We start from the raw sequence: 230686 nt of genomic DNA, 5'->3' as shown, positions 1-230686 counted from the left end.
GGGTGCACGGCCTGGACGCCGGTCCCTTCGTACAACTCGGGCGTCAGCGTGAGCAGGAAGCGGCCGACAGGGAAGTCGGCCGAGGGGCGGGCGGCGTGGATGGCGTGGACGGCAGCCCAGGAGTGCCCGGCGTGCAGCAGCTCGCTGGCGACGAGCGCGGCCTCCGTGTCGAAGGGCTCGATCGTGATGAACCGCAGCCCGTTGATGTAGGAGAGGAGGCCGCGCCGCTCGGTGTCACCGGTGGTGAGGGAGAGCACCGGGGCGTAGAGGGTGCCCAGGCCGCCGGAGGCTTGGACGTAGAACGCGGCGACGGCCTCGTTGTGCGGATTTTTGGGGTCGTGGAGTGCGGTGGCGGTGGTGTGGTCCAGGACGACGGCGATCGGCCCCACTATGCGGCCGCCGGGTCCTGGCCGGCGCCGAGGCGCTCCAGCAGGCTGCGGGCCTTCGCCTCGGCCTGCTCGCTGGGCGCCGTACCCAGCACGGAGGCGAGCTCGGCGCGGGCCTGCTCGGCGCGCTCCGCGTACTCGGCCCTGGTCGGCCGGCCTTCGGCGAGCTCTTCGACGAGCTGCCGGATCGTGGTGTTGTGCTCGGCCGCCAGCGCGGCCAGCCGGTCACGCGTAGCCGCGCTGACCTTGATGCTCGTTTCGTCCGCCATACCTCGACTCTACTGCGAGTAGAGGGCCCGTGTGCGGGTTCTGGCGCAAGCCCTCAAGGCCCATGCACGCCCCGATCGCCGCCGCCCGGAGTTGTCATGAGGCACCACGGTAGACGGGTCCGGTGCGTACCGGCGGAGGTTCGGTCCTACTGGCCGGACGCTCCCATCTGGTGGGCAGCCCAGCGCTGACGGGAAAGGCAGCGGCCCGACGTTCAAGTGCCTCCTGCGCCGCCAGCCTGCCGGATCTGTGTCGGCCGCCGGTGCACGTCGCTCGCGTCAGACGGGCAGCGGGCTACTTCCTACACCTGATCACTCCGCTGTCCCGGGTGCGGCGGTAACGGGGGAGCGCGTACGCACGACCGTGTCGTGGGTGTGGTCCGATGGGTAGGAGAGCCGGATGACCTTGGACTTCGCGCGGTACGAGGCGCTGGTGATGGATTGGGACGGGACCATGGTCGATTTCCCTGTCAAGTCAATCTGTTCAGCTCTGGAGTGGCCGCCTGGGACCGTTGAGGCTCGAAGAATCACACTGGGCTGGGTGGGCGCCGCCACCATCGAGGCTTGATCACAGCTCGCAGCTTCCTGGCGTCTGCGTAGCAACGCCTTTCCTTCAAGCCAGCGATCACCTCCAGTAGCCAGCCCTCGTCGTGAGAAAGACTGATGAAGTAGAGCAATACGTGGGCGTCGTCCCGCAGCCCTGCCGCTCTGAGACGGCTGAGGAACTCCGATACTCTCGGCGCCGAGCGTGCTCGAAGGACGGCGGAGAGAATTTCCCCAATGAACGGCGATCCCCCGTCGGAGTGAAGTGTCTCGATCAGGCTCACAACGTCTGGGACGGGGCGATGCTGGACGCCGAGGTGGATCAATCCCACCGCCTCGTCGGGATGGTGGTGCTCGGCTTCCTTCACCAGAGCCGCCATGCGCGCGACCGAGGTGTCCTTCAGGACGAGACGGAGGAGGCGCCTGCTGATGTCGGGTTCTGCGCGCTCGCTCAGCGTGACGATGTCCTGTGCGGAGCGCGATGAAGCCGCTGTAAGCAGTTGATCTAGTTCCACTGTCTGGCCAGCAGTTCGAAGCATCCTGGCCACGGTTGCTGCTTTCCTCGGCGGCAGCTCTCTGCCGAGGGCTTCAGGTCCAACCGTCCGCAGCAGGTCCTCGAGTCGGGTCGTCTCCGAGGGCTCCGCAGGCGTGGCGGCCGAAGCGGCAGCGCCTTCCGCAGGGCCTTGGCGGGCCGCCAGGATCTCTTGGGCCACTGTGCCGCGGTAGTCGTGACTTTGCGGATCGGCGAGGGCTTGCTTCATCGCGAGCCATTCGCTGCGCCATCTGTCCTCCTCGCAGAACTCGCTCGGCAGCGGGTTCCCTGCAGCGGCTGCGTAGTCACGGAATGCCCTGACTAGTGCCAGGACCTGCTCGGCCTTTGGCGCGGTCGTTCCCTTCAGCTTGTCGTTGATGGTGGACCTGGGCATCGCCCAGCGTTGCCCTTGCTGTCTGGTCAGACGCACCAGCTGATCGAGCGATGGCTCGCCGGCAAGTGCTCTCAGCTCGCTGAGTGCCGATGCCACGATCTGGATCGGACCCTTCGGGTGGTCTGCCGTTCGCATGCGGTGCCCCTTGCGTCGGCCGCAGCCTCTGATGGATCAAGCCTAGGAGCGGCGACGTCCGGGTTCATCCGGAATGCTGGCCGAACGGCCGTTCGGACTGGTGGTCTGAAAGAGACCACCCGCTGTTGGGGTGACTGACCCTGAGGGGACCAGCCGTGATCCGCACCTTCCTCCCGTTCGCTGCCACCGCTGGGCTCACCACTAGCGCGGTGGTGTCTCACAACGCCCTTGCCGTGACGCTGGCCGTTGGTCTGCTCGGCGGCGGCGTCGTGCTCGGCGTCGTCGTCTTGCTGCTCCTGACAGTGGCCTCCGTCTGGTCCAGCCAGCCGGAGCGTCGCAAGAACGCGTTCAAGGTTCTCGACTGTTTCCTCTCGTTCGCCCGCGAGGTCATCCGTCCCCAGCCGCCCCGGGCTGCTGGGCAAACCAGACGGGGCCGGAGGGTCACTCCCGACGATCAACAACGCGGCGGATGAGCATCAACGGGCCCGGGCCCCAGTGATCGCCGGGGCCCGGGCATGCGTTAGGGCGTGGACGGCCGAGGACGTGGTGATTCCAGCCGACGGCCTGCGGACCCGCGAGATCGAGGATGCTGTCCCTAGGCCAGCAGGACCCGTCTGGCCATGTCGACCTCAGCTGATGGTAGGCGGGCGGAACGCGATGACGTTGTCGTGGATCGGGACGGGTTCTGGGGACACGCTCCTTCCCTGGGTGAGAACAGCGCTGGCGAGGGTCAGGTGGGTCACCAGCTGGCGGAGCTCTTCGATCTCGGTCTTTTGGTTCGAGATGGTCTTCTTGAGCTTGGCAACGGTCGCCCGGAGCTGCTTCTCAGACTCCGGGACCTGCTGGGTTTCGTTGCGGACCCGCTCGTAAAACTCGTTCTTCAGGTCTGCGTGCCGCTTCATGAGGGCCATGCGGTGGACGCCGGCCTCGGCGGCGAGGGCAACGACGGTGAGACTGCCGTTCGAGGCGGTGGCCTGTCCAGCCAGAAGCCGGTCCATGGCCTCGCGGATGCTTGTGCGCTCGTCGTGGTGCTGTTCGGTCATGTGAGGGCCTCGGCGGGTTGGGCGGTGGCATCGTGGTTGTCGGCGATGGCGCGGAGCTTGTCAGCGTTGACTCGCAGGCGTCTGGCGAGTCTTTCGGGGGTGTGGGCGGCCTTGCGGCTGATGCTGTCGGCCCGCTCGCGGAGAAGGCGGGCGTGGGTGTCGGTGCGGACGGCGTTGCCGCAGCCGGCCTTGCAGGCGTACTGGTTGGGGGCTGTCGCGTCCGGCGCCGGGTCGCAAAGCGCGTTGTCGCGCTTGAACGCGCAGATCAGGAGGGCGTCGGGGTTGTCGAAGAGGACGGTGCCGTCGCGGGTGAGGTAGGCGGCGGCCTTCTTCGCGAAGGTCTTGGGGACGATGCGGCCCTTGAACCGCGGGGCCTGGGCGGCGGCGGTGACGGCCCGGCAGGCGGCCGGGCCGGAGATCTTTTCTCCGAAGCGGCCATGCGGTCGCGCAGGTTGGCCGCGGTGTCGGCGGCGGCGAGGGCGGTTTCGACATCGAGGACACTGTGGATGCCGCCGCGGCTGCGGGTGCCATAGCCGCTGGAGGTGCGGGCGTCCAGGACGGTGCGCATGTGCCCGTACTGAATGGCGAGCGCGACCAGCCCGCCGGGACGGCGCGCGATGTGCCAGGCCAATGTCCTTCTGAACCGGCCCATCCCGATCCCGCCGTGCGGGTCCTTGGGGATGACCTGCTCGAGGAGCTCGTGGGCCCGGGCCTCGCCGTTGGCCCAGGCGACGAAGTCCTCGATCCGCAGAAGCAGGGCGTGCTTCTTCAGCGTGCCGTAGTGGCCGCGCTGGAAGGTGAAGTCGTGGTGGGCGGAACTCAGGAGGAGCTCGCCATCGGGGACGATGCGTTCCAGGACGCGGATGGCGCGGACGACGGGCGTGATGGCGACCCAGGGAACCTCCCGCTCCTCGCCTGCGGAGACGTGGTTGCCGTCGTCGTCGGTAACGTCTTTGAAGTGGCGGCTGCGGATCAGGTGCCGCCCGGGAGTGCCGTCAGCGGCGGGCTCTGGATCGGGACAGCAACCGGACCGCAGTCCCCGGACCTCCTGCGGACGCATGCCCGTCAAGTAGAGACAGATGATCATGGCGGCCGTTCCCAGGTGCCGCATCAGCTCGGCGGCCTCGTTGAAGTCCACGTACTCGCGCCAGGGCCTCCCGTGGACCTGCCCGGTGACCGGCACGGTCATCGGACACGGGCCCGGCCGCTGTGAGGCCAGTGCCGTGAGTCCGTGCTGGTAGTTGAGCCGGTCGACCTGACCGAGGCTGGCGCCGGTGACGGCGGCAAGGAACGTGCGGGCCAGCAGGTGCGTGCCCTTGTGCTCGGCGGCCGGCAACGGCGCCCCACTGCGAACGAGCGGCAGCAGTCGGCAGCAGCCCTCACCTGATGGCCGACGACCAACTGCGCGACTGGCTGCGCAGCGACGGAGGCAGCCCACCGCAGCTCCTCGACAACGACGACGTCTGGCACACGTTCGCCCCGGTATTCCGCAGCGACTTCAAACTCGTAGACACCTGGGCCCCTCCCCGCAGGCCCGAGCCGCTGCCCGTTCCGCTGTCGGTATTCGCGGGCCGCCACGACAAGCTGATCGGCGAGGACCAGCTCCTTGCCTGGCGAGCGCTCACGACGAGTTTCCGCGGACTCGAGGGGTACGACGGCGACCACTTCTACCTGATGGATCACCAGCAGCCGCTCGTCGCCGCCATCACGGCCGCGATGCGCTCCGCAGCTTCTTGAGCCCGCTGGCACCGCCACGGCACCTGCCAGACGATCAACGCCAACGGGGTGCCGGCGGGGGTGCGGGGCGAGCCCTCAGGTCAAGCGTCGGGGTCGACTTCGGGGTGGGTGAACCGCACTGGCCTGCCCAGCGACCGGGCGTAGGCGATCTCGGACCGGGTGCTGTATCCGATGTAGTCACCGACCACGAGCACCTCATCAGCGAGCAGGATCTTCGACCGGTGCAGCTCGTCGAGTCGAATCTTCAGCGCCTCGGCCTCGACAGGATCGGACCAGAGCTCGTGCGGAGATTTCAGGTCGCAGCCCGGCTTGACGACGATCCTCCCGGCCTTGGTCTCCCGCAGATCGGCCTCGGCCATCTCGGCCATGAAGCGAGTGGAGCCGCAGATGGCGACGATACGCGGGAAGTTCAGCTGCCGCTTCGCCTCGGCGAGCTTCTCCTCGGGGGTGATCACTTGCGGGGACGACACTGGTTCCTCCTGGTGGTGCGGCCCGAGGGGTGCATGCGGAGACGAGAACGAAGCCATCCAAGATCACCTTTTGGTGAACGACGTGGGCGACCGCGCGCCCGCACTCTATGCGACGAGCACCCCTACCAGGTGCCGCGCCGCCCGCCGGCCAGCCCTACGCCCCGCCTATGCGATGCCGAACCGGTCACCCTCGCCACGAGAAGCTGGTGTCGGTTACCGCGCTCAACGCCTCGATCAGCCGATTCACGCGGCAGGCCGCCGCGGTGTCGGCTCGGTCGGCCGGTCCCCCACCGGCAGCTGGTGGTGGTGCCGGGTCAGGCTCGGGCACTGCCACAACCCGGACGAGGGTGGGGCAATCAGATGACCGCGTTGACAGAGCGGTGTCCGCCGACGACTTTGCGGCCCCGCTGCACCTGGCGCGGCCCGCCTCAGCTGGCGGCCGCGGTTCATGTCCGCGTCCTGATCGAGCCGACCACCTACCGCCCGCTCGGCACCTGAGCACTTCGCTGCGCTTCGACGAGGAGACCATGTCCACCGCATCTCACCAGCCCGCCACCGAGCCTGTCGCCGCGCCTTCCACACCCGGCCGCACCGCGGAGGGGGAGCAGATCAAGGCGATCGTCAACACGCTGGTGCTCGCGTACGGACTGCACCCGACAGACATCACGCGCATCCCGGAGGGCACCGCGACGGACAACTACGCCGTCGTGGACCAGGAGGGCCGTCGGCACTTCGCCAAGGTCTACCGCACTCGCGATCGCCTGGATCTGGAGTTGGCGTCGGTCGAGCTGTCCGAGTACGCCGCCGACGGGGGCGTCGCCACCGCGCGGGCGACCCGCACGCGCGAGCACGAACTCATCGCGACCCACGGCCGCCTGCCGATGTCCTTATGGTCGTACGTGCCGCACACCGAGACTGCCGAGGGCACCCTGACCGGTGCACGATGGGCAGCGGTCGGCGCAGCGATGGGCCGTCTCCACAGTCGACTCGCCACTCACCCCGCCGCCGCACCCACCCTAGAATCTGGTGCCGCGGCGTGCGACGTGGCCGCCGCGCGGGACCGCTTCGAGCGCCTGATTCAGGTGTACCAGTGCAGTCCCAGGCTGGGGGAATTCGAGACGTGGGCGCTGCAGGCAGCACGTGAGCGACAAGCCACCTTGGGAGACGTCGAGCGCACCCTCGCTTCGCTTCCACATCTGACCGTCCAGGTCATGCACGGCGACATGGCCGGCCCCAACGTTCTGCTCCAGAACAACGAGGTAGCCGCGATCGTGGACTTCCGACCGCCCACACCCGGGTACCTCGCCTGGGAGATCGCACGTCTTGGCTGCGACCCCAAGAGCGTGCTGGACAACAGTGCGGAGAGCTGGCTCACCGGATACACCGATCTCACCCTGGCCTACCGAGACGCCAACCCGAAGGCGTCCGCGGACGACCTCGTGTCCTCGCTTCGTGTCGGCTGTGCAGCCATGCTCTGCTCGGCCTTTCCGCTGTCGGTACCAGTGGAACGACCGCACATCGTCGACGCCGCACTGGAGGCCTACGGGCGGGCGCGGCACGAGGCAGCTCTGATGCTGCTGGACCGGCTACCTGTCTTGGAGGAGGCCCTGCATGACGCTCTTCGCTGAGTTCATGACCCTCATGGCTGGCGTAACTCATGCAAACCGCAGGTCCGGACAGCAAACTCGCTTGCTGTAGCAGCAGGGCACTCAGGGCTGGCCTCGGCGTGATGAGCCCGCATGCCACGGCAGCCGCGCTCGCCCCCAGGGGCGTGCAGCCGCTGGGCCTCGCGCCCGTCGCACGGCTCCGCCTTCTACCAGGGCGCGGAGGCTTGGTCGAGGGTGAGGGTCGGCTCGCCCCGAGCCAGCCAGCACCCCTCGTAGTGCAGGGTGCGCCGCTTGGGCTGGTCGGCGGGGGTGCGCACGCGCTACAGGAACCACTTGCCGGTCAGCTCGGCGGCGAGCCGGTCGCGCACCGGCGGCCCGGCCCGGCGCGTCGGCACCGCCGAGTAGTCCGTCCCCTCGATCGGGGTGACCCGCGCGGCGGGGGCCCGGAAGGCCACCGAAGAAGGGGCGGCCGCGATCGTCTGGTCGGGCAGCTGGGCCTGCGCCCACAGGGTCAGGCGCAGCTCGCACCACCAGTCTCCCGATGGCTGCCGGATGCGGCCGAGGAACTCGGCCCGCACCTGCTGCCCGTCCACCAGCTCCACGATGACCAGCGGCCCCGGCTCCGCCCGCTCACCATCGCCGTGCACGACTACGCCGCCCCAGCGCCCACGGCCGGCTTCTTGTGTGCGCGCTTGAGCGCCATCCGCGCCGCCACCCGCTGCTCGGCGGCCGGGGGCTGCTCCACCACGGGTGCGTGCCCACCACGACCGGCAACTCACGCAGCCGCTGCAGCAGCTCCTCGCGGCGCTGCGCCTGCTCGGCGGCCGGGGACTGCTCCCCTAGGACTTCACCATGAACAACAACTTCCCCGACAACCTCCGGCTGGGCCTCGGCTGGACCGACATCGACCACCGGGCCTGCCTCACCATCCACGACTGACGGTGAGCGACGCGAGCGAGAGCGCCCGAAACGGACGCTCTCGCTCCCCTACGCGCCCCGGGTCGCCTTCACGCTGGTTATCTAGATACGGGGAGGTCACCGTGTGGCGGGCGCTCTAGTCGCTGTGTGAGCTGGGCACGCTGAAGCAGGCCGAGCCTCGCGAGGGCGACGAAGCTGCCCGGGACGAGCCCCCCCCCGGTCCAGCCCGACGTCGACGGGTGGCTCGCACGTGCCCTGGCCACTACGCTGACCCGACCGCCTGCCAAGCCTCCTGCCGCAAAAAAAAAACGTCCTGCCCGCGCCGCAGTGCTCTCCGCGTTCGCCCGCCTTGTCTCGGGCACCGGCGTCGACGAGCTGGCGTTTGCGGCCCGGCTCGCCATGCGGCGCAACACTTGTAGCAGGTTGAGTCGCTTCGGTCGCTTGAGTAGCTGCCGGAGGCAGCATCATCAGCGACTGAGAATCCAGAGTCTGACGCGGCTCAGTCGCTCCGGGAAACTGCAGGTCAGAGCCCTGATGAAGACGCAGCAGCGACTGAAGCGACCGAGAGTTCTGTATATGAAGACATTTCCGTGCGCGCGTGTGCGTCATATATGGGGACCTTGGGTCGCTTCAGTCGCTACGCGGATGTGGGTATGCCTATGACCTGCACGTTCTTGGCCGGCATTGGGTAGCGACTGAGCGGTGCCGAGTCGCTCGGGGTGTACTTCAGTCGCTGAGGAGGGGCCTTTGCGCCGGTCTCATCATCGACACGGACACCGCTTCTGCCACCCAGGTCCGCCCCGCCTCAGGACTACTTCGCTAATCTGTGTCCGTCATTGAGTCGCTTCAGTCGCTGGTTAGGGAGCGTGGACATCACCGTGGCACCGCCGGCCAGGGCCAGCGAGCACTCGCCCGAGCGCAGCGCCTGGACGGCGAGGTGCAGGGCGACGAGCGAGGACGAGCAGGCGGTGTCGACCGTGACCGCGGGCCCCTCGAACCCGAAGGTGTAGGAGACCCGGCCGGAGACGACGCTGCCGCCGCTGGTGCCGGAGGGCGAGACGTTCAGGGCGTAGTCGTGGTACATGACGCCGGAGAAGACGCCGGTGTCGCTGCCCTTGAGCGAGGAGGGGTCGATGCCGGCCCGCTCGATCGCCTCCCAGGACGTCTCCAGCAGCAGGCGCTGCTGCGGGTCCATGTAGGTGGCCTCGCGCGGCGAGATGCCGAAGAAGCCGGGGTCGAAGTCGGCGGCGTCGTGCAGGAAGCTGCCGTGGCGGGTGTAGCTCCTGCCGTCCTTGCCGGGCTCGGGGTCGTAGAGGTCGGCGAGGTTCCAGCCGCGGTCGGCGGGCAGGTCGGAGAGGGTGTCGATGCCGTCGGCGACGAGCTTCCACAGCTCCTCGGGGCTGGTGACGCCGCCCGGGTAGCGGCAGGCCATGCCGATGATCGCGACCGGCTCGTCGTCCGCCGGGGCCGCGGGGGTACGCGCGGGGGCAGCGGCGTCGGCGGCCCCGGCGGCGTCCGTGCCGGCGAGGAGGCTGTCGATGTGCTCGGCGACGGCCCGGGAGTTGGGGTGGTCGAAGACGAGGGTGGCGGGCAGGCGCAGGCCGGTGGCGCGGTTGAGCTGGTTGCGCAGCTCGGTGGCGGCCAGGGAGTCGAAACCGAGCTCCTGGAAGGCCCTGTCGGGCCCGATGGCCTCCGCCGACTCGTGCCCGAGGACGGCCGCGACCTGCGTGCGGACGATCTGCAGGATCGTCCGGCGCCGCTCGCCGTCGGTGAGCCCCGCGAGCTGCCGGTTCAGGCCGGCCGCCGGCGCGGGGGCCGCGGCGGCCGCGGCCCTGCGGGCGCGCGGCGCCAGGCCGCGCAGGAGGGCGGGGATCTCGTCGGTGCGGGTGCGCAGGGCCGCCGTGTCCACCTGGATGGGTACGACGGTGGCGCGCTCCGACCGCAGGCCCGCCGCGAACAGCGCCAGCCCGGCGTCGTGCGTGAGCACCGGGACGCCTTGCGTCGCCATGCGCTTGCGGTCGATGTCGCCGAGGTACTGGCCGAGACCGGCGCCCACGTCCCACAGGCCGAAGGCCATGGACGTGGCCGGCAGCCCGTGGGCGTGACGGTGCTGGGCGAGGGCGTCGAGGAAGACGTTGGCAGCGGCGTAGTTGCCCTGACCGGCCGTCAGCACCAGGCCACCGGCGGACGAGAACAGTACGAACGCCGCCAGGTCCATGTCCTTGGTCAGCTCGTGCAGCCACCAGGCCGCATCCGCCTTCGGAGCCAGAACGGCGTCCATGCGCTCGGGGGTCAGGGCCTGCACCAGACCGTTGTCACCGATACCGGCGGCGTGGACGACGCCGGTCAGGGGGCGTTCGGCGGTGATGCCGTCGACCAGAGCAGTCAGCGCGGCACGGTCGGAGACGTCACACGCCTCGACCCGCACACTCCGCGCACCCAGCCCCGACAGCTCCTCACGCAACTCCACCGCACCCGGCGCCTCCAGGCCACGCCGGCCCGCCAGCACCAGATGCCGGACACCACGCTCGGCCACCAGGTAGCGAGCGACGACGGCACCCAGACCACCCGTACCACCGGTGATCAGCACCGCCCCATCGGCATCGAATGACACCCCCTCACCGGACTCCGGAGCCAGCCGCACCAACCGCGGCACCCGCACCTCACCCGCACGCAGCGCCAGCTCGCTCTCACCCGACACCAGCGCCGCGTTCACGGCATCGTCCAGCTCCGCGGAGTCGTCGACGTCGATGTCGATGTCCACGTCGACCAGCACGAACCGTCCGGGGTTCTCCGCCTGGGCAGCCCGCACCAGACCCCACACCGGAGCCTGAACCACGTCGACAACCTCGTCATCCGTCGTCGCGACCGCACCACGTGTCACCACGACCAAGCGCTCACCCTCACCACGCTCCACCGCCAGCCACTCCCGCACGGTGTCCAGGACCCGGTGCGTGAGGGTGCGTACGGCCTCCGGTACGTCACCGGGCGGCGTCGTACCGCAGTCGAGGACCGCCGTTTCGCCGGCAACGGGCTCGGGCGCGCCGGTGGCCGGGGAGTGCCATGCGATGCCGTACAGCGTCTCCGCCGTTCGCGCGGCGGCCGCGCCCAGCTGGTCGTCGGAGACCGGGCGGCCCGCCACCGAGCCCACCGACAGCACCGGCGCGCCGGCCGGGTCGGTGATCTGCAGGGCCAGGGCGCCGTCCGTCAGACGGGACAGGCGTACGCGGACCGCCGCGGCGCCCTCGGCGTGCAGGGACACCTGGCTCCAGGCGAAGGGGATCATCGTGCCGTCGGCGTCGCCGGCGAGGATGGCGGCGTGCATCGCGGCGTCGAGCAGGGCCGGGTGCAGACCGAAGCGACCGGCCTCCTCCGCCGCGCCTTCCGGCAGGGCGACCTCGGCGAAGAGCTCGTCGCCGCGTTGCCAGGCGGCGCGCAGGCCGCGGAAGAGCGGTCCGTAGCCGTAGCCGTGCTCGGCAAAGGTGTCGTACGCGCCCTCGACGGTGAGTTCCGTGGCGTCCGCGGGCGGCCAGACGGTGGTGTCGGGCTGCGGGGCGGGGACGGCGGCGGGGGCGAGGACGCCCTCGGCGTGCTGGGTCCAGGGGGCGTCGGCGGGGTCCTCGGGGCGGGAGTGGATGCCGAGCGTCCGTCGTCCGGTGGCGTCGGGGGCGCCGACGCGTACCTGGAGGAGGACGCCGCCGCCCGTCGCGGGCAGCAGGAGCGGGGCGGTGAGGGTCAGTTCCTCGACGAGGCCGCAACCGACCTCGTCACCGGCTCGCACGGCCAGCTCCAGCAGTCCCGTGCCGGGCACCAGCACGGACCCGCGGACGACGTGGTCGGCGAGCCAGGGGTGGGACGTGACGGACAGCCGGCCCGTGAGCAGGTGGCCTTCGCCGTCGGCGAGTTCGACGGCCGCGCCGAGCATGGGGTGCCGGGCGGCGCCCAGGCCGGCGTGGCGCACCTCGCCGGCGCGGGTGGTCTGCGAGGGCGCGGGCCAGTAGCGGCGCCGCTGGAAGGCGTACGTCGGCAGGTCGACCTGCCGGGCGCCGGTACCGGCGAACACGGCGTTCCAGTCCGGTTCGGCGCCGTGGGCGTACAGCCAGGCGAGGGCGCCGAGGAGCGTCGTCTCCTCGTCCCGGCCCTTGCGCAGGACGGGGACGAGGGCGGCGGGCTCGCCGTCGAAGGATTCGGCGGCGAGGGCGGACAGGGCGCCGTCGGGGCCGAGTTCGAGGCAGGTGGTGACGCCGGCGGCCCGCAGGGTCCGTACCCCGTCGGCGAAGCGCACGGCTTCGCGGACGTGGGTGACCCAGTACTCGGGGGAGCACAGCTGCGCCTCGGTGGCGATCGCACCGGTGACGTCGGAGACGACCGGGACGGTGGGCGCGGCGTAGGCCAGGCCCTCGGCGACCGCGCGGAAGTCGGCGAGCATCGGCTCCATCAGCGGCGAGTGGAAGGCGTGAGAGACCCGCAGGCGGGTGGCCCGGCGGCCGTCGGCCTCCAGGCGGGCGCAGACGGCCTCGACGGCCTGCTCGGTGCCCGAGACGACGACGGCGGAGGGGCCGTTGACGGCGGCGATCGCCACGTCGCCGGTCAGCAGGGGCCGTACCTCGTCCTCGGTGGCGCGCACGGCCGCCATGGCCCCGCCGGCCGGGAGGGCCTGCATCAGGCGGGCCCGGGCGGCGACCAGGCGGCAGGCGTCGGACAGGGACAGCACGCCGGCGACGTGGGCCGCCGCGATCTCGCCGACCGAGTGGCCGAGCAGCAGGTCGGGGCGCACGCCCAGGGACTCCACCAGCCGGTAGAGCGCCACTTCGAGGGCGAACAGCGCGGTCTGCGCGTAGGCCGTGCGGTCGAGGAGATCGGCGTCGTCACCCCACAGGACGTCGCGGACGGGCCGCTCCAGGTGCCCGGCCAAGTGGGTGTCGAGCCCGTCGAGGACGGCGTCCAGGGCCGCGGCGAAGACGGGGTGGCGGGCGTACAGCTCCCGGCCCGCGCCCAGGCGCTGCGAGCCCTGGCCGGAGAAGAGGAAGGCGCGCTTTCCGGGGAGCACCGTGCCCTCCGCGGCGACGGCCTCGTCGGCGGCGCCCTCGGCGAGGGCGGTCAGCGCGCGCAGGGCGGTGTCCCGGTCGGCGGCCAGGACGACGGCCCGGTGCGGGAAGCCGGTACGGCCGGTGGCCAGGGAGTACGCGACGTCCGCGAGCCGCAGGCCGGGGTGCTCCTGTAGGTGCGCGAGCAGGCGTGCGGCCTGCGCGGGCAGGGCGGCCTCGTTCCTGGCCGAGAGGACCAGGGGCAGGGGGCCGGCCGCGGGGGTCTCCTGCTGGGGCTCCGGCTGCGTCTCCGGCTGCGTCTCGGGCTGTTCGAGGATGACGTGGGCGTTGGTGCCCGAGATGCCGAACGAGGACACGCCCGCCCGGCGCGGCCGCGCCGCGTCCGGCCAGGGTGCGGGCTGCCGCAGCAGTTCTACGGCACCGGCCGTCCAGTCGACGTGGGCGGAGGGGGCGTCGACGTGCAGGGTGTGCGGAAGCACGCCGTGCTGCATCGCCATGACCATCTTGATGACGCCCGCGACACCGGCGGCGGCCTGGGTGTGGCCGATGTTGGACTTCACGGAGCCCAGCAGCAGGGGCCGGTCGGCTGGCCGGTCCTGGCCGTAGGTGGCGAGCAGGGCCTGGGCCTCGATCGGGTCGCCCAGCGTCGTGCCCGTGCCGTGGCCCTCGACGGCGTCGACATCGGCCGTGGACAGACCACCGCTGGCCAGGGCCTGGCGGATCACCCGCTGCTGGGACGGGCCGTTGGGGGCGGTGAGCCCGTTGGAGGCGCCGTCCTGGTTGACGGCCGAGCCGCGGACCACGGCCAGTACGCGGTGACCGTTGCGGCGCGCGTCGGAGAGCCGTTCGAGGACGAGCATGCCCACGCCCTCGCCCCAGCCCACGCCGTCGGCGGAGTCGGAGAACGCCTTGCACCGGCCGTCGGCGGACAGACCGCCCTGGCGGGAGAACTCGACGAACGTCATGGGGGTGGCCATCACGGTCACACCACCGGCCACCGCCAGCGAGCACTCCCCCGACCGCAGCGCCTGCGCGGCGAGGTGCAGCGCCACCAGCGACGACGAGCACGCCGTGTCGACCGTGACCGCAGGACCCTCGAAACCGAAGGTGTACGAGACACGGCCCGAGGCGACGCTGCCCGCGCTGCCGCTGCCCTGGTAGCCCTCGAACTCGCGGCCGGAGAGGAGGGAGGCGTAGTCGTGGTACATCACACCGGCGAACACGCCGGTGCGGCTGCCCTTGAGGGAGGCCGGGGCGATGCCGGCGCGTTCGATCGCCTCCCACGTCGTCTCCAGCAGCAGGCGCTGCTGGGCGTCGGTGGTGAGCGCCTCGCGGGGGCTCATGCCGAAGAAGTCGGGGTCGAAGTCGGCGGCGTCGTGCAGGAAGCCGCCGGAGCGGGTGGCGATGTCGGCCTCGTCGAGGTCCGCGGCGTCCCAGCCGCGGTCGGCGGGGAAGCCGGAGACGGCGTCCACGCCGTCGGACACCAGCCGCCACAGGTCCTCGGGCGAGGCGACCCCGCCGGGGTAGCGGCAGCTCATGCCCACGATGACGACGGGGTCGTCGGCCGCGGCGGCCGCGACGGGGAGCCACTGCGGACTCTGCGCGGCACCGGCATCGGCCGTGCCGAACAGCTCGTCGTGGAGGTGGCCGACCAGGGCGTCGGCGGTCGGGTGGTCGAAGACGGCGGTCGCCGGCAGTCGCAGGCCCGTGGCCTTGCCGAGGCGGTTGCGCAGTTCGATGGCGGTGAGGGAGTCGAAGCCCAGGTCCTGGAAGGCACGGGCCGGGTCGACGGTCGCGCCGTCCGCATGCCCGAGGACGAGGGCGATGTGGGCCCGCACGATGTCGAGCAGCGCCTCGCGCCGCTCCGCCTCCGGCTTCCCGGCCAGGCGCGCGACGAGACCGGAGGCGGCGGCGCCGGCCGGCGCCGCGGCGGACGCGCGCCGGGTGCGCGAGCGGACCAGGCCGCGCAGCAGCGGGGGCACGTCCCCGTACGCCCGCAGGGCGGCCAGGTCCAGGCGGACGGGTACGGCGAGGGGCTCGCCGGCGCCGAGCGCCGCGTCGAACAGGGCGAGCCCCTGCTCGGTGGTGAGCGCCGGCATGCCGGAGCGGGCGATGCGCTCGATCCCGGCCTCGGACAGCGTGCCGGTCATGCCGCTGTTCGCCTGTGCCCAGGGGCCCCAGGCGAGGGAGACGGCGGGCAGACCGGCGGTACGGCGGTGGACGGCGAGGGCGTCGAGGAAGGCGTTGCCCGCCGCGTAGTTGGCCTGGCCCGCGCTGCCGAAGACGCCGGCGACGGAGGAGAAGACGACGAAGGCGTCGAGGTCGAGACCCTCGGTGGCCCGGTGGAGGTGCCAGGCGGCGTCGGCCTTGGGGCGCAGGACGCCGGAGAGCCGCTCGGGCGTGAGGGAGCCGATCACGCCGTCGTCGAGGACGCCGGCGGTGTGGACGACGGCGGTGATGCGGTGCCGGGCGAACAGGTCCGCCACGGCGGCCGCGTCGGTGACGTCGGCGGCCTCGGCGGTGGCCGTCACGCCGTGGTCGGCCTCCAGCTCGGCGAGCAGTTCCGCGACGCCCGCCGCGGCGGGGCCGCTCCGGCTGACCAGCAGCAGGTTGCGCACGTCGGCGCGGGCGGCCAGGTGCCGGGCGACGATCCGGCCGAGACCGCCGGTACCGCCGGTGATCAGGACGGTGCCCTCCGGGTCCCAGGCGCCGGTGGCCGGGGCCTGGGCCGCCGCGCGGCTCAGGCGCGCGGCCAGGACGTCGCCGTCACCGCGGAGGAGCAGCTGCGGCTCGTCGAGGGCCAGGGCCTGCGGCAGGACGGACTCGTCGGCCCCCGGCTCGACGTCCACCAGGAGGAACCGGCCCGGGTGTTCCAGCTGCGCCGAGCGGACCAGGCCCCGGACGGCAGCGCCCGCCGGATCGGCGCCGCCGGTCGCGCCCCGGGTAAGAAAGGCCAGGCGCGAGGCGGCGAACCGGTCGTCCGTCACCCATGCCTGGACGAGCCCGAGCACACGGGCCGTCAGCTCGTGCACGGACGCGAGGACATCCGCGGAAGCGGAACCGGCGACCTCGACGAGGACGACGTCCGGGACGCTGTCCGCAGCCAGGGCCCCCAGGTCGAGGTCGACGGCGGCCGGGGTGACGGTGGGTACGACAACCTCGGCCGGGACCTGGACCGGCGTCCACTCGACGGTGAACAGCGCGTCCCGGTCGACGGCCGTGCGCAGCTGGTCCGAGGAAATGGGCCGGACTGCCAGCGCTTCCACGGACGCCACGGGCGCGCCGGTGGTGTCGGCGATCGCGACCTCGACACCGTTCGCGGCGGGCCGGATGCGGACGCGTACGGCAGCGGCACCGGTGGCGTGGAGAGCAACGCCGGCCCAGGAGAACGGCACTCCGCCGTTCCCGCCACTGACTGCGGCGGCGTGGAGGGCGGCGTCGAAGAGGGCGGGGTGCAGGCCGTAGGCGCCCGCTTCGATACCTTCCGGCAGTGTCACGTCGGCGTAGACGTCCTCGCCCAGGCGCCAGGCGGCCTGCAGGCCCTGGAACGCCGGGCCGTAGGCGAATCCGGCGTCGGCGAACTGCTCGTAGCAGTCGGCGACATCGACCGGCTCGGCACCCTGCGGGGGCCACACCGACGCGTCGAACGAAGAAGTGGAGGTCTCGTCGGCCAGAGTGCCGCTGGCGTGCAGCGTCCAGGGCTCCTCGCCGGTACGGGAGTGAACGGTCACCGACCGGCGGCCGGTCTCGTCCGCCTCACCGACCCACACCTGCACCTGCACCTGCACGCCCGCACCCTGCTCGGGCAGAACCAGCGGGGCGGCGAGCGTGAGTTCCTCCACCACGCTGCAACCGGCCTCGTCACCGGCACGCAGGGCGAGCTCCACCAGCGCCGTGCCGGGCACCAGCACCGAACCCATGACGACGTGATCCGCCAGCCATGGGTGCGACTGCACCGACAGACGGCCCGTGAACAGGAAGCCTTCGGTGTTCACCAGCTCCACCGCCGCACCCAGCAACGGATGCTCGGCCGACGCCAGACCCGCGAACCGCACATCACCCGCACGCGCCACCACACCAGCCGGCCAGAACCGCCGGTGCTGGAAGGCGTACGTCGGCAGGTCGACCCGCCGGCTCGCCGCGCCGCCGATCACTGCCGTCCAGTCGACCCGACCGCCGTCGACGTGCAGCGCGGCAAGCGCGGCCAGGGCGGTGGGCTCCTCGGGGTGGCCCTTGCGCAGAACCGGCACGGCGACCATGTCGTCCGCGAGGGTTTCGCGGGTCATGGCGGAGAGGACTCCGTCGGGACCGAGTTCCAGGAAGCGCGTCGCGCCCTCGGCGCGCAGGGCGGCGATCCCGTCCGAGAAGCGGACCGCCTCGCGGACGTGGGTGACCCAGTAGCCGGCCGACCCCAGCTCCTCGGCGGAGGCGAGGCTGCCCGTCACGTTCGACACCACGGGCAGCTGCGGAGTACCGAAGGCGAGGCGCTCCACCACCTGGCGGAAGTCCTCCAGCATCGGTTCCATCAGCGGCGAGTGGAAGGCGTGCGAGACGCGCAGCCGGCTCGTCTTCCGCCCCTCGGCCTCGAAGCGGGCGGCAAGCTCCAGGACGGTGTTCTCGTTGCCGGAGATCACCACAGCGGAAGGGCCGTTGATGGCGGCGATCGACACCTCGTCGGTCAGATGCGGCAGGACCTCCGCCTCCGTCGCCTGCACCGCCACCATCGCACCACCGGCAGGCAGCGCCTGCATCAGGCGGCCCCGCGCAGCAACCAACGCACACGCATCCGCCAGCGAGAAGACCCCGGCCACGTGCGCCGCCGCCACCTCACCGATCGAATGCCCGGCAACATAATCGGCGCGGGTGCCCCACGACTCGGCCAACCGGAACAGGGCGACCTCGACCGCAAAAAGCGCAGCCTGGGCATGAACCGTACGGTTCAGCAGCTCCTCGTCCTCGCCCCACACCACCTCGCGCACCGGCAGCTCAAGGTGCTCGTCCAGCCCCGCACACACCGCATCGAACGCCTCGGCAAACACGGGGAAGCGCGCGTACAACTCACGCCCCATCCCCAACCGCTGCGCACCCTGACCCGTGAACAGGAACGCCGTCTTCCCGGCGTTCCCCGCCACTCCTTCGACGACGGCGGCGTGGGTTTCCCCCGTCACGAGCGCCGACAGGGCCTGTACGGCGGCGTCCCGGTCGCGGGGGGCCAGGACCACCGCGCGGTGGTCGAAGAGGGAGCGGCTCGTCACGAGTGCGGTGGCGAGGTCCGCTGCCGGGAGGTCCGGCTGATCCGCGATGCGGGCCAGCAGGCGGGCCGCCTGCCCGCGCAGGGCCGCCGGGCTCTTGGCCGAGAGCACCCACGGAACCACGTCCGCCGGGCTGTCGGCACCGGCTTCCGGCGCGGCCTCGGCGGGCTCCGGCTCTTCGAGGATGACGTGGGCGTTCGTACCGCTCACGCCGAACGAGGAGACGCCTGCCCGGCGCCGGCGGTCGGGCGCCGTCCACTCGACGGGTTCCGTGAGCAGTTCCACGGCACCGGCTGCCCAGTCCACGTGGGTGGACGGGGCGTCGACGTGGAGGGTGCGCGGCAGCACGCCCTCCTGCATCGCCATCACCATCTTGATGACGCCCGCGACACCCGCCGCGGCCTGCGTGTGGCCGAGGTTCGACTTCACCGAGCCCAGCCACAGCGGTCGATCGGCCTCGCGCTCCTGGCCGTACGTGGCGATCAGGGCCTGCGCCTCGATCGGGTCGCCCAGCGTCGTGCCCGTACCGTGCGCCTCCACGGCGTCGACATCCGCCGTCGTCAGACCCGCGGCCGACAGTGCCTGCCGGATGACGCGCTGCTGGGACGGGCCGTTGGGCGCCGTCAGACCGTTCGATGCACCGTCCTGATTGATCGCGCTTCCCCGCACGACCGCCAGCACGCGGTGGCCGTTGCGCCGGGCGTCCGACAGGCGCTCCAGCACCAGCATGCCCACGCCCTCGGACCAGCCGACACCATCGGCGGCGTCCGCGAAGGCCTTGGAACGCCCGTCCGGCGCAAGCCCACGCTGACGCGAGAACTCCACGAACGTCGTCGGCGTCGACATCACCGTCACACCACCGGCCACCGCCAGCGAGCACTCCCCCGTGCGCAGCGCCTGCGCCGCCCAGTGCAGGGCCACCAGCGACGACGAACACGCCGTGTCCACCGTCACCGCAGGGCCCTCGAAGCCGAAGGTGTAGGAGATGCGGCCGGAGGCGATGCTGGCCGCGCTGCCGTTGCCGCGGAAACCCTCGAACTGGTCGCCGACCAGGGTGTTCCCGTAGTCGGTGTACATCACGCCGGCGAAGACGCCGGTGCGGCTGCCCTTGAGCGAGGCCGGGTCGATGCCCGAGCGCTCGAGCGCCTCCCAGGTGGTCTCCAGCAGCAGGCGCTGCTGGGCGTCGGTGGCCAGCGCCTCGCGCGGGCTCATGCCGAAGAACTCGTGGTCGAAGTCGCCCGCGGTGTGCAGGAAGCCGCCGGAGCAGGTGTACGAGGTGCCGAGGGCGTCGGGGTCGGGGTTGTAGAGGGCCTCCAGGTCCCAGCCGCGGTCGGTCGGGAAGCCCGACACCGCGTCGACGCCCTCCGACACCACTCGCCACAGGTCCTCGGGCGAGGCCACCCCGCCCGGGTACCGGCAGGCCATGCCGACGATCACGATCGGGTCGTCGGCCACTGCCGGCAGCACCGCCGCCGGCGTCACCACCCCCGCCGCCGTCTCCGAGCCGAAGAGTTCGTCCAGCAGGAAGGAGACCAGCGCGTCCGCCGTCGGATAGTCGAAGACCAGCGTGGCGGGCAGCCGCAGGCCGGTCACCGACCCCAGACGATTGCGCAGTTCCACAGCCGTCAACGAGTCGAAGCCGAGGTCCTGGAAGGCACGGCTCGGGTCGACGGTCTCGGCTCCGGCGCGTCCCAGGACCACGGCGATCTGGCCGCGGACGAGGTCCAGCAGCGCCTCGCGCCGTTCGGGTCCGGCCAGCGCGGCGAGCCGGCCGGCGAGGCCGGTTGCCGTCGGGGAGGTGGTGGCGGCGGTGCGCCGGCGGGCGCGGATCAGGCCGCGCAGCAGCGGGGGTACGTCGCCGTGCTGCCGCAGTGCCGCCAGGTCGAAGCGGACGGGCAGGACGAGCGGTTCGCCGAGGGCGAGGGCGCCGTCGAAGAGGGCGACGCCTTCGGCGGGGGTGAGTTCGGGCATGCCGGAGCGGGCGATGCGGTGGATGTCGACGTCCGACAGGGTGCCGGTCATGCCGCCGTCCTGGGTCCAGGGGCCCCAGGCGAGGGAGACGGCGGGCAGCCCGGCGGCGCGCCGGTGGGCGGCGAGGGCGTCGAGGAAGGCGTTGCCCGCCGCGTAGTTGCCCTGGCCGGGGCCGCCGAAGACGCCGGAGACGGAGGAGAAGAGGACGAAGGCGTCGAGGTCGAGGTTCTTCGTCGCCTCGTGGAGGTGCCAGGCGGCGTCCACCTTGGCCCGCAGCACGGAGGCGACCCGCTCGGGGGTCAGGGCTTCGATGGTGCCGTCGTCGAGGACGCCGGCCGAGTGCACGACGGCCGTGACGGTGTGCCGTGCCAGCAGTTCGGTCACTGCGGTGCGGTCGGCGACGTCGCAGGCCTCGATCACCACGTGGGCGCCGGCGTCGCGCAGTTCGGCGGTCAGCTCCGCAGCGCCCTCGGCCGCCGGGCCGCGGCGGCCGGCGAGGACGAGGCTGCGGACGCCGTGCTCGCGCACCAGGTGGCGGGCCACGGCGCGGCCGATGCCGCCCGTGCCGCCGGTGATCAGGACGGTGCCGTCGGGGCGCCAGCCGAGGTGCCGGGCACCGTCCGGGCCGGCAGGGGTGCGGGCGGGGGCGAGCCGGGCGGCGAGCACCTTGCCGTCGCGGATCGCCAGCTGCGGCTCGTCGGCGAGGGCGAGGGCCGCACGCAGGACGGTGGCGTCCGCAGTGGGCTCCGCGGTGCCGTCGAGGTCCAGGAGGCCGAAGCGGCCGGGGTGTTCGGAGGAGGCGGAGCGCACCAGGCCGGAGACCGCGGCGGCGGCCGGGTCCGTGCCGGTGGTGGCGCCGTGGGTGAGGAAGACCAGGCGGGCGTGGGCGAACCGCTCCTCGCCCAGCCAGGCCTGGGCGGTCTCCAGGGCCCGGGTGGTCGCCGTGTGGGCCGCGGCGACGGTGTCGCCGGTGGTGCGCGCCGGCACCGGGACCAGCACCACGTCCGGTATCCCGGGGGCCGCGGCCAGGGCGGCGAGGTCGTCGTAGGGCTCGGTCGCCAGGCCGGCGGGCAGTCCGGCGCGCGTGCCGAGGACCGCGACGGGCTCCTGCCGCGGTGCGGCGGGCGGGCGTTGTTCGGTCCACTGGACGCCGTAGAGCGCGTCACCGCGGGTGGCGGGTGTGCCGGTCTCGCCGCCGGTGAGGCGGCGCAGGACGAGCGTGGCGACGGTGGCGACCGGGTGGCCCGCGGGGTCGGCGACGGTGACGGAGACGGTGTCCTCGCCGGTGCGGGTGACGCGGACGCGGACGGCGGGGGCGCCGGAGGCGTGCAGGGAGACGCCTTCGAAGGAGAAGGGCAGGACGCCGTGTTCGATGCCGTTGAAGGCGGTGACGTGCAGGGCGGCGTCGAGGAGGGCGGGGTGCAGGCCGTAGGCGGCGGCCTCGGCGCGGGCGTCCTCCGGCAGGGCGACCTCGGCGTACACGTCGTCGCCGTCCCGCCAGGCGGCGCGCAGGCCCTGGAAGAGGGGGCCGTAGGCGAAGCCTCCGTCGGCCATGCGTGCGTACAGGCCGGTGAGGTCGACCGGCCGGGCGCCGGCGGGGGGCCAGGCGGAGCCGGGGGCGGTGAGGTCTCCGGGTTCCTGTTCGGCCAGGGCCAGGACGCCGGTGGCGTGCCGGGTCCAGGGGCGTTCGCCCTCGCCCTCGGGGCGGGAGCGGGCGGTGAGGGTGCGCCGGCCGCTGTCGTCGGCCGGGCCGACGTGCAGTTGGAGCTGGGTGCCGGTGTGTTCGGGCAGGACGAGGGGGGCGGCGAGGGTGAGTTCCTCGATGCGGCCGCAGCCGGCCTCGTCGGCGGCGCGGACGGCGAGTTCGACGAAGGCGGTGCCGGGCAGCAGGATGCGGTCGCCGACCTTGTGGTCCGCGAGCCAGGGGTGGGTCTGCGGGGAGAGCCGGGCGGTCAGCAGCAGGCCGTCGCCGTCGGTCTGTTCGACGGAGGTGACGGCGCCGAGGAGGGGGTGGCCGGTGGCCTCCAGGCCGGCGGTGCCGATGTCGGCGATCAGGGTGCGACCGGGGCTGGGCCAGAAGCGTTGGTGGCCGAAGGCGTACGTGGGCAGGTCGACGGTGCGGGCCCCGGTGCCGGCGAGGTGGGCGGCCCAGTCGGGTTCGGTGCCGCGTACGGTCAGTTCGGCGAGGGCGGTGGTGAGGGCCGCTTCCTCGGGCCGGTCCTTGCGCAGGGTGGGCAGGACGGTCAGGTGACCGGCGTCCTCGGGCAGGCAGGGGCGGGCCAGGGCGGTGAGGGTGGCGTCGGGGCCGATTTCGAGGAAGCGGGTGACGCCGTCGGCAAGAAGGGAGGCGATGCCGTCGGCGAAGCGAACGGCATCGCGGACGTGGCGGGCCCAGTACCGGGGCGAGGTGAGCTGGTCGTCGGTGGCGGTGGTGCCGGTGACGTCGGAGACGACGGTGAGGGCCGGAGGGTGGTAGGTCAGGCCTTCGGCGACGGCGCGGAAGTCGTCGAGGACGGGGGCCATCAAGGGTGAGTGGAAGGCGTGCGAGACGCGCAGCCGGCTCGTCCTGCGGCCCTCGGCCTCGAAGCGGGCGGCCACGTCCAGCACCGCCACTTCCGCACCCGAGACGACCACGGACGACGGGCCGTTGATCGCCGCGATCGACACCTCGTCGGTCAGGTGCGGCAGCACCTCGGCCTCGGTGGCCTCGACGGCCACCATCGCGCCGCCCGCCGGCAGCGCCTGCATCAGGCGGCCGCGGGCGGCGACCAGGGCGCAGGCGTCGGTCAGGGACAGCACGCCGGCGACGTGGGCGGCGGTCAGTTCGCCGAGGGAGTGGCCGGCCACGTGGGTGGGGCGGATGCCGAGCGACTCCAGCAGGCGGAAGAGGGCCGTCTCGAACGCGAAGAGGGCCGGCTGGGCGTAGCCGGTGGAGTCGAGGAGGGCCGGGTCGTCGCCCCACATCACCTCGCGCAGGGGGCGGTCGAGGTGGGCGTCCAGGCCGGCGCACACGGCGTCGAACGCCTCGGCGAAGGCGGGGAAGCGGGCGTGCAGTTCGCGGCCCATGCCCAGGCGCTGGGCGCCCTGGCCGGAGAAGAGGAACGCGGTGCCGCCCCGGCCGGCGGCCGCCGTGCCCCGGACGGTGGCGGGGTCGGTGCCGGGGTCGCCGGTGGCGAGGGCGGTCAGGGAGCGGACGAGGGCGTCCTGGTCGGTGCCCAGCAGGACGGCGCGGTGCGGCAGGCGGGTGCGGCTGGTGGCGAGCGACAGGGCGATGTCGGCCGGGCTCGGGGCGGGGTCGGCCGCGGTGAGGTGGGCGAGGAGGCGGGCGGCCTGGTCGCGCAGGGCCTGTTCGGTCTTGCCGGTCAGCAGCCATGGGACGACGCCGGGGGTGGTGCGGGCGGCCTCGGGTGCGTCGGCGGGCTCGGGTTCGTCGGCCTGTTCCAGGACCACGTGGGCGTTGGTGCCGCTGATGCCGAAGGCCGAGACGGCCGCCCGGCGGGGGTGGTCGGTGGCGGGCCAGGGGGTGTCCTCGGTGAGGAGGCGTACGCCGCCGGTGCTCCAGTCGACGTGCGAGGTGGGGGTGTCGACGTGCAGGGTGCGCGGGAGGCGGCCGTGGCGCAGGGCCATGACGGTCTTGATGACGCCGGCGACGCCGGCGGCGGCCTGGGCGTGGCCGATGTTGGACTTGATGCCGCCGAGCCACAGGGGTGTTTCGGCGGGGCGGTCCTGGCCGTAGGTGGCGAGCAGGGCCTGGGCCTCGATGGGGTCGCCGAGGGTGGTGCCGGTGCCGTGCGCCTCGACGGCGTCGACCTGGTCGGGGGTCAGGCGGGCATCGGCGAGGGCGGCGCGGATGACGCGCTGCTGGGCGGGCCCGTTGGGGGCGGTGAGCCGGCTGCTGGCGCCGTCCTGGTTGACGGCGGTGCCGCGGACGACGGCGAGGACGCGGTGGCCGTTGCGGCGGGCATCGGAGAGGCGTTCGACGAGGAGGACGCCGACGCCCTCGGCCCAGCCGGTGCCGTCGGCGGCCTCGGCGAAGGGCTTGCAGCGGCCGTCGGGGGCCAGGCCGCGCTGCCGGGAGAACTCGGTGAAGAGGCTGGGGGTGGGCATGACGGCGACGCCGCCGGCCAGGGCGAGGGAGCACTCGCCGGAGCGCAGGGCGCGCACCGCCAGGTGGAGGGCGACCAGGGAGGAGGAGCAGGCGGTGTCGACGGTGACGGCGGGGCCTTCGAGGCCGAGGGTGTAGGCGATGCGGCCGGACAGGACGCTGGTGGCGCCGCCGGTGAGCAGGTGGCCCTCGGTCTCGTCGGTCTGCCGGGCGAGGGTGCCGTAGTGGGTGTCGGCGCCGCCGACGAAGACGCCGGTGTCGGTGCCGCGCAGGGTGGCGACGTCGAGGCGGGCGCGTTCGACGGCCTCCCAGGCGGATTCCAGCAGCAGGCGCTGCTGGGGGTCCATGGCGAGGGCCTCGCGGGGGGCGATGCCGAAGAGCTCGGGGTCGAAGTCGGCGGCGCCGGTGAGGAATCCGCCGTGGCGGACGTAGCTCTTGCCGGGCGTGCCGGGCTCGGGGTCGTAGAGGTCGTCGAGGTCCCAGCCGCGGTCGGCGGGCAGGTCGCCGACGGCATCGGTGCCACCTGCGACCAGGCGCCACAGGTCCTCGGGGGAGGTGACGCCGCCGGGGAAGCGGCAGGCCATGCCGATGACGGCGACGGGTTCGCCGGCGCGGGCCTCGACGGACTCCAGCCGTTGCTTCGTCCGCCGCAGGTCGGCGGTGACCCGCTTGAGGTATTCGCGGAGCTTGTCTTCGGTGTGGGCCATGGGTGGTGTGCTTTCTCCCAGTCGCGGAAAAGGTGTGTTTTCGACTGACTGGGTCGTCAGGCGAGGCCGAGTTCTTTGTCGATGAGGTCGAACATCTCGTCGTCGGTCGCCGCGGCGTCGAGATCGGCGTCGAGGTCGGCGTCGTCCTCGCCGTCCTGTGCGGGGGCGCCGTCGCCGGGGGCGTCGAGCTTCCACTGCAGGGCCTTCAGGCGCTGGACGAGGCGGGCGCGGGCGTCGTCGTCGAGTTCGGCGGCGGCCAGGGCGGCCTCGAAGGTGTCGAGCCCGGTGAACAGGGGGGTGCCGGTCTCGGGCGCGTCCTCGCCGGTGGCGGGGGCGAGCAGGTCGCGTATGTGGCGGACGAGCCCGAGGGGGGTGGGGTGGTCGAAGACGGCCGTGGTGGGCAGGCGCAGGCCGGTCGCGGCGTTGAGCCGGTTGCGCAGTTCCACGGCGGTCAGGGAGGTCATGCCGAGGTCGAGGAAGCCGCGTTCGGCCTCGACGGCGTCGGCCGCCGCGTGGCCGAGGACGGTGGCCACGTGCCCGCCGACCAGTTGCAGCAGCAGGGCCTCCTGCCGGGCCGTGGAGAGGCCGGTGAGCTGCTGGGCGAGGGAGTGCTCGGCGGCTTCGGTGCGCGCGGCGGTGCGGCGCCGGGGGGTGCGGACCAGGGCGCGCAGCAGGGGCGGTACGTCGCCGGTGGCGGCCAGGGCGCGGGGGTCGAGCCGTACGGGCACGAGGAGGGGGCTGCCGGCGGCCGCGGCGGCGTCGAGGAGGTCGAGGCCGTGGGCGGTCGGGATCGGCAGCATGCCGGAGCGGGCGAAGCGGTCGAGGTCCACGTCGTCCAGCGTGGCCGTCAATTCACTGGAATCCTCCCAGTATCCCCAGGCGAGGGAGACGGCCGGCAGGCCGGTGGCGCGGCGGTGGGCGGCCAGGGCGTCCAGGGCGGCGTTGGCGGCGGCGTAGTTGGCCTGGCCCATGCCGCCGGCGACGCCGGCGAAGGAGGAGAAGAGCACGAAGGCGGACAGGTCGGTGCCGCGGGTGAGGTCGTGGAGGTTCCAGGCGGCATCGGTCTTGGGCCGCAGCACCCGGTCGAGGGACTGCGGGGTGAGGTTCTCCAGCAGGCCGTCGTCGAGGACGCCGGCGGCGTGGACGACGGCGGTCAGCGGGTGGCCGGCGGGGACGTCGGCGAGCAGGCGGGCGAGGGCGGCCCGGTCGGCGGTGTCGCAGGCGGCGACGGTGACGTGGGCGCCGAGGGCGGTCAGTTCCTCGTGCAGCTGTGCGGCGCCGGGGGCGTCGGGGCCGCGCCGGCCGGTGAGCAGCAGGTGGCGCACGCCGTGCCGGGTGACGAGGTGCCGGGCGACGTGGCTGCCGAGGGTGCCGGTGCCGCCGGTGATCAGGACGGTGCCCTCTCCCCCGGTCGGGTCCCACTGCGGCGCGGCGGCACTCGTGCTCGGTGCGCGGCGCAGGCGCGGGACGGTGAGCGTGCCGCGGCGCAGCGCCAGTTGGGGTTCGCCGGCCTCCTCGGCGGCGGCCAGGGCGGTGGCGAGGGCGGCCGCGGAGCGGGGGTCGTCGTCGAGGTCGGCGAGCAGGAAGCGGCCGGGGTGTTCGGACTGCGCCGAGCGCAGCAGGCCCCAGGCGGCGGCCGCGGCCGGGTCGGGGACGGTGGCATCGCCGCCGGCGGCGACGGCGCCGCGGGTGAGGAGGACCAGGCGGCCGGCGCCGGTGGCATCGGCGGTGAGCCAGGTGCGGGCGAGCGTCAGGGCTTCCTGGGCGGCCCGGCGGGTGCCGGCGGCGGTGGCCTCGGTGGGTGTCAGGGTGGTGAGGACGGTCGTGGCGGCGCCGGCGGCCGCGGCGAGGTCGTCGTGGTGGTGCACGACGGCTCCGGCCCGGGCGAGGGCCTCGGCGAGCGGGGCGGTGGCGGTGCCGGCCGTGGCGTACGTGCCGGCCGTCCGCGGCTCCTGCGGCGTCCAGGGGGTCCACTGCACGAGGTGCAGTGCGTCGTGGTGGCCGCCGCCGGCGGCGGTGGCGGCGAGCTGGGCGGCGGTGGGCTCGCGGAAGGTGATCGCGTCGACGGCGAGGACGGGCGTGCCGGTGGTGTCGGTGGCGGTCAGGGCGAGTTCGCCGGCGGTGCCGGTGGGGGTGATGCGCACGCGCAGCCGGTCGGCGCCGGTGGCCGGCAGCGTCGCGCCGCGCCAGGTGTGCGGCGGGGCGGGGGCGGTCTGCGGCTGTTGCCCGGCGGCGAGGGTGAGGAGTTGCTGCAGCAGGGCGGGGTGAAGGTGGAATCCGGTGGCGTCGCCCTCGGGCAGGGCGACGTCGGCGAGGAGCGTGTCGTCGTGCCGCCACAGGCCGTGGACGGTGGCGAACGCCTCGGTGTGCTCGTATCCGTGGGCGGCCAGGGCGTCCAGGAGTGCTGCCGTGTCCTCTTCGGTGGCGCCGGCCGGGGGCCAGGTGCCGGAGGGGGCGTGAAGCGGGGTACGGGCGCCGGGGGCGAGGGTGCCGGTGGCGTTGCGGGTCCAGGGCGCGTCCTCGGCGGCGCCCTGCGGCCGGGAGTGGACGGTGAGGGTGCGGCTGCCCGAGGCGTCGGCCGCTGCGGCGGTGACCTGGAGGTCCACGCCGCCCTGCGCGGGCAGGGCCAGCGGCCGGTCCTCGGTGAGCTCCTCGACGGTTCCGCAGCCGGCTTCGTCGCCGGCGCGGACGGCCCATTCGAGCAGCAGGGTGCCGGGGACGAGGACGGTGTCGTGCAGGCGGTGCCCGGCGAGCCAGGGGTGGCTGTCCAGGCCGATGCGGCCGGTGAGGACGACGCTGTCGTCGGCGAGGCGCACGGTGCGCTCGATTCCTGCCGGGCCGGTGGCGGCGGTGGCCTCCAGCCAGTAGCGCTCGCGCTGGAAGGCGTAGGTGGGCAGGTCGGTGGGGCGGCCGCCGGCGACGGCGGGCAGCCAGTCGACGTCGACGCCGTGGACGTGGGCCTCGGCCAGTGAGGTCAGCAGGCGCTGCGCCGCGCCGTCGTCGCGGCGCAGGGAGCCCAGGACGACCGCGGTGGTCTCGGCGGAGGCGGCGGTGTCCTCGATACCCATGGTCAGGACGGGGTGGGGGCTGGCCTCGACGAAGACGTTGTGGCCCTGGGCGAGCAGGCTGCGCAGCGCGTCCTCCAGGCGGACGGTGCGGCGCAGGTTCTCGTACCAGTACGCGGCGTCGAGGGCGCTGCCGTCGGTCCATTCGCCGGTGACGGTGGACAGGAACGGCACGTCCGCCGTACGGGGAGCGAGGCCGGCGAGGTCCGTGAGCAGGGTGGTGCGGATGCGTTCGACCTGGGCGGAGTGGGAGGCGTAGTCGACGGGGATGCGCTTGGCGCGCACCCCGTCCTCCTCGCAGGCGGCGAGGAGTTCGTCGAGGGCGGTGTTCTCGCCGGAGACGACGACGGTGGCCGGTCCGTTGACGGCGGCGACGGAGAGCTTGTCGCCCCAGGCGGCGAGGCGTTCGCGCACGGCGTCGGCGGGTGCGGCGACGGACATCATGCCACCGTGGCCGGACAGGTCGCGGGCGATGGCCCGGCTGCGCAGGGCGACGACCTTGGCGGCGTCGTCGAGGGAGAGGGCGCCGGCGACGGCTGCGGCGGCGATCTCGCCCTGGGAGTGGCCGAGCACGGCCGCCGGGCGTACGCCGTGGGCGCGCCAGACTTCGGCGAGGGAGACCATCACGGCCCACAGGGCGGGCTGGGCGACGTCGACGCGGTCCAGGCCGGGGGCCCCGTCCTCGCCGCGCAGGACGGCGGTCAGGGACCAGTCGGTGTACGGGGCGAGGGCCTTCTCGCAGGCGGCGATGCGGTCGGCGAAGACCGGGGAGTCGTCGAGGAGTCGGCTGCCCATGCCGGCCCACTGGGAGCCCTGGCCGGGGAAGACGAGGACGACCTTGCGCTCGCGGGAGCCGGCGTATCCGCCGCGGACGACGCCGGGTGCGGGCTGCCCTTCGGCGAGGGCGCGCAGGCGCTCGGTCAGCTCGGTGCGGCCGATGCCCACGACGACGGCGCGGTGTTCGAGGGCGGCGCGCCGGGTGACGAGGGAGAAGGCGGTGTCCAGGGGGCGGGCGGCCGGTGCGCCGGAGAGGTGGTCGAGCAGGGCGCGGGCCTGTCCGCGCAGTCCGGCCTCGCTGCGGGCCGACAGTGCCCAGGGCAGGGTGCGTCCGGGCTCCTCGGCCGGCTGCTCGACGGACTCCTGCTCGTCGGCGGGGGCCTGTTCGAGGATGACGTGGACGTTGGTGCCGCTGATGCCGAAGGAGGAGACACCGGCGCGGCGGGGCCGCCCGGCGTCCGGCCATGCGGCCTCCTCGGCCAGCAGCTCGACGGCGCCGGCACTCCAGTCGACGTGCGGGGTCGGCTCGTCAAGATGCAGGGTCCTGGGCAGCAGCCCGTGCCGCATCGCCAGGACCATCTTCATCACGCCGGCAACACCGGCGGCGGCCTGCGTGTGACCGATGTTCGACTTGATCGAGCCCAGTCGCAGGGGCCGGTCGGCGGGCCGGTCCTGGCCGTAGGTGGCCAGCAGCGCCTGCGCCTCGATCGGGTCGCCGAGCTTCGTACCGGTGCCGTGCGCCTCGACGGCGTCGACATCGGCCGTGCTGAGGCCCGCGCCCGCCAGCGCCTGGCGGATGACGCGCTGCTGGGCGGGGCCGTTGGGGGCGCTCAGCCCGTTGGACGCGCCGTCCTGGTTGACGGCGGAGCCGCGCACCACGGCCAGGACGGGGTGTCCGTTGCGGCGCGCGTCGGACAGGCGCTCGACGAGCAGCAGGCCGACGCCCTCGGCGAACCCGGTGCCGTCGGCGCCGGCGGCGAATGCCTTGCAGCGGCCGTCGCCGGCCAGGCCGCGCTGCCGGGAGAAGTCGGTGAACAGCCGCGGGGAGGACATGACGGTCACGCCGCCGGCGAGGGCGAGCGTGCACTCGCCCGAGCGCAGTGACTGGACGGCCATGTGCAGGGCGACCAGCGAGGAGGAACAGGCGGTGTCGACGGTGACGGCCGGGCCCTCCAGGCCGAGGGTGTAGGCGACGCGGCCGGAGACCACGCTCATGGCGTTGCCGTTGCCGACGTGCCCGGCGAGTTCCTCGGGCACCTCGGGGACGCGGCTGAGGTAGTCGCTGGAGGCCAGGCCGGCGAAGACGCCGGTGCGCGAGCCGCGCACCGCTCGCGGGTCGATGCCGGCGGCCTCGAACGCCTCCCAGGCGGTCTCCAGCAGCAGCCGCTGCTGGGGGTCCATGGCCAGGGCCTCGCGCGGGGAGATGCCGAAGAAGCCGGCGTCGAAGTCGGCGGCGTCGTGGAGGAAGCCGCCCTCGCGGGTGCGGGAGGTGCCGGGCCCGTCCGGTACGGAGGCGTAGACGCGCTCCGCGTCCCAGCCGCGGTCGGTGGGGAAGGGGCCGATGGCGTCGGTGCCGGAGGCGAGCAGCTGCCACAGGTCGCCGGGCGAGCGGACGCCGCCGGGGAGCCGGCAGGCCATGCCGACGATGGCCACCGGTTCGTCCTCGCCCAAGGAGGTCGCGGTGGGCGCCGCGGGGCTCTCCTCCTCGGTGGCGTCGGTCAGTTCGGCGTACAGGTGGTCGGCGAGGGCGGCCGGGGAGGGGTGGTCGAAGGCCAGGGTGGCGGGCAGCCGCAGGCCGGTGGCGGTGGACAGGCGGTTGCGCAGCTCGACGGAGGACAGGGAGGTGAAGCCCAGGTCGCGGAAGGCCCGGTCGGTGGGCACCGTGTCGGTGCCGGTGTGGCCGAGGACGGCGGCGACGCAGGTGGCGACCAGGTCGAGGAGGGTGCCGCGGCGGTCGGCGGCGGGCAGGGCCGCGAGCCGGTCGCGCAGCCCGTCGCCGCTCTCCGCCCCGGCACCGGCGGTGCGCCGGGTGGTGACGGGCCGGTAGAGGGTGCGCAGCAGGGCGGGGAGTTGCTCGGGGGTGCGGGTGCGCAGGACGGTGCCGTCCAGGCGGACGGGCACGAGCAGGGGCCGGTGGGCGGCCAGGGCCGCGTCGAAGAGGGCGAGGCCGTCGGCGGTGGACAGCGTCAGGGCGCCGGACTGCCGCGAGCGGGCGCGGTCGCTCTCGTCGAGGTGTGCGGTCATCCCGCTGGCCTGCTCCCACAGGCCCCAGGCGAGGGAGGTGGCGGGCAGGCCGTGGGCGCGGCGGTGCTGGGCGAGGCCGTCGAGCCCGGCGTTGGCGGCCGCGTAGTTGCCCTGGCCGGGCGAGCCGAAGACGCCGGCGGCCGAGGAGAACAGGACGAAGCCGGCCAGGTCGTGGTCCGCGGTGAGCTCGTGCAGGTGGGCGGCCGCTTCGGTCTTGGGGCGGGCGACGGTGCGCAGCCGCTCGGGCGTCAGGGCGGTGACGACGCCGTCGTCGAGGAGGCCGGCGGCGTGCACGACGGCCGTCAGCGGGTGCGCGGCCGGCACGGAGGCGAGGACGGCGGCGAGGGCGTCGCGGTCGGCGGCGTCGCAGGCGGCGACGGTGACGGTGGCGCCCAGGTCCTCGAGTTCGGCGCGCAGGCGCCGGGCCGCGGGGGCGTCGGGGCCGCGGCGGCCGGTGAGGAGCAGGTGCCGCATGCCGTGGTCGGTGACGAGGTGGCGGGCGAGCAGGCCGCCGAGTTCGCCGGTGCCGCCGGTGATCAGGACGGTGCCGTCGCGGTCCCAGGGGCGGGGCACGGTCAGGGCGACCTTGCCGACGTGGCGGGCCTCGGAGACGTACCGGAAGGCCTCGCGGGCGTGGTGGACGTCCCAGGCGGTGACCGGCAGCGGCTGCAGGGTGCCGTCCTCGAAGAGGGCGACGAGTTCGGCGAGCATCTGCCGGATGCGCTCGGGCCCGGCCTCGATGAGGTCGAAGGCGCGGTAGCGGGCGCCGTCGTGGGCGGCGGCCACCTCGTCCGCGTCGCGGATGTCGGTCTTGCCCATCTCGATCAGGCGGCCGCCGGGGGCGAGGAGCCGCAGGGAGGCGTCGACGAAGTCGCCGGCCAGGGAGTTGAGGACGACGTCGACGCCGCGGCCCGCGGTGGCCTCGCGGAAGGCGTCCTCGAAGTCCAGGGTGCGGGAGGAGGCGAGGTGCTCGGCGGGCCAGCCGCCGGCGCGCAGGCCGTCCTGCTTGCGGGTGGAGGCGGTGCCGTAGACCTCGGCGCCCCAGTGCCGGGCGAGCTGGGTGGCGGCCATGCCGACGCCGCCGGCGGCGGCGTGGATCAGCACCGACTCCCCGGCGCGCAGGCCGGCGAGGTCGCGCAGCGCGTAGTACGCGGTGAGGAAGACGACGGGGACGGCGGCGGCCTGGGCGAAGGTCATGCCGCGCGGGATGCGGGCCAGGACGCGGTGGTCGGCGACGGCGAACGGGCCGAAGCCGCCGGGGACCATGCCCATCACCCGGTCGCCGGCGGCGATCCCGCTCACCCCGGGCCCGGTCTCGACGACGACGCCGGCGGCCTCGGAGCCCAGGTACTGGGCGCCGCCGGGGTACATGCCGAGGCTGTTGAGGACGTCGCGGAAGTTCAGGCCGGCGGCGCGGACGGCGATGCGGACCTCGCCCTCGCCGAGCGGCCGTTCGGCCACCTCGGGGCAGGGCACCAGGGCGAGGTTGTCGAGGGTGCCCTTCTCGGTGATGTCCAGCCGCCAGGGCCCGGCCTCCGGGGCCGGCAGGGGCGCGGCGGTGTGGGTGCGGACCAGGCGCGGTACGAGGACGGTGCCCTGGCGCACGGCCAGCTGGGGTTCGCCGGTGGCGGCCAGGTGCGGCAGCAGGGCGCGGGAGTCGGCCTGGTCGTCGAGGTCGGCGAGCACGATGCGGCCGGGGTTCTCGGACTGGGCGGAGCGCAGCAGGCCCCACACCGCCGCGCCGGGCAGGTCGGTGACGTCCTCGCCGGCGTGGGTGGCGACGGCGCCGTGGGTGAGGACGAGCAGGCGGGAGTCCGCCCACCGCTCGTCGCCCAGCCATTGCTGCACCAGGTCCAGGGCGTCCTCGGGGGTGCGTGCGCCGGTGGCCACCACCACGCCGGGGGTGCCGTCCAGGGAGGCGAGGTCGGGTGCGGTGGCCTCGGCGGGGTACGGGCCCGGGTCGCCGACCAGGGCCCGGGTGGCGGGCGCCGTGTCGGCGGGGGCGGCGGGCAGGGGGCTCCAGTCGAGGTGGAAGAGGGCCTCGCGGGCGGCGTGGGCCGCGGGGTCGAGCAGGGCGGCGGGCACGGGCCGTACGGTCAGCCGGTCGATGCTCGCCACCGGGCGGCCGGTGCCGTCGGCGAGGACGACGGTGACGGCGTCCGGCCCGGCGGGGGTCAGGCGGGCGCGCAGCCGGGTCGCACCGGCGGCGTGCAGGGAGACGCCGCTGAAGGAGAACGGCATGCCGGGCCGGTCGCCGGCGGGCAGCACGCCGAGGCCGGCGGCGTGCAGGGCGGCGTCCAGCAGGGCCGGGTGCAGCCCGAAGCGGGCGGCGTCGGCCAGGGCGGGCCCGGGCAGGGCGACGTCGGCGAAGACGTCGGCGCCGCGCCGCCAGGCGGCCCGTACGCCCTGGAAGGCGGGCCCGTAGCCGTAGCCGCGTTCGGCGAGGTCGGCGTACAGGCCGTCGACCGGCAGGGCGTCGGCGCCCTTGGGGGGCCAGGTGAGCAGGTCGTCGGCGGGGGCGGCGGCCGGGGGTGCGAGGGTGCCGGTGGCGTGCTCGGTCCAGGGGCCGTCGGCGGCGCCGGTGGCGGGGTCGAGGGTGCGGGCGTGGACGGTCAGCGGCCGGTGGCCGGTGGCGTCCGCGGCACCGACGGCGATCTGGACGCGGGCCTCGGCGCGCTCGGGGAGCACCAGCGGGGCGTGCAGGGTCAGCTCGGCCAGGCGGCCGCAGCCGAGCTCGTCGCCGGCCCGGATCGCCGCCTCGACGAGCGCGGTGCCGGGGACGACGACGGCGCCGGAGACGGCGTGGTCGGCGAGCCAGGGCTGGGTGCGCACCGACCACACGGCGGTGGCCATGAGCCCGTCGCCGCCGGCGAGTTCGACGGTGGCGCCCAGCAGCGGGTGGCCGGGCGCGCCCAGGCCGGCGGCGGTGACGTCGCCGCTGCCGCCGCCCGGGCGCGGCCAGAACCGCTGCCGCTGGAAGGCGTACGTCGGCAGCGGCACCGGGCGGGCGGGGGTGCCGGCGAGGAAGGCGTCCCAGGCGACGGCGGCACCGTGCGCCCAGGCGTCGGCCAGGGAGGTGCGGAAGCGGGCGAGCCCGCCCTCGTCGCGGCGCAGCGTGCCGACGGCCGCCGCGGCGGCGCCGGCGTCCTGTGCGGTCTCCTGCACCCCGGCGATCACCACCGGGTGCGGGCTGACCTCGGCGAAGACGCGGTGGCCGGCGCGCAGCAGGGTGCGGGTGGCCTGCTCGAACTCCACGGTGCGGCGCAGGTTGCGGTACCAGTAGGCGGCGTCGAGCGCGGTGGTGTCGAGCAGGTCGCCGGTGACGGTGGAGCAGAAGGGGATGTCGGCGGGGCGGGGGGTGATGCCGTCGAGGAGGGTGAGCAGTTCGTCCTCGATCCGCTCGACCTGGGCGGAGTGGGAGGCGTAGTCGACGGGGATCCGCTTGGCGCGCACGCCGTCCTGCTCGCAGGCGGCGATCAGTTCGCCGAGGGCTTCGGGGGTGCCGGAGACGACGGCGGAGCCGGGGCCGTTGACGGCGGCGACGGAGATGTCCTCGCCCCAGGCGGCGATGCGTGCGCGGACGGCGTCGGCGGGCTCGGCGACGGACACCATGCCACCCCGGGCGGACAGTTCGCGGGCGATGGCCTGGCTGCGCAGCGCGACGACCTTGGCGGCGTCCTGCAGGGAGAGGGCGCCGGCGACGGCCGCGGCGGCGATCTCGCCCTGCGAGTGGCCGAGCACCGCGGCGGGGCGCACCCCGTGGGCGCGCCAGACCTCGGCGAGGGAGACCATCACGGCCCACAGGGCGGGCTGGACGACGTCGACGCGGTCCAGGCCGGGGGCCCCGTCCTCGCCGCGCAGAACGGCGGTCAGGGACCAGTCGGTGTACGGGGCGAGGGCGGCGGCGCACTCGGCGAGGCGTGCGGCGAAGACCGGGGAGTCGTCGAGGAGTTGGAGGGCCATGCCGGCCCACTGCGAACCCTGGCCGGGGAAGACGAACACCACTCCCCCGTCGCCGTCGGCGGTGCCCTGCAGCACGTGCGGCGAGGGTGCGCCGGTGGCGAGGGCGTCGAGGCCGGCGAGGAGGCCGGCGCGGTCGCCCGCGGTGACGGCGGCGCGGTGGTCCATGGCGGTGCGGCCGGTCGCCAGGGCGTGGGCGACGTCGTCGGGGGCGAGGCCGGGGTGGGCGCGCAGGTGTGCGGCGAGCAGCCGGGCCTGGTCGGCGAGGGCGGCCCCGGTGCGGGCCGACAGCGTCCAGGGCAGAGTGGGCTCGGGCTTCCCGGCCGGCTGCTGCTCGTCGGCGGCGTCGGTGGGGGCTTGTTCGAGGATGATGTGGGCGTTGGTGCCGCTGATGCCGAAGGAGGAGACACCGGCGCGGCGGGGCCGCCCGGCGTCGGGCCATGCGGCCTCCTCGGCGAGCAGGGCGACGGCGCCGGCGCTCCAGTCGACGTGCGGGGTCGGCTCGTCCAGGTGCAGCGTCCTGGGCAGCACGCCGTGCTGCATCGCCAGGACCATCTTCATCACGCCAGCGACGCCGGCGGCGGCCTGGGTGTGACCGATGTTGGACTTCACCGATCCCAGCAGCAGGGGCCGTTCGGCGGGCCGATCCTGGCCGTAGGTGGCCAGCAGGGCCTGCGCCTCGATCGGGTCGCCGAGGGTGGTGCCCGTACCGTGCGCCTCGACGGCGTCCACGTCCGCCGGCTGCAGGCCCGCGCTGGCGAGGGCCTGGCGGATGACGCGCTGCTGCGAGGGCCCGTTGGGGGCGCTCAGCCCGTTGGACGCGCCGTCCTGGTTGACGGCGGAGCCGCGCACCACGGCCAGGACGGGGTGTCCGTTGCGGCGCGCGTCGGAGAGGCGCTCGACGAGCAGCAGGCCGACGCCCTCGCTCCAGCCGGTGCCGTCGGCCGCCGCGGAGAACGGCTTGCACCGCCCGTCCGCGGCCAGGCCGCGCTGGCGGGAGAACTCCACGAAGGAGTACGGGGTGGCCATCACCGTCACGCCACCGGCGAGGGCGAGCGTGCACTCGCCCGAGCGCAGCGACTGGACGGCCATGTGCAGGGCGACCAGCGAGGAGGAGCAGGCGGTGTCGACCGTGACGGCCGGGCCCTCGAAGCCGAAGGTGTAGGACAGGCGGCCGGAGACCACGCTGGCGGCGTTGCCGGTCAGCAGGTGGCCGGCGACCTCGTCGCGCGCGGCGTCGAGGATGCTCTGGTAGTCCTGCGCGTTGGTGCCGGCGAACACACCGGTGCGCGAGCCGCGCAGCGACTCGGGGTCGATGCCGGCGCGCTCCATCGCCTCCCAGGCGGTCTCCAGCAGCAGCCGCTGCTGGGGGTCCATGGCCAGGGCCTCGCGCGGGGAGATGCCGAAGAAGCCGGCGTCGAAGGCGGCGACGTCGGGCAGGAAGCCGCCCTCGCGGGCGTAGCTGGTGCCCTGGTGGTCGGGGTCGGGGTGGTAGAGGCGGTCGAGGTCCCAGCCGCGGTCGGTGGGGAAGGCGGTGATGCCGTCGGCGCCGTCGGACAGCAGCCGCCAGAAGTCCTCGGGGGTCGCGGCGCCGCCGGGGAAGCGGCAGGCCATGGCGACGATGGCGACCGGCTCGTCGGTGCCGGCGGCCGCGGCGGCGGGAGCGGCGGGCGCGTCCGGTCCGGTGGTGCCCAGGAGTTCCGCGCGCAGGTGGCGGCCGACGGCGGCGGGCGTGGGGTGGTCGAAGAGCAGGGAGGCGGGCAGACGCAGGCCGGTGGCGGCGGCCAGGCGGTTGCGCAGTTCGACGGCGGTCAGGGAGTCGAAGCCGAGGTCGCGGAAGGCGCGCCGGGTGCCGACGGCGTCGGTGGAGGCGTGCCCGAGGACGGCGGCGACCTCGGTGCGGACCACGTCGACCAGGACGCGTTCCTGCTCTGCGGCGGGAATTGCGGCCAGGCGTTCGCGCAGCGGCGACTGCGCCGCCGCGCCGGGCGCCGTTGGGCCGGTGGGGGCGAGGGCGCGGGCGGCCTCGGGCAGGTCGCCGATCAGGGCGCTGGGGCGGGCGGCGGTCAGGGCGGGGGCGTAGGCGGCCCAGTCGATGTCGGCGACGGTCAGCTGTGCGGTGCCGCCGGTCACGGCGTGCCCGAGTGCGGCGAGCGCGGTGCCGGGCGCCAGGGGGCGCAGGCCGTCGCGGCTCATGCGCCCGGCGAGGTTCTCGCCGGTGGCGGCCATGCCGGCCCCGGCCCACGGCCCCCAGGCCAGGGAGGTCGCCGGCAGGCCGTGCTGCCGGCGCTGTTCGGCGAGGGCGTCGAGGTAGGCGTTGGCGGCGGCGTAGTTGGCCTGACCGGGGTTGCCGACGACGCCGGTGATGGAGGAGAACAGCACGAAGAACGACAGGTCGTGATCGCGGGTCAGCTCGTGCAGGTGCCGGGCGGCGACGGCCTTGGGGGCCAGGACGGCCGCGAGCCGCTCGGGAGTGAGGGTCTGCAGGATCCCGTCGTCGAGGACGCCGGCGGCGTGGACGACGCCGGTGAGGTCGTCGATGCCGGCCAGCAGGGCGGCCAGCGCCTCGCGGTCGGCGGCGTCGCAGGCGGCGAGGGTCACGCGAGCGCCGAGGGCCTCGAGTTCGGTGACGAGGTCGGCGGCGCCGGGGGCGTCGGGGCCGCGCCGGCCGGTGAGGACGAGGTGGGTGGCACCGGCCTCGGCCAGGCGGCGCGCCACGTGGGCGCCGAGGGCGCCGGTGCCGCCGGTGACCAGGACGGTGCCGTGCGCCTGCCAGTCGGTGTCGGTCGTGGCGGTGGTCCGGGTCAGGCGGCGGGCGAGGACGCCGGCGGGCCGGACGGCGACCTGGTCCTCGCGGCCGTCGGCGAGGACGTGCAGGAGCGCGGTGGCGGTGCGGGCGTCGGCCGTGGCGGGCAGGTCGGCCAGGCCGCCCCAGACGCCGGGGTGTTCGAGCGCGGCGACCCTGCCCAGGCCCCAGACCTGGGCCTGGACGGGGCTGGTGAGCGGGGAGCGCTCGCCGGCCGCGACGGCGCCGCGGGTCGCGCACCACAGGGGTGCGCCGGCGTCGGCGGTCTCCAGGGCGCGTACGAGGGTGACGGTGGCGGCGAGGCCGAGGGGCACCGAGGGGTGGGCGGGGTGCGGGCGTTCGTCGAGGGCGAGGAGGGACAGGACGCCGGCGAACGGCGCGTCCTGGGCGAGGGCGGCGGTCAGCCGGCCGGTCAGGTCCGCTGCGTCCGCGGCGCAGTCCAGGGTGAGGCGCTCGGCGCGCAGGCCGCCGTCGCGGGTGAGGGCGTCGGCGAGGCCGGCGGCCCAGGCGTCGTCGTCGGTGCCCTCGGGCAGCAGGAGCAGCCAGCGGCCGTCCGGGATGCGGGCGGTGCCGCCGGTGACGGGGGTCCAGGTGGTGCGGTAGCTCCAGGCGTCGGCGGCGGCGCGGGTGGTGCGCCGGCGCCGCCAGGCCGACAGGGTGGGCAGGATGCCGCCGAGGGTGGCCTCGGCGTCCGCGCCGTCGAGGGCCAGGACGGCCGACAGGGCCCGGGTGTCCTGGCGTTCGACGGCCTCCCAGAAGTCGGCGTCGACGGCGTGGGTCTCGGCCGGGGAGGGCTCCGTGTCCGCGGCGTCGCCCGGGGTGAGCCAGTAGTGCTCGCGCTGGAAGGCGTAGGTGGGCAGGTCGACGCGGCGGGCGCCGGTGCCGTCGAAGAAGGCGGCCCAGTCGGTGCGCACTCCGCGGGCGGCCAGGGCGGCGACGGCCTCGGCGAGGGCGCGCGGCTCGGGGCGGTCGGCGCGCAGCAGCGGTACGAGCGCGGGCGCGGCTTCGGCGGGGGTGTCCGGGGCGTCCGGGGTGAGGCAGTCCTGGACCATCGGGGTCAGCACGGCGCCGGGCCCGAGTTCGGCGTACGCGGTGACGCCCGCGGCCTCGAGGGTGCGCACGGCGTCGTGGAAGCGGACGGGTTCGCGCACCTGACGGACCCAGTACGCGGCGGAGCACAGCTCGTCCGCGTCGGCGAGGGCACCGGTGAGGGTGGAGACCAGGGGGATGCGCGGGGCGTGGAAGGTGATGCTCTCGGCGACGCGCCGGAAGGCGTCGAGCATGCCGTCCATGTGCGGGGAGTGGAAGGCGTGGCTGACGCGCAGCCGCTTGGTGCGGCGGCCGCGCGCCTCCCACTGGGCGGCGACGGCGGTGACGGCGTCCTCGTCGCCGGAGACGACGACGGAGGCGGGGCCGTTGACGGCGGCGAGGGCGCAGCGGTCGCCCAGGCCGGCGAGGGAGGAGGTGATCTCCTCCTCGGTGGCCTCGACGGCGACCATGGCGCCGCCTTCGGGCAGCGCCTGCATGAGGCTGCCGCGGGCGGCGACCAGGCGGGCGGCGTCGGACAGGTCGAACACGCCGGCCACATGGGCGGCGGCCACCTCGCCGATGGAGTGGCCGGCCAGGAACCGGGGGGTGACGCCCCAGGAGGCGAGCAGCCGGTGGAGGGCGACCTCGACGGCGAACAGGGCCGCCTGGGTGTACACGGTGCGGTCCAGCAGCGCGGCCTCGGGGGTGCCGGGCTCGGCGAGGGCGACGTCGGCGAGCGGGTGCTCGACGTGCGGGGCGAGGTGGCGGTCGAGCTCCGTGCACACCTCGTCGAAGGCCGCGGCGAAGACCGGGTGCGTACGGTGCAGGGCGCGCCCGGCGCCGGCGCGCTGGGCGCCCTGGCCGGCGAGGAGGAAGGCGGTGGTGGCCTGGGCGGCGACGCCGGTGGCCAGGCCGGCGGCGGCGCGGCCGGCGGCGAGCGCCTCCAGGGCGGCGAGGTGCTCCTCGCGGCTGCCGGCCACGACGAAGGCCCGGTGTTCGAGCAGCGGGCGGGTCAGGGCGAGGGAGCAGGCGATGTCGGCGGTGTCCTGCTCGGGGCGGGCGCGCAGGTGGGCGGCGAGGCGTGCGGCCTGGGCGCGCAGGGCGTCGGCGGAGGCGGCCGACAGGGCCCAGGGCAGGACGCGGCCGGCGGGGGCGGCGGGCCGCTCCTCGTGCCGTTCCTCCTGGACGGGGGCCTGTTCGAGGACGACGTGGGCGTTGGTGCCGCTGACGCCGAAGGAGGAGACGGCGGCGCGGCGCGGGCGGTCGCCGGCCGGCCAGGGCTCGGCCTCGGTCAGCAGGCGGGCGTGGCCGGCGCTCCAGTCGACGTGCGGGGTGGGCTCGTCGAGGTGGAGGGTCCGGGGCAGCACGCCGTGGTGCATGGCCAGGACCATTTTGATGACGCCGGCGACACCGGCCGCGGCCTGGGTGTGGCCGATGTTCGACTTCAGGGAGCCGAGCAGGACGGGGCGGTCGGCGGGGCGCTGCTGTCCGTAGGTCGCCAGCAGGGCGGTGGCCTCGATGGGGTCGCCGAGGGTGGTGCCGGTGCCGTGCGCCTCGACGGCGTCCACGTCCGCGAGCTGCAGGCCGGCGTTGGCGAGGGCGGCGCGGATGACGCGTTGCTGGGAGGGCCCGTTGGGGGCGGTCAGGCCGTTGGAGGCGCCGTCCTGGTTGACGGCGGAGCCGCGGACGACGGCGAGCACGGGGTGTCCGTTGCGGCGCGCGTCGGAGAGCCGCTCGACGAGCAGCAGGCCGACGCCCTCGCTCCAGCCGGTGCCGTCGGCCGCCGCGGAGAACGGCTTGCACCGCCCGTCCGCGGCCAGGCCGCGCTGGCGGGAGAACTCGACGAACATCTGCGGCGTGGACATCACGGTGGCCCCGCCCACCAGGGCGAGGGTGCACTCGCCCTGGCGCAGCGAGTGGACGGCCAGATGGAGGGCGACCAGCGAGGAGGAGCAGGCGGTGTCGACGGTGACGGCGGGGCCTTCGAGGCCGAGGGTGTAGGAGATGCGGCCGGAGGAGACGCTGATGGCGTTGCCGGTCAGCAGGTGCCCGCCGGCCTCGCCGGCCTGCCGCGCGGCGGCGCGGGAGCCGGCCGAGCGCGGGGTGGCGGCCGTGCCCAGCGAGGCGGCGTCGTAGCCGCCGTAGCCGGTGCCGACGAAGACGCCGGTGCGGGAGCCGGCGAGGGTGGCCGGGTCGATGCCGGCCCGCTCGACGGTCTCCCACGCGGTCTCCAGCAGCAGCCGCTGCTGGGGGTCCATGGCGAGCGCCTCGCGCGGCGATATGCCGAAGAAGCCGGCGTCGAACTCCCCGGCGTCGTGCAGGAACCCGCCCTCGCGGGCGTAGGTGGTGCCCGGGTGGGCGGGGTCGGGGTCGTAGAGCGCGTCGAGGTCCCAGCCGCGGTCGGCGGGGAAGCCCGAGACGGCGTCCACGCCGCCGCCGACCAGCTCCCACAGCTCCTCCGGCGAGCGCACCCCGCCGGGGTAGCGGCAGCCCATGGCCACGATGGCGATGGGCTCGCGCCGGCGCTGCTCGCTCTCGCCCAACTGCTGGCGGGTGTCGTGGAGGTCAGCGATGGCGCGCTTGAGGTACTCGCGGAGCTTCTCCTCGTTCGACATCAGGACGTCAACCCCTCGGTGATATGCCGGAGCCGGACCGGGGCACAGACCTGCCGGCTGCCGACACTCACGTCTGACCCTTCTTCCGGGCCCATCCTCGTCAAGGTCGACTGCGGGTTTCCCTAGAGTGAGGGCGGCACCTCCTCCGGTGGGCCGGTCAGGAGGCGGACGGCCTGGCGGACGAGGTGGCGATCCAGGGCCGCCGAGCGGGTGCCGGTCAGGGGCAGGACGGTGCGGCGGCGGCCGCCCTCGGTGACCTCGTAGTCCAGGCCGAGGCGGTCCATGAACTCCACCGAGTCGGCGCCCGCGCGGTCGTGCAGGTCGTAGCGGACGGCGATCCCGACGGTGGCGCCGGGGCCGGGGGCCAGGGCCGCGGCGGTCAGGGCGCTCACTCCGCCCATCCAGCCGGAGGACAGCAGCACCGGGGAGGCGGCGGGTGCGACGGCGGCGAGGGCGGCCGCGCGCTGCAGCCGGGACGTCCAGCGGGTGATGTTCACGTACGGGACGCCGCCGCGCAGGGCGGCGCGCAGGACGCGGTCGTCGGGGTCGTTGACCGTGCCGACGACGACGCGGACGGGTGCGGAGAAGGGCCGGGGGTCGGCGAGGTGCCACTGGCGGACGGTCGCGCCGGTCTCGTCGGCGAGGGCCCGCCCGCGGGCGGGGGTGCGGCCGGTGAGGTCATGCGACCTAGGGCACTCAATGGGATTCTGACACGGCACCAGGAGGTCTTGCGGCTGCGGATATCCTGATTTTCCTGGGCACGCAGGACGAACAGTGACAGGGAGACACGTGGTGACGTGGCGTCGGAAGCGGTCGGCCGGGATGGTGGCGGCGATATGCGCGGTGGGCATCGCGCTGACAGGGTGCGGGAAGTCCGACAGCAAACAGCAGGACAAGCCGAACGGGAGCGCCTCCCCCGGCTCTGCGGCGTCGTCGTCGGCGCCCGCGTCACCGGGGGGCGGCGGCAAGAACGGCGCCAAGGAGGTCCTGCCGCAACTGCCGTCGGCCGCGCAGGCCCGTACGGAGCTGGGGAAGCTGACCGTGGCCGCCCAGCGGTCGATGTCCGGATACAGCCGGGCCGCGTTCCCGCACTGGGCCCAGCAGGGCGACAAGTGCGACACCCGGGAGACGGTGCTGGCGCGTGACGGCCAGGACGTGAAGAAGGACGACCAGTGCCGGGCGGTCTCCGGCACCTGGTACAGCCTGTACGACGGCAAGACGTTCACCAAGGCCTCGCAGGTCGACATCGACCACATCGTGCCCCTGGCCAACGCCTGGCGTTCGGGTGCCGACCAGTGGACCACGGAGAAGCGCAAGCAGTTCGCCAACGACCTGACGCACCCGCAACTGCTGACGGTCTCGGCCGCGACCAACCGCTCGAAGGGCGATCAGGGCCCTGACCAGTGGCAGCCGCCGGCCAAGGACGCCTGGTGCGTCTACGGCCGTGCCTGGACGTCGGTGAAGTCGACCTACGGGCTGACCGTCACCGACGGGGAGAAGAAGATGCTCGACACGATGCTGGGTACCTGCCGCTCATGACACGACAGCACGAGCAGTACGTGGACGAGGTGCTCGCCGGCCCCGGCGGGGCGATGACCGACGAGGTCGGCGTCATCACCGGCGACCTCACGGTCGTCACCGCCGGTCGCGCGGACGGGCGGGCCGACGTCCACGTGCAGTACACCGGCGCCGAGGAGTGGTACGTCCTGACCGGCAGTCCCGCCTCCGTGCCCGCCGCCGGCCTGCACGCCCTGCACCGGGCCGTGCTGGAGGCCGTGCGGGCCGGCGGCGGTGCCGAGGTGCCGAAGGAGTGAGGGGACGAGCGGGCCGGTCGGCCCGCTCGTCCCCGCGCCATCGGCGGCCGGTCAGCGACCGGTGGTCAGCGACGCCAGCCACTCCTGCATGATGCGCGCGGTCTGCTCGGAGTCCTCGCGGACCATCGACAGGTGGTCCGCGTCGACCCTGCGCACGTGGGCCGAGGGGATCAGCGGCTTGTCGTCGCCGTCGGCGGCCGCGGAACCGCCGGCCAGCAGGTCGCGCGCGCAGTTCACCATCAGCACGGGGGCGCTGGTGTGGTGCACCTCCAGCTGGTTGAGCAGCACCATCCAGCGGCCCATGGCCGACAGCCGGGAGTTGGTCATCCGCACCGGGGAGCTCTCCTCGCCGGTGAAGTTCAGCCGCATCATGCCCGCGTAGTCGATGCCCTCGTCGCTGTTGTGCTGGATGCTGAGGGTGTCGAGGAGGATCACCGCCTCGGGGCGGATGCCCCACGTGCTCTCCAGCAGGCCCGCCGCCGCGTAGGCGAAGGAGCCGCCGGAGGAGTGGCCGACCAGGACGAAGGGCTCCCCGTCGCTGGCCCGCAGGGCGCTCTCGGCGATGACCCGGGTGGCGCTCTCGGGCGTGGCGGGCAGCCGCTCGCCGGTCGCGAAGCCGATCAGCGGCAGGGCCTGGACGTCGCGCTGCCCACGGAAGTGGGCGGCGAGCCGGGCGTACTGGTGCACGCCGCCGTTGGCGGTGGGGGCGCTGACACAGATCAGGCGCGGCCTGCCCGGCCCCTCGGCCAGGGCCGCCGCCAGCGGCAGGTCCTCCAGTTCGGCCGTGGCCTCGAACGTCGGTCGCAGGGCGGCCACGGTCGCCAGCATGCGCTGGGCCTCGGGCAGCTTGCCGCCCGTCATCGCGTCGAGGAAGAGCCGCTCCAGCGAGTCGATCTCCACCTCGCCGGACGGCACCCGCAGCCCCTCGGCAGCGCCCTCCGGGCCCGGCTGCGCGGCCAGTTCGCTGCGCAGCCAGGCGGCCAGGTCGGCGGGCGTCCGGCTGTCGAAGACCAGCGTGGCCGGCAGCCGCAGGCCGGTGACGGCGGCGAGGCGGTTGCGCAGCTCCACCGAGGTGAGCGAGTCGAAGCCCAGCTCGTAGAAGTCGCGCTTGGCCTCGATCTCCTTCGGCGAGGCGTAGCCGAGCACGGCCGCGGCCTCGGTGCGCACGAGGTCGACGACGTGGCGTACCCGCTCGGCCTCGCCCATCTCCAGCAGCTGCCGGGTGAAGGACACGGGCGTGCCGGCCGCGCCGGAGGCGGTGGCGGCGGCGCGCCGGCCGCCCTTGACCAGGCCGCGGAAGAGCGGCGGCACGTCGCCGACCGGGCGCATCGTGCCGGCGGCCAGGCCCAGCGGGACGATCAGCGGCTCGTCCTCGGACAGGGCGGCGGTGAACAGGCGCAGTCCGTGCTCGACCGACAGCGGCGGCATGCCGCCGGACTGCATGCGCTGGACGTCGGCCTCGCTCAGCGAGCTGGTCATGCCCGCGTCCTGCGCCCAGGGGCCCCAGGCCAGTGACGTGCCGGGCAGGCCGAGGGCGCGGCGGTGCTGGGCGAGGGCGTCGAGGAAGGCGTTGGCGGCGGCGTAGTTGCCCTGGCCGGGGCTGCCCATGACGCCCGCGACGGAGGAGAAGGCGACGAAGGCGGCCAGGTCGGGCGCGTGGTCGCGGGTGAGTTCGTGCAGGTGCCAGGCGGCGTCCGCCTTCGGCCGCAGCACGCCCGACAGGCGGCCTGCGTCCAGGGAGGTGATCACACCGTCGTCCAGGACACCAGCCGTGTGGATCACGGCGGTCAGCGGGTGCCGGGCGGGGATCGCGGCCAGGGTCGCGGCGAGCGCGTCCCGGTCGGCGGCGTCGCAGGCCACGACGGTGGGCCGGGCGCCCAGCTCCTCGAGTTCGGCGACGAGTTCGGCCGCGCCGGGTGCGGCGGGGCCGCGGCGGCTGGTCAGCAGCAGGTGCCGCACCCCGGCGCGGGCCAGGTGCCGTGCCAGGTGCCCGCCGAGGGCGCCGGTGCCACCGGTGATCAGTACGGTGCCGTCGGGGCGCCAGGGCACCTCGCCGGCGGGTGCACTGGGCAGGGCGGCGAGCCGGCCCACGCGCAAGGACCCGTCCCGGACGACGAACTGGGCGTCGCCGCCGGACAGCGGCCCGGACAGCCGGGACAGCGCGGCGGCCGCGTCGGCGTCCTCGTCCAGGTCCAGCAGGACGAACCGGTCCGGGTGTTCGGCGTGGGCCGAGCGCACCAGACCCCACACCGCGCCGGCGGCGAGGTCCGTGACCGTGTCCTTGGCGTCGGCGCGGACGGCGCCCCGGGTGAGGAGGACCAGGCGGGCGGCGGCGAAGCGGTCCTCGGCGAGCCAGGCCTGCACGAGGTCCAGGGCGTGGGCGGTCACCTCGTGGACCGCTGCCGGCACGTCGCCGCCGGTCGGCCCGGCGACGGGGACGACGACGAGCTCCTCGCCGCCGGAGAGGGCGGCCAGCTCCGCCGCCGAACCGGCGCCCAGCGCGCCGAGCGTGGCGGTACGCGGCGCGGGAGCGGTGCTCGCCTCGGGGGCGGGCACCCAGGCGACGTGGAACAGCGGCTCGCGCGCCCGGGCGGCAAAGACCTCCTCGGACGGGGCCCGCAGGACGAGGGTTTCCGCCGACAGGACGGGCGCGCCGTCGGCGTCGACCGCGGTCAGGGAGACGCTGTCGTCGCCGGTACGCGTCAGGCGCGCCCGCAGCGCCGAGGCGCCCGCGGCGTGCAGGGAGACGCCGTGGAAGGAGACGGGCTGGGCGATGACGTCCTCGTCGCCGGCGCCGGCGAAGCCGGCGGCGTGCGTGAGGGCGTCCAGCAGCGCCGGGTGGATGCCGAAGTACTGGGCGTCGCCTGCGGCCTCGCCCGTCAGTTCGGCCTCGGCGAACGCCTCGTCGCCGCGCACCCACACCGCGCGCAGGCCCTGGAAGACCGGGCCGTAGGGGGTGCCGTCGTAGAAGCCGTCGAGGTCGACGGCGCTCGCGCCGGCGGGCGGCCACGAGGCGGCGTCCAGTCCGGTGATCCTGGCGCCGGGGGTGAGCACGCCGGTGGCGTGTTCGGTCCACGGCTCCTCGGTGGCGCCCTCCGGACGGGAGTGGAAGCGCACCTCGCGCGCTCCCGCCTCGTCGGGTGCGCCGATCCACACCTGCAGCGTCAGGGCCGTGCCGGAGCCGGCCAGGGCCAGCGGGGTGGTGACGGTGAGCTCCTCGATGCGGTCGCAGCCGACCTGGTCGCCGGCGCGGACGGCCAGTTCGACGAAGCCGGCGGCCGGCAGGACGACCGCGTCGCCCACCGTGTGGTCGGTGAGCCAGCCGTGCACCTGCAGCGACAGGCGGCTGGTGAAGAGCACTCCCCCGGACCCGGCCAGCTGCACGGCGGCACCCAGCAGCGGGTGGTCCGTGGAGACCATGCCGGCGGAGGTCACGTCGCCGGTGAGGGCGACGGGCCGCGGCCAGTAGCGCTCGCGCTCGAAGGGGTACGTCGGCAGGTCGGTGCGCCGCGCGCCGGAACCGGCGTACCAGGCGGTCCAGTCGACGCCGACGCCGGCGACGTGCAGGTGGGCCAGGGCGGTCAGCAGGGCGGTGTTCTCCGGCCGGTCCTTGCGCTGGGCGGGGACGGCCACCGGCTGCTGCTCGGGGTCCAGGATGCGCTGCGCGAGCGCGGTCAGGACGCCGTCGGGGCCCAGTTCGAGGAAGGCGGTGGCGCCTTCGGCGGCGAGCGTACGGACGCCGTCGGCGAAGCGGACGGTCTCGCGCACGTGCCGCACCCAGTAGTCGGCGGAGCCGAGCTCCTCGGGCCCGGCGAGGGCGCCGGTGACGTGGGAGACGACGGGGACGGCCGGCGGGTGGTAGGTCAGGCCCTCGGCAACGGCGCGGAAGTCCTCCAGCATCGGCTCCATCAGGGGCGAGTGGAAGGCGTGGCTGACGGTCAGCCGCTGGGTCTTGCGGCCCTCGGCGGCCAGTTCGCCGGCGATGCGCAGCACCGTGGCCTCCTCGCCGGCGATCACGACGGCGTCGGGGCCGTTGACGGCGGCGACGGCGACGCCGGCGACGAGGCGGGCGGTCACCTCCTCCTCGGTCGCCTGGACGGCGACCATGGCACCGCCGGCGGGCAGCGCGTCCATCAACCGCGCGCGGGCGGCGACCAGGGTGCAGGCGTCGTCGAGAGACAGCACACCGGCGACGTGGGCCGCGGCGATCTCACCGATCGAGTGGCCCGCGACGTAGTCGGGCGTGACGCCCCAGGACTCCACCAGCCGGAACAGGGCCACTTCGAAGGCGAACAGGGCGGGCTGGGTGAAGCCCGTCTCGTTCAGCAGCCGGCCGTCGTCGTCGAACATCACCTCGCGCAGCGGCCGTTCCAGCTCGGTGTCGAGGTGGGCGGCGACGGCGTCCAGGGCCTCGGCGAACACCGGGAAGCGCCCGTACAGCTCCCGGCCCATGCCCGGGCGCTGCGCGCCCTGGCCGGAGAAGAGCACGGCGAGCGGACCGGCCGCCGCACCGGCGTGCCCGCGGGCGGCCTCGACGGTCTCCACCCTCCCGTCCTCGTCCGCCGCGGAGGCCAGCAGCACGGCCCGGTGCTCGAACACCGAGCGCCCGGCCGCGAGCGAGTAGCCCACGTCGGCGGGCCTGCGGCCCGGTTCGCCGGCCAGTGCGGCGAGCTGGTCGAGCTGCTGGGCCAGGGCGTCCTCGGTGCGGCCGGAGACCACCCACGGGACGGGACCGGTAACGGTTGCGCCGGCGGAGGGAAGCGCCCGGGTCCCGGGCTGTTCGAGGATGACGTGGGCGTTGGTGCCGGAGATGCCGAACGAGGACACGCCCGCGCGCCGCGGCCGGTCGCAGTCGGGCCACGGCCGGGCCTCCCGCAGCAGTTCGACGGCCCCCGCCGTCCAGTCGACGTGCGAGGAGGGCTCGTCGAGGTGGAGCGACGCGGGCAGGACGCCGTGCCGCAGGGCCATGACGGTCTTGATCACGCCGGCGACGCCGGCGGCCGCCTGGGCGTGGCCGATGTTCGACTTCAGCGAGCCCAGCAGCAGCGGCCGGTCCGCGTCGCGGTCCTGCCCGTACGTGGCCATCAGGGCCTGCGCCTCGATGGGGTCGCCGAGCGGCGTGCCGGTGCCGTGGCCCTCGACCGCGTCGACGTCGCGCGCCGTGAGACCGGCGGAGGCCAGGGCCTGGCGGATGACGCGCTGCTGGGACGGGCCGTTGGGCGCGGTCAGGCCGTTGGAGGCGCCGTCCTGGTTGACCGCCGAGCCGCGCACGACGGCCAGGACGGGGTGCCCGTTGCGGCGGGCGTCGGAGAGGCGCTCCAGGACGAGCATGCCCACGCCCTCCGACCAGGCGGTGCCGTCGGCCGCGTCGGAGTACGCCTTGCAGCGGCCGTCGGGGGCGAGGCCGCCCTGGACGGTGAAGCCCGCGAAGCCCGCCGGTGTGGTCATGACGGTCACGCCGCCGGCCAGCGCCAGGTCGCACTCGCCGTCGCGCAGGGACTGCGCGGCCCAGTGCAGGGCGACCAGCGACGACGAGCAGGCCGTGTCGAGCGTGGCGGCCGGGCCCTCCAGGCCGAGGGTGTAGGAGATGCGGCCGGACATGACGCTGCTGGCCAGGCCGGTGCCGGTGTGGCCGGCGACGTCGTCGCGCGAGGTGGTCATCAGCTGGGCGTAGTCCAGCCCGTTGGTGCCGACGAAGACGCCCGTGGGGCTGCCCTGCAGGCGCTGCGGGTCGATGCCGGCCCGCTCGACGGCCTCCCAGGAGGTCTCCAGCAGCAGGCGCTGCTGCGGGTCCATCGCCAGGGCCTCGCGCGGCGAGATGCCGAAGAAGCCGGCGTCGAAGTCGGCGACGCCCTGCAGGAAGCCGCCCTCCAGCGTCGCGCTGCGGCCCCGGCCGCCGGGGCCTCCGGTGCGCAGGGTCTCCAGGTCCCAGCCGCGGTCGGTGGGGAACGGGGAGATGCCGTCGCGGCCCTCGGCGACCAGGCGCCACAGGTCCTCGGGCGAGCTCACCCCGCCGGGCAGCCGGCAGGCCATGCCGACGATGACGACCGGGTCGTCGGAGCGCGGCCCGGCGGCCGTGCCGCCCGCCTGCGCGTGGGCCGCGGCGTGCTCGCCGAGCAGTTCGGTGAGCAGGTGGCCGGCGAGCACCCGTGCGGTGGGGTGGTCGAAGACGGCGGTGGCGGGCAGGGCCACGCCGGTGGCCAGGCTCAGCCGGTTGGGCAGTTCGATGGCCGTCAGCGAGTCGAAGCCGAGGTCGCGGAACTTCTTGTCCGCCTCCACGGCCGCGGCGTCGGCGTACCCGAGCACCGCCGCGACGTGCGTGCGCACCAGCCCGACGACGGCCGGGGCGCGCTCGCCCGCCGGCAGCGCCAGCAGCCGTTCCCGCAGCGCGGAGCCGGCCGTCCGGGCGGACTCGCCGGGGACCTGCGCCGGCTGCTCGGCGGCCTGCCCGGTGCCGGTCAGCTCCCGCAGCAGCGGCCCGGCGCGCAGGGCGGCGAGGGCGTCGAGGGCGTGCTGCCGGCGCGTGTCGAGCAGGACGAGTACGGCCTCCGGGCGCGCGGCGGCCCGGCGTACGGCGGCCAGGGCGAGCTCCTGGTCCAGGGCCGGGTGGGCCGCGTGGCGCTGCGGTGCGGTGCCGGTGGCCGGCTCGCCGCCGGTCCAGGCGCCCCAGGCGAGGGCCGTCGCGGGAAGACCGGCGGCCCGGCGCCGGGTGGCCAGAGCCTCCAGCACGGCGCCCGCGGCGGCGAGGGCCGCCCGGCCGGGGGTGCCGAGCGGGGCCGCCACGGACGTGCACAGGACGAAGGCGTCGAGGCCGTGGTCGCGGGTCAGCTCGTCGAGGTTGCGGGCGGCCTGCGCCGTGGCGGACAGGAGCGCGGTGAGGCGCTCGGGGGTCAGCTCGTCCAGCACGCCGTCGTCGGCGGATGCGGCGGCGTGGATGACGGCCGTGAGCGGGGTGTCCTCGGGGATGCCGGCCAGGACGGCCGCCAGTGCCTCGCGGTCGGCCGCGTCGCAGGCGACGACGTCGGCGTGCGCGCCGAGGTCGCGCAGGTCGGCGGCCAGTGCGCCGGCGCCCGGCGCGTCGGGGCCGCGCCGGCTCACCAGCACCAGCCGCTCGGCCCCGGCCTCGGCGAGGGTGCGGGCGATGCGGCTGCCCCGGCCGCCGGTGCCGCCCGTGATCAGGACGGTGCCGCGCGGCGTCCACGCGGCGTCGTCCGCGGCGGGCGCGGCCGGCACGAGCCGGCGTCCGTAGGCGGCGGAGGAGCGGATGGCGACCTGGTCCTCCCCGTCGCTGCCGGCCAGGACGGCGGCGAACCGCCGGGCCGCCCGGGCGTCCAGCTGCTCGGGCAGGTCCACCAGCCCGCCCCAGCGCGCCGGGTGTTCGAGCGCGGCCACGCGGCCGAGGCCCCACACCCCGGCCTGGGCGGCGCAGGCGGGGCGGTCGGAGCGGCCGACGGCCACGGCACCACGGGTGACGCACCACAGCGGTGCGGTGATGCCGGCGTCCCCGAGCGACTGCAGCAGCACGGCCGTGGCCACGGTCGCGACGGCGGGCGCCGCCTCGGTGCCGTCGGCGAGGGCGAGGAGCGAGACGACGCCGGTGAAGGCGTCCTCCTCCGCCGCGAGTTCGCGCAGCCGCTCGGCGAGTGCCGGGCGGTCCGTGGCCTCGCCGGCGCGCACGTCGACGGTCAGCAGCACGGTGTCGGTACCGACGGCCCGTACGACGTCCTGCATCCACGCGTCGTCGGGCGCGCAGTGCGCCGGGACGACGACCAGCCGGCGCCCGGCGGGGGGCGCCGTGCGCGGACCACCGGCCAGCGGCTTCCACGCCTCGCGGTGGCACAGCGCATCCAGCGCGGACCGGTCGCGCCGGTGCCGGCGCCAGGAGGTCAGGGCGGGCAGCACGGCGCCCAGGGCCTCGGCGCTGACGTCGAGGTCGGCGGCGAGGGCGGCGACGTCCAGGTCCTCGTCCTCGACGACGGACCAGAACGCGTCGTCGGCATCGGCCGGGGCCGGCGCGGCGGCGGCGCGCGTCCGCGGCCAGAACCGCTGTCCCTGGAAGGGGTACGTGGGCAGCTCGACGTGCCGGGCGCCCGCGCCCGTACCGGCGTACCAGGCGGGCCAGTCGACGCCGACGCCGGCGACGTGGAGGCGGGCGAGGGCGGTCAGCAGTGCCGTTTCCTCGGGGCGGTCCTTGCGCAGGGCGGAGACGGCCACCGGCTGCTGCTCGGGATCCAGGGTGTGCCGGGCGAGCGCGGTGAGCGTGGCGTCGGGACCCAGTTCGAGGAAGACGGAGGCGCCCCGGGCGGCGAGGTGGCGGATGCCGTCGGCGAAGCGGACGGTCTCGCGCACGTGGCGCACCCAGTAGTCGGCGGACCGCAGCAGGCCCGGTTCGGCCAGGGTGCCGGTGAGGTTGGAGACGACGGGAATGGCGGGAGCGGCGTAGGCGATGGCCTCGGCCACCCGCCGGAACTCCTCCAGCATCGGCTCCATGAGTGCCGAGTGGAACGCGTGACTCACGGGAAGGCGCTGCGCCTTCAGGCCCTCGGCGACGCGCAGAACCGCTGCCTCGTCACCGGAGACGACGACCGACCGCGGACCGTTGACAGCAGCAACGGACACACCGTCGATCAGACGGGAGCGGACCTCTTCCTCGGAGGCCTGCACGGCCACCATCGCGCCACCGGACGGCAACGCACTCATCAACCGCGCCCGCGCCGCCACCAGACGACACGCATCCTCAAGAGACAGCACCCCGGCAATGTGCGCGGCCGTGATCTCGCCGACGGAATGACCCGCAACGAAGTCGGGCTTGACACCCCAGGACTCCACGAGTCGGAAGAGCGCCACTTCGAAGGCGAAGAGGGCCGGCTGGGTGTAACCCGTCTCGTCCAGGCCCTCCGCCTCACCGGACATCACCGCACGCAACGGCCGCTCCAGCTCGGCATCGAGCAGCGCCGTCACCGCCTCCAACGCCTCCGCGAACACCGGGAAACGCTCGCACAGTTCGCTTCCCATACCGGCACGCTGAGCACCCTGGCCCGAGAACAGCACCGCAAGACCACCGGCCACATCACCGGCCACCCCACGCGCCACCTCGACCGCCTCACCGGCCCCCGACGCCAGCAGCACAGCCCGGTGGTCGAACACCGACCGTCCTGCCGCCAGGGAGAAGCCCACGTCGGCGGGTGAGAGCCCGGGGTGTTCGGCGACCCACTGCCGCAGCTGGGCGAGCTGGTCCGCCAGGGCCGCCTCGGACTTGGCCGAGACCGGCCAGGGAAGCGTCGCCGGGGCGGTGCCGGTGGCGTCCGCGCTGTCGCGCTCGTCGTTCTCCGGCGGTGCCTGCTCCAGGATGGTGTGCGCGTTCGTGCCGCTGATGCCGAAGGCCGAGACGGCCGCGCGGCGGGGCCTGCCGGTGTCGGGCCAGTCGGCCGGCTCCGTCAGCAGTTCGACGTCCCCGGCCGTCCAGTCGACGTGCGAGCTGGGGGTGTCGACGTGCAGGGTGCGCGGCAGCACGCCGTGGCGCATGGCCATGACCATCTTGATGATGCCGGCGACGCCCGCCGCCGACTGGGTGTGCCCGATGTTGGACTTGACCGAGCCCAGCAGCAGCGGCCGGTCGTCGGGGCGCCCCTGGCCGTACGTGGCGAGGACGGCCTGGGCCTCGATGGGGTCGCCCAGGGTGGTGCCCGTGCCGTGCGCCTCGACGGCGTCGACATCGGCAGTGGACAGGCCGGCGGCGGCCAGGGCCTGCCGGATCACCCGCTGCTGGGACGGGCCGTTGGGCGCCGTCAGACCGTTGGACGCACCGTCCTGGTTGACCGCACTCCCCCGCACGACTGCCAGCACCCGGTGACCGTTGCGACGCGCGTCCGACAACCGCTCCACCACCAGGACGCCCACGCCCTCGGACCAGCCGGTGCCGTCGGCCGCGTCCGCGAACGCCTTGCACCGGCCGTCCGTCGCCAGGCCGCCCTGCCGGGTGAAGCCGGGGAAACCGACGGAGGTGGACATGATGGTCACACCGCCGGCCAGGGCCAGGGTGCACTCGCCGGAGCGCAGGGCCTGGGCGGCCCAGTGCAGCGCGACCAGCGACGACGAGCAGGCCGTGTCGACGGTGACCGCCGGGCCCTCCAGCCCGAAGGTGTACGAGACGCGGCCGGAGACGACGCTGGCGGCGAGACCGGTGCTGGTGTGGCCCTCGATGTCCTCGTCGGAGTTCATCACCAGCATCGTGTAGTCCTGGCCGCCGGTGCCGACGAAGACGCCGGTGCGGCTGCCGCGCAGCGACGCGGGGTCGATGCCGGCCCGCTCGATGGCCTCCCACGAGGTCTCCAGCAGCAGGCGCTGCTGCGGGTCCATGGCCAGGGCCTCGCGCGGGGCGATGCCGAAGAAGCCGGCGTCGAACTCGGCGATGCCGTCGAGGAAGCCGCCCTTGGCGGTGGCGCTGCGGCCGCGGCCGTCGGGTCCGCCGGACAGCAGGGTCTCCAGGTCCCAGCCGCGGTCGGTCGGGAAGTCGGCGATGCCCTCGCGCCCGTCGAGCACCAGCTGCCACAGGTCCTCGGGGGACCGTACGCCGCCGGGGAGCCGGCAGGCCATGCCGACGATGACCACGGGGTCGTCGGCCGCTGCGGTGGCGACCGGGACGCCCCCGCGGACCTGCGCCTCGTCGTCGTGCTGGTCGAGCAGGAGGGTGAGGAGGTGTTCGCCGAGCGCGACGGGGGTGGGGTAGTCGAAGACGAGGGTGGCGGACAGCCGCAGGCCGGTGGCGTTGGTCAGGCGGTTGCGCAGTTCGACGGCGGTCAGCGAGTCGAAGCCCAGGTCCTGGAAGCCGCGCTTGGCGTCGACGGCCTTGGCGGAGGCGTGGCCGAGCACGGCCGCGGCCTCGGTCCGCACGAGGTCGGTGACGAACTTCGGGCGCTCCTCGTCCTGCAGGTCCCACAGGCGCCGGGTGAGCATGCCGGCGATGCCGGCGCCCTCGGCGGTGGTGGCGGCGGTGCGCCGGCCGGGCTTGACGAGGTCGCGCAGGACGGGCGGCACGGGGCCGGGTACGCGGACGGGCCCGGAGACGGTGCCGATGGCGACGAGGTGGCCGGCGTCGCAGGTGCCGGCGGCGTCGAAGAGGGCCAGGCCCTGCTCGACGGACAGCGGGGGCACCCCGGAGGAGGCGATGCGCTGCATGTCCGTCTCGGACAGCGAGCCGGTCATGCCGGCGGTCGCCGCCCACGCGCCCCACGACAGGGACTGGGCCGGCAGGCCGAGGGCGGTGCGGTGGCGGGCGAGGGCGTCGAGGAAGACGTTGCCGGCGGCGTAGTTGGCCTGGCCGCCGGCGCCGGTGACGCCGGAGATCGAGGAGAACAGCACGAACGCCGCGAGGTCGTGGTCCTTGGTGAGCTCGTGCAGGTGCCAGGCGGCGTCCGCCTTGGGGCGCAGGACGCGGGCGAGGCGCTCGGGGGTCAGCCAGGCGAGGACGCCGTCGTCGAGGATGCCGGCGGTGTGGACGACCGCGGTGAGCGGGTGGGCGGCGGGGATGCCGGCCAGGACGGCCGCGAGCGCGGCGCGGTCGGCGACGTCGCAGGCGGCGACGGTGACCTCGGCGCCCAGAGCGGTCAGTTCGGTGTGCAGGGCGGCGGCGCCGGGCGCGTCCGCGCCCCGGCGGCTCGCGAGGAGCAGGTGCTTGACGCCGCGTTCGGTGACGAGGTGGCGGGCGAGGCGGGCGCCCAGGCCGCCGGTGCCGCCGGTGATCAGTACGGTTCCTTCGGGGTCCCACGCGCGCGGCATGGTCAGCACGATCTTGCCGGTGTGCCGGGCCTGGCTCATGTGGCGGAACGCCTCGCGGGCCCGGCGGACGTCCCAGGTGGTCACCGGCAGCGGGTGCAGCGCGCCGTCGGCGAACAGGCCGAGGAGTTCGGCGAGGAGTCCGGCGATGCGGTCCGGGCCGGCCTCGGCGAGGTCGAAGGCGCGGTAGTGCACGCCGGTGAGGTCGTGCGGGTCGCGGACGTCGGTCTTGCCCATCTCCAGGAAGCGGCCGCCGGGGGCGGTCAGCCGCAGCGAGGCGTCGACGAACTCGCCGGCCAGCGCGTTGAGGACGACGTCCACGCCACGGCCGCCGGTGACCTCCCGGAAGCGCTCCTCGAAGTCGGTGGTGCGGGAGGAGGCGATGTGGTCGTCGGCGACGCCCAGGGCGCGCAGGGTGTCCCACTTGCCCTCACTGGCGGTGGCGAAGACCTCGGCGCCCAGGTGGCGGGCGAGCTGGATCGCGGCCATGCCGACGCCGCCGGCGCCGGCGTGGACGAGGATGCGCTGCCCGGCCCGCAGACCCGCCAGGTCCTTCAGGGCGTACAGGGCGGTGAGGAAGACCAGCGGCACGGAGGCCGCCTGCTGCATGCTCCAGCCGTCAGGCACCTTGGCCAGGACCCGGTGGTCGGCGACGGCCAGCGGGCCGAAGCCGCCGGCCACCATGCCCATGACGCGGTCGCCGGGGCGCAGGCCGGTCACGCCGGGCCCGGTCTCGACGACGGTGCCGGCGGCCTCGCCGCCCAGCAGCCCGGCCTCACCGGGGTACATGCCCAGGGCGTTGAGGACGTCGCGGAAGTTGACGCCGGCGGCCTGCACCCGGATCCGTACCTGGCCGTCGGTCAGGGGTGCGGCGGCGTCGGGGCAGGGGACGAGGGCCAGGCCGTCGAGGCTGCCCTTGGCCGGGCTGTCCAGGCGCCAGGGGCCGCCGTCCGGGGGCGGCAGCAGGCCGGCGGCCGGGCCGAGGTGGGCCAGGCGGCCCACGCGGACGACGCCGTCGCGCACGACGAACTGGGCGTCCCCGGTGGCCGAGAGGGCGGGCAGCAGGGGCAGGAGGTGGGTCAGGTCGCCGGTGTCGTCGAGGTCGGCGATCAGCAGCCGGCCGGGGTTCTCGGACTGCGCCGAGCGCACCAGGCCCCAGGCGGCGGCCGCGGCCAGGTCCCGTACGCCCTCGCCCTCGTCGGCGGAGACGGCGCCGCGGGTGACGAGGACGAGCCGCGCGTCGCCGGTCCGCTGGGGTGCGAACCACTCGTGCAGCAGCTCCAGGACGCGGGCGGTGAGCGCGTGCGCGGCGGCCGGTACGTCGTCCCCGGGGCCGGCCGTGCCGGACAGCGGCACCAGCACCAGGTCCTCGTCGCCGCGCAGGTCGGCGAGGGAGGCCACGACGGGGGCGGACACACCGGCGGGTGCCTCGGTGCCCAGGACCGCGCACCGCAGGCCGGCGGTGGGTTCGGCGTCGGGCGCGGGCACCCAGTCCAGCGAGAGCAGCGCGTCGTGCTCGGGGCTGCGGCGCGGGGTGCCCTGCACGGTGGCGGCCGAGCGGGCCCGCAGCGTCAGCTTGCGGGCGGAGAGCACCGGCGCGCCCTCGACGTCGGCCACGGCGAGGGAGACGGAGTCCTCGCCGGTCCTCGCGACGCGGGCTCGCACGACGCGGGCGCCGGCGGCGTGCAGGGAGACGCCCTGCCAGCCGAAGGGCATCAGCAGGGTGTTCTCGTCGCCGACGCCCGCGAAGCCGTGCGCGTGCAGGACGGCGTCGAGCAGGGCGGGGTGCAGCAGGAACGCGGCGGCGTCCTCGGCCGTGCCGTTCGGCAGGGCCGCCTCGACGAACGCCTCGCCCTCGCGCACCCACAGCGAGCGCAGCCCCTGGAAGGCGGGGCCGTACTCGGTGCGCTCGTAGAAGCCCTCCAGGTCCATGACGACGGCGTTGGCCGGGGGCCAGGCGGAGGCGTCGAACTCCGCCACGTGCTCGCCGGTGGCCAGCAGGCCGCTGGCGTGCTCGGTCCACGGCCGGTCGGCGGCGGCGTCCTCGGGACGCGAGTGGACGGTGACGGTACGGGCCCCCGACTCGTCGGGGGCGCCGGCCAGGACCTGCACCTGGACGGCGCCGTCCACGGGCAGGACGAGCGGGGCCAACAGCGTGAACTCCTCCACCCGGTCGCAGCCGACCTGGTCGCCGGTGCGCAGCGCCAGCTCCAGGAAGCCGGTGGCGGGGAAGAGCACCCGGCCGCCGATGGCGTGGTCGGCCAGCCAGGGGTGGGACTGCAGGGACAGCCGGCCGGTGAAGAGCACCTCGTCGGAGTCCGCGAGCGCCAGCGTCGCCCCGAGGAGCGGGTGCCCGGCGGGCAGCAGGCCGGCACCGGTCACGTCACCGGTGGCCGCGGCGGGGCGGGGCCAGTGGCGCTCGTGCTGGAAGGGGTAGGTGGGCAGGTCGACGTGCCGGGCGCCCGTACCGGCGTACCAGGAGGTCCAGTCGATGCCGACGCCGGCGACGTGGAGGCGGGCGAGGGCGGTGAGCAGTGCCGTTTCCTCGGGGCGGTCCTTGCGCAGGGCGGAGACGGTGACCGGCTGCTGCTCGGGGTCCAGGGTGTGCTGGGCGAGCGCGGTGAGGGTGGCGTCGGGGCCGAGTTCGAGGAAGACGGCGGCGCCTTCGGCGGCGAGCGTGCGGACGCCGTCGGCGAAGCGTACGGTCTCGCGCACGTGCCGCACCCAGTAGTCGGCGGAGCAGAGGTGCTCGGGGTCCGCGAGGTCACCGGTGAGGTTGGAGACGACGGGAATGGCGGGAGCGGCGTAGGCGATGGCCTCGGCAACGCGCCGGAACTCCTCCAGCATCGGCTCCATGAGCGCCGAGTGGAACGCGTGACTGACGGACAAACGCTGGGATTTCAGGCCCTCGGCGACGCGCAGAACCGCTGCCTCGTCACCCGAGACGACGACCGACTGCGGACCATTGACGGCAGCAATGGACACACCGTCGATCAGACGGGAGCGGACCTCCTCCTCCGACGCCTGGACAGCCACCATCGCACCACCGGAGGGCAGCGCACTCATCAACCGCGCCCGCGCCGCCACCAGACGACACGCGTCCTCAAGAGACAGCACGCCGGCGACATGGGCTGCGGCGATCTCGCCGATGGAATGACCCGCCACGAAGTCGGGCTTGATACCCCAGGACTCCACGAGCCGGAAGAGCGCCACTTCGAAGGCGAAGAGGGCCGGCTGGGTGTAACCCGTCTCGTCCAGGCCCTCCGCCTCACCGGACATCACCGCACGCAACGGCCGCTCCAGCTCGGCGTCGAGCAGAGCCGTCACCGCCTCCAACGCCTCCGCGAACGCCGGGAAACGCTCGTACAGTTCGCTTCCCATGCCGGCACGCTGAGCGCCCTGGCCCGAGAACAGCACCGCAAGACCACCGGCCACATCACCGGCCACCCCACGCGCCACCTCGATCGCCTCACCGGCGCCCGACGCCAGCATCACAGCCCGGTGTTCCAGGTGCGAGCGCTCGGTCGCCAGCGAGAATCCCACGTCGAGCGGGGAGGACAGCGCGGTCAGCGGCGACACCTGCTGCCACTGGGCGTCGAGCGCTGCCTCGGTCTTTCCGGACAGCAGCAGGGGCACCACGTCCGCTGCCACCGCCGGCTCCTCGGTCGGCGTCTCGACCGGTTCGGGCTGTTCCAGGATGACGTGGGCGTTCGTCCCGCTGATGCCGAACGAGGACACGCCCGCCCGCCAGGGCCGGTCCACCTCGGGCCACGGGCGCTCGTCCGTCAGCAGTTCCACCGCTCCGGCCGTCCAGTCCACGTGGGTGGACGGGGCGTCGACGTGCAGGGTGCGCGGCAGGACGCCCTCCTGCATCGCCATCACCATCTTGATGACGCCTGCGACACCCGCCGCGGCCTGCGTGTGGCCGATGTTGGACTTCACCGAGCCGAGCAGCAGCGGCCGGTCCGCCTCGCGGTCCTGGCCGTAGGTCGACAGCAGGGCTTGTGCCTCGATGGGGTCGCCCAGCGTGGTGCCCGTGCCGTGCGCCTCGACGGCGTCGACATCGGCAGTGGACAGACCGGCTGCGGCCAGGGCCTGGCGGATCACCCGCTGCTGCGACGGACCGTTCGGCGCCGTCAGACCGTTGGACGCACCGTCCTGGTTGACCGCCGAGCCACGCACGACCGCCAGCACCCGGTGACCGTTGCGGCGCGCGTCCGACAGCCGCTCCACCACCAGAATGCCCACGCCCTCGGACCAGCCGGTGCCGTCGGCCGCGTCCGCGAACGCCTTGCACCGGCCGTCGGCCGCCAGGCCGCCCTGACGGCTGAAGCCCGAGAAGCCCATGGGGGTCGACAGCACCGTCACGCCGCCCACCAGCGCCAGCGAGCACTCCCCGTTGCGCAGGGCGTGGGCGGCCAGGTGCAGCGCGACCAGGGAGGAGGAACAGGCCGTGTCGACGGTGACCGCCGGGCCCTCCAGCCCGAAGGTGTACGAGATGCGGCCGGACAGGACGCTGCCGGCCAGGCTGGTGCCGCCGTGGCCCTCGATGTCCTCCCGGGAGTTCATGACGACGCCGGCGTAGTCGACGCCGTTCGTTCCGACGAAGACGCCGGTCTTCGTGCCCTGCAGCGCGGCGGGGTCGATGCCCGCCCGCTCGAACGCCTCCCACGACGTCTCCAGCAGCAGCCGCTGCTGCGGGTCCATGGTGACGGCCTCGCGGGGCGAGATGCCGAAGAAGTCGGCGTCGAAGGCGGCGGCGTCGACGAAACCGCCCTGGGCGGTCGCGCTGCGGCCGCCGCCGTCGCCGGTGAGGGCGGCGAGGTCCCAGCCGCGGTCGGTCGGGAAGTCCGTGATGCCGTCGCGTCCTTCGTGCAGCAGCGCCCACAGCTCCTCGGGCGAGCGCACGCCGCCGGGCAGCCTGCAGGACATGCCGACGATGGCGATCGGCTCCTGCTTGCCCGACTCGGCCTCCAGCAGTCGTTGGCGGGTCTGGTGCAGATCGGCCGTGACCCACTTGAGGTAGTCAACGAGCTTGCTGTCGTTGGACATGTGACGTGGAACCTTCCCTGTGAATAGTGAGGCCGGGTCAGCGGTCGTTCAGACGGCCGAGCTCGTTGTCGATGAAGGCGAAGATCTCGTCCTCGCTGGCGGCCCCGATGCGCTCGGCGACCTCGGCGGTGCCGGCGGCCTGCGTCTCGCCGGCGCCGCGCCACTTCTCCAGCATGGTCAGCAGCCGGTTGGCGACGGCGGACCGGGTGAGGTCGTCGGGCGCGCCGGCGGCCAGGGCGGAGTCGAGGCGGTCGAGTTCGGCGAGCAGTGCGGTGGTGGCGTCGCCGCCTTCCGCCGGTCCGCCGTCCACGAGCTGGGAGACGAGGTGGTCGGCGAGGGCGGGGAGCGTGGGGTAGTCGAAGACGAGGGTGGCGGGCAGGCGCAGGCCGGTGACGGCGGTCAGGCGGTTGCGCAGTTCGACGGCGGTCAGCGAGTCGAAGCCCAGGTCCTGGAAGCCGCGCTTGGTGTCGACGGCCTTGGGCGAGGCGTGCCCCAGCACGCCGGCGACCTCGGTCCGTACGAGGTCGAGGGCGAAGCGGGGACGTTCGGCTGCGCGCAGGTCGCGCAGGCGCCGGGCGAGGCCGGCCGCCGCGGCCGCGCCGCCCGCAGTCCGGGCGGCCGTGCGCCGGCCGCCCTTGACCAGGCCGCGCAGCAGAGGCGGTACGTCGCCGGCGCTGCGCCGCGCCCCGCCGGCGGGGCCGATGGGGACGAGGTACGGTTCGCCGGAACCCGTGGCCGCGTCGAACAGGGCCAGGCCCTGGGCGGCGGAGAGCGGAGGCACGCCGGAGGCGGCGATGCGCTGCATGTCGGTCGCGGACAGTGTGCCGGTCATGCCGTCGGCCTGCGCCCATGCACCCCACGCCAACGACTGGCCCGGCAGGTCCAGGCGGCGACGGTGCTGAGCGAGAGCGTCGAGGAAGACGTTACCGGCCGCGTAATTCGCCTGTCCGGCACTGCCCATGACACCGGAAATCGACGAATAGACGACGAAGGCCGCCAGGTCCAGGTCGCGGGTCGCCTCGTGCAGGTGCCAGGCCGCATCGACCTTCGGCCGCAGCACCGCCGCAAGCCGCTGGGGTGTCAGCGACGTGATGACACCGTCATCCAACACACCCGCCGTATGGATGACAGCCGTCAGCGGATGCCGCTGCGGAATCGTCGCCAGCAGCTTCTCGACCGCGCGGCGGTCGGCCGTGTCACAAGCCACGACCGCAACCTCGGCACCCAGGGCGACCAGTTCGTCCTGCAGTGCCGCCGCACCCGGCGCCGCCGGGCCGCGCCGGCTGACCAGCAGCAGGTGCCGTACACCCCGCTCGGCCACCACATGGCGTGCCAGCAGACCGCCCAGGCCACCCGTACCGCCGGTGATCAGCACCGTGCCGTCCGGGTCCCATGCGGGTGCGGCCGGAGTCCGGGGCGTGCAGCGGGCCAGGCGCGGGAGGTGCAGGGTGCCATTGCGTACGGCGAACTGCGTCTCGCCGGTGGCCAGCAGGGCCGGGAGGTGCGGGAGCACGGCCTCGGGCCGGCCGCTGTCGTCGAGGTCGAGCAGGACGAACCGGTCCGGGTGCTCCGACTGCGCCGAGCGCACCAGGCCCCACACCGCGGTACCGGCCAGTCCCTCGCCGCCGCCGGAGACGGCGTTGCGGGTGACGAAGACCAGGCGCGAGGCGGCGAAGCGGTTGTCGGCGAGCCATTCTTGGACGAGGCCGAGGGCCCGGGCGGCAAGGTCGTGCACGGCGGACGGCACGGAGTCGCCGTCGGTGGGCGCGGTGGGCACCGGCACGACGACCAGGTCCGGGCCGGCGGGGACGTCCGCGAGCGTCGGCGCCTCGTCCGTGCCGAGCGTGACCCAGCGCAGGTTCTCGGCGGCGGCCGTGGTGTCGGAGGCCGGGACCCAGTCCAGGCGCAGCAACGACCCGTCCTCGGTGCCCTCTTCCTGCGCGGAGGACTGCGGGCGCAGGCGGAGCGACTCCGCCGAGAGCACGGGGGCTCCGGCGGCATCCACCGCTATGAGCGAGAATGCGTCGCCGGGCTGCCGGGTGAGGCGTGCTCGTACGGTGGCGGCGCCCGCGGCGTGCAGGCGCACGCCGGTCCAGGACCACGGTTCGCTTGCCGTGGTGCCGTCGGCGAGTTCGGCGGAGCGGGCCAGGGTCTCCAGCAGGTCGGGGTGGATGCCGAAGTACGCGGCGTCGGCGGCCGCCTCGTCGGTGAGGGCGGCTTCGACGAAGATCTCGTCGTCGCGGGTCCAGGCCGAGCGCAGGGCGTCGAGTCCGGGCAGGAGGTCGCCGGGGTCGGCGGCGGTGGCGTCGCAGGGCGGCCACTCGGTCGGGCCCGGGTCGGCGGGTTCCGTGGCCTGCGGCATCAGGACTGCGGTGGCGTGCTCGGTCCAGGGCAGGTCGGTGGGTGCGTCCTCCGGGCGGGAGAAGAAGCGTACGGTCCGCGTGCCGTCCTCGTCCGGGGCGTCGAGGCGCACCTGCAGGACGCGGGCGGTGTCCCCGGCGAGGACGAGGGGGGTGGTGACGGTGAGCTCGTCGATGCCCTCGCACCCGGCCTCGTCCCCGGCACGTACGGCCAGTTCGACGAAGGCGGAGGCCGGGAAGGCGCCGGTCCGCTCCGACAGCCGGCTGGTGAACACCACGCCTTGGGAGTCCGCGAGGCCCATGGCCGCGCCGAGCAGCGGGTGGCGTGCGGGGACCAGCCCCAGCGAGGCGGCGTCCGTGGCGCGGTGGGCGGGGCGGGGCCAGTACCGCTCGTGCTGGAAGGGGTACGTGGGCAGGTCGACGTGCCGCGCGCCCGTACCCGCGTACCAGGCGGCCCAGTCGACGCCGGCGCCGGCGACGTGGAGGCGGGCGAGGGCGGTCAGCAGGGCGGCGTCCTCCGGCTGGTCCTTGCGCAGGGCGGGGACGACGACCGGGTTCTGCTCGGGGTCCAGGGTGAGCTGGGCGAGCGCGGTGAGGGTGGCGTCGGGGCCGAGTTCGAGAAAGACGGTGGCGCCTTCGGCGGCGAGGGTACGGACGCCGTCGGCGAAGCGGACGGTCTCGCGCACGTGCCGCACCCAGTAGTCGGCGGAGCAGAGGTGCTCCGCCGCAGCCACCTCACCCGTCACATTCGACACCACGGGAATCCGCGGCACCGCGTACGCCAGCCCCTCGGCCACCCGCCGGAACTCCTCCAGCATCGGCTCCATCAACGCCGAGTGGAAGGCGTGACTGACGGACAGCCGCTGCGACTTCAGCCCCTCCGCGGCGCGCAGTACTGCTGCCTCGTCACCGGAGAGCACCACCGACCGCGGCCCGTTGATCGCCGCGATGGACACGCCCTCGATCAGCCGCGCCCGGGCCTCCTCCTCGGAGGCCTGCACGGCCACCATCGCACCACCGGCCGGCAGCGCATCCATCAACCGCGCCCGCGCCGCGACGAGAGCACACGCGTCCTCCAGCGACAACACCCCCGCCACATGGGCGGCAGCAATCTCGCCCACCGAATGACCGGCCACGAAATCCGGCGTCACGCCCCACGACTCCACCAGTCGGAACAACGCCACCTCGAAGGCGAACAACGCGGGTTGGGTGAAGCGGGTCTCGTGGATTCCCTCCGCCTCGCCGGACATCACCTCGCGCAGCGACTGCCCGAGTTCGGCGTCGAGCAGGCCGGTGACCTCGTCCAGAGCCCGGGCGAACGCGGGGAAGCGGGCGTACAGCTCCCGGCCCATGCCCGCGCGCTGCGCGCCCTGGCCGGAGAAGAGGACGGCCAGGGCGCCGGGGGCGTCCGCGGCGACGCCGCGCGCGACCTCCCGTGCTTCCTGCTCGTCCACGAGCAGCACGGCCCGGTGGTCGAGGACCGATCGCCCGGCCGCCAGTGAGAAGCCGGCGTCCTGCCGTGCGAAGCGCCCGGAGCCGGCCCATTCCTTGGCGCGGTCGATCTGTTCGGCCAGCGCCGCCTCGGACCTGGCCGACACGGCCCACGGCACGGGACCGCTCACAACCGCCGCCCCGCCCGCCGCCTCGGCCGGCGTCTCGACCGGCTCGGGCTGCTCCAGGATGACGTGGGCGTTGGTGCCGCTGATGCCGAAGGACGAGACGCCCGCCCGCCAGGGGCGGTCCACCGCGGGCCACGGGCGCGCCTCGGTCAGCAGCTCCACGGCTCCGGCGGACCAGTCGACATGGGACGACGGGGAATCGACGTGCAGGGTGCGCGGCAGGACGCCCTCCTGCATCGCCAGCACCATCTTGATGACGCCGGCGACGCCTGCCGCGGCCTGCGTGTGGCCGATGTTGGACTTCACCGAGCCCAGCAGCAGCGGGCGGTCGGCCGGCCGGTCCCGGCCGTACGTCGCCAGCAGCGCCTGCGCCTCGATGGGGTCGCCCAGCTTCGTGCCCGTACCGTGCGCCTCGACGGCGTCGACGTCCGCGGCGGTCAGGCCGGCGGAGGTCAGGGCCTGGCGGATGACGCGCTGCTGGGAGGGGCCGTTGGGGGCGGTCAGGCCGTTGGAGGCGCCGTCCTGGTTGACGGCCGAGCCGCGGACGACCGCCAGTACGCGGTGGCCGTTGCGGCGGGCGTCGGAGAGGCGCTCGAGCACCAGGATGCCGGCGCCCTCGGACCAGCCGGTGCCGTCGGCCGCGTCCGCGAATGCCTTGCAGTGGCCGTCGGGCGCCAGCCCGCCCTGCCGGCTGAAGCCGGCGAAGGTCATCGGCGTGCTGAGCACGGTGACGCCGCCGGCCAGGGCCAGCGTGCTCTCGCCGCTGCGCAGGGACTGGGCGGCCAGGTGCAGGGCCACCAGGGAGGACGAGCAGGCCGTGTCGACCGTCACCGCCGGGCCCTCCAGCCCGAAGGTGTACGAGATGCGGCCGGAGAGGACGGAGGTGGCCAGGCCCGTGCTGGCGTGGCCCTCGACGTCCTCGCGGGAGTTCATCACCAGCGACGCGTAGTCCTGGCCGGTCGTGCCGACGAAGACGCCGGTCCGCGTGCCCCGCAGCGCGGTTGCGTCGATGCCCGCCCGCTCGAACGCCTCCCACGACGTCTCCAGCAGCAGCCGCTGCTGCGGGTCCATGGCGAGGGCCTCGCGGGGCGAGATGCCGAAGAAGCCGGCGTCGAAGTCGCCGACGCCGTCGAGGAATCCGCCCCGGCGGGTGGCGCTCACGCCGCGGTTGTCGGGGCCGGCGTCGAAGAGGGCCTTCAGGTCCCAGCCGCGGTCCCTGGGGAAGCCGGTGATGCCGTCGCGGCCGGCGGTGAGCATCTCCCACAGGTCGTCGGGGGTGCGGACGCCGCCGGGCATGCGGCACGCCATGCCGACGACGGCGACCGGGTCGTCGTCGGCCGCGACGGCCGTGGCGCCCGCGCGCCGGTCGTCGCGCTCCTCGTCCTGTTCGTCGAGAAGCAGCTCCACCAGGTGCGCGGCGAGGGCGGCGGGGGTGGGGTAGTCGTAGACGAGGGTGGCGGTCAGCCGCAGGCCGGTGGCGCTCGTGAGGCGGTTGCGCAGCTCGACGGCGGTCAGCGAGTCGACGCCGAGCTCGCGGAATTCGCGGTCGGTGCCGATGCCCCGTGCCGAGGCGTGGCCGAGCACCGCCGCGGCCTCGGTGCGGACGAGGTCGGTGGTGTGCCGCAGGGCGTCGTCGGGGCCGAGTTCCAGCAGGCGCCGGCTGAGGGCCACGGCGGTGGCCCGGCCGCCGACGGCGGTCGCGGCCGTACGACGGCCGCCGCGCAGGAGGCCGCGCAGCAGCGGCGGGACGATGCCGGGTGCACGGCCGCCGCGGGGCGCCGGGCCGATGGGGACGAGGTACGGCTCACCGGAACCCGTGGCCGCGTCGAACAGGGCCAGGCCCTGGGCGGCGGAGAGCGGAGGGACGCCGGAAGCGGCGATGCGCTGCATGTCGGCCGCGGACAGGGTGCCCGTCATGCCGTCCGCCTGAGCCCACGCACCCCACGCCAACGACTGGCCCGCCAGCCCCAGACCGCGACGGTGCTGAGCAAGAGCATCGAGGAAGACATTGCCTGCCGCGTAATTCGCCTGGCCGGCGCTGCCCATGACACCGGAAATCGACGAGTAGACGACGAACGCCGCCAGGTCCAGGTCGCGGGTCGCCTCGTGCAGATGCCAAGCCGCATCGACCTTCGGCCGCAGCACCGCCGCCAGCCGCTGGGCTGTCAGCGACGTGATGACACCGTCATCCAACACACCCGCCGTATGGATGACAGCCGTCAGCGGATGCTGTGCGGGAACGGTGTCCAGGGCGCGTTCGAGCTGTGCGCGGTCGGCGATGTCGCAGGCCACGACGGAGACGCGGGCGCCGAGTTCTTCGAGCGCGGTCCGCAGCTGCGCCGCGCCCGGCGCCTCAAGGCCGCGCCGGCTGACCAGCAGCAGGTGCCGTACACCCCGCTCGGCGACCAGGTGCCGCGCCAGCAGCCCGCCCAGTCCGCCCGTGCCACCGGTGATCAGCACCGTGCCGTACGGGTCCCATTCGGGTGCGGTCGGGCTGTCGGCGGCCGGGATGCGCTGGAGGCGGGCGACGTGCACGCTGCCCTCGCGGACGGCGAACTGCGCGTCGCCGGCGGCCAGCAGCCCCGGCAGCTGCGGCAGGACGTCCCCGGGCCGGCCGCTGTCGTCCAGGTCGAGCAGGACGAAGCGGTCCGGGTGCTCCGACTGCGCCGAGCGCACCAGACCCCACACCGCCGCGGCCGCCAGCCCCCCGCCGGCGCCGGAGACGGCGTTGCGGGTGACGAACACCAGCCGGGCTGTGGCGAACCGCTCCTCGGCCAGCCAACGCTGCACCAGGTGCAGGGCGCGGGCCGTCAGTTCGTGCACGGTCGCGGGGATCGCGTCCGGCGCGGCGTCCGGGACGGGGACCACGACCGTGTCCGCGTCGGCGACCGCGCCGAGGTCCCAGTCGTCGGCCGGGAGCGTCACGTACCGGGCGTCGTGCTGCACGGAGGACGCCTCGGGTGCCGGCACCCACGCGAGTGCGAGCAGCGACCCCGCGGCATCCGACTGCCGCACGGCGGTGTCCAGGTCGGCGCGGTCGCGCAGGGCGAGGGCGTCGGCGGACAGGACGGGGGCGCCCTCGGCGTCGGCCACGGCGACGGAGACGGTGGCCTCGCCGGTGCGGGTGGCGCTGATGCGGATCACGGAGGCGCCGGTGGCGTGCAGGGACACCCCGTTCCACCGGTCGATCGCGGGGGCGTCGGTGTCCTGGTGGGCGAGGGCGGCGGTGTGCGCCACGGCTTCGAGCAGGGCCGGGTGCAGTCCGTACGCGGTGGCGTCGTCGGTGCCCGCCGGGAGGACGGCCTCGGCGAAGACCGTCTCGCCGCGCGTCCAGGCCGCCTGCAGGGTGCCGGACGGCGGAGTCGTGACGGCGGTGGCGTCCTGCGGCGGCCAGGTGGTGGCGCCGAAGTCGGTGACGCGCTCGCCCGTGGCGAGGACGCCGGTGGCGTGCTGCGTCCAGTTCTGGTCGGGGGCGTCGGCCTGCTGGGAGTGGACGGTGACCGGGCGGGCGCCGGTGGCGTCGGCGGCGCCGACCCACACCTGCAGCAGGACCGAGCCGTCGGCGGGGAGGTGGAGGGGGGCGTCGTGGCGGAGCTCGGTGACGCGGTCGCAGCCGACCTGGTCGCCGGCGCGCAGGACCAGTTCGAGGAACGCGGATTCGGGCAGGATGCCGGCACCCGCGAGCTGGGGGTGGGTGAGGGCGGACAGGCGGCTGGTGCACAGCACGCCGTCGAGGCCGGCGACGGCGACCGCGGCGCCGAGGAGCGGGTGCCCGGCGGGCGTGAGGCCGGCGGCGGAGACGTCGCCGGCCTGCGGGGTGGGCCGGGGCCAGTACCGCTCGTGCTGGAAGGGGTAGGTGGGGACGTCCACGCGCCGGGCGCCGGTGCCGTCGAACCACGCGGCCCAGTCGACGGCGACGCCCGTGACGTGCAGCCGGGCGAGGGCGGTGAGCAGGGAGCGTTCCTCGGCGCGGTTCCTGCGCAGGGCGGGGACGCACAGGGCGGGGCGGTCGAGGGCGTCGAGGTTCTGCTGGGCCATGGCGGTCAGGACGCCGTCGGGGCCGAGTTCGAGGAAGACGGCGGCGCCTTCGGCGGCGAGCGTACGGACGCCGTCGGCGAAGCGTACGGTCTCGCGCACGTGCCGCACCCAGTAGTCCGCGGAGCCGATGAGCTGCGCCGCAGCCACCTCACCCGTCACATTGGACACCACGGGAATCCGCGGCGCCGCGTACGCCAGCCCCTCGGCCACCTGCCGGAACTCCTCCAGCATCGGCTCCATCAACGCCGAGTGGAAGGCGTGGCTCACCGCGAGCCGCTGGGTGCGCCGGCCCTGGGCGGCGAAGTGTTCGGCGATGCGCGGTACGGCCGTCTCGTCGCCGGCGACGACGACGGCGTCCGGCCCGTTGACGGCGGCGAGGCAGGCGCCCTCGGTGAGCCGCGCGCGGACCTCCTCCTCGGAGGCCTGCACGGCCACCATCGCCCCGCCGGCCGGCAGCGCGTCCATCAACCGGGCCCGCGCCGCGACGAGAGCACACGCGTCCTCCAGGGACAGCACGCCCGCCACATGGGCGGCGGCGATCTCGCCCACCGAATGACCGGCCACGAAATCCGGCGTCACGCCCCACGACTCCACCAGCCGGAACAACGCCACCTCGAAGGCGAACAGCGCGGGCTGGGCGTAGCCGGTGCGGTCGAGCAGGGCGGCGTCGCCGTCGGCGGCCGCGAACATCACCTCGCGCAGGGGGCGGTCGAGCCGGGCGTCGAGCAGGCCGGTGACCTCGTCCAGGGCCCGGGCGAACGCGGGGTGGCGGGCGTACAGCTCCCGGCCCATGCCCGCGCGCTGCGCGCCCTGGCCGGTGAACAGCACGGCCAGCGGGCCGGCGGGCGAGGCCGCGCGGGCCCGGGCGGCCTCGGAGAGGCTGCCGTCGGGGCCCGCGAGCAGGACGGCGCGGTGGTCGAGGAGCGAGCGGCCGGAGGCGAGCGAGTGGCCGACGTCGAGGGGCCGGGCCGCGCCGTCCGCCAGGGCGGTGACGCGCTCGATCTGGGCGTCGAGGGCCTGTTCGGTCTTGGCGGAGAGGATCCAGGGCACGATGCCCGGGACGGGGGCGAGCGGTTTTGGCTCCGGGGCGGGCTCGGCCTGTTCCAGGACGACGTGGGCGTTGGTGCCGCTGATGCCGAAGGACGAGACGCCGGCCCGGCGGGGGCGGCCGGCCTCGGGCCACGGAGTGGGCTCGGTCAGCAGTTCCACCGCTCCCCCGGTCCAGTCCACGTGCGTGGACGGGCGGTCGGCGTGCAGCGTACGGGGCAGGACGCCGCGCCGCATCGCCATGACCATCTTGATGACCCCGGCGACGCCGGCGGCGGCCTGGGTGTGGCCGATGTTGGACTTGATGGAGCCGAGGAGCAGCGGCCGGCCGGCCTCGCGGCCCTGCCCGTAGGTGGCCAGCAGGGCCCCGGCCTCGATGGGGTCGCCGAGCGGGGTGCCGGTGCCGTGGCCCTCGACGGCGTCGACGTCGGCGGGCGCCAGGCCGGCGTTGTGCAGGGCGCGCCGGATGACGCGCTGCTGGGCGGGGCCGCTGGGGGCGGTGAAGCCGTTGGAAGCACCGTCCTGGCCCACGGCCGAGCCGCGCACGACGGCGAGGACGGGGTGGCCGTTGCGGCGGGCGTCGGAGAGGCGTTCGACGAGGAGGACGCCGACGCCCTCGGCCCAGCCGGTGCCGTCGGCGTCGTCGGAGTAGGCCTTGCAGCGGCCGTCGGCGGCGAGGCCGCCCTGGCGGCTGAACTCCATGAGGGAGCCGGGCGAGGACATGACGTTGACGCCGCCGACGAGGGCCAGGGAGCACTCGCCGGCCCGCAGGGCCTGCACGGCGGAGTGCAGGGCCACCAGCGAGGAGGAGCAGGCGGTGTCGACGGTGACGGCCGGGCCCTCCAGGCCCAGGGTGTAGGACAGGCGGCCGGAGGTGGCACTGGCGGCGATGCCGGTGCCGATGTCGCCGGTGGCGTCGGCCAGGGAGCGCACCAGCAGGTAGGCGTAGTCCTGGCCGTTGGTGCCGACGAAGACGCCGGTCTGGCTGCCGCGCAGGCCCGCCGGGTCGATGCCGGCGCGTTCGACGGCCTCCCAGGAGGTCTCCAGCAGCAGGCGCTGCTGGGGGTCCATGGTGACGGCCTCCCGCGGGGAGATGCCGAAGAACGCGGCGTCGAAGCCGGCGGCGTCGTCCAGGAAGCCGCCTTCCTGGCTGACGCTGTTGCCGCGCTTGTCGACCCCGGCCTCCTTCAGGGCGGCCAGGTCCCAGCCGCGGTCGGTGGGGAAGCCGGAGACGGCGTCGGTGCCGGTGGCGACGAGGTCCCACAGGTCCTCGGGCGAGTTCACGCCGCCGGGGTAGCGGCAGCTCATGCCGATGACGGCGACGGGCTCGGTGGCGGCGGCGACGAGCGTGCGGTTCTGCCGGCGCAGGTGCTCGGCCTCTTTGAGCGAGGCACGGAGAGCTTCGACAACTTTTTCGCTGGGCGTGGTCATGGTCCGCTCTTTCGACTCTCGCTCCGTCAGTCCCGCGTCTCGGTGGTGGTGCCGTCCATGGCCGCGCGCACCAGGGCGTCGACGTCCATGGCGTCGATCGACTCCTCGTACGCGCCGGTGGTGCTCTGTGCCGCGGTGTCCTCGCCCGAGGCCGCCATGTCGGCGGCGAGCTTCATCAGGGGTTCGAGGACGCCCGCCTCCCTCAGCCGGGCGAGGGGGACGGAGGCGAGCAGGGCCCGCAGGCCGGCCTGGTCGAGGTCGGCGTCGCCGGCCGTCGTGCCGTCCTCGCCGTCGGCGGGGAGGAGGAGCCGCAGGACGTGGTCGGCCAGGTCCACCGGGGTGGGGTGGTCGAAGACGAGCGTGGCGGCGAGCTCCAGGCCGGTGGCGGCGCCGAGCTGGTTGCGCAGCTCGACCGCTGCGAGGGAGTCGAAGCCCAGGTCGCGGAAGGCCCGGTCGGCTCCGACGGCATCGGCGCCGGGGTGGCCGAGGACGGCAGCGGCCCGCTCGCGCACCAGCTGCAGAACCGTCTCGCGGCGGCGGGCGGCGGGCAGGGCCGCCAGGTGCCGGCGCAGGTCGTCGGCGCCGGCGGCGCCGGCCCCTGCGTCCGCCGGCTCCGGCGTGGCCGGGGCGAGGTCGGCGAGCAGCGGGCTGGGCCGTACGGAGGTGAAGGCGGCGGCGAACCGGGCGGGTTCGACGTCGGCGACGACCTGGACCGGACGGGTGTCGGCGACCGCGTGGCGCAGGGCCTGTGCCGCGAGGGCGGGGTCCAGCGGCCGGACGCCGGTGCGGCGGGCCGCGGCGGCGGCCCGGGGGTCGGCGGCCATGCCGCCGCCGTCCCAGGCGCCCCAGGCGATGGCGGTGGCGGCCAGGCCGTGGGCGCGGCGGTGCTCGGCGAGGGCCTCCAGGACGGCGTTGGCGGCGGCGTAGCCGCCCTGGCCGGGGTTGCCGACGGTGGCGGAGGCCGAGGAGAACAGGACGAAGGCCTGCAGGTCGTGCTCGCGCGTCAGGTCGTGCAGGGCGAGGGCGGAGGCGGCCTTGGCCCGGTGGACGGCGTCCAGGCGCTCGGGGGTCAGGCCGTCGACGACGCCGTCGTCGACGACGCCGGCAGTGTGCACGACGGCGGTCAGGGGCGCGTCGGCGGGGATGCCGGCCAGGAGGGCGGTGAGCGCCTCGCGGTCGGTGACGTCGCAGGCCGCGACGGTCACCTTCGCGCCGAGCTCCAGGAGTTCGGCGCGCAGGGCCTCGGCGCCGGGGGCGTCGGGGCCGCGGCGGCTGACGAGGAGCAGGTGGGCCGCGCCGGCCCGGGCCAGGTCGCGGGCCACGTGGGCGCCGAGGGCGCCGGTGCCGCCGGTGACCAGGACGGTGCCGGTGGGCTGCCACGCGGGGGTGTCCTCGCCGGCGGGCAGGGGGGTCAGCCGCCTGCCGTGGGCGCCGGTGGGCCGCACGGCGATCTGGTCCTCGCCCGCGGGGTCGGCCAGGACGCCGGCGAAGCGGGCGGCGGTGCGCTCGTCGAGGGCGGCGGGCAGGTCGATCAGACCGCCCCAGCGCCGGGGGTGTTCGAGGGCGGTGACCCGGCCCAGGCCCCAGACGGCCGCCTGGGCGGTGCCGGAAACGTCCTCGGTCGGGGTGACGGCTACCGCTGCGCGGGTGACGCACCACAGCGGCGCGTCGATCGCGGCGTCGCCCAGGGCCTGGACGAGGGCGGCGGTCAGGGCCAGGCCCTCGGGGGCGGCGCCGGCGGCCGCCGGCCGGTCGGCGAGGGCGAGCAGCGAGACGACGCCGGTGAACCTGCCGTGGGCGGCGGCGTGTTCGCGCAGGGCCGCGGCGAGTTCGGCGCGCCCGGTGCCGGCGGCCACGTTCAGGCGTACGGCACCGTCGCCCAGCGGGCGCAGGGCGTCGGCGGCCCAGGGGGCGTCGGCGTGGCCGTCCGGGAGGACGGCGAGCCAGGTGCCGGCCGGGCGGGCGGGCCCGGTCGCCGGCAGCGGCTTCCAGGTGATCTGCTGCCGCCAGCCGTCGATCGTGGCCCGGTCGCTGCTGCGGCGGCGCCAGTCGGCGAGGGCGGGCAGGACCTTGGCGAGGGCCTCGCCGTCGACGTCGAGGGTGGCTTCGAGGGCGGTGAGGTCCTGGTCGCGTACGGCGGTCCAGAAGCCCTCGTCCCGGCCACCGGTGGCGGCGGGAGTGGGGGCGGGCCGGTGGTCGGGCCAGAACCGCTGGTGCTGGAAGGGGTAGGTGGGCAGGTCCACCCGGCGGGCGGCGGGGCCGGCCAGGGCCTCCCAGCGCAGGGGGGCGCCGTCGACGTGGAACCGGGCGAGGGCGGTCATCAGGGACGTCTGCTCGTCGCGGTCCTTGCGCAGGACCGGGATCGCCGGTGCCGTCGAGCCGTCGGCGTCGAGGGTCTCCCGGGCGAGGGCGCACAGCACGCCGTCGGGGCCGAGTTCGGCGAAGGCGGTCACGCCGCGGCCGGCGAGGGCGGCGATGCCGGCGCCGAAGCGGACGGCCTCGCGGACGTGGCGCACCCAGTACTCGGGGCTGCGCAGCTCGTCCTCGGTCGCCACGTCGCCGGTGACGTTGGACACGACGGGGATCGTGGGGGCGGCGTAGGTCACGCTGCCGGCCACGCGCCGGAAGTCCTCGAGAATGGCGTCCATGTGCAGCGAGTGAAATGCATGGCTGACCCGCAAACGCCTAGTCTTGCGGCCGTCCGCGGCGAACGCCGCGGCGAGGGCGAGGACGGCGTCCTCGTCGCCGGAGACGACCACGGACTGCGGGCCGTTGACGGCGGCGATGTCGACGCCCTCGGTGAGGGCGGCGAGGACCTCGGCCTCGGTGGCCTGCAGGGCGGCCATGGCGCCGCCGGCGGGCAGCGCCCGCATCAGCCGGGCCCGGGCGGCGACGAGGCGGCAGGCGTCCTCCAGGGACAGCACCCCGGCGACGTGGGCGGCCGCGATCTCGCCGATCGAGTGGCCGGCGACGAAGTCCGGGCGCAGCCCGGCGGACTCGGCGAGGCGGAAGAGGGCCACTTCGAGGGCGAACAGCGCCGGCTGGGTGTACCCGGTGTCGTCCAGCAGCGCCCCGGCGTCCGCACTGCCGTCGAACATCACCTCGCGCAGCGGTCGTTCCAGCTCGGGGTCGAAGTGCGCGGTCACCGCGTCGAGGGCCTCGGCGAAGACCGGCTGCCGGGCGTACAGCTGTCGTCCCGTGCCGGGGCGTTGCGAGCCCTGGCCGGAGAAGAGGAACGCCAGCTTCCCGCCGCGTGCGGCGGCCCGGCCCTGGACGACGTGGGGCGCGCCGCGCCCCTCGGCGAGCGCCTCGAGGCCCTGCAGCAGTTCGTCGCGGTCGCCGGTGACGACGGCCGCCCGGTGCTCGAAGGCCGAGCGGGTGGTGGCCAGCGACAGGGTGAGGTCGGCGGCGGTCAGCTCGGGGCGGGCGGCCGCGTGGGCGTACAGGCGGGCGGCCTGGGCGCGCAGGGCCTCCGGCGTGGCGGCCGACAGCGGTACGGGCACGGTCACCGGCTCGGCGGAGGCGGGCAGTGCGGGCTGCTCGGCGGGGTGTTCGCCGGTGCCGGGCTGTTCGATGATGACGTGGGCGTTGGTGCCGCTGGCGCCGAAGGCGGAGATGCCGGCCCGGCGCGGGCGGTCGGTCGCGGGCCACTCGGTGCGCTCGGTGAGCAGGCGCACGGCGCCGGCGCTCCAGTCGACGTGCTGCGAGGGCCGGTCGGCGTGCAGCGTACGGGGCAGGACGCCGTGCCGCATCGCCTGGATCATCTTGATGACGCCCGCGACGCCGGCGGCGGCCTGGGTGTGGCCGATGTTGGACTTCAGCGAGCCGAGCAGCAGGGGCCGTTCGGCGGGCCGGTCCTGGCCGTAGGTGGCCAGCAGGGCCTGCGCCTCGATGGGGTCGCCGAGCGTGGTGCCGGTGCCGTGCGCCTCGACGGCGTCCACGTCCGCCGGCTGCAGGCCGGCGGTGGCCAGGGCCCGGCGGATGACGCGGCGCTGGGAGGGCCCGTTGGGGGCGGTCAGGCCGTTGGAGGCGCCGTCCTGGTTGACGGCCGAGCCGCGCAGGACGGCGAGGACCTGGTGGCCGTTGCGGCGCGCGTCGGAGAGACGTTCGAGGACGAGCATGCCCACGCCCTCCGACCAGCCGGTGCCGTCGGCGGCGTCGGAGAACGCCTTGCAGCGGCCGTCCGGGGACAGGGCGCCCATCTCGCCGAACTCGACGAAGTTCACCGGCGTGGACATCACCGTCACACCGCCCGCGAGGGCGAGGGAGCACTCCCCCGCGCGCAGGGCCTGGGCGGCCAGGTGCAGTGCCACCAGTGAGGAGGAGCAGGCGGTGTCGACGCTGACCGAGGGGCCTTCGAGGCCGAAGGTGTAGGACAGGCGGCCGGAGAGGAGGCTGGCCGACTGGGCGGTCTGGGCGTGGCCGAGCTGGCCGGCCTCGGGCCGGTAGTCGCCGGTGCCGCCGCCGACGAAGACGCCGGTGTCGCCGCCGCGCAGGGCGGCCGGGTCGACGCCGGTGCGCTCCAGTGCCTCCCAGGCGGCCTCCAGGACCAGGCGCTGCTGCGGGTCCATGACCATGGCCTCGCGCGGGGAGATGCCGAAGAAGCCGGGGTCGAAGTCGGCGACGTCGTAGAGGAAGCCGCCCTCCCCGGTGACGCTGCGGCCGCGGCCGTCGCGGTCGCCGCTGCGCAGCCGTGCGAGGTCCCAGCCGCGGTCGGCGGGGAAGGCGCCGATGGCGTCGGTTCCGGCCGTCACCAGCTCCCACAGGTCCTCGGGCGAGCGGACGCCGCCCGGGTAGCGGCAGCTCATGCCGACGATGACGACGGGGTCGTCGGAGGTGGCCGCGGCGTGCGGGACGGGCGTGGCGTGCTCGGGGCCGGTGTCGCCGAGGAGTTCGGCCCGCAGGTGGGCGGCGAGGCCCTCGGCCGTGGGGTAGTCGAACACCAGGGTGGCCGGCAGGGTCAGGCCGGTGGCGGCGGCGAGCCGGTTGCGCAGGTCGACGGCGGTCAGCGAGTCGAAGCCGAGGTCGCGGAAGGCCAGGTGCGCGGGCACGGCGTGGGCGTCGGGGAAGCCGAGGACGGTGGCCGCCTCGGTGCGGACGATCTCCAGCAGGGCCTCGGCCTGCCCGGCGGCCGCGAGCGGCCGCAGGCGCTCGCGCAGGGCCGCGGCCGTGCCGGCCGTGGCCTCGCCGCCCTCCGGGGCGTCGGCGAGGGCCCGGTGGGCCTCGGGCAGTTCGGCGAACAGCCGGCTGGGGCGGGTACGGGTGAAGGCCGGTGCGAAGCGGTCCCACACGACGTCGGCCACCGTCACCGCCGCCTGGCCGGTGCCCAGGGACCGGGCGAGGGCGGCGAGCGCCCGTTCGGCCTCCAGCGGCGGCAGGCCGTTGGCCCGCAGGTGGGCGCTCAGGCCGTCGGGGGCGGTGTCCGCCCAGGCGGCCCACGCCACGCTCAGGGCGGGGGTGCCCGCGGCGCGGAGCTGCAGCGCGTGGGCGTCCAGCCAGGCGCCCGCGGCGGCGCCTGCGCCCTGGCCGCTGACGCCCCAGACGGCGGCGATGGAGGAGAACAGAACGTAGGCGTCCAGCGTGTGCTCCTCGCCCAGGGCCGCGGCCAGCGCGGCGTCCAGGGCCTCGACGTCCTCGCGCACGGCAACCGGGTCGTGTGCGGCGGTGTTCTCACCGGTATGCAGCACTGCGGTCAGCGGCAGGTCGACGGGGAGCGCCGCGAGGGCGGCGACGAGGGGTTCGCGGTCGGTGAGGGGGCAGGTCAGCAGGGTCAGTTCGGTGCCGAGCGCGGCGAGGTCCGTCCGCAGGGCGGCCACTTGCGCATCGGCGGGCGCGGTGGCGCCGGCCAGCAGGACGTGCCCGGCCCCGCCGCGGGCGAGCCAGCGGGCGACGTGGCCGGCGAAGCCGGTGACGTCGCCGGTGACGAGCACGGTGCCGGTGGGCTGCCAGGGCGCGGTCCGCGCGTCGGCGGCGGCGCGCACGAGTCGGCGGGCGAAGGTGCCGGAGGGGCGCAGTGCCACCTGGTCCTCGCCGGTGGTGCCGGCCAGGACCGCGCGGAGCCGGTCGGCGGTGCGCCGGTCCACGGTGGCGGGTACGTCGATCAGGCCGCCCCAGCGGTCGGGGTGTTCGAGGCCGGTGACGCGGCCCAGGCCCCAGACGGCGGCCTGGGCGGGGTCGGCGACCGGTTCGCCGCGGCCGGTGGAGACGCCGCCGCGGGTCAGGCACCACAGGGGCGCGTCGATGCCGGCGTCGGCCAGGGTGCGGACGGCGACGTCGGGGCGGGCCGGGCCGTCGAGGGTGCCGCCGGTGGCGAGCAGGGAGAGGACGCCGGTGAAGGCGCCGTGGTCCTCGGCGAGAGCCGTCAGGCGCTCGGCGAGGGCCGCCGTGTCGGCGGGGTCGGTCTCGACGAGCACGGCGCCGGTGCCGAGGGCGCCGGTGACGGCGGCCGTCCACGGGTCGCCGGCGGTGCCGGCGGGGACCAGGGCCAGCCAGGTGCCGGCCGGTGCGGCGGCGGGCGTGCCGGTCAGGGGCTTCCAGGTGACGGTGTAGCGCAGGTGGTCGGCGTCGGCCTGGGCGGTGCGCTTGCGGCGCCAGGCGGACAGGGCGGGTACGAGCGCCGACAGGGAGGTGTCGTCGAGGCCGAGGGCGTCGGCCAGGGCGGGGGTGTCCGCGCGCTCGACCGCGGCCCAGAAGTCCGCGTCGGCGGGGTCGGTGCCGGCGGTGGTGGCGGGGGCCTTCTCCGGCCAGTACCACTCGCGCTGGAAGGGGTAGGTGGGCAGGTCGGTGCGCCGCGCGCCCGTACCGGCGTACCAGGCGGCCCAGTCGACGCCGACACCGACGACGTGCAGGTGGGCGAGGGCGGTGAGCAGGGCGGTGTCCTCGTCGCGGTCCTTGCGCAGGGCGGGGACGGCGACCGGCTGCTGCTCGGGGTCGAGGGTGAGTTGGGCGAGGGCGGTGAGGGTACCGTCGGGGCCCAGTTCGAGGAAGGCGGTGGCGCCTTCGGCGGCGAGGGTGCGGATGCCGTCGGCGAAGCGGACGGTCTCGCGCACGTGCCGCACCCAGTAGTCGGGCGAGCAGACCAGGCCGGCGTCGGCGAGGCCGCCGGTGACGTTGGAGACGAGCGGGATCCGCGGGGCGGCGTACGTCAGCTGCTCGGCCACCTGCCGGAAGCCGTCGAGCATCGGTTCCATCAGCGCCGAGTGGAAGGCGTGACTGACCTTCAGGCGCCGGGACTTCAGCCCCTCGGCGGCCCGCAGGACGGCGGACTCCTCACCGGAGATCACCACGGAGGCGGGGCCGTTGACGGCGGCGAGGGACACTCCCTCGACGAGGCGGGCGGTCATCTCCTCCTCGGTCGCCTGGACGGCGACCATGGCACCGCCGGCGGGCAGCGCGTCCATCAGCCGCGCCCGGGCGGCGACCAGGGTGCAGGCGTCGTCGAGAGACAGCACACCGGCGACGTGGGCCGCGGCGATCTCACCGACCGAGTGGCCGGCCACGAAGCCGGGGGTGACGCCCCAGGACTCCACCAGCCGGAACAGGGCCACTTCGAGGGCGAACAGGGCGGGCTGGGTGAAGCCCGTCTCGTCGAGGCCTTCGATCTCGCCGTTCATCACCTGCCGCAGGGGCCGGGTCAGTTCGGGGTCGAGGTGGGCCGTGACCTCGTCCAGGGCCGCGGCGAAGACCGGGTGCCGCTCGTACAGCTCCCGGCCCGCGCCGGCGCGCTGCGCGCCCTGGCCGGAGAAGAGCACCGCCGGTCCGCCGGGGATCTCCCGGGCGATGCCGCGGGCGAGTTCGGTGGTCCGCTCGCCGTCGGCGAGCAGGACGGCGCGGTGGGCGAAGGCCGCCCGGCCCGTGGCCAGGGAGTGGCCCACGTCCAGCGGGGACGCGCCGGTCAGCGCGGTGACGCGCTCGGTCTGGGCGGCCAGCGCGGCCTCGGTCTTCGCGGAGAGGACCCACGGCACGGCGGCCGGTGCGGGGCGGGAGGCGTCCGGTGCCCCGGGCGCATCGGGGGCCTGTTCGACGATGACGTGGGCGTTGGTGCCGCTCACGCCGAACGCGGAGACGCCGGCCCGGCGCGGGCGGTCGGTCGCCGGCCAGGACCGCTCCTCGGTGACGAGCGCGACGGCGCCCGCCGACCAGTCGACGTGCGAGGAGGGGGTCTCGGCGTGCAGGGTGCGCGGCACGACGCCCCGGCGCATGGCCAGGATCATCTTGATGACGCCGGCGACGCCGGCGGCGGCCTGCGTGTGGCCGAGGTTGGACTTCACCGCGCCGAGCAGCAGCGGCCGTCCGGCCTCGCGGTCCTGCCCGTAGGCGGCCATCAGGGCGTGGGCCTCGATGGGGTCGCCCAGGGTGGTGCCGGTGCCGTGCGCCTCGACGGCGTCGACGTCGGCGGGCCGCAGGCCGCCGTCGGCCAGGGCCTGGCGGATGACGCGCTGCTGGGCGCGCCCGTTGGGCGCGGTCAGGCCATTGGAGGCGCCGTCCTGGTTGACGGCCGAGCCGCGGATCACCGCGAGGACCTCGTGGCCGTTGCGGCGCGCGTCCGACAGGCGCTCCAGGACGAGCACGCCCACGCCCTCCGACCAGCTGGTGCCGTCGGCGGTGTCCGAGAAGGCCTTGCAGCGGCCGTCGGGGGCCAGGCCGCCCTGCGCGGTGAACTCGGCGAAGGCGTCCGGGCTGGACATGACGGACACGCCGCCGGCGAGCGCGAGCGAGCACTCGCCGGAGCGCAGGGAGGCGGCCGCCATGTGCAGGGCCACCAGGGACGAGGAGCAGGCGGTGTCGACGGTCACCGCGGGGCCCTCCAGGCCCAGGGTGTACGACAGGCGGCCCGACATGACGCTGGCGGTGGTGCCGGTGGCGACGTGGCCGCGCACGTCGGCGGTGCCGGTGCGCAGCACGGTGGCGTAGTCCTGGCCGTTGGTGCCGACGAAGACGCCGGTGCGGGAGCCGCGCAGCGAGGTGGGGTCGATGCCGGCGCGTTCGAAGACCTCCCACGTGGTCTCCAGCAGCAGGCGCTGCTGCGGGTCCATCGCCAGGGCCTCGCGCGGCGAGATGCCGAAGAAGGTGGCGTCGAAGAGGCCGACGCCGTCGAGGAAGCCGCCTTCGAGGGTGGCCGATCCGCCACGGGCGAGGTGCTCCAGGTCCCAGCCGCGGTCGGCGGGGAAGGCGCCGATGGCGTCCTCGCCGCGGGCGAGCAGCTGCCAGAGGTCCTCGGGGGAGGCGATGCCGCCGGGGAAGCGGCAGCTCATGCCGACCACGACGACGGGGTCGTCGGCGGTGCCGGTCGCGGCGGCCGGGGCGGGCGCGGCCGTCTCGGGCAGCGTGCCGAGCAGTTCGGCGAGCAGGAAGCCGGCGAGGGCGAGGGGGGTCGGGTAGTCGTAGACGAGGGTCGCCGGCAGGCGCAGGCCGGTGGTGGCGGTGAGGCTGTTGCGCAGTTCGACGATGGTCAGGGAGTCGAAGCCGAGGTCGGTGAAGGGCTGGTCGGCGCCGACACTCTCGCCGCCGGAGTGGCCGAGGACGGCGGCGACGTGGCCGCGCAGCAGGTCCAGGACGAAGCGGGGCCGGGCGGACTCGGCGAGGCCGGCGAGCTGCGCGCGCAGCGCCCCGGCCGCGTCGCCGGACTGCGGGGCGTGCGCGGTGGCGGCCTGCGGTGCGGCGGGCCGGCGCAGCTCGGGCAGGTCGGCGACGAGGGGGTTCGGGCGGGAGCGGGCGAAGACGGCGGCGTACCGCTCCCAGTCGACGTCCGCGACGGTCAGGGCGGTGTCGTCGTGTTCGAGGGCGTGGCGCAGTGCGGTCAGGGCGGTGGCGGGGGCCATGGGGGTGAAGCCGCCGCGCCGCACGCGGGTGTCGACCCCGGCCGCCCCGGCCATGCCGGCCTCGGCCCAGGGGCCCCACGCGAGCGCGGTGGCGGGCAGGCCGAGGGCGCGGCGGTGGGCGGCGAAGGCGTCGAGGAAGGCGTTGGCGGCGGCGTAGTTGCCCTGGCCGGGAGCGCCGAGGGTGCCGGCGGTGGAGGAGAACAGGACGAACGCGGCCAGGTCGTGGCCCTGCGTCAGCTCGTGCAGGACGCGCGTGGCGGTGACCTTGGCACGCAGGACGGCCGCGAACTGCTGCGGCGTCAGGGCGTCGACGACGCCGTCGTCGACGGTGCCGGCGGTGTGGAAGACGGCGGTGAGCGGGCGGTCCTCGGGCACGGCGGCCAGGACGGCGGCCAGCGCGTCGCGGTCGGCGACGTCGCAGGCGGCGAAGGTGGCCTCGGTGCCCAGTGCGGCCAGTTCGGCGCGCAGTTCGCCGGCCCCGGGGGCGTCGGGGCCGCTGCGGCTGACGAGCAGCAGGTGCTCGGCGCCGTGCTCGGCGAGCCAGCGGGCGACGTGGCCGCCCAGGGCGCCGGTGCCGCCGGTGACGAGCACGGTGCCGGTGGGCGTGTACGGGCGGGCCGGGCGCGCCGGTACGGGGTGGTGGGCCAGGCGCCGGGCGTAGACGGCGGTGCCGCGGAGCGCCAGCTGGTTCTCCTCCCCCGCCGCGGCCAGGACGGCGGTGAAGCGGCGCAGGGTGGCGTCGTCGGGGTCGGCGGGCAGGTCGACGAGCCCGCCGAAGCGCTCGGGGTGTTCGAGGCCGACGACGCGGCCCAGCCCCCAGACGGCGGCCTGGAGCGGCGAGGCGCCGGCCTCGGCGCGCCCGACGGACACGGCGGCGCGGGTGGCGCACCACAGCGGCGCGTCGATCCCGGCATCGCCGAGGGCCTGGACGGCGGCAAGGGTGAGCAGCAGCCCGCAGGGCACGTCGGCGGCGGTCGGGCCCGCAACCGGGCTCGTGGTCTCGTCCAGGGCCAGCAGGGACAGTACGCCGCTGATGCCGGCCGGCACCTCGCGCAGGTGGGCGGCGAGCTGCTCGCGGTCGTGGGCGGCGACCTCGATGCGGACCGTTTCGGCGCCCAGGGCGCCGGCGACCGTCTCCGACCAGGCCCGGTCGGGGCCGGTGAGGCCGGCGGGGGTGAGCACCAGCCAGGTGCCGGCCGGGGTCGCGGAGGGCAGGCCCGTCAGCGGCTTCCACGTGATGCGGTAGCGCCAGTCGGCCGCGGCGGTCTCCGTGCGGCGCCGGCGGCGCCAGGAGGACAGGGCGGGCACGACGGTGGTGAGCGTGGCGTCGTCGAGGTCCAGGGAGGCGCCCAGGGCGGGCAGGTCCCGGCGTTCGACGGCGGACCAGAACTCGGCGTCGGCGGCGTCGGCCGGGGCCTGGGCCGCCGGGGCGCCGGCCGGGGTCTCGGGCCAGTAGCGGCGGCGCTGGAAGGGGTAGGTGGGCAGTTCGACGCGGCGGGTGCCGGTGCCGGCGAAGACGGCCGCCCAGTCGGGGCGTACGCCGCCGTGGACGTACAGCCGGGCCAGGGCCGCCATGGCGGCCTGCGCCTCGTCCTGGTCGCGGCGCTGGACGGGGACGGCGACGACGGGCGCCGCCTCCTCGCCGGCGCTCTCGCCGACGGTGCCCGTCAGCACGGCGTCGGGGCCGAGTTCGAGGAAGGTGGTCACGCCGTGGTCGGCGAGGTGGCGTACGGCGTCGGCGAAGCGCACGGTGGCGCGGACCTGGCGGGTCCAGTAGGCGGGGGTGGTGAGTTCGCCGGGGCCGGCGAGGGTGCCGGTGACGGTGGAGACGATGGGGACGACGGGCTCGCGGTAGGCGACGCCGGCGGCGACGCGGGCGAAGTCGTCGAGCATGGCGTCCATGCGGGGCGAGTGGAAGGCGTGGCTGACCGTCAGGCGCCGGGTGCGCCGGCCCTGGTCGGCGAAGTGCGCGGCGACGGCGAGGACGGTGTCCTCGTCGCCGGCGAGCACGACGGAGCCGGGGGCGTTGACGGCGGCGATGCCGGCTTCCTCCCGGCGGCCCTCCAGCAGGGGCAGGACCTCCTCCTCGGTCGCCTGGACGGCGACCATGGCCCCGCCGCGCGGCAGGGCGGCCATGAGGCGGCCGCGGGCGGCGACGAGGGTGCAGGCGTCCTCCAGGGAGAGCACGCCGGCGACGTGGGCAGCGGCGTACTCGCCGATGGAGTGCCCGGCGAGGTAGTCGGGCTTCAGGCCCCACGATTCGGCGAGCCGGTAGAGGGCCACTTCGTGGGCGAAGAGGGCGGGCTGGGTGTGGGCGGTGTCGTCCAGCAGCTCCCCGCCCTCGGCCATCACCTCGCGCAGGGGGAGGTCGAGGGCGAGGTCGAAGCGGGCGAGGACGGCGTCGAGGGCCTCGGCGTAGACGGGGTACTGCTCGTAGAGCTCCCGGCCCATGCCCGGGCGCTGGCTGCCCTGGCCGGTGAAGAGGAAGGCCAGGCGGCCACCGGCGGGGCGGCCGGTGAGCAGGGCGGCGTCGGGGGTGCCGGTGTGCAGGGCCGCCAGCGCCCGTACGAGGGTGTCGTGGTCGGCGGTGACGACGGCGGCGCGGTGGTCGAGGGCCGCGCGGGTGGTGGCCAGGGAGCGGGCCAGGTCGGCGGGCGGCAGGTCGGGGTGCCGGCGTACCAGGTCCAGCAGTCGGGCCGCCTGCTCGCGCAGGGCGTCGTCGGTGCGGGCGGACAGGACGAGCGGTACGGCGGCGGGCGGCTGCCCGGTGGTCCCGGCGGCCGCGGTCTCCTCGGCGTCGGCCGGGAGTTCGAGGACGGTGTGGACGTTGGTGCCGCTCAGGCCGAAGGAGGACACGCCGGCGCGGCGCGGGCGGCCGGTCTCGGGCCAGGGCTGTTCCTCGGTCAGCAGCCGGATGGCGCCGGAGGCCCAGTCGACGTGGCTGGAGGGCCGGTCGACGTGCAGGGTGCGCGGGACGGTGCCGTGGCGCATGGCCATGACCATCTTGATGACGCTGGCGACGCCGGAGGCCATCTGGGTGTGGCCGATGTTGGACTTCACGGAGCCGAGCAGCAGGGGCTGTTCGGCGGGCCGGTCCTGGCCGTAGGTGGCGAGCAGGGCCTGCGCCTCGATGGGGTCGCCGAGCTTCGTGCCGGTGCCGTGGCCGTCGACGACGTCCACGTCGGCGGCGGTGACGCCCGCGTTGGCCAGGGCCTGGCGGATGACGCGCTGCTGGGAGGGGCCGTTGGGGGCGGTGAGCCCGTTGGAGGCGCCGTCCTGATTGACGGCGGAGCCGCGGACGACGGCGAGGATCTGGTGGCCGTTGCGGCGGGCGTCGGACAGGCGCTCCAGCAGGACCAGGCCGACGCCTTCGGCCAGGCTCATGCCGTCGGCGGCCTCGGCGTACGCCTTGCAGCGTCCGTCGGCGGCCATGGCGCGCTGGCGGCTGAAGCCGACGAAGGCGCTGGGGGTGGCCATGACGGACACGCCGCCGGCGAGGGCGAGGGCGGATTCGCCGTTGCGCAGCGACTGGCAGGCCAGGTGCAGGGCGACCAGGGAGGAGGAGCAGGCGGTGTCGAGGGTGACGGCGGGGCCTTCGAAGCCGAAGGTGTAGGACAGCCGGCCGGACAGGACGCTGGAGATGGTGCCGGTGATCAGGTGGCCCTCGTTGCCCTCGGGGGTGGCGGGGCCGGTGGAGTAGTCCTGGTAGCTGGCGCCGATGAAGGTGCCGGTGCGGGAGCCGCGCAGGGTGGCGGGGTCGATGCCGGCGCGTTCCATCGCCTCCCAGGCGGTCTCCAGCAGCAGGCGCTGCTGGGGGTCCATGGCGAGGGCCTCGCGCGGGGAGATGCCGAAGAAGGCGGCGTCGAAGTCGGCGACGTCGTGCAGGAAGCCGCCGCGGGTGGAGTAGGTGCGGCCGGGGGCGTCCGGGTCGGGGTCGTACAGGCCCTCGGTGTCCCAGCCGCGGTCGGCGGGGAACTCGCCGATGGCGTCGCCGCCTGCGGCGACGAGGTCCCACAGCTGCTCGGGGGAGCCGATGCCGCCGGGGTAGCGGCAGCTCATGCCGACGATGACGATGGGGTCGTCGTCGGCCGCGGCGCCGGTGTGGGCGGTGGGGGCGTCGTTGTCGGTGCCGGCGACGAGCTCGCGCAGGTAGGCGACGAGGGCGAGCGGGTTGGGGTAGTCGAAGACCATGGTGCTCGGCAGGGCGAGCCCGGTGACGTTCGACAGGCGGTTGCGCAGGTCGACGGCGGTCAGCGAGTCGAAGCCGACTTCGCGGAAGGCGCGCTGCCCGGCGAGGACGTCGGGCGAGGCGTGGCCCAGGACGGCGGCGGCCTCGCCGCGGACGAGGTCGAGCAGGACGCGTTCCTGCTCGACGGCGGGCAGGGCGGCGAGACGGGCGGCGAACTCGCTGTCGGAGCCGGTGCCCGCGGCGTTCTCCTGCTCCAGGCGGGCGACGTCGGGGACGTCCTCGAAGAGGCGGGTGGGGCGGCCGGAGGTGAAGACGGGGTGGTAGCGCTCCCAGTCGACGTCGGCGACCGACAGCACCGCCTCCTGGTCGTCGAGGGCCTGGCGCAGGCCGGTCAGGGCGGCCTGCGGGTCCATGAAGACCAGGCCGCTGCGGCGGATGGCGCCGGGGTCGACGCGGCCGAGCTTGAGGTCGTCCGCCCAGATGCCCCAGGAGATCGAGGTGGCGCGGGCGCCGCGGGCGCGGCGGTGCTCGGCAAGCGCGTTGAGGTAGGCGTTGCCGGCGACGTAGGCGGCGTGGCGGCCGCTGCCCCACATGCCGGCGGTGGAGGAGTAGAGGACGAAGGCGTCGAGCTCGTCCTCGTCCAGGAGTTCGTCGAGGAGTTCGTCGAGGTGGCGGGCGCCGGTGACCTTGGCGCCCATGACCTTGGCGAAGGCCTCCAGGCTCGTCTCCTCCAGGGTGGCGAGCTCGATGACGGCGGCGGTGTGCACGACGGTGCGCACGGTGTGCCCGTCGGCCTTCAGACCGGTCAGCAGGGCGGCGAGGGCGTCGCGGTCGGTCAGGTCGCAGGCGGCGTGGACGGCGGTGCAGCCGAGCTCGGCGAGTTCGGTGACGAGGTCGCCTGCGCCGGGGGCGTCGGCGCCGCGGCGGCTGACGAGCACGATGTGCTGCGCACCCTGCCGGGCGAGCCAGCGGGCCAGGTGCGGGGCGAGGGTGCCGGTGCCGCCGGTGATGAGCGTGGTGCCGCGCGGGGTCCAGGTGCCGGCGGAGCCGGTGCGGGCGGCCGCGGCGCGCACGATGCGGCGGGCGAGGACGCCGGAGGGGCGCACGGCGAGCTGGTCCTCGCCGGTGCCGCCGGTCAGGACGGCGGCCAGGCGTTCGCCGGCCCGGCGGTCGAGGTGTTCGGGCAGGTCGACGACGCCGCCGACACGCTGGGGGTGTTCGAGGGCGGCGGTCCAGGTCAGGCCGTGGAGCTGGGCCTGGCCGGGGCGGGTGGGCCGGTCGGCGCGCCCGGTGGCCACCGCGCCGCGGGTCAGGGCCCACAGGGGTGCGTCGGTGCCGGTGTCGCCGAGTGCCTGGATCAGGGCGACGCTCAGGGCGAGGCCGCGGGTCAGGGCCGGGTGGCTCGCGCAGGTGCTCTCGTCGTCGGCGAGGAGGGAGACCACGCCCGCGGGGGCGTCGGCGAGGTCGAGGGCCGCCAGGCGCTCGGCGAGGACGGCTCGGTCCAGGCAGGCGTCGTCGAGGACGAGCGGGTGGACGTGGGCGCCGTGGGCGGTCAGGGCCTCGGTGACGTCACCGGCGACGGTGCCACCGGTGGCGTCGGTGGTGACGAGCAGCCAGGTGCCGGTCAGGGTGGCGGCGGGCAGGCCGGTCAGGGGCTTCCAGGTGGCGCGGTAGCGCCAGGAGTCGACGGCGGACTCCTCGCGGCGGCGCTTGCGCCACTGCGCCAGGGCGGGCAGGACGGGGGCCAGGGCGGCGCCGTCGAGGTGCAGCCGCGAGGCGAGGGCGTCGACGTCCTCGTCCTCGACGGCGGCCCAGAAGTCGCCGTCGGCCGCCTCGCCGTCGGTGGTGGCGCTGCGCTGCGCGGGGACGGCCCACAGGTGTTCGCGCTGGAAGGGGTAGGTGGGCAGCGCGACGGGGCGGGCGCCGGTGCCGTCGAGGAGGTGGGCGAGGCCGGTGCGCACGCCGCGGACGAAGGCTTCGGCGAGGGAGGCGAGGAAGCGGTCGGTGCCGTCCTGTTCGCGGCGCAGGGTGCCGAGGGCGGCGACGGGAGTGCCGGCGGTCTCGGCGGTCTCCTGGACGGCCATGGTGAGCACGGGGTGGGAGCTGACCTCGACGAACGCCCGGTGCCCGGTGGCGAGCAGGGTGCGTACGGCCGGTTCGAACTCCACCGTCTGCCGCAGGTTGCGGTACCAGTAGGCGGCGTCCAGCAGGGTGTCGCCGTCGAGGAGTTCGCCGGTGACGGTGGACAGGAAGGGCACCTGGGCCGGGCGCGGGTCGAGTGGGGCGAGGTCGGCGAGGAGCTCGTCGTGCAGCAGCTCTACCTGGGCGGAGTGGGAGCCGTAGTCGACGGGGATGCGCTTGGCGCGCACGTCCTGGGCGACGAGCGCGGCCTGCAGGGCGTCCAGCGGTGCCACGGGCCCGGAGACGACGACGGAGCGGGGGCCGTTGACGGCGGCGACGGCCAGGCCCTCGCCGTGGGCGGCCAGGCGCTCGCGCACCTCGTCGACGGGCAGGGGGACGGAGAGCATGCCGCCGGATCCGGCCAGGACGCGGCCGATGGCCCGGCTGCGCAGGGCCACGACGCGGGCACCGTCCTGCAGGGACAGCGCGCCGGCGACGACGGCCGCGGCGATCTCGCCCTGGGAGTGGCCGACGACGGCGTCGGGGGTGACACCGTGGGCGCGCCACAGGGCGGCGAGGGAGACCATGACGGCCCAGGAGGCGGGCTGGACGACGTCGACGCGCTCCAGGCCGGGCGCCCCCTCGGTCTGCCGCAGGACGTCGGTCAGGGACCAGTCGGTGTACGGGGCGAGGGCGGCGGCGCACTCGGCGATGCGCTCGGCGAAGACGGGCGACTCGGCGAGCAGCCGGGCGCCCATGCCGGCCCACTGGGAGCCCTGGCCGGGGAAGACGAAGGCGGTCTTGCCGTTGATGTCGGCGGTGCCCTGGACGAGGCCGGGCGCGGAGCGGCCCTCGGCGAGGGCCGCCAGGCCCTCGGGCTGCGGCTCGTCGCCGCTGACGAGGACGACGGCGCGGTGGTCGAAGAGGGTGCGGGCGGTGATCAGGGTGTGGGCGACGTCCAGGGCGCGGACGTCGCCGGCGGTGCGCAGGTGGTCGGCCAGGTCCGCGGCCCGGGCCCGCAGGGCGCCGGGCGTACGGGCGGAGAGCACCCACGGCACGGTGGCCGGGGGCGCCGCGGCGGGGGCCGGGGCCGGCTCGGTGCTGGGGGCCTCCTCCAGGACGGCGTGGGCGTTGGTGCCGCTGATGCCGAAGGAGGAGACGGCGCAGCGGCGGGGCCGCTCGCCGGGGGCCCAGTCGGTGTCCTCGTGCAGCAGGGCGACGGTGCCGGGGCTCCAGTCGACGTGCGAGGAGGGGGTGGTGGCGTGGAGGGTGCGCGGCAGGGTGCCGTGGCGCAGGGCCATGACCATCTTGATGACGCCGGCGACGCCGGCGGCCGACTGGGTGTGGCCGATGTTGGACTTCACGGAGCCGAGCAGCAGGGGCCGCCCGGGGTCGCGGTCCTTGCCGTAGGTGGCGTGCAGGGCCTGGGCCTCGATGGGGTCGCCGAGGGCGGTGCCGGTGCCGTGGGCCTCGACGGCGTCGACGTCGCCCGGCTGCAGGCCGGCGTTGGCGAGGGCCTGGCGGATGACGCGCTGCTGGGCGGGGCCGTTGGGGGCGGTCAGGCCGTTGGAGGCGCCGTCCTGGTTGATGGCGGAGCCGCGGACGACGGCGAGGATCTGGTGGCCGTTGCGGCGGGCGTCGGAAAGGCGTTCGAGGACGAGGATGCCGACGCCCTCGGCGAGGGTCATGCCGTCGGCGCCGTCGGAGAAGGCCTTGCAGCGGCCGTCGCCGGCCAGGGCGCGCTGCTTGCTGAAGGCGATGAAGGGCGCGGGGGTGGTCATGACGGTGGCGCCGCCGGCGAGGGCCAGGGCGGATTCGCCGTTGCGCAGGGACTGGCAGGCCAGGTGCAGGGCGACCAGGGAGGAGGAGCAGGCGGTGTCGACGGTGACGGCCGGGCCCTGGAGGCCGAAGAGGTAGGCCAGGCGGCCGGACAGGACGCTGGGGCTGGTGCCGGTGACGGCGTGGCCGGCGGCGGTGCCGTCGTCGAGGCCGAGTCCGTACTCCTGGTAGGTGGAGCCGATGAAGGTGCCCGTCGCGCTGCCGTGGACGGTGGCCGGGTCGATGCCGGCCTGTTCGAACGCCTCCCAGGTGGTCTCCAGCAGCAGGCGCTGCTGGGGGTCCATGGACAGGGCCTCGCGCGGGGAGATGCCGAAGAAGCCGGCGTCGAACTCGCCCGCGTCGTGCAGGAATCCGCCCTGGGTGGAGTAGCTGGTGCCGGGGTGGTCGGGGTCGGGGTGGTAGAGGCCCTCGGTGTCCCAGCCGCGGCTCGTGGGGAATTCGGTGATGGCGTCGGTGCCGTCGGCGACCATCTGCCAGAACTGCTCGGCGGAGCGCACGCCGCCGGGGAAGCGGCAGCTCATGCCGACGATGGCGATGGGCTCGTCGAAGCCGCCCGCCGCGGCCGCGGCGGGCGCGGCGGGGCCGTCGGCGGCGCCGAGGAGTTCGGCGCGCAGGAAGCGGGCCAGGGCGACGGGGGTGGGGTGGTCGAAGACCATGGTGGCGGGCAGCGCCAGGCCGGTGAGGTCGGCCAGGCGACCCCGCAGCTCGACGGCGGTCAGCGAGTCGAAGCCGGCCTCGCGGAAGGCCCGCCGCTCGGCGACGCCCTCGGCGGAGGCGTGGCCGAGGACGACGGCGGCCTCGGCGCGCACGAGGTCGGTCAGCAGGCGCTCCTGCTCGGCGTCGTCCAGGCCGCGCAGCCGCCCGGCGAACTCCGGTGCGGCGCCGCTGCCGGCGTCCCGGCCGGCGGCGAGGGCGGCCACGTCGGGGAGTTCGTCGAAGAAGGCGGTGGGACGTACGGAGGTGAAGACGGGGTGGTAGCGCTCCCAGTCGACGTCGGCGACGGTGACCGTCACGTCCTGCTGGACGACGGCGCGGCGCAGTTCGGCCAGGGCGTTGGCGGGGGCCAGGAAGCGCAGGCCGCTCGCCTGGAGCCGGTCGGCGACGGCCTCGTGGGTGGCCATGCCGGCCTCGGCCCAGGGGCCCCAGGCCAGCGAGGTGGCGGCCAGGCCGCGGGCGCGGCGGTGCTCGGCCAGGGCGTCGAGGTAGGCGTTGGCGGCGCCGTAGGCACTCTGCCCGGCGCTGCCCCATACACCGGCGATGGAGGAGAACAGGACGAAGAAGTCCAGGTCGCGCTCGCCCAGGAGGGCGTCGAGGTGGGCGGCGCCGAGCAGTTTGGCGCTCATGGTGGCGGCCGCCTCGGCCGGGGTGGTGGCGGCCAGCGGCGTGGCCTGGCCGACGCCGGCTGCGTGGACGACGCCGGTGAGATCGTCGATGCCGGCCAGCAGGGCGGCCAGGGCCTCGCGGTCGGCGGCGTCGCAGGCGGCGAGAGTGACGCGGGCGCCGAGGGCTTCGAGTTCGGTGACGAGGTCGGCGGCGCCGGGGGCGTCGGGGCCGCGCCGGCCGGTGAGGACGATGTGGGCGGCGCCGCTGCGGGCGAGCCAGCGGGCCACGTCGGCGCCGAGGGCGCCGGTGCCGCCGGTGATCAGGACGGTGCCGGAGGCGGTGAAGGCGCCGGCCGGGGGCAGGTCGGCGAGCGGGTGGCGCACCAGGCGGCGGGCGAGGGCGCCGCCCGGGCGCAGGGCGAGCTGGTCCTCGCCGCCGTCGGCGGCGAGTGCGCTCGCGAGTTGCTGGGTGGCGGGGGCGGTGAGGGTCTGCGGGAGGTCGATCAGTCCGCCGCGGCGGTGCGGGGATTCGAGGGCGGCCACCCGGCCCAGGCCCCAGGCGGCGGCCTGCAGCGGGGCGGTGAGCGGGTCGGCGGGGCCGGTGGTGACGGCGCCGCGGGTCAGCGTCCACAGGGGGGCGGTGATGCCCGCGTCGTCGAGGGCCTGGTGCAGCAGGATGCTGGCGGACAGCCCGGTGGGCAGGGCGCTGCCGGGCTCGTGGCCGGGCCGGTCGGCGAGCGGCAGCAGGGAGACGACGCCGGCGGCGTGCGGGAACGGTGCGAGCCGTTCGGCGAGTGCGGTGCGGTCGGTGCCGTCGGCGAGGAGCTGTTCGAACCGGGCGCCGTGGCCGCGCAGGGCGTCGAGGATCTCCTCGGTCTCCTCGGCGAGGTCCTCGGTGGTGACGAGGAGCCAGGTGCCCTCCAGGACGGGGGCGGCGGTGGCGCGGACGGGCTGCCAGCGCACCCGGTAGCGGGTGGAGTCCAGCAGGGCCTTCTCCTGTCGCTGCTGGCGCCAGGAGGACAGGGCCGGCAGCAGGGCGTAGAGGGAGGCGTGCTGTTCGTCGCGCAGGCCGAGCAGGCCGGCGAGCTCGGCGGCGTCGCCGCGGTCGACCGCGCCCCACAGGGCGGCGTCGGCCGGGTCGGCGGCGGGCGCGGCGGCGTGGCCGGGGGCGGTGTCGGGCCAGTAGCGCTCGTGCTGGAACGGGTACGTCGGAAGGAGGGGGGCCAGGTCGGTGGTACGGGCGCCGGTGGGCGCGAAGTAGGCGGCCCAGTCCACGGGCGTGCCGCGCACGTGCAGGCGGGCCAGGGCGGTGGCCACGGCCTGTTCCTCGTCGCGGTCGGTGCGCAGCAGCGGTACGAGGCCGGTGCCGGGCTCGTCGGCCAGGGTGTCCTGGGCGAGGGCGGTGAGGGTGCCGTCGGGGCCGAGTTCGGCGAAGGCGGCCGCGGTGGCGCGGGCGGTGCGCACGGCGTCGGCGAAGCGGACGGTGCCGCGGGCGTGGGCGACCCAGTACGCGGCGGTGCGCAGGTCGTCCCCGGTGGCGGTGCGGCCGGTGAGGGTGGAGACGACGGGGATGGTGCAGGGCCCGTAGGCGAGGGTCTCGGCGACGCGGCGGAACTCCTCGAGCATGGGGTCCATGAGCGGGGAGTGGAAGGCGTGGCTGACGCGCAGGCGGCGGGTCTTGCGGCCCTGTGCGGCGAAGGCGGCGGCGATCTCCTCGGTGGCGGTCTCCTCGCCGGCGATGACGACGGCGGTGGGGCCGTTGACGGCGGCGAGGGAGACCTCGTGCTCACGGCCGGCGAGGAGGGGGGCGACCTCGTCCTCGGTGGCCTGCAGGGAGATCATGGCGCCGCCGGAGGGCAGGGCCTGCATCAAGCGGGCGCGTGCGGCGACGAGTCGGGCGGCGTCGGGCAGGGAGAGCACGCCGGCGACGTGGGCGGCGGCGATCTCGCCGACGGAGTGGCCGAGCAGGACGGCCGGGCGCAGGCCCCAGGAGGCCAGCAGCCGGTGGAGGGCGACTTCGAGGGCGAAGAGGGCGGGCTGGGTGATGCCGGTGTGCTGCAGCAGCTCGGCCTCGGGGCTGCTGCCGTCGGCGAACAGTACCTCCTTCAGCGGCCGGCCGAGCAGCGGGTCGAGGGCGGCGGTGACCTCGTCGAGGGCCTCGGCGAAGACGGGGAAGCGCGCGTACAGTTCGCGGCCGGCGCCGGGGCGCTGGGAGCCCTGGCCGGCGAACATCAGGGCGAGCCCGGTGCCGGGGCCGCTCTCGCCCTCCACCAGTGCGGCGTCGGGCCGGTCGGTGGCGAGGGCGGTCAGGGCGCGCAGCAGTTCGTCGCGGTCGCCGACGACGACGGCGCGCTGGTCGAAGGCCGAGCGGGTGGTGGCCAGGGCGAGGCCGGCGTCGGTCGCGTCGAGCGCGGGGTGGGCGGCGGCGAAGGCGTGCAGGCGTGCGGCCTGGTCGCGCAGGGCGGAGCGGCTCTTGGCGGAGAGGACCCACGGCACGACGGCGGGCCGGGCGGTGGCCGCGGCGGCCGGCTCGGCGGTGGCCGGGGGTTCTTCGAGGATGAGGTGGGCGTTGGTGCCGGAGATGCCGAAGGAGGACACGCCGGCGCGCCGCGGGCGGCCGGCACGCGGCCAGGGGGTCTCCTCGGTGAGCAGGCGGACGGCCCCGGCCTCCCAGTCGACGTGCTGGGAGGGCCGGCCGGCGTGCAGGGTGGGCGGCAGGGCCTCGTGCTGCATCGCCATGACCATCTTGATGACGCCGGCAACGCCGGCGGCGGCCTGGGTGTGGCCGATGTTGGACTTCACGGAGCCCAGCAGCAGGGGCCGGTCGGCTGGCCGGTCCTGGCCGTAGGTGGCGAGCAGGGCCTGGGCCTCGATCGGGTCGCCCAGCGTCGTGCCCGTGCCGTGGCCCTCGACGGCGTCGACGTCGGCCGTGGACAGACCGGCGCCGGCCAGGGCCTGGCGGATCACCCGCTGCTGGGACGGGCCGTTGGGGGCGGTGAGCCCGTTGGACGCGCCGTCCTGGTTGACGGCCGAGCCGCGCACCACGGCCAGCACGCGGTGACCGTTGCGGCGGGCATCGGAGAGCCGCTCGAGGACGAGCATGCCCACGCCCTCGCCCCAGCCGACGCCGTCGGCGGAGTCGGAGAACGCCTTGCACCGGCCGTCCGGGGACAGGCCGCGCTGGCGGGAGAACTCGATCAGGGAGGTCGGGGTCGACATCACCGTCACGCCGCCGGCGAGGGCCAGCGTGCACTCCCCCGACCGCAGGGCGTGCATCGCCCAGTGCAGGGCGACCAGCGAGGAGGAGCAGGCGGTGTCGACGGTGACGGCCGGGCCCTCCAGGCCCAGGGTGTAGGCGACGCGGCCGGAGGCGATGCTGGGCGAGGTGCCGCTGCCCTGGTGGCCCTCGAAGCGGCCGCCGGTGAGGGTGGCCGCGTAGTCGTTGTACATCACGCCGGCGAACACGCCGGTCTGGCTGCCGCGCAGGGACACCGGGTCGATGCCGGCGCGCTCGATCGCCTCCCAGGACGCCTCCAGCAGCAGGCGCTGCTGGGCGTCGGTGGCCAGGGCCTCGCGCGGGCTCATGCCGAAGAAGGCGGGGTCGAACTCGGCGGCGTCGTGCAGGAATCCGCCGAAGCGGGTGTAGGTGGTGCCCAGGTGGTCGGGGTCGGGGTGGTAGAGGTTCTCCAGGTCCCAGCCGCGGTCGGCGGGCAGGCCGGTGATGGCGTCGGTGCCCTCGGCCACCAGGCGCCACAGGTCCTCCGGGGAGGCGACGCCGCCGGGGTAGCGGCAGCTCATGCCGACGATGACGACGGGGTCCCGGTCGTCGGCGGCGGCGCGCGGGGCGGGGGCCGGGCCGTCGGCCTCGGCGCCCGTGAGTTCGCCGAGGAGGTGGGTGGCCAGGGCGGTGACGTTGGGGTGGTCGAAGACGAGGGTGGCCGGGGTGCGCAGGCCGGTGACGGTGCCGATGCGGTTGCGCATCTCGACGGCGGTCAGCGAGTCGAAGCCCAGGTCCTGGAAGGGGCGGGCCGGGTCGATCTCGGTGGGGTCGGTGTGGCCGAGGACGGCGGCGACCTGGGCGCGGACGAGGTCGGTCACGAAGCGCAGGCGCTCGGGCGCCTCCAGGCGGGCCAGGCGCTGGGCGAGGCCCACGGCGGTCTCGGTGCCGGAGACGGCGGTGCGGCGCACCGGCGTGCGGATCAGGCCGCGCAGCAGCGGGGGCACCTCGCCCTGCAGGCGCAGGACGGACAGGTCCAGGCGCACGGGCAGCAGGACGGGGGTGCGGGCGGCGAGGGCGGCGTCGAAGAGGGCGAGGCCCTGCTCCTCGGTGAGGGCGGGCGTGCCCCGGCGGGCCAGGCGCTCCAGCGCGTCGTCGCCCATGGCGCCGGTCATGCCGGCGCCGGCGGGTGCCCAGGGGCCCCAGCCGAGGGAGAGGGCGGGCAGGCCGGCGGCGTGCCGGTGGGCGGCGAGGGCGTCGAGGAAGGCGTTGGCGGCGGCGTAGTTGCCCTGGCCGGGGGCGCCGACGGTGCCGGAGAAGGAGGACAGGACGACGAAGGCGGCGAGGCCGGCCTCGCGGGTGGCCTCGTGCAGGTGCCAGACGGCGTCGGCCTTGGGCCGCAGGACGGCGGCGAGCCGGTCGGGGGTCAGGGCCTCCACGACGCCGTCGTCGAGGACGCCGGCGGCGTGCACGACGGCGGTGAGCGGGTGGGCTGCGGGCACGGCGGCCAGGAGGCGGTCGACGGCGGCGCGGTCGGCGAGGTCGCAGGCTGCGATGGTGACGTGGGCGCCGAGCGGGGCGAGTTCGGTGACGAGGGCGTCGGCTCCGGGCGCGTCGGTGCCCCTGCGGCCGGCCAGCAGCAGGTGGCGTACGCCGTGCTCGGCGACCAGGTGCCGGGCCAGGGCGCTGCCGAGCTGGCCGGTGCCGCCGGTGAGCAGGACGGTGCCGTCGGGGTTCCAGGCGGGGGCGTCGGTGGGGAGCGGGGCGGTGGCGCGGGCCAGGCGTGCGGCGAGCAGGGTGGTGCCGCGGACGGCGGTCTGGGGCTCGTCGGTGGTCAGCGCCGCCGCGGGCGGGGGCGTGGTGGGGTCGGCGGGGTCGAGGTCCAGCAGCCGGAAGCGGCCGGGGTGTTCGCTCTGTGCGGAGCGCACCAGGCCCCATGCGGCGGCGGCCGCGGGGTCGGTCGGGGCACGGCCGCCGGCGGTGACCGCGCCGCGGGTGACGAACACGAGCCGGGCGTCGGCGGGGCGTTCCCGGCCGAGCCAGGCCTGCAGGTGGGCGAGGGCCCCGGTGGCCAGGGTGCGGGCCGAAGCTGCGGCGTCGTCGCCGTCCCCGGCGAGCGGTACGAGGACGAGGTCGGGGGTGTCGCCGTCGAGGGTGGCGAGGGTGGGTGCCCCGAGGGTGGCGGCGAGGCCGAGGGGGTCGGGGCCGAGGACGGCGACGTCGGCGGGCCGGGTACGGGTGGCGCTCTCGCGCGCGGGGGTCCAGCGCAGTTCGAACAGCGCGTCGCGCACGAGCGGGTCGCCGGCGGTCGCGGTGCCGGGCAGGGCGCGCAGCACGAGGGTGCCGACGGAGGCGACGGGGGCGCCGGTGGTGTCGGCGACGGCCAGGGTGACCGCGTCGTCGCCGGTGCGGGTGAGGGCGATGCGGACGGTGGTGGCGCCGGTGGCGTGGAGGGAGACGTCCTGCCAGGCAAAGGGCACGCCGGCGACGCCCAGCAGGGCGCAGGAGTGCAGGGCGGCGTCGAGGAGGGCGGGGTGGATGCCGAAGGCGCAGGCGTCGGCGCCGGCCTCCTGCGGTAGGGTCACCTCGGCGAGGAGGGTGTCCTCGCCGGTGCGCCAGGCGCCGCGCAGGCCCCGGAAGAGGGGGCCGTAGGCGTATCCGGCGGTGGCGAGGCGCTCGTAGAAGCCGTCGAGGTCCAGGGCCTCGGCGCCGGCGGGCGGCCAGGCGGTGGGGTCGGCGGTGGCGCCGGGGGCGGCGCGGTGCTCGCCGGGGGCGAGGGTGCCGGTGGCGTGCTGGGTCCAGGGCAGTTCCTCGTCGCCCTCGGGGCGGGAGTGCAGGCTCACTTCGCGGCGGCCGGTGCCGTCGGGGCTGCCGACCCACACCTGCACCTGGACGCCGCCCTGCTCGGGCAGGACGAGGGGGGCGGCGAGGGTGAGGTCCTCGATGCGCTCGCAGCCGGCCTCGTCGCCGGCGCGCACGGCCAGTTCGACGAAGGCGGTGCCGGGCAGCAGGACGGTGCCGTCGACGGTGTGCTCGGCGAGCCAGGGATGGGTGCGGCGGGAGAGGCGGCCGGTGAGCAGCAGGCCGTCGGAGTTGGCGATGGACACGGCCGCGGCCAGCAGCGGGTGGCCGGCCGCACCGAGCCCGGCGGCGCGCACGTCGCCGCCGTGGGTGAGGCCCTTGGGCCAGTAGTGGCGTCGCTGGAAGGGGTACGTGGGCAGGGCGGCCGGGTCGCAGGGGCGCACGCCGGTGCCGGCGAAGTACGGCTGCCACTGCACGGGCACGCCGCGCACGTACAGCTGGGCCAAGGCGGCGGTGGCGCTGTCCGCCTCGGGGCGGCCGGCGCGCAGCAGGGGGACGGCAGCGACATCGGCGGCGTCGGCGGCGTCCTCCAGGCAGGTGCGCGTCAGGGCGCTGAGGACGGCGTCCGGGCCGAGTTCGAGGAAGGTGGTGGTGCCGTGGCCGGCGAGCCAGGCGAGGGCGTCGGCGAAGCGGACGGCGTGGCGGGCGTGGTCGGCCCAGTAGCCGGCGGAGGTGAGCTGTTCGACGGTGGCGAGGGTGCCGGTGAGGGTCGAGACGAGGGGGATGGCCGGGGCCTGGGCGTCGAGGCCGGCGACGACGGCGCGGAACTCCTCCAGCACGGGGTCCATGAGGGAGGAGTGGAAGGCGTGGGAGACCTGCAGCCGGCCGGTGCGGCGGCCGTCGGCCGCGAAGCGGGCGGCGAGCGCCACGACGGCGTCCTCGGCGCCGGAGATCACGACCGCCGTGGGGCCGTTGACGGCCGCGAGGGAGACGTCCTCGGTCAGGTGCGGCAGGATTTCGGCCTCGGTCGCCTCGACGGCGACCATCGCGCCGCCGGCGGGCAGCGCCTGCATCAGCCGGGCGCGGGCGAGGACGAGGGTGGCGGCGTCGGCGAGGGAGAACACGCCGGCGGCGTGGGCGGCGGCGATCTCGCCGACGGAGTGGCCGGCGAGGTGGTCGGGCTTGACGCCCCAGGAGGTCACGAGGCGGAACAGCGCCACTTCGAGGGCGAAGAGGGCGGGTTGGGCGTATCCGGTCTGCTGCAGCAGGGCCGCCTCGGGCGCGTCCTCGTCGGCGAAGAGCACGTCCTTGAGCGGCGTGTCGAGGCCGGGGTCGAGGTGGGCTGCGGCCTCGTCGAAGGCCTGGGCGAAGACGGGGAAGCGGGCGTAGAGCTCGCGGCCGGCGGCGGCGCGCTGGGAGCCCTGGCCGGCGAAGAGCAGGGCCAGCCTGGTGCGGCCGGCGGCGCTGCCGTGGACGTACGCGCCGGGCTCGCCGGCGGCCAGGGCGCGCAGCGCCGCGGTGGCCTCGGTGCCACTGGCGGCGGTGATCACGGCGCGGTGTTCGAGGCCGGAGCGGGTGGTGGCCAGGGCGTGGGCGATGCCGGCGGCATCGGCCGGGTGGGCGTCGAGGTGGTCGGCCAGGCGTGCGGCCTGGGCGCGCAGGGCCTCGCGGGTGCGGCCGGACAGCGGCCAGGGCAGGACGCCGGCGGGCACCGCCGCGCCGGGCTCGTCCTCGGCGGGGGCGGGCGGGGCCTCCTCGATGATGGTGTGGGCGTTGGTGCCGCTCAGGCCGAAGGAGGACACGCCGGCCCGGCGGGGCCGTTCGCCCTGCGCCCAGGGCTGCTCCTCGGTGAGCAGGCGCACTGCTCCGGAGGACCAGTCGACGTGGGTGGAGGGGGCGTCGACGTGCAGGGTGCGCGGCAGCACTTGGTGCTGCAGGGCGAGCACCATCTTGATGACGCCGGCCATGCCGGCGGCGGCCTGGGTGTGGCTGATGTTGGACTTGACCGAGCCGAGCAGCAGCGGCCGGTCCTCGGCGCGGCCCCGGCCGTAGGTGGCCAGCAGGGCCTGGGCCTCGACGGGGTCGCCGAGGGTGGTGCCGGTGCCGTGGGCCTCGACGACGTCGATCTCGTCGGCGGACAGGCGGGCGTTGACCAGGGCCTGTTCGATGACGCGCTGCTGGGAGGGGCCGTTGGGGGCGGTCAGGCCGTTGGAGGCGCCGTCCTGGTTGACGGCGGAGCCGCGGACGACGGCGAGGATCCGGTGGCCGTTGCGCCGGGCGTCGGACAGCCGCTCCAGGACGAGCACGCCCACGCCCTCCGACCAGCCGGTGCCGGCGGCGGAGTCGGCGAAGGAGCGGCAGCGCCCGTCGGCGGCGAGCCCGCCCTGGCGGGCGAACTCGATGAAGGTGGTGGGGCTGGACATCACCGTCACGCCCGCCGCCAGCGCCAGCGAGCACTCGCCCTGGCGCAGCGCGTGGGCGGCCAGGTGCAGGGCCACCAGCGAGGAGGAGCAGGCGGTGTCGACGGTGACGGCGGGGCCGACGGCGCCGTAGAAGTAGGACAGGCGGCCGGAGAGGATGCTGGTCGCGTTGCCGGTCAGGGTGAAGCCCTGGACGTCGTCGTCGGGGCCGATGCGGTAGTCCTGCGGCATGGCGCCGACGAAGACGCCGGTCCTGCTGCCGCGCACGCCGGCCGGATCGATGCCGGCCCGCTCGAACGCCTCCCAGGAGGTCTCCAGCAGCACGCGCTGCTGGGGGTCCATGGCCAGGGCCTCGCGGGGGGAGATGCCGAAGAAGGCGGCGTCGAAGCGGGCGGCGTCGTGCAGGAATCCGCCGGCGAACTCCTCGCCGTCGGTGAGCTGTTCCCAGCCGCGGTCGGCGGGGAATCCCGTGATGCCGTCCCGGCCTTCGCGAAGCAGGGTCCAGAGCTCCTCGGGGCTGCCCACACCGCCGGGGAAGCGGCAGCTCATGCCCACGATCGCGATGGGCTCGCGGGCGGCCGCCTCCAGTTCGCTCACCTTCTGCCGCGAGCGCTTGAGGTCGGCGCTGGCCCGCTTGAGGTAGTCCCGGAGCTTCTGTTCCTTGTCCATTGTCAACTCAACCCATCTCAAGACCGGCGGACAGCAGAGGATTCGGTGTGGACATCCGGCACTCGGGAGGGCTGTTCCACAGCGACTCGACGTCATCCGGGCGCCCCGCCCGGGGCACGGCCCGGCTTCCCGCACGCCACGCGCCCAGTGTCGGCGGGCACGGCTCGAAAAATCCCTAGAGTGGAAATCACCGGAGCCGGACATCGCCGCAGGCGGGGCGCACGGGCGGGCGGGCGAGGACGCCCTGATGGCAGGGGGTTACCAGATGGCGGCGGCCAGCACCTCGCCGTGGTCGCGCTCGCGGGCGGCCTGGCGCAGGTCGGACTCGACCATCATCTGCATCAGTTCGGGGAAGCCGACCTCCGGCTCCCAGCCCAGCGCCTCGCGGGCGCAGGTGTAGTCGGCGCACAGCGTCTCGACCTCGGCGGGGCGCACGAGGGCCGGGTCGACGACGACGTGCTCCTCCCAGTCCAGGCCGACGCACTCGAAGGCCAGGCGCGCGGCCTCCCGTACGGAGTGCATCTGCCCGGTGCCGACGACGTACTCGCCGGGCTCGTCCTGCTGCAGCATCAGGTGCATGGCGCGGACGTAGTCGCCGGCGAAGCCCCAGTCGCGCACGGCGTCGAGGTTGCCGAGGGAGAGCTTGTCCTGCAGGCCCAGCTTGATCTGGGCCACGGCCAGGGAGATCTTGCGGGTGACGAACTCGGCGCCGCGGCGGGGCGATTCGTGGTTGAAGAGGATCCCGGAGACCCCGTACATCCCGAAGGACTCACGGTAGTTGCGGGTGATGTAGTGCCCGTAGGTCTTGGCGACGCCGTAGGGGCTGCGGGGGTGGAAGGAGGTGTGCTCGTTCTGCGGGGTCTCGACGACCTTGCCGAACATCTCCGAGGAGGATGCCTGGTAGAAGCGGATCTGCCCGGAGCCGTGCCCGCTGCCGGAGGACCTGCCCAGGCCGCTGACCATGCGGATGGCCTCCAGCATCCGCAGCACGCCGGTGCCGTTGACCTCGGTGACGAGCTCGGCCTGTTCCCAGGACATGGGGACGAAGGAGATGGCTCCGAGGTTGTAGACCTCGTCGGGCTGGACGAGGTCGACGGCGGCGACCAGGCTGGCCTGGTCCATCAGGTCGCCGTTGACGAACGACAGCTCCGGTATGAGCCGGCCCACCCGCTCCTTGCGGGGGTTGGCCTGGCCCCGGGTCAGGCCCCATACCTGGTAGCCCTCGGCGAGGAGGTGCTCGGCCAGGTAGGAGCCGTCCTGCCCGGTGATTCCGGTGATCAGCGCGCGCTTGGACATCAGTCCCCTTTCGCAGTGCTCGGCGAGCTCACCGAATCACGCAAGCGGCTAAGGAATTTCCGAGACTTCGCGCCGCGGCGGGCGCCCGGCCCGTGGCACAGAGGTCAGTACAATCAGGCGTTCGCAGAGTGCGTGACGAGCGGGTGAGGAGCGGAGAACGTGAGCGGCTGGCACGGGCTGTACCGGGTGCGCAACGTCCACAGCGGGCTGCTGCTGGAGGTGGCGGGCGGCCGCAAGGGCAGCGGTGCCAACGTGCAGCAGGGCAAGGAGGACGGCTCGCCGGCCCAGTTGTGGCAGGTGAGCCCGGTGCACGAGGGCAGTGCCGAGTACCACTTCGTCAACGCGGGCAGCGGCAAGCGCCTGGACGTCACCGGCGCCTCCGTGGAGAACGGCGCCAACGTCCAGCAGTGGAAGGCCAACAACTACGGCGCCCAGGAGTGGCTCGTCGAGCGCCACCTGGACGACGCGGGGACGGTCAGCCTGGTCAACCACGTCAGCGGTCTGCTGCTGGAGGTGGCCGACGCGGGCACGTCCCCCGGCGACAACGTGCAGCAGTGGGAGGACAGGGACCACCCGGCGCAGTGGTGGCGCCTGGAGCCGGCGGCCTGATCCGGGCTTGATCCGGCTGCTCGATCCGGCGGCCCGGTCCTTCAGTCGGCCGGGCCGTCGGTGATGCGGCGCAGCCAGTCGCGCAGCAGCAGCGTCTCGTTGGCGGTCAGCCCGGGCGCCCGCTCACCGGTCAGCGCGGCGGCCAGGGTGGCCGCCGCGGCATGCGGGTCGGCCCCGGGGCGCCCCGGGAGGTTTTCGCCTGCGCCGGCCGCCTCCTCAGGGGCCTTCGCGGCTCCGGTGGTGATCGCGTCGACGACCGCGTCCCGGGTGCGCCGGCAGACCTGCTCGGCCTCCGCCCCGGGGTCGGCGATCAGGGCCAGGGTGACGCCGCTGTTGGCGGCCAGGACCATGCGCGCGGCGAGCTCCGGGGCGGTCCGCAGCCGCCCGGCCAGTGCGATGCGGCGGCACAGTTCCAGCAGTGCGCCGTGGGCCTCGCGGGCGGCGGCCGGCGGGGGGCCGGTGCGCGGGGTGCCGTACATCAGGGCGTAGAAGGCCGGGTGCGTACGGCCGAACTCCACGTGGGCGTCCCAGCCGCGGCGCAGGTCCTCCACGGGGTCGCCGGTGGAGCCGGCGGCCTTCTTGCCGGACAGGTACTGCTCGAAGCCGTGGGCGACGACCGCGTCGAGGAGCCCCTGCTTGTCGCCGAAGTGGTGGTAGAGCGTCGGCGCTCCCACGCCGGCGGCCTCGCAGACCGCCCGGGTGGAGACGGGGGCGCCGCCGGATGCGGCGAGCAGGCGGGCGGCGGCCTGGAGGATGCGGTCCCGGGGGCTGGCGGTCATGTAGCAACGATATAGGGCTCGGGCCCGGGGCGATAAAGAAACCCGCGTGGCGATATAGCAGCGATACATTCCTAGGTGTATCGTCGATAGCGAGGCGCGTCCGGTCGGCCTGCGGCCCCGGCGCCCGGTGCGCCCGGCCCGCCCACGGCGGCCCGGCGCCTCGTCCCCCGCCCTCCCGAGGAAAGAGACCCGTGTCATGACGTCCATGCGTGTTGCCCAGGTGGCCTCCCCCGGAGGGGACCTCGAGATCGTCGAGCGCGAGCTCCCCGAGCCCGGTCCCGGCCATGTCCGCATCGCCGTCGAGGCGTGCGGCGTCTGCCACACCGACGCCGCCTTCGTGCACAATGCCTTCCCCGACGTCCGCTTCCCGCTGGTCACCGGCCACGAGGTGGCCGGCCGCATCGACGCCCTCGGCGAGGGCGTGACCGGCTGGCAGGCCGGCGACCGGGTGGCGGTGGGCTGGTTCGGCGGACACTGCGGCCACTGCCGCCCCTGCCGCGAGGGCGACTTCATCCACTGCACCTCCCTGCAGGTGCCCGGCTGGGCCTACCCCGGCGGCTTCGCCGAGGCCATGGTCGCGCCCGTCGGCGCGCTGGCCCGCATCCCCGAGGAGCTCTCCGCCACCGAGGCGGCGCCGCTCGGCTGCGCCGGCGTGACCACCTTCAACGCCCTGCGGCACAGCGGCGCGGGCCCCGGCGACCTGGTCGCCGTCCTGGGCCTGGGCGGCCTGGGTCACCTCGGCGTGCAGTACGCGGCGGCCCTCGGGTTCGACACCGTCGCCATCGCGCGCGGCGCCGGCAAGAAGGACCTCGCCCACAAGCTCGGCGCCCGCCACTACATCGACAGCAGGGACACCGACGTGGCCGCGGCCCTGCAGGACCTCGGCGGCGCCAAGGTGGTCCTGGCCACGGCGGCCAACTCCGACGCGATGAGCGCCACGATCGACGGCCTCGCCCACCGCGGCGAGCTCGTGGTGCTGGGCGCCACCCCGGAGCCCCTCACCGTCACCCCGCTGCAGCTGATCATGGGTAGCCGCACCGTGCACGGCCACCCCTCCGGCACCGCGCAGGACGTCGAGGAGACCATGGCGTTCAGCGCCCGCAACGGCATCCGCCCGATGGTGGAGACCGTGCCCCTGGAGGAGGCCGGCGCCGCGTTCGCGCGCATGCTCTCCGGCGAGGCGCGCTTCCGGATGGTCCTGACGACCGGCCGGTAGGCGGTCAGCGGGAGGTGTAGGTCAGGCAGTCGGCCGCGTCCTGCAGCGCGGCCACCGTGATGCCGGGGGCCTGGCACTCCAGCCCCACGTTGTGCAGGCACCCGGACATCTTGCACGCGCCCACCCGGCCCGTGGCGGCCAGGTCGCCGCCCTTGGTGGAGTGCACGAAGAAGGTGTCGCAGCGGGCGTGCGTCGAGTCGCCCACGGTGATGGCCAGGGCATGGCAGGCACTGTCCTGGTTGTACGCGCAGTCGGCGACCTGGCACACGGCCACCTGAGGCATCTCCACGGCGCTCTCCTCGCACGGCGGTACCGGGTTCGCACGATGCCTTCCTCGCCCGCCGCGCCACGACACCGGCGGGCGGGCCCGTTCACCCGGAAGCCGGTTCGAAGCGGATTTCGAGCAGGGTCCGAAGCAGGTTTCGCAGCACCTTTCGAAGCGGATACGGAGCCGATTCGAAACCGGTTTGAGCAGCACGGCGGCAGCCGAGAATCCTTGCGTCCCGACCCGCGCGAGTGCCTCGGAGGTCGCTCCATGCGCCGCAGTGTCGCAGCCGTCCTGACAGCCCTGCTCTCCACTGCGGCCCTGGCCGCATCACCCGGCGGCGCCGCGCAGGCGCGCGGGCCGGCAGCCGCCCCGCGCGAAGCCGCGGCCGCCGGCCGTCCGGTGGTCTTCGTGCACGGCCGCAACGCCGACGCCGGCGTGTGGAACAGCATGATCGCCCGCTTCAGAGCGGCGGGCACGCCCGGGGACCGGCTGTTCGCCTGGAGCTACGACACCGCCCAGCCGACGAACGAGGTGACCGCCGGCCTCCTGGCGCAGTACGTCGACGCGGTGCTGCGGCGCACCGGCGCCTCCCAGGTGGACATCGTCGCCCACAGCCTGGGCAGCCTCCCGAGCCGCTGGTACGTGAAGTTCGGCGGGGGGCGGGCCACGGTCCGCCACTGGGTCTCCCTGGCCGGCCCCAACCACGGCACGGGCATCGCCCTGTTGTGCGCCCTGTGGGACCAGGGCTGCAAGGACATGACGCCCGGGTCGTACGTCCTGACGCACCTCAACTCCGGGGACGAGTCGCCCGGTTCCGTCGACTACACGGTCCTGTGGTCGCCCTGCGACGAGACGATGCTCCCGCAGAACAGCCCGCAGCTGCAGGGCGCGCACAACGTACGCACCACCTGCCTGAAGCACAACGACCTGCTGACGGACGCCGCGGTGGCCGCGAAGGTGCGCGCGACCCTGGGGGCCGATCGCATGTGACGCGCATCACCGGCGACGGCGTCACACTTTCGCCGCGCGCACGGTCTACCCGGTGAACCCGCTTCCCACAGGAAGGTGATCACCATGGAGACCGTGACGGTACGCCGCGTCATCGCCGCGCCGATCGCCGAGGTGTTCGACTGGTGCGCCACGACCACCAACTACACCCGCAGCCCCTTCGTCCTGCGGGCGCGTCTGGCCCGGCCGGGCACGGACGCGCCCTACGGGGTGGGCGCCGTACGGCTGCACACCTGGCTGATCGGCTGGTTCCGGGAGCGGATCACCGCCTACAATGCGCCGTACGGCTTCGACTACACCGTCGACCGCAGCTTCCCGCCGGCCCGGCACGAGCTGGGCCGCATGACCTTCACCGAGGTCGCGAACGGCACCCTGGTGGAGTGGACGACGACCTTCCAGGCCCCGCTCGGCGCACGGGCGACCCGGCTGCTGGCGCCCGTCGTCGGCCACGTCTTCGGCCGGATCCTCGACGCGGCGGATGCGGCCCTTGCCCGGGGATGAGGGACGTGCAGCAGATGCGCGACCGCCCGCGGTCAGCGGACCGTCAGGTCCCCGTCGGGCAGGTCCTCGACGCTCACCACGGCCTGCGGCACCCCGAGGCCGCGCGCCACGGCGGCGGCGATGCCCGCGGGATCGGGCTGCGTGGGGTAGGGCACCTGCTCGTCGGGGCCGTAGGCCTCGACGGCCTTGGTGAAGTAGCCGGGGTGCCAGGCGCCGACGGCGCCCTTGACCTCCACCGCGGTCACGCGCCGCGCCCCGGCGGCCCGGCGCAGTGCCGGCAGGATCGCGTCCGAGCGGTACTCGCCCGGCACCTGGAACAGGCTGGCGTGGGCGCCCGCCTTGCCCCCGCCCGCCAGGCGGACGGTCACCGTCAGGCAGCTGGTCACCGAGGGGTAGAGGATGGCCTGCCCGGGTGCGGCCACGCGCACCTGACCCTCCGTGATGCGCACCGGCTCGCTCGCCTTCGCGCGCGCCGGGGCGGCGGCCGCGGCGTGGTCGTACGCCTGGCCGTAGGAAGGGGCGGGCGCGGCGGCGGCCGCGGGCGCCGCCAGGCCGGCGAGCAGGGCGACGGCGGCGAGGGCATGGGGTATGGCGGCTGCGGGCACGGGTGTTCCTTCACGTCTCGGTCGGTGGTCGGGCGCGCGGGCCGGTGATGTCGGACCCCCTTGGCACACTCGGTGGCAGGTCCACCCCTTGCACCGAAGGACGCCATGCTCACCACCCTCGCAGTCGAAAACTACCGTTCCCTGCGGCGCCTGATCGTCCCGCTGGAGCGGCTCACCGTGGTCTCGGGCGCGAACGGCACGGGCAAGTCGAGCCTGTACCGGGCGCTGCGGCTGCTGGCCGACGCCGCCGACGGCGGCGCGGTCGCGGCCCTCGCGCGCGAGGGCGGGCTGCCGTCGGCCCTGTGGGCCGGCGACCGGCGCGGCAGCGGCCGCTCCCCGGTGGTGAGCCTGCGCCTGGGCTTCGCCGGCGACGAGTTCGGGTACGCGGTCGACTTCGGTCATCCGATCGGCGCGGGGGCACCGTCCATGTTCGGCCGCGACCCCGAGATCAAGCGGGAGTGCACCTGGGCCGGTCCCGTGCTGCGCCCCTCGGCCCTGCTGTCGGACCGCTCCGGCCCGTCCGTGCGCACCCGCACCGCCGACGGCAGCTGGCACCGGTCGGTGAGCGCCCTGCGCCCCTACGACAGCATGCTCGGCGAGCTCGCCGACCCCCGCCTGGCCCCCGACCTGCTGCGGCTGCGCGAGCACATGCGCTCCTGGCGGTTCTACGACCACGTGCGCACCGACGCCCACGCGCCGGCCCGGGCCGCCCGGGTCGGCACCCGCACCCCGGTGCTCGGCCACGACGGCGCCGACCTCGCGGCGGCGCTGCAGACGATCCGCGAGACCGGCGACCACGAGGCCCTGGCCGCGGCCGTGGACGCCGCGTTCCCGGGCAGCACCGTGGAGATCACCGACCAGGGCGGGCGCTTCGAGCTGCTGCTGCACCAGCGGGGGATGCTGCGCCCGCTGGGTGCGGCCGAGCTCTCCGACGGCACCCTGCGATATCTGCTGTGGACGGCGGCGCTGCTCACCCCGCGCCCGCCGGCGCTGCTCGTGCTCAACGAGCCCGAGTCGAGCCTGCACCCCGATCTGCTGCCCCCGCTGGCCGACCTGATCCTCACGGCGGCCCGGGACACCCAGATCGTGGTGGTCACCCACGCGCAGGAGCTGGCCGCGGCCCTCGCGCGCGGCGCGCGCAGCCACCGCATCGGCACGGCCTCGGTCACCCTGGTCAAGGACGCCTCCGGCCGTACGGAGGTCGCCGGGCGCGAGGGCCCGCTGGACGAGCCGCTGTGGCACTGGCCGAAGCGCTGACATCGCAGCCGGTCCGGGCGATTACCGGCGGCCGCAGGGGGTACTCGGTTCCACCGTAGGTGTGCGCTTGAGGACCGACGGAGCGGACCGGGAGCACGCATGACGATGTGGCAGGCGCCTGCGGCGCCGGATCCCGGTCACCGGCGGCCCTGGCTGCGGATCTTCTTCTCGGGGCTGGTGCTGTGGCTGCTGACGGTGGCGGTCACCTTCGTGACCGGCAACCCCAACCTGGTCCCGACCCTGGTGCTGCTGGGCAGCTTCCTGGTGCCGGTCACGTTCGTGGCCTGGGCCTTCGAGCGCAGGGACACCGGTGAGCTGACGCCCACCCTCGTCTTCGGCACGTTCCTGACCGGCGGGGTGCTGGGGGTGCTGGCGGCGTCGGTCCTGGAGACGTACCTGCTGCATCCCTCGCCGTGGCTGTTCGCCGGGGTCGGGCTGATCGAGGAAGCGGTCAAGCTGTGCACCCTGGCGTTCCTCACCCGGCGCCTGGCCACCAAGACCGTCCGCGACGGCATGGTGCTGGGCGCGGCGGTCGGCTTCGGCTTCGCCGCACTGGAATCGGCCGGGTACGCCTTCACGGCCCTGTTCACCGTCCGCGGGCTGTCGCTGATGCAGCTGGTGCAGACCGAGGTCCTGCGCGGGCTGCTGTCCCCCGTCGGTCACGGTCTGTGGACCGCGATCCTGGGCGGTGTGCTGTTCTCCTCCAGCACCCGGGACCACTTCGTCGTCACCGGGCGCCTGGTCCTGGCCTACCTGGGCGTGTCGGCGCTGCACGCCCTGTGGGACTCGATGCACGACATCGCGCTGATCGTGACCCTGCTGCTGACCGGTACGCCCGGCCAGTACGAGCTGCTGCGCAACGGCTGGCTGCCCCGGCCGACCCAGGAGCAGATCGATGTGTTCACCGTGCTCTCCTGGGGCGGCCTGGCGCTCGTCGGCGCCGTGGGCGTGGCCTGGCTGCTGGCCGAGGCCCGTGCGGCCCGCCGGGCCCCGGCCGGCCGGGCGGGGCCCGGCGGGTGGCGCATCCCCGTCCGTCCGGGGCCGTGAGCCGGCGGGGCCGGGGTCAGCCGTTGCCGGGGGCCGCGGCGGAGAGCGGGGCGGCGATGTCCTCCAGGGAGCGGCGTTCGGCGGGCATGGCGAGGAAAGCCGCGACGAGACCGGCGGCCGTCATCAGGGCGGCGCCGATGCAGAAGGCGAGCACCGTGTCGCCGACCGCGCCGGTGCCGGTCAGCCGGGAGAACAGCAGCGGCCCGGTGATGCCGCCGGCGGCCGTGCCGACGGCGTAGAAGAAGGCGATGGCCAGGGCCCGGGTCTCCATGGGGAAGACCTCGCTCACCGTCAGGTACGCGCTGCTGGCGCCGGCCGAGGCGAAGAAGAGCACCGCGCACCAGCAGGCCGTCAGGCCGGCGGCGTCCAGGGTGCCGCGGCCGAAGAGCCAGGCGGTGGCGAACAGCAGCAGCCCGCTGACCACGTACGTCCCGGTGATCATCGGGCGGCGGCCGAGGGTGTCGAAGAGCCGGCCCAGCAGCAGCGGCCCGAGGAAGTTGCCGAAGGCGATGACGGCGAAGTAGTAGCCGGTGTGCCCGGAGGGCACCGCGAAGAAGCGGGTGAGGATCGCCCCGAAGCCGAAGGTGATGGAGTTGTACAGGAACGCCTGGCCGATGAAGAGGGCGAGGCCCAGCGCGGCCCGGCGGGGATAGGCGCGGAAGACGGTGCGGGCGACGGTGCCGAAGCCGGTGGCGCCGCGCTGGTGGACGGTGATGCTGCCGCGCGCCGGCGGGAGCGGGCGCCCGGTGTCGTCGGCGACGCGCCGCTCGATGGACGCCACGAGTTCCTCGGCCTCCTCGCCGCGGCCGTGGATGAACAGCCAGCGCGGGGACTCGGGGACGTGCCGGCGCACCAGCAGGATCACCAGCCCCAGGACGACACCGAGGCCGAAGGTGAGCCGCCAGCCGAGGTCGGCGGGCAGGACGTCGGTGTCCAGCATGACGATCGACAGCAGCGATCCGCCGACCGCGCCGATCCAGAAGCTGCCGTTGATCAGCAGGTCGACGCGGCCGCGGTGGGCGGCCGGGATCAGTTCGTCCACCGCGGAGTTGATGGCCGCGTACTCGCCGCCAATGCCGCACCCCGTCAGGAACCGGAAGAGGAAGAACCACCAGGACTGGAAGGACAGTCCGGTCAGTGCGGTGGCCGCCAGGTACAGGGCCAGGGTGAGCAGGAAGAGCTTCTTGCGGCCGTGACGGTCGGTCAGCCAGCCGAAGAACAGCGCCCCCGTGCAGGCGCCGGCCACGTACAGGGCCGCCGCGAGGCCGGTGACCTCGGCGCTGCTGATCGGCAGTCCGCTGCCGGGCTCCGCCAGCCGGGAGGCGATGTTGCCGACGACGGTGACCTCCAGCCCGTCGAGTATCCACACCGTCCCGAGCCCGATCACCACCGTCCAGTGCCAGCGGGACCAGGGCAGCCGGTCCAGGCGCGCCGGGATCGACGTCGTGAGCGTCCCGTCCCGGCCCTCGGACCGCTGATCGGCCATTGCCATGAGCACCCCCTTCTGCCTGGCTGCTCGCCTTCCCCGGGGGTGCGGTGGGCATGCCCTCGCCGGACGGACCGGGAGAGTAAAATGCCCCATGTGCGAGCCATGCGCGGCGCATCCCGTGAAGGGATGCGTGCAGCTTCGTGATCACGCTGGGCGTCGAGGAGGAATACCTCCTGCTGGACCCGGACCGGGCACTGCCGGTGCCCCTGTCCGAGCAGGTCCAGGAGATCGCCGGCTTCGGGACCATCGCGGAGGAGGGCGAACTGCGCCCCGAGCTGCTCCAGGCGCAGCTGGAGGTCGCCACCCCCGTGTGCCGGGAGCTCTCCGAGCTCGGCGGGCACCTGCTGCGGCTGCGGCACGCCGCCGGGGCCGCGGCCGAGCGGGCCGGCTGCCGGGCCGTCGCCTCGGGGGCCGCGCCGCTGTGCGACAGCCGCGCTCCCGAGGTCACCCCCAAGCCGCGCTATCTGCGCCTGCGCGACCAGGGCGCGCGTCTGGTCGACGAGCAGCTCGTCAACGGCATGCACGTGCACGTGTCCGTGGCGGACCGCGCCCGGGGCGTGGCCGCCCTGAACCGGCTGCGCCCCTGGCTGCCCCTGCTGGTGGCGATGAGCGCCAACTCCCCCCTGTGGCGGGGGCAGGACACCGGGTTCGCGAGCTGGCGCACGGTCGTCTACGGGCGCTGGCCCGTCTCCGGGCCGCCGCCCCGGTTCGCCGGCCGCACCGACTACAACCGGCGGGTGCAGGCCCTGGTCGCGGCGGGGGCCATCGCCGACACGGGGCAGGTCTACTGGCAGGCGCGCCTGTCCGACCGCTACCCCACGCTGGAGGTCCGCTGCTTCGACGTCCAGCTCACGGCGGACGAGGCGGTGATGTTCGCCGGTCTCGTGCGCGCCCTGGTGGCCACCGGCCTGCGCATGGAAGGCGAGGGTGCGCCCGTACCGCCGTGCGCCCACGAGATGCTGTGCGCCGCGAACTGGCACGCCGCCCGCTACGGCCTGCAGGGCAGGCTCATCGACGCGCAGGGCCGCCAGCGTCCCGCCGGTGACCTCGTGTGCGAGCTCGTCGAGCACATCACGCCCGCCCTCGACGAGTACGGCGACACCCGCGAGGTCACCTCCCTCCTGCACCGCTTCCTGCAGCGGGGCAACCCCGCCGGCCGGCAGCGCCAGGCCCTGGCGGAGGGCGGCTTCCCGGCCCTGCTCGACCTCATCACCCTCGAAGGCAGCGCCGGTTGAGCATGTGAGCCCGGACACCTCGCGGGCGGTTCCCGCGTGGGCGCCGGGGCCCGGGGCACACGTCCGGTCGGACAACCTCGCCGCAAGAGGAAGCAAGAGGAAGCAAGAGGAAGGAGGAAAAGGAGGATGGAACGTCATGCTGTTCCTCGTCGTGGCTCTCTTCCTGCTCGGTCTGCTGTGCGGCACCGCCGCACACGTACCCCTACCGGTCACGCTCGCGTCCGCGGCGGTGATCTGCGCGTGGATCGCACTGTTCGCCCTGCGGGAGCGCCGCAGGGCGCACCGGCACAAGAACTGACGCCACAAAAGGCGCCGGCGCAAGAGGTGACGGCGCGCCGGGACGCCGACCTGATGGCCGTGTGGTCGTTCGTCACCGGCCTGGTCGGGCTGCTGGTGTTCAACGTCGTCCTGGGCCCGTGCGCCCTCGTCCTGGGCGGGACCGCCCTGGCGCGCGGCACCGCGCGGCGCTTCCGCGCCGTGCTGGGCATGGCCCTGGGCGCGGCCGGGCTGCTGCTGTTCGTCGTGCTGTCCGTCGTGCAGGGCACGCCCAGCTGGTTCACGGAGGGCTGAGGGCCCCGCGGTCAGCGGCCCGCGTTGTTGCCCTCGTTCTCCTCCCGTTCGCCCTCGGCCTGCGACGGCGTGGTGCGCGTGGTCATGGGGTGCGTCTCGTGCAGGGGCTTGCCGTGCGCGTCCTCCATGTCCTCCTCGTCACGCTCGCCCTCGGCCTGCGACGGCGTCGTGTACTCGCTCATCACGTACTCCTTGAGGTCCTGACGTGGCGGGGGCTCACGCACACTCGTAGCCGGAAGGGGCCCGGTCCAAAGGGGTCGGAGGGTGCGTTCACCGGTTCGGCCGAACACACGGGGAAGTCCGCTTGCCGCGCGCGGCGGGCGGGAACCGCACGAGAGTCCCCCGCCGCGCACAGCGAAAGGTCCCCCATGGCCCTCCCCGAGCCCATCGAGCCCGGCGACGTCGTCCTGTCCCGAGGGACCGGATGGGTCTCGCGGGCGATCTGCCTGGTGGACGACAGCGAGGTCAGCCACGCCGCGCTCGCCCTGGACGCCGGCTCCGTCGCCGAGGTCGTCGGCAAGGGGCTGCGCACGGTCACCTTCGAGCAGGCCATGGACGGGCACGACCTGGCTGTCGGGCGCACCCTGACCACGCCCGCCGACATGTCCCCGGTCCTTGCGGTGGCGCGCGGCTACCTCGCCCGTCCGGTCTCCTACGCCCATCAGCAGATCGTGCTGCTCGCGGTCCTGTGCACGACCCGGCGGGTGCCGCTGCCCCCGGGCGGGCGCCGCATGGTGCGCACGGTCCTCGACCAGGCCGCCTGCGCCGTCAACACCATGGCCGAGCGCGGCCGGCAGCCCATGGTCTGCTCCGAGTTCGTCGCCCGCTGCCACGGGGAGGCCCGGCCCTGCGAGCCGTACGTGCTGAAGACCGGCGACGACGAGGCCGCGGCGGACGGGCGCACCCTCCTGGAGTGTGCGCACTCCCACCCGGACCTGCCCCGTCTGCCCGTGCCGGAGGCCACCGGCGCCTTCGACCCGGCCGCGGCGGAGAAGGCCCTCGCTCCCCTGGTCTCCGCCTACGCCACCGCCGTCGGCCGCACCGACTTCCTGCCGCTCGGGCACGCCCTGCCGGCCTCGGCTCCCCCGGCCGAGCCGGGAGAGGAGGAACTCCTGGGCGCCATGACGGCCTTCGGCAACGCCCTGCACCGTGCCGCGCGACCGCAGGAGCACCGCGGGCCCGTCCCGCCCGGCGAGGCGCTGGAGCGGATCCGGGCCATGGCGGCCGCGCCGGACTTCGTCACCCCCGGGGACCTGGTGCGCACCGCCTCGCTGACCGAGCACTTCCGGCTGGCCGTGCCCGTCCCCGGCAGGGCCGCGGGCACGCCCGGTACGCCGCTGGGCAGCCTGCTGCGCCGCCGCTGACCTGCGCACCGGGGCCCGGGCCGTGTCCGCGCCGGCGCTTGCCGTGCTCTTCGCCCTCCTGGCGGCGGTGAGCAACGCCCTGGCGACGGTGCTGCAGCGCAAGGCCGCGCAGGACGTGCCGCAGGCCCATGCCTTCAGCTTCCGGCTGATGCTGGACCTGCTGCACACCCCGGTGTGGCTGGGCGGCATCGCGGCGGTGATCTGCGCCGCCGCCTGCCAGGCCCTGGCCCTGACCTTCGGCAGCCTCGCGCTCGTGCAGCCCCTCTTCGTCAGTGAACTGCCCTTCGCCCTGGTCATCGCCTCGTTCGTGCTGCGGCGCCGGCTGCCCGGGTACGGCTGGGCCGCCGTGGTCATGGTCGCCGCCGGCCTCGCGCTGGCGCTGGCGGCGGCCGCCCCGCACGGGGGCCGGGCGCAGGTGCCCGCGGACGTGTGGGCGTACACCCTGATCGCCGCCACCGGAGTGACCGGCGGGTGTGTGGTGGTGGCCCTGCGCCGTCCCGGCGGCCGGGCGCGGGCCGCGCTCTTCGGTGCGGCGGCGGCCATCGGGTACGCGGTCACGGCGGCGCTGATGAAGGCGGCGGCCATCACGTTCGAGCAGGAAGGCACCGCGGCGTTCTTCACCGACTGGCAGACGTACGGCTTCTTCGCGACCGGTGCCTGTGCGCTGTTCCTGCTGTCGAACGCGATGCAGTCGGGCCCGCTCGTCGCCTCCCAGCCCGCGCTCACCCTGGGCGACGCGACCGTCAGCCTGATCCTGGGCATGCTCGTCTTCCACGAGCACATCCGCACCGGCTGGTGGCTGCTGCCCGAGGCCCTGGGCGTGCTGCTGATCGTGATCGGTACGACGATCCTGCCCCGCGTGCCGTACGCGCAGACGCTCCGGTGAACGGTGGCGCGTCGGGAGGCCGGGCGCGTTGCGGCGGCTCCCGGAAGTGCGCCGGGGCGTGCGGGGGCGGGCATGCCGCCTGGCGCGGCCGGCCGCGTACGGGGAGCATGCGCAGCAGACGCTGCGGTGAGTCGCCCCGCAGGCCCGGGCGAAAGGACACCCGATGGCGCTTCCCAATCTGCTGGCCGTCCTCGCCGTGCTGCTGTGGGCGGCCTACGAACTGATCCTGCGCCGCCGGGAGGAGGCCGGCACGGCCAGCTGGCAGGCCGGGGCCGGCGACCGCGGCAGCACCCGGCTGCTGCTCGGCTCCTACCTGGTGGCCGTGGTCGTCGTCGCCGGGCTGTCGGCCGCGTCGGTCGCCCTGCTGCCGGTGGCGTGGCGGTGGGCAGGAGTCGTGCTGGCGGTGGCGGGCCTCGCGGTCCGGGCCTGGGGCATGCGGACGCTGGGCCGGTACTACACGCGGACCCTGCGCACGGACGAGGGCCAGCGCCTGGTCCAGGAGGGCCCGTACCGCCTGGTCCGGCACCCCGGCTACTGCGGCAGCCTGCTGGTGTGGGCGGGCTACGCGCTGACGGTCGGCGGCTGGCTCGCCTTCGTCCTGGTCACGGGCCTGCTGCTGGTGGCGTACGGCTGGCGGATCCGCGCGGAGGAGGAGCTGCTGCTGGCCTCGTTCGGCGAGGAGTACGCCGACTACCGGCGCCGCACCAAACGGCTGGTGCCGTACGTGTACTGACCGGTTGCGGACGCCCCGTAGGGGCGCGGGGCAGTGTCGATCTGCGGCTGCCGCCGCGTGGGCGCGATCGGCCACCGACGGCCCGCAGTCGACATGCTGCGGGCGCGTCGTGGCTTGTCGCGCAGTTCCCCGCGCCCCTTCGGGGCGCTAGGCGTGCCGCTGGTCCGGGACCGTCGCCTCGGCCGCCCACAGGGACCTTATTTTGCCCAGGTGCCGGGTCATGCACGCCTCCGAGCCGTCGGCGTCACCGGCCAGCATCAGGTCGAGCAGCTCCAGGTGCTCCTCGGCCGAGGGCAGCAGCTCACCGCGCTCGTCCAGGCCCGTCAGCCCGTACAGGCGCGAGCGCTTGCGCAGGTCGCCGACGGTCTCGACGAGGCGCTCGTTGCCGGCCAGGCCCAGCAGGGTGAGGTGGAAGCGGCGGTCGGCCTCCAGGTAGCCGATGAGGTCGTGGGCGCGGGCGGCCTCGACGATCTCCACCGCCACCGGCCGCAGGGCCTCCAGTTCCTCGCGGGCCGCCGTGCCGACGAGGCCGCGGACGGTGGGCACCTCGATGAGCAGGCGGATCTCGGTGTACTGGTCGAGGTCGCGCTCGTTGACCTCGGTGACGCGGAAGCCCTTGTTGCGCACGGGCTCGACGAGCCCCTCGCGGGCCATGTCCAGCATGGCCTCGCGCACGGGCGTGGCGGAGATGCCGAAGTCGGCCGCGAGGCCGGGCGCGGAGTAGACCTCGCCGGGGCGCAGTTCGCCGGAGATGAGGGCGGCGCGCAGGGCGTTGGCCACCTGATCGCGCAGCCGCTCGCGTGCGGTGACGAGGTTGCGCTGCTTCAGGTGCCCCATGCTGTCCATCCTCCGTACTCCTGCGGGTACCCAGCGTACAATGTCACGTTGCTCTATCTGACGGTAGGTCCGGTCCAATCTGCGAGAAGCCCGCCCGGGGGCCTTCGGAGCCGGCTGAGAACCGGCCGCCCTGCGCGGACGTCTCCTTGGCTGTCCCGCTCCTTCGGCGGGCGACCGGTTCGAGCAGGGGACGACAGTGGACGACATAGGCAGCCCGGCCGCGACGGGCACGGCGACCGGTGCGGCCGCGCCGCCGCAGGCGGGCCCCGTACGACCGCGGGGGCTGGTGGACCTGCGGGGGCTGCGCGGTGAACCGTTCGTCCTGTCCTACCCGGCCGGGGCCGTGGTGGTCGTCTCGGGCCTGCCCGGGAGCGGCAAGAGCACCCTGCTGCACCGCCTGTCGGCGGCCGCTCCGGCCGTCGACCCGCGAACGGTGCACGTGGCCTGCGAGGCGGTGATGCCCGCCTGGCTGCCGTACGCGGTCTACCGGCCCTGGGCGCGCGTCGAGCACGTCCGGTGGCTGCGGGCCCAGGTGCGCGCCGGCGGCCCGTTCCTGGTGCACGACTGCGGCAGCCGGCCGTGGCTGCGCCGGTGGCTGTCCCGCACGGCCGGGCGTCAGGGGCGCGCGCTGCACCTGGTTCTGCTGGACGTCACGCCCGACGAGGCGCTGGCCGGGCAGCGGGCGCGCGGGCGCTGGGCGTCCCGGCGGGTCTTCCTGAGGCACCGCCAGGGGCTGGAGCGCCTGCTGGGCCGGCTGCCGGAGCCGGGTGCCGTGCCCGAGGGGCGGGCGGTGCCCTCGCCGGTGGCGGAGGCGGCCTCGGTGGTGCTGCTGGACGGTGTCTCCCGGGAGCGCGTCGTGACCGCCGCCTTCGACGACGACGGGGCGCGGGCGGTGGCCCGGCCACCGGCCGGGCCGGTGCGCCGGTGGCTGAACGACCGCTGACGCGTCACGCGGCACAGGCACCGGCTCGGGCACCCGGTCAGGCACCCGACAGGACGATCTCCGTCCCGTCCTCGGCGACCTCCACGCCCGCCGCGGCCAGCAGCGCGCGTTCGGGCGAGGCCGGATCCGCCACGGGATTGGTGTTGTTCAAGTGGGTGTACAGACGCCGGACGCCGGGGTGGCGGCGCAGGTGCGCGAGCGTGCCGGCCGGGCCGCCGATGGGCAGGTGGCCCATGCCGCGGGCCGTGGCGGCCCGGCCGACCACCGGCGTCCGCTCCCCCATCTCGTCCTCGCCGAAGAAGGTGCCGTCCAGGATCAGGCAGTCCGCGCCGGCCACCGCCTCGTCGAGGGCGTCCGGCCAGTGGGCGAGGGAGGGCGCGTAGACGGCGGCGGCGCCGGTCGCGGGCTCGTCGAAGCGGTAGGCCACCACCCAGGGGCCCGGCCGGGCCGGACCGGCCGCGTACCGCGGGCGTTTGTCGCCGACGGGCACGGCCGTCACCCGCAGCCGGCCGCCGTCGAGCGTCCACCGGCGCCCGGTGGCCGGGACGTCGAGGGCATGCCAGCGGGCCGCCCCGTAGGGGGCGAGCAGGGTGCGCAGCGGGAACTGCTCGTCCAGCGCCGCCGCCACGGCCGCCGGGGCGTACACGTCCAGGGCGGCGCCCTCGCGCAGGGCCAGCAGGCCGGCGGTGTGGTCGAGTTCCCCGTCGGTCAGCAGGACGCCCCGCAGCGGGGTGTCGCGGGTGCCGTCGGGCGGGGTGAGGCCGGGGGCGGCCAGGATCTGGGTGCGCAGGTCGGGCGAGGCGTTGACCAGGTGCCAGACGCGGGGCGAGACGCTCACCGCCAGGCACTCCTGGGTGCGCCGGGCGCGGTGCCCGGCGGTGCGCGCCCGAGCGCAGCCGGGGCAGGCGCAGTTCCACTGCGGCAGTCCGCCGCCGGCCGCGGTACCCAGGATGCGCAGCCGCATGCGGTGTCCCTTCTGTCACGGTGACGGGTCTGCGGGTGGGGTTCAGCGGCGGTACGGCAGGCCGCCGGGGGCGGCGCGGGCGTCGTCGACGGCGGCGCGGACGAGGCCGTGGTGCGGGGAGAGCCGGCACGCCGGGTCGGTGGCGGCGGCGTCGCCGGTCAGCTCGAACGCCTGGCAGCGGCAGCCCCCGTGGTCCTTCTCCTTGAGCGGGCAGCTGCGGCAGGGCTCGGGCATCCAGTCGGTGCCGCGGAAGCGGTTGAACGCCTCGGAGCGGTACCAGATGTCGGCGAGGGAGGTGTCGCGCACGGTGTGCACGCCCAGGCCCGGGATCCGGGCGGCGGCCGGGCACGGCAGCACCTCCCCGCCGGGGGCCACGGTGAACTGGCGGCTGCCCCAGCCGTGCATGCAGGGCTTGGGCACGCCGTCGTGGTAGTCGGCCCGTACGTAGACGATGTCCGGCCGGCCGCCGTACCGGGCCCGTGCGGCGCGCACCGCCGCCTCGGCCGCGTCGAGCTGCTCCCGCGTGGGCAGCAGCGAACGGCGGTTGAGCAGGGCGGATCCGTAGTACTGGGCGTTGGCGAGCTCGAGCCGGTCGGCGCCGAGGCCCGCGGCGAGGTCGACGAGCGCGGCGGTGCGGTCGATGTTGGCGCGGTGGAGGACGACGTTGAGGGTGAGCGGCAGTCCGTACTCCTTGACGAGCGCGGCGGCGGCCAGCTTGCGGCGGTGCGCGGGGCGGCCGGCGATCGCGTCGGCGGGTGCCGCCGTCGCGTCCTGCACGCTGATCTGCACGTGGTCCAGCCCCGCGGCGACGAGGGCGGACAGGCGCACCGGGGTGAGGCCCTGGCCGCCGGTGACGAGAGCGGTGTACAGGCCGAGGGTGCGGGCGTGGGCGACGAGACGCGGCAGGTCGCGGCGCAGCAGGGGTTCGCCGCCGGAGAAGTGCACCTGCAGGACGCCCAGTTCACGGGCTTCGTCGAGGGTGCGGCACCACTGGGCCGCGGTCAGCTCGCCGGCGCGCGGGGCGGGGCCGGCGGGGTTGGAGCAGTATCCGCAGCGCAGCGGGCAGCGGTGGGTGAGCTCGGCGAGCATGCCGAGGGGGCGGGGCTCAGCCATCGCCGGTCCCCGGCCGGCCGGGAACGGGCTCGATCAGCTGCCGGGCGGCGAGGCGGCCGAGGAAGGAGCGGACGTCCTGGGCGCGCACGCCGGTGTACGTCCGGGACAGCGCGGCCGCCAGGCCGGCCTCGCCGGTGGCACCGTCGCACAGGGCGAGGACGGCGGTCGCAGTGGCGTTGAGGAGCAGGACACCGTCGGGGTGGAGGAGGACGCCGGTGCCGCGCACGGGGTCGTGGGCGAGCCGTACGCCGGTGCGCAGCCGCCAGCCCGCGGGGGACGTGCCGGTCACGGCCCGTCCGTCCGCTGTGCCTGGTCGAGGGCGTCGAGGATGCTCCAGAGGACGTCGCACTTGAAGGCCAGGGCGGCGAGGGCGGCGTCCTGCCGGCTGCGGGTGGTGCAGTGGGCGGTGACGACGGCCAGGGCGTGCTCGGCGTCGGCGGTGGCGGCCTCGGGGCGGGCGAGGTGGTAGCGGTGGCCGGCGGGCCCGATCCAGGGGTAGTGGGCGCGCAGGGCCGCCAGCCGTTCGCGCATCAGGGCCGGGGAGAACAGCTCGGTGAGGGAGGCGGCGACGGCCTCCGGCCACGGCCGGGTCCGGGCGAAAGTGACGTAGGCGTCGGTGGCGAAGCGCACGCCGGGCAGGACGTGGCGCTCGTCGAGCACCTCGGCGCGGTCGAGGCCGGCGGCCTCGGCGAGGTCGAGCCAGGCGGCGTTGCCCCCGGGCCGGTCGCCGTCGCCGTCCTGGTCGAGGATGCGGCGCACCCAGCGGCGGCGGACGTCGGCGACGGGGCAGTTGGCGACGATCGCGGCGTCCTTCTGGGGCAGCGACTTCTGGTAGTACCAGCGGTTGGCGATCCACTGCTGCAGCTCGCGGCGGCCGAGCCCGCCTTCGTGCAGGCGCACGTGCAGCGGATGCCGGTCCCAGTAGCGGTCGGCGTGGGCGTGCAGCGCGGCACTGAACTCCGCCGGGCTGCGGGGCTCCGGGCAGCAGTCGGTGGCCGCTGCCCGGCCGGGGCTCCCTACCATCGGCCTGCGTAGGCGGTGACCTCTTGGCCCAGTTCGACGTCGGTGAAGTCGGGTGGCTCCCAGGCCCGTCGGGGCGCCTCACGCGCGTCGTGCGCGGGTGGCGCCCCGGTGAGCGCGGCGGTTTCCGTACGCAGTGTGGCTTCCGTGCCCAGTGTGGCTTCCGCGCGCAGTGCGGTCTCCGGCATGGCCCCTCCCCCTGGTGCCCGAACACGCCTCCCCTTCAGCGTCCTTCACCGGGCGGCGCACCGCAATCGCCGGATCGGGTGACGCCCCGGTACCGCAGCCCGGGGCGGCCGTCGAGACGGACGTCGCCGACGACGGTGAAGCCGTTGCGCTCCAGCACGGTCCGGGAGGCCACGTTGTCGAGGGTGGTGCGCGCCGTGAGCGCCGACAGCCCGTACACCGTGCCGGCGAGGCGGCGCGCCTGCGCCACGGCGGCCGTCGCCACGCCCCGCCCCGCGGCGCGCTCGGCGATGCGGTAGCCCAGTTCGGCCGTGCCCTCGACGGCGTCGAGGAGGTTGACGCGTCCGACGAGGTCGTCCCGGTCGTCCACGACGACGTGGAAGTGGCAGACACCGGCGTCCTGTTCGGCGAGCAGGGCCCGGAGACGGGAGGCGAAGTCGTCGAAGTAGGCGTCCCCGCGGTCGGGTACGGACCGTGCGAAGTAGGCGCGGTTCTCCCGCTCGAAGGCCAGCAGCGCCGCGGCGTGTCCGGCGTGCAGCCGCTCCAATTTGATCACGCCCGGCAGCATAAGCACGCCGGCACCGGGAGTGCCGGAACATTTCCTCGCCCACGGACGGGTGATGCCGTGACTACCTCGACAGGGCCACGGGCAGGACAGGCCGCGAAGTCATGGGCACCGGACGGGGACGAGTAAGGAGAGCGGGCAATGCGCTGGAAAAGGATGACCGCTGCGGCGGCACTGCTGGCCGGAGCCACCGTCCTGGGCCTCTGCGGCCCGGTCGCGGCCGCCCCGCCGGCCCCCGTGCCGGCCCCCGCCGGTCGCGCGGCGGAGGGGGCGCACCATCCGGGTGCTCCCGCGGACCGGGACACGGCCCCACAGCAGCAGGCCGTCAGGACCCTGCCCGCGCCGGTGGAGGACACCTCTGCGCAGTCCGGTGCCGCAGCCCTGTTGGGGGGTCTGCGCCCCGACGCCGTGACCGCGTTCCTCCCGGGCGGCGGGGCCCTCGGCGGGATGCTCGGCGGCTGACGGGCGTCGGGGCCGGCCGGCCTCAGTAGCGCAGGACGGCCGCCAGGCGGTCCTCTTCCGCGAGGGTGTCGTCGGGGACGAATTCGACCTCGGCACCGTTGTCGAGGGCGGCCTCGACGATCTCGTCGACGACGTCCTCGCGGATGGCCGGGTCGGCCGTCAGGGGTTCGACGGGTTCCTCCAGCCGTACGGGGTGGCCGCCGTTGCCGTCGACGCGGGCGGTGACCTGGTAGTGGTCCTCGACGGCGAGGAGGGCCACGCGGCCCTGGCGCACCGTCTGCCAGATCTCGTCGAGGCCGGAGGTGAACAGCCGCTGGCCGCGGGCGTCGCTGAGGCGGCGCAGGACGTCGCCGCGGCGCGAGGTGCGGCGCTCGTGGAAGGCGGGCTGGAGGACGTCGAGGAGTTCGTGGGCGGTCTTGGCGACGGCGCCCCCGCTCTCCACGCGGGCGGTGATGGCCGCCGGGCTGGGGCACAGCTTCTCGAACAGGGCGATGTGTTCGCGCAGTCCGACGACGTACAGGGGCCGCGGTTCGCGGCTCAGGACGGGGGTGAGGGCGCCGACGACCGAGCGCATGTACTGCCGCGTGCGCTCGACGGGCTTCTCCTCGCGCACGCTCAGAGGGTGGTTGCCGACCTTGTCGAAGTGGGCGCCGGGCAGGGCGTCCTGGTGGTCGGGGATGGCGGGGCGTACGGGGAAGCCGCGGTCGGTGGCCTCGGCGAGGGTCTCCCCCGCCCCGTCCCACAGCCGGGTCTCGCCCTCGGAGAGCACCAGGGCCCAGTAGGGCTCCTCGACGAGCCGGGCGGCGACCAGGTTGCGGGTGAGGAAGGAGTCGGAGACGACGACGCGCTGCGGCACCGAGCGCGGCAGGTACCAGACGTGGTGCTCGCCGGGGGCGGCGAGCACGAGCAGGCCGTCGCTGGAGTGGGTGAGGTCGACCTCGTCGCACGCGGCGTCGAGCTGCTTTTCGACGTCGATGCGCGCCGCGCGGGTCACGCGCGGGTCCTCCTCCAGCCGGCGCTTGGCCTCGGCGACGGTGACGCGCAGCCGCAGGGGGTCCTCGGGGTTGTACGGGGTGCGGCGGTTGGTGGGCAGGAGCACCGACACGGCCGGGTAGTCACGCGGCCGCCGCAGGTCTCGCAGGGTTGCGTCGGTCAGCTCGCCGATGTCCATCGTGAAGGTCCTCCTCCGGGCCTGCGGGGTGTCTTCCAGGTGACCAGAGCTTCGGGCGCACGGCCAATCGAGCGGGGCCACACGGATCACCTGCCCTGCGTCCGCGGCGGTACTCGTACGGATGACGCGCGGCCGGCACGGCGCGTACCGGCCGGGCGGGGGCGGTAGCGATGGTGCCGGGGTTGATCGTTGCGGTGCCGGGGAGCAGGAGTCGTGTGGTGACGTGTGCCGTCCTCGGAGCCATGGGCGGGACCGTCCGCAGGGCCGTCCGCGGGGTCGTCGGCAGGAGGCTGCCGGCCGTGCTCGCGTCGCTGACGCTGGTGGGGCAGGCGTGGGCCGCCGCTCCGGCGGCTCCCCTGCCCGCCGGGGCGCCCCACGCGGCGACGCGGGCCGCCATGGCGGCGGTGGTGCGGGCGGGAGTGCCCGGGGTGGTGGCGCGGACGCGGGCGGACGGGCGGGTGTGGGGTGCCGCGTCGGGCACGGCCGCGCTCACGGCGCCGGGGCCGCCGCGGCAGCGGGGCCGGTTCCGCATCGGGAGCATCACCAAGACGTTCGTGGCGACGGTGGTGCTGCAGCTGGAGGCCGAGCACCGGCTGCGGCTGTCGGATCCGGTGGAGCGCCGGCTGCCGGGGGTGGTGCGGGGGTACGGCTACGACGGCCGCCGGATCACCGTGCGCCAGCTGCTGAACCACACCAGCGGAATCTTCGACTACACGGACGACCCGGCGCTGCGGCGGCGGCTCTCCGAGCGGGAGTTCCCGGCCCACCGGTTCGCCGTCCACACGCCGTCGTCGCTGGTCGCGACGGCGCTCGCACACCGGCCGCTGTTCGCGCCGGGCCGCGGCTGGAGCTATTCCAACACCAACTACCTCCTCGCCGGGATGGTCGTCGAGCGGGTGACCGGTCACCCGTACGCGGACGAGATCGAACGCCGCGTCCTGCGGCCGCTGCACCTGCGCGCCACCTCGCTGCCCGGGCGGTCGAGCGCCCTGCCGCGGCCGATGGGCCGCGGGTACGTGCGGCTGCCGGGCGAGGGCGGCGGATCGGCCCTGCACGACGTGACGGCGCTCTCTCCCACGGCCGCCGGGGCGGCCGGGGAGATGATCTCGACGACCGGTGACCTCGACGCCTTCCTGCGTGCGCTGCTCGGCGGCCGGCTGCTGCCGCGGCGGCAGCTGGCGGAGATGCTCACCACGGTCGACACGCACACCAAGGACGCCGGCCGCTACGGGCTCGGCATCGGCGAGCGGACGCTGTCGTGCGGGGTGACGCTGTGGGGGCACGACGGGGCGGTCCCGGGCTGGATGGCGGCGGTGGGCGTCACCCGGGACGGCCGGCGCTCGGCCGTCTTCGTCCTCGACGCCCTGGGGGTGGTGCGGGGGTCGCGCCCGCTGTTCGAAGCGGAGTTCTGCGGCGGCTGACGGCTCGCGGGGCGTGCGGCGGCTCGTACGCACCACCGAGAAAGCGTTTCTGCACCGAGCGCCCCGTCCTCCGTACGGGCGACCGCGCGCGTGTCGCGGCGGGTGCGGGGGCAGGTGCCGTATGTCCGAGTGGATGACCGGATGAGAGGTGCACCATGCGTCGTACCGCCGTCATGACCCTTGGCACCGCCGCCGTGCTGGGCCTGCTCACGGGCCCGCCCGCCCCTGCCGTCGGATCCTGTCCGGGCCGCGACGAGGGGCGGGAGCCCGCCCCGTCCCCACGGCCCGGCACCGAGCGCAACGCCTGCTGCCGCCCCGCCGCCACCGCGTCGCGGCCCACCGGCTCCTGAGGGGGCCGCCCGCGACCCCCGCGGGGTTGCGGGGGCACGGCCCGGTGGCGAGGCTGGAGCCATGGTCCGGCCCAACGAGGAGGTCGAGGCGCTCCTGCAGGAGTACGCCGACCTCGTCGCGATCACCGGCGGCGACGCCTACAAGGCCCGTGCCTACGAGAAGGCCGCCCGCGCGATCGGCGGCCACCCGACCGACGTCTCCCGGCTCGACGCCAAGGGGCTGCAGGAGATCCCCAACGTCGGGAAGTCCATCGCCGAGAAGGTCGAGGAGTACCTGCGCACCGGGCGCGTCTCGGCCGTCGAGGAGACCCGGGCGGCGATCCCGGCCGGGGTCCGGGAGCTGATCTCGATCCCCACCCTGGGCCCGAAGAAGGCCCTGGTCCTGTACGAGGAGCTGCACGTCTCCTCGGTGGCGGAGCTCCTGGACGCCATTCACGAGGAACGCCTGCGCGACCTCAAGGGTTTCGGGGAGAAGACGCAGGCCAACATCCTGCACGGCATCGAGCTCCTGCAAAAGGCCGGCGGGCGCATCCTGCTCGGCGCCGCGATGGACGTCGCGGAGCAGGTCGTCGCCGAGCTCTCGGCCGTCAGCGGGTGCGAGCGGTGCGGGTACGCGGGGTCGCTGCGCCGCATGCGGGAGACCATCGGCGACATCGACGTGCTCGTCGCGGCAACGGACTCGGCCCCGTCCATGGAGGCGTTCTGCGCGCTGCCGCACACCGCCGAGGTCATCGCCCGCGGGGAGAAGAAGACGTCCATCCGTACGACGAAGGGCCTGCAGGTCGACCTGAGGGTCCTGCCGCCGGATTCCTGGGGCGCCGGCCTGCTGTACTTCACGGGCTCGAAGGCGCACAACATTCGCCTGAGGGAGATGGCCATCCGGCACGGCTACAAGCTCTCGGAGTACGGCCTCTTCCACGCCAAGAGCGGCAGGAAGGCGGTGTCCGCGACCGAGGAGGAGATCTACGCCAAGCTGGGTCTCCCGTGGATTCCGCCGACGCTGAGGGAGGACCGGGGCGAGATCGCAGCAGCTCTGAAAGGCGAGCTGCCCGAGGTGATGCAGGAGAAGGACATCCGCGGGGATCTCCACACGCACACCGACCTCACCGACGGTGTGTCCTGCTTGGAGGACATGGTGGCTGCCGCGGCAGAGCGCGGTTACGCGTACTTCGCCGTCACGGACCACGCGCCGAATCTGTACATGCAGCGGATGACGGACGAGAAGATCCTGGCCCAGCGCGAGAAGGTACGGGCGCTGGACGGCAAGCACCGCCGCATGCGGCTGCTGCACGGAACGGAGCTCAACATCGGCCCGGAGGGCGACCTGGACTGGCCCGACGAGTTCCTGGCGGGCTTCGACCTGTGCGTGGCCTCGGTCCACTCGCACTTCAACCAGACCCGCGAGGAGCTGACCCGCCGGCTCGTCCGCGCCTGCGAGAACCCGCACGTGGCGATCATCGGCCACCCCACCACCCGCCAGATCGGCAAGCGCCCGGGCATCGACGCGGACTTCGACGAGGTCTTCGCCGCCTGCGCCCGCACGGGCACCGCCCTGGAGATCAACGCGCACCCCGAGCGTCTGGACCTGGGCGACGAGGACATCCTGCGCGCCAAGCGGCACGGGGTGAAGTTCGCGGTGAACACCGATGCGCACTCCGTGGTGCACCTGCCCTACATGCGCTACGGCGTGGGCACCGCCCAGCGCGGCTGGCTGACGAAGGACGACGTGATCAATACCTGGCCGCTGCAGAAGCTCCGGCGCTTCCTGCAACCGGGCGGATGATCGCCGGAACGCACCAGGTGACGAGGGATGAGTCACACCTGACGGGCGCCGCTTGATCGATCACAGCATCGGGTTAGCATATGAGCGCCGCCTAGCTCGAAAGAGAAGCCCTGTGTCTGTGATAGTCAACGACGACTCGTTCACGAACTGGAAGAACCGCGAGGAAATTGCGGAGTCGATGATCCCGCTCATCGGGAAGCTGCACCGGGAGCGTGACGTCACGGTCCTGGTGCACAGCCGTTCCCTGGTGAACAAGTCGGTGATCAGCATCCTCAAGATCCACCGGTTCGCCCGGCAGATCGCCGGTGAGGAGCTGTCGGTCACCGAGACCATGCCCTTCCTGCAGGCTCTCACCACGCTCGACCTCGGTCCCTCGCAGATCGACATCGGCATGCTCGCCGCGACGTACAAGGCCGACGACAGCGGTCTGTCCGTGGAGGAGTTCACGGCCCGCGCGGTCGCCGGCGCCACGGGTGCCAACAAGATCGAGTGCCGTGAGGGGCGCGACGTCGTCCTCTACGGCTTCGGCCGCATCGGCCGCCTCGTCGCCCGGCTGCTCATCGAGAAGGCCGGCTCCGGCAACGGTCTGCGCCTGCGCGCCATCGTCGTCCGCCAGGGCGGGGACCAGGACATCGTCAAGCGCGCCTCGCTGCTGCGCCGCGACTCCATCCACGGCCAGTTCCAGGGCACGATCACCGTCGACGAGGCGAACAGCACGATCGTCGCCAACGGCAACGAGATCAAGGTGATCTACGCCAACGACCCCTCCGAGGTCGACTACACGGCGTACGGCATCAAGGACGCCATCCTCATCGACAACACCGGCAAGTGGCGCGACCGCGAGGGGCTGTCGAAGCACCTGCGCCCCGGTATCGACAAGGTCGTCCTGACCGCGCCGGGCAAGGGTGACGTCCCCAACATCGTGCACGGCGTCAACCACGACACGATCAAGCCGGACGAGCAGATCCTGTCCTGCGCATCCTGCACCACCAACGCCATCGTCCCGCCGCTGAAGGCGATGGACGAGGAGTACGGGGTGCTGCGCGGTCACGTGGAGACCGTCCACTCGTTCACCAACGACCAGAACCTGCTGGACAACTACCACAAGGCCGACCGTCGCGGCCGCTCGGCGCCGCTCAACATGGTCATCACCGAGACCGGTGCCGCCTCGGCCGTCGCCAAGGCGCTGCCCGGCCTCAAGGCGCCCATCACCGGCAGCTCGATCCGCGTCCCGGTCCCGGACGTCTCGATCGCGATCCTCAGCCTGCGGCTCGGACGCGAGACCACCCGTGAAGAGGTCCTCGACTACCTCCGCAACGTCTCGCTCACCTCGCCGCTGAAGCGTCAGATCGACTTCACCACCGCTCCGGACGCGGTCTCCAGCGACTTCATCGGCTCGCGCCACGCGTCGATCGTCGACGCCGGCGCCACCAAGGTCGACGGAGACAACGCGATCCTGTACCTGTGGTACGACAACGAGTTCGGCTACTCGTGCCAGGTCATCCGCGTCGTCCAGCACGTCTCCGGCGTGGAGTACCCGACCTTCCCGGCCCCGGTGGCCTGACGGCCCCGCCGCGCCTCGCGCCTCGCGCCCCCGTCCGCCCTCCGGCGGCCGGGGGCGCCGCGCGTCCTACGCCGCCGTCCAGGACGCCCAGCGCTGCAGGGCGAACCGGCCGCCCTCCCGCCGTACTTCCACGGCCCCCGCTCCGCCGAAGTGCGCGGGGACGACGAGCTCCTTCTCGTCGGCGGCCCGCTCCAGGACCCGCTGCCGGCTCGCCGCCGCCTGCTCCGGGTCCAGGCAGAAGCAGCTGTTGCAGGAGGGGTGGAGGATCTGCACCGGGCTGTGCAGCAGGTCGCCGGCGAAGACCGCCCGGTCGCCGCCGGAGGCGAGCCGCAGCACGGAGGAACCGGGCGTGTGGCCGGGCGTGGACTCCAGGACGAGGTTGTCGTCGATGCGGTGGCTGCCCTCCCACAGCACGACCTGACCGGCCCGGTGGACGGGCGCGATGCTGTCCTCGTAGATCAGCCGGTCGACCTCCCGCCGCCCACCGCCGTACGCGTTGTCCGGGCCGAAGTGGAAGTCGTCCGCGGCCGGGACGAGGTACTGGGCACGCGGGAACGTCGGCACCCACTCCCCCGCGGCGTCCCGGGTGTTCCAGCCGACATGGTCGCCGTGGATGTGGGTGTTGACGACGACGTCGACGTCCTGCGGGCGGATGCCGGCCCGCTCCAGGCGGCCGAGGAAGTCGCCCTGCCAGTGGTGGAACGTCGGCGAGCCGGGCCGCTCCCGCCCGTTGCCCACCCCGGTGTCGACGAGAACCGTCCGCCCGCCGCTGCGCAGCACCCAGGTCTGCAGCGCGACCACCGCCATGTCGCTCTCCGGCTGCCAGTGGTCCGGCGCGAGCCAGTCCTCGTTGTCCTTCCACGCCTCGGCGGGGGACTGCGGGACGAAGCTGCGGGCGGGGGCGACCGCCCCCTGCCACTCGACGACCCGGACGACCTCGACGTCACCCAGCATGACGGTCTGTGCGCTCTCGCTGTTCATGCCCCGACCCTATGGAAGATCGACTGAGCTTCTCAATGCGCGGAAGGCTCATGCGCATACGCGTCCGTCTCACCGGCGAGGCCATCGCTACCCTTACACGATGGACGTGGTGAGTGACGCGATCTCGGCCGTGCGCATCGGGCGGCCCTCCTCCAACAGGGTACGGATCGAAGGGCGTTGGTGCGCGAGGTTCCCGGCGTACGACGGCGCGGGCTTCCACGTCGTCCTGGAGGGCGACTGCTGGCTGCTGCCCGACGGCGGCGCACCGGTCCGGCTCGGCACGGGTGACGCGGTACTGCTGCCCCACGGTACGGGACACGTGATCGCCGACTCCCCCGTCGACGCGGCGGCAGCGGCCCGGGCGGTGCCCTTCGAGCAGTGGCTGCAGGAGAGGACACCGCGCCCGTCACCGGGCGGGGACGGCCGCCGCGGCGGGGCGGAGATGCTGTGCGGCAAGTACCGGCTGGACCGCAGCCGTGTGCATCCGCTCATGGCGGAGCTCCCGGAGGTGGTGCACCTGCCCCACCGCGTGGGCAGCCATCCCGAACTCCGGGCCGCCGTCGACCTGCTGGGCCGCGAGCTGGCCGCGCAGCGGCCGGGGGCGTGCATCGCGGTCCCCGGCCTGCTCGACCTCCTGCTGGTCTACATGCTCCGCTCCTGGATGGCCGAGGGCGCCACCGGCGCCTGGCCTGCCGCCCTGGGCGACCCGGTGACGGCCGGCGCCCTGCGGGCGCTGCACTCCGACCCCGCCGCCCCGTGGACCGTCGACCGCCTGGCCGCCGAGACGGGTGTCTCCCGGCCCACCCTGGCCCGCCGGTTCACGTCCCTGATCGGCCGGCCCCCGATGGCCTACCTCACCTGGTGGCGCCTGACCCTCGCGGCCACCCTGCTCCGCGACACCCCGGATCCCCTGGCCGGCATCGCCCGCAGGGTCGGCTACGGCACCCCGTACGCCTTCTCGCACGCCTTCAGCCGGGAGTTCGGCATCACGCCCGGGCGGTACCGCGAGGAGGCCGCGGCCCGCACGGGCGGCGCCCCCTAAGGGGCGCGGGGAACTGCGCGATCGGCCACCGACGGCCCGCAGCTGACGTGCCACCGCGGGGGCCGGGCGCAGCCCGGCACGTCATCCGCGGGTGCGTCGTGGCTTGTCGCGCAGTTCCCCGCGCCGCTATGGGGCGCCGTGGTGCCGCGTGACGAAGATCTGCCGGAAAAGGCCCGGGTCAGGGCCGGCGGCGGGCGTGTCGGCCGCCGCGGCTGCGGAAGACGGCCTGGAGACGCCGGAGCAGGCCCTTGGGCGGCGGCTCGGCTGTCACGGGCGGCGCATCGAGTGCACCTGACAGCGGGCTGAGGCCGTAGTGCCGGGTGAGGGAGGTGTCCAAGGCGGACAGATCGCCCGGGGCAGGCGGTGCCGCGGGGGCCTGGAGGGGGCCCGGCGGCGCCGTCGCGTACGGCTCGTACCCCGGGTGTCCGGTCGGTGGGACGTGGTACCAGGAGTGGCCGCCGTGGTCCGGCGACGAGGCGGTCGGCAGGTCGAGGACCGACGGGTCGAACGTGCCGTCCCACGTCCCGTCCCACGCGCTCGGCGGCAGGACGGGGACGACGGGAGCGGCGAGCTGCTCGGCGGCGGACGCCACGGTGGTCGCGGCCTCCTGGAGCGCCGCCTGCTCGGCGAGCTTGCGTTCGGAGGCGTCGCGCTCGCTGCGCATGTCGAGCAGCAGGCTCGTGGCGTCCGCGGCCGCCTTGCGTGCCTGTCCGGCCGCCCGCTCGGCCGCTGCCAGCCGGTCCTCCAGCACCCGCACGTACTGCTCCCGCCCGGCGGCGGGCCGGGTGTGCTCCCGCAGCAGTCCCACCAGGCCCTGCAGGGCCCGGACATGGGCCCGGGCAGTGTCCTTGAGCCAGCGTTCGCGGCGCAGTTGGCGCTCCAGCCGCTCGGTGCGGCGGACCGCTGCGCCGAGCCGGTTGCTGGCGGCGGCGGCCTGGTCGGCGGCGTGCGTCTGCGCGTCGTGCAGCGCCGTCAGGAGGCCGTCGAGCTGTGCGGCATGCCGGATCGCGTCCTGCTGCCGCCGCTGCTCGTCGCCGTGCAGGGCCTGCTCCACGATCCGGCGGTACTCGCGCTGGGCCTCGCACTCCTCGCGCACCATGGCGTCCGCGTACCGGTCGGGGGCGCAGGCGCGGAGCATGTCGTAGTAGGCCACCATCAGATGCCGGCGGACCGCGGGCGCGAGCGGCTGCCGGTCGTCGTCCGGCAGGGCCAGCAGCGCTTCGACCTCGCGCGGTTCGGGCAGGCGCGTGCCGTCGGAGAGGGTCTTGAGGTCGTCCTCGGACAGCCCGGCCCGGGCGGCGAGCGCGCCGGTGTCGTCGCCGAGCCGGGCGAGGACCTCGTCCTGCAGGGCGGTGAGGAAGTGCTGGACGGGCCCGGGGAGCGTGCGGTGGCGTCGTTCCTTGTCCGCGGCGAGCCAGAGTTCCTCGTAGGCGGGCCAGACCGACGCGAAGGGTCTGGGGTCCGCGCTGTCCTTGTGCAGCTGGCGGACGACGAGTTGCAGGGTCTCCCGGCGGGTGAGCCGCTTGCACGTCAGGACGTCGCCGACCGTGTTGTGGGACGCGGTGGCGATGCGCTTCAGGTCGTCGACCTCGAAGTTCTTGGCGATGGCGCGGTACGAGGGATGGCCGGCCTGCGCGTGCAGCGCCTGCACGGCGTCGCGCAGCCTCAGCAGAGCGCCGCCTGGCCCCTGCTCATCCGGAGTCGGAGCGGGCATGGCCGGGGGCTCCCTGCTGTCAGATCTGTCAGAGAACCGTGATCCTGCCGTCATGGACGGCCGCGTTCGCTCGATCCGACAATCATTCACTCGTAAGAAGGCGTAACCCACTCTGCCGCACGGTGTGCACTGGAGGGGCCGGGCGGCGATCCGCCGCCGGCCTCACGCACGACCGGGCCGCCCCGGCACCAGCAGGGCAGCAGGGAGGGACGGCCCGGTCCTCACCCCGAGGGGCTTCGTTGCATCCTAGGAAGCAGCACGCTCGGTCCGTACTTCCCCGCCAAACCCGCCACAAGGCGGCGCGCGTACGCTACCGTGCACGCCGCATCTTTCTGGTGGCACCGCTCATGGCCGTGGCCCTGACCCTGGCACCCGCCGCCGCGGTACGGGCGGACTCCCCGCCTCCGGCCACCGCTCCCGTACAGCCCGGCGTTTCCTCGCCGGGGGCCGTTCCGCTGTCCCCGGGCACCGTCGTGCACGCGGCGCTGCCCGCGTTCGTCGCGGGACTGGGGTCCGGCAGCGTGCTGGCCGTCACCGGGTGGGCGATCCGGCGGCTGGCCGCACGCCGCGCGAGGGACTGAGCGTCACGGCGCCGCACGGGCCCCGGCCCGTGCGGCGCTCCACGCAGCGTCCGCAGCCGGTGCGGAGATCCTTAACCAAGTACCGCCACGCTTCACCATATTGAGCGGAAATCCGACTGCCGCAGGCCGGCGGCCCCGGCCCGCCCCCTACCGTGCGGAACGATCGCCGATGCCTGGCGCTCGCCCGACCCGGAAACCGGATGGAAAGGCCGCGCTCGCGATGCCCAATCCCTTCGAGCTGCCCCGCTTCTACACGCCGTACCCGGCCCGCCTCAATTCCCGTCTCGAAGGCGCCCGGCAGCACTCGAAGGCATGGGCCCGGCGGATGGGCATGATCGAGGGGTCCGGCGTCTGGGACGAGCAGGACTTCGACTCCCACGACTATGCGCTGCTGTGCTCCTACACCCACCCCGACGCCCCGGGGCCCGAGCTGGACCTGGTCACCGACTGGTACGTGTGGGTGTTCTTCTTCGACGACGACTTCCTGGAGCGGTTCAAGCGCACCGGCGACACCGAGGGGGCCCGGGCCTACCTGGACCGGCTGGCGCTGTTCATGCCGATGGACGACGCCGGGCCCGCCGAGGAGCCGGCGAACCAGGTGGAGGCGGGGCTGGCCGACCTGTGGGCGCGGACGGTGCCGTCGATGTCGGCCGGCTGGCGCCGGCGGTTCCGCGAGAGCACGTGGAACCTGCTGGAGGAGTCGATGTGGGAGCTGTCCAACATCAACGACGGCAGGGTCGCCAATCCCGTCGAGTACATCGAGATGCGCCGCAAGGTCGGCGGCGCCCCCTGGTCGGCCAACCTGGTCGAGCACGCGGCGGGGGCGGAGGTGCCCGACGCCGTCGCCGCGAGCCGGCCGATGCGCGTGCTGAGGGACACCTTCGCCGACGCGGTGCACCTGCGCAACGACCTGTTCTCGTACCAGCGGGAGGTCGAGGCCGAGGGCGAGCTGTCCAACGCGGTGCTGGTCCTGGAGCGGTTCCTGGACTGCGGCACCCAGGAGGCGGCGGACGCGGTCAACGACCTGCTGACCTCGCGCCTGCAGCAGTTCGAGCACACGGTGGCCACCGAGCTCGGGCCGCTGTTCGCCGAGCACGGGCTGACGCCCGGGCAGTGCGCCGACGTCTTCGCGTACATCAAGGGCCTGCAGGACTGGCAGTCCGGCGGCCACGAGTGGCACATGCGCTCCAGCCGCTACATGAAGGGTGCCGCCGGCGGGGCGCTGGAGGGGGCGGGCGCCCTGCTGGGTGGTCCGCTGGGGCTCGGCACGTCCGCCGCGCTGGTCGTGCCCTCCCTCGTCGCCTCGCTGCCGGCCCGGCTGCGCAGCCACGCGTACGTGCCGTTCGAGCAGGTGGGGCCGTTGCCGCGGCCGCACCTGGACATGCCCTTCGCGACGCGGCTGAGCCCCCACCTCGACACCGCCCGCCGCCGGACCATCGACTGGGCACACCACATGGGCTTCCTCGCCCGTGTCCCCGGCGACCCGCTGTCGGGCGTGTGGACGGAAGAGAAGCTGGCGGACTACGACTTCGCCCTGTGCGCGGCCGGCATCCATCCCTCGGCCACCGTGGAGGAGCTCGACCTGGCCACGCAATGGCTGACCTGGGGCACGTACGGCGACGACGTCTACCCCGCGGTCTTCGGCCGCGGCGGCGACGTGGCCGGTGCCCGGGCGTGCCACGACCGGCTCCTGCGCTTCATGCCGCTGGAGGGCGGGCCGAGCGAGCCGCCGCTCAACCCCTTGGAGCGGGGCCTGGCCGACCTGTGGGCGCGGACGGCGGGGCCGATGCCGGTGCAGGGGCGGCAGGCGCTGCGCGAGGCGATCGTGGTGATGCTGGAGAGCTGGCTGTGGGAGCTGGCCAACCAGCGGCTGAACCGGATCCCCGAGCCCGTGGACTACATCGAGATGCGCCGCAGGACCTTCGGCTCGGACCTGACCATGGCCCTGTCCCGGCTGCGCAAGGCGGACGGCCTGCCGCCGGAGGTCCTCGCCTCGCGCCCCTTCCGGGCGATGGAGGCCGCGGCCTCCGACTATGGCATGCTCACCAACGATGTCTTCTCGTACCAGAAGGAGATCCAGTTCGAGGGGGAGGTGCACAACGCCGTTCTCGTCGTGCAGAACTTCTTCACCTGCGACCGCGAGCAGGCCGTGCGGATCGTCGCCGACCTGATGAACTCCCGGATGCGGGAGTTCCGGCACATCGTCTCCCGGCAGCTGCCCGCGCTGTGCGACGAGCTGGGGCTGGACGCCGCGGCGCGCCGGGCGCTGCGGGCCCACGCCGAGGAGCTGCAGGACTGGATGGCGGCGGTCATGACCTGGCACAAGGACTGCCGCCGCTACGACGAGCCGCACCTGATCCGGCACCACGCCCTGCCCGCCGTGCCCGCTCCCCCGCTCGGCGTCCCCACGGGGCTGGGCACCTCGGGCGCCCGTGTCCGGGAGCTGCTGGGCGCCGGCTGACGCGCCGGGACGCGCAGAAGGCCCTCGCCGCATGCGGCGAGGGCCTTCCTCGTGTGCGCCGCCAGGGACTCGAACCCCGGACCCGCTGATTAAGAGTCAGCTGCTCTAACCAACTGAGCTAGCGGCGCGCAGAAGAAATATTACCCCGGTCCGGGGAGTGCTTCCGACCGGCCCGGACGACGAGGTTCCGGCGTGGCCGAAAGACCCCTCTTGATCATCTGCGCGGACGGCCCGTAGCTTTCACCGTCACCGAACTCACTCGTCCGAACACGGACAGTTTCCAATTAAAGCTTCCTAGAAAGGAAGACACCGTGAAGCGCATCGGTACGGCCGTCACCGCGGCAACCGCTGCCCTCCTCCTGGCCCAGGCACCCGCCGCCACCGCGGCCGGGACCACCGGCTGGACCGCGCCCTCCTGCACCCGCGTCACCGGTGACGGCTCCGTCACCTTCACCACCGACGAGGGCCGCACGCTGGCGCCCACCACGGGGACCCTGCACACGACCGGCTACACCCACGGCCTGGTCGCCCTCGACACCCCGAACGTGCTCCTGGCCACGCACAACACCCAGCTGCTGCGCTCGGCCGACGCCGGCTGCACCTGGACGCCCCTGGCCACCCTCGGCACCGGCACCACGCGCCTGACGGCGGCCCCCGCGGGCCGGGCGTACGCCTGGCAGGTCAACGGCGGCTACCTCGCGCGCATCGACGGCACGACCGTCACCCGGCTGACCGCCCCGACGGCGAACATCACCGGCCTCGGCACCGACCGGGCCCACCCCGGCCACCTGCGCCTGGCCGACCACGCCGGACAGCTGTACGACTCCACGGACGGCGGCGCCACCTGGAGCCGTACGGGCACGCCGGCGTTCCCCGCCGGCAGCAGCGTCTACTCGGTGGCCTTCGACCCGGCCGACGTGCGGCACGCCGTCGCCGGCGCCATGGTGCGCGGCGGCGCGGTGACCACCGACGGCGGCACCACCTGGACCGCCGCCAAGGGCCTCGCGGCCAAGGGCGACAAGGCCAACCTCTTCTCCTCCGCCGTCTCCCCCGCCGACCCGTCCGTGGTCTACGGGCTGGGCATCGACCTGGACGAGGCCGCGCCGGGCTCCTCCTCCGAGGGACGCCACCTGTACCGGTCGGCCGACGGCGGCCGGACGTTCGTCAAGGTCGTCGACGACTCCGCGGCGACCAAGCTGACCAACGGCACCCTGCTGGCCCCCAGCCCGGTCGACGCCGACGTCCTGCACTTCGTCTTCGGCACCTACTTCCAGAACTACGGCACCGACCTCTTCCGCCTCGACGCCCGCACGGGGCAGGTCACCAGGACCCACAACGCCTACGACGGCATCTCGGCCATCGCCTTCAACCCCGCGCGGCCGCAGGTGATGTACCTGGGTGCCGACGAGGTGCGGGTGGACTGACCGGGCGGGAGCGAAGGGCTCACTTCTTGCCCTTGCCGGGCTCCCCGCGCGGGTTGCGGATGGTCACCGTGACGCCGGCCGAGGCGTTGCGGGTGGTCAGGCGGTACGGGCCGAAGACGCGCCGTGCGGAGAGCAGGTAGCCCTCGGGCACGGCCGTCTCCCGCAGGTAGTAGGTGCCCAGCGGCAGTCCGGGGTAGGTGCAGCGGCCCTGCGGGTCGGTGGCGCAGCCGCTGTCGACCCGGCGGTCGGCGCCGGCACCGGAGGTCTGCAGGCCGGCCCGGCCGTTGGTCTCGCGCCACAGCTCGAAGACGGCGCCCTGCAGCAGCCGGCCGGTGCGCGCGTCCCGCTTGATCAGGCGCAGCGTGCCGCAGGTGGGGGTGTTGGCCACGGCGACGGTCACGCCGCGGGCGGCGTTGGCGGCGGTGAGGGCGAGCCCCGTCACGCGCTGGGCGGGCGCGGCGTAGCAGGTGGGGGGCTGCAGCTCCTGCCAGTAGTAGGTGCCGGTGTCCACGGCCCTGCGGCACAGGCCGCGCCCGTCGGTGACGCACACGCCGCCGACCCGGGCGTCGGCGGCGCCACCGGTCTGCAGGCCGGCGCGGCCGTTGGCCTCCCGCCACAGCTGGAAGCGGGCTCCCGGCAGCGGCCGGCCGGTCACCGCGTCCCGCTTGAGCACCGTCACGGTGCCCGCCTGGGCGGCGCTGACGCAGTCGGGCAGGTCGCCGGTGAAGGGGTAGGCGTGGAATCCGGCGGGTCCGCCGGAGGCGGTGTGGGTGAGGGAACCGGCGGTCAGGAAGCGTCCGTTGAAGCCGGGGACGGAAACGACCGACTCGCTCTCGCGCTCGCCGGCCAGGACGCTGCCCTGGAACTGCCCGGTGCCGCGGATCTCCAGGCGCCTGGCGTCGGGGGCGTTCCACAGCAGCCGCTCGCGCAGTCCGGCCGGTCCGCTCACGCCGCCGGCGTCGATCAGCCGTGCGGTGCCGGTGAGGTTGACCAGGACGGTGGCGCCGGACGGGATGCCGGTGAAGCGCAGGTTCCGGTGGGTGCCGCCGGGTCCGGCGAGGTCGGAGCCGACGGTGAACACCTGCAGCCGGGAGCTGCCGTCGCCGGTGAGGACCGTCTCCGTACCGGTGGTGCGCACCGTGCCGGTCGCCGGCCGGCCGTGGCCGTCGGCCCCGTGCGCGTAGCAGCGGCTCGCGGCGCCGAGTTCGTCGCGCAGCCGGACGTACGGCTCCGCCGCGGCCGCGTCGGTGACGCTGCGGCCGGTGACGGTGCCGCTGACCGGGCCCGCGTGGCGGACCGTGCCGCGGTCGGCGACCAGCCGCTGGCCGGCCGCGACGGTCACGGCTCCGCCGGCGGTCAGGAAGTCGCTGCCGTCCGCCGGGGGGACGCGGGAGCCGGTGCCGGCCACGCCCACGGCGTACCCGCCGCCGCCCGAGCGGTGCACGTCCACGCGGCCGAGGGCGACCACGCGCCCCTCGGCCTCGGCGGCCGTGCCCCGGACCCGGAAGTCGCCGCCGACGAGGACGTTGACGTTGTTGTCGCGGCCGGCCGGCGGGCCCGTGCCGGGGCCGCGGTAGCTGCGCGGGCAACTGCCGGGCAGGCACGGGCCCAGGCCACCGGGCAGCGGCGCCGCCGCCGCGGGCGGGGCCAGGCCGCCGACCGTGGCGGCGCAGACGACGCCCACCGCGAGCCTGCGCAGCCATCCCTCGGTGAAGTTCCGTCGCACGGTCCGACTATGACCATCGGCATCTCGTCGGATATTCCGCCGCGCCGGGGCAGCGTCGCGAACGTGCTCCGAACGGCCGATCAGGTGCCCGGCTTGCGGCCCCAGACGCGCACGCCGTCGCCGACCTGCAGCACGTCCCACAGCCGGCGCGCGTCGGCGACCGTGAGGTTGACGCAGCCGGCGGAACCGCCGCCGTCGAAGAGGTTGCCCGGGTGGCCGTGCAGGGCCTGGCCGCCGGAGAAGAACTGCGAGTACGGCATCGGGGCGTTGGCGTAGAGCGTGGAGACGTGGTTCTTGTGCTTCCAGTACACCTTGAACGAGCCCGTACGGGTCGTCTGCCCGGCCCGGCCCGAGCGCACCGGCACCGGCGCGAAGATCACCCGGCGGCGCTGCTGCACCCACATGAGCTGCCGGTCGAGGTCCACGCACGCCATGCGGCCCGCGACCACCGGGCAACGGCCGGCGGCATTGGGGTCGGGGCGGGCCTGGGCGACGAGCATCTGACGGTAGGTGGCCAGCCCCGCGTACCCGTCGGCCGGCCGGATGCCCTCCCGGCGCTGGAAGGCGGCGATGGCCGCGCAGTCCGCCGGTGACTGGCGGCCGTCCACGGGCCGCTTGAGGTACGCCTCCAGCTGCCGCTGGTACGGGCCGGTGCCCGCCGTACAGGCGGCCGCGTGCGCCGCGCCCGGCGCGGCGGCCGGAGCCGCGACGCCGGCCAGCGCCGTCAGCAGGCAGGCCCCCGCCGCGGGGCGGCGGCGGGCGCGGCGGCCGGCACGTCGGTTGCTCATGCACGACGGTCTACCGGCCGGCCGCCGGGCGGGCACCCGCAGGGACCCGAACGGGTCAGTCGCGCGGCGAGAGCTCGGCCATCGCGGACCAGCCGCGGCCGGGCACCTCGACGTTGACGATCTCCGGAGTGCTCGCGATCAGGCCGGGCATCCAGGCCATGGCGGTCTTGAAGTGCTCGGAGTTCACGTGCGCCTCGCCCGCGGCCGCGTCCTCGAACGCCTCCACGAGGACGAACTGGTGCGGGTTGTCCACGCTGCGCGACCACTCGTAGAACAGGTTGCCCGGCTCCTCGCGGGTGGCCCGGGTGAAGTCCTGGACCAGGTCCAGCCACTCCCCGCTGCGCTCGGGGCGGATGGTGAACTTGACGACGATGAAGATCATGCGTGCTCCCGGAAGGACCGCGTTCGAATGAGGACCGGTCCATCGTGACGCGCGGGCCCGGCGGCCGCGAACGCGATACGGCCGTTTTCCGGCTGTGCCGGAAAACGGGCCGGTAGTGGTGGCTGCCGGTGGGGCGGTGCGCCTGCGGCGGGCCGTGGGGTCACCCCGTGAGCGCTGCCGCCCGTTCGCGGAGCTCCGCGAGAGCGAGCCGCAGCAGCGGGTGCCCCTCGCTCCCGCTGCGCACCGCGGTCAGCACCCGCCGCGTCGGCCCGGGCCCGCGCAGCGGTCGTACCGCGGGCGTGAGCGCGGGCCGGATGCCGTGCAGGGCCGAGCGGGGCACGAGGGCCACCCCCGCGCCGACCGCGACCAGGGCGCACACGGCCGAGAAGTCGTCGGACAGGCACTCGACCCGCGGCTGGAAGCGGGCCTGCTCGCAGGCCCGCAGCACGGCCTCGTGCACGGGGTTGCCGGGCCACGGCGTGATCCAGGGGTCCTCGGCCAGATCCTTCAGGTCGACTTCCCCCGCCCCCGCGAGCCGGTGCCCGGGCGGCAGCACGGCGTCGAACGGCTCCTCGTACAGCGGTGCGTGCAGCAGCCGGCCCGTCCCCGGCGCCAGCGAGTCGCGGTGCTCGACGGCGATGGCGATGTCGACCTCGCCGTCGGCCAGCAGGCGGGCGCTGGTGTGCCCCTCGGCGTCCTTGACCCGCACCTGCACCTGCGGCGCGCGCTGCCGCAGTGCGGCCACGGCGGGGGCGACGACCTCGGTGATGGCGGTGGCGAAGGCCGCGACGGCGACCTCGCCGACCAGTCCGGTCGAGCAGGCGGCGAGGTCGGCCTCGGCCCGCTCCAGCTGGGCGGAGATCTCGCCGGCGTGCCGCGCGAGGACGCTGCCCGCGGCCGTGAGGCGGACGGTGCGCCCGCGCCGTTCGAGCAGGGTGTGCCCGGTCTCCGTCTCCAGGGCGGCGAGCTGTTGGGAGACGGCGGAGGGCGAGAGGTACAGGGCGTGGGCGGCGGCCGTGACGGTGCCGTGGTCGGCGAGGGCGCGCAGCACCTTCAGGCGGCGGGGGTCGATCACCTGTTCATCATCCCATGATCGTGAAGGCAGGCTTCACAACCACCGTCGAAAAATGTCGATGGACTTCACAGCGGCGAAGCCGCAAAGTGATCCCTCATGAGGGCATTGGTGAAGACCGCGGCGGCGCCGGGTCTCGAACTGACCGAGGTGCCGACCCCCGAGGCCGGCCCCGGACAGGTATTGATCAAGGTCTTGCGGACCGGCATCTGCGGTACGGACCTGCACATCGACAGCTGGGACGACTGGGCGGCCCGCACGGTGCGTGCGCCGCTCGTGGTCGGCCACGAGTTCGCCGGCGAGGTCGTCGCCACCGGTGCCGGGGTGACCAAGGTCGCCGTGGGCGACACCGTCAGCGGCGAGGGTCACCTGGTGTGCGGCACCTGCCGCAACTGCATGGCGGGCCGCCGCCACCTGTGCATCCGTACGATCGGTCTGGGCGTGCACACCGACGGCGCGTTCGCCGAGTACGTGGTGCTGCCCGAGTCCAACGTCTGGGTCCACCGCCACGAGATCGACATCGACGTGGCGGCCATATTCGACCCGTTCGGCAACGCCGTGCACACGGCGCTGTCCTTCCCGGTCCTGGGCGAGGACGTGCTGATCACCGGCGCCGGCCCCATTGGCATGATGGCCGCCGCGGTCGCCCAGCACGCCGGTGCGCGCTCCACCGTGATCACCGATGTCAGCCCCTACCGCCTGGCGCTGGCGCAGAAGATGGGCGCGACCGTCGCCCTGGACGTCAGCAGCCGGCGCATCGCCGACGTCATGCCGGAGCTCGGCATGACGGAGGGCTTCGACGTGGGCATGGAGATGTCCGGCCGCGCCGACGCCCTGCAGGACATGATCGCCACCATGTCGCCCGGCGGCCGCATCGCCGCGCTCGGCCTGCCGCACGGCGAGGTCAGCCTCGACATGGCCACGATCGTCACGCGCATGCTGACGCTGCGCGGCATCTACGGCCGCGAGATGTTCGAGACGTGGTACGCGATGTCCGTGCTGCTGCGCAGCGGCCTGGACATCTCGCCGGTGATAACCCACCGCTTCGGCTTCGAGCAGCACGCCGAGGCGTTCGCCACGGCCCGCTCCGGCCAGTGCGGCAAGGTCGTCATCGACTGGACCCGGCCCATCCTCCCCTGACGCACGACCACACCACGAGGAGTCCCCACGTGTACGACGGGATGCGCGAGCACCTGCGCAAGGAGCTGCAGGACATCCGCGACGCCGGCCTGTACAAGTCCGAGCGCGTGATCACCAGCCCGCAGTCGGCGGCCATCAGCGTCGGCGACGGCAAGGCCGCCGACAAGGTGCTCAACTTCTGCTCCAACAACTACCTCGACCTCGCCGACCACCCCGAGGTCATCGCGGCGGCCAAGCAGGCGCTGGACGACTGGGGCTTCGGCATGGCCTCCGTCCGCTTCATCTGCGGCACCCAGGCGCCCCACAAGGAGCTGGAGAGCCGGATCTCCCGCTTCCTGGGCACCGAGGACACGATCCTGTACAGCTCGTGCTTCGACGCCAACGGCGGCGTCTTCGAGACCCTGCTGTCCGCCGAGGACGCGGTGATCTCCGACGAGCTCAACCACGCCAGCATCATCGACGGCATCCGCCTGTCGAAGGCGGCGCGCTTCCGCTACCGCAACCGCGACATGGCGGACCTGGAGCGCTGCCTGCAGGAGGCGTCGGGTGCCCGGCACAAGCTGATCGTCACCGACGGCGTGTTCTCCATGGACGGCTACATCGCCCCGCTGGACGAGATCTGTGACCTGGCCGAGCGCTACGGCGCCCTGGTGATGGTCGACGACTCGCACGCGGTGGGCTTCGTCGGCGAGGAGGGCCGCGGCACGCCGGAGCTGTTCGGCGTCACCGAGCGGATCGACATCATCACCGGCACCCTCGGCAAGGCCCTGGGCGGCGCCAGCGGCGGCTACGTCGCCGCGCGCGCGGAGATCGTCGAGATCCTGCGCCAGCGCTCCCGCCCGTACCTGTTCTCCAACTCGCTGGCGCCCTCCATCGTCGGCGCCTCGCTGCGGGTGCTCGACCTGCTGGCCGCCTCCGGCGACCGGCGGGCGCAGCTGCGGGAGAACACCGCGCTCTTCCGCAAGGGCATGACCGAGGCGGGCTTCGAGGTGCTCCCGGGCGAGCACCCCATCACCCCCGTCATGATCGGTGACGCGGCCGTGGCCGCACGGATGGCGGCGGCGCTGCTGGAGAAGGGCATCTACGTGATCGCCTTCTCCTACCCGGTGGTCCCCCAGGGCAAGGCCCGCATCCGCGTCCAGCTCTCGGCCTCCCACTCGCGCGAGGACGTGCTGCGCACGATCGAGGCCTTCCGCGAGGTCCGCGACGCGATGGCGGCCTGACGGCCGCACACCACGACAACGGCGCCGGCCCCGGGCAGAGATGCCCGGGGCCGGCGCCGTTGTCGTGGTGGCCGGTGCCGGGCCCGTTCCTATGATTGGTCATGCGGCGTACGAGTTGGCCAGTGCGGCACCGGCGTCGGTTTCCGAGCCGCTTCGTCCTGGTGCACCGAAATCACCCGCGCCATGCCCGCGAGTACCGCGAAGACAAGCCCGATAAGCACGGAACCGAGCGCCAGATCCCCTCCGCCCGGGGTTCCCTGGATCATTTGCACAACCCCGGCTATGGCCGGCACCACGTATATATTGCACGTCAGGAACAGCAGCCAGTAAATGATTCGCCACACCTGTGCGGCGGCTCCTCGAAGCGGTCGCAACAAAAGCAGCCGGCGCAGGACGTGCACCTCCTTCGCGGGCTCCACCCCTCGTCGGGGCCGTTGCGAAGTCCGCACCGTGGCGTAGCACCTGTCCAACCACTGCTGGGCCGGGCGTGCGTCCTCGCCCAGCGGTCCCAGCAGCTGACGGGCCTGTATCCAGGCCTGAATGAATGCGACCTGCGCCTGCCCCATTTCGATTTTCCGTCGGAGCTGCTGGTCCAGGTTCCTTTCCTGGCGCCGGTCTTTGATGACGATTCCCAGCACACCCACCGAGGCCGTGATCAGGGGTGCCAGCACCGGAACAAGGTTCTGGAACAGTTCGTTTCCCGTCATAGGCTGCATTCACCTCGCCCGACGAAGTGAATCCCGGAAAAGAAGGCGCGGCATCTCCCTTCGTCCAGCTTGCGCCTTCACACGACGGCGGGCAATCTCGGCGCGTGGGTCGTGGAGGGTTCAACCGTGCAGCAGCCGCTTCTGCAGGGACTCCAGGGGCCCTGCGGCAAAGCGGCGCATCCAGAGGGTGGATGCGGTCACCAGGACCAGGCAGACCGCCGCCCACAGGGCGAGGACCCACCACGGGCCGGTGCCGGCGAAGCGCTCGGCGAGCCCGAGGCCGATGCCGTAGCAGGCCAGGACGCACAGCACGTTCTGGGCGACGTAGCAGGTCAGGGCCATGCGGCCGACGGAGGTCAGGGAGCGGGTGAGCGGGCCGGGGCGGGGCAGGCGGTCCATCAGCACGCCGATCAGGCCGAGGTAGCCGAGGGCGACGACGGGGGCGGCGACGTAGCGGCCCAGGAGGTAGGCGTCGGCCAGGGAGGCGGCGGCGTTGAGGGGCAGGCCGAGGCCCAGGCCCCAGGCCGCCAGGCGGACGCGCAGCCGGTGCCCGGCGGCCGAGGGGGCGAAGGCGCCGGCGCGGTGGAAGCGGACGCCGAGCAGGAAGAGGAAGAGCAACAGCCCGAAGGACAGCACCGGTTCCATGCGCAGGACGAGGGCGTGGTGCAGGCGGAAGGCGATCTGGTCGAGGTAGCCGCCGTGCGCGTAGAGGCCGGCCGCCTCCCGGTCGGGGCCGGTGCTGTTGCTCCCGTCGGCGCCGAGCGCCGCGAGGCCGAGCAGCGTCATCGCGGCGAGGTGAAGGCCGGCCGCCGTCCACATCACGCGGTTGCGCAGGCGCTCGGAGCCGGTGAGCAGGCGGGCGACGAGCAGGGCGGTCAGGGCGTAGCCCATGAGCACGTCCCAGGCGAAGACCAGGACGAAGTGCACGGTGCCCTCGGCGAGGAGGAACAGGGCACGCCGGCGGTAGCCGCCGGGCCACGGCCGGCCGCGCCGGGCGGCGGCGTCGAACTGGATGGCCAGGCCGACACCGAAGAGCAGGGTCAGCAGGGACAGGAACTTGCCGTCGGCGAGGAAGCGGAAGACGCTCTCCACCGCGAGCGCGGGGCCGGGGTCCGTGAGCAGTGCGTGGAGGGAGGCTCCCCCGGCGGTGCCGTCGAGGACGCCCCACTCCGCGCCGGGAGCGGTAAAGATCCAGACATTCGTCATGAGCGTTCCGAGGATCGCCGTGCCGCGCAACACGTCCAGCAGCGGCAGTCGCCCCGGCGTGCCGGAGTCCGCCGTCCCTCCCGTTTCGCCCTCCTGCGGTCCGGACCAAGAGGCGATGGACCGTACGGTTTCCGTCATGTGACCCCCAACTCGGCGTTTCCTCCATCCTCTGCGGAAGGATCACCGGGGGCCTCGTAGGCGGTGATGAAACGGCCGTACATCCTTCGATGTAGCGGCCAACAGGGCGGCCGAACCTTTATCAGCGCGCGCACATGTGCCGAAGGAAAGTGCCAAAACTCTCACCACCCACGGGTGTTATCGATTACCTTCCGTCGCATCGGACGCGCCATGTGTGATCACCCCCGGAGAGGATCGTGTGACCGGCATAGACGGGTGCCTGGCCGAGGCCATGACCATCCCCGGGGCACGGGGGGCGAGCCTGGTGGAGTGGACCACCGGGCTCACCCTGGGGACGGCGGGCGACGGGCCGACGACCGGGCACGGGGAGCACGGGGACGACGAGGCCGCGGCCGCCGAGGCGGCCGAGGTGGCCCGGCTCGTCTTCGAGAGCGGGGCCTTCCGCCGCGGGGCGGCGGCCTCAGGGCCCGTGGAGGAGCTGATCGTCACCGCCCGCGGCAGCTACCACCTGATCCGTTTCGTGGAGACGGCCTTCGACAGCAGTGTCTTCCTGCACCTGTGGCTGGATCGCACGGAGGCGAACCTGGCCGTGGCCCTCTTCCGCATCAAGGACATCACCGCCCGGCTGGTGCCCGCATGAGCCCGGCGCTGCGCGAGGCGACGCTGGACGACCTGGCCGCGCGACGCGCCACGGGCGCCCTGCACGGCCGCGGCGGGGCGCTGTACCTGGCCGACGGCGCGGTGGTGCACGCGGAGAGCCCGGCGGTACCGGACGTGGGGTGGCGGCTGACCGCCGGCGGCCGGGTGTCGCCGGAGGCCTGGCAGGAGGCGGTGGTGCGCGGCGGCGCCGAGCACCGCGCCGGCGCCTTCCTCGTCGAGCACGGCCGACTCGGGCGTGCCGAGCTCGAACTGTGCCACCTGAGCGCCCTGTTCGACGCGGCCTACTTCGTGCTCTTCCCGCTCGACGGCTCGCAGCGGCCCCCGGACCGGTTCCTGTACGAGGCACGGCACTGGTTCGGCCCCGTACGCCCGGTGCCCGTGGGCCTGTTGCAGCACGAGGTGCGGCGCCGGCGCGGGCTGCTGGAGCGGGCCTGGCCGCGCCCGGAGATCGACGCGGCACCGGTCGTGCCCGTGGCCGGCGCCCTGCCGCGCGCCGGCCACGGCGGCGGGCCCGCCGGCGGGCGCCGGGCGGTGCTGGAGGCGGCGGACGGGGTGCGCACGCCCACCCAGATCGCCAGGGCGCTGGGCCGGTGCGCCTTCACCACCGTCCTGGACGTGCGGCGGCTGGCGGCGGCGGGCCTGGTCCGTACGCCGCGGGCGGGCGCGCCTGCACCGCGCGCCCCGCAGGCCGGCGCCCGCCCCGACGCCCCGGACGTCTTCCTGCTCCACCGGATCCGTGACGCCTTGGAGGCCCTGTGACCGAGCCCCGGCCCGTTCCCGTGCCGCATCCCGAGTTCCCCCGACGCCACCGGGCCGCGTCGTGGGCGGGCCGGGCACCCGCGCTCTCATGATGAGGCGCGCATTGAGGCAATTCGCCGTGAGGAGGCAGCCGATGACCGCCGCACCCGAGGTGCTCGACGAGCTGGAGGGGCTGCGCGTGCGGGTACCGCACCTGACCGGTGCCATGGTGGCCAGCACCGACGGGCTGGTGATCGCGCACCTGGTCACCGGCATGGAGCCGGACGGGGTGGCCGCGCTGACCGCCGCGGCCCTGGGCGTGGGAGCCCGGCTGACGGAGGCCGTGGGCCACGGGGGCTTCCGCGAACTCGTCGTCAGCGGCGAGCACGGCTACGTCGCCACCTACGCCGCCGGCGCCTCCTGCGTCCTGACCCTGCTGGCCACGGCCGACGCCAACGTGGGCCGGCTGAACCTGGAGGCCCGCAGATCGGGCGCCCGCATCGCCGCGCTCGCCGCCACTTCGCCGGCGCGCCAGCGCCAGCCGTGACGGGGGCGGCCACCGGCCGCCCGCACGACGCATCACCGACCCGCACCACCGACCGCATCACCAACCCTCATCACCAACCCGATAAATCGACACCGACGGAACGGAAGACTGACGATGGCGAACACCGAAACGGCCCTGAAAGACGCGATGAGCTCGATCGACGGGGCCATCGGCGTGGCACTCGTCGACTACGGCAGCGGCATGGCGCTCGGCACCCTGGGCGGCAGCTCCTCCTTCGACCTCAACGTCGCGGCCGCGGGCAACACCGACGTCGTACGGGCCAAGCTGCGGGCCATGGAGATGCTGAACATCCAGGACAGCATCGAGGACATCCTCATCACCCTCGGCACGCAGTACCACCTGATCCGCCTGCTCACCGGCCGTGGCGGCAACGGGCTGTTCCTCTACCTCGTCCTGGACGCCAAGCGCGCCAACCTGGCGATGGCCCGCCACCAGCTCCGGCGGATCGAGGGGGAGCTGGAGGTCTAGGCACCGGAGGTCCGGGCGCTGGGGGTCCGGGCGCTGGAGGTCCGGGCGCGTCAAGGCCTGCTGGGCCATTCGGGATGGCCTGAACGGAGGACTTGGGCGCACTCACCTGACGGCCCGTCGGCCCACCGGATCTGGTGCGCCGTCAGGTGTGCACGCCCTCGGGTGGCGGGCCGTCAGGAGCCGTACCGTTTGCGGGTGGCCGGAGGGCGGCGCAGGGTCGTCGTGACGATCCCTTCAGCTCGGAGGAGTACTCCATGGCCCTCTCGCGAAGAACCGGCCTCCTGCTGTCCGGCACCCTGTGCGGTGCCCTCGCCCTGGGCACCGCCGGCTGGACCGCCACGGCCTACACCACGCAGGCGCCCGCCGACGCCGCCGCCCCCGCGCAGGCCGCCCCGGCCCCCGACGCCCTGCGCAGGGCCGCGGGCCAGGGGGTGCGGGCCATCGAGGAGAACGCCATCGGCAAGGAGGCGGCCGACGTCGCCGCGGGCTGCGCGGCCGCCCACCAGGCGCAGGGGCCGAAGGCCGGCAGCTGCGCCGCCGTCCGGGAGCAGCTCGACCGGCTGGGCCGGGCCCGGGCGGGCCTGGAGCGCCAGGCGAACAGCGGCCGGCCCGACCTCGGGGCCATCACCGCCTCGACCCTGGACGCGGTGGGGGCCACCGTGCAGCTGGCCAAGGAGCGCGCCCGCAGCGACGACGGCTGGGGGCACGGCCGGCAGGGCCGGGAGGGCCCCGGCGGCCTGATCGGCACGGTGCAGGGGCTGGTCACCGGCCTGGCCGGCACCATGAACGGTGTCGTCGGCGGCATCAGCAACATGGTCATCGGCCTGGTGAGGGCCTTGCTGGCCGGCGGCTGAGGCGGCGGCTGTGCATCCGGCGGCCCTCGCCCCGTCCCGGCCCGGGCGGCAGGCCCGCCCGCCGGCGGCCGACGCCCCGGCGCCCGCGGCCCTGCCGTGGTTCGCGGGCGTGGCCACCGCCTACACCCTGGCCCAGCTGCTGCTCGTGGTGCCGGACATCGGGCTCGGCTGGGACGAGACGGTGTACGTCAGCCAGGTCGCCCCGCACGCCCCGGCCGCGTTCTTCAGCGCGCCGCGGGCCCGCGGGGCGAGCCTGCTGGTCGCCCCCGTGGTGGCACTGACGGACTCCACCGATGTGCTGCGCCTGTGGCTGGCGGTGCTCTCGGGGTGCGGTCTGCTGCTCGCGCTGTGGCCGTGGCGGCGGCTGGTGCCCGTGCCGCTGGCGGCACTGGCGGGCCTGCTGTTCTGCGGGCTGTGGATGACCTTGTTCTACGGTCCGCAGGCCATGCCGAACCTGTGGGTGGCCTTCGGCGCGCTGGCCGCCACCGGCTGGTTCCTGTGCGCGGTGCGCGGTCCGGGTACGGACCGGCGGGCGCTCGTGGCCCTCGCCGCGTCGGTGGCGTTCACCGCGCTGATGCGCCCGGGTGACGGCTTGTCACTGCTGCTGCCGCTGGCGGGCGCGGCGGTGTGCGTACGGTCCTGGCGCCGGCCCGCGGTCCTGCTCGCCGTCGTGGGCGGCGCGGTCGCCGGCGGCGCCGACTGGGTGGTCGAGGCCTACCTGCACTACGGCGGGCCGGCGGCGCGGCTGGCGCGGGCCTCGGAGATCCAGGGCGGCTGGGGTGCCCCGCTGGCCCTGGACGACCACATGCGGGCGCTGGAGGGCCGGGCGCTGTGCCGGCCGTGCACGATTCCCTGGCGGCATCCGGTGACGGCGGTGTGGTGGTTCGCGGTGCCGCCGCTGACCGCGGGCGGCCTGCTGGTGGCCTCCCGGGTGCGCCGGCCGGCGGTGCACGCCCTGCCGGTGGTGGTGGCGCTGTCGATGGCGGTGCCGTACCAGTTCCTCGACTACGCGGCGCCCCGGTTCCTGCTGCCCGCGTACGGGCTGCTGGCGCTGCCGGTGACGCTGTGCCTGCTGCGGCTGGTGACCACCGTCGAGGGCGGCCCGCCGCGGCTGCGGCCGGTCGCCGCGGCGGCCCTGGCGATGGCGCTGCTGGCGCACCTGGCGGTGCAGTACGTGGTGCTGGGCCGGGTCGTGGCGCGCAGCGCCGCCACCGACCGGGCCCTCGGACGCATCGTCACCGAGCTGCGCCGCCAGGGGCTGCGCCCGCCGTGCGCGGTCACCGGCACGGAGGCGGTGCGGATCGCCTTCCGCGCCGGGTGCGCCTCGCGGCAGACGGACGGGCACGACGCGAACACCACCGTGGCGCGGCTGGTGGCCGATGCGGCGCGGCAGCCGGTGGCGGTGGTGACCTCCGACGGCACGCACCCGCCGCCGTACGCGCGCGGCTGGCGCGCCGCACCGCTGCCCGCGCTGCCCGGCGAGGCGGCCGGGCTGCGCGCCCGGCTGTCCCCGCCGGCACGCCGGTGAGGCCGGGCGCGCCGGCGCGGCGTCAGGACCAGGGGCCGAAGGGCACCAGGTCGGGCCCGGTGGCGTGCCAGTCGTCGCCGCCCTCGCTGACGCGGTGCAGCAGGTGGCCCGCGTACCAGACGACGATGTCCTGGCCGTCGGTGGACTCCCCCGAGACGTACGCGGTCAGGCCGTCGGCGGCGGCGCTCCCCTGGCGCCCGTAGCGGTCCTCGGCCGCCCGGTAGCGCAGCAGCCACAGGTCGGCGGTGGAGAAGGCGTCGGCGGTGCCGTCGGCCGCGCCGGGCAGCAGGTGGTAGCCGCGGCCGCTGTCGAGGTCGAGCACGGCCCAGCTGCGCCGGGAGCCGGCGTTCTTCACCCGGCTGGTCTCGGTGCGGAAGGGGTGCCAGCCCGGTCCCCAGCCCTCGTCGGGGGTGTAGGTGTTGTACTCCAGCAACAGGTCGCGCGCGGCGCCGTCGATGTCGAAGTCCAGCCGCCAGTAGACGTGGTGACGGTGGTCGAAGGGGCACTGCAGGCCCGCGCTGTACAGCCGGGGCATGACCACCCCGTTCTCCCAGAACACCCAGCGGTGGGTGAGCCGGTAGGCGCCGATCGTGTGGTACGACTCCACGCTCAGCGCCCGCAGGCCGCCGGCGGTGTAGGAGTACACGCACACCCTGCTGCCCGGGCAGCGGGAGGTGGGGTGGGAGTTGTCGTAGTTCAGGGGGTCCTTGTACGGGCCGCAGGGGCCGGAGTACTGCACCCGCAGCGAGGGCAGGCTGGCCTTGTGGAAGACCTCGTGGCCCCGGTAGGCGGCGCCGAGGACGACGATGCCCTCCTCGTCGGGGGCGTCCGCCAGCCGCCAGTCGAAGGTCCACAGCGGGGCTTCGGGGGGCCAGCTGACCCGGCCTGCCTCACTCATCGCCGCCTCCGCCCGTCCCCAGCACCCGCTCCTCGCCGAGGTCGACCACCAGCCGTACGTCCGGCATGCGCCGGGCCGGCGAACCGAACCCGACGTACGCGCGGCGCCGGCCGTGGTGCTCGTCGCCCTCGCGCACGTCGCTGGTCAGCAGCACCATCGGCACCGAGTCCTGCAGGGCGCGGCGCGCCGCCTCGCTGTGGGCGCGGGCGATCGCCACGGCCCGGTCGGCCTCCGCCGGGGACAGGGCCGGCTGCGCGGCGCTCTCGGCCATGGCCAGCAGCAGCGGCGGGTCGCCGTCGGCGAGGGTGAACTCCAGGGCGCGCTCGTCGGTGTAGTCGTAGGCCAGGACGAACAGCCCGGGCGCGGCCGGCGCCTTGGCGTCGGCGAGGCGGGCGGCGCCCAGGAAGACGTAGCGGTGTCCGTCGAGCGCCGAACGGGCCCCGTGGTCGGCGAGGATCGCGGGGACGGCCCGGTCCAGCAGTTCCTCGGCGGACGGGACCGCCAGGCGCTGCCAGGCGACCGGCTCGGCGGGGGCGGGCGCGGGCGGCGGTGCGGGGATGTCCTCGATCGCCGGCTCGACGACGGCGGGGAACTCGGGGAGGCCGGGCCGGGCCGGCGGCGGCCCCAGGCGGATCTGCGGCGGCTGTTCTGGCATGGACCGAGCCCTTCGCGTGGCCGAATGCGGCGGCATCCCGGCGGCATTCCCATGGCATTCCGACGCCATTCCGATGGCATTCCGATACTTTCATCCGCAATGCCCGGCGTCACCGGCGCCGTGGGGCGCACCGGGAGCACGACGCGGTGCCCGCGCTCCGGCGTACGGGGCCCATTCGGTGACGCGGGTCGGCCGAATGGCGCAGCAGCGGGATATCCGGGCGCCGTCGCCGGTTACAACTCCCCGGAGTCCGAACGCGAGGAGTCCCGCCATGGCCGAGGTAAAGCTTGCCGCCGAACGACGCACGGATTTCGGCAAGGGCGCCGCGCGCCGCATCCGCCGTGCGGACAAGGTCCCGTGTGTCATCTACGGCCACGGCGCCGCCCCCAAGCACATCTCCCTGGACGGCCATGCGCTGTGGATGGCCCTGAAGACGCCGAACGTCCTGATCCGCCTCGACATCGAGGGCAAGGGCGAACTCGTCATCCCCAAGGACGTCCAGCGCGACCCTCTCAAGGGCTTCCTCGTCCACGTCGACCTGCTGGCCGTGCGCAAGGGCGAGAAGGTCACCGTCGAGGTGCCGGTCGTCACGGAGGGAGAGCTGGCGCCGGGCGGCAACCTGCTGGAGCACATGCTCGACAAGCTCCCGGTCGAGGCGGAGGCCACGCACATCCCGGAGTCGTTCACCGTCTCCATCGAGGGCCTGGAGGCCGGTCACACGGTCCGCGCCGAGGACATCGACCTGCCGCGCGGCTGCTCCCTGGCGGTGGACGGCAGCACGGCCCTGCTGCAAGTGGTCCTGGCCCAGGCGGAGGAAGTCCCGGAGGAGGCGGAGGCGGAGGAGGCCGCGGAGGCCGCAGCGGCCCCGGCGGCGGAGGCCCCGCCCGCGGAGGAACCCGCCGCGGCAGGTGGGGAGGGCTGAGGACGGCGGGTTGCCGCCTGGCGGCGGCCCCCCCGCCCCCGCAGGGGTCAGTCGTGCGGCACCACGGCCACCGGGCACCGCGCGTGGTGGGCGCACGCCTGCACCACCGCGTCCAGCCGCGGCAGCAGCGCCGCCCGGTGCCGGCGGCGGCCGACGATCAGCAGGTCGGCGCCCTCGGCCGCGTTGACGACGGCCTGGGCCGGGCTCTCCAGGCGCACGGAGTCGACGACGGTGACGTCCGGGTACGTCTCGCACCAGGGCCGCAGTGCCGCGGTGAGTTCCCGTTCCGCGTCGCGGCCGATGTCCTGGGCGACGTCGGGGTCGACGCCCCAGGGCGCGTACGCCTGGACGGGCAGCGTGCGCCCGTGGACGACGCGCAGGGGCACGCCCCGAGCCGCAGCGGCGGCGAAGGCGAAGTCGAGCAGTTCGTCGCAGCGGCCGCGGAGGCTGACGCCGGCCACGACGCCGCCGTGCGGGTGCTGCTCGCCCATGCCGGCGCGTACGAGCACCACGGGCCGTTCGGCGCGCCCGGCGACGTGCTGGGCGACGTCGCCGAGGAAGAAGGCCTGCATGCGGGCCAGGCCGCGGGAGCCGAGCACCACCATCTCGGAACGGCCGGCCGCGTCGAGGAGCGCGGCGGCGGGCTCGTCGGCGACGAGTTCCTCGACGACGGTGAGCCCGGGAAGGCGTTCGGTGATCTCGGTGCGGGCGGCGCCGAGGATGCGCCGGGCCCAGTAGTCCCGGTCCCGCTCGGCGGGGACGCCGGCCGGGGCGTCCGGCGCGGGCGGCGGGGCCGGCCCGGCCGCCTCGGGCACGTGCAGGATCCAGGCGTGCAGCAGGTGGAGCGGCAGGGCGCGCCGGTCGGCCTCGGTGGCCGCCCAGTGCGCTGCGGCCAGGCTCTCGGGGGTTCCGTCGAGTCCGACGGTGACCGGTGCGGGTTCCATGGCGAGCACCTCCGTCGCGTCCGGCGTCCGGGGCTTCCCTTCCAGTGTCGGCCCGAGCGGGGCGGCGGCACGAGCGGGCGGCGGCGCCCGCGGCCCGCCCCCGGCGTGGGCGGGGGCCTGCGCGCGCCTTGCCCCGGTGGCCGGCCCGGCGCACCGTGGAGGGGATGGGCGGAGGTGAGCGTGATGACCGAGCCGCAGGCGGCCGGCACCGGCGGCCCGTCCGACACGTGGGCCTGGGTGGTCGACCGTCCGGCCGCGGTCGGGCGCGGTCCGCTGCGGCGGGTGCGCCGGGCGCTGCCCGGGCTGGGTCCGGCGGATCTGCTGGTGAAGGTGCGGGCGTGCGGGGTGTGCCGTACGGACCTGCATCTGGCGGAGGGTGACCTGCCGCCTCGTACGCCGTGCTGCACCCCGGGGCACGAGGTCGTGGGCCGGGTGCTGGCGGCGGGGCCGGAGGCGGAGGGGTTCGCCGCCGGTGACCGGGTGGGCGCGGCGTGGCTGGCGAGCACGTGCGGGACGTGCGGTTACTGCACGGCGGGGCGCGAGAACCTGTGCCCGCGCTCGCGCTACACCGGCTGGGACGTGCACGGCGGGTACGCCGAGCACGTGGTCACCGACGCCCGTTTCACGTACCGGCTGCCGGAGGGGCCGCCGGACGAGGAGCTGGCGCCGCTGCTGTGCGCGGGCATCATCGGCTACCGGGCGCTGCAGCGTGCGGATCTGCCGCACGGGGGTGCGCTGGGCATCTACGGCTTCGGTGCGTCGGCGCACCTGACGGCCCAGCTGGCGATCGCGCGGGGGGCGTCGGTGCACGTGCTGACCCGGTCGGAGGACGCGCGGCGCCTGGCCCTGGAGCTGGGCGCGGCCTCCGCCGGCGGCGCGTACGACAGCCCGCCGGTGCCGCTGGACGCGGCGATCCTCTTCGCCCCCGTGGGCGAGCTGGTGCCGGCCGCCCTGGCGGCCCTGGACCGCGGCGGGACGCTCGCCGTCGCCGGCATCCACCTGAGCGACATCCCGTCGCTGACGTACGACAAGCATCTGTTCCAGGAGCGCACGCTGCGCAGCGTCACCGCGAACACCCGGGCCGACGGGCGGGCGTACCTGTCGGAGGTGGCCCGGCACCGGCCGGTGGTGCACGTGCAGCGTTACCGGATGGGCCGGGCCGACGAGGCCCTGGCGGACCTGGCGGCCGACCGGGTCACGGGCGCGGCGGTGCTGGTGGCCGAGGAGTGAGGCCGGCGGCGGTCCTCACCGCCGGGCGAGGCCGTACGCGAGGAAGGCGACCGTCTCCGCGGCCAGGGCGAGGGCGGCGGCACCGGCGACGAGGCCCAGCACCCGGCAGTAGCCACGGCCGTGCCGCCGCCGGGCCTCGGCGGTGCGGGCGACGAGCACAGGGGCTGCGAGGACGGCGGCGTGGGCGGCCGCCCACCAGGCGAACGGGGCAGGGCCGGCAGGCGGATAGGCGATCACGTACAGCCCGCCGAAGCACAGTGCGGCGAGGACGCTGAGTACGCCGTGGACGGCCAGGCACCACTGCCAGGTGTCCGGCCGGCGGTACCGGGTGGCGCTCCAGCGGGCGGCGAGGACGGTCAAGAGGGCGCCCGGGGCTCCCACGGAACACAGGAACACTGCCAGGGGGACGGCGCCGAAGGCGCCGAGGACCGCTCCTGCGGCGCTCTCGGTCAGCCTGCCGTCGGTGTAGTGGGCGCTGTGCGCCGTCCAGGCCACCCCGAGGCCCGCGCCGGCGAACACGGTCTCGGTGGTCAGCGTGACCGCCGCGGCCCACCAGCCGGAGCGCAGGCTGTGCAGGTTCTCCACCATCGTGTTCCTTCCTCCTGTCGGGGCCCGATCATCCCCGACGGGGCGGGGCGGCCCGGAGGCGGCCCCCCTGGGCCGTTCGGCCCATGGCGCCGCCGGCCGGCAGTGGATGATCATGGTGGGGCAGGACGGCGAGCGGACGGACCGTACGGACGAGGAGCAGGACAGTGGAGCAGCCCGATCGTTCGAGGGCGTTCTCCGGCACGGAGCCGGTCCGGGTGTTCCTGCTGGACGACCACGAGGTCGTCCGGCGCGGCATCCGTGACCTGCTGGAGGCCGAGGAGGACATCGTGGTGGCCGGCGAGGCCGGCACGATCGAGCAGGCCCTGGCGCGGGGCCCGGCGGTGCGTCCCGACGTGGCGGTGCTGGACGTCCGGCTGCCGGACGGCGACGGCATCTCGGTCTGCCGCGAACTGCGCTCGCGCATGCCGCAGCTGGCGTGTTTGATGCTGACCTCGTTCGACGACGACGATGCTCTGCTGGACGCCATCTTTGCGGGGGCTGCGGGCTACGTGCTCAAGCAGATCAAGGGCTCGGACCTCGTCGCGGCGATCCGTACGGTCGCCTCCGGCCAGTCGATGCTGGATCCGGCCACGACGACGCGGCTGATGAACAGCCTGCGCGGGGAGAACGAGGCGGCCGGGGCCGAGCCGGAGGACGAGCGCCTGGCGGCGCTGTCGCCGCGCGAGCGGGAGATCCTCGACCTGATCGGGGAGGGCCTGACGAACCGTCGGATCGCCCAGCGGCTCTTCCTGTCGGAGAAGACCGTGAAGAACCACATCTCCCGCATGCTCGCCAAGCTCGGCGTCGAACGCCGCATCCAGGCGGCCGTCATCGCGACGAACCGCCCGCCCTCCGCCTGAGTCCCCCCGCTTGAGTTCCCCCGGCGAAAACGCTGTGACAGGGGCGGGGCGCTGCCGCGACGATCCCGCCATGAACACGACGTACGACACCTCCTCCGGGGCCGGCCGCCGCTTCGGCGTGCTGCGGCAGCGGGACTTCCGCCTGCTGTGGACCGGCGAGTCGGCCAGCGGCCTGGGCAGCAGCATCACCACGATCGCGCTGCCCCTGACAGCCGTGGTGGTGCTCCACGCGGGCAGCCTCGCGGTGGGGGTGCTGGCGGCCGCCGTCTGGCTGCCGTGGCTCGTCGTGGGGCTGCCCGCCGGCGCCTGGGTGGACCGGCTCCGCCGGCGGCCGGTGATGATCACGTGCAACCTCGTCTCCGCCGCCGGGTACGCCTCGGTCCCGCTCGCGGCCGGGTTCGGCGTGCTCACCTTCGCCCACCTGCTGGTGGTGGCGCTGCTGTGCGGCGCCTCGGCGGTGTTCTTCGACACGGCGTACCACGCGTACCTGCCCGCCGTCCTCGACGAGCGCGACCTGCTGGAGGGGAACGCCAAGCTGCAGGGCAGCGAGGCCGCCACCCGCGTCCTGGGGCGCGGCGCCGCCGGCCTGATCGCCCACGTCTTCGGCGCGGTCACCGGCCTGCTGGTCGACGCGCTGACGTTCGTGGTCTCCACCGTGTGCCTGCTGCGGCTGCGGGTGCGCGAACCGGCACCGGCGGCCCCCGCCGACGGACTCACCCTGCGCCGGCAGATCGTCGAGGGCCTGCGCTTCGTCGCCCGCGACCCCTACCTGCGCCCGATGGTCGCCTACGGCGCCGTGCTCAACCTGGCGCTGATGGGCTACCAGGCGGTGCAGATCGTCTTCCTGGTCCGTACGGTCGGGGTGGATTCCGCGACCGTGGGCGCGCTGGTGATGGCCGGCAGCCTGGGCGGCGTGCTCGGCGCGTTCCTCGCCACCGCGGTCGGCAGACGCCTGGGAACGGCGCGCGGCACGCTCCTGCTGCAGCTGTGCACCGGCCCGTTCGCGCTGCTGCTGCCGCTCACCACACCGGGCGCCGGCCTGCTGTTCTTCGCGGTGGGCGCCTTCATGGTCTCGACGGGCGTCGTGGCCTGCAACGTCGTCCTGGGCGGCTTCCGGCAGCGCTACTGCCCGCCGCACCTGCTGGGCCGTGTCGTCGCGACGACGATGGTCCTCAACCACAGCACCATTCCGGTGGGTTCGGTGCTGGGCGGCTGGCTCGGCGGCCTGCTCGGACCCCGGGCCGCCCTGTGGGTGATGGCAGGGCTCCTCGCCCCCTGCTGGCTGATCCTCGCCGCAGGCCCCCTGCGCAGGCACCGCGACCTGCCCGAGGCGTACGAGGAGGAGCCGGCGCCGGTCCTCGTGCAGGCCCGGGGCGCGAAGACCGCACAGCGTTCAGGTGCGAGCTGTCAGTGACGCCAGTGCGGGGGGCCGCACCGCGTCGGCCGCGGCCGAGCCGCGCAGGAGCGCGGCCAGGTCGCGGGGTGGTGCGTACTCCGCCGTCGGATCCGCTGCCGTGATGCGGTCCAGCCGGAAGCCCCGGCCTGCCCGGCGCGTGCGGCACCAGGCGATGAGGTACCACCGGCCACCGGCGGTCAGCAGTCCGCCCGGTTCGACGACGCGGTCGCTCTCGCGTCCTGCCGCGTCGACGTAGGTCAGGCGCAGCGCCGTGTGGGTGGTGAGGGCCTCCTCCACCGCGCTGCGGACCACGGAACCGGCCGGCGAGGGCAGCGCGACGATCCGCGCGGCGAGCCGGTGCGCCGCCGCCGAGGCGGGGCCGGACAGCGAGGCACTGATCTTCTGGGCCGCCGTGCGGGCCGCGCCGGCGTACGGGGCGCAGGCGTCGGTCGCGGCGAGGGCGACGGCCAGTGCCGAGGCCTCCTCGGCGGTGAAGTGGATCGGGGGCAGGGTCATGTCCGGGTCGATCGACCAGCCCCCGCCCCGCCCCGGGGTGGTGCGCACCGGGACGCCGGCCTCCATCAGCACCTGCAGGTCGCGCTGCACCGTGCGCGTACTGACCTCGAAGCGAGCAGCGAGCGCCGCGACCGTCAGCGGTCGCGGCGCCACCGCGCGCAGTTCCTCCACCAGTGCGTACAGCCGGGCAGTGCGGTTCATTCCGGTGACGCTACCGTCCCGCGGTGGTGAGGAAGTGATGCTGACGCTGCAGTTCTCGTTCGGTGACAGTCAGCGGGAAGAGGGTGAAGCCGTGCATGGCGCCGGCGACGACACCGAGGTGAACCGGCGCGCCGGCTGCCCGCCACCGTGCGGCCAGGAACAACGAGTCGTCCAACAGCGGATCCTCGGTGCCGACGACGATCCGGGCCGGCGGCATACCGGTGAGGTCGGCGTACAGCGGTGAGACCTCGGGATCGCGGCGCTGTTCCGCTCCTCTGCCGGGGGTGACCATCTCGTAGGTCTGCCGCAGCGTCTCGGTGTTGCTCAGCAGGCGCCTCGGTCCGAACGATCGCTGGCTCGGTGTCATCGACAGGTCGTAGGCGCCGAAGAGCAGGTGGGCGGCCCGGAACGCCCCGGTGATGCCGTGCCGGTCGCGCAGGCGCAGCAGCGTCACGACGCTCAGGTGGGCACCGGCCGATTCGCCCCCGATGAGCAGCCGCCGGGTGCCGAATTCCGCTGCCGCGTGCTCCACCAGCCAGCGGGCGGCCGTCTCGCAGTCGTCGGGTCCGGCGGGGAAGGGGTGTTCCGGCGCGAGGCGGTACTCCACGCTGACCACGGCCAGCCGTGCCTGCTCGGCGAGCCGCCACAGTCGTTCGTCCTGGCCGCCGGCGGAGCCGAAGGCCCAGCCGCCTCCGTGGAGGTGCAGGTACACGCCCTCGACGCGGTCGGGCACGAGCACCCGCACCCCCACGCCGCCGGGAACAACGCGGTCCCGGCCCTGCGGCAGACGCACGGGGGGCGTGTCGCCACCGAGGCGATTGCGGCGAAGGGCGGCCAAGGTGGCGGCGTCCGGCGCCTTGTCGCGCGCCGGGCGGCTCGCGGCCGCGGCTTCGAATTCCTGGTTGAAGGCGAGGGTCTCGGCGAGACAGTCCTCATCGGTGATCATCATGCAGCCGACGATCGCAGCCGTCCGCGACACCACCCTGTCACCGTTTCCTGGAGAGCTGCGTCACATCGTCACATCGCCAGCGGGATCCGCCAGCCGAGCCGGGTGCCCACCGTGCCGGGGCTGTCGAGCGAGAGCCGGCCGCCGTGCCGGGCCGCCCGCTCGGCGAGGTTGCGCAGGCCGCTGCGGCGGTCGCCGTCCGCGGGCATGCCGACGCCGTCGTCGGTGACGGTCAGTTCCAGGTGCCGGCCGTCGTTGACCACCGCGACGTCCACGGACGAGGCGTGGGCGTGCCGGGCGACGTTGGCCAGCGCCTCGCCGAGCACCGCCAGCACGTCGTCGGCGGCCTCGCGCGGCACCTGCGTGTCCAGCAGCCCTTCCATGCGCAGGCCCGGCGCGAAACCGAGCAGCGTTGCCGCCTCCCCCACCGTCCGGACGAGCCGGGTGCGCAGCCCCTGCCGGGACGCGGTCTCGCGCGAGCGCAGCCCGAAGATGGTCGACCGGATGATCTTTATGGTCTCGTCCAGGTCATCGACAGCGCGCCGCACCCGCTCCCCGGCCTCCCCGTGGTCGATGAACCGCTCCGCGCTCTGCAGCGTCATGCCGGTGGCGAACAGCCGCTGGATCGCCAGGTCGTGCAGGTCGCGGGCAATGCGGTCGCGGTCCTCCAGCACCGCGAGCTGCTCGGCGTCCGCGCGCCGCTCGGCCAGCTCCATGGCGACGGCCACCTGCCCGGCGAAGGCGACCAGCGGCCCGAGCTCCTCCTCCCGGAACGCCGGCCCGCCCCGAGCCCGTTCCAGCTGCAGCACGGCCCGTACGGCATCCCCCGACGTCAGCGGCACCGCCACGGCCGGGCCACCGGGCCCCTCGGCCCGGACCGGGCCGCCACCGGCGAGCACCCGGCAGGCCGGGCCGTCCTCGGGCAGCGCGGTGCCGCGCAGCTGCGCGGCCGGCACCGCCACTTCGATGACGAGGCCCTCCCCGCCGGGCGGCGGCACGGCGACGACGGCCAGCTCCGCACCGGTGATCTCCCTCGCCCGCTCGGCGATCAGCCCGACGGCCTCCTCCGGGCGCCCGCCCGACATCAGACGGGTCGTCACCTCGGCGCCGGCCGCCAGCCACCGCTCGCGACGCGTGGACTCCTCGTACAGCCGCGCATTGTCGATCGCCACCCCCGCCGCGACGGCGAGCGTGGCGAGCACGGCCTCGTCCTCGTCCCCGAAATCCGCCCCGTCGCGCTTCTCGGCGAGGTAGAGGTTGCCGAAGACCTGGTCGCGGACGCGGATGGGCACGCCCACGAAGGTGTCCATCGGCGGATGCCCGGGCGGGAAGCCGTACGAGGCGGGGTGCGCCGAGATCCGCGACAGCCGCAGCGGCTCGGGACGGTGGATGAGCTCGCCGAGGATGCCGTGACCGGACGGATAGGGCCCGATGGCCTCGATCTCCGCCTCGCTCACCCCGACCGTCAAGAACTGCGAGAGCGTCCGCCCGTCCGGCCCGATCACCCCGAGCGCCCCGTACCGGGCGTCGACCAGGGCCGCGGCGGCCTCGACGATCCGGCGCAGCACCTGCTCCAGCTGCAGCCCGCGCCCGACCGACAACACGGCCTCCAGCAGGTGGTGCACCCGGTCGCGGGTCCCGCGCGCGGCGTCGATCCTCGCCTGCAGCTCCTCCAGCAGCTCGTCCAGCCTCAGCTGGGGTAACCGCACCACCGCTACCGCTCCTCCTCGCCGTGTGCTCTTGCGAAGAACACCGTATCCGCAGGTGGGCGGAGGCAGGGGCGCGGGTGCGGGCCGGCACTGGACGCCGTCCGGCCCGCAGGCTGTCAGGTCCCGGGCTTGCGCCCGTACACGTACACGTCGTCGCCGTTCTTGAGCAGCGACCAGTACGCCTGGGCGTCGGCGCGCCGCATGTTGACGCACCCGTGGGAACCGGGCGCCGACCACACGCTGCCGTCGATGGAGTGGAAGGCCTGCCCGCCGTCGAAGAACTGGCTGTAGGGCATGCGCACCTTGTAGATCGTCGACCAGTGGTCGATGCTGCGCCAGTAGATCCTCTTGAGCCCGGTGCGGGTCTCGTACCCGTCCCGCCCGGAACGTATCGGCACCGGCCCGAACTTCAGCTTCCCGCCGTCCTGCACCCAGCTCAGTTGCCGGGTCAGATCGACGCACGCTATGCGCCCCTTGTTGGTCGGGCACTTCCCGGCGGCGTTGGGGTTGCTGCCGGCGGCACGCTGCCGGTCGACGACCTGCATCACGTCCCACGTGACGGGGCCGGCGTAGCCGGCGGCGGGGCTGATGCCGTGGTCGAGCTGGAAGCCCCGGATGGCCCGGCAGTCGCCCTGCGACTGCCGCCCGTCGACGGGCCGCCGGAGGAACCGTTCCGCCTGCTTCTGATACGGCCCGGCGCCCGCGGTACACGCACTGCCCGCAGCCTGGGCCGTCCCCCCACCGGCCACGACACCGACGGGAAGCGCCAACCCGACGGCACCGACCACCACACCGACGGCACGAGCGGCCGCCCGACATCTCGCCTTGCTGCTCGCTGAGTTCACCATGTGCAGTACGACTACTGGGGGGCGGCGTTGGTTGCGCGAAAAACAGCTCGCCGCAGGATGCGCGCCCCGACTACGGTTCCTCCCCCACCACCCGGACTCGGACCACCTGAGAGCGCACCATGCCCACCCACCCCGCGACGACAACCCTGTGGCGCCCCACCGGCCCGGTGGAGCTGGCCCTGGTCCGCGCCCTCGACTGGCGCGCCTGGCCACCCCGCCTGCCGGAGCAGCCCATCTTCTACCCAGTCCTGAACGAGGACTACGCAATCCGCATCGCACGCGACTGGAACGTCAAGCACGACGGCGCGGGCTTCGTCACGCGCTTCGAGGTGGAGACGGACTTCGTCCGCCGCTACCCGGTCCAACAGGCGGGCGGCAGCACGATCCTGGAACTGTGGGTGCCGGCGGAGGAGCTGGAGGAGTTCAACGCGCACATCGTGGGGCGCATCGAGGTGGTCCACGAGTTCCGCAGGAACGCCTGACGGCTGGACGCCGAGCGCTGATCAACCGCGCTTGCTCATCTGCACAGACGAGTCCGGCGGTCCGCCTGCATCACCGGCCCTCCGCTCAAGCGGCCATCTCCGTTGCCGTCATGAACCTCAGAAGCCCCACCGAGCAGGCCCGGTGGGGCTTCATCAGCAGTACTGGAGGTCCCAGTTGGTCAAATCTATGGAGAGCCAAACTCCATTCTCACGAGAACATGCCCCCTAGACGAACCCCGCACGGTCCCTCTCGACACCCTGCCAGACCAGGCCGCTTACAAGTCGTACGGGTAAAGCTGCAATTCGGGAACCCGAAAGGAAATGAACTCCTTCACGGAAAGTTCCGATCTGCGGTTCGGAATTTCAATCAGGAGAATATCCGACCCCACCCTCACCTCTACGACCGGATCATCACCATCCTCGCGCCGTACAACCTCACCCACAATCAGGGCGACGAGGTCTTCTGTGGCAGCCGAGAGAGAAGCAACACCTGATGGGATCGCTACCCACTCTTCCACCTCTCCCGGAACCTCGATCTCGACGTCGAACAGTCCCACGCATGCAGGGTTCGGCCCCATCCAGCGGCCGTACGCGACGCCGCACTCGCATCGGAAGGATACAATCCCTCGCGATCGATCGATTACTCGGAGAACTTCTACCCTCACTACCTCGACCCCAAAGGAACACGCTGCATGACATTACTGACAGTCCACGTATTATTTACCGAATTCCACTCCCACTCTTCCATGTGATAGTGGAATTTCGTAGGCTTGCTGTTCATTTCATGATCACCCATTCGGATACTACGGAGCCCATCGGCAGATACAAGCCTATTAGGATCGACCTGCCCGGCCCGTGGGTGAATGTTGGTGTACGGGCCAGGCCCCAGGAAATCACTCCACGCCTTATCAACCTGAGAAGGCTTGAGAGGCTTGGGCGCAGTCACCTCTGGTAGATTGTTGACCTTTTCAGCGGGCGAGCAGTTGGAATTATGAACCAGAACCGAAGTGGCACCTGCCAGCACATAGTACGCATGGATGCCATCAACCGTGAGGTCATATGTCCGTTGTTTCCGGTGGAAGCTGCGGGCACCCAAAAGAGTGACCGTTTCACCCTTGTCCGTGCGGAGTTGGGCTCCTGAGGCGAGATCACCGGCATCCACCCAACGGCGCTCAGTGACCGACCAGAAAGGGTGAGTATCGGTCGCAATGATGGACGCTTCGCCGCCCACCGTGCTGACCTTGAGGTCGACAAAGTCCTTATCGTCCTCGGTGACGATTGCCGCCACCACGGGACGTGATTCCGTCCTGCCCGTCTCGGGGTCGGTTGCCAGGACGCGATCGCCGACCTTGACGTCGGCTATGTCTTTCCTAACACCGTCGGATATCTCAACCTGCGTCCCCGCAATGAAGCTGTGACAAGGAGAGCTTTCCGCCTCCTTCCCCCCGAAACTCCTGGCCCAACCACCACGCATGGCGGGCGCCACGTAGCTAAACGTCAATGCCCACTTGTACCAGGAATTCCGAGCGCGGCAGAGGCTGTCGCCAGACTTGCAGTCCACAAGATCGGGCATTGCCTCCGGCTTGCTAACTTCCGGCTTTGAGGGAATGCCTGCCTGCCAAGGGTGAACCTCTGGCGTCTTTTCAGGAACAAGTTCCTTGCTGACGACCCATCGAGAAAAGACACCTTCGTTTCTCTCGCTGGTGGATCGGTAAGTCGTCTCCGTATATTCGTAGTCCTCTCCGTCTTCCTCCTGCTCCCATGATCTGGTGCTGCTACTGGACGTCCCCCACTCCCAGCCATTGTCACCGTATTCCCAGGTCTCATAAACGGGTTGACCGTCGGAATACCCAACGACGCAAGTCCCGTTACCGCCACAGGCGCCCTCGGGCCGCAGTCCTGAGGGGTCTGACATCGTCGCGGGATTATTGTTGGCGTACGTGTAGCCGTGGTTCTGCTGCGGGTCTCCCAAGTCCATCAGCGGGTCGACGCTGATGAAGCGGCCCGTCGACGGGTCGTATTCGCGGGCGCCCAGGTGGGTGAGGTTCGTCGACGTGTCGTTCGTGCCGCCCACGAAGCCCTTTGTGCCCGGCCAGTTCTTCGGTTGTTGCCCTCGCGGGGCACCGAAAGGTGTGGTGCGGCGGTGGGTTGCCGTCGTGGCGGCCGTGTCTATGGCGAGTTGGCCCGTGCCGACGTGGTCGCCCAGGACGAAGGACGCGGAGCCGTCGTCCGTCTGGACGGCCTGGATGCCGTTGCCGAGGTCGAAGTAGTAGGTGCCCTTCGGTGTCGTCGAGCCCTTCGGGAGGGTGATCTCCAGGGCGCCGAGGTAGAGCGTCGTCTCGGTGTCCGTGCGGCCGATGAGCCGCTGGCCGTCCGCGTCGTACAGGTATGACATGGTCTTCGTGCCCTTGTCACCCGCCGGTTCGGTCACCTTGGCCAGGTGGCCTTCGGCATCCCAGTCCATCGTCTGCGTGTCACCGCGGATGGTTCGGGTCGCCGTGTTGCCCGTGGGGTCGTAGGTGTAGGAGTCCCGGGCCGTGCCGGTCGGGCCTGCCGTGTCCACCGCCGTCAAAGCGTGCGGCTGGGGCTTGCCGGCGCCGGGGTAGGAGTAGGTGCGCTTGGTGTCCTTGGCGGTGTTGCCGGTGAGGTCGTGCTGGGTCTCGGTGAGGCGGTTGCCCGTCTTGTCGTAGGTGTAGGAGTTCCAGTACGGAGCCGGACCGCCGACAAGGTTGCCCGACGGTGCACCCGTGCAGGCCCCGGCCGGCTGCGTCCATTCGTCCGTTACACGGCGGAGGTAGTCGTAGGTGAAGCACTGGATGTCCGTGCCGTCGGCTGCGGCATCAGAGATGGCGCGGATGTTGCCGGTCTCGTCGTAGGTGTAGGTGGCGGCCTTGTCGGCGGCGGGGGCGTTCTCCCGGTCGACACGGGTGGTGGACAGGCGCTGCGTTCCCCACTCGTAGCCGTTGGTGACCTGGGTGAAGCGGCCGTCCTTCTGCCTCAGCTTGGCCTGGAGCGGTTTGCCGGTGAGGCTGTAGCTGGTGATCTCGGACTTGATTCCGTCAGCGCTGATCACAGCAGTAGGACGCAGGACGTCGTCGTAGTCGAAGATGAGGCCCTGGCCGGGTCGGGAGCCGACCTGCGGGAAGCTCATATTCATGACCGAACCGGACAGGGTGTAGTTGGTTCGGCTCATGTAGGTGCCGGCCAGCGCGCCCTCGTTCGAAGGGATGACAACAGTGGTCTGCTTGGCCCGGTACCGGGTGTCGTATTCGTCGATGCGGCTCGTGTAAGCGTTGCCGTCCACGTATCGCGTCGAGGAAGCCGGCTTTCCCTTGCCGTTGGTGACCGTGTCGTACGTCCACTCGGCGAGCTTCGTTCCGGTCGCCGACCCCTCTCGGAGCTCGGTCTTGCGACCGAGGCCGTCGTATGCGTAGAAGAGCGTGTTCTTGGACTTCCGTGCGTTCGTGGTGGAGATCAGCTGACCGCGGTCGTCGTACGTGCTGGTGGTCGTGCCCTTGTCGGGGTCGGTGGTCGAGACCTGACGGCCGAGCTGGTCGTACTCGTACGTCCAAGCGTTGCCTGCAGGGTCGGTGACACGGGCCAGCTTCCCGGTCGGGGTGTAGGCATAGCGCGTGGTGTCGGCTTCGGCCCCCGCCGTGCGCTCATGCAGCTGCTGCAGCTCGGTCGTCTGGCCATGGGCGTCGACCACCGTCGTGGTGGCGGTGGAACCCACTGGCGGGATCACCGTCGTGCGGTCGCCGCCGTAAATGGTGCGTGTCGTCGCCAGGACCTTGCCGGCTTCGCTGTTGCCGGCAATCTGCTTGCTCTCCGTGACCCGGCCCTGGCCGTCATAGGCGTTCCAGGTCTGGGATTCGACCTTCAGGGCGTTGTCCGGGGTGAACAGGGTGCTGCCGGGAGCGTCGGTGGCGTAGTAGGGGGCGAACGACTTCGCCGTCAGCCCACGGTCGTCGTAAAAGGTGTCGGTGATCAGACGGCCCTTGTCCGGGCCCGGGCTCTGCGTCTGACGCGGGCGGAGGAAGCCGTCGTACAGCGTGTACGACGTGAGCTGGCCGTCGGAGTTGTTGGGGGTTCGCGTACCCACAACCACCGGTTTGCCGTCCGCGATCCTGTAGGTGAATTCGTAACTCGGCGTACGGTTCTTGCCCCGGTCCGCCAGCCAGACCCTTTTCGTGCGGCCCAGGGCGTCGTATTCGAGGGAAGTCACCCTGTTGTTGGTGTCCGTGACATAGAGCGGCTGGCCCCGGACCGGGTCGACCGAGGTCGTGCTGGTCTGTGCCGTAGTCGCATCACCCGCCTTCGCCGGAGGGCCCGTCGTCGTGACCTTCGTCGGGAATCCGGCAGCAGGGGTGTACGTCGTGGTGCTCGTACGGCCGTCGTTTCGCTTGGTGGACGAGACGAGCTTGCCGCCGGCGTCGAAAACGACCTCCGCCGTGATGTCCGTCGTGGTCAGGTCGCGTCCGTACGCATCGACGGTCTTCCCAGACTCCAGGTAGGTGGCCAGCGTGCCGTCGTGCTTCTTCAAGGTCGCCACGCTGGTGGCGTAGCCCTTGTCGGGCACCCCGCCGTACGTCCCACCGTCGTAGGCGGTGCGCACATCGGAGATGACCGCCTTGCTCCGGTCGACACTCGTGCTGTCACAGGCTGCCGCCACCGTCTCCACCCTCGACGGGAGGCTCAGGATGTTGGCGTCCGTGTTGTCGGCGTACGTGGTACGGGTGCAGCGGTCGTCAGTCGACGTACTGATGTCGCCGGAGTCGGCCACCTGCGTGGCCCGGCCCGTCGCATCGTCGTACACCGTGGCCGTGGCGGTCTGCCGCCACTTCTCACCGGCTCCTTCGTCCATCGACGTGAACGTCCGGCTGGCCTCGGTGCCCGTGAAATTGGCGGTCACCGTGCCCCAGGAGCGGACCTTCTTCGCCGTTTCGTGGTGCCAGGGCCGGCTGATGGCCTTGCCCAGAACCTTTCCGCCCGGGCCGGAGTACGTCTCCTTCTTGTAGGCGAAGCCGGCAGCGGACTCGTGGTCGGCAAGGGGATCCCCCTCGCCGGCCCCAAGGGAGACGCTCACAGACTTCGTTCCGCCGTCGGTCGACTTCCTGTCGCCGTCCATGCCGCGCAGGAAGTAGGTGTCCTCCTGCGACTTCATGCCGCCGACGCCCTGGCTGCCGGTCTGCACGCGCACGTGCCCGTAGCCGCGCCACTGCGACCAGGTCTTGAACTTCTCCTTCGTCAGACCGTCGTCGTCATCGAAATGCCACGCCGCACCGTCGAGGTAGTCGTACTTCGTGACCTGGTCGGGCGAACCGCCGGTCCGGTCGGTGGCGGTCACGCTGTCGACGACGTACTTGTTGAACCACTGCTGCGTCGGATCCGTGCTGCTGGTGCCGCCGATGTACTGGGGGAAGCACCGGCTGGTGTTCATCTCGGGCGTCGGCAGGCTGTTCCAGTCGCACACCGGCTGCGAATAGGTGACATCCGTCTGGCCGCCATGCTCGTCGGCAACGGTCGACAGACGCTCCTTGATGAAGGGCGCCTTCCCGTCACCGGTCTTGTCCAGGCGGTTCGGCCGCTGCGTGTAGGCGAGGGTCGTCTTCGGCAGGGTGATGGCCGGAGTGACCGACTTTCCTGTGTGCTCGATCGCGCTCAGCAGGAGCTGGTAGTCGGTGTCCGCCATGCCCCAGCGGTGATCCAGTTTCCAGGAGTCGACTGGGGCATACGTACCGTCGCTCTTGAGGACGCTGGTGGAGATGTCGGTCAGTCGCTTGCGCGTCCAGAACGACGGCGAAAGCCGTCCCTTGTCACACTCGGCACCGGCCTTGCAGTTCAGGTCCCACGGGGTGTCGTACCAGTACTGCTTCTTGTCGTCGATGGTGTCCTCGGCACAGGTCACCTTGTCCAGGTCCTGCGGCAGGCACCGTTCGGCATTGCTGAAGGCGACCATGGCCAGGGGCTTGGCGAAGAGGTCGCCGGACCGCAGGCCGTACTCGATGCGCTTGAGGTAGCCGCCTCGCACGTACGAGGTGTTGTCCTTGGCTTCGACGTTACGGCCGTAGGAGTTGGTTTCCTTGTTGTAGTAGTACGTGACGGCATTGCCGTGCCGGTCGACGGCGTAGTCCAGGTTCCAGCGCCAGGCCTGCTGGCACCAGGAGTCCTTGAAAGCGTCCTTGTGGCAGGGCTCGTCGGCATTGTTGCCGTAGACGGGCACGGTCCACACGGAGTCGGTCGTGCTCTTGCCGCTCGCCCATCCATTGAGCTTGTGGTAGCCGAAGTAGTACTGGGTGCCATTCGGCGTGGTCACGCGCCAGTACTCGTTGTCGTTGTCGCCATTGTCGCGCGCGGCGTCCGTGAGGCGTGCGATCTTGGTGCCGTCGTCGTTCTTCAGCCGCCACTGGTTGTCACCGGACGGGACGAGTTCGCCGGCCTTGCCGTTGAACGAGATCGTGGCGTTGTCGTACGCCCAGCACAGATCGCCCGGCTTGTTGCCGTCGGAGTGCTCCTCGCCGTCCTCGGAACAGGACTTGTACCGGCGCTCGATGAACCCGGGCCACATCTCGAACCCGTCGCCGACCCAGGACGCCTGGTTGTTGGTGTTGCCTGTGCGGCCGTCGATCGAGGAGGACGAGTAGCCAATGCTGACGTTCGGCTTCAGACCACCCGGGACCTCGGGGACGGAGATGGGGTACGACCAGCTGAACGCGCCGGTGTTCAGGTCCGTCTTCCACGTCGACGACGGGGACAGCGACGTCGCCTTGTAGTCGCCCTTGTCGCCGGAGGCGTCCGGAGCTGCGGCCAGAACCTTGGCGACCCCGGCCTTCCACCCCAGCTTGGTGGCGGTCAGTGTCTGCTTCTCGGTGTCGTTCGTCGCGACGACCGGCCTGGCCTGCTTGCAGGCGGCCTTCTCGGGAGTGGTCAGCGCACAGGCCGGCAGCTCGACCAGGTGCAGGCGGGAGGAGTATCCGCCTCCGTACAGCTGGGAGAAGGCGGAGTAATTAACCCGCAACCCCATGTTCTCGGGTGCCGCGACCGCCAGGTTGCTCTTTTCTGCGGCCGGTGTGACGGAAAAGACCAGACCGTTCACTCCGGCCCGTTCGCTCGCCTTGCGGTCGAGAATCCGGATGTCGGCGCCGGTCCCGGCAACAGGAGCCACGGTCCGGTTCTTGGACGGCTGCTCGACAAAAAGGCTCACCGGCCAGGCATTGCCCGTGAGCGACCTACCGGCCGCCGGGCCGTCGGCGCCGGAAACATTCGCCGGTTCACCGAGCAGGCTGCCGCTCTGCGGCCATGTGGCGTTGGGGCGGACCTGAGGCGTCCTCGGAGCGGTATCGACCTTGCGTGGCTTGCCTGCCACGGCGTGGCCGGCCACCGGGTCGCCCGGGTCGGGTGCCCCCGGGAGGTTTCCCGCACGCCCTGCGGCCGCAGAGAATGCGGTGCCTTGCAGGAGGGCTCCCACCAGCACTGTGGACAGCACTACAGCCATACGTCTCTGACGTCTGGACGTTGTTAATCTGCCTTTGCTGTTCATACCTCGTGTCCTCGGCCGGGCCCGGGCAGAGCGACTCCTGCGCCCTGCCCAGGCCATCGGAAAAAGTGGCGATGAAAACTGCCTTATACGTTCAGGCCTGCGGAATTTCGGTGGGCCGTCCGTTCATGGCGGTGGCGAGCACGTTCACCTGCTGGCCGGTCAGAGCACCCTGGAACGCCCAGACGTCATCGACCTGCCCGGACCAGTACTCACTTGCCGTCCCCTTCACCAAGGAGCGGCCGACCTGGAAGGACTTGGTGGCAGCGAACGCCACCGCATTGCCGGCATGGGAGAAGCGGTCGGCGCACGGCGACGGATCGTTCTGCGTCCCGTCGCCCGCAGCGCCGCAAGCCAGCTGCTCCAGGCTTCCGTTGACATAGAGCCGCAGCTCGTGAGCAAAACCGTCGTACACCACGGCAATGTGGTTCCACGCCCCGGCGTCCTCGAAGGCGCCGTTGTCCACCGTCGTGACGGTGATGTCCTTGTCGGCGTCCTTGCTCGGCAGCGTGACCTGCCAGCGCCCACGCCCTTCAACCCCGCCGGCCTCGGCCGGAGCGGCGGGCCCCGGCACATAGCGCACGGTGAGGGCGTTCTGGGAGGTGCCCTCGGCGCTCAGCAGCGTCATGGCACGTCCCGGCCTGTCGGCCACCCGCTGCGCCCATGCAGTCACCGTGAAGCTGCCGCTCGTGTCGACCGGCACCCCATTCGTGGCAGCGGCAGCATCGACACCGTGGAGCTTCAGGCCACCCGCGTCCACGTGGCCCGCACCGATCTCGGCCTTTCCGGTGAGCAGCATGTCGTGGTGCACGGCACCCGGATCGGTCACTGCGTCCGGCGACGTCGCCGGCGTGCCCGAAGCGGCATCGAACTGCCACCGGCCCTTGACCAGCGGCCGCTGCTTGAACAGTTGCTGCACCTCACCGGGCGCGAGCGGGCGGTCGTAGATCCGCAGGTCGTCGATGTCGCCGGGGAAGTAGTTGCCGGGCTTGCCCGCGTAGGATCCGGCACCGATCTGGAGCTGCTTGCCCGCATACCACGGGGTGCTGCTGATGGGCGTACTCCCGGCGAGGATTCCGTTGACATACAAAGTCAGCGTGCCGGCCGTGGTGTCGCGTATGGCGACCAGATGGGCCCATTCCCCGTTCTTGGCCGGCGCGCCGGCGTTCTGGACGACCTTGTTGTCGGTGGGGTCGGTGACATCGGCGGTGTGCTGGTTGAATACCCATCCGCCTTCGCGGGTCGAGTAGAACAACTCGCCACCACTCGCGTTCGCCCCGGCTTGAGTGACAACCACCCCGGTTCGGATGGGCTTGTCCTTCGCCAGCCGTGCCCATACCGAGACGGCAAAGCTTCCTGTGCTGTTGAAGTGCGGTGAATCGACGGTGGCGTAGTCGTCGACGCCGTCGAGTGCGAGTGCCTTGCCGGCGACTCCCGGCGTTGCGGCCTTCGCTCCGCCGTGGAACACCGCAGGCTGGACCTCGGCCCGTCCGGTCACCTCCTTGGCTCCCTCGGCCTCGTCGAAGGGGAAACTCGCCCGAGCGGGACCACCAGGGCCGCCGAGGTGTTCCTTGGCGTACAGACGTGCCACTTCGTTCGCCGGAACGGCGCGATCGAAGAACTGCAACTCGTCGATGTCACCAGGGAAGAAGGCCGTCGGATTGCCGTTGTTCGTCCCGGCGCCGATCTGCAGACCTCGGTGGGCGTCCCACGGCGTCTTGTACGGGGCGCTTCCCTCCTGCTTGCCGTTGACGAACAGGCGCAGCTCCCCCGCCGTGTTGTCGTAGACGCCCACGAGGTGATTCCACTCGCCGGGCTTCGCACCGCCGGCGTTCTGCTGCTTCGCCCGCACCGACTGGGCGCCGGCGGCATCGGAGGCGTACCGGTCGAACGTCCATCGGTCGTCGTTCCGGGAATAGCTCAGCTGGAAGGCCGGCACATTGTTGCCCGCCTGGCCGACAACCACGGCATCGCCCGCCGGAGCCTTCGAGAGCCTGGCCCAGGCCGAGACGGTGAATCCGGTCGAGGTGCCGACCACGGGCGCATCCGTGCTCGCGTAGGCGTCGGTACCGTTCAAGGAAAGAGACTTCCCTTGGATCCCTTCGCCCCCCGTCGCAGCACCACCGTGCAGCTGTGCCGTGCGTGCCGGACTCGTCCCCTGTGCCTGCTCGGCCTCCGGCCCGTCGTCCATCTGCCAGGCCGCGCGCTCGGGCTGGCCGGCCCGCACCTTGTAGCGGTACGTGTACGGCTCGCTCATGTTGCCCGCCGCGTCGAGCGCCTGCACCGTGACGAAGTTGAGCCCCGGCTCGCTCGGCAGCGCTTTGACCGTCCGGGCCGCACCCTCCGTGGTGCTCACCGCGTTCTTGGGCGACGCGTCTGCATTGACGCCGTAGAAGTACTTGGTGATGTCCTTGGTGGCAGGGCCGACCGTGAAGCTGCCGTACCTACCAACGCCGTCGATCCACGGATCGCCTCCGTCACCGGAAGCGCCCGGCTTCGATTCCGGGTAGTCGGTCGAGGACACCTTGGGCGCGGGCAGCGTCCTGGGATCCCGGACGAAGTAGCAGCCGGTCGGTGGGCCCGCCGCGGACCAGGGTGAGTAGCCCAGACGGTCGTATGCCCGGACGTACCAGCTGATCGTGGTGTTGACCGGAAGGTCGCTGGGCAGGGCCATGGAGAAGTCCGAGCCGGACTTCTTGAAGCCGGTCAGTCCCGGTGTCCAGCGTGCGACGGTTCCCTTGCCGTCGCCGTTGTCCCATTCGGCCTGGAATTCCACGGCGATGTCGTCGCCGTCCGGGTCGGTGACGTCATTGGCGTACACCTGGCCGAGGGTGCGGACGTGGGCCGCCTGCTCGGGGGCCTTGCAGGCGCCGCCGTACTCCATCGACAGCTGCGACATGGCGACCTGCTGGGGCGGCTGGTTGTACTGCACCCGCAGGTACGCGCGGTCGGCGAACCGCTTCCAGGCGTAGGTGTCGCTCTCGTCGGACGCCTTCAGCCCGAAGGTGATGTCGTTCCAGGAGCGATTGGCCGCATTCTGCACGACCTCCCGGACATTGAACTCCGCGTCGTCGGAGGCACAGCCCTCGTATCCGTGGGCGAACGACTGCTCGTCCAGCTTCTTCGCCCAGAAGTCGGAGCCGGTCTGGGAGTTCCACGTGGTGGACGACGAGATCCCGCGCGTCAGCCACAGCTGCACGCCCTTCTTCTCGCACGACGCCGACCAGGTCTCGGGCACGACGAACTCGGCGGACAGGATGCTCTTGCCCGCGAATTGGCTCGTCGGGATCTCGTAGAAGAGGCGCTTGGTGTCCCCAGGGTTGCAGTGGTTCCAGTCGCAGTAGCCGAGCCCGGCGTCCTTGTTGCCGTTGAACTTCCACTGCGGCGTGCTGTCCCAGTACTTCGACACCATGGTCCAGGCCGACGACCTGGGTGAGTACCACTGGGGGTCGATGAAGACCGGGTACACGGTGTCGGCGGACGCGAGCACCTTCCGGTCCGGGGTCAGGACCAGTTCCCGTCCGCCGGAGGGAACGTCGACGCCGACTTTGGCGAGCTTGCCGGACTCCCCGGCGGTCGGCTCCTGTCCTACTGCGTGGGCTCGAAGGCGCACTACGCGCACTACGCTTCGCGCTCTTGTCGCCCGCCTTGAGCGAGGGACTCGGGCCACTGCTCGAATCCCACATCATCGGGGTCGGTGCTTCGAAGACAACGCCTCCTGCACCCTGGTCCTCCGCTTTGAGTCCGCCTTGCGGCGTCTGCTGGACGGTCACCCCGGTGCCCTGCATCTTCAAGCGCAGTTGCGAGAGTTCCTTGCTCGCCGCGGCCTTGGCCGACTTCACGACCAGAAGCTGGGTGAAGCCGTCCGCCTGGGCGGCCACCCGCAGGTCGACGTCCGGCAGGACGTCGGGGTACGTGGCCGTGTCGCCGTCCAATCGCGGTTCCGGCAACTTGGTGGGCCACGAGAGGGCGACTTTCCTGCCCGCCCGGTCCAGCTCGACAAGCGCCGTGTCACCGCCACCGGAGAACCTGATTCCGACCGTGGCCGTACGCGGTGCGACCCTTCCGTCGGTTGATTTCGTCAGGGTCGTGTCGACGGGCTTCCACTCCCCACCTGAACGGGTGCGGATCGGCCGTAAGTACTCCCGGGCCTCCAGCGTGCCCTTCGGCGTGGCGAACACGTCCCTTGTCTCGCCGCGCAGCGCCGCGACTTCCACTTTCTTGCCGGAGCGTTTCGCTTCATCGAGCGCCTCGCGCTCGGTGGGCGCCGGCGTTTCCGGCCCTTCAGCACCGGCATTCCGGTGCAGCGTCCGGCCCGGGCCGGCAGCCCCGGCCTCCGCAATTGATGTGCTTCCTAATGCTCCGACGGCCAGCGCCAAGCCCGTACCGCCGGCGAGAAAACATCTGAACGCGCGCATGCGCGTATGACGAAACATCCCCCCAGCCCTCCCCAAGGCTGTAAATGAAGACCAGATAAAGGTCGTGGAACGAGAACGTAGGGGGTTGGAAGCATGGGGTCTACATCCGAAATAACGGTCACCTCGGCATCAAACGCCCCAGAAGTCGCAGAACTTCACGTGTCCTGCATCACAAATTGCCCGTCTCGGGAACTCACGTTGGATCAGGTGCATTGAGCAATGGTTTCTTGGTCGAAGAGGTCACCACCACGTCAGCACCGCCAGCAGTCCCACGCCCGCCATCGTCCAGGCCACGTAGTCGCCCACGTGGCCCGATTGGAGGCGGCGGAGGGGGGTGCCCAGGTGGTGGAGGGCGCCGGGGTGGCGGGTGGACCAGGCGGCGAGGGTGGTGGCCAGGGCCGTGGAGAGGAGGCCCAGGGCCACGCCCGGTGGGGTCCACCACTCGGTGGCGCGGGGGACGGGGGTCGGGGTGGGCGCGGCGTCGAGGACCGTCGCTGCGTAGCCGGCGTGGTTCGTGAACGCCTCCGCCGCGGCCGTGACGGCGTCGGTCAGGCCGCGGAAGACGCCCACGGCGAGCGCGCCGGTCAGGAGCAGTGTGGTCACGGTGACCATGGGGCGCGGCAGGAGGCGGATCGCGTGGCCGGTTTCGGGGTGTTCCTCGTCGCCGGGGGTCTCCGGGCCCGAGTCGGCGGGCTCCTCGCGTTGGCTCTCGCCCGCCCCGAGGAAGACCCGCGCCGCGACGCGCAGGGCCGCGCCGCCCGTCACCGCCGAGACGAGGACGAAGAGGACGGGCAACCAGGGCCGCTGCTCCTCGACGAGGGCCTTGCCCAGTGCCGTGCCGAAGGGGGGCAGTCCGGCGAGGGCCAGGGCGCCGGCGGTGAAGAGGAGGCCGAGGCCGGGGGTGTCGCGGCCGCGGCCGTGCAGTTCGTGTTCGTCGACGTTGCCGTGGCGGTCGAGGAGGATGCCCGTGCAGGCGAACAGCGCGGCCTTGGTGCCGGCGTGGCCGAGGACGTACAGCTCGGTGCCGGCGATGCCCTCGGGGGTGAGCAGGGCGATCCCGGTGAGGAAGAGGCCGACGTGGGCGACGGTGGAGAAGGCCAGCAGGCGTTTGATGTGCCGCTGCTGCCAGCACATGGCGGCGCCCACGGCGGCGGTGAGGACGCCGAGGACGAGCAGGGCGCGCTGGACGTGATCAGCGGGGATGCCGCCGGGGCCGCCGAAGACGGTGGTGTGGATGCGGGCGACGCCGTAGACGCCCGTCTCGACCATGACGCCGGACAGCAGCATGCACACGGGCGTGGGTGCCACGGCGTGGGCGTCGGGCAGCCAGAAGTGCAGGGGGACGGCCGCGGACTTGACCAGCAGTCCCGTCATGACGAGGACGAACGCGGCCAGGAGCAGGGCGTCGTGGCGGGGTGCGGCGTCCAGTTGCCGGCCGGCCTGGGCCATGCCGAGCTCGCCGGTGCGCGCGTAGAGCAGGCCGATGCCGAGGAGGCTGGCGTAGCCGCCGAGGGAGTTGACGAAGCCGAAGGTGAGGGCGCCCTGGACGGGCCGGGGCTCCTCGACGCGGTAGCCGGTCAGGGCGTAGCCGACGACGCCCATCAGCTCGAAGAAGACGAAGGCGTCGAAGAGGTCGCCGGTGAGCTGGAATCCGCACATGCCCGCCTGGAAGAGCAGGATCAGCGCGGGAAAGGCGCCCGCGTGCCCGTACGGGGGCTCGTCGAAGTAGCGCCAGGAGTACGCGAGGACGGCCACGACCAGCAGAGACGTCAGGGCGGCGAGGCCCAGGCCCGTACGGTCGCCCACCAGGACGATGCCCACGCCGGCGCCGTGGTGGGGGCGCCAGTCGCCGAGCCAGACGACGCGGGAGCCGTGCCAGGGGACGAGCGCGCCCACGGCGAGGGCCGCGGGGACGGCGGCGCCGGCGAGGCCGAGCACCTCGGCGACGGGCCGCGGCAGGTGCCGGCCCGCGGCGACGAGGACGGCGGCGCCGAGCAGCGGCAGCGCCACGATCAGCGGGAGGAGCCGGTCCATCATCCTTGCCCACCACCCCCTCAGCCGCGCAGTTCGGACAGTTCGTCGGGGTCGACCGTGCCGTGCCGCTTGTCCACCTGGACGACGAGGGCGAGCAGCAGCGCGGTCACGGTGGCGCCGACGACGACGTCGGTGAGGGCGAGCGCCTGGACGACGGGGTCGACGACGCTGGTGCCGGGGGCGATGTCGGAGAAGACGGGCGCGGTGCCGCCGCGCCGGTAGCCGACGGCCAGCAGCAGGACGTACGTGGAGGACTGGGCGACGGCCAGGCAGCCGACGGCGTGCACGAGGTTGCGGCTGGTGGCCATGCCCGCGGCGCCGACGAGGAAGATGTAGGCGGCCACCAGATAGGGCAGGACGGTCACGACCCGCTCCCTTCGTCGGTGATCTCCAGCGCCTGGGCGAGGAAGTGGGCGAGCAGGACGACGATGCCGGAGGTGACCTCCATGCCGACGGCCGCGTTCAGCAGCGGGACGGTGCCGCCGGAGGCCATGGTGTTGAAGGTGCCGTGCGGGAGGGTGTTGGCCAGGTAGGCCGCGCCGGCGAGCAGTCCGGCACCGCCGAGGACGACGTAGGCGGCCTCGCCGGCGCCGTCGGCGAGCTCGTACAGGTCGACGGGGCGCAGGCGCTCGAGGGCCGGGTAGTCGACGGCGACGTACAGCAGGTGCAGGGCGGTGGCGACGACCACGCCGCCCTGGAAGCCGCCGCCCGGGCTGAGCTGGCCGTGGGCGATGACGTACAGGCCGGCGAGCAGGGCGAGCGGCAGCATGACGACGCCGTAGCGGCGCAGCGCCGCGGGCACGGCGGCCGGCTGCGGGGCGACGCGGTGCTCGTCACGGGTCTGCCGCAGCAGGACGAGCGTGCCGAGGACGGAGGCGAAGAGGATGCTCTCCTCCCCCAAGGTGTCGAAGGCGCGCTGGTCGAAGTTGACGGAGGAGACGGTGTTGGCCGTGCGCTGCTGCAGGGCGGTGGCCACGGCCCGGTCGCCGTACGGGTGCCACGACGCGCCGAAGGGCGGCAGCCGCAGGCACGCGACCGTCAGCAGGGCCGCGGTGACCAGGAGCCCGGCGGCCAGGACGCACAGCCGCACCCGGCGCGTCACTCGCGCCGCTTCCGGCGCACCCGACGCACCCTGCGGACCGTCAGCAGCACCATCAGCGGGGTCACGGCGGAGCCGACGCCCAGCTGGGACAGGGCCACGTCGGGCGCCTGGACGACGGTGAACAGCAGGGCCAGGCTCAGGCCGAGGAGGGAGAGGACGACGGCCTGCCGGGCGGGATCGCGGTTGAGGACGACGGCGGTGGCCGCGACCGCCACCAGGAGCAGGGCGAGGACGAGGAGGGTGTCGTCCAGGGCCTGACGCGCGGCCGCCGCGCGGGCCGCGGCCAGCACCTCAGACACGGCGCACCGCCTTGCTGGTGACGGCCCCGCCGGCGACCAGCAGGGCGCCGATGACCAGGAGTTTGACCATCGCCCGGCCGGGACCGGTGGCCACGCACAGGGGCACGACGGTCACGGGGGTGCCGACGGCGACGGCAGGGGTGAGCAGGCGGGCACCGGGCGGGTCGGGCTCGAGCTCCTCGGCGAGCAGACGGGCGTAGACGAGGGTGCCGGTCGGTCCGAGGACGGAGACGACGAGGGCGAGGTCGACGTACGAGGGACGGCCGTAGCCCTGGGCCAGCAGGAGGAAGACCAGGCACAGCAGCAGGGTGGCCATGTTCTGGGCGACGACGCGCCCCCCGGCGCCGCCGCGCGCCGCGGCCCACAGGCACGGCCCGAGACCGCCCAGCACGAGGGCGGCGGCGGCCGCGAGCCACCAGTTCACGGCGCGCCCTGCGGTGCGGGGCGCGCGGCGGTGACGCGGTACGGGGCGGTGACGCGGTACGGGGCGGTGACGCGGTACGGGGCGGTGACGCGGTACGGGGCGGTGACGCGGTACGGGGCGGTGCGGCGCGCCCCGTACGCGCCGCGCCCGCTCGGCGCGCGCCGCGCCGTGCGCCTCACCGCGCGCCCCGTGCCGCGCGGCGGGCGCCGCGGGCGGTGGCCGCCGCCAGGACGGAGGCGGCGGCGCCGATGGCCAGGTCGAGCGGGTCGAGGGAGCTGATCAGCACGGCCCACAGCGCGGTGAGCCCGGCCCACCAGCCGAGGATCTCCGCCGCCGCGCCCAGCATCGTCGCTCCTCCTCCGCCCTGCGCCCGCCCGTGCGCGTACCGGGCCCCGCCCGCGCGGCGGGGCCCGGAATGCCCCGAGTATCGGCCATCGGCCCGTCCCGCCACGGCCACCGGGGCGGGTGCGGCGTGTCGGGATCCGGGGCGCCGGTGGAGTGCGCCGGGCGGCACTCGGCCATGCGGGAGCGGGAGGTTTCGGCATCGCGGCCCGGGGTTACCCGTGCGGACGGAACGCACGCCCGAACCACCCCGAACGGACGAACGACCGGCAACGACCGAGCAACGACCGAGCAAGCAACGAACAGCGACAGGTGGAGAAGGACAGGCATGAGCGAGCAGGTTTCCGACTACATCCTGGAGCGGCTGCGCGAGTGGGGCGTGGAGCGGGTCTTCGGTTATCCCGGCGACGGCATCAACGGTCTGCTGGCGGCCTGGGGCCGGGCCGACGACCAGCCGCGCTTCATCCAGGCCCGCCACGAGGAGATGGCCGCCTTCGAGGCGGTGGGCTACGCCAAGTTCAGCGGCCGGCTGGGGGTGTGCGTGGCGACGTCCGGGCCGGGCGCGATCCATCTGCTCAACGGGCTCTACGACGCCAAGCTCGACCACGTGCCCGTGCTGGCGATCGTGGGCCAGACGGCGCGCTCGGCGATGGGCGGGGCGTTCCAGCAGGAGGTGGACCTGCACACGCTGTTCAAGGACGTCGCCTCCGACTTCGTGGAGACGGTGACGGTCCCCGAGCAGCTGCCGAACGTGCTGGACCGGGCGGTGCGCACGGCGTACGCGCGCCGGGCCCCCACGGCGGTGATCATCCACGGGGACGTGCAGGAGCTGGAGTACTCGCCGCCCACGCACTCGTTCAAGATGATTCCCTCCAGCCTGGACCGCAGCGGCTGGCAGGCGGTGCCCTCGGACGACGCGCTGCAGCGGGCGGCGGACGTCCTGAACGCGGGCGAGAAGGTGGCGATCCTGGCCGGCCAGGGCGCGCGCGGGGCGCGCGGCGAGGTGGAGCAGGTCGCGGAGCTGCTGGGCGCCGGTGTGGCGAAGGCACTGCTGGGCATGGACGTGCTCAGCGACGAGCTGCCGTACGTCACGGGCGCGATCGGACTGCTGGGCACCCGCCCGTCGTACGAGATGATGCGCGACTGCGACACGCTGCTGACGATCGGCTCCAACTTCCCGTACTCGCAGTTCCTGCCCGAGTTCGGCAAGGCGCGGGCGGTGCAGATCGAGCTCGACCCGCACATGGCGGGCCTGCGCTATCCCTACGAGGTCAACCTGATCGGTGACGCGCGGGCGACGCTGCTGCGGCTGATGCCGCTGCTCAAGCGCAAGGACAAGCGCGGCTGGCAGAGCCAGGTCATCTCCAATGTGCAGCGCTGGAACGAGGTGATGGAGCGGCGGGCGGCGGTCTCCGCGCAGCCGGTCAACCCCGAGCACGTGGCGCGGGCGCTGTCGCCGCTGCTGCCCGACGACGTGATCCTGACCTCCGACTCGGGGTCGGTCGCCAACTGGTACGCCCGGCACATCACCATGCGCGGTTCGATGCGCGGTTCGCTGTCGGGCACGCTCGCCACGATGGGGTGCGGGGTGCCGTACGCGATCGGCGCGAAGTTCGCGCATCCCAACCGGCCGGTGGTGGCGCTGGTCGGGGACGGGGCGATGCAGATGAACGGCATGGCCGAGCTGATCACGGTGGCCAAGTACCGGCACCAGTGGGAGGACCCGCGGCTGGTGGTGGCGGTGTGGAACAACCGCGACCTGAACCAGGTCACCTGGGAGCTGCGGGCGATGGGCGGCTCGCCGCAGTTCCTGCCCTCGCAGGAACTGCCCGACGTCTCGTACGCCGAGTTCGGGCGGCAGCTGGGGCTGACCGGCATCCGTGTGGAGGACCCGGACCAGGTGGCGGACGCCTGGCGGCAGGCGCTGGCGGCGAAGGGCCCGGCGGTCGTGGAGTTCGTGACCGACCCGGCCGTGCCGCCGATCCCGCCGCACGCGGACTGGGACCAGATCGAGTCGACCGCGACGGCCATCCTCAAGGGCGACTCGGACCGCAAGAACGTGCTGCGGCAGGGCATCAAGGCAAAGATCCAGGAGTTCCTGCCGGGCGGCCACAAGGCCGACTCCCACAGCACGTCCGAGTCACAAGGGTCGCAAGGATCGCAAGGATCGCAAGGGAAGCGGGAGTCGTGAGGCGTCCGCAGGTGCGCACCCGCGGCCGGCCGCGGCGTGCGGCGTACGACATCCGGCACGGGCGGCTGCAGCGGTCGCTGTCGCTGCTGACGGCCGCCGGTTCGGCGGTGACGGCCGCGGAGATCTTCCTGGAGCACGACCGCGCCGGCTTCGGCAACCGCGTCATGTGGTGGCCGGTGCTGCTGGGGCCCGTGGGCCTGGCGGCGGGCATCGCCGGCTGCACCAGTGAACGGGCGGCGCGCACGGCGCTGCCCCTGGCGTCGGCGGCGATCGTCGCCAACGGCCTGCAGGGCACGTACCTGCACGTACGCGGCATCGCCGCGAAGCCGGGCGGCTGGCGGATGGCCCGCTACAACATCGAGCTGGGGCCTCCCCTGTTCGCCCCGCTGCTGATGAGCATGGTCGGCGGGATGGGCCTGCTGGCCAGCGCCCTGCGGCGGGAGGCATGAGGATGCCGGAACAGGACGTCGGCACCCGCCGGCCGGGGCGGCGCGGGAGCGACGTCGTGGGCCGGGCGGGCACCTGGGACGCGGTGACGGCGGGCGTGGTGCTCGCCCGGCTGGCGGCCCCGCCGCAGCCGCCGCTGCGGTTCTTCACGCCGGCCGAGGAGGCGGCGGCCGAGGCGCTGCTCGACCACCTCCTGGCCCGTACGCCCGACGACCCGCCCGTCCCGGTGCTGAGCGTGATCGATGCGCGCCTGGCGACGGCGGAACGCGACGGCTGGCGGTACGCGGACGTGCCGGAGGACGACGAGGCGTGGCGGCGCTCGCTGGCGGGCCTCGACGAGGACGCCCGGCTGCGGCACGACGGCCGAACGTTCGCCGAGCTCGGCTACGGCGACCGGGACCGGTTGCTGCGGCACGTCCTGCAGCTCAGTGGCGGCCAGTGGTACGGCATGAAGGCCTCGCACGTGTGGTCCCTGTGGACGCGCTACGCCTGCGAGGCGTACTACGCGCACCCGTACGCCTGGGACGAGATCGGCTTCGGCGGGCCGGCCTACCCGCGCGGCTACCTGCGGCTGGGCCGGGGGCTGCGCGAGCCGTGGGAGGAGAAGCGGTGAGCGACGGCGCCTGGTGGCGCACCCTGCGGGAGACCGCGCGGCCGCAGGGCGACGTGCGGCGGCGCAACGCCTCCGCCTGGCTGCCGCACGTCGGCCGGCTGCGCGAGACGATGCGCAGTTTTGACGACGATGACGAGGTCGACATGGCCGTCGTCGGCTGCGGGGCGGGCGGGGCGACGTTCACCCAGCGGCTGGCGCACGCCGGGTGGCGCGTGGTGTGCCTGGAGGCGGGCCCGTTCTGGGACCCGCAGCGCGACTGGGTCAGCGACGAGTGGGGCTCGCACCACCTGTACTGGAACGAACCGCGCGTGGTCGGCGGCAGTCACCCCGTGCCGCTCGGGTCGAACAACTCCGGCCGGGGCGTGGGCGGTTCGATGGTGCACTTCGCGGGGTACGTGCCGCGCCTGCACCCCTCGGACTTCCGTACGCGCGCCCTCGACGGCGTGGGCGCCGACTGGCCGATCGCGTACGAGGACCTCAAGCCGTACTACGAGCGCATCGAGCGGGAGCTGCCGGTGGCCGGGCAGTTCTGGCCCTGGGGCGATCCGCACCCCCACCCCCACCCCCCGCACCCGGTCGGCGGCAACGGGGAAGTGGTGCTGGCCGGGTGCGCGGCACTGGGCATCGAAGCGCGCGTGGGTCCGGTCGCCATCGCCAACGGCCGGTTCGGCAACCGGCCGCACTGCATCTACCGCGGCTTCTGCCTGCAGGGCTGCAAGGTGGACGCCAAGGCGTCCCCGCTGATCACGCACGTGCCCGACGCGATCGCCCACGGCGCGGAGATCCGCGCGGACGCCATGGTCACCCGGGTGGAGACCGACCGGGAGGGCCGGCGGGTGACGGGCGTGCGGTACGTGCGCGGCGGCAGGGAGCGCTTCCAGCGGGCCGCGGCGGTGGCGATCGCCGGCTACTCCATCGAAACGCCCCGCCTGCTGCTGAACTCGGCCACGCCCCGCTTCCCCGAGGGCCTGTGCAACGACCAGGACCTGGTGGGGCGGTACGTGATGGTGCAGGGCGCGCCGCAGACCGCGGGCCGTTTCGCCGAAGAGATCCGCATGTACAAGGCACCGCCGCCGGAGGTGTGTTCGGAGGAGTTCTACGAGACCGATCCCACGCGCCCGTACCGGCGCGGGTTCTCCCTGCAGACCGTCTCGCCGCTGCCCATCACCTGGGCGGAGCACGTGGCGGCGCAGGGCCACTACGGGCGGGACCTGCGCGAGCGCATGGCCGACTACGTGCACTGGGCGGTCATGGGGGCGCTGTGCGAGTTCCTGCCGCAGGCGGACAACCGCGTCACGCTGGCCGACGAGAAGGACCGGCACGGCCTGCCGGTGGCCCGCTTCGACCACAGCCACTGCGAGAACGACGACCTGCTGCTGGAGGCGGCGCGCAGGACGATGGAGCGCATCCTCACCGCGGCCGGCGCGACGGAACTGATGACCATAGAACGTTACGCCCACCTGGTGGGCGGCTGCCGGATGGGCCGTACACCGCAGGAAGGCGTCGTCGACGGGGATTTGAGGACGTTCGCGCTGCCCAACCTGTTCATCACGGACGGCAGCGTGCTGCCGACGCAGGGCAGCGCCAACCCGGCCCTGACCATCATGGCCCTTGCCGACCGGGCGGCGACCCGGCTGATCGAAGGCGAAGGAGGCCGGCGATGAGCGCGAAGGCGGCGAGTGCAGACGCGGCGATCGACGCCGTCGAGGCCTGCGCCTACACCTTCCCCACCGACTCCCCCGAGGCCGACGGCACGCTGGCCTGGGACGCCACCACGCTCGTCGTGGTGGAGGCGCGCAGCGGCACCACCACCGGGCTCGGCTGGACGTACGCGCCGGCCACGGCGGCCCAGGCCGTCACGGCGCTGCTGCGCGAACAGGTCGTGGGGCGCGACGCGCTGGACGTCGCCGGCGCCAACGAGGCCATGGGCCGGGCCGTGCGCAACGCCGGCCGGCAGGGGCTGGTGGCGTGCGCGCTGTCGGCCGTGGACATCGCCCTGTGGGACCTGAAGGCCCGGCTGCTGCAGGTGCCGCTCACGGGCCTGATCGGGCGGGTGGCGCGGGAGGTGCCGGTCTACGGTTCGGGCGGCTTCACCACGTACCACGACACGCACATGGCGGCGCAGCTGACCAGTTGGGTGCAGGGGCACGGCATCGGCCGCGTCAAGATCAAGATCGGGGAGTCGTGGGGCCGGGCCGTACCGCGCGACCTGGACCGGGTCCGGCACGCGCGGCGGACCGTCGGCCCGGACGTGGCGCTGTACGTGGACGCCAACGGCGCCTACACCCGCAAGCAGGCGGTGCGGGTCGGGCAGGCGCTGGCCGAGCTGGAGGTCGGCTGGTTCGAGGAGCCCGTCTCCTCCGACGACCTCCAGGGCCTGCGCCTGGTGCGGGAGGCGTGCGCCTGCGACGTGGCCGCCGGCGAGTACGGCTACGACCTGCCGTACTTCGCGCGCATGGCCCCCGTCGTGGACTGCCTGCAGGCCGACGCCACCCGCTGCGGCGGGCTGACGGCCTGGCTGCGGGCCGCCGCCGTCGCGGAGGCGCACGGCCTGGAGATCTCGGGGCACTGTGCCCCGCACGTCCACGCGCAGGTGGCCGCCTGCGTGCCGAACCTGCGGCACATCGAGTGGTTCCACGACCACGTGCGCATCGAGTCCGCGTACTTCACCGGCGCCCTGGACCCGGCGGGCGGCGTGGTGCGTCCGGGCGCGGACGGCCGGCCCGGGCACGGGTTGCGCTTCCGCCGCGCCGAGGCCGAGGCCCACCGGGTGGCGTGAGAACGCATTTTTTCCGTCCGATTTCCGTCCCATCGTCTTCGAGGAGCCCTTTGCATGAGCGATGACGTCCAGGACGCCACGACGCGGTACCTGATGTACGGGGTGCTGCCCGGATGGTTCGTTCCCGGCCTCGCCGACTGGGTCATGCACCGGCGCACCGCCATCGAGGAGACCTCCGGCACCAAGGAGTCGGTGATCCACTCGATGATGATGACCGAGGTCGGGCTGCCCATCGCCCTGACCCTGCTGTGCGAGGTCAACCCGCTGCTGCTGAGCGTGCAACTGGGTGCGACGGCGGCACACGAGGCGACCGCCCTGTGGGACGTGCGCACGGCCGTACGGGGCGAGCGCGAGGTCACACCCCTCGAACAGCACATCCACAGCTTCCTGGAGACACTGCCCTTCGCCGCGCTGGCCTCGCTGATGTGCCTGCACCCCGACCAGGTGCGCTCGCTGCTGCGCGGCGGCCGGGGCGACCCGCGGGCCTGGCGCCTGGTGCCGCGCCGCACCCCGCTGCCGTCCGGCTACCTCGCCGCCATCGCCGCGGGCGTCGCGGCGTTCGTGGCACTGCCGTACGCGGAGGAACTGCTGCGGTGCGCCCGCGCCGGCCGCAGGCGCAGGAAGGCGCGCAGGCGCGAGGCCCGCCGGGCCGAGGAATTCACGAAAGGAAGGACATCATCATGAAGGTTGCGTTCCTCATGGCGCCCGAGGGCGTCGAACAGGTCGAGCTGACCAGCCCCTGGCAAGCGGTCGAGGCCGCGGGCGGCACCCCGCACCTCGTCTCCACGAAACCGGGCCGGATCCAGGCGTTCCACCACCTGGACAAGGCCGACACCTTCCCCGTCGACAAGACCGTGGGCGAGGTGGGCGTGGCGGACTACGACGCGCTCGTCCTGCCCGGCGGGGTCGCCAACCCCGACGCCCTGCGCATGGACGACAAGGCCGTCGCGTTCGTCCGCGACTTCTTCTCCGCCGGCAAACCGGTCGCGGCGATCTGCCACGCGCCGTGGTCCCTGGTCGAGGCGGACGTCCTGCGCGGCCGCACCCTCACGTCGTGGCCGAGCCTGCGCACGGACATCCAGAACGCGGGCGGCTCCTGGGTCGACGAGCAGGTGAAGGTCTGCACGGGCGGCCCGAACACCCTGATCACCAGCCGCAAGCCGGACGACCTGAAGGCGTTCTGCGAGGCGTTCACGGAGGAATTCCGCAAGGCCGCGGGCGGGTCCTGAGCCAGCACGCAGGGCCCATGAGGGGTCGGGGAAGTCGGCGACCCGAGCGTGGGGAGACTCGGCGACCGGCTGCCCCACCCTGCGGCAACGAGCCCCTCGTCCTCGGTCTCCGGCTCAGTCGTCGATCGTCACCGTGAGCAGGGCGATGTGCGTCGCGGTGACGAGGACGAAGTCCTTTCGCCAGGTCGACGAGCAGCCCTCGGACTGCCTGATGACGGCTTCGGCGGCCATGCGCACGGGGCCCAGGTGGCCTTCCACGGTGGCGGCGACGGACAGTGCCGGAGGGTTGGCGGCTGCGGATTCGAGGGTTCGGTGGAGGTGGGTGGGCCAGCGGTGCGGGGGTTTGAGGGGGCGTACCGTCGTGACGGTGTCGGGGTGGGCTGCGGTGCGGGCGAGCTGGAGGAGTGGTGAGCGGGGCGGGAAGCCCTCTTCGAGGGGTACGACCGCTGTCAGCATGACGTCGACCGCGTGGTCGGTGCCGCTCAGCTGCTCCGCCACCGAGGCGGCGACGGCCGCCACTTCGCGCTGTGCCGGGTGACTCAACAGCGTGTCCCTTCCCCGATGCGTGGTTCCTGCGGGGGATGTGTCTATCAGACACCGTGCGTGCGTGTGTTTGCATGCTCCTCATGACCCGTACGACACCGCCGCGGCCGCTCGACATCGCCGCCGTTTTTCCGGAGCTGGCTGCTCTGGCCCGTACCACCACCCGGCTGCACCCGCGGCCCGGGGCTCCCGCTGTCGGGGAGAGTTCCGTGGGTGGGCCGCTGTTGTGGCCGGTGGATGAGGCGTGGCCCGTGTGCGAGGAGGAGCATGAGGCGCACCGGCCGGTGGGGCTGGAGGACGTGCGGACGCTGCGTCGGATCCTGACCGCCGGCTGGGCGCGGTCGTGCGCACCCGGAGAGGACTTCCTGACGCCCGAGGAGCGCGAGACCGTGCAGCGCATCAGTGCGGGACGGCCGGCGGGTGCGCTTGCCGCCGGGCCCGTGCCGCTGATACCCGTCGCCCAGCTGTACGCCCGGGACGTGCCCGACCTCTTCTGCCCCGAGGGGACGGACCTGTTGCAGGTCCTGTGGTGTCCCTTCGACCACGGCGACGCCTACGTACCGGCCGTCCGGCTGCGCTGGCGGCGGGCCGCGGATGTGCAGGCGGTGCTCATGGACCCGCCGCGGCCCGAGGTCGTGGGCTCGCAGTACTACGTGCCCGCGCCGTGCGTCCTGCATCCGGAGCAGGTCGTCGAGTACCCGGCGGGCGACGATCTGCCGGAGGAGCTGCGCGAGCGGATCCATGCCTGGGAGGACCAGGGGGAGGACGCTCGTTACCAGTACGACCTGTCCGTGGCGCCCGGGTGGAAGGCGGGCGGCTGGGCGGCCTGGTGGACGTTCACCGATCCCTGGCCCTTCCCGCTGTCCTGCCCGTGCGGCGCGCCCGTCGAACCGCTGCTGACCCTCGACGGCGCCGAGTGGGACGGCGGCTCGGGCAGCTGGCGTCCGGTGGAGGACACCGACGTTCCCGGGCTCCCGCCGTATCCCTCCCTCAACGGGCCGACGCAGATCAGCATCGGGCGCGGCTACACCCTGCAGGTCTACCGCTGCACCGCATCAGCCGAGCATGGTGCCGTGACGCACATGCAGTGACGGACGCGGCGCGCGCCGTCAGCCGTGGTCGTACCAGGAGAGTGCGGCGATCCGCCAGCCCTCGGGGGTGCGGACGAACTGGGTGGTCTTCGTTCCGCCGCCCTCGAAGGGCTCACCGTCGCGGATCCCGGACTTGCGGTACTCGCTGAGGCGCGAGGCGATGTCGCCCGCGATCTCGGTGCGTTCCGAGGTCTCCCACTCCGAGAACTCGACGAGTCGCCCGTCGCTCAGCAGCCGCTCGCGGGGCTCGATGAACTCCTCCACGGTGTACGCCGTGAACTGCGGCCCGGTCATGACGATGATCGCGCCGGGGAGGAACAGCCGGCGGATGCGTGCCACGTCGGCGGTCCGGCCGTCCCTGTTGTCGAAGGCGCCGAAGAACTCGGCGGTCACCCCATCTATTTCGATCTTGGACATGGGGTGAGCGTACCCGTGACCTGGGGGTCTCAGCAGGCGAACTCCGGGCTGTTGGCGAAGAAGGCCAGGTGGGACCAGGTCTGGGCGCCGATGACTCCGTCGACGGTGATCCGGGCGCATTCCTGGAAGCGCCGGGTGGCAGCCTCGGTGAGTGGGCCGAACTTCCCGTCCACGGTGAGCTCGGTATTGGTCAGGCTGTTGTTCAGGTAGCACTGTGCCTGCTTGACGGCCGGGCCTTCCGACCCGACCTTCAGCGTGGGCCTGAGATTGGTGTGGGTGCAGACTTCCGTGGCCATGGCTCACCTCCTAGAAGGGACCGGGATAGGGAACCCGCAATTTGTCCCAGGTCTTCTGCCCGGGCCAGCCGTCCGCATCCGCTCCCGTGAAGCCGAGCTTCTCTTGCCACAACGCGTAGGAGTTGCGGTGCTCCTGGTTCCACTGCGTCTGGGGGCCGTCCGGCCCGTAGGCCGAGCAGCCTTCCTCGACCAGCCGTATCCCCATCATGCCGATGAGGGGACTGTTCGGTTCGAGCCGGAACCAGTCGGCACCCGGGAACGGGACGAACCCGGAGGGGGCCTCGGCAACGAGCAATCGCTGCCCGACCTCGATGTGGTCCGGGTCCGGGATGTGGTTCCACGCCTGGAGCTGCTGGACGGTCGTGTGGAACCGCACAGCTATTTTGGAGAGCGTGTCACCCGCCACAACGACATAAAAGGTGTCCTCTACTCCCATGTTTTCAGGCTAGTCGTGCGGTTTCATGGGTGCATTCCCGATCAGACCCGGCGCCCCAATTGGGCCAGCAGCCGTTGCCAGGAGTCGGCGCCCGGCGGTGGGTCGACGGCGGCGGCGAAGATGCCGGAGACGCCGCTGCCCGCGTAGGGGCCGAACTCGCGGCGGGTGAAGTCGGCCAGGGCCTTGGAGGGGTGTTCGTCGGCGCCGATCGCCCGTGACAGGTCCCAGGCGTGGACGACGAGGTCGGCGGTCATCTGGGCGCAGTAGGCGTGGGCGGCGGTGGGCCCGTACGACAGCTCGACCGTGCGGTGCAGGGCGCCGGGGGCGGTGAACGCCTCGCGGGCCGCGGTGGCGGCCCGGTCCCAGGCGGCCGTGGGGTGGTCGCCGAGCTGGTCGCCGTCGAAGCGGCCGCCGACGTCGGCGATCGAGGCGCCGTCGAGCAGCGGGGGCACCCACAGCTGTTCGACGACCAGGTGGTTGACCAGGTCGCGTACGGTCCAGTCGGTGCAGGGCGTGGGGTCGTGCCATTGCCGGGGGCGGATGGTGTGCACCCGGTCCGCGAACAGGTCGAGGGCCTCGCCGTGGCGGGCGAGCAGGGTGCGGCGCCTGGAGTCGGTCAGCTCCCCGTCACCGGTCATGGCGTCGTCACCGGCCCTGACGTCCGTGATCCATGCGGGTGCGCAACGCGGCGACCGCTGCCGCGGCGACCGCCGCGCCGGCGGCGACGGTGGTGCGGTGTTCGGAGAGCCACAGCTGGGGCCCGTGGACGTGGGCGCCGGGGCCGAAGCGGCCGTGGGCGCCGTAGTCGCGTCCGGTGTCGTCGTCGACGGGGTGCCAGAGGTTGACGGGGTCCAGGGGGGCGGTGGGGTCGTCGGTCAGCTGGGCGTCGTAGCCCGTCCGGGCGAGGTAGCGGTCCAGCAGGCCGGGGGCGACGGCGTTGGCGAGGAGGGTGGCGACGGTGCTGCCGCCGACCCAGTACTCGCGCCGGCGCGGGTGCTCGGCGGCGTGGACGATGGCGCGGGCGGCCAGTTCGGGCTCGTAGATGGGGGCAACGGGCCGTGGCCTGCGGGGCATCCGGTTGAGCACCCAGCCGAACTGGGGGGTGTTCAGGGCGGGCAGCTGCACCATGGTGGTGCGCACCTTGCTGCCCTGGTGCAGCAGTTCGCAGCGCAGCGACTCGTTCCAGCCCTGGATGGCGTGCTTGGCTCCGCAGTACGCGGACTGCAGGGGGATGCCGCGGTAGGCCAGGGCGGAGCCGACCTGGACGATCGTGCCGTGGTCGCGCGGCAGCATGCGGGACAGGGCGGCGTGGGTGCAGTAGACGTAACCCAGGTAGGTGACCTCGGTGACGCGCCGGAACTCCTCGGGCTCGATCTCGACGAAGGGCGCGAAGAGCCCGGTGAAGGCGTTGTTGACCCAGACGTCGACGGCTCCGAAGACCTCCTCGATGCGGTCGGCGGCGGCGGTGACGGCCTGGTGGTCGGCGACGTCGACGGGCAGCGGCAGGGCCGCTCCCCCGGCACGGCGCACCTCGGCGGCGGCGGCCTCCAGGCCCTTGTGACCGCGGGCCAGCAGTGCCAGGTCGGCGCCGCGGGCGGCGAAGGCGCGGGCGGTGGCCCGGCCCACGCCACCGCTGGCGCCGGTCACCACGACGACGGACGGCCGGTTCCTGCGGCGGCGGGCCCTCACGGCTGGTCACTCCTCATGCGCATCTCTCCTCGTCACCGGCGCCGGGTACCCGGGTGCCGGGGGCGTAAACGGGAGCGGCGGCCCGGTGCGTTCATCCGTTCCGGTGATTGTCGGCCCGGGTGTGCGCCGCGGACCCTTGAACCATGCCGGTGGCGGTCACGACGCAGCACAACGACAATCGGCGCACGGGTCTGAACGCCCAGGAGGTGCTGCTGCGCCCGGAGACGGTGCGCCCGGCCACGTTCGGCAAGCTGTTCAGCCGTGCGGTCGACGGCCACGTCTACGCACAGCCGCTGTACCTGCCGGAGGTGGAGGTGCCGGGCGTGGGGCGGCGCCCGGTGGTGTTCGTGGCGACGATGCACAACAGCGTGTACGCCTTCGACGCCGCTGATCCCGCCGCGTCCGCGCCGCTGTGGCGGGCCTCGCTGGGGCCGTCCTGCCCGCTGCCCGATCCGCAGATCGGCCCCCGGGGCTACCGGGACATCGAGGTCGAGGTGGGGGTGGTCAGTACACCGGTGATCGACCGGGAGCGGGGGGTGCTGTACGCGGTCGCGTTCACGAAGGAGGGCGGGGAGTACCACCACGCCCTCCACGCGCTCGACGTGGCCACCGGCCGGGAGGTGCTGGGCGGCCCGGTGCGGATCGCCGCCGAGGTGCCGGGGGACGGCGAGGGCAGTGCGGGCGGCCGGATCGCCTTCACCAGCAGCCGGCAGATCCAGCGGGCGGCGCTGACCCTGGCCAACGGCCGGGTGTACGCGGCGTTCGCCGCGTACGGCGACCGGCGTCCGTACCACGGGTGGGTGATCGCTTTCGACGCGGCGACGCTGCGGCCGGCGGGCGCGTTCGTCAGCACGCCGCACACGGGCCTGGGCGGGATCTGGCAGGCGGGCCGGGGCCTAGGGGTGGACGAGGAGGGCTGCCTGTACCTCATGACGGGGAACGGAGGGTTTCGCTCCGATGGCTCGGACCTGGGCGACTGCGTCGTCAAGCTCCGTCCCGGCCTCACGGTGGCCGACTGGTTCTCGCCCTTCAACAACGCCGCTCTGGACGCCGACGACACCGACCTGGGCTCGTCGGGCCCGCTGCTGATCCCCGGCACCAGGCGGCTGCTGGGCGGCGGCAAGGAGGGCAAGTTCTACCTGCTGGACATGGACGACCTGGGGCACTTCCACGCCGGCTCCGACAGCCAGATCCCGCAGAGCTTCTCCGTCGTGCCACCGGACGGGGCCCGTCACCACATTCACGGCGGGGCGGTGTACGGGGACTTCGCGGGCAGCGGCCCGTGGGTGTACGTCTGGCCCGAGAACGCGTTCCTGCGCGCGTACCGCTTCCGCGGCGCCCTGCTGGACCCGGCCCCGGTGTCGACCAGCACCACGGTGGATCCGGTGGGGGTGCCCGGCGGGTCGCCGGGCATGCCGGGCGGCTTCCTGTCGGTCTCCGCCGACGGTACGGATCCGGCCTCGGGTCTGGTGTGGGCCTCGCACCCGTACCGCGCGGACGCCAATCAGGCGGTCGTCGAGGGCGTCCTGCGGGCCCACCGGGCGACGGACCTGACGCAGGAGGTGTGGAACAGCAGGATGAACGCCGCCCGTGACGACGTCGGGCTGTTCGCGAAGTTCACCCCGCCGACGGTGGCGGACGGCCGCGTCCACCTGGCCACCTTCTCCGGGGCGCTGCACGTCTACGGCCTGCTGCCGTAAGCCCTGCGCCGCGCCGGCGGCGCGTGGCCGGTTGCGCGTATGGACGGCGGACACCCGCCCAAGTAGGCATGACCACATCATCACGCACGCACGGCAACGGCCCAGGAAGGGATCGTCATGCCTCGAAGACGAGTCGTGCTCGGCATCGCGCTGGCCACCGCAGCGCTCACCGGAACGCAGATCGCCGCGGCCACCGCCACGCCCCGGGCCGCGCACCCGGACGGCGGCGCCCCGGCCGCCGCCCACCGGCTCCCCGACGGCGCCCGCGCCCTCGGGCCGCGGGCCTGGCCGGGCGTCGTCCGGATCGCCAGCCTCTACCAGCCGACGCCCGGGCAGTGCCTGGACGCGGACGCCAACGCCGGCGGCAACGGCACCAAGGTGCAGGTGTGGCAGTGCAACAAGTCGGCCCAGCAGGCGTGGATCTCCTGGGGCGACGGCTCGCTGGAGAGCGTCCGCTTCCGGGGCATGTGCCTGGACGCCGACACCAACGGCGGCGGCCGCAACGGCACCCGGGTGCAGCTGTGGCAGTGCAACGGCTCCGCCCAGCAGCGCTGGTACACCTACTCGGGCGACCTCGCCGTCTACAACGGCCTGTTCTACAACAACCGCAACACCGTCCTGGACCGGGACACCAACGTGCCCGGTGACGGTGCCCAGGCCCAGCTGTGGGGCAAGAACTTCCAGTCCCAGCAGTGGTGGCGCGTCGACTCCGTCTGACGTACGCGTGCGGCGGGGCGCCCGGCCGACGGGCGCCCCGCTCCCCTACCGCCCGGCGGCGGCCGCCGCCCGGTCCAGGGAGCGGGCCAGCAGCAGGAACCACACGCCCACGAGCGCCAGGTGGGCCCGTTGCGGCACGCCGTGCCAGCCGGGCCGCCCGAACAGCGGTCCGACCGTGGCCAGGGCCGTGGTGAGCGCGCTGCCGAGCACCCAGGGCCCCAGGCGCCGCACCAGCGGGCAGCCGCAGCCGGGCGCGGCGGTGGCGGCCGCGACGACGAGCAGGGCCATGGAGGCGAACAGTGCGGCGTGGACCAGGGCGCTGGTGGAGGTGTGCCAGGGGTTGACGGCCTCGCAGCCGGCCTCCACGGAGGGGGCGCAGCGCATCGGGATGACGACGTCGGCGACGGAGGCCGCACCGAAGGCGACCAGGGACCACCAGCCGGCCCGCGCCCAGCGGTTGCGCGCACCGCGCAGGGCCAGGAGGGCGCCGGCCGCGACCAGGACGGCGGCGAGGATCTCGATGGAGCTGAAGAAGTGGTGGAAGGGCTGGTCGGCGGCGTAGAGCTCGCTGACGTAGGAGTGCCGCGGGTCCAGGCCGGTGGGCAGGACGAAGGCCAGCAGCCAGTCGTTGTAGACCACGGCCGCCGCGGTCAGCAGCACGGGTGCCGCCACGCCCGGGCCTGCCGGGGGCCGGGCCGCCGGGCGCCCTCCGTCCGGTCGGCCGGTACCGGCGGCAAAGGGGCGCAGGGCGGGGGGCGGGTCGGGCATCGGCGGGAGCCTTCAGTACGCGCGGACGGGGGGCGGCCCGTACGCCGGCGGCGGTGAGGGGTTCGACGGCGGGGTGGTGGGCGGGGTCGTGCGGGGCGAGGCCGGCGGGGTGTGCGGCGAGGCGGGGGGCGGCGGGGGCTGCGGTGCCCGGCTGCTGCCGGGGGGCGGCGGCGCGCTGCTCTTGCCCGGCGCGCTGGAGCTCATGCCGCCCTTGGGCGGTGACACGGAGCGGTCCTGGTCGCCGTCGGTGCCGACCGGGCGTTCGAACCACTCGCCGGTGTCGGGGTCGTAGACGGTGATGGCGTCCATGACGGAGTCGGCGGGGGTGACCACGACGACGTCGGCGTACTTGTAGGCGGGCCAGGTGTCGCCGGTGGCCTTGGGCGTGCCCTGCACCGCGACGGGCGGGGTGAGGGGGTTGCCGCAGGTGCAGCGGACGCGGGGCAGGCCGCGGTCGTCGACGAGCACGGCGGTGCCGGCCTGCAGCACGGACTGGAAGCTCGTGACGGAGCCGTCCTTGTAGCCGTGGTTGGTCACCCGGGTGTCCGAGCGCAGCTGGAGCGGGGTCAGGCCGCGCAGGTAGCCGGTCAGGCCGCCCGGGTCGATGCCGACCACGCCGGCGAAGGCCCGGCTCTTGTTCTGGTCCTGGGTCAGGTAGCCGATCTGGCGCTCGACGTCGCAGTTGGCGTGGTTGCGGGAGCCGCCGTACAGGCCGGCGGTGTTGCCGGCGATGTTGTGGGGGCCGCTGCCCCCGCCCGCGGGGATCGCGGGGTGGGCGCTGGCCGAGCTGCCGTAGTCCTTGGCCGTCGACTGGGTGAACGGGTCGCGGCCGTTGGAGCCCGCGGCCTGCAGCAGGACCTCGCCGCCGGAGGAGCCGGACTGGCGCAGGAAGAAGACGGCGAGCGCGGCGGCGACGAGCACTCCGGCGGTGATCAGTACGGCCTTGGAGCGCCAGCGGGGCGGGCGGCCGGGCGCGCCGCCGCCCGGGACGGGGCCCTCCCCTGACGGGGGCCGCGGCGGCTCCGACGGACCGGACGGGCCCGAGGGACCGGAGGGGCCGGAAGGACCGGGGGGCTCCACGGGGCCGCCGGCCCGGGTCGGTTCGCCGGCGCCCGAGCCGGAGGAGGCCGGTGGCTGGGAGCCGCGCCCGGACAGGGGGCCGGACGGCGGGCCGCTGGGGCGGTTTCCTGACGGCGGTTCGGACGACACGGTCCCTGCTCCTGTCGGTGGTCTGTACGCAATGCACCGCCCCTGCGCACATTGTGTGCTCCTGACCCGTACGCCCCGCAAGCGGACGTACGGTGCACAGGCCACCGGTCCCCCGCCCGCCCGCGCGGACGGGTGGCCGGGCGGCGGCCGGTTTAGGTTGGCGGACATGAACGAGCTGCGGGCCTGGCGGGACGCAACGGTGACCGTGGTCGCCGGACTGGCCGTCATGGTCGTGGTGGCCGCGCTCGGCCTGTGGGCCGCGGGCGCCGCCGGGCTGCCCGGCGGCGCGTTCCCGTCCGTGGTGGCCGCCGCCGTGGTCGCCGCGGTCGGCGGCAGCGTGGAACTGTCGGGCGCGGCCGGCGCGCTGGGCCGTACGGGTGCCGGACTGGCCGCCGTACCGCTGTCGGTGACCCTGGCCGGGGCCCTCACCGTCGCCCGGCTCTTCCTGCGCCCGCTGCGGCACCGGGCGGTGGCCGGGGGCGGCGAGCTGCTCGCGCGGGTCGCCCGCACGGCGGTGCTGTGGCTGCTCGGCCTGCTGGGCGTGGCGCTGGCCGCGCGGCACAGCTTCCGCATCAGCATCGGCGAGGAGTTCCTCGACGAACTGGGCGACCTGCTGGGCGTGACGCCCACGGTCGGCTTCCGCGCGGCCGTCGGCCCGACGCTGGGGTTCGGCCTGCTGTGGCTGCTGGTGCTGCTGGCCGTCGCGGTGGCGGTCTCGCGCGGCACGCCGCTGCCCACGCGGCTGGTGCGGCTGCAGGAGTCCTTCCGCCCGGCGGCGTTCGCGATGGTGGCGGTGCTGCTGGCGTACGTCCTGCTGGGGCTGCTGATCGGGGTCGTCGTCGCTTTCACCCGCGGGCACCCGGCCGAGACGTTCGCGGTCCTGCTGCTGGGCCTGCCCAACCTCGCGTGGATGGCACTGGGCGTGGGGCTGGGCGGGGCGTGGGAGGGCCATGTGCCGGACGCGATCGGCCTGCCGATGCCGCAGGCGCTGGCGGCCGTGCTGCGCGAGGGCGGGGACGGCGCACCGGCGACGGTGGACGTCGCCTCCCTGGCCCGGCACGACGGCCGCGCCTGGCTGCTGGTCGTGGTGGCCGCGGTCGCCGTGATCGCGGCGGGCCTGGTCACGGCCGCCCGTAGCCACGAGCGCGCGCCGGCCTGGCGGCACGGCGTGCGCCTCGCCGTGGCGCTGGCCCTGACGCTGCTGGTCGTGGGCCTGCTGACGCACGTCTCGGCGCGTTACGGGCTGTCGGTGATCGGCGTGGGCGACCTGGGGGACTTCGGCGGGGAGGTCACGCTGCGGGCGCGCCTGCCGCTGCTGGTGGGGCTGGGGTTGCTGTGGGGGTTCGTCGCGGGGTGCCTGGGCGGCCTCCTGGTGGGCCGTCGCGCCCTGCGCCGGGGGGAGGTTGCCGGACCTGACGGCGATGACCGCCGGGTGACCGGGGGATGACGGGCCGCTGCGTACATTCGCCGTCGCTGTCACCCGATGGACACCCGACGGATCGAGGACTTCCATGCATGCCGATGGCCCGGGCCCCGTGCCCGCAGACGACTCCCCGCTCGACGCCGGGCCCGCCGGGCGGCCCGGCCGCCGCCGCGTGCTGAAGGCGATCGGCGCGGGGGCCGCGGCCGTCTCCTTCGGTGCCGTGGGCACGGGAACGGCCCGCGCCGACGAGGAGCAGTTCACCGACGCCATCGTCATCGGCGCCGGCTACGCGGGCGGCACGGTCGCCCGGGAGCTGGGTGCCAAGGGCCTGACGTCGGTCGTCCTGGAGGCCCGCGACCGCATCGGCGGGCGGATCTGGACGAGCACGTGGGCCGGGGAGCAGATCGAGCTGGGCGGCCAGTGGGTCTCCCCCAGCCACCGTCTGGTCAACGCCGAGCTGGCCCGCTACCGGATCGGCATCGTGCGCGACCCCGACCCCCAGCGCGTCGCCGTCGCCCGCGGCGGCCGGCTGGAGCACGTCGCGCCCGCCGAGGCCGCGGCGCTGCTGGAGCCGCTGTGGAAGGAGTTCTACAAGGGCTCCGAGCAGTACTTCGAGCGCCCGGCCGAGCCCCTGTACCGCAAGGACCTGCTGGCGGCGGTGGACCCGCTGTCGGTGGCGGACCGGCTGCGGCAGATGAATCTCTCCCCCGCCGAGCGGGACCTGATCAGCGGCGACACCGCGGCCTACTGCGGCGGCTCCCTGCAGAACGGCTCGCTGACCGGCATGGCCCAGTGGTACCAGCTCTCCGGCGGCACCTACGACAGCTACTCCACCACCATCGGCAGCCGGCCGGCCGGCGGCATGACCGCGCTGCTGCAGGCCATGCTGCAGGACTCCGGCGCCCGGGTGCGGCTGAACTCGCCGGTCGCCAAGGTCACCCAGAGCGGCAGCCGGGTGGTCGTGGAGACCAGGGACGGCCGGCGGTACGCGGCCCGTACGGTCGTCGTGGCGACGCCGGCGAACGTCTGGCGGAACATCACCTTCGCCCCCGGCCTGCCCCCCGCGCACGCCCGGGCCACGGCCCAGGGCATCGGCCTGCCCAGCGGCACCAAGATGGTGCTGCACGTCAAGGGCGAGGTGGAGGCCATCGGCGGCACGGCGACCGAGGGGTCGCCGATCCTGATGATGGTGCCGCAGAAGCAGCTGGCGGACGGCCGCCTCATGGTGGCCTTCCCCGGCCCGCAGCTGAACGTGGCCGACCCGGTGCAGGTCCAGCAGGCCGTACGGCAGTGGATCCCCGGCGCCCAGGTGCTCGCCTCCCGGGCCATGGAGTGGGGCAAGGACCCCTTCTCCGCCGGCTCGTGGGGCCTGCGCCGCCCCGGTCAGCTGCTCGGGCTCTTCCCGCAGATCGAGCAGCCGCACGGGCGGATCCTGTTCGCCGGTGCGGACATCGCCCAGGGCTGGCACGGCGCCTACATCGAGGGCGCGGTCGAGTCGGGCAAGCGGGCGGCGCAGCAGGCCCTGCAGCTGCTGGCGTAGCGCCGCAGGGCCCCGCCCCGCCCCTGTCGGTCCCGCCCGGTCATGGCACCGGGCGGGACCTCGTCGTCGCGGCCGCTTCTTACGAAGGGGCGTTCGCGGCGGTGACGTTGACCGCGGCCCAGGCCTGGTCGACCGTCGTGTACTCGGTGCTGTCCTGGCCGTAGATGTCGGCGGCGGCCTGCAGGGTGGCCTCGCGCGCGCCGTGGAAGTCGGTCGTGGAGACCATGTAGCGGCTCAGGGCGCGGTAGAAGATCTGCTCGGCCTTGGCGCGGCCGATGCCGGTGACCGACGAGCCGTCGTAGGTCGGCGAGTCGTAGCTGAAGCCGCCGATCGTCTTGCGGCCGCTGCCCTCGGCCAGGAGGTAGAAGGCGTGCGAGGAGACGCCGGAGCCGGCGTGGACCTCGCGGTCGTAGGAGCCCTCGTCCCAGTAGTCGACCGTGCCCTCGAGCTTGTCGAGGGAGGGCTTGTCCAGGCGGCGCAGGAAGGTCTGCTGCAGGCCCAGCTTCTCGCCCATGAGGTAGTTCGGCGGGTTGGCCGGGTTGTTGGTGGCGAACTCCATGCTGCTGCCGAAGATGTCCGCGATGGACTCGTTGAGCGAGCCGGCCTCGCCGTACTGGTTGCCCTGGTCGTCGACGCGGGTGGGCTGGAAGTCGGCGGTGGCCTCGACCACGCCGTGGGTCAGCTCGTGGCCGGTGACGTCGAGGGCGACCAGCGGCTGCTTGAACGTCACGCCGTCGCCGTCGCCGTAGAGCATGCAGGCGCAGTCGGGGGACCAGAAGGCGTTGCCGACGCTGTTGCCGAAGTGGACCAGGGCGTGCGGGCCGGCACCGTCGTTCTTGATGCCGTTGCGGCCGAAGGTCTTCTTGTAGTAGTCGAAGGTGCTGGTGATGCCGTACTGGGCGTCGACGGCGGCGCTGGCGGCGTCGGACGAGGTGCCGTTGCCCCACTTGTTGTCGGCGTCGGTGAACGCCTTGCCGGTGGTGAACGACGACAGCTCGCGGCGGCCGGCGTTGCGGGTCTCGGCGTTGCCGCGGCTGGGGTCCTTCAGGGTGAAGGAGGTCTGCGCGGTCTGGGTGGTCAGCAGCGGCACGGTGCCGGCGAAGATGGCGGCACCGCTGCCGGTGGCCGGCGCGGGGAAGGCGCCCGCGGCGGGCCGGGCGGCACCGGGCGCGACGGGGGCCGCGGTCTTCGGCGCGGCCTGGGTGCCCTGGGCGCGCAGCGTGGCCTTCAGGGCCGGCGAGATGAACCCGTCGCTGAGCGGGGTCTTGCTGAGGACCTTGCCGTCGGCGGCGTCGACGAGCACGGAGTGGGCGGCGCCGGCGTCGGCGGCCGCGGGGGTGGCAACGGTCACCCGGTAGGCCAGGACGGCCTTCTCGCCGCGGGCGTCCACGACGAGTTCGGTGTGCGCGGCGGTGCCGGCGGCGCTCTTGGCGGCCTTGGCGGCGGCCTGCTCGGCGGTCACCTTCGGGGTGACGGTGGGGACGGCGGCCTTGCGGGCCTTGGCCCGGGTCACGCCCAGGTAGCGCTGCGCGGGGTCGAGGTGGACGACGAGGTCGCCGCCGACGACGGTGACGCCGCGGTAGGTCCGCTCGAAGCGGACGTGCTTCTTGCCCTCGGGGTCGGTCAGGACGTCCTTGACCTTCAGGTCCTCGCCGGCGCCCAGGCCGGCGGCCAGGGCCTTGGCCGCGGCCGCCGCCCGGGCCGCCTTGACGATCCGCGGGTCGAACGTCGCCGGGGCGGCGGCGCCCGCCGCGCCCGCCGCGGCCCGCGCCGGGGAGCCCGCCGTGGCCGGCGTCGCCTGGGCGGTCGCCGTGCCGGCCGTGGTCGCGGCCGCCGCCACGGCGACGGCGATCGCGACGGCCCGTCTGCGGGCGGTGGATATGGAGTTCGTGGGGGTTGTACGCAAGTCAGCGCCCTTTGTGATGGGGGCGGCCGGGTGTGCCGGACCGCCCGTATACGCGCGGTGCCGGCACTGCAGCACCACGGGAACCTGTGGGTCCCGTGGATGACCTTGCAGGCATTGGCATGCCCATGAAAAGAGCGAGGGGCGCAAATGACCGAACAGTTGATCCAGTCTTTACACAGCCCCAACCCCCCGTTACGGGACGGAAACGTCCCGTGATCCCGCGGGTGAGGACGGGTCAAACCCCCGCGAGGTTGCCCGGGTTGGGCGACTGACCACTATGTGAGACGACCGGGTGGGACGCGGGCCGCCGGACGCCGCCGGCGACGGCGGCACTCGGGCAACGGCTCTCAGCCGGTCCACTCGCCGCCCGGCAGCCGCCGGCCGCTCGCGCGCAACCGCCGCGCCACCGGCTCCGCCGCCAGGTACACCCAGCAGGCCACCGGCCCGCCGCCGGCCACGCGCACCTCCCGCACCACGCGCACGTACAGGCTCTGCGGATCGCCCGGCCGGTACTCCTCCAGCGCGTCGAGTGCGGCCAGCACCCGCGCGTACGCCTCCGGCGCGAGCGTGATCAGCTCGCCGCGCACCCCGGCGGCGCCCTCCTCGGCGACCGCGTACGGATAGCCCGGCCCCTCGTACAGCACCGCGCCCGGCAGGCGCGCGGGCACCTCCGCGACCGTACGGCCGCGCAGCAGCAGGGCGTGGTTGCACCGGCCGGGCCGCAGCGTCCCGTACACGAACACCGGCAGCCGGCCGGCCGCATCCTGTGCCGTCACCGGCGCCTCCCCCTCACGTCCTCGAGCGTCCGGCCCCGCCCGCGCCGCCGGAAGGCGGTCCGCGGCCGTCGGCCGTAACCTATAGGTATGGCAGAGCGGCCGGTCGTGCCCTCGGCCTCCTCCGCCCCGGAGCTCATCCTCGAGGCCGATGGCGGCTCCCAGGTGATGAGCCCGAGCCGGAGCTACCACGTGGGGCGCGACCCGTCCAGCGACGTCGTGCTGCGGGACGCCCGCGTCTCCTGGCACCACGCCGTCCTGCGCCCGGTGGGCGACCACTGGACGCTGGAGGACTGCGGCAGCACCAACGGCACCTACACCGAGGGCCGCCGCGTCTCCACCTTCGACGTCGCCCCCGGCAGCGTCGTGCGCTTCGGCAACCCCGCGGACGGCCCCGCCGCCGTCGTCACCGCCGTGCGCCCGCGCGCCAGCGACCGGCCCTCGGCCGTCTCGCAGCCGCAGAGCACCGGCACCTTCCGCCGCCCCACCTCCGTACGCCCCCTGCCCACGCGCACCGTGCGCATCGGGCGGGCCGCCGACAACGACTTCGTCGTCGACGACCTGACCGTCTCCCGCTACCACGCGCAGCTGCGCGCCCTGCCCGGCGGCGAGCACGAGATCGTGGACGTCGGCAGCCACAACGGCACCTACCTCAACGGCACGCGCGTCCAGCACGCCCCCGTCCTGCCCGGCGACATCATCGGCATCGGCCACTCGGCGTTCTGCCTGGTCGGCGACGAGCTGCAGGAGTTCGTCGACACCGGCGAGGTCTCCTTGGACGTCCAGCAGCTGTCCGTCAGCGTCGACGAGGGCCGCAAGACCCTGCTGGACGACGTCTCCTTCCCCGTGGGCGCCAAGTCCCTGCTGGCCGTGGTCGGCCCCAGCGGCGCCGGCAAGTCCACCCTGCTCAACGCGCTCACCGGGCTGCGCCCGGCCGACCGCGGCACCGTCCTGTACGACGGCCGCGACCTGTACCGCGACTACGCCGAGCTGCGCTCGCGCATCGGCCTGGTGCCGCAGGACGACATCCTGCACGCCCAGCTGACCGTGCGCCGCGCCCTGCGCTACGCCGCCGAACTGCGCTTCCCCGGCGACACCGCCCGCGGCGAGCGCGAGGCGCGCGTCGAGGAGGTCATCGCCGAACTCGGCCTCGAACAGCGCGCCGGCCAGGCCATCCACAGCCTCTCCGGCGGCCAGCGCAAACGCGTCAGCGTCGCCCTGGAGCTGCTGACCAAGCCCTCGCTGCTCTTCCTCGACGAGCCCACCTCCGGCCTCGACCCGGGCATGGACCGCTCGGTGATGACCATGCTGCGCGAGCTCGCCGACGACGGGCGCACCGTCATCGTCGTCACCCACAGCGTGCTGAGCCTGGACGTCTGCGACCGGCTGCTGGTGCTCGCCCCCGGCGGGCGCACGGCCTTCTACGGGCCGCCCGGCGACACCCTCGGCTTCTTCGGCTTCGCGCAGTGGCCGCAGGCCTTCGAGGCGTTCGAGAACCAGCGCGAGCGCGACTGGGCCGGGGAGTTCCGCGCCTCGCCGCTGCACCGCCAGTACATCGCGAGCGCCACCGAACGGCCCCGGCCGCTCGTCGGCGGCGCGCCCGCCGCCGAGCCCCTGCAGCCGGTCAAGGCCCAGAGCTGGGGCGCCCAGCTGTGGACGCTGATGCGCCGCTACGTCCGGGCGCTGAGCTCCGACCGCACCTTCCTCGCCATCATGATCGCCCTGCCGATCCTGACCGGCGCCATGGCCCGGCTGTCCGCGGGCGTGCGCTTCGCCTCCGCCGACAAGGCCAACACGGTGCTGCTCATCCTGTGCGTGGGCGGCGTGCTGACCGGCGCGGCCAACTCGGTGCGCGAGCTGGTCAAGGAACGGGTGATCTACCAGCGCGAGCGCGCCGTCGGCCTGTCCAGATCCGCGTACGTGATGTCCAAGATCGTGGTCCTGGGCCTGATCACCGTCGCGCAGGCGGTCGTGCTGTCGGTGGTGGGCCTGGGCGGGGTGGACACCCGCGCACCCGGCGGCAAGGGCGTCTTCGCCCCGCCCCTGGTGGAGATGACGCTCGCCGTGGCGCTGCTGTCGTTCACCTCCATGCTGCTGGGCCTGGTGGTCTCGGCGCTCGTGCGCCGCGAGGAGGTCACCATGCCGCTGCTGGTGCTCATCACCTTGGTGCAGGTCGTCTTCTGCGGCGGCATGATCGACGTCAACGGCCGCCTGGTGTTCGAGCAGCTGGCCTGGTTCGTGCCCTCGCGATGGGCCCTGGCGGCCATGAGCGCGACCGTCGACTTCACCCACATCCCGCCCGCCACCGGGCAGCTGCCGCCGCCCGGCGGCGAGAACGCCGACCCCCTCTTCAGCCACGACGCGGGCACCTGGGCGCTCGACATGGGGATGCTGGTGGTCCTCTCCCTCCTCATGGCCTTCCTGGTCGGACGCCTGCTGCGCCGCCACGAGCCGGAGGTCATGCGCAAGTGACCGGGCCGCGAGCGACCGGGCAGGGAGGCCGACCGTGAACGCGGCCGCGTTCCCGTACGGCTCGGTGGGCGCCCAGGGCCAGGAGGTCCCCGGATTCCTGCCCACCCACGTGGTGCCGCCCGGCGGGCTGTCCACCTGGGCCGCACCCGACGCCGTCGTCCCCACCGAACCCCTCGACCCCCTGCTGCCCGTCCAGCTGCTCGACCGGCGCGGCGACTGGGGACAGGTGCTGTGCTCCAACGGCTGGTCGGCATGGGTCGACGCCCGGCTCCTGGTCGCCCTGCCGCAGGACCCGCCCCCGGCGGGCGGCGCGCTCACCCGTACCGCCGACGCGCGGCGGCTGCTGCAGCAGGTGCAGGAAGCACTGGAGCACTACCGGCGGGCCGTGGAGGACCTGGCCACCGGGCGCACGGACGGCGAGACGTTCCGGACGACGACCCAGGGCCTGCGCATCGGCGTCGTCCTCGACGGCGACGCGATGTGGCTGTACGACGCCGAACGCGACAACTGGGGCTACTGCGAGGGCACCTCGCTGACCGGCATCGCCGGCCGGGAACGCTCCCCCCGCCCCTCCTCCATGCCGCACGCGCCCTCCGTACCGCCCGAGGCCACCCGCCTGGACACCGGGCCACCCGGCGCCCCGCCGCCCACCCGGCTCGACGACGGCACCGGGCGACCGCCGCACGGACCCGGCGGTGAGCGCTGATGGGCGCCCCGGACGACCGCGACGGCGACCGCCTGCCGCGGCCGGACGCCTCGCTGGGCGCCGGGCCCGGCGGGCTCATCGGCCGCCAGATCGCCGGCTACCGCGTGGAGAGCGAGATCGGGCGCGGCGGCATGGCCGTGGTCTACCGCGCCCGCGACCTGCGCCTCGGGCGCACCGTCGCCCTCAAGCTCCTCGCCCCCGAACTCGCCCGCAACGACACCTTCCGCCAGCGCTTCGCCCACGAGTCCCGGGTCGCCGCCGCCATCGACCACCCGCACATCGTGCCGGTCTTCGAGGCCGGGGAGGTCGAGGGCGTCCTGTACATCGCCATGCGCTACGTGCCCGGCCAGGACCTGCGCGCCCTCCTCGACCGCGAGGGGCCCCTGCCGCTGACCACCGCCTCGCGCATCGCCGGACAGGTCGCCTCCGCCCTCGACGCCGCCCACGCCCACGACCTCGTGCACCGGGACGTCAAACCCGGCAACATCCTCGTGGCCGAGGGCACCGACAGCGAGCACCCCGAGCACGTCTACCTCACCGACTTCGGCCTGACGAAGAAGTCGCTGTCCCTGACCGGCTACACGCGCGTCGGGCAGTTCGTCGGCACGCTGGACTACGTCGCACCCGAGCAGATCTCCGGCAAACCGGTCGACGGGCGGTGCGACGTCTACAGCCTGGCCTGCGTCGTCTTCGAAACGCTCACCGGGGCGCCGCCGTTCCGCCGCGAGGACGACATGGCACTGCTGTGGGCCCACCAGAACGAGCCGCCGCCGCGGCTGACGGAGTACGTGCCGGAGCTGCCGGCGGGGGTCGACGACGTCCTGGCCCAGGCACTGGCGAAATCGCCGGACGACCGCTTCGACAGCTGCCTGCGCTTCGTGACGGCGCTGCGGCGGGCAGGCGGCGCGCCCCCGGCGAAGCCGGTGGCGCCGGAGGCGCCGGAGCCCGTACGGGCGCCTCCGATGTGGGCAGCACCGGTGTTCCCGGAACTGTGACGGACACCGGGCGCAGCCCGGTCCCGTACGTCACCGGATGGTGAACGGCAACTCCTGGGAGAAGAACGACGTCTGCGTCGTGCCCACGGAGACGCCCGCGTCCGCCGACTTCACGTCCCGCGGTGCGCCCCGGTTGACGGCGATCCTCAGCCGGTACGTCGCCGTCGCCCCCGGCGTCAGCGTCTTCGCGCCGCTCTCGGGCCGCAGGCCCGCGCTCATGCCCGGGTCGCAGCCCGTCGCGACGAGCGGCACCGTCTCCCAGCCCCGTCCCGTCCGGTACTGACGCAGGGTCATGTCCTTGGGGGCCAGGGCGTGCCCGGTGCCGATGCCGACGGCGAAGTAGGAGGCGGCCAGGGCCGGGTACGCGCGGTCGGTGGTGTTCTTCACCGTCACGGTGACCTCGCGGCCCGTCCCGCCGCGCTGCAGCGTGGCGCCGCGCTGCCAGCCGGTCAGGACGACCTGGGGCCGGGTGGTAGTGGCGGTGCGGGCGGGGGCGCGGTAGGTGTGGCCGCGGCCGTCGGAGACGGAGGCGGCGACGGTCACGGTGCCGGGCCGGTCGAGGTCCTGCAGGCGCAGGGCGACGGTGTGCGGCTGCCGGGGGCCGGCCGTGGTGGCCGTCACGGGGAAGGTGAAGACGCCGTGGGTGGGCCGGCTGCCGCCGCCCGGCTTCGTGTCGAGGTCGACCCAGCGGTGGGTGGCCGTGTCGTAGCGCTGCACCGTCAGGGAGTCGGTGCTGAAGCCCTTGCTGTCGACGTCCAGGCGCACGGTGCCGCCCTTGGCGACGGGGGTGCGCAGGGTGACGCCGGAGGAGGACCACAGGCCGATGGGGAGCTGGCCGGGCAGGCTGTAGGAGATCTTGTCGGTGGCGGTGCCGGTCGCGGCGGGGGCGGGCGTCTCGCCCGCGAGGGGCGCGGTGGCGGCCTCGGCGGCGGCGCGCAGGGCGCTCGCGCTGTCGCCGCCGCAGGTCGGGCCCGCCGGGGCGGCGGCCGCCTGTCCGGGGGCAGTGGCGCCCACGGCGAGCGCCAGCCCGACCGCGAGCGCCGCCGCGCCTGTGGTCATGGCCCGGCGCCCTGCCGGTGCGCCGTGCCGCTGTGCGGGCTGTCGTGGCATTGTCCGCGTCATGTACCGCCCCCGCGTGGTGGGTTGTCTGTGCGGGCGCACGTGCGTGCGCCTCCGGCCTGTCAGAGGGCCTTCCCCACCCGATGGTTCCCCAAGCGGAACGGAATCGGTCTCAGTTCTCGCGCACTGCTCGGGCCCCGCGGAGATAAACCGCCCACGTGAGTGCCAGGCAGAGCACGTACAGGACGAGGAACGCCGTGTACGCCTGTTCTCCGGTGCCGTGGGCGAGGAAGGCCTGGCGGAAGGCGAGGTTGATCAGGACGCCGCCGAGGGCGCCGACGGCGCCGGCGATGCCCATGAGGGCGTTGGCGTGCAGGTGGGCGCGCGGTCCGGGCCGGTCCCGGTAGATGCCGGGGATCATCTTGTACGTCGATCCGTTGCCGGCGCCGCTGAGGACGAAGAGCAGCACGAAGCCGGTGAGGAAGAGCGGCAGCGAGCCGTCGCGGGAGGCGAGCAGGACGAGGCAGGTGCTCCCGGCCATGGCGAGGAAGGCGCAGAAGGTGACGCGGGCGCCGCCGAGCCGGTCGGCCAGGGCGCCGCCGACGGGCCTGGCCAGGGAGCCGAGCAGGGGTCCGAGGAAGGTCAGGCAGGCGGCGCGGACGGGGGTGGGGAAGTCGTGGGGGAACTGCACGAGCAGCACCTGTCCGAAGGCGAAGCCGAAGCCGATGAACGAGCCGAAGGTGCCGATGTAGAGCGTGGAGACGGCCCAAGCGTGGGGGTCGCGGGCCACCTCGCGCAGCGGGCTGCCCGGGGGCCGGGAGCGGGGCAGGTCGTCCATGCGCAGGGCGGCGGCGAGGGCGGCCAGGACGACCAGGGGGACGTAGAGCAGCGGCACCAGGCGGGGGTGGGAGGCGCCGGCGGTGGTCAGGACCAGCAGTCCGGCGAGCTGGACGACGGGGACGCCGAGGTTGCCGCCGCCGGCGTTGATGCCCAGGGCCCGCCCCTTGAGGCGTTGCGGGTAGAAGGCGTTGATGTTGGCCATGGAGGAGGCGAAGTTGCCGCCGCCGACGCCGGCCGCGGCCGCGAGCAGGAGCAGGGTGGCCGGGGAGACGCCGGGCCGCAGGAGCCAGCCGGTGAGCACCGTGGGCACCAGGAGCGCCAGGGCGCTGACGACGGTCCACCGGCGTCCGCCGAAGAGGGACACGGCGACGGTGTAGGGCAGGCGCAGCAGGGCGCCGACGAGGGTGGGCACGGCGGTGAGCAGGAACTTGCCGGCCGGGTCGATGCCGTACTCGGGCCCGAGGAAGAGGACGAGGACGGACCACATGCTCCACACCGAGAAGCCGATGTGTTCGCACAGGACCGAGTACACGAGGTTGCGGCGGGCGACGCGGGCGCCGGTGGCGTCCCAGAACGCCGGGTCCTCGGGGCGCCAGTCGGCGAGGGGGCGGGTGGGGCCGGTGGTGGCGGCCGGGCGGGTGTGCCCGACCGCGGGGAGAGAGGGGTTCGCGGTCATTCCCTCACGCTAGGAAGGGGCGGTTTCCCGCGAATGTGCTCCGGCGCTCGCCCGTGCTACGTCTTGCGCACAGGCTCGTGCCCGGGGTGTGAGGCGGACCGGCCACACGGGCAGGGCCGCGCCGGGCTCGTCCAGGCAGGCACCCGAGCGCAGGTCGAAGGCCTGCTTGTACATCGGCGAGATCACCACAGGTGCGCCGTCGCGGCTGCCGAGCAGTCCGCGGGAGATGACGTGGGCGCCGCTGAACGGGTCGCGGTTGCCGACGGCGTACACGGCCCCGCCGCGGTCGCGGAAGAGCGCCACCTGGCGGCCGGCGAGAAGGACGGCGACGCCGCGGCCGGTCTCGAGCGTCTCGTACGGGCAGGCCGGCAGCCACTGGTCGCCGGTGCGGATCTCCACGACGCCGCGTGTCACGCGCCCACCGCCTCGGGGGCGGGCACCGGGCGGATCTGGCCGCGCTCGGGCGTGAAGCGGATGGCGGGGTCGGGGGTGCCGGGGGCGTTGGCGAAGGACACGAAGCGGCGCAGCCGTTCGGGGTCGGCGAGGGTGGCGCGCCATTCGTCCTCGTAGGTGCGCACGTGGGCGGCCATGAGGGCGTCGAGGTCGGCGCAGATGCCGAGGCTGTCGTCGACGACGACGGCCCGCAGGTGCTCCAGGCCGCCGTCCATGCGCTCGATCCAGGCGGAGGTGCGCTCCAGGCGGTCGGCGGTGCGGATGTAGAACATCAGGAAGCGGTCGATGGTGCGCACGAGGGTGTCGTGGTCGACGTCGGTCAGCAGCAGGTCGGCGTGGCGGGGGGTGGTGCCGCCGTTGCCGCCGACGTAGAGGTTCCAGCCGGCGGAGGTGGCGATGACGCCGAAGTCCTTGCCGCGGGCCTCGGCGCATTCGCGGGCGCAGCCGCTGACGGCTGCCTTGATCTTGTGCGGGGAGCGCAGGCCGCGGTAGCGCAGTTCGAGCTCGATGGCGAGGGCGACGGAGTCCTGGACGCCGTAGCGGCACCACGTCTGCCCGACGCAGGACTTCACGGTGCGCAGGGCCTTGCCGTAGGCGTGCCCGGATTCGAAGCCGGCGTCGACCAGGCGGCGCCAGATGAGGGGGAGCTGGTCGACGGTGGCGCCGAACATGTCGATGCGCTGGCCTCCGGTGATCTTCGTGTAGAGGCCGAAGTCGCGGGCGATCTCGCCGATGGTGATCAGTCCCTCGGGGGTGATCTCGCCGCCGGGGACGCGGGGGACGACGGAATAGGAGCCGTTGCGCTGGAGGTTGGCGAGGAAGTGGTCGTTGGTGTCCTGCAGGGCGGCCTGTTCGCCGTCGAGGATGTGCACGGGGGCGCCGATGGCCGGGGCGAGGGAGGCGAGGATCGAGGCGACGACGGGCTTGCACACCTCGCAGCCCTCGCCGGTGCCGTGCTCGTCGACGAGCCGGCTGAAGGTGGTGATGCCCTTGGCGCGGACGATCTCGTACAGCTCGGCGCGGGTGTGGGTGAAGTGCTCGCACAGGCCGCGGGCGACCTCGGTGCCCAGCGCGGTGAGCTCCTCGGCGACGATGGTGCCGAGCGCTCCCACGCACGATCCGCAGCCGGTGCCGGCGCGGGTGCACTTCTTGACAGCGGCCACGTCACTGCAGCCGGAGGCGGTGACGGCGGCGCGCACGGCGGCCTTGGTGACGTTGTGGCAGGAGCAGATCACGGCCTCGTCGGGCAGGGCGACCGGACCGGCCTCGCCGGCGGTGGCCGCGGAGGCGGGCAGCACCAGCCGTTCGGGGGGCGCGGTCAGGACGGTGCGGGCGGCGGCCAGGGGCCGCAGGGTGTCGTACGCCGTGGTGTCGCCGACGAGGACGCCGCCGAGGAGGGCGCCGTCGGGGGCGACGACGAGCTTGCGGTAGACGCCGGCGCGGCTGTCGGCGTACAGGACGTCGAGGGCGCCCTCGGTCGTGCCGTGGGCGTCGCCGAAGCTGGCCACGTCGACGCCCAGGAGCTTGAGCTTGGTGGAGGTGTCGGCGCCGGTGAACTCGCGGGCGTCGCCGGCGAGGGCGGCCGCGGCGGTCTCGGCCATGGCGTAGCCGGGGCCGACCAGGCCGTAGACGCGGCCGTCGGCGGCCAGGGCGCATTCGCCGACGGCCCACACGTGCGCGTCGGCGGTGCGGCAGCGGGCGTCGACGACGATGCCGCCGCGTTCGCCGACGGGCAGGGCGCTGTCGCGGGCCAGGTGGTCGCGGGGGCGGATGCCGGCGGAGAAGACGACGAGGTCGGCGGCGAGGGTGCGGCCGTCGGAGAGGGCGAGTGCCGCGACCTCGCCGTCTTCACCGGCCTCGACGGCGCCGGCGGCGGCGTCGGTGTGGACGGTGACGCCGAGGTCCTCGATCCTGCGGCGCAGGGCGGTGCCGCCGCCGTCGTCGACCTGGACGGCCATCAGGCGGGGGGCGAACTCCACGACGTGGGTGTCCAGCCCGAGGGCCTTGAGCGCCCCGGCCGCCTCCAGGCCGAGCAGTCCGCCGCCGACGACGACGCCGGTGCGGGCGCCGGCCGCCCGTTCGCGGATGGCCTGGACGTCCTCCAGGGTGCGGTAGACGAAGCAGCCGGGCAGGTCGCGGCCGGGGATGGGCGGGACGAACGGCCGGGAGCCGGTGGCGAGGACCAGCTCGTCGTAGGGCAGGACGTGCCCGGAGGCGGTGGTGACCGTGCGGGCCGCGCGGTCGAGCGCGACGGCGGCGTCGGCCAGGCGCAGGTCGATGTCGTGCTCCTCGGCGAAGCCGGCCGGCCACAGCGACAGTTCCTCGGCGGTGGTGCCGGAGAACCAGGAGGTCAGGTGCACCCGGTCGTAGGCGGGGCGCGGTTCCTCGGCGAGGACGGTGATCCGCCACTTGCCGGGGGCGCGTTCGGTCAGCGCCTCCAGGAAGCGCTGGCCGGCCATGCCGTGGCCGACGAGCACCAGGCGCCGTCGGGTGTCCGTCACGAGGGGGCTCCTTCCGTGATGAGCAACTGCAGGGGGTCCGGCGGGGCGCTCTCGCCGCGCTCGAAGGCGCCGGTGAGCTCGCCGACTGCGCTGAGGTCGCCGACGAGGATCGCGCCGACGAGGGCGTCGCCGCGCAGCACGAGCTTCTTGTAGGTGCCGCGGGTGGCGTCGGTGAGCCGGACGGTGTCGGTGTGCGGGGCGTCGCCGCGCGGGTCGCCGAAGGAGGCGACGTCCAGCTCGCCGCCGGCCGTGCTCAGCCGGAACCGGGCGGGGGCCGCCGCGGCCGGGCGGGCGGCCGGGTCGTGGCCGCCGAGACGGGCGGCCAGGACGTCGGCCTGGGTGAAGGCGGTCTCGGCGTCGGTGCCGGTGGTGCCGCGGTGCTCGGCGCAGTCGCCGAGGGCGTACACGCCGGGCGCGGAGGTGGCCAGGCGGTCGTCGACGACGACGCCGGTGCGCACGGCGAGCCCGGCGGCGCGGGCGAGGGCGGTGCGGGGGCGGGCGCCGCAGGCGAGGAGGACGAGCTCGGCGGGGAGCACCTGGCCGTCGTCCAGCCCTACCCCGGTGACGTGGTCGGGGCCGGTCAGGGCGGTGGCCGTCCGCCCGGTGTGCACGCGGACCCCGCCGGCCTCCAGGTGCCGGCGCACGGTGGCGGCACCCGGCGCGTCGAGGTGACGCGGGATCAGGTGGGGGGCGCGCTGCACCAGCTGGACGCGCAGTCCGCGGGCGGCCAGGGCGTGGGCGGTGCCGGTGCCCAGCGCTCCCCCGCCGACGACGACGGCGGTGCGCCCGGGGGCGGCGTCGGCGGCCAGGTGCCGGCAGTCGGCGAGGGTGCGCAGCAGGTGCACGCCGGCCTTGAGGGCGGGGGGCGTGTCGTGGCGGGCGGCGGGGGCCACGAGGGTGCCGGGGTCGGCGCCGTGCCGGGCGGAGGCGGTGGCGGAGGCAGTGGCGGTGGCCGGCGCCGGGACGGGGCGAGGTGCGGGGCGGTACAGGTCGCGGACGGGCGGCAGAATCGGTTCGGCGCCGGTGGCCAGGACCACGGCGTCGTACGCGGGCGTCGCCCCGGCGGCCGTGCGCAGCACGCGGGCGGCCGGGTCGAGGGCCAGGACCGGGGTGGCCGTGTGCACGGTGGCGGCGCCCGTGGGCAGGGCCAGGGAGGCGCCGGCGTAGCCGCCGGCCAGCAGGGCGGGCAGCAGGCCGCGGTGGTAGGGCCGGTCGGGCTCGGCGCCGTACAGGACGACGTCCACCGCGCCGGGCCCGGCCAGCTCGTGCACGCGCCGGGCGAACCGCGCGGCGGCCATGCCCGCGCCCACGACGGCGATGCGGCGCGGTGTCATGCCGCCTCCCCGGCCCCGGTGCGAGCGGTGTCCGCCTTCGTCACGCGGACCGCGCAGACCTTGAACTCGGGCATGTGCGAGACGGGGTCGAGGGCGGGGTTGGTCAGGTTGTTGGCGCTGCCCTCGCCGGACCAGTGGAAGGGCATGAAGACGGTGTCGGGCCGGATGGCGTCGGTGACGCGGGCGGGGGCCGTGGCGGTGCCGCGCCGGCTGGTCACGGTGAGCCGGTCGCCGTCGGTCACGCCCAGCCGTGCCGCGAGGCGGGGGTGCAGTTCGACGAAGGGTCCGGGGGCGGCCCGGTTGAGGGCGGGGCTGCGCCGGGTCTGGGCGCCGCTCTGGTACTGGGCGAGGACGCGCCCGGTGGTCAGCAGCAGCGGGTAGGCGTCGTCCGGCTCCTCGGCGGCGGGCCGGTGGGAGACGTCGGCGAACCGGGCCCGGCCGTCGGGGGTGGCGAAGCGGTCCAGGAACAGCCGGGGCGTGCCGGGGTGGTCCTCGCCCGGGCAGGGCCAGAAGACGCCGTCCTCCTGCTCGATGCGCTCGTAGGTGATGCCCGCGTAGTCGGCGGCACCGCCCGCCGAGGCGCGGCGCAGCTCGGCGAAGACCTCGCGCGCGGTGGTGGGGAAGCCGTCGGGGTGGCCGAGCCGGGCGGCGAGGCCGTGCAGGGCGTCGAGGTCGGTGCGCACGCCCGCGGGCGGCGGCACGGCGGCCCGGCGCAGGACGACCCGGCCTTCGAGGTTGGTCATCGTGCCGGTCTCCTCGGCCCACTGGGCCGAGGGCAGGACGACGTCGGCGAGTTCGGCGGTCTCGGAGCGCACGACGTCGCACACCACCAGGTGGTCCAGGGCGCGCAGGCGTTCGGTGATGCGGGGGGCGTCCGGGGCGGAGACGACGGGGTTGGATCCCATGAGGAGCAGGGCGCGCACGCCGCCCGGGGTGCCGAGGCCGGCCAGCAGTTCGTACGCCGAGCGGCCCGGGCCGGGCAGGTCGGCGGGGTCGACGCCCCAGACGGCGGCCACGTGGGCGCGGGCTGCGGGGTCGGTCAGCGAGCGGTAGCCGGGCAGCTGGTCGGCCTTCTGGCCGTGTTCGCGGCCGCCCTGGCCGTTGCCCTGTCCGGTCAGGCAGCCGTACCCGCTGCCGGGCCGGCCGGCGCGGCCGGTGGCCAGGCACAGGTTGATCCAGGCCCCGACGGTGTCGACGCCCTTGCTGTGCTGTTCGCCGCCGCGCGCGGTGAGCACCATGGCGGTGGGCGCGTCGCAGAACAGGTCCACCGCTCGCCTCATCTGCCCCACGGGTATCCCGGTGAGGGCCTCCACGCGTTCGGGCCAGTGGGCCATGGCGGCGGCCCGGGCGTGCGCGAAGCCCGTCGTGCGCCGGGCGACGAAGTCCTCGTCCACCCGGCCCCGGGCGATCACCAGGTGCAGCAGGCCCAGCGCGAGGGCGAGGTCCGTGCCGGGCGCGGGCCGCAGGTGCAGGTCGGCCAGCTCCGCGGTGCGGGTGCGGCGCGGGTCGACGACGATCAGGGTGCCGCCGGCCTCGCGCAGTTCGCGCAGGTGGCGCAGGGCGGGCGGCATGGTGTCGGCGGGGTTCGCCCCGACGAGCACGAGGCAGCCGGTGCGCGCGACGTCGGCCAGCGGGAACGGCAGCCCCCGGTCCACGCCGAACGCCGCGCGCTGCGCGGCCGCGGCCGACGACATGCAGAAGCGGCCGTTGTAGTCGATGTGCGGCGTGCGCAGCACGACCCTGGCGAACTTGCCCAGCAGATACGCCTTCTCGTTCGTCAGGCCGCCTCCCCCGAAGACCCCGGCCGCCTCGCGGCCGTGCCGCCGCGCCGCCTGCGCCAGTCCCCGCGCGGCCCGGTCGAGGGCCTCCTCCCACGTCGCCGGGCGCAGCGGGTCCGTACGCCGGTCGCGCACCAGCGGCGTGGTGAGCCGCACCGAACCGGCGAGGGTGTCCGCGGCGTTGCTGCCCTTGCCGCACAGGGCGCCCAGGTTGACGGGGAAGCCGGGCCGCTCCTCCACCGCCACGCCGGGCGCGTCCGGCCCGGCCGCGGCCACGCGGCGCAGGCACATGCCGCACTGCAGGGCGCAGTACGGGCAGTGGGTGTCGGTGGGGGGTGGGGGTTCGGTCATGCCACGAGGCTCGCCCGCCCCGGTTACCGTCGCACGACGGCCGTGTTTCGCACACCGCACATGCCGCGCACCGCCGTGGGCTGCCGTTGTGCGCAGCACGACACACGCCCGTAGGGAAACGGGCGTCGCACTAACGTGCCTGTGATGTCTGTGCAATGAGCTCTTAATGCCCGCCCGCGAGCCTCGTCGCATGAGCACAGCGACATCCGCGGCCCCGCCGCCCCCGGGGCCGCTGACCGGCTTCACGGTGGGCGTCACCGCGGACCGGCGGCGCGAGGAACTCACCGCCCTCCTCGGCCGCCGCGGCGCCACCGTCGTGGCCGTACCGGCCCTGCGCATCGTCACGCTGTCCGACGACGCGCTGCTGCGCCGCGCCACCGAGGAGTGCCTGGCCGGCCTCGACTACGTGATCGCCACCACCGGGGTCGGCTGGCGGGGCTGGATGAGCGCGGCGGAGGGCTGGGGCCTGGGCGGCGCGCTGGTCACCGTCTGCCGGCAGGCCGCCCTGGTCAGCCGCGGCCCCAAGGCGGCGGGCGCGCTGCGCGCCAGCGGGCTGCGCGAGACGTACGCGCCCGAGTCGGAGGCCCTCGACGACGTCCTGGCCTGGCTGCTCGCCAAGGACCTGCGCGGCCGCCGGATCGCCGTGCAGGAACACGGCGGCGCCCTGCCGGAGTTCACCGCGGCGCTGCGGGAGCGCGGGGCGCACGTGGTGGCGGTGCCGGTCTACCGCTGGGGCCCGCCGCAGGACCCCGGTGCGCTGCGCCGGCTCGTGGAACAGACCGCACGGCGGGAGGTGCACGCGCTGCCGTTCACCAGCGCGCCGGCCATCGAGGCGTTCCTCGCGGCGGCGCAGGAGAGCGGGCGTCGGGCCGAGGTGCTCGACGCCCTGCGGGGGGAGGTGCTGTCGGTGTGCATCGGCCCGGTGTGCGCCCGGCCGCTGCTGGCGGCGGACGTGCCGTGCGTGTGGCCCGACCGCGGGCGGCTCGGCGCGCTGGTGCGCACGCTCGTCGCGGAACTGACCGTGCGCGGCCGGCGCGAGATCCCCACCGCGGCCGGCCCGCTGGTCCTGCAGGGGGCGGCGGTCCTGGCCGGCGGTACGGCGCTGCGGCTGCCCCCGGTGCCGGCGGCGGTCCTGCGGGCACTGGCCGAACGGCCGGGGACGGTGCTCAGCCGCGGTGAGCTGCTGCGCGCGGTGTGGGGCGGGGGCACCTCGCCCGGCCCCGGGGCCGGTGGGCGCTCGCGGGTGCCCGACGAGCACGCCGTGGAGGCGGCGGTGGGCCGGCTGCGCGGGGCGCTGGGGGCGCACGGGGCCGTGGTGCAGACGGTGACGAAGCGCGGGTACCGGTTGGCGGTGGCGCCGTGAGCGGCACCGTGGCGGCCGTACCCATCGGGCGCGCCCCGGCGCGTGGTCTGCCCGCGAACCGGCTGCAGTTGCTGGCCGTCGCCCACGGCACGCGCGACGAGCGCGGGATGGCCGTGATGCGGGAGCTGGTGGGACGCGTCGCCGGTCTGCGGCCCGAGGTGGACGTGCGACTGGCGTGCGTCGGGCTGGCGGCGCCCTCGGTGACGGACGCCTTGGGGCGGCTGCGGGGGGACGTGGTGGTCGTACCGCTGCTGCTCGGTACCGGGTACCACCTGCGGCACGACATTCCGCGGGCCCTGGAGCAGGCGCCCTGGGTACGGGCGCGGCTGGCGCCGGCGCTCGGGCCGGATCCGCTGCTGGCGCACGCCCTCGCGGGGCGGCTGGCCGAGGCGGAGGCGCGCCGCCCCGGCGCGGGCGGCGGGCCCGTCGTACTGGCCGCGGCCGGTTCGGCCGAGCCGGCCGCGCAGGCCGCCGTGGCCGGGACGGCGGACCTTCTCTCGGCGCGCATCGGGCGGCCGGTGGTGCCCGCCGGCCTGGCCGGCAGCGGGCCCACCCCGGCCCGGGCGGTCGCCGAGCTGCGGGCGGCGGGCCACGAGCGGGTGAGCGTGGCCCGCTACCTCCTGGGCCCGGGCCACTTCGCGCGGGCCGCGGCCGGCGCGGGCGGCTGCGTGCTCACCGAGCCGCTGGGCGCCCACGAGGCGGTGGCCCGTCTGGTGCTGCGCCGTTACGACGAGGCGGCGGCCACCGCCTGAGCTGGCGTCAGTGGCCGCGCAGCTGCTCCATCTCGCGCCGGTCGCGCTTGGTCGGGCGGCCGGTGCCGCGGTCGCGTACGCCGACGGGGGCGACGGCCTCGCGGGGCGGGGGCGGCGGGCTGTTGTCCACGTAGCACTCGGCGGCGACCGGGGCGCCGACGCGCTTGCGCACCAGTTGCTTGACGACCACGATCCGTTCGCGGCCGGCCTGCCGCAGCCGTACCTCGTCGCCGGGCTTGACCGTCTGGGCCGGCTTGGCGCGCTCGCCGTTGAGCCGGACGTGGCCGGCGCGGCAGGCGGTGGCGGCCAGCGAGCGGGTCTTCGTCAGGCGCACGGACCAGATCCAGCTGTCGATCCGTACGGGGCTCTCGTCGTTCTGCACACCTCCACTGTATGGCCGGTATGCGTCTGCGGGAGGGCCGCCCCGGAGTGACGGTGGTTGACTTCTGCACCTCCCCGTGCGAATTGATGACGTGTTCATATCAATCCACTCCCGTTCGAAGGGAGCACGGCGATGAACACCTCCACCCCCACCGGGACACCGCGCCGCGCCCGCCACGCCGCCGGCGCCGCCCTCACCGTCGCCCTGGCGGCCGCCGGTCTGGGGCTGGGCGCCCCGCCCGCCGCGGCCGACACCGTCACCGTGGGCTACACCTGCACCGGCCCCGGCGCGCCCGGCGACGTGCAGACCCTCGCCCTGACGGTGAACGCGCCGGCCAGCGTCCCGCAGGGCGGGACGGCGGAGCTCACGCTGTCGGCGAGCACCAACCTGAGCGTGCCCATCGACGTACCGGCCCGGGCCGTGACCGCGGAGCTCGACCTCACCCTCGGCGGAACCGCCTCCGGCACCGCGACGGCGACCGGCTTCACCAACGACCAGGCCGTACCCAGCGGTTCGGGCGTGACCCTGACCGGCGGCACGGCCTCGGTGCGGCTGGACGCCGCCGGCACGGCCACGTTCACGCCCGGCACCGCCAGGATCCACGTCTTCGGGGTGACCGTGGAGTGCGCCGTCGACGGCACGGCGCCCGTGGCCGCCAGCACGGAGGTGACCGCGGGGGGTTAGGTCGTGCCCCGTAGGGGCGCGGGGAACTGCGCGACAAGCCACGACGCAGCCGCAGGGGAAATGCCGGGCTTCGCCCGGCCCCCGGGACGGCGTGTCGACTGCGGGCCGTCGGTGGCCGATCGCGCAGTTCCCCGCGCCCCTATGGGGCGCTCAGGCCGGGGAGAGGGCGGCGGCGCCGAAGGAGACGTCGAAGCGGTCGCACCAGATGCTCACGCTGCGGTAGCGATGGAGGTCCAGGCCCGCGGGCAGGGCGTAGTTCTGGTCGCCCTTGTTCCCCTTCAGGCTGCCGAGGTCGACGTGGGCGCCGTCGTCGAAGACGAACCAGCCGTCCCGGCCCTCCTTCACGGGGGCGTCGCTGACCAGGACGTGGAGAGCCGGGCCGTTGCTGGTGCTCAGCCCCTCCAGCCGCAGGGTCCGGCTGCCGTCGGGCAGCTGCAGGATCCGTACCGTGCCGCTGGTCGCGTGCTCGTGGCTGATCAGGCGCCCCGTCGCCAGCGTGCGCGGCGCCCCGCCGGACGCGGCGGCCGGTGCGGACTCCCGCACCGTCTCGTCCACCCACAGCTTCCACGGCTGGAACCAGTAGGCACCCAGCCCCGCCAGCACGAGGGCCACGGCCAGGCCCCCGAGGACCAGTGGCCTGGTCAGCAGTCGTCGTACGCGTCCCATGTCATCCGCCTTCCGCAGCCGTCGTGCTCTGCCCCCTCAACGGCCGGGCACTCGCGGGGGATCCCGGATCCGGGGCCGGGTTCAGGGCAGCGTGAGGATGCGCGGGCCGTCGTCGGTGATGGCGACGGTGTGCTCGATGTGGGCCGCGCGGGTGCCGGTGGCCGTGCACAGGGTCCAGCCGTCGGGGGCGACGCGGCACTCGTCGAGGCCGCCGGCGATGAGCATGGGCTCGATGGCGAGCACCAGACCGTGCCGCAGGCGCAGGCCCCGGCCGGGCAGGCCCTGGTTGGGGACGTGGGGGTCCTCGTGCATGCTCCGGCCGATGCCGTGGCCGCCGAAGTCGGTGACCATGCCGTAGCGGGCGCCGCGCGCGACGGCGCCGATGGCGTGGGAGATGTCGCCGATGCGGTTGCCGGGAACGGCGGCGGCTATGCCGGCCTCCAGTGCCCGGCGGGTGGTGGCGATCAGGGCCTCGTCCGCCGGGTCCGCCGTACCGATGACGAAGCTCGTGGCCGCGTCGCCGGCCCAGCCGTCGAGCACGGCACCGCAGTCGATGCTGACCAGGTCGCCGTCGCGCAGCCGGTAGCCGTCCGGGATGCCGTGCACGATCGCGTCGTTGACCGACGCGCAGATGACGGCCGGGAAGGGCACGGGGGCGAAGGAGGGGCGGTAGCCGAGGAACGGGGAGGTGGCCCCGGCCCGCTCGAGGACGCCGCGGGCCACCTCGTCGAGTTCCTTCAGGGCGACGCCCACGTCCGCCGCCTCGCGGACGGCGGCGAGCGCGTGGGCGACGACGCGCCCGGCCTCCCGCATGGCCTCCAGCTCGCCGTCCGTCTTGATCTCCACCATGTTCCGACTCCCCTCCGCGCCAATTCTTATACCGGTATGAGTATCACGGCATTAGTATCACGGTCATGGTGAGAACCCCTCTGACCCCCTGGGAACGGCAGCGCGGCGAGGAACTGGGCCGGCTGCTGCGCGAGGCCCGCGGCGGCCGCAGCATGGTGGAGGTGGCGGCCCGTGCCGGGCTGTCCTCCGAAACCCTGCGGAAGATCGAGACCGGGCGGGCGCCGACGCCGGCGTTCTTCACGATCTCGGCGCTGGCGCACGCCCTGGGGCTGTCGCTGGACGCCCTGGCGCAGGCGTGCGCCGACGTGCCGGACCCGGCGGGTGAGGCAATGACGGCATAAGGACACGAGGACACAGGGGCGCGGAATCGGCCTTTCGGCCGAGAAGCGGTGGGCCGGGTGCCGCCTAGCCTGGGGGCCATGTACCGGACCCGAGCCCTCGTCGGCCGGACCGCCGCCGTGCTGCGCCTGCTGGAGCGGCACGCGGACGACGGTGTCACCGGCCGCTTCGTGACCAGCACCCTGAACCTGCCCGCCCGCACCGCCCTGGAGCTCCTGCTGAGCCTGGAGGCCGAGGGGCTGATCCGGCGGGATCCGCGCAGCGGCGCCTTCCGCCCGGCCCGCCCGGCCTACGCCTGCGCGCCCGCCGCGGACTGCAACGATCTGCGCGCCTGCGCCATGAACTGGGCGGACCGGCTGGCCGCGCACAGCGGCATGAGCGTGCGCCTGGCCGTGCCGCACCCGGCCGGGGCGCAGGTCGTCCACCACGTCTTCCGCCCGGACAACAGCCCGCAGCGCCTGGCGACGGGGCAGCTGTGCCCGCCCGGCGGGGCGCTGGCCAGGGCGCTCGCCGCGCCGCACGACGGGCGGTACGTGTACGCCGCCGACCCCGGCGACCCGGGCGAGGCTTCCTTGGCCACCGCACTGCCGTGCCCCGGGCCGGAACCATCGGCCGCGGCCCTGTGCGTGACGGGCGCGCGCCGGTCGCTGTCCCCGCAGACCCCCGGCAGCGCCCACTACCGCACGCTCCTGCGCGAGGCGGCGACGGCGATCAGGGCGGATCTCCGGACCTCACCGGTCCCGCGCCCCGCTTGAGCGACCGTCAGCGCACGAGGCGGGAGACGATGCCCAGGTGGTTCGGCGCGAGCAGCGGCGATATCGACTCCTCGCCGATCACCAGGGCCGTACGGGCCCTGCCGTCGGCGAGCTGCAGTGCGGTCAGCGGGAGTCCGGTGCAGGGACACGGATGCCGGCGGCCCGCAGCTTGCTCTCGACGAGCGCGGCCAGCCGGGCCGAGGCCGGCGCCTGTTCTGCGGTGTGTTGGGTGATCAGCTTGTACCGGGTCGCGGCCTGGGTGCGGGCTTGCAGGCTGGTCACGATCTTCAGTTGTGCGGGGTTGGCGAGGTAGTGATCGGCCATGGCAGTGGCGAGTTCGGCGATGCGGGGATCGTCCGGTTCCCAGGCCGCAGCTTCGGCGGCACGCTTGCTCAAGGCGACGAACCGGTGGTCTTCGAGGGCGTGCTCGACGTGCGTGAGGTAGTCGTCGAAGCCCTCGGGGACCAGGGCCCTGGCCAGCACCCACCCCTCCCGGGCGGCGGCCACCTCGTCGGCGGTGAAGCCGAGGCCGGGCATCCGCTCCAGCAGCGCCACCGCACGGTCGGGCAGCAGCGCCCGGTTGCCGTCGGCGAGCCGGTGCAACGTGTCACGCCGCGCGGTCAGCTCATCGATCCGTTCGGTGAGCTGTCGCTCGACGTCGGCGAGCGCGGCGGTGAACGACGCGGTGTCGGCGTCGAGCAGAGGCTCGATCTCGGCCAGCGGCACGCCCGCTGCGGCAAGGGTCCGGACCTGCACCAGTCGCAACAACTGGGCGGATCCGTACCTCCGGTAACCGGAGCTGTCGCGTTCGGGCTCCTCGACCAGGCCCAGTTTGTGATAGTGCCGCACCGTTTTGACCGTGACGCCGGCGAATGCCGCCGCCTGCCCGATCGTGACTCCGTTCCTCATCTGCTCAGCCTGCCTCATGCTCGAGCCCGGCTGCGCATGCGTACACCGCGGCCGAGTACGTGGGCAGGCCGCGCCGAACTCGGTGAGCCGGCACGGCCCTGGTTCGCGTTCAGCCCGTCGGCTGAGCCGGATCGGCCTTCCCGCCGCAGAACACCTCGTCGACGAGCCGCTGTACGGCTTTCTGAAAGGGCACGGCCAGCGACAGCGCAGCGTCGTCCACGTAGTTCAGCGCGGCGGTGAGGGTCGTGCTGCCATCGGGCGTGCTGAACATCATCGCCGCATGCCCCGCGGCGCCGCCGTTGTGGGTGACGACGGTGCCACCGCGGCCCGTGTCCTGCACGAACACCCCCAGGCCGTAGCCCATGTTCGGGATGGGCGTCGGGCGCGGCGTGCACATCTCGGCCAGCAGTTCGGCCGGCAGGAGCTCGCCGCTCATCAGTGCGGAGATGAAGGTGTGCAGGTCGCGGGTGGTCGAGATCATGTCACCGCCGCTGGAGATCCAGGAGGGGTTGTGGCGGGTGACGTCGACGGTCTTCTCCTGCCCGCCGTCCTCGTACCGGTAGTAGGCGTGGGCGTGCGGCTCGGGGACGTCGGTCCGGGTGGTCGGTGCCATGGTGCCCGTCAACCCGAGCGGCCCCAGGATCAGCCGCTGCATCTCCTGGGCGACCGGGCGGCAGGTGATCTTCTCGATCAGCAGCCGGGCCAGCACGTAGTTGGTGTTGGAATAGCTCCAGCCCGCTCCCGCCTCGAACCGTGCCGGCTTGGACAACGCCAGCCGCACCAGGTCCTCCGGCTGGTAGGTCGTGAATCGGTTGTCCACCCACTCCTTGCCCGCTGTGGTGGCGGGGATCCCCGGTGCGAACGTGCCGTCGTCGTAGTACTCGCCGGTGAAATTGAAGATTCCGCTGGTGTGCTGCAGCAGCATCCGTACCGTGATCCGCTCGTCCAGCCCGAACTCGGGCAGGTAGTCCGCCACCGGCTTGTCCAGCCCGATCCTGCCCTCGGCCACCAACTGCAGCACCAGGGTCGCGGTGAACGTCTTGGTGTTGCTGCCGATCCGGACGTGCCCGTCGACAGGCGGTTCGGCAGTCTCACCGAGCTTGCTCACCCCGGCGCTGCCAACCCACTCGCCCCGCTCGTCGTGCACGCGCAGCGTTATCCCGGCGATACCGGAATCGACGATCTCTTCGAGGGCCTGCCGCAGCTCCGGACGATCGTGCCCGGCAGCAGCCACCGGCACGGTCCCGCTGTCCGCACTGGCTGCCCCGGCGGCGCCGAGGGCCGCGGTGATCTTGCGGGCCATCTCGGCTGTCGCAGGGTTGAGTCTGCCCTGCGCCTGGGTCTGGGCGGCTGCCTCTACAGCGACGAGGACGGTGTTGCGGAAGTTGCCGGCCTCGGCCGGGTCCTGCTTCTCGAGCAGGATCACCGCTGCGGTGAGGGCCGGCAGTACCTGGTCGGCGAGTGCGGCGACGGTCTTTCCCGTCGACTCGATGTTCTTCGACTTCGTCGCAAGTATGTGTCCGACCAGGCCGGTCGCCGACGTCAGGGCGGTGGAGGCGTTCGTGGCGGCCTTGTGGGGTGTGCCAGTGGCGGCCATCAGCGACACCGCGCCGTACGCGGCGGTCCGCAGGATGCTCTTGTCCCGGTCGCTCAGCGTGATGGACATGGTGGTTCACTCCTTGACTCTGTTGTCGCGGGGGTCGGCGTTGCGCCGTTGCGACGAGCTTCCACCCTGACCCAAGGTCAACCTCAACCGTGATCTGGCTCATAGTCACTTTCCAGCGGCGGGCGAGGACGCCTACGGGCGTCCCACCCAACCCGGACGAGGCCGCTACGAGAAACGGACCGGGGTGGGTCGTGACCTCGATCGAGCGGACCGGCGCGCCGGCGCAGGCCGTCACCCGCGGCGGAAGCGCTCCCGGTAGGCGGCCGGGGAGACGCCCGTCTCGCGGACGAAGGCGCGGCGCATCGTCTCGACCGTGCCGAAGCCGCACTGGCCGGCGATGGTGTCGACGGTGCCGGCCGTGCTCTCCAGCAGCGTGCGGGCCGCGGCGACCCGGGCGCGCTCGACGTAGGCGCCGGGACTGATGCCGATCTGCTGGCTGAAGAGCCGGCTGAAGTGCCGCCTGCTCATCCCGAGCCGGGCCGCGAGCGCCGGGACGGACAGGTCGCCGTCGGGGTGGGCGTCGATGTCCTCGACGAGGTCGCGCAGGGCGCCGCCGCGCGGCGGGTCGCGCCGGGTCCAGGTGCTGAACTGCGACTGCCCGCCCGGGCGCTGCATGAAGACGACCAGGTGCTTGGCGACGGCACGGGCCGCCTCGGGGCCGAAGTCGTCCTCCAGCAGGGCGAGGGTGAGGTCGATGCCGGCGGTGACGCCGGCCGAGGTGAGCACGTGGCCGTCGCGCACGAAGATGGCGTCGGGCTCGACGGAGACGGCCGGGTAGGCGGCGGCCAGGTCGGCGCAGGAGGCCCAGTGGGTGGTGGCCCGGCGCCCGTCGAGCAGGCCGGCCTCGGCGAGGACGAAGGCGCCGGTGCACACGGAGCCGGTGCGCCGGGCGCCGCCGGCGAGCCGGCGGACGTGCCGGACCAGGTCGCCGTCGGAGGCCGCGACGGGGTAGCCCCGGCCGCCGGCCACGACGAGCGTGTCCGGCGGTTTGCGCACCCGGGCGAGGTCCGCCGAGACACCGAGCCGGGTGCGGGCCGTGGTGGTGACCGGGCGGCCGCCCACCGAGGCCAGCCGCACCCGGTAGCCGGGCTCCGCCTCGTACTCGGCCCGGTCGAAGACGTCCAAGGGCCCGGCCACATTGAGCAATTGCACTCCGTCGTACACGACGATCAGCACGTCGCGGGTCTCCGCCTTACCGCTCACATCCCGCATCATCCGCGACGGGCGCGGGCCCCACGGCCGAACGGGTCAACCATCACCTTTATGGAGTAATGTCCTTTTTTCTGCGCATAAGACGGTTGCGAAGGGCGGCCGGCCCCCTAGGGTGGGAAACCACCATGACGCGAGATCCCTCCCCCGCCCCGCTCCCCCGCAGCGCGCGCTCGCTCGTCATGGCCGCCTACGCGCTTCTGGCCGCGGCCGTGGCCATGGACCTGGCCACCAACCCCGACCTCACCTTCTCCCCCGTGCTGGCCACCGCCCCCGTGCTCGCCAGCATCGGCACCCGGCGCCCCCGCGTCCCGCTGCTCACCGGCCTGCTGGCCCTCGTGATCGTCGCGCCGCTGGCCCTGGCCGACCCCGAGGTCGCGCTGCCGGTCCACCTGACCGCCGCCGCCACCGTGCTCGCCATCACCTGCGTCTCCACCGCCAACGTCGTGCTGATCTCGACCAGGGAACGGCAGCTGCTGCAGACCCGTTCGGTCGCCGAGGCCGCCCAGCGCGCCCTGCTGCGCCCCGTCCCCGAGCGCATCGGGGGCCTGCGGGTCGCGGTGCGCTACGTCGCGGCCGCCGCCGAGGCCCGCGTCGGCGGCGACCTGTACGAGGTGCTGGCCACCCCGTACGGGGTACGGATCCTCCTGGGCGACGTACGCGGCAAGGGGCTCGGCGCCGTCGAGACGGCCACCGACGTGCTGGGCACCTTCAGGGAGGCGGCCCAGGTCGAGCCCGGTCTGGAGACCGTCGCCCAGCGGCTCGACGCCACCGTCGTACGGCGCCGGGCGACCGAGGAGTTCGTGACGGCGGCCCTCGTGGAGGTGCCCACCGGCGGTGGGCCCGCGCACCTGGTCAACTGCGGGCACCTGCCGCCGCTGTTGTGGCGCGGCGGGCAGGTCACCGAGGTCGAGTCGCCGGTGCCGGATCCGCCGCTGGCCCTGCGCCACCTGGTCGAAGGGCCGTGCCACCGCATCCGGTTCGGCTTCGCGCCGGGGGACGTCCTGGTGCTCTTCACCGACGGCGTGACCGAGGCCCGCGACGCCTCGGGCCACTTCTACCCGCTGCGCGAGCGCCTGGCGGCGATGCCGCACCTGTCCCCCGACGCGCTGGCCGCCCGCCTGCTGGCCGACCTCCTCGCCTACGCGGGCGGCGCTCTCGGCGACGACGCCGCCCTCCTGGTGGTGCGCCGCGAACGCTGACCGGGCCGGCCGTCGTCAGGACGCCGTGGTGACGCCCGTCGCCCGCAGCACCTCGGCCTCCTTCTCCGGGTCCAGGCCCACGTACGGCCGGTCGGGGCGCTGCGGTGCCACGCCGCCGACCCCTCGCAGCCAGGACCAGGTGTCGGCCACCGTCTCCTCGACGGGCCGGCAACGCAGGCCGGAGGCGAGGGCCTTGCCGACGCCGATGCGGTGGATGCCGTCGTACAGGTCCCCCGGGGGCAGCCACACCGGCAGGTCCGTCCAGGGGCCGATGCCCGCGGCCAGGATCGGCTCCGGGTCCGTCCAGTGCAGCCCGGCGGTGCTGCCGACGGCGCGGGCGCAGGCCTCCAGGAACCCGCCCATCGTCGTGTGGCCCGACCGGCTGACCAGGTTGTACGGGCCGCCGAGGCCGCGGGCGGCGGCGTCCAGCATCCACACGGCCAGGTCGCGGGCGTCGATGTACTGCAGGGCGGCGTCGCGCGGGCCGGGGGCCAGCACCGGACCGCCGCGGGCCAGGCGCCCCAGCCACCACGGCAGGCGGCCGATGTTCTCGTACGGGCCGAGGATCAGCCCGGCCCGCACCAGCAGCGCGCGGTCGCCGAAGTACTGTGCGGCGGCGAGTTCGCCGCCGCGCTTGGCCTGCGCGTAGTCCACCTCTCCGGCGTCGGGCGAGCCGTCGACCAGCGGCGCGTCCTCGGCCAGGCCCGCCGCCCGCGGGTGGCGGTAGACCGAGCAGGAGGACACGTACACGTACGTCCCCACCCGCCCCGCGAGCAGCCGTGCCGCGTCGCGCACGGCGGACGGCGCCGCGGACCAGGTGTCCACGACGGCGTCCCACTCCCCTTCCGCGAGGGCGGCAAGGCCGCCCTCGGCCGTGCGGTCGCCCAGCAGGACGCGGGCCCCCTTCGGCGCCTCGTGCCGCCCGCGGTTCAGGAGCGTGACGTCCCAACCGCGCGCCAGTGCCTCTTCCGTGACTGCACGTCCGACGAATTCCGTGCCACCCAATACCAGAAGTCTCATGCAGGCGACCCTGCCGGGCGTACGCCGTCCGGGGGAACCCTCGCACGCTCTCGGCGGAATCGCCCAGGGCGTACAGCGCGTCCGCGACCCCGGGCGCGCCTTCCGCCGCCGGGTGGCCGGCCCGGCGGACAATACGGTCGCCGTCCACCGACCGGCCGCCGAGGAGGCGCATGCACCGCAGCTGGAGCACCGAGGACATGCCCGCCCAGCAGGGCCGGCTGGCCGTGGTCACCGGAGCCACCGGGGGCATCGGCTACGTCACGGCCCGGGAGCTGGCCCGGGCGGGGGCCGAGGTGCTGGTGACCGGCCGGGACGCGGGCCGGGCGCGGCGCGCGGCGGAGCGGATGGCCGCGGAGGCGCCCGGCGTGCGGGTCCGCCCCGACCTGCTGGACCTGGCCGACCTGGCCTCGGTCGCCGGGTTCGCGCAGCGCATGGAGCACGCCGGGCGGCCGGTCGACCTGCTGGTCAACAACGCCGGAGTGATGGCGATCAGGCACCGGGAGACCAGCAAGGACGGCTTCGAGCTCACCTTCGCCACCAACCACCTGGGGCACTTCGCGCTCACCGGCCGCCTGCTGCCGTTGCTGCTGGCCGCGCGGGCGCCGCGGGTGGTGACGGTGTCCGCCTCCCTGGCCCGCAGCCCGATGGCCGAGCTGTCCGACCCGCAGAGCACGCACCGCTACCACCCCATGGCGGCCTATGCGAAGTCCAAGCTCGCCGGCGTGCTGTTCACCCTGGAGCTGCAGCGCCGCGCCGACGCGGCGGGAGCGGCGCTGGCCTGTGTGGCCGTCCACCCGGGGACGAGCCTGACGGGCCTGCAGCGGCACGCGCCCGCCGTTCTGCGGGCGCTGGCCCGGCTCGCGCTGAACCGGCTGATCGGCCAGCCCGTGGAGCAGGCGGCGCTGCCGGTGCTGTACGGGGCCACCGCCCCGCAGGCCGAACCCGGCGGCTTCTACGGGCCCACCGGCCGGTTCGAGGCGCGCGGCGCGCCGGGACCGGTGGAGCTGCCCCTGCTGGCGGGCGACGCCGAGCTGGCCCGGAACCTGTGGGAGACCTCGGAGCGGCTCACCCACGTCCGCTACCGCTGGCCTCAGCGCGAGGGGTGAACTGCCGGGCCCGCCCCGCGGGCCCGGTGTGCGCGTCCGGGCCCACCGGCCGATACTGGTGGCCGGTCGCGCCGTCGCGCGACCGCTGCGGCTCGGGGCCCGGGAAGCGGTGAGGTGGCGTGCCATGGCACAAGGCCCCGAGGACCCCGGCGCGGCCCGCCGTCCGGCGGCGACGCCCGGCCGCTGGGCCATGCTCGCCGTGCTGTGCGCGAGCCTGCTGCTGGTGGCGATGGACGCCACCATCCTCAACGTGGCGCTGCCCTCGCTGATCACCGATCTGCGGCCCGGCCCGCTCGAACAGCTGTGGATCATCGACATCTACGGGCTGGTGCTCGGCGGTCTGCTGGTCACCAGCGGCGCGGTCGGCGACCGGTGGGGCCGCAAGCGGCTCTTCCTCGCCGGCTTCGTGCTGTTCGGGGTCGCGTCGGTCCTCGCCGCGACGGCGCACAGCTCGGCGCAGCTGATCGGCGGCCGGGTGCTGCTGGGCCTGGGCGGTGCGCTGGTGATGCCCTCGACGCTCTCGCTGATCCGCACCATCTTCACCGACGCCCACGAACGGGCCCTGGCCATCGGCGTATGGGCCTCGGTGGCCGGGGCGGGCGCCTGCGTGGGCCCGCTGATCGGCGGCGTGCTGGTGGAGCACTTCTCCTGGCAGGCGGCCTTCTGGGTGAACGTCCCCGTCGTCGTGGCGACCGTGCCCGCTGGCATCGTGCTGCTGCCGGAGTACCGCGCCCCGCAGGCCGGGCGCCTGGACTGGCCCGGCGCGCTGCTGTCCGTGGCCGGCATCGTGGCGCTGGCCTGGGGCATCAAGCACGTGGCCAAGGGCAGCACCGAGCCCGCGGACATGGGCACGCTGCTGCTGGGCGTCCTGCTGCTCGCCCTCTTCGCCCGGCACCAGCTGCGGCTGGACGATCCCCTGCTGGACGTGCGGCTCTTTCGCCGCGGGCCGTTCACGGCGGCGGCGCTGGCCACGCTGCTGGCGATGCTCGCCATCGGTGCGGCGCTGTTCCTGATCTCGCTGTGGCTGCAGTACGTGCGCGGGTTCTCGCCGTCCGAGGCGGGGCTGCGCACGGTGCCCTCGGCGCTGGCGATGCTGGCCGGCTCCCTGAGCTCGCCGTGGCTGATGCACCGCATGGGCGTGCGCGGGGTGCTGGCCGTGGGGCTCGGCGCGCTCGCCGCCGGCTTCCTGCTGCTCGCCCTGGCCCCGCAGCCCACGACGTACCCGGTGGTGGCCGTGGTGCTGGCCGCGCTGGGGCTGGGCGACGGGCTGGCCATCACGGCATCGGCGTCCGTGCTCGTCTCCTCCGTGCCGGCGGCGCGGGCCGGGCAGGCCGGCGCGGTCTCGGAGACGTGCTACGAGCTGGGCGTGGGCCTGGGCGTGGCGCTGCTGGGCAGCATCCACGGGGCCGTCTTCACCGACCGCATGACGGCCCTGCCGCTGCGCGGGCCCGACCTGGACGAGGCGCGGGGCTCGGTGGGCGGCGCCGCGGAGGTCGCGCACCGGGTCGGCGGCGACACGGGTGCCCAGGTGCGGGCGGCGGCGCGGGCGGCGTTCGACGACGCGCTCACCACCACGGCGTACGTCTCGGCCGGCATCGTGGTGGCCGTGACCGTGCTCGCGGTGTGCCTGGTGCCGCGCGGCTTCAAGGTGACGGGCGGCCACTGAGAGCCGCCCGCCACCTCGGCGCCCCGTAGGGGCACGGGGCAGTGTCGATCTGCGGCTGCCGCCGCGTGGGCGCGATCGGCCACCGAGGGCACTCCGTCTGCGGGCACGTCGTGGCTGGTCGCGCAGTTCCCCGCGCCCCTGCGGGGCACTGCATCAGGACTCGATCGTCAGCTGGTCGAAGGCGATGCTGTGCGTCAGGCCGCCCTCCTCCAGGCACGTGGTCGGCAGTCCTCCGGGTGCGGTCTGGATGTCCCGTTCGGCGTGGGCCCCCTGGTAGGCGCCCTTCACGACGGTCCCCACCAGGTGCACGTTGTGGACGCCCAGCGCTCGCTCGCTGTTGCCGGCCGTGTAGCGGATCTCGGACGTGCGGCCGTCGGCGAACGTGATGATCTGCCGGCCCTGGACGGTGCCGAAGGACAGACAACTGGCGTCGGTGGCCACACCAGCAGTACTCGCAGTGGCCGAGGTGGTGTGCCCCGGCGCGTCGCTGCAGGTGTAGGCGCCTTCCCCTCTGACGGCGCTCGTGCGCGCAGTGAGGGTCAGGCCCGGTGTGTAGGTGGTGTTCTCCTGTCCCGTGCAGCCGATGGTGACCCGGTCGTGCCCGCGGCCGCGACCGTGGCCGTCGCCGTGGTCGTGGGCCTGGGCGGCGGGGGCGCCGATCGTCGCGCCCAGGAGCGCGATCGAGCTGAGGACGATTCCGGCACCGCGCTGACCGAACATGCACTACCCCTTCGAGACGCCTGGTGTCCTTCGCACGCCGGGAACGGCGCGCACACAAGGCCCCTGCCTACCCTCGAAGTTGTCCCACCCCACCTCGTACCGCACGGCTTCCGCAGCCCCGTCCGTACTCCCGCGCCGCAGCGCGCGCACCCCGGCGCGCCCGCCGCACCGGGGGCGTGCGTCGGCCGTATCAGAGCGCGAGGGCAGTGAACTCGGGCGGGTTGGTGCGCACCGTACGGCGGTCGATGCGCGAGCGGACCTCCTGGGACCCGAAGTGGTAGTCCATGCGGCGCACGGCGGCGGCCCAGTCCTGCATGGTCCGCACGGCGGAGAGGGTCTCGACGACGAAGGGGTCGCCGAGGCGGGCCACGCCCCGGTGCCACAGGTCCAGGGCGGACTCCTGCAGGATGTTGCCCACGGTTCCCTCGTAGACGGGCAACGCCCGTACCGCGCCGTCCGGTTCGATCTGCATCACCAGCCGGCCCGCGGTGCCGGCGAAGCGGGCCGGCCGCATGACGAGGTTCCGGTCGCCGGTGGTGCGCACCCGTACGCCCTGCGGCGCGAGCCGCTGCAGCCGCGCCCGCCACCCGGCGCTGGTGAGGTGGGCCACGGCGGCCTCGTCGAGGAGTTCCAGGCGGGCGAATTCCGGGCGGCTGGCGAGACCTTCGGGAACGGCCGCGTGAAAGGTCAGCGAACGCAATTGGGAAAAGCGCGGGGCAATGGCCGTGCAGAACTCCTCCAGTTGGGGGAAATTACTGCGCACCACCACGCAGTCGATGCCGAACCGCAGCGGCGACCGCTGCTGCCGGCGGCGTTCGCGGGCCACCCCGTCGAGCAGGGTCAGCGCGCTCAGCGCCCGGTCGAAGGAGCCGGCCCGCCCCCGGATGCGGTCGTGCACCTGTGCGGTGGCGCCGTCGAGGCTGACGACGACCTCCTCGAAGACCTCGCCGAGCTCGGCCGCCATCCACGGCTCCATGATCCAGCCGCTGGTCCACACGGCCGTCGCGACCCCCGCCCCGGCCAGCCGCCGGGCCACGTCGAAGATGCCCTCGACCAGCAGGGGCTCGCCGCCGGAGAGCACCACCACCTGCGGGTGGAGCGAGATCAGCGCGTCGGCGACCCGCAGCATGTCCTCGTGGCCCAGTTGCCGCGGCGCCCGCCTGCCCGATTCCGAGCAGCAGTGCGAGCAGCGCAGGGGGCAGGCGTAGGTGGTGTCCCAGACGACCACCTCGGGACCGCAGGACGCGCTCATGACTCCCTTTCCGCCGGCGGTTGTTTTCTTTGGATCGGCATTTCTTTGGATCGGCATGTGCGGGGATCGCACGGTCGTTTTGTCGGGCGTCCGCGCCGGTCTCGGGGCAGACGTTCATGAGTCTGCCGTGACCGTCCGGGGGGCGAGTACCCCGGATTCCTCCGATCCCTCTGGGGGTTTTCCGCTATACCTTTGCGTGTGCGGGGCACTGGCCGGGCCATGGGAATTGCCGCGTGCTGCGGCGGGCTGTGCCTGCTGTGGGCGGCGGCTGCAGGGGTGTTCCTGCTGCCCGCGCACGCCCCGGCCGGCACCGTCGCCCTGCCGTGGATCCTCGGTGCCGTCCTGCCCTGCTACTGCGCGGGGGTGTTCGCCTGGTGGCACGCCCCCACGCATCCCGTCGCCGGCCGGCTGCTGCTGACCGGCACCGCGCTGACGGCCGGCACCGCCGTCCACTACGCGGCGGCGCTGCTGACGGCCCGCCACGGCTGGGACCTCGCCGTCCCCGAGCGCGGCCTGCCGCCGCTGCGGACGGCCCTGGTCGTCCTGCCCGTCCAGTGGGACACCCTCGCCGCCGGCATCCTGGTCGTCCACCTGCTGGCGCTGCTGCCCGACGGCCGCTTCCGCTTCCCCGGCGAGCGGGCCGTGCTGCGCTGCCTGTGGGCCCTGCTGGTGCTGCCCGTCGCCCTGCCGGCGGCGGGCGTGCCCGCGCCGATCGTGGAGCACCTGGTGTTCTACTACCCCGAGGCGTGGCTGCCCGGGATCGGCGCCACGCTGCTGGTCGTGCGCTGCCTGCGGGCCCGCCGCGCCGGGCGGCGGGAGGTGGCCGCCCTGCTGCCCGTCGCCGCCGGCGCCGCCGTCCTCTTCCTGGCGCGCGCCGCCTGCCGGCTGTTCCGCTCCTGGCACGACGAGTCGGGCGTGCTGTATCTGATCGGCTCGGTGCTGGGCGCGCTGCCGTACGTGCTCGTCTCGCTGTCCGTCGTCTACGCCGCCCTGCGCCACCGGCTGCTGGGCGTCGACATCGGCCGGGCGGCGGTGCCGCGCCGCTCGGTCGTCTACGGCACGCTCTGGCTGATCATCAGCGCCTGGTACCTGGGCACCGCGATGACCCTGGGCCTGACGGCCGGGCAGTACTGCCCGATCGGGCTGTCCGTCCTCGTCGCCGTCACCGCCACCGCCCTCTTCCAGCCGGTGCGGGCCCGGCTCAACCGGCTCGCCGAGCGCCGCGTCTACGGCGAGAGGCTCAGCAGCTTCGAGCTGCTCGTGCAGTTCGGCAGCGCCCTGGAGCACGCCTACGACCTCAGCCGGCTGGCCCCCCAGCTCGCCGCCGGCCTGCAACAGGGCCTCGGCCTGCACTGGGCACGGGTCCGGCTGGGCGGTGGACACCTGCCGGTGCACCTGGGCACGGCCGGCGAGCCGCAGGCCGGCGGCGGCCCGCACGGCGGCGGGTACCCCCTGCGGTACGGCGACGACGTGCTGGGCGTCATCGAGTACGGGCCGAAGAACGAGGGCCGGTTCACCCCCGAGGACCACGACGTCGTCGAGACCCTCGCCCGCCAGGCCGCGCTCGCCGTGCACAACGTACGCCTCGCCGCCGAACTGTCCGCCCGCGTGCGCGAGGTCCAGCGTCAGGCCGGCGAGCTCGACGCCTCCCGCGCCCGCATCGTCAGCGCCCAGGACAGCGAGCGCCGGCGCATCGAACGCCGCCTCCACGACGGCATCCAGCAGGACCTCGTCGCCCTGGTCGCCAAGCTCCGCCTCGCCCGCAACCGCCTCGGTCGCGGGGGCGACGCCGATGCGGTGCTCACCGAGGTCCAGGAGGACGCCTGCCGGGTCATCCACGACCTGCGCGAAGTCGCCCACGGCATCCACCCGCCCGTCCTGACCGACCAGGGCCTGGTCGCCGCCGTCACCTCGCGCGCCCGGCGCATGCCCATTCCCGTCACCGTGCACGCCGAGGACGCCCTGGACCGGGTGCGCTTCGCCCTCGACATCGAGGTCTCCGCCTTCTACCTCGTCTCCGAGGCCCTGACGAACGTCCTCAAACACGCGGGGGCCACCCACGTGACCATCCGCATGACCCGCTCGGAGGGCTGGCTGGTGCTCGAAGTGAGCGACGACGGGGTCGGCTTCGCCACCGACACCACCCACGGCACCGGGCTGACCGGCATGCGCGACCGGATCGAGGCCGTCGGCGGCGACCTGTGGATCACCAGCCGGGCCGGCGGCGGCACCACGATCCGCTCCCGGCTGGCCGAACGGGTGCGGGAGGAGTGCCATGACTGAACCACCCCTGCGCGTGGTCATCGCCGAGGACCACTACCTGGTGCGCGAAGGCACCCGCCGGCTGCTGGAGGACACCGGCGGCATCCGCGTCGTCGCCGCCGTCGGCGACGCCACCGCCCTCCTCGCCGCCGTCGGACGCCTGCGGCCCGACGCGGTCATCGCCGACATCCGCATGCCACCGGGCCACCACACCGAAGGCATTGCCGCCGCCCACGCCATCCGCGCCGCCCACCCCGGCATCGGCGTCGTCGTCCTCTCCCAGCACGCCGACGAGAACTACGCCTTCGAGCTCTTCCGGCGCGGCACCGACGGCCTCGCCTATCTCCTCAAGGAACGCATCGGCGAACTCGACGAACTGCTGCGCGCCCTGCGCGAGGTCGCCGCGGGCCGCTCGGTCGTCGACCCGCGCATCGTCGAAGTCCTCATGGGCAGCCACACCCGCACCGCCGACGCGCCGCTGGCCGCGCTGACCCGGCGAGAACTGGACGTACTGCGCCACATGGCGGAGGGCAAGACGAACCGGGCGATCGCGCAGGAGCTGGTGCTGTCGGAGTCGACGATCGAGAAGCACGTCAACTCGACGTTCGCGAAGCTGGGCCTGGCGGAGGAGCCTCAGCTCCACCGGCGCGTGAGCGCGGTCCTGGCCTACCTGCGGCACGCGCCGCGCGAAGCGCCGGCGGCGGGCTGACCCATATTCGCCGGACGGGCTGCATTGCAGCCCGTCCGGCGATTGAGGACACCGGGCGGAGCCCGGTCCGGGGCCCGGGGCGGAGCCCCCGGGGAACGTGGGA

At 74.2% G+C, this 230686-nt stretch carries 143 protein-coding genes, 1 tRNA gene and 3 pseudogenes (1 of these 147 cut by a window edge); 66 read left to right on the top strand and 81 right to left on the bottom strand.

What is annotated here, in order from left to right; translation table 11 throughout:
- The 4 genes from ABD361_RS16925 to ABD361_RS16910 form a co-directional block, all read right to left on the bottom strand.
- A protein-coding gene (locus ABD361_RS16925; RefSeq protein WP_344436149.1) for a PIN domain-containing protein crosses the window boundary here: on the bottom strand, nucleotides 1–389 show its 5' portion. Its footprint begins 10 nt before the window's first position; the window shows 389 of its 399 coding nt (coding positions 1–389); the start codon lies at nucleotides 387–389; the stop codon falls past the left edge of the window.
- Nucleotides 389–655 (bottom strand): hypothetical protein, encoded by a 267-nt coding sequence (locus ABD361_RS16920; protein WP_344436148.1) that lies wholly within the window; start codon nucleotides 653–655, stop codon nucleotides 389–391. The genes ABD361_RS16925 and ABD361_RS16920 overlap by 1 nt, the downstream gene beginning before the upstream one ends.
- A gap of 309 nt (nucleotides 656–964) precedes the next feature.
- Complete coding sequence (locus ABD361_RS16915; protein WP_344436147.1) at nucleotides 965–1108, bottom strand: hypothetical protein; 144 nt, start codon at nucleotides 1106–1108, stop codon at nucleotides 965–967.
- Between the two features lie 71 nt (nucleotides 1109–1179).
- Entirely contained in the window at nucleotides 1180–2256 is a 1077-nt protein-coding gene (locus ABD361_RS16910) for a hypothetical protein (RefSeq protein ID WP_344436146.1), read from the bottom strand.
- 155 nt (nucleotides 2257–2411) lie between these two features.
- On the opposite strand from ABD361_RS16910, the gene ABD361_RS16905 reads away from it, so the two are divergent.
- Nucleotides 2412–2729, top strand: coding sequence for a hypothetical protein (locus ABD361_RS16905; RefSeq protein WP_344436145.1), 318 nt, complete (start codon nucleotides 2412–2414; stop codon nucleotides 2727–2729).
- 156 nt (nucleotides 2730–2885) lie between these two features.
- Here ABD361_RS16905 and ABD361_RS16900 read toward each other — a convergent pair whose 3' ends face one another.
- Both ABD361_RS16900 and ABD361_RS16895 read right to left on the bottom strand, forming a co-directional pair.
- A complete protein-coding gene (locus ABD361_RS16900; RefSeq protein WP_344436144.1) occupies nucleotides 2886–3299 on the bottom strand; it encodes a hypothetical protein in 414 nt (137 codons plus the stop codon).
- A 265-nt stretch (nucleotides 3300–3564) separates the two neighbouring features.
- Nucleotides 3565–4635, bottom strand: coding sequence for a hypothetical protein (locus ABD361_RS16895; RefSeq protein WP_344436143.1), 1071 nt, complete (start codon nucleotides 4633–4635; stop codon nucleotides 3565–3567).
- Between the two features lie 47 nt (nucleotides 4636–4682).
- Here ABD361_RS16895 and ABD361_RS16890 point away from each other — a divergent pair, with 47 nt between their 5' ends.
- Nucleotides 4683–5036: a thioesterase II family protein gene (locus tag ABD361_RS16890; RefSeq protein WP_344436208.1), complete on the top strand. Its 354-nt coding sequence runs from the start codon at nucleotides 4683–4685 to the stop codon at nucleotides 5034–5036.
- Between the two features lie 80 nt (nucleotides 5037–5116).
- Here ABD361_RS16890 and ABD361_RS16885 read toward each other — a convergent pair whose 3' ends face one another.
- Nucleotides 5117–5506, bottom strand: a complete 390-nt coding sequence (locus ABD361_RS16885) for a hypothetical protein (RefSeq protein WP_344436142.1) — start codon at nucleotides 5504–5506, stop codon at nucleotides 5117–5119.
- A 360-nt stretch (nucleotides 5507–5866) separates the two neighbouring features.
- On the opposite strand from ABD361_RS16885, the gene ABD361_RS16880 reads away from it, so the two are divergent.
- Nucleotides 5867–6004 carry a hypothetical protein gene (locus ABD361_RS16880; RefSeq protein WP_344436141.1) on the top strand — a complete coding sequence of 46 codons (138 nt, stop codon included), beginning with the start codon at nucleotides 5867–5869 and terminating at the stop codon, nucleotides 6002–6004.
- Nucleotides 6005–6033: 29 nt separating this feature from the next.
- Nucleotides 6034–7134 carry a phosphotransferase enzyme family protein gene (locus ABD361_RS16875; protein WP_344436139.1) on the top strand — a complete coding sequence of 367 codons (1101 nt, stop codon included), beginning with the start codon at nucleotides 6034–6036 and terminating at the stop codon, nucleotides 7132–7134.
- 299 nt (nucleotides 7135–7433) lie between these two features.
- Here ABD361_RS16875 and ABD361_RS16870 read toward each other — a convergent pair whose 3' ends face one another.
- The 5 genes and pseudogenes from ABD361_RS16870 to ABD361_RS16855 form a co-directional block, all read right to left on the bottom strand.
- Nucleotides 7434–7760, bottom strand: a complete 327-nt coding sequence (locus ABD361_RS16870) for a hypothetical protein (RefSeq protein ID WP_344436138.1) — start codon at nucleotides 7758–7760, stop codon at nucleotides 7434–7436.
- A gap of 1082 nt (nucleotides 7761–8842) precedes the next feature.
- Nucleotides 8843–13000, bottom strand: a pseudogene (locus ABD361_RS30690) (SDR family NAD(P)-dependent oxidoreductase); the annotation flags it as partial.
- A 174-nt stretch (nucleotides 13001–13174) separates the two neighbouring features.
- Nucleotides 13175–25135 (bottom strand): annotated as a pseudogene (locus ABD361_RS16865) (SDR family NAD(P)-dependent oxidoreductase); the annotation flags it as partial.
- Between the two features lie 35 nt (nucleotides 25136–25170).
- A complete protein-coding gene (locus ABD361_RS16860; protein WP_344436136.1) occupies nucleotides 25171–41610 on the bottom strand; it encodes a type I polyketide synthase in 16440 nt (5479 codons plus the stop codon).
- 122 nt (nucleotides 41611–41732) lie between these two features.
- Nucleotides 41733–42329 (bottom strand): saccharopine dehydrogenase family protein, encoded by a 597-nt coding sequence (locus ABD361_RS16855; protein WP_425583231.1) that lies wholly within the window; start codon nucleotides 42327–42329, stop codon nucleotides 41733–41735.
- Between the two features lie 73 nt (nucleotides 42330–42402).
- Between ABD361_RS16855 and ABD361_RS16850 the strand changes: the two genes are divergently transcribed.
- Both ABD361_RS16850 and ABD361_RS16845 read left to right on the top strand, forming a co-directional pair.
- Nucleotides 42403–43149, top strand: a complete 747-nt coding sequence (locus tag ABD361_RS16850; protein WP_344436135.1) for an HNH endonuclease family protein — start codon at nucleotides 42403–42405, stop codon at nucleotides 43147–43149.
- Nucleotides 43146–43424: a hypothetical protein gene (locus ABD361_RS16845; RefSeq protein ID WP_344436134.1), complete on the top strand. Its 279-nt coding sequence runs from the start codon at nucleotides 43146–43148 to the stop codon at nucleotides 43422–43424. Before ABD361_RS16850 ends, ABD361_RS16845 begins: the two co-directional genes overlap by 4 nt.
- A gap of 90 nt (nucleotides 43425–43514) precedes the next feature.
- Here the strand turns inward: ABD361_RS16845 and ABD361_RS16840 are convergent.
- The 4 genes and pseudogenes from ABD361_RS16840 to ABD361_RS16825 all read right to left on the bottom strand — a co-directional run.
- Nucleotides 43515–60227 (bottom strand): annotated as a pseudogene (locus ABD361_RS16840) (type I polyketide synthase); the annotation flags it as partial.
- Nucleotides 60228–60288: 61 nt separating this feature from the next.
- Complete coding sequence (locus ABD361_RS16835; protein WP_425583235.1) at nucleotides 60289–70776, bottom strand: SDR family NAD(P)-dependent oxidoreductase; 10488 nt, start codon at nucleotides 70774–70776, stop codon at nucleotides 60289–60291.
- Entirely contained in the window at nucleotides 70773–99146 is a 28374-nt protein-coding gene (locus ABD361_RS16830; RefSeq protein WP_344436130.1) for a type I polyketide synthase, read from the bottom strand. The genes ABD361_RS16835 and ABD361_RS16830 overlap by 4 nt, the downstream gene beginning before the upstream one ends.
- A gap of 258 nt (nucleotides 99147–99404) precedes the next feature.
- Complete coding sequence (locus ABD361_RS16825) at nucleotides 99405–100442, bottom strand: GDP-mannose 4,6-dehydratase (RefSeq protein WP_344436129.1); 1038 nt, start codon at nucleotides 100440–100442, stop codon at nucleotides 99405–99407.
- A 159-nt stretch (nucleotides 100443–100601) separates the two neighbouring features.
- On the opposite strand from ABD361_RS16825, the gene ABD361_RS16820 reads away from it, so the two are divergent.
- Entirely contained in the window at nucleotides 100602–101051 is a 450-nt protein-coding gene (locus tag ABD361_RS16820) for an RICIN domain-containing protein (RefSeq protein WP_344436128.1), read from the top strand.
- A 41-nt stretch (nucleotides 101052–101092) separates the two neighbouring features.
- Here the strand turns inward: ABD361_RS16820 and ABD361_RS16815 are convergent, their stop codons facing one another.
- The gene (locus ABD361_RS16815; RefSeq protein WP_344436127.1) at nucleotides 101093–101830 is read right to left on the bottom strand and encodes a TetR/AcrR family transcriptional regulator; all 738 of its coding nucleotides are present in this window, start codon (nucleotides 101828–101830) and stop codon (nucleotides 101093–101095) included.
- A 196-nt stretch (nucleotides 101831–102026) separates the two neighbouring features.
- On the opposite strand from ABD361_RS16815, the gene ABD361_RS16810 reads away from it, so the two are divergent.
- Nucleotides 102027–103046, top strand: coding sequence for an alcohol dehydrogenase (locus ABD361_RS16810; RefSeq protein WP_344436126.1), 1020 nt, complete (start codon nucleotides 102027–102029; stop codon nucleotides 103044–103046).
- A 4-nt stretch (nucleotides 103047–103050) separates the two neighbouring features.
- Here the strand turns inward: ABD361_RS16810 and ABD361_RS16805 are convergent, their stop codons facing one another.
- Nucleotides 103051–103329, bottom strand: a complete 279-nt coding sequence (locus ABD361_RS16805; protein WP_344436207.1) for a DUF1540 domain-containing protein — start codon at nucleotides 103327–103329, stop codon at nucleotides 103051–103053.
- A 252-nt stretch (nucleotides 103330–103581) separates the two neighbouring features.
- On the opposite strand from ABD361_RS16805, the gene ABD361_RS16800 reads away from it, so the two are divergent.
- Together ABD361_RS16800 and ABD361_RS16795 are read left to right on the top strand one after the other, a co-directional pair.
- A complete protein-coding gene (locus tag ABD361_RS16800) occupies nucleotides 103582–104304 on the top strand; it encodes an esterase/lipase family protein (protein ID WP_344436125.1) in 723 nt (240 codons plus the stop codon).
- Nucleotides 104305–104388: 84 nt separating this feature from the next.
- Nucleotides 104389–104823 (top strand): SRPBCC family protein, encoded by a 435-nt coding sequence (locus ABD361_RS16795; RefSeq protein WP_344436124.1) that lies wholly within the window; start codon nucleotides 104389–104391, stop codon nucleotides 104821–104823.
- Between the two features lie 32 nt (nucleotides 104824–104855).
- Here the strand turns inward: ABD361_RS16795 and ABD361_RS16790 are convergent, their stop codons facing one another.
- Nucleotides 104856–105428 carry a hypothetical protein gene (locus ABD361_RS16790; protein WP_344436122.1) on the bottom strand — a complete coding sequence of 191 codons (573 nt, stop codon included), beginning with the start codon at nucleotides 105426–105428 and terminating at the stop codon, nucleotides 104856–104858.
- Nucleotides 105429–105533: 105 nt separating this feature from the next.
- On the opposite strand from ABD361_RS16790, the gene ABD361_RS16785 reads away from it, so the two are divergent.
- Both ABD361_RS16785 and ABD361_RS16780 read left to right on the top strand, forming a co-directional pair.
- The gene (locus ABD361_RS16785; protein WP_344436121.1) at nucleotides 105534–106685 is read left to right on the top strand and encodes an AAA family ATPase; all 1152 of its coding nucleotides are present in this window, start codon (nucleotides 105534–105536) and stop codon (nucleotides 106683–106685) included.
- A 99-nt stretch (nucleotides 106686–106784) separates the two neighbouring features.
- On the top strand, nucleotides 106785–107732 hold the full coding sequence (locus tag ABD361_RS16780) for a PrsW family intramembrane metalloprotease (RefSeq protein WP_344436120.1): 948 nt from the start codon (nucleotides 106785–106787) through the stop codon (nucleotides 107730–107732).
- Nucleotides 107733–107748: 16 nt separating this feature from the next.
- Here the strand turns inward: ABD361_RS16780 and ABD361_RS16775 are convergent, their stop codons facing one another.
- Nucleotides 107749–109224 (bottom strand): MFS transporter, encoded by a 1476-nt coding sequence (locus ABD361_RS16775; protein WP_344436119.1) that lies wholly within the window; start codon nucleotides 109222–109224, stop codon nucleotides 107749–107751.
- 137 nt (nucleotides 109225–109361) lie between these two features.
- On the opposite strand from ABD361_RS16775, the gene ABD361_RS16770 reads away from it, so the two are divergent.
- The 3 genes from ABD361_RS16770 to ABD361_RS16760 all read left to right on the top strand — a co-directional run bounded on the left by ABD361_RS16770 (nucleotide 109362) and on the right by ABD361_RS16760 (nucleotide 111026).
- Nucleotides 109362–110456 carry a carboxylate-amine ligase gene (locus ABD361_RS16770; protein ID WP_344436118.1) on the top strand — a complete coding sequence of 365 codons (1095 nt, stop codon included), beginning with the start codon at nucleotides 109362–109364 and terminating at the stop codon, nucleotides 110454–110456.
- Nucleotides 110457–110592: 136 nt separating this feature from the next.
- Entirely contained in the window at nucleotides 110593–110754 is a 162-nt protein-coding gene (locus tag ABD361_RS16765) for a hypothetical protein (RefSeq protein WP_344436117.1), read from the top strand.
- A gap of 26 nt (nucleotides 110755–110780) precedes the next feature.
- Entirely contained in the window at nucleotides 110781–111026 is a 246-nt protein-coding gene (locus ABD361_RS16760) for a DUF4190 domain-containing protein (RefSeq protein ID WP_425583230.1), read from the top strand.
- A gap of 11 nt (nucleotides 111027–111037) precedes the next feature.
- On the opposite strand, the gene ABD361_RS16755 is transcribed toward ABD361_RS16760, so the two are convergent.
- Nucleotides 111038–111208: a hypothetical protein gene (locus ABD361_RS16755; RefSeq protein WP_344436115.1), complete on the bottom strand. Its 171-nt coding sequence runs from the start codon at nucleotides 111206–111208 to the stop codon at nucleotides 111038–111040.
- Nucleotides 111209–111394: 186 nt separating this feature from the next.
- Here ABD361_RS16755 and ABD361_RS16750 point away from each other — a divergent pair, with 186 nt between their 5' ends.
- The 3 genes from ABD361_RS16750 to ABD361_RS16740 all read left to right on the top strand — a co-directional run bounded on the left by ABD361_RS16750 (nucleotide 111395) and on the right by ABD361_RS16740 (nucleotide 114009).
- A complete protein-coding gene (locus tag ABD361_RS16750; RefSeq protein WP_344436114.1) occupies nucleotides 111395–112390 on the top strand; it encodes a C40 family peptidase in 996 nt (331 codons plus the stop codon).
- A 22-nt stretch (nucleotides 112391–112412) separates the two neighbouring features.
- Nucleotides 112413–113276 (top strand): DMT family transporter, encoded by an 864-nt coding sequence (locus tag ABD361_RS16745; RefSeq protein ID WP_344436113.1) that lies wholly within the window; start codon nucleotides 112413–112415, stop codon nucleotides 113274–113276.
- A gap of 163 nt (nucleotides 113277–113439) precedes the next feature.
- Nucleotides 113440–114009, top strand: a complete 570-nt coding sequence (locus ABD361_RS16740) for a methyltransferase family protein (protein ID WP_344436111.1) — start codon at nucleotides 113440–113442, stop codon at nucleotides 114007–114009.
- 147 nt (nucleotides 114010–114156) lie between these two features.
- On the opposite strand, the gene ABD361_RS16735 is transcribed toward ABD361_RS16740, so the two are convergent.
- Complete coding sequence (locus ABD361_RS16735; RefSeq protein WP_344436205.1) at nucleotides 114157–114846, bottom strand: GntR family transcriptional regulator; 690 nt, start codon at nucleotides 114844–114846, stop codon at nucleotides 114157–114159.
- Between the two features lie 196 nt (nucleotides 114847–115042).
- Here ABD361_RS16735 and ABD361_RS16730 point away from each other — a divergent pair, with 196 nt between their 5' ends.
- Nucleotides 115043–115789, top strand: coding sequence for an AAA family ATPase (locus tag ABD361_RS16730; protein ID WP_344436110.1), 747 nt, complete (start codon nucleotides 115043–115045; stop codon nucleotides 115787–115789).
- 37 nt (nucleotides 115790–115826) lie between these two features.
- Here ABD361_RS16730 and pqqB read toward each other — a convergent pair whose 3' ends face one another.
- Genes pqqB through ABD361_RS16705 form a run of 6 tightly spaced genes read right to left on the bottom strand, consistent with a single transcriptional unit; the run spans nucleotide 115827 to nucleotide 119628 of the window.
- Complete coding sequence (pqqB, locus tag ABD361_RS16725) at nucleotides 115827–116753, bottom strand: pyrroloquinoline quinone biosynthesis protein PqqB (protein WP_344436109.1); 927 nt, start codon at nucleotides 116751–116753, stop codon at nucleotides 115827–115829.
- A gap of 42 nt (nucleotides 116754–116795) precedes the next feature.
- Complete coding sequence (gene pqqE, locus ABD361_RS16720; RefSeq protein WP_344436108.1) at nucleotides 116796–117866, bottom strand: pyrroloquinoline quinone biosynthesis protein PqqE; 1071 nt, start codon at nucleotides 117864–117866, stop codon at nucleotides 116796–116798.
- Nucleotides 117859–118155: a pyrroloquinoline quinone biosynthesis peptide chaperone PqqD gene (gene pqqD, locus ABD361_RS16715; protein ID WP_344436107.1), complete on the bottom strand. Its 297-nt coding sequence runs from the start codon at nucleotides 118153–118155 to the stop codon at nucleotides 117859–117861. Before pqqD ends, pqqE begins: the two co-directional genes overlap by 8 nt.
- The gene (gene pqqC, locus ABD361_RS16710; protein ID WP_344436106.1) at nucleotides 118152–118889 is read right to left on the bottom strand and encodes a pyrroloquinoline-quinone synthase PqqC; all 738 of its coding nucleotides are present in this window, start codon (nucleotides 118887–118889) and stop codon (nucleotides 118152–118154) included. The genes pqqD and pqqC overlap by 4 nt, the downstream gene beginning before the upstream one ends.
- Nucleotides 118883–119074 carry a pyrroloquinoline quinone precursor peptide PqqA gene (pqqA, locus tag ABD361_RS30685; protein WP_361748303.1) on the bottom strand — a complete coding sequence of 64 codons (192 nt, stop codon included), beginning with the start codon at nucleotides 119072–119074 and terminating at the stop codon, nucleotides 118883–118885. Before pqqA ends, pqqC begins: the two co-directional genes overlap by 7 nt.
- 35 nt (nucleotides 119075–119109) lie before the next feature.
- The gene (locus tag ABD361_RS16705) at nucleotides 119110–119628 is read right to left on the bottom strand and encodes a GNAT family N-acetyltransferase (RefSeq protein WP_344436104.1); all 519 of its coding nucleotides are present in this window, start codon (nucleotides 119626–119628) and stop codon (nucleotides 119110–119112) included.
- A 150-nt stretch (nucleotides 119629–119778) separates the two neighbouring features.
- On the opposite strand from ABD361_RS16705, the gene ABD361_RS16700 reads away from it, so the two are divergent.
- Complete coding sequence (locus tag ABD361_RS16700) at nucleotides 119779–120099, top strand: hypothetical protein (protein WP_344436103.1); 321 nt, start codon at nucleotides 119779–119781, stop codon at nucleotides 120097–120099.
- Nucleotides 120100–120121: 22 nt separating this feature from the next.
- On the opposite strand, the gene ABD361_RS16695 is transcribed toward ABD361_RS16700, so the two are convergent.
- Nucleotides 120122–121270 (bottom strand): baeRF3 domain-containing protein, encoded by a 1149-nt coding sequence (locus ABD361_RS16695; protein WP_344436102.1) that lies wholly within the window; start codon nucleotides 121268–121270, stop codon nucleotides 120122–120124.
- 242 nt (nucleotides 121271–121512) lie between these two features.
- Between ABD361_RS16695 and ABD361_RS16690 the strand changes: the two genes are divergently transcribed.
- The 4 genes from ABD361_RS16690 to ABD361_RS16675 all read left to right on the top strand — a co-directional run bounded on the left by ABD361_RS16690 (nucleotide 121513) and on the right by ABD361_RS16675 (nucleotide 126388).
- Complete coding sequence (locus ABD361_RS16690; RefSeq protein WP_425583234.1) at nucleotides 121513–122691, top strand: serine hydrolase domain-containing protein; 1179 nt, start codon at nucleotides 121513–121515, stop codon at nucleotides 122689–122691.
- Between the two features lie 155 nt (nucleotides 122692–122846).
- Nucleotides 122847–123041 (top strand): hypothetical protein, encoded by a 195-nt coding sequence (locus ABD361_RS16685; RefSeq protein WP_344436100.1) that lies wholly within the window; start codon nucleotides 122847–122849, stop codon nucleotides 123039–123041.
- A 61-nt stretch (nucleotides 123042–123102) separates the two neighbouring features.
- The gene (gene polX, locus ABD361_RS16680) at nucleotides 123103–124824 is read left to right on the top strand and encodes a DNA polymerase/3'-5' exonuclease PolX (protein WP_344436099.1); all 1722 of its coding nucleotides are present in this window, start codon (nucleotides 123103–123105) and stop codon (nucleotides 124822–124824) included.
- Between the two features lie 118 nt (nucleotides 124825–124942).
- Entirely contained in the window at nucleotides 124943–126388 is a 1446-nt protein-coding gene (locus tag ABD361_RS16675) for a glyceraldehyde-3-phosphate dehydrogenase (protein WP_344436204.1), read from the top strand.
- A gap of 66 nt (nucleotides 126389–126454) precedes the next feature.
- Here ABD361_RS16675 and ABD361_RS16670 read toward each other — a convergent pair whose 3' ends face one another.
- On the bottom strand, nucleotides 126455–127369 hold the full coding sequence (locus ABD361_RS16670) for an MBL fold metallo-hydrolase (protein WP_344436098.1): 915 nt from the start codon (nucleotides 127367–127369) through the stop codon (nucleotides 126455–126457).
- Nucleotides 127370–127469: 100 nt separating this feature from the next.
- Here ABD361_RS16670 and ABD361_RS16665 point away from each other — a divergent pair, with 100 nt between their 5' ends.
- On the top strand, nucleotides 127470–128411 hold the full coding sequence (locus tag ABD361_RS16665; RefSeq protein ID WP_344436097.1) for an AraC family transcriptional regulator: 942 nt from the start codon (nucleotides 127470–127472) through the stop codon (nucleotides 128409–128411).
- A 178-nt stretch (nucleotides 128412–128589) separates the two neighbouring features.
- Here the strand turns inward: ABD361_RS16665 and ABD361_RS16660 are convergent, their stop codons facing one another.
- Nucleotides 128590–130125, bottom strand: coding sequence for a hypothetical protein (locus ABD361_RS16660; RefSeq protein ID WP_344436096.1), 1536 nt, complete (start codon nucleotides 130123–130125; stop codon nucleotides 128590–128592).
- A 335-nt stretch (nucleotides 130126–130460) separates the two neighbouring features.
- Here ABD361_RS16660 and ABD361_RS16655 point away from each other — a divergent pair, with 335 nt between their 5' ends.
- Both ABD361_RS16655 and ABD361_RS16650 read left to right on the top strand, forming a co-directional pair.
- Nucleotides 130461–130706: a hypothetical protein gene (locus ABD361_RS16655; RefSeq protein WP_344436095.1), complete on the top strand. Its 246-nt coding sequence runs from the start codon at nucleotides 130461–130463 to the stop codon at nucleotides 130704–130706.
- A 220-nt stretch (nucleotides 130707–130926) separates the two neighbouring features.
- A complete protein-coding gene (locus ABD361_RS16650; RefSeq protein ID WP_344436094.1) occupies nucleotides 130927–133167 on the top strand; it encodes a terpene synthase family protein in 2241 nt (746 codons plus the stop codon).
- Between the two features lie 54 nt (nucleotides 133168–133221).
- On the opposite strand, the gene ABD361_RS16645 is transcribed toward ABD361_RS16650, so the two are convergent.
- Nucleotides 133222–133295 (bottom strand) — tRNA-Lys (locus ABD361_RS16645).
- A 183-nt stretch (nucleotides 133296–133478) separates the two neighbouring features.
- Here ABD361_RS16645 and ABD361_RS16640 point away from each other — a divergent pair.
- The gene (locus ABD361_RS16640) at nucleotides 133479–134591 is read left to right on the top strand and encodes a WD40/YVTN/BNR-like repeat-containing protein (RefSeq protein ID WP_344436093.1); all 1113 of its coding nucleotides are present in this window, start codon (nucleotides 133479–133481) and stop codon (nucleotides 134589–134591) included.
- 19 nt (nucleotides 134592–134610) lie between these two features.
- Here the strand turns inward: ABD361_RS16640 and ABD361_RS16635 are convergent, their stop codons facing one another.
- The 4 genes from ABD361_RS16635 to ABD361_RS16620 all read right to left on the bottom strand — a co-directional run bounded on the left by ABD361_RS16635 (nucleotide 134611) and on the right by ABD361_RS16620 (nucleotide 138562).
- Nucleotides 134611–136317, bottom strand: a complete 1707-nt coding sequence (locus ABD361_RS16635) for a choice-of-anchor A family protein (protein ID WP_344436092.1) — start codon at nucleotides 136315–136317, stop codon at nucleotides 134611–134613.
- A gap of 80 nt (nucleotides 136318–136397) precedes the next feature.
- On the bottom strand, nucleotides 136398–137105 hold the full coding sequence (locus tag ABD361_RS16630; RefSeq protein WP_344436091.1) for a L,D-transpeptidase family protein: 708 nt from the start codon (nucleotides 137103–137105) through the stop codon (nucleotides 136398–136400).
- A gap of 55 nt (nucleotides 137106–137160) precedes the next feature.
- Nucleotides 137161–137487 (bottom strand): putative quinol monooxygenase, encoded by a 327-nt coding sequence (locus ABD361_RS16625; RefSeq protein WP_344436090.1) that lies wholly within the window; start codon nucleotides 137485–137487, stop codon nucleotides 137161–137163.
- A 160-nt stretch (nucleotides 137488–137647) separates the two neighbouring features.
- Nucleotides 137648–138562 carry a LysR family transcriptional regulator gene (locus ABD361_RS16620; protein ID WP_344436089.1) on the bottom strand — a complete coding sequence of 305 codons (915 nt, stop codon included), beginning with the start codon at nucleotides 138560–138562 and terminating at the stop codon, nucleotides 137648–137650.
- A 96-nt stretch (nucleotides 138563–138658) separates the two neighbouring features.
- Here ABD361_RS16620 and tdh point away from each other — a divergent pair, with 96 nt between their 5' ends.
- Complete coding sequence (gene tdh / locus ABD361_RS16615; RefSeq protein ID WP_344436088.1) at nucleotides 138659–139699, top strand: L-threonine 3-dehydrogenase; 1041 nt, start codon at nucleotides 138659–138661, stop codon at nucleotides 139697–139699.
- Between the two features lie 41 nt (nucleotides 139700–139740).
- Nucleotides 139741–140922: a glycine C-acetyltransferase gene (locus ABD361_RS16610; protein WP_425583233.1), complete on the top strand. Its 1182-nt coding sequence runs from the start codon at nucleotides 139741–139743 to the stop codon at nucleotides 140920–140922.
- 89 nt (nucleotides 140923–141011) lie between these two features.
- On the opposite strand, the gene ABD361_RS16605 is transcribed toward ABD361_RS16610, so the two are convergent.
- Both ABD361_RS16605 and ABD361_RS16600 read right to left on the bottom strand, forming a co-directional pair.
- Nucleotides 141012–141629: a hypothetical protein gene (locus ABD361_RS16605; protein ID WP_344436085.1), complete on the bottom strand. Its 618-nt coding sequence runs from the start codon at nucleotides 141627–141629 to the stop codon at nucleotides 141012–141014.
- A 120-nt stretch (nucleotides 141630–141749) separates the two neighbouring features.
- The gene (locus ABD361_RS16600) at nucleotides 141750–142973 is read right to left on the bottom strand and encodes a DUF418 domain-containing protein (RefSeq protein WP_344436084.1); all 1224 of its coding nucleotides are present in this window, start codon (nucleotides 142971–142973) and stop codon (nucleotides 141750–141752) included.
- A gap of 238 nt (nucleotides 142974–143211) precedes the next feature.
- On the opposite strand from ABD361_RS16600, the gene ABD361_RS16595 reads away from it, so the two are divergent.
- The 6 genes from ABD361_RS16595 (at nucleotide 143212) to ABD361_RS16570 (ending at nucleotide 147789) form a co-directional block, all read left to right on the top strand.
- On the top strand, nucleotides 143212–143613 hold the full coding sequence (locus ABD361_RS16595) for a hypothetical protein (protein ID WP_344436083.1): 402 nt from the start codon (nucleotides 143212–143214) through the stop codon (nucleotides 143611–143613).
- A complete protein-coding gene (locus ABD361_RS16590; protein ID WP_344436082.1) occupies nucleotides 143610–144392 on the top strand; it encodes a transcriptional regulator in 783 nt (260 codons plus the stop codon). The genes ABD361_RS16595 and ABD361_RS16590 overlap by 4 nt, the downstream gene beginning before the upstream one ends.
- Nucleotides 144393–144525: 133 nt before the next feature.
- Nucleotides 144526–144918, top strand: coding sequence for a roadblock/LC7 domain-containing protein (locus ABD361_RS16585; RefSeq protein ID WP_425583229.1), 393 nt, complete (start codon nucleotides 144526–144528; stop codon nucleotides 144916–144918).
- 114 nt (nucleotides 144919–145032) lie between these two features.
- Nucleotides 145033–145407 (top strand): hypothetical protein, encoded by a 375-nt coding sequence (locus tag ABD361_RS16580; protein WP_344436081.1) that lies wholly within the window; start codon nucleotides 145033–145035, stop codon nucleotides 145405–145407.
- Between the two features lie 254 nt (nucleotides 145408–145661).
- Complete coding sequence (locus ABD361_RS16575; protein ID WP_344436080.1) at nucleotides 145662–146261, top strand: hypothetical protein; 600 nt, start codon at nucleotides 145662–145664, stop codon at nucleotides 146259–146261.
- A gap of 10 nt (nucleotides 146262–146271) precedes the next feature.
- On the top strand, nucleotides 146272–147789 hold the full coding sequence (locus ABD361_RS16570) for a hypothetical protein (RefSeq protein ID WP_344436079.1): 1518 nt from the start codon (nucleotides 146272–146274) through the stop codon (nucleotides 147787–147789).
- A 22-nt stretch (nucleotides 147790–147811) separates the two neighbouring features.
- On the opposite strand, the gene ABD361_RS16565 is transcribed toward ABD361_RS16570, so the two are convergent.
- Together ABD361_RS16565 and ABD361_RS16560 are read right to left on the bottom strand one after the other, a co-directional pair.
- Nucleotides 147812–148687 carry a hypothetical protein gene (locus tag ABD361_RS16565; protein ID WP_344436078.1) on the bottom strand — a complete coding sequence of 292 codons (876 nt, stop codon included), beginning with the start codon at nucleotides 148685–148687 and terminating at the stop codon, nucleotides 147812–147814.
- Nucleotides 148680–149342, bottom strand: coding sequence for a hypothetical protein (locus ABD361_RS16560; RefSeq protein WP_344436077.1), 663 nt, complete (start codon nucleotides 149340–149342; stop codon nucleotides 148680–148682). Before ABD361_RS16560 ends, ABD361_RS16565 begins: the two co-directional genes overlap by 8 nt.
- 271 nt (nucleotides 149343–149613) lie before the next feature.
- Between ABD361_RS16560 and ABD361_RS16555 the strand changes: the two genes are divergently transcribed.
- Nucleotides 149614–150264, top strand: coding sequence for a 50S ribosomal protein L25/general stress protein Ctc (locus ABD361_RS16555; RefSeq protein ID WP_344436076.1), 651 nt, complete (start codon nucleotides 149614–149616; stop codon nucleotides 150262–150264).
- 47 nt (nucleotides 150265–150311) lie between these two features.
- Here ABD361_RS16555 and ABD361_RS16550 read toward each other — a convergent pair whose 3' ends face one another.
- Nucleotides 150312–151208: a universal stress protein gene (locus ABD361_RS16550; RefSeq protein WP_344436075.1), complete on the bottom strand. Its 897-nt coding sequence runs from the start codon at nucleotides 151206–151208 to the stop codon at nucleotides 150312–150314.
- Between the two features lie 183 nt (nucleotides 151209–151391).
- Here ABD361_RS16550 and ABD361_RS16545 point away from each other — a divergent pair, with 183 nt between their 5' ends.
- A complete protein-coding gene (locus ABD361_RS16545) occupies nucleotides 151392–152438 on the top strand; it encodes a zinc-dependent alcohol dehydrogenase family protein (RefSeq protein WP_344436074.1) in 1047 nt (348 codons plus the stop codon).
- Nucleotides 152439–152453: 15 nt separating this feature from the next.
- Here ABD361_RS16545 and ABD361_RS16540 read toward each other — a convergent pair whose 3' ends face one another.
- Nucleotides 152454–153026 carry a hypothetical protein gene (locus ABD361_RS16540; protein ID WP_344436073.1) on the bottom strand — a complete coding sequence of 191 codons (573 nt, stop codon included), beginning with the start codon at nucleotides 153024–153026 and terminating at the stop codon, nucleotides 152454–152456.
- 164 nt (nucleotides 153027–153190) lie between these two features.
- Between ABD361_RS16540 and ABD361_RS16535 the strand changes: the two genes are divergently transcribed.
- Both ABD361_RS16535 and ABD361_RS16530 read left to right on the top strand, forming a co-directional pair.
- Nucleotides 153191–153886 carry a response regulator gene (locus ABD361_RS16535; protein WP_344436072.1) on the top strand — a complete coding sequence of 232 codons (696 nt, stop codon included), beginning with the start codon at nucleotides 153191–153193 and terminating at the stop codon, nucleotides 153884–153886.
- A 70-nt stretch (nucleotides 153887–153956) separates the two neighbouring features.
- Complete coding sequence (locus tag ABD361_RS16530; protein ID WP_344436071.1) at nucleotides 153957–155300, top strand: MFS transporter; 1344 nt, start codon at nucleotides 153957–153959, stop codon at nucleotides 155298–155300.
- Here ABD361_RS16530 and ABD361_RS16525 read toward each other — a convergent pair.
- The 4 genes from ABD361_RS16525 to ABD361_RS16510 all read right to left on the bottom strand — a co-directional run bounded on the left by ABD361_RS16525 (nucleotide 155280) and on the right by ABD361_RS16510 (nucleotide 159502).
- Nucleotides 155280–155999 (bottom strand): helix-turn-helix transcriptional regulator, encoded by a 720-nt coding sequence (locus ABD361_RS16525; RefSeq protein ID WP_344436069.1) that lies wholly within the window; start codon nucleotides 155997–155999, stop codon nucleotides 155280–155282. The genes ABD361_RS16530 and ABD361_RS16525 overlap by 21 nt on opposite strands.
- 10 nt (nucleotides 156000–156009) lie before the next feature.
- Nucleotides 156010–156948 carry an alpha/beta hydrolase gene (locus ABD361_RS16520; protein ID WP_344436068.1) on the bottom strand — a complete coding sequence of 313 codons (939 nt, stop codon included), beginning with the start codon at nucleotides 156946–156948 and terminating at the stop codon, nucleotides 156010–156012.
- Nucleotides 156949–157016: 68 nt separating this feature from the next.
- Nucleotides 157017–158657 carry a sensor histidine kinase gene (locus ABD361_RS16515; RefSeq protein ID WP_344436067.1) on the bottom strand — a complete coding sequence of 547 codons (1641 nt, stop codon included), beginning with the start codon at nucleotides 158655–158657 and terminating at the stop codon, nucleotides 157017–157019.
- 113 nt (nucleotides 158658–158770) lie between these two features.
- Nucleotides 158771–159502, bottom strand: coding sequence for a L,D-transpeptidase family protein (locus ABD361_RS16510; protein WP_344436066.1), 732 nt, complete (start codon nucleotides 159500–159502; stop codon nucleotides 158771–158773).
- A 119-nt stretch (nucleotides 159503–159621) separates the two neighbouring features.
- Here ABD361_RS16510 and ABD361_RS16505 point away from each other — a divergent pair, with 119 nt between their 5' ends.
- Nucleotides 159622–159984 (top strand): hypothetical protein, encoded by a 363-nt coding sequence (locus ABD361_RS16505; RefSeq protein WP_344436065.1) that lies wholly within the window; start codon nucleotides 159622–159624, stop codon nucleotides 159982–159984.
- A gap of 275 nt (nucleotides 159985–160259) precedes the next feature.
- Here the strand turns inward: ABD361_RS16505 and ABD361_RS16500 are convergent, their stop codons facing one another.
- The 10 genes from ABD361_RS16500 to ABD361_RS16455 all read right to left on the bottom strand — a co-directional run bounded on the left by ABD361_RS16500 (nucleotide 160260) and on the right by ABD361_RS16455 (nucleotide 176144).
- A complete protein-coding gene (locus ABD361_RS16500) occupies nucleotides 160260–160541 on the bottom strand; it encodes a hypothetical protein (RefSeq protein WP_344436064.1) in 282 nt (93 codons plus the stop codon).
- A 107-nt stretch (nucleotides 160542–160648) separates the two neighbouring features.
- Nucleotides 160649–167479 carry a polymorphic toxin-type HINT domain-containing protein gene (locus ABD361_RS16495; protein ID WP_344436062.1) on the bottom strand — a complete coding sequence of 2277 codons (6831 nt, stop codon included), beginning with the start codon at nucleotides 167477–167479 and terminating at the stop codon, nucleotides 160649–160651.
- 136 nt (nucleotides 167480–167615) lie between these two features.
- Complete coding sequence (locus ABD361_RS16490; RefSeq protein ID WP_344436061.1) at nucleotides 167616–171134, bottom strand: LamG-like jellyroll fold domain-containing protein; 3519 nt, start codon at nucleotides 171132–171134, stop codon at nucleotides 167616–167618.
- Between the two features lie 1045 nt (nucleotides 171135–172179).
- Nucleotides 172180–173973 carry a complex I subunit 5 family protein gene (locus ABD361_RS16485; protein ID WP_344436202.1) on the bottom strand — a complete coding sequence of 598 codons (1794 nt, stop codon included), beginning with the start codon at nucleotides 173971–173973 and terminating at the stop codon, nucleotides 172180–172182.
- 20 nt (nucleotides 173974–173993) lie between these two features.
- Complete coding sequence (locus tag ABD361_RS16480; RefSeq protein ID WP_344436060.1) at nucleotides 173994–174338, bottom strand: sodium:proton antiporter; 345 nt, start codon at nucleotides 174336–174338, stop codon at nucleotides 173994–173996.
- Entirely contained in the window at nucleotides 174335–175075 is a 741-nt protein-coding gene (locus tag ABD361_RS16475; protein WP_344436059.1) for an MnhB domain-containing protein, read from the bottom strand. Before ABD361_RS16475 ends, ABD361_RS16480 begins: the two co-directional genes overlap by 4 nt.
- Nucleotides 175072–175326 (bottom strand): hydrogenase subunit MbhD domain-containing protein, encoded by a 255-nt coding sequence (locus tag ABD361_RS16470; protein ID WP_344436201.1) that lies wholly within the window; start codon nucleotides 175324–175326, stop codon nucleotides 175072–175074. Before ABD361_RS16470 ends, ABD361_RS16475 begins: the two co-directional genes overlap by 4 nt.
- Nucleotides 175327–175366: 40 nt before the next feature.
- A complete protein-coding gene (locus ABD361_RS16465) occupies nucleotides 175367–175798 on the bottom strand; it encodes a monovalent cation/H+ antiporter complex subunit F (RefSeq protein WP_344436057.1) in 432 nt (143 codons plus the stop codon).
- Nucleotides 175795–175977, bottom strand: coding sequence for a hypothetical protein (locus tag ABD361_RS16460; RefSeq protein ID WP_344436056.1), 183 nt, complete (start codon nucleotides 175975–175977; stop codon nucleotides 175795–175797). Before ABD361_RS16460 ends, ABD361_RS16465 begins: the two co-directional genes overlap by 4 nt.
- The gene (locus ABD361_RS16455) at nucleotides 175974–176144 is read right to left on the bottom strand and encodes a hypothetical protein (protein ID WP_344436055.1); all 171 of its coding nucleotides are present in this window, start codon (nucleotides 176142–176144) and stop codon (nucleotides 175974–175976) included. Before ABD361_RS16455 ends, ABD361_RS16460 begins: the two co-directional genes overlap by 4 nt.
- Before the next feature lie 324 nt (nucleotides 176145–176468).
- Between ABD361_RS16455 and ABD361_RS16450 the strand changes: the two genes are divergently transcribed.
- The 7 genes from ABD361_RS16450 to ABD361_RS16420 are packed head-to-tail and all read left to right on the top strand — an operon-like array spanning nucleotide 176469 to nucleotide 183399.
- Nucleotides 176469–178331, top strand: coding sequence for a thiamine pyrophosphate-requiring protein (locus tag ABD361_RS16450; RefSeq protein ID WP_344436054.1), 1863 nt, complete (start codon nucleotides 176469–176471; stop codon nucleotides 178329–178331).
- Nucleotides 178328–178780, top strand: a complete 453-nt coding sequence (locus ABD361_RS16445) for a hypothetical protein (RefSeq protein ID WP_344436053.1) — start codon at nucleotides 178328–178330, stop codon at nucleotides 178778–178780. Before ABD361_RS16450 ends, ABD361_RS16445 begins: the two co-directional genes overlap by 4 nt.
- Nucleotides 178777–179391, top strand: coding sequence for a gluconate 2-dehydrogenase subunit 3 family protein (locus ABD361_RS16440; protein ID WP_344436051.1), 615 nt, complete (start codon nucleotides 178777–178779; stop codon nucleotides 179389–179391). Before ABD361_RS16445 ends, ABD361_RS16440 begins: the two co-directional genes overlap by 4 nt.
- Nucleotides 179388–181055 carry a GMC family oxidoreductase gene (locus ABD361_RS16435; RefSeq protein WP_344436050.1) on the top strand — a complete coding sequence of 556 codons (1668 nt, stop codon included), beginning with the start codon at nucleotides 179388–179390 and terminating at the stop codon, nucleotides 181053–181055. Before ABD361_RS16440 ends, ABD361_RS16435 begins: the two co-directional genes overlap by 4 nt.
- Nucleotides 181052–182170, top strand: a complete 1119-nt coding sequence (locus ABD361_RS16430) for an enolase C-terminal domain-like protein (protein ID WP_344436049.1) — start codon at nucleotides 181052–181054, stop codon at nucleotides 182168–182170. Before ABD361_RS16435 ends, ABD361_RS16430 begins: the two co-directional genes overlap by 4 nt.
- Before the next feature lie 54 nt (nucleotides 182171–182224).
- Nucleotides 182225–182854, top strand: a complete 630-nt coding sequence (locus ABD361_RS16425) for a diguanylate cyclase (RefSeq protein WP_344436048.1) — start codon at nucleotides 182225–182227, stop codon at nucleotides 182852–182854.
- The gene (locus ABD361_RS16420) at nucleotides 182851–183399 is read left to right on the top strand and encodes a type 1 glutamine amidotransferase domain-containing protein (RefSeq protein ID WP_344436047.1); all 549 of its coding nucleotides are present in this window, start codon (nucleotides 182851–182853) and stop codon (nucleotides 183397–183399) included. Before ABD361_RS16425 ends, ABD361_RS16420 begins: the two co-directional genes overlap by 4 nt.
- A 114-nt stretch (nucleotides 183400–183513) precedes the next feature.
- On the opposite strand, the gene ABD361_RS16415 is transcribed toward ABD361_RS16420, so the two are convergent.
- On the bottom strand, nucleotides 183514–183942 hold the full coding sequence (locus ABD361_RS16415) for a hypothetical protein (protein ID WP_344436046.1): 429 nt from the start codon (nucleotides 183940–183942) through the stop codon (nucleotides 183514–183516).
- Between the two features lie 83 nt (nucleotides 183943–184025).
- Here ABD361_RS16415 and ABD361_RS16410 point away from each other — a divergent pair, with 83 nt between their 5' ends.
- Nucleotides 184026–185033, top strand: coding sequence for a hypothetical protein (locus ABD361_RS16410; protein WP_344436045.1), 1008 nt, complete (start codon nucleotides 184026–184028; stop codon nucleotides 185031–185033).
- Between the two features lie 18 nt (nucleotides 185034–185051).
- On the opposite strand, the gene ABD361_RS16405 is transcribed toward ABD361_RS16410, so the two are convergent.
- Genes ABD361_RS16405 through ABD361_RS16385 form a run of 5 tightly spaced genes read right to left on the bottom strand, consistent with a single transcriptional unit; the run spans nucleotide 185052 to nucleotide 187871 of the window.
- Nucleotides 185052–185450 (bottom strand): nuclear transport factor 2 family protein, encoded by a 399-nt coding sequence (locus tag ABD361_RS16405; protein ID WP_344436044.1) that lies wholly within the window; start codon nucleotides 185448–185450, stop codon nucleotides 185052–185054.
- Nucleotides 185451–185479: 29 nt separating this feature from the next.
- A complete protein-coding gene (locus tag ABD361_RS16400) occupies nucleotides 185480–185746 on the bottom strand; it encodes a peptidoglycan-binding domain-containing protein (protein ID WP_344436043.1) in 267 nt (88 codons plus the stop codon).
- Nucleotides 185747–185756: 10 nt separating this feature from the next.
- Entirely contained in the window at nucleotides 185757–186182 is a 426-nt protein-coding gene (locus ABD361_RS16395; protein WP_344436042.1) for a peptidoglycan-binding protein, read from the bottom strand.
- A 41-nt stretch (nucleotides 186183–186223) separates the two neighbouring features.
- Nucleotides 186224–186820, bottom strand: coding sequence for a TIGR03086 family metal-binding protein (locus ABD361_RS16390; protein WP_344436040.1), 597 nt, complete (start codon nucleotides 186818–186820; stop codon nucleotides 186224–186226).
- A 7-nt stretch (nucleotides 186821–186827) separates the two neighbouring features.
- On the bottom strand, nucleotides 186828–187871 hold the full coding sequence (locus tag ABD361_RS16385; RefSeq protein ID WP_344436039.1) for an SDR family oxidoreductase: 1044 nt from the start codon (nucleotides 187869–187871) through the stop codon (nucleotides 186828–186830).
- Between the two features lie 143 nt (nucleotides 187872–188014).
- Here ABD361_RS16385 and ABD361_RS16380 point away from each other — a divergent pair, with 143 nt between their 5' ends.
- Both ABD361_RS16380 and ABD361_RS16375 read left to right on the top strand, forming a co-directional pair.
- Nucleotides 188015–189571 carry a hypothetical protein gene (locus ABD361_RS16380; RefSeq protein WP_344436038.1) on the top strand — a complete coding sequence of 519 codons (1557 nt, stop codon included), beginning with the start codon at nucleotides 188015–188017 and terminating at the stop codon, nucleotides 189569–189571.
- Nucleotides 189572–189688: 117 nt separating this feature from the next.
- Nucleotides 189689–190288, top strand: a complete 600-nt coding sequence (locus ABD361_RS16375; RefSeq protein ID WP_344436037.1) for an RICIN domain-containing protein — start codon at nucleotides 189689–189691, stop codon at nucleotides 190286–190288.
- A 45-nt stretch (nucleotides 190289–190333) separates the two neighbouring features.
- On the opposite strand, the gene ABD361_RS16370 is transcribed toward ABD361_RS16375, so the two are convergent.
- Together ABD361_RS16370 and ABD361_RS16365 are read right to left on the bottom strand one after the other, a co-directional pair.
- A complete protein-coding gene (locus tag ABD361_RS16370; protein ID WP_344436036.1) occupies nucleotides 190334–191056 on the bottom strand; it encodes a DUF998 domain-containing protein in 723 nt (240 codons plus the stop codon).
- Nucleotides 191057–191068: 12 nt separating this feature from the next.
- Nucleotides 191069–192265, bottom strand: a complete 1197-nt coding sequence (locus tag ABD361_RS16365; protein WP_344436035.1) for a DUF6777 domain-containing protein — start codon at nucleotides 192263–192265, stop codon at nucleotides 191069–191071.
- Nucleotides 192266–192431: 166 nt separating this feature from the next.
- Between ABD361_RS16365 and ABD361_RS16360 the strand changes: the two genes are divergently transcribed.
- Together ABD361_RS16360 and ABD361_RS16355 are read left to right on the top strand one after the other, a co-directional pair.
- Complete coding sequence (locus tag ABD361_RS16360) at nucleotides 192432–193712, top strand: streptophobe family protein (protein ID WP_344436033.1); 1281 nt, start codon at nucleotides 192432–192434, stop codon at nucleotides 193710–193712.
- A gap of 88 nt (nucleotides 193713–193800) precedes the next feature.
- The gene (locus ABD361_RS16355; RefSeq protein ID WP_344436032.1) at nucleotides 193801–195228 is read left to right on the top strand and encodes a flavin monoamine oxidase family protein; all 1428 of its coding nucleotides are present in this window, start codon (nucleotides 193801–193803) and stop codon (nucleotides 195226–195228) included.
- A 79-nt stretch (nucleotides 195229–195307) separates the two neighbouring features.
- Here the strand turns inward: ABD361_RS16355 and ABD361_RS16350 are convergent, their stop codons facing one another.
- Both ABD361_RS16350 and ABD361_RS16345 read right to left on the bottom strand, forming a co-directional pair.
- Complete coding sequence (locus ABD361_RS16350; RefSeq protein ID WP_344436031.1) at nucleotides 195308–197134, bottom strand: M4 family metallopeptidase; 1827 nt, start codon at nucleotides 197132–197134, stop codon at nucleotides 195308–195310.
- Nucleotides 197135–197481: 347 nt separating this feature from the next.
- Nucleotides 197482–197910: a gamma-glutamylcyclotransferase family protein gene (locus tag ABD361_RS16345; RefSeq protein WP_344436030.1), complete on the bottom strand. Its 429-nt coding sequence runs from the start codon at nucleotides 197908–197910 to the stop codon at nucleotides 197482–197484.
- Nucleotides 197911–197997: 87 nt separating this feature from the next.
- On the opposite strand from ABD361_RS16345, the gene ABD361_RS16340 reads away from it, so the two are divergent.
- From ABD361_RS16340 to ABD361_RS16330, 3 genes are read left to right on the top strand one after another with little or no spacing between them, the layout of a single operon-like run.
- The gene (locus ABD361_RS16340) at nucleotides 197998–200379 is read left to right on the top strand and encodes an FHA domain-containing protein (protein ID WP_344436029.1); all 2382 of its coding nucleotides are present in this window, start codon (nucleotides 197998–198000) and stop codon (nucleotides 200377–200379) included.
- 34 nt (nucleotides 200380–200413) lie between these two features.
- Complete coding sequence (locus ABD361_RS16335; protein WP_344436028.1) at nucleotides 200414–201085, top strand: SH3 domain-containing protein; 672 nt, start codon at nucleotides 200414–200416, stop codon at nucleotides 201083–201085.
- Nucleotides 201085–202080: a serine/threonine-protein kinase gene (locus tag ABD361_RS16330; protein ID WP_344436026.1), complete on the top strand. Its 996-nt coding sequence runs from the start codon at nucleotides 201085–201087 to the stop codon at nucleotides 202078–202080. The genes ABD361_RS16335 and ABD361_RS16330 overlap by 1 nt, the downstream gene beginning before the upstream one ends.
- Before the next feature lie 30 nt (nucleotides 202081–202110).
- Here ABD361_RS16330 and ABD361_RS16325 read toward each other — a convergent pair whose 3' ends face one another.
- From ABD361_RS16325 to ABD361_RS16300, 6 genes are all read right to left on the bottom strand, one after another.
- Nucleotides 202111–203139, bottom strand: a complete 1029-nt coding sequence (locus tag ABD361_RS16325) for a hypothetical protein (RefSeq protein WP_344436025.1) — start codon at nucleotides 203137–203139, stop codon at nucleotides 202111–202113.
- A gap of 172 nt (nucleotides 203140–203311) precedes the next feature.
- On the bottom strand, nucleotides 203312–204655 hold the full coding sequence (locus ABD361_RS16320) for a nitrate/nitrite transporter (protein WP_344436024.1): 1344 nt from the start codon (nucleotides 204653–204655) through the stop codon (nucleotides 203312–203314).
- Nucleotides 204656–204664: 9 nt separating this feature from the next.
- The gene (gene nirD / locus ABD361_RS16315) at nucleotides 204665–205069 is read right to left on the bottom strand and encodes a nitrite reductase small subunit NirD (protein ID WP_425583226.1); all 405 of its coding nucleotides are present in this window, start codon (nucleotides 205067–205069) and stop codon (nucleotides 204665–204667) included.
- Nucleotides 205066–207567, bottom strand: a complete 2502-nt coding sequence (gene nirB / locus ABD361_RS16310) for a nitrite reductase large subunit NirB (protein ID WP_344436199.1) — start codon at nucleotides 207565–207567, stop codon at nucleotides 205066–205068. The genes nirD and nirB overlap by 4 nt, the downstream gene beginning before the upstream one ends.
- A gap of 38 nt (nucleotides 207568–207605) precedes the next feature.
- Nucleotides 207606–208943, bottom strand: a complete 1338-nt coding sequence (locus tag ABD361_RS16305) for an NAD(P)/FAD-dependent oxidoreductase (RefSeq protein WP_344436023.1) — start codon at nucleotides 208941–208943, stop codon at nucleotides 207606–207608.
- Complete coding sequence (locus ABD361_RS16300; protein WP_344436022.1) at nucleotides 208940–211072, bottom strand: molybdopterin oxidoreductase family protein; 2133 nt, start codon at nucleotides 211070–211072, stop codon at nucleotides 208940–208942. Before ABD361_RS16300 ends, ABD361_RS16305 begins: the two co-directional genes overlap by 4 nt.
- A 190-nt stretch (nucleotides 211073–211262) precedes the next feature.
- Here ABD361_RS16300 and ABD361_RS16295 point away from each other — a divergent pair, with 190 nt between their 5' ends.
- Complete coding sequence (locus ABD361_RS16295; protein ID WP_344436021.1) at nucleotides 211263–212435, top strand: uroporphyrinogen-III synthase; 1173 nt, start codon at nucleotides 211263–211265, stop codon at nucleotides 212433–212435.
- A complete protein-coding gene (locus ABD361_RS16290) occupies nucleotides 212432–213187 on the top strand; it encodes a sirohydrochlorin chelatase (RefSeq protein ID WP_344436020.1) in 756 nt (251 codons plus the stop codon). Before ABD361_RS16295 ends, ABD361_RS16290 begins: the two co-directional genes overlap by 4 nt.
- A 7-nt stretch (nucleotides 213188–213194) precedes the next feature.
- Here the strand turns inward: ABD361_RS16290 and ABD361_RS16285 are convergent, their stop codons facing one another.
- Nucleotides 213195–213668, bottom strand: a complete 474-nt coding sequence (locus ABD361_RS16285) for an RNA-binding S4 domain-containing protein (RefSeq protein WP_425583225.1) — start codon at nucleotides 213666–213668, stop codon at nucleotides 213195–213197.
- 33 nt (nucleotides 213669–213701) lie between these two features.
- Between ABD361_RS16285 and ABD361_RS16280 the strand changes: the two genes are divergently transcribed.
- A complete protein-coding gene (locus ABD361_RS16280) occupies nucleotides 213702–214253 on the top strand; it encodes a hypothetical protein (RefSeq protein ID WP_344436019.1) in 552 nt (183 codons plus the stop codon).
- A 150-nt stretch (nucleotides 214254–214403) separates the two neighbouring features.
- Here the strand turns inward: ABD361_RS16280 and ABD361_RS16275 are convergent, their stop codons facing one another.
- Entirely contained in the window at nucleotides 214404–214919 is a 516-nt protein-coding gene (locus ABD361_RS16275; RefSeq protein ID WP_344436018.1) for a DM13 domain-containing protein, read from the bottom strand.
- Between the two features lie 81 nt (nucleotides 214920–215000).
- Complete coding sequence (gene map / locus ABD361_RS16270; protein ID WP_344436017.1) at nucleotides 215001–215768, bottom strand: type I methionyl aminopeptidase; 768 nt, start codon at nucleotides 215766–215768, stop codon at nucleotides 215001–215003.
- A gap of 65 nt (nucleotides 215769–215833) precedes the next feature.
- On the opposite strand from map, the gene ABD361_RS16265 reads away from it, so the two are divergent.
- Both ABD361_RS16265 and ABD361_RS16260 read left to right on the top strand, forming a co-directional pair.
- Nucleotides 215834–216109 (top strand): helix-turn-helix domain-containing protein, encoded by a 276-nt coding sequence (locus ABD361_RS16265; protein WP_344436016.1) that lies wholly within the window; start codon nucleotides 215834–215836, stop codon nucleotides 216107–216109.
- Between the two features lie 78 nt (nucleotides 216110–216187).
- Complete coding sequence (locus ABD361_RS16260) at nucleotides 216188–216862, top strand: IclR family transcriptional regulator (protein ID WP_344436015.1); 675 nt, start codon at nucleotides 216188–216190, stop codon at nucleotides 216860–216862.
- A 123-nt stretch (nucleotides 216863–216985) separates the two neighbouring features.
- Here ABD361_RS16260 and ABD361_RS16255 read toward each other — a convergent pair whose 3' ends face one another.
- The 3 genes from ABD361_RS16255 to ABD361_RS16245 all read right to left on the bottom strand — a co-directional run bounded on the left by ABD361_RS16255 (nucleotide 216986) and on the right by ABD361_RS16245 (nucleotide 220640).
- On the bottom strand, nucleotides 216986–217789 hold the full coding sequence (locus tag ABD361_RS16255; protein ID WP_344436014.1) for a MerR family transcriptional regulator: 804 nt from the start codon (nucleotides 217787–217789) through the stop codon (nucleotides 216986–216988).
- A 91-nt stretch (nucleotides 217790–217880) separates the two neighbouring features.
- Complete coding sequence (locus ABD361_RS16250) at nucleotides 217881–219074, bottom strand: serine hydrolase domain-containing protein (RefSeq protein WP_344436198.1); 1194 nt, start codon at nucleotides 219072–219074, stop codon at nucleotides 217881–217883.
- Nucleotides 219075–219668: 594 nt separating this feature from the next.
- Nucleotides 219669–220640 carry a GlxA family transcriptional regulator gene (locus ABD361_RS16245; protein WP_425583223.1) on the bottom strand — a complete coding sequence of 324 codons (972 nt, stop codon included), beginning with the start codon at nucleotides 220638–220640 and terminating at the stop codon, nucleotides 219669–219671.
- Between the two features lie 134 nt (nucleotides 220641–220774).
- On the opposite strand from ABD361_RS16245, the gene ABD361_RS16240 reads away from it, so the two are divergent.
- On the top strand, nucleotides 220775–221848 hold the full coding sequence (locus tag ABD361_RS16240; RefSeq protein ID WP_344436013.1) for a PP2C family protein-serine/threonine phosphatase: 1074 nt from the start codon (nucleotides 220775–220777) through the stop codon (nucleotides 221846–221848).
- Nucleotides 221849–221863: 15 nt separating this feature from the next.
- Here the strand turns inward: ABD361_RS16240 and ABD361_RS16235 are convergent, their stop codons facing one another.
- Nucleotides 221864–222868: an NAD-dependent epimerase/dehydratase family protein gene (locus tag ABD361_RS16235; protein WP_344436012.1), complete on the bottom strand. Its 1005-nt coding sequence runs from the start codon at nucleotides 222866–222868 to the stop codon at nucleotides 221864–221866.
- Nucleotides 222869–223038: 170 nt separating this feature from the next.
- Here ABD361_RS16235 and ABD361_RS16230 point away from each other — a divergent pair, with 170 nt between their 5' ends.
- Nucleotides 223039–223974 carry an oxidoreductase gene (locus ABD361_RS16230; RefSeq protein ID WP_344436011.1) on the top strand — a complete coding sequence of 312 codons (936 nt, stop codon included), beginning with the start codon at nucleotides 223039–223041 and terminating at the stop codon, nucleotides 223972–223974.
- 124 nt (nucleotides 223975–224098) lie between these two features.
- Entirely contained in the window at nucleotides 224099–225640 is a 1542-nt protein-coding gene (locus ABD361_RS16225) for an MFS transporter (RefSeq protein ID WP_344436010.1), read from the top strand.
- A gap of 153 nt (nucleotides 225641–225793) precedes the next feature.
- On the opposite strand, the gene ABD361_RS16220 is transcribed toward ABD361_RS16225, so the two are convergent.
- Together ABD361_RS16220 and ABD361_RS16215 are read right to left on the bottom strand one after the other, a co-directional pair.
- Nucleotides 225794–226360, bottom strand: coding sequence for a hypothetical protein (locus ABD361_RS16220; protein ID WP_344436009.1), 567 nt, complete (start codon nucleotides 226358–226360; stop codon nucleotides 225794–225796).
- Between the two features lie 190 nt (nucleotides 226361–226550).
- Entirely contained in the window at nucleotides 226551–227612 is a 1062-nt protein-coding gene (locus ABD361_RS16215) for a radical SAM protein (RefSeq protein WP_344436008.1), read from the bottom strand.
- A 219-nt stretch (nucleotides 227613–227831) separates the two neighbouring features.
- Here ABD361_RS16215 and ABD361_RS16210 point away from each other — a divergent pair, with 219 nt between their 5' ends.
- Nucleotides 227832–229895 carry an ATP-binding protein gene (locus ABD361_RS16210; RefSeq protein WP_344436007.1) on the top strand — a complete coding sequence of 688 codons (2064 nt, stop codon included), beginning with the start codon at nucleotides 227832–227834 and terminating at the stop codon, nucleotides 229893–229895.
- Entirely contained in the window at nucleotides 229888–230583 is a 696-nt protein-coding gene (locus ABD361_RS16205; RefSeq protein ID WP_344436006.1) for a response regulator, read from the top strand. The genes ABD361_RS16210 and ABD361_RS16205 overlap by 8 nt, the downstream gene beginning before the upstream one ends.
- Nucleotides 230584–230686 lie beyond the last annotated feature (103 nt).

The sequence above is a fragment of the Streptomyces luteosporeus genome, from assembly GCF_039532865.1.
Classification (GTDB): Bacteria; Actinomycetota; Actinomycetes; order Streptomycetales; family Streptomycetaceae; genus Streptomyces; species Streptomyces luteosporeus.
Note: the sequence above shows the minus strand (reverse complement) of the source record. Positions and strands in the feature narration are given on the sequence as shown.

Coding starts and splice junctions, on each gene's coding strand:
- ABD361_RS16920 (WP_344436148.1), bottom strand. CDS start 655: ATGGCGGACGAAACGAGCATCAAGGTCAGCGCGGCTACGCGTGACCGG.
- ABD361_RS16915 (WP_344436147.1), bottom strand. CDS start 1,108: ATGGTCCCGTCCCAATCCATCACCAGCGCCTCGTACCGCGCGAAGTCC.
- ABD361_RS16910 (WP_344436146.1), bottom strand. CDS start 2,256: ATGCGAACGGCAGACCACCCGAAGGGTCCGATCCAGATCGTGGCATCG.
- ABD361_RS16900 (WP_344436144.1), bottom strand. CDS start 3,299: ATGACCGAACAGCACCACGACGAGCGCACAAGCATCCGCGAGGCCATG.
- ABD361_RS16880 (WP_344436141.1), top strand. CDS start 5,867: ATGACCGCGTTGACAGAGCGGTGTCCGCCGACGACTTTGCGGCCCCGC.
- ABD361_RS16875 (WP_344436139.1), top strand. CDS start 6,034: ATGTCCACCGCATCTCACCAGCCCGCCACCGAGCCTGTCGCCGCGCCT.
- ABD361_RS16860 (WP_344436136.1), bottom strand. CDS start 41,610: ATGTCGAACGAGGAGAAGCTCCGCGAGTACCTCAAGCGCGCCATCGCT.
- ABD361_RS16845 (WP_344436134.1), top strand. CDS start 43,146: ATGACACGACAGCACGAGCAGTACGTGGACGAGGTGCTCGCCGGCCCC.
- ABD361_RS16830 (WP_344436130.1), bottom strand. CDS start 99,146: ATGGACAAGGAACAGAAGCTCCGGGACTACCTCAAGCGGGCCAGCGCC.
- ABD361_RS16825 (WP_344436129.1), bottom strand. CDS start 100,442: ATGTCCAAGCGCGCGCTGATCACCGGAATCACCGGGCAGGACGGCTCC.
- ABD361_RS16815 (WP_344436127.1), bottom strand. CDS start 101,830: ATGACCGCCAGCCCCCGGGACCGCATCCTCCAGGCCGCCGCCCGCCTG.
- ABD361_RS16810 (WP_344436126.1), top strand. CDS start 102,027: ATGACGTCCATGCGTGTTGCCCAGGTGGCCTCCCCCGGAGGGGACCTC.
- ABD361_RS16805 (WP_344436207.1), bottom strand. CDS start 103,329: ATGCCTCAGGTGGCCGTGTGCCAGGTCGCCGACTGCGCGTACAACCAG.
- ABD361_RS16800 (WP_344436125.1), top strand. CDS start 103,582: ATGCGCCGCAGTGTCGCAGCCGTCCTGACAGCCCTGCTCTCCACTGCG.
- ABD361_RS16795 (WP_344436124.1), top strand. CDS start 104,389: ATGGAGACCGTGACGGTACGCCGCGTCATCGCCGCGCCGATCGCCGAG.
- ABD361_RS16785 (WP_344436121.1), top strand. CDS start 105,534: ATGCTCACCACCCTCGCAGTCGAAAACTACCGTTCCCTGCGGCGCCTG.
- ABD361_RS16780 (WP_344436120.1), top strand. CDS start 106,785: ATGACGATGTGGCAGGCGCCTGCGGCGCCGGATCCCGGTCACCGGCGG.
- ABD361_RS16775 (WP_344436119.1), bottom strand. CDS start 109,224: ATGGCAATGGCCGATCAGCGGTCCGAGGGCCGGGACGGGACGCTCACG.
- ABD361_RS16765 (WP_344436117.1), top strand. CDS start 110,593: ATGCTGTTCCTCGTCGTGGCTCTCTTCCTGCTCGGTCTGCTGTGCGGC.
- ABD361_RS16755 (WP_344436115.1), bottom strand. CDS start 111,208: ATGAGCGAGTACACGACGCCGTCGCAGGCCGAGGGCGAGCGTGACGAG.
- ABD361_RS16750 (WP_344436114.1), top strand. CDS start 111,395: ATGGCCCTCCCCGAGCCCATCGAGCCCGGCGACGTCGTCCTGTCCCGA.
- ABD361_RS16740 (WP_344436111.1), top strand. CDS start 113,440: ATGGCGCTTCCCAATCTGCTGGCCGTCCTCGCCGTGCTGCTGTGGGCG.
- ABD361_RS16735 (WP_344436205.1), bottom strand. CDS start 114,846: ATGGGGCACCTGAAGCAGCGCAACCTCGTCACCGCACGCGAGCGGCTG.
- pqqB (WP_344436109.1), bottom strand. CDS start 116,753: ATGCGGCTGCGCATCCTGGGTACCGCGGCCGGCGGCGGACTGCCGCAG.
- pqqE (WP_344436108.1), bottom strand. CDS start 117,866: ATGGCTGAGCCCCGCCCCCTCGGCATGCTCGCCGAGCTCACCCACCGC.
- pqqC (WP_344436106.1), bottom strand. CDS start 118,889: ATGGTAGGGAGCCCCGGCCGGGCAGCGGCCACCGACTGCTGCCCGGAG.
- pqqA (WP_361748303.1), bottom strand. CDS start 119,074: ATGCCGGAGACCGCACTGCGCGCGGAAGCCACACTGGGCACGGAAGCC.
- ABD361_RS16700 (WP_344436103.1), top strand. CDS start 119,779: ATGCGCTGGAAAAGGATGACCGCTGCGGCGGCACTGCTGGCCGGAGCC.
- ABD361_RS16695 (WP_344436102.1), bottom strand. CDS start 121,270: ATGGACATCGGCGAGCTGACCGACGCAACCCTGCGAGACCTGCGGCGG.
- ABD361_RS16690 (WP_425583234.1), top strand. CDS start 121,513: ATGGGCGGGACCGTCCGCAGGGCCGTCCGCGGGGTCGTCGGCAGGAGG.
- ABD361_RS16685 (WP_344436100.1), top strand. CDS start 122,847: ATGCGTCGTACCGCCGTCATGACCCTTGGCACCGCCGCCGTGCTGGGC.
- polX (WP_344436099.1), top strand. CDS start 123,103: ATGGTCCGGCCCAACGAGGAGGTCGAGGCGCTCCTGCAGGAGTACGCC.
- ABD361_RS16670 (WP_344436098.1), bottom strand. CDS start 127,369: ATGAACAGCGAGAGCGCACAGACCGTCATGCTGGGTGACGTCGAGGTC.
- ABD361_RS16665 (WP_344436097.1), top strand. CDS start 127,470: ATGGACGTGGTGAGTGACGCGATCTCGGCCGTGCGCATCGGGCGGCCC.
- ABD361_RS16660 (WP_344436096.1), bottom strand. CDS start 130,125: ATGCCCGCTCCGACTCCGGATGAGCAGGGGCCAGGCGGCGCTCTGCTG.
- ABD361_RS16650 (WP_344436094.1), top strand. CDS start 130,927: ATGCCCAATCCCTTCGAGCTGCCCCGCTTCTACACGCCGTACCCGGCC.
- ABD361_RS16630 (WP_344436091.1), bottom strand. CDS start 137,105: ATGAGCAACCGACGTGCCGGCCGCCGCGCCCGCCGCCGCCCCGCGGCG.
- ABD361_RS16625 (WP_344436090.1), bottom strand. CDS start 137,487: ATGATCTTCATCGTCGTCAAGTTCACCATCCGCCCCGAGCGCAGCGGG.
- tdh (WP_344436088.1), top strand. CDS start 138,659: ATGAGGGCATTGGTGAAGACCGCGGCGGCGCCGGGTCTCGAACTGACC.
- ABD361_RS16610 (WP_425583233.1), top strand. CDS start 139,741: ATGCGCGAGCACCTGCGCAAGGAGCTGCAGGACATCCGCGACGCCGGC.
- ABD361_RS16605 (WP_344436085.1), bottom strand. CDS start 141,629: ATGACGGGAAACGAACTGTTCCAGAACCTTGTTCCGGTGCTGGCACCC.
- ABD361_RS16600 (WP_344436084.1), bottom strand. CDS start 142,973: ATGACGGAAACCGTACGGTCCATCGCCTCTTGGTCCGGACCGCAGGAG.
- ABD361_RS16590 (WP_344436082.1), top strand. CDS start 143,610: ATGAGCCCGGCGCTGCGCGAGGCGACGCTGGACGACCTGGCCGCGCGA.
- ABD361_RS16585 (WP_425583229.1), top strand. CDS start 144,526: ATGACCGCCGCACCCGAGGTGCTCGACGAGCTGGAGGGGCTGCGCGTG.
- ABD361_RS16580 (WP_344436081.1), top strand. CDS start 145,033: ATGGCGAACACCGAAACGGCCCTGAAAGACGCGATGAGCTCGATCGAC.
- ABD361_RS16575 (WP_344436080.1), top strand. CDS start 145,662: ATGGCCCTCTCGCGAAGAACCGGCCTCCTGCTGTCCGGCACCCTGTGC.
- ABD361_RS16565 (WP_344436078.1), bottom strand. CDS start 148,687: ATGAGTGAGGCAGGCCGGGTCAGCTGGCCCCCCGAAGCCCCGCTGTGG.
- ABD361_RS16560 (WP_344436077.1), bottom strand. CDS start 149,342: ATGCCAGAACAGCCGCCGCAGATCCGCCTGGGGCCGCCGCCGGCCCGG.
- ABD361_RS16555 (WP_344436076.1), top strand. CDS start 149,614: ATGGCCGAGGTAAAGCTTGCCGCCGAACGACGCACGGATTTCGGCAAG.
- ABD361_RS16550 (WP_344436075.1), bottom strand. CDS start 151,208: ATGGAACCCGCACCGGTCACCGTCGGACTCGACGGAACCCCCGAGAGC.
- ABD361_RS16545 (WP_344436074.1), top strand. CDS start 151,392: ATGACCGAGCCGCAGGCGGCCGGCACCGGCGGCCCGTCCGACACGTGG.
- ABD361_RS16540 (WP_344436073.1), bottom strand. CDS start 153,026: ATGGTGGAGAACCTGCACAGCCTGCGCTCCGGCTGGTGGGCCGCGGCG.
- ABD361_RS16530 (WP_344436071.1), top strand. CDS start 153,957: ATGAACACGACGTACGACACCTCCTCCGGGGCCGGCCGCCGCTTCGGC.
- ABD361_RS16525 (WP_344436069.1), bottom strand. CDS start 155,999: ATGAACCGCACTGCCCGGCTGTACGCACTGGTGGAGGAACTGCGCGCG.
- ABD361_RS16520 (WP_344436068.1), bottom strand. CDS start 156,948: ATGATGATCACCGATGAGGACTGTCTCGCCGAGACCCTCGCCTTCAAC.
- ABD361_RS16510 (WP_344436066.1), bottom strand. CDS start 159,502: ATGGTGAACTCAGCGAGCAGCAAGGCGAGATGTCGGGCGGCCGCTCGT.
- ABD361_RS16505 (WP_344436065.1), top strand. CDS start 159,622: ATGCCCACCCACCCCGCGACGACAACCCTGTGGCGCCCCACCGGCCCG.
- ABD361_RS16495 (WP_344436062.1), bottom strand. CDS start 167,479: ATGGCTGTAGTGCTGTCCACAGTGCTGGTGGGAGCCCTCCTGCAAGGC.
- ABD361_RS16485 (WP_344436202.1), bottom strand. CDS start 173,973: ATGGACCGGCTCCTCCCGCTGATCGTGGCGCTGCCGCTGCTCGGCGCC.
- ABD361_RS16455 (WP_344436055.1), bottom strand. CDS start 176,144: ATGCTGGGCGCGGCGGCGGAGATCCTCGGCTGGTGGGCCGGGCTCACC.
- ABD361_RS16450 (WP_344436054.1), top strand. CDS start 176,469: ATGAGCGAGCAGGTTTCCGACTACATCCTGGAGCGGCTGCGCGAGTGG.
- ABD361_RS16440 (WP_344436051.1), top strand. CDS start 178,777: ATGAGGATGCCGGAACAGGACGTCGGCACCCGCCGGCCGGGGCGGCGC.
- ABD361_RS16430 (WP_344436049.1), top strand. CDS start 181,052: ATGAGCGCGAAGGCGGCGAGTGCAGACGCGGCGATCGACGCCGTCGAG.
- ABD361_RS16425 (WP_344436048.1), top strand. CDS start 182,225: ATGAGCGATGACGTCCAGGACGCCACGACGCGGTACCTGATGTACGGG.
- ABD361_RS16420 (WP_344436047.1), top strand. CDS start 182,851: ATGAAGGTTGCGTTCCTCATGGCGCCCGAGGGCGTCGAACAGGTCGAG.
- ABD361_RS16410 (WP_344436045.1), top strand. CDS start 184,026: ATGACCCGTACGACACCGCCGCGGCCGCTCGACATCGCCGCCGTTTTT.
- ABD361_RS16405 (WP_344436044.1), bottom strand. CDS start 185,450: ATGTCCAAGATCGAAATAGATGGGGTGACCGCCGAGTTCTTCGGCGCC.
- ABD361_RS16400 (WP_344436043.1), bottom strand. CDS start 185,746: ATGGCCACGGAAGTCTGCACCCACACCAATCTCAGGCCCACGCTGAAG.
- ABD361_RS16395 (WP_344436042.1), bottom strand. CDS start 186,182: ATGGGAGTAGAGGACACCTTTTATGTCGTTGTGGCGGGTGACACGCTC.
- ABD361_RS16390 (WP_344436040.1), bottom strand. CDS start 186,820: ATGACCGGTGACGGGGAGCTGACCGACTCCAGGCGCCGCACCCTGCTC.
- ABD361_RS16380 (WP_344436038.1), top strand. CDS start 188,015: ATGCCGGTGGCGGTCACGACGCAGCACAACGACAATCGGCGCACGGGT.
- ABD361_RS16375 (WP_344436037.1), top strand. CDS start 189,689: ATGCCTCGAAGACGAGTCGTGCTCGGCATCGCGCTGGCCACCGCAGCG.
- ABD361_RS16370 (WP_344436036.1), bottom strand. CDS start 191,056: ATGCCCGACCCGCCCCCCGCCCTGCGCCCCTTTGCCGCCGGTACCGGC.
- ABD361_RS16360 (WP_344436033.1), top strand. CDS start 192,432: ATGAACGAGCTGCGGGCCTGGCGGGACGCAACGGTGACCGTGGTCGCC.
- ABD361_RS16340 (WP_344436029.1), top strand. CDS start 197,998: ATGGCAGAGCGGCCGGTCGTGCCCTCGGCCTCCTCCGCCCCGGAGCTC.
- ABD361_RS16330 (WP_344436026.1), top strand. CDS start 201,085: ATGGGCGCCCCGGACGACCGCGACGGCGACCGCCTGCCGCGGCCGGAC.
- ABD361_RS16325 (WP_344436025.1), bottom strand. CDS start 203,139: ATGACCACAGGCGCGGCGGCGCTCGCGGTCGGGCTGGCGCTCGCCGTG.
- ABD361_RS16320 (WP_344436024.1), bottom strand. CDS start 204,655: ATGACCGCGAACCCCTCTCTCCCCGCGGTCGGGCACACCCGCCCGGCC.
- nirB (WP_344436199.1), bottom strand. CDS start 207,567: ATGGCCGGCCAGCGCTTCCTGGAGGCGCTGACCGAACGCGCCCCCGGC.
- ABD361_RS16305 (WP_344436023.1), bottom strand. CDS start 208,943: ATGACACCGCGCCGCATCGCCGTCGTGGGCGCGGGCATGGCCGCCGCG.
- ABD361_RS16300 (WP_344436022.1), bottom strand. CDS start 211,072: ATGACCGAACCCCCACCCCCCACCGACACCCACTGCCCGTACTGCGCC.
- ABD361_RS16295 (WP_344436021.1), top strand. CDS start 211,263: ATGAGCACAGCGACATCCGCGGCCCCGCCGCCCCCGGGGCCGCTGACC.
- ABD361_RS16285 (WP_425583225.1), bottom strand. CDS start 213,668: ATGAACACGTCATCAATTCGCACGGGGAGGTGCAGAAGTCAACCACCG.
- ABD361_RS16280 (WP_344436019.1), top strand. CDS start 213,702: ATGAACACCTCCACCCCCACCGGGACACCGCGCCGCGCCCGCCACGCC.
- ABD361_RS16275 (WP_344436018.1), bottom strand. CDS start 214,919: ATGGGACGCGTACGACGACTGCTGACCAGGCCACTGGTCCTCGGGGGC.
- map (WP_344436017.1), bottom strand. CDS start 215,768: ATGGTGGAGATCAAGACGGACGGCGAGCTGGAGGCCATGCGGGAGGCC.
- ABD361_RS16265 (WP_344436016.1), top strand. CDS start 215,834: ATGGTGAGAACCCCTCTGACCCCCTGGGAACGGCAGCGCGGCGAGGAA.
- ABD361_RS16260 (WP_344436015.1), top strand. CDS start 216,188: ATGTACCGGACCCGAGCCCTCGTCGGCCGGACCGCCGCCGTGCTGCGC.
- ABD361_RS16255 (WP_344436014.1), bottom strand. CDS start 217,789: ATGAGGCAGGCTGAGCAGATGAGGAACGGAGTCACGATCGGGCAGGCG.
- ABD361_RS16250 (WP_344436198.1), bottom strand. CDS start 219,074: ATGGCCCGCAAGATCACCGCGGCCCTCGGCGCCGCCGGGGCAGCCAGT.
- ABD361_RS16240 (WP_344436013.1), top strand. CDS start 220,775: ATGACGCGAGATCCCTCCCCCGCCCCGCTCCCCCGCAGCGCGCGCTCG.
- ABD361_RS16235 (WP_344436012.1), bottom strand. CDS start 222,868: ATGAGACTTCTGGTATTGGGTGGCACGGAATTCGTCGGACGTGCAGTC.
- ABD361_RS16230 (WP_344436011.1), top strand. CDS start 223,039: ATGCACCGCAGCTGGAGCACCGAGGACATGCCCGCCCAGCAGGGCCGG.
- ABD361_RS16225 (WP_344436010.1), top strand. CDS start 224,099: ATGGCACAAGGCCCCGAGGACCCCGGCGCGGCCCGCCGTCCGGCGGCG.
- ABD361_RS16220 (WP_344436009.1), bottom strand. CDS start 226,360: ATGTTCGGTCAGCGCGGTGCCGGAATCGTCCTCAGCTCGATCGCGCTC.
- ABD361_RS16215 (WP_344436008.1), bottom strand. CDS start 227,612: ATGAGCGCGTCCTGCGGTCCCGAGGTGGTCGTCTGGGACACCACCTAC.
- ABD361_RS16210 (WP_344436007.1), top strand. CDS start 227,832: ATGGGAATTGCCGCGTGCTGCGGCGGGCTGTGCCTGCTGTGGGCGGCG.
- ABD361_RS16205 (WP_344436006.1), top strand. CDS start 229,888: ATGACTGAACCACCCCTGCGCGTGGTCATCGCCGAGGACCACTACCTG.